Origin of the sequence: Nocardioides koreensis (assembly GCF_039531775.1) — a bacterium.
Taxonomy (GTDB): Bacteria; Actinomycetota; Actinomycetes; order Propionibacteriales; family Nocardioidaceae; genus Nocardioides; species Nocardioides koreensis.
This window is the reverse complement of the sequence record NZ_BAAAQR010000002.1, coordinates 166,733-389,342: the sequence shown is the minus strand read 5'-3', so window position 1 is coordinate 389,342 and position 222,610 is coordinate 166,733. Positions and strand designations below refer to the sequence as shown.

Genomic DNA, 222,610 nt, shown 5'->3' with positions numbered 1-222,610 from the left:
AGCCGGCCACCACGAGGAAGCCCAGCTGGGCCAGGCGCGGCGTGGCCGGTGCCAGCAGGCCGAGCAGCAGCACCCCCAGGCACCAGGCGCCGAAGAAGAGCCACGACACGGCGTTGATCGTGTGCACCTCGACGGTGCCGTCGGTGGCCTGGGCGATGACCAGCCAGATCGAGCCGAGGTCGGCCCCCCGGTCGGAGTTGAAGCTCCAGAAGACGCGCCACTCGTCGGGTCCGGTGAGGTAGGCGGGGAGGTCGGCCAGCACCCAGGCGGCCACCGCCGAGCCGGTCGCCAGCGCGAAGGAGCGCCACCGGCGCTGCCGTGCACAGATCACCAGCAGGCCACCGAGCAGGAACAGCGGGTAGAGCTTGGTGGCGGTCCCGAGCCCGATGAGCACGCCGGTCAGCACCGGCCGGTCCCGCGACCACGCCCAGAGCGCGCCGGCGACCAGGCCGACCGCCAGCAGGTCCCAGTTGACCAGCGCGGTCAGCGCGAGCGCCGGCGAGAGCGCGAAGATCGCGGCATCCCAGGGCCGGTTCCGGTTCACCCCGCTGAGGAACCAGGCCGCCAGGATCCCGACGGCCGCCAGGCCCACGGCGTTCACCGCCACGAAGAGCCGGGACTCCGCGGTCACGTCCTTGTCCGCGGCCAGGGCCTGGGGTGACTGGCCGTACCTCGGCTCGATGTCCGGCGACCCGCTCAGCCAGTGGGTCACCCAGGCCGTCCCCCACGCCCAGTAGGAGATCCCGACCGGGTACTCCATGACGTCGTAGCGCGCCCGCACCTGCGAGTCGTCGGTGTAGGGCCAGTTCAGCTCGACGAACCCCCGGTCGGTGTAGAGGTAGGGCAGGTCGGAGTAGCACATGTGGGAGTAGCGAGCGTCCCCGTTGCGCCAGGAGTCCTCGTAGCAGGAGGTCTTCTGCAGCATGCCCAGGGAGAGGCAGACCGCGGTCAGCGCCAGCACGACGCGGACCGGTGTCCACCACCGGTGCCGGCCGGCGTGCTCACCGACCGGCCCGCCGACGCCCTCGCTCAGGGCGGCGACGACGGGGTCGTCCAACGTCGGGTGGACCCGCGCGTCGCCCTCCCCGGCGCTCACTGCCCCGAGTACCGGCGCGGCTCCGTCGACGCCATCGTCCTGGGTGACTTGCTGGGCTTCCCGGGCTGGGACGGCGACTGCGTGGGCGAGCTCGACGTCGAGTCGGACGGCGAGTCCGACGGGCAGCCGAGGACGCCGCACGGGTCACTGGGCGACGGCGGGTGGGTGTTGGTCTGGCCCGGCGGCGTCGGCTTCACCGTCGACGAGTCGCTCGGCGAGCTGCTCGGGGTCTGCGACGGCGACCGGGTCGGCGGCGCCTGGGTCGGGGACGGCGGCGGCGTGTACGGCTCGTGTCCCGTCGCCGGCGCGGTGCCGTCGACGTTCGCCGGCGGCGGGAAGTCCTCGACGGCCAGCCCCTCCATGTCCCGCTTCATCACCGCGGTCCAGGTGTCGGCCGGGTAGTCGGCACCGAAGTACGACGGCAGCCAGCCGTCGAGCTGCTCGTTGCCCTTGCCGCGGACGTACATGACGGCCGTGGACAGCTGCGGGGTGTACCCCACGAACCAGGCGGAGGAGACGTCGTCGTCCCCGTTGGTGGCGGTGCCGGTCTTGCCGGCCGCCGGCCGGCCGAGCCCGAGGGCAGCGGTTCCGGTGCCGTGCTGGACCACCTGCTGCAGGGCGTAGGAGGTGTCCGCGGCGATGTCCTCGCTGAGGACGTCCTTGGTCGACTGCTTGTACGACCACTCGGTCTCGCCGCTCTTGTTGACGACCTTGTCGATGACGTGGACGTCGGCGCGCTGGCCACCGTTGGCGATCGTCGCGTAGGCGTTGGCCATGTTGATCGGCGCGACCGTCGCCGAGCCCAGGGCGATGCCGGTGACGGGCTCGAGCCCGGGGCTGTTGTCGAGGTGGTTGTACCCGCTGGCCTTCTTGTCCCACTTCGGGATGCCCAGGTCGTTCGCGGTCTCGAGGATCTTGTCCGGGCCGTCGGGGATCGACACGGTGAGGTCGGCGTACGCGGTGTTGATCGACTCCTCGGTCGCGGTGATCAGGTTGACCGCCGAGCCGTAGTCGTTGCCGAGGCCGTCGGGGCCGGTGCCCTCGTTGCGCACCCGGTCGCCGGTGTCCTGCCCGTTGTAGTAGTAGGGCGAGTTGCCCTCGAAGGTGTCCTTGAGCGAGAACCCGGCCTTCAGCGCGGCCGCCAGCGCGAACGGCTTGAAGGAGGACCCCGGCGCGCCGCCGGTCTCGGCCCAGTTGATCTGGGACTGCAGGTAGTCCTGGCCGCCGTAGAAGCCGCGCAGCGCGCCGGTGCCCGGCTCGACGCTGGCCACCGCGACGTGCAGCTGCTTGTCGGAGAAGCCGTCCGGCCGGGCCTCCATCACGCCCTGCTTGGCCGCCTCCATCGCCTTGGGAGTGAACGTCGTGGTGACCCGGAGGCCGCCGCCCTCGATCTGCTCGTCGGTGTAGCCCAGCGAGTGCAGCTCGTCGCGCACCATCGCGAGCATGAAGCCCTTCTGGCCGCCGTACTGGCTCTGCGCCTCGATCTCCGGGAAGTCCGGCAGGTGGCGCTCGGCCCGGTCGGCCTGGTCGGCGGAGATGTTCCCCATGTGCGCCATGCCGCCGAGGACGTAGGCGTAGCGCTCCTTGAGGTTCGCCTTCGCGTCCTTGCCGTTGGCGGGGTCGAACAGCGTCGGGTTGTTCAGGACGCTCGCCAGGACCGCGCACTCCTTGAGGCTCAGGTCCTTGGCGTCCTTGTCGAAGTAGGCCCGCGCGGCGGCCTGGACGCCGTACGCGCCCCGACCGAAGTAGATGGTGTTGAGGTAGCCCTCGAGGATCTCGGACTTGCTCAGCTGCTGCTGGATCTTCAGCGACAGGATCGCTTCCTTCACCTTGCGCTTGTAGGAGCGCTCCTGGGTGAGGTACAGGATCTTGACGTACTGCTGGGTGATCGTGGACGCGCCCTGCTTGGAGTTGCCGCGCGCGTTGCTGAAGGCCGCCCGGAGGATGCCCTTGGGATCGATGCCCTTGTCGGTCCAGAAGCTCTGGTTCTCCGCGGCGACCACCGCGTCCTGCATCTTCTGGGGGATCTCCTTGAGCGGGATCGAGTCACGGTTCTGCGTGGCGTACTGGCCGAGCTGGGTCTTGCCGCCGGCGTAGTAGACGAACGACGTCTGGGTCCGGAAGTCCTTGTTCGGGTCCGGGATGTCGATGGTCTTGTAGAGGTAGAAGAGCCCACCCGCCAGCAGCAGGCTCCCCGCGAGCGCTGCCACGAGCAGCCACTTCCCGACGCGCTTGAGCCGGGTCTTCTTGCTCGTGGGGGGCTGGGGGGGTGTCTTGACGGCGGAGCCGGGGGCTCTGCGCTTTCCACTCAACTTCGGCTCTCCGGGGGCTCGGGGGCGCGTTCGACGGGCAGGTCGAAGTGCCCGTCGGCGGGGGGCGACCTCAACAGGGTACGCATCCCCCGCATGGCGCGCCGTTACACCCATCTGGTTCACCGCAGCTGGATATATCGGTACGATATGTCGCATGGCACGTCGTGGAGAGACCATCGAGCTGGCAGTCCTGGGGCTGTTGCACGAGGGACCGATGCACGGCTACGAGCTGCGCAAGCGGCTCAACCTCATGCTCGGCTGGGGCCGCGTGCTGTCCTACGGCTCGCTCTACCCCACGCTGAAGAAGATGCTCCGGGGGCAGCTGATCGAGGAGGCGGCGGCGACGCTGACCCCCGTGACGCGACGCCCGCGCATCGTCTACCAGGTGACCGAGGTCGGCCACCGTGAGTTCGAGCGGCTGATGTCGGAGGTGGGTCCCACCGCCTGGGAGGACGACAACTTCGACATCCGCTTCGCCTTCTTCGGTCGCACCGACATGGAGATCCGGCTGCGCGTGCTCGAGGGCCGCCGCACCCGCCTCCAGGAGCGGCTCGACCGGGTCCAGAACCAGCTGGCGATGACCCAGAAGGAGGTCGACCGGTACGCCGCGGAGCTCCAGCGGCACGGCGTCGAGTCGGTCGAGCGCGAGGTCCGGTGGCTCTCCGAGCTGATCCAGGCCGAGCGCCGCTACGAGGAGCAGGCCCCCGACGAGGCCGCCTCCGCCCAACCAGCCAGCACCCCCACCACCGCCACCAGGCAGCCAGCCGGCCCCACGGCCGATCAGTAGTGAGAAACAGGAAGGAATCCCGATGGGTTCGGTACGAGTAGCAATCGTGGGAGTCGGCAACTGCGCCACCTCCCTGATCCAGGGTGTCGAGTACTACAAGGACGCCGACCCCGAGGGCACCGTCCCGGGGCTCATGCACGTCACCTTCGGTGAGTACCACGTCAAGGACGTCGAGTTCGTCGCCGCCTTCGACGTCGACGCCAAGAAGGTCGGCTTCGACCTCTCGGAGGCCACCCAGGCCTCGGAGAACAACACGATCAAGATCACCGACGTGCCCCCGACCGGGGTCATCGTCCAGCGCGGCCACACCCTCGACGGTCTCGGCAAGTACTACCGCCAGACGATCGAGGAGGCCGACGGCGAGGGCGTCGACGTGGTCCAGGTCCTCAAGGACACCCAGGCCGACGTGCTCGTCTCCTACCTGCCGGTGGGCTCGGAGCAGGCCGACAAGTTCTACGCCCAGTGCGCCATCGACGCGGGCGTCGCCTTCGTGAACGCGCTGCCGGTCTTCATCGCCTCCGACCCGGTGTGGGCGAAGAAGTTCGAGGACGCGGGCGTCCCGATCATCGGTGACGACATCAAGTCCCAGGTCGGCGCGACCATCACCCACCGCGTGATGGCCAAGCTGTTCGAGGACCGCGGCGTGGCGCTGGACCGCACCTACCAGCTCAACGTCGGCGGCAACATGGACTTCAAGAACATGCTCGAGCGCGAGCGCCTGGAGTCCAAGAAGGTCTCCAAGACCCAGGCCGTCACCTCGAACCTCCACGGTTCGCTGGCGGGCAAGATCGACGACAAGAACGTCCACATCGGGCCCTCCGACTACGTCGCCTGGCTCGACGACCGCAAGTGGGCCTACGTGCGCCTCGAGGGTCGCGCCTTCGGCGACGTGCCGCTGAACCTGGAGTACAAGCTCGAGGTCTGGGACTCGCCGAACTCCGCCGGCATCATCATCGACGCGATCCGCGCGGCGAAGATCGCCAAGGACCGCGGCATCGGCGGCCCGCTCATCTCGGCGTCGTCCTACCTGATGAAGTCCCCGCCGGTGCAGCTCCCCGACGACGAGGGCCGCCGCCGCGTGGAGGCCTTCATCCGCGACGAGGAGTGACCTCCCCGGCGGGCACCGACCCGTCGTGAGCTCATGCTGGAACGCCTCGACCCGTCGTCAGCTGACGACGGGTCGAGGCGTTTCGCGCGTCAAGAGGCGGCGGGTCGGCGTTCTGCCTCGGCCTTGACCCGCTCCAGGGTCTGGCGCATGCCGGCCAGCAGCTCGTCGGTGAAGACCTGCTGACCGCCCAGGGCGATCCGGGTGAGGCCGCGCGAGACACCGGAGATGCCCTCGGGGGCGCGGCGTCGCTGGGTCAGCCGGGTGCCGGAGCCGGTGGGCTCGAGGCTGAACGACCACACGGTCCAGTTCTCCTTGATCCGGAACGCGAGCTCGCGGTGCGGCTCGAAGGTCACCACCCGCGCCTGGGTCGGCCAGAACAGCGGGCCCCGGCGGTTGAGGTTGAAGAAGGTCGTCCCCTCCTGCACCGGGCGACCCCGCACGAAGGTCTTCACGACCTGCGGGCTCCACGACGACATCCGGGCCACGTCCGAGACCAGCGCCCACACGGCGACCGGTGGCGCCTCGAGCTCGATCGTCTCCTCGAGCAGGGGTTCGACGGTCGACGAGTCGGTGGCCATGGGCACGCTCCGGAGGTCAGGGAGTGGAACAGGTTCTTGACGAGCGAACCTACTGACAGATGTTCAACAGCGCACCGTGACGCGTGCCACTCAACGGCGCGGGCGCAGCCCGTCGAGGAGCAGGTCGAGCACCGCCTCCATCTGGTCGGCAAGCAGCGGGTCACCCCACTCGTCCGCGTGCGCCGGGTGGTGGAACAGCGCGGTGGCCTGGAGCACCGCGCGCCCCGCCACCACCGGGTCGACCGCGGCGAGCTCGCCCGAGGCGACCCCGTCCGCGACGATCCGGCCGGCCTGGCCGGCGAGGTGGCCGACGTGGGCCGCCACCACCTCGCCGGCCTCGTCGGTGACCCTGCGGAACGTCGCGAACAGCTCCGGGTCCTCCCGGGCGATGCCCTGCTTGGTCCCGGCGAGCGTGCGCACCCAGGCACGGAGTCGCTCCTCGGCGCTCCCGGACCCCGCCGCCACCTCCGCCAGGGGCGCGGAGATCCGGTCCAGCCAGCGCTGCGTGACCGCGTCGCGCAGCGCCGCCTTGCTGGGGAAGTGCCGGTAGACCGAGCCGTGGCTGACCTCGAGGGCCCGGGCCACGTCGACGACGGTGGTCTTGGCCGGGCCGTAGCGGCGCAGCACCTGCTCGGCGGAGTCGAGGATCCCCTCGCGGGTCAGCGGTTCGGCCACGGCGGCACGTTACTTCTCGCTGTCGAGGAACGACATCTGCATGGCGTCGTAGCGGGTGCCGGCCACCGCGTCGGTCGGGACGGCCGCCTCGATCGCGGCGAGGTCCTGCGCGGTGAGGTCGACCTCGAGCGCGCCCAGCGACTCCACGAGCCGGGTCCGGGTGCGGGCTCCGACGAGCGGCACGATGTCGTCACCATGGGACGCCACCCACGCGATCGCCACCCGGGCGACCGTGGTGTCGCGGGCCGCGGCGACCTGCCGCAGCGCCTCGACGAGTCGCAGGTTGGCCTCGAGGTTCTCGCCGGAGAAGCGCGGGAGGTGTGCGCGGAAGTCACGGACGTCGCGGTCGGCGCTCCAGTGCCCGGAGAGCAGCCCGCGCGACAGCACGCCGTACGCCGTGATGCCGACCCCGAGCTCGCGGGCCGTCGGCAGGATCTCGCGCTCGATGTCGCGTGAGAGCAGGGAGTACTCGATCTGCAGGTCCGCGATCGGGTGAACGGCGGCCGCACGGCGGAGCGTCTCGGCGCCGACCTCGGACAGGCCGAGGTGGCGCACCCAGCCGGCCTGGACGAGCTCGGCCATCGCACCGACGGTCTCCTCGATCGGGATGCTGGGGTCGAAGCGGGCCGGCCGGTAGACGTCGACGTGGTCGGTGCCGAGGCGCTTGAGGGAGTAGCCGAGGAAGTTCCGGATCGCCGCCGGGCGGGTGTCCACGCCGGCCCAGGCGCCGTCCGGGCCACGAAGGGCGCCGAACTTCACGCTGATCACCACGTCGTCGCGGTTGCGGCCGCGCAGCGCCTCGCGGAGCAGCATCTCGTTGTGGCCCATCCCGTAGAAGTCGCCGGTGTCGAGCAGCGTGACCCCGGCGTCGAGGGCCTGGTGGATCGTGGCGATGCTCTCCGACTCCTCGGCGGGGCCGTAGAGGTCGGACATGCCCATCAGGCCGAGGCCGAGGGCGGAGACGGTGGGGCCGGTGCGGCCGAGGCGGCGCCCGGCGGAGGTGGTGGGGGTGCTCATGCCTCCATCATGGGACATGAACTGACAGATTTCAAACGTTGTCAGTCGCCGAAGTTGCCGCAGCCACCAGCAGCGCCGCCGAGGCCTTCGCACGGGTCGCCGCCTCCGGGTCGGCGTCGAGCGCGCCGCTGGCCAGCCCCCCGTCGAGGAGCAGCGTGAGCGAGCGGGCCAGGCCGTCAGGGTCCGCGGCCCCGGCGTCCACACCCAGGCGGCGCACCCAGGCCAGCACCTCACGCTTGTGGGCCACGGTGCGGTCGTGGACCGGCGTGCCCGGCGCCGATTCAGCCGCGGCGTTGATGAAGGCGCAGCCGCGGTAGCCGTCGCGGCGACACGCCGAGGCCAACGCGTCGAAGAGCCCGACCAGCTCGTCCGCGGGGTCCGGGCCGGCGGCCTCGGCCGCCGCGTGCAGCTGGCCGCTCCAGACCTCGTCGACCCGGTCGAGGTAGGCGACGACCAGGTCGTCCTTGGCCGGGAAGTGCTTGTAGAAGGTCGCCTTGGCCACGCCGGACTCGCCGATGATCCGGTCCACCCCGACGGCGCGGATCCCGTGGGCGTAGAAGAGCCGGAAGGCGGTGTCGAGGATGCGCTGGCGCGCAGAAGGTGGGGCCACGTGTTGATAGTAGACAGATCTGTCTGCTAACGTCCACCCATCGGGCAGACAGACCTGTCTACCTCGTCCACGTACGAAGGGAACCACCCATGAACATCGCAGTCCTCGGCACCGGCATGGTGGGCCAGGCGATCGCCGGCCGCCTGCACGAGCTCGGCCACTCCGTGGTCGTCGGCACCCGCGATCCCGCGTCGACCCTCGCCCGCACCGAGCCGGACGGCATGGGGAACCCGCCGTTCGCTGCCTGGCACGGCGACCACCAGGGCGTCGCCCTGGCCACCTTCGCCGACGCGGCCGCCGGCGCCGAGCTGGTTGTCAACGCCTCCAACGGCAACGTCGCCCTCGAGGTGCTCCGCCTCGCCGGCGCGGAGAACCTGGCCGGCAAGCCGCTCCTCGACATCGCCAACCCGCTCGACTTCTCGGCCGGCTTCCCTCCCACCCTCTTCGTGAAGGACTCCGACTCCCTCGGCGAGCAGGTCCAGCGCGCCTTCCCCGAGGCCAAGGTCGTCAAGACCCTGAACACGCTGACCGCGAGCCTGATGGCCGACCCGAAGTCGCTGGGGCAGAGCTCGACGATCTTCGTCTCCGGTGACGACGCCGGGGCGAAGGCCACCGTGGTCGGCCTGCTCGAGAGCTTCGGCCACGACGACGTGATCGACCTCGGACCCCTCGAGACCGCCCGCGGCACCGAGATGCTGCTGCCCATCTGGCTACGGCTGATGGGCGCACTCGGCACCGCGCAGTTCAACTTCAAGATCGTCCGCTGAGATGACCGCCCCGGACCGGATGCGCGGCTCCACGGTCCTGGTGAGCGACGAGGAGCCCGCCCGATGAGGCTCGGGGTCCACCTCGTCGGCTTCGACGCGCCCGGGGGCCCGGCCGGCATCGCCCCGATGCTGGCCGCCCTCGGCCGAGCGACCGACGAGGCCGGCGTCGACAACCTCTCCCTGATGGACCACTACCTCGGCCTGGAGATGCTCGGCGACGTGCACCAGCCGATGCTCGAGGGCTACACCACGCTCGGTTTCCTGGCCGCACACACCAGCACGGTCGAGCTGCAGCTGCTGATGACCGGGGTGACCTACCGACACCCCGGCCTGCTCGCCAAGATCGTCGCGACCCTCGACGTCCTCTCCGGCGGCCGGACCGCCCTCGGCCTCGGCGCCGCGTGGTACGAGCGCGAGCACCTGGCCCACGGCGTGCCCTTCCCGTCCACCTCGGAGCGGTTCGAGCGCCTCGAGGAGACCCTGCGGATCGTCCGTCAGATGTGGAGCGACGAGGACGGACCGTTCGAGGGCACCCACCACCGGCTCGCGGAGACCATCTGCGCCCCACAGCCGCTGCACCGGGTGCCGGTGATGGTGGGCGGGAACGGCGAGCGGAAGACGCTGCGCCTGGTCGCGGCGTACGCCGACGCGTGCAACCTCGTGCTCGGCGGCGACGCCCCCGCCGACGAGGCCCGGCACAAGTTCCGCGTGCTGCGCCGGCACTGCGAGGAGCTCGGCACCGACTACGACCGGATCCGGCGCACGGTCATGCTGCCGCGGCCGCTGGACCCGGCCCACGGCGCGGACCGCTTCCTCGAGGCGATGGCCGAGCTGGCCGACGCCGGCGTCGAGGAGGTCCACGTGGTGCCGCTCGGTGCCGCGGCCGCGGACCCGGTGCGGTTCGTGCGCGACCTCGGCACCCACGTCGTACCGCACCTCACCCGGGTCTGACCCCGGCCCGCCTCCCGAAGAAGAACGAAAGGCACCATGTCGTCCCCCTCCCGGACCCTCGTCCTGCTGGCCCACCCCGACCTCGCGGACTCGCGCGTCAACCGCGTGCTCGCCGACGCCGTCGGCGACCTCGAGGGCGTCACCGTGCGCGACCTCAGCGTGGCCCGCTTCCGCGACGGCTTCGACGTCGCGCTCGAGCAGCACCTGCTGCTCGGGTACGACACCGTCGTGCTCCAGTTCCCCTGGTACTGGTACTCCGTGCCCGGCATCCTCAAGGAGTGGATGGACCAGGTCCTCACCCATGGCTTTGCCTACGGGTCGGGGGGCGACGCCCTCCACGGCAAGACGCTCCAGGTGGTCACCAGCACTGGCGGCCCGGACGCGTCGTACCAACCGGGCGGCTACAACCGTTTCACCATGGTCGAGCTGATGCGCCCGCTCGATGCCACCGCCCACCTGTGTGGCATGACGCTCGCGGAGCCCTTGGTGGTGCACGGCGCACGGACGCTCGACGACGCGACCCTGGCGTCATACGCCGAGCGCTACCGGTCCCTGCTGGCCGGCGACGAGCTGCGCGCCACCGCCTGACCCCGCCGGGCGGTGGTCAGCCCCGGGCGGCCCACCAGTCGCGCAGCGCGGCCTCAGCGGCCTCGGCCGACATCGGGCCCTGGTCCATCCGCAGCTCCAGCAGGAACTTGTAGGCCAGGCCCACCTCGCGACCGGGTCCGATCTCGAGGATCTCCATGATCTGGTTGCCGTCCAGGTCGGGCCGGATCGAGGCCAGCTCCTCCTCCTCCGACAACCGCTCGATCCGTGCCTCGAGGTCGTCGTAGGTGCGGCGCAGGCGGTCGGCCTTGCGCTGGTTGCGGGTCGTGCAGTCGGCGCGGGTGAGCACGTGGAGGCGCTCGAGCTCCGCCCCGGCGTCGCGGACGTAGCGCCGTACGGCGGAGTCGGTCCACTCGCCCGTACCGTAGCCGTGGAAGCGCAGGTGCAGCTCCACCAGCGTGGTGACCGCGTCGATCTGGTCGTTGGAGAAGCGCAGCGCCTTCATCCGCTTCTTCGTGATCTTGGCGCCGACCACGTCGTGGTGGTGGAAGGTGACGGTGCCGTCGTCGAGGAAGCGGCGGGTCCGCGGCTTGCCGACGTCGTGCATCAGTGCGGCGAACCGGGACACGAAGTCCGGCCCGCCGCCCGGCAGTCGCGACTCGAGGTCGATCGACTGCTCGAGCACGGTGAGGGTGTGCTCGTAGACGTCCTTGTGCCGGTGGTGCTCGTCGCGCTCCAGGGCCAGCGCGGGCAGCTCGGGCAGCACGTGGTCGGCCAGGCCGGTCTCGACCAGGAGCGTCAGCCCGAGCCGGGGGTACGGCGCGCAGACCAGCTTCACCAGCTCGTCGCGGACGCGCTCGGCCGAGATGATCTCGATCCGGCCCGCCATCTCCCGCATCGCGTCCACGACCGCGGGGTCGACGGTGAAGCCGAGCTGCGCGGCGAACCGGGCCGCCCGCATCATCCGGAGCGGGTCGTCGGAGAAGCTGTCCTCGGGGCGCCCCGGCGTGCGCAGCACCCGGTGCGCGAGGTCCACGACGCCGCCGAACGGGTCCTCGAAGGTCCGGTCCGGCACCGAGACCGCCATCGCGTTCACGGTGAAGTCGCGCCGGCCCAGGTCGCCGGCGAGGGTGTCCCCGAAGTCGACGTCCGGCTTGCGCGAGGTGGGGTCGTAGGTCTCCGAGCGGTACGTCGTGATCTCGACCTGCCACTCACCCTTGCGACAGCCGATGGTGCCGAACGCCCGGCCCATGTCCCAGATCGCCTCGGCCCAGCCCCTGAGCAGTCGCTCGGTCTGCTCGGGGCGGGCGGAGGTCGCGAAGTCGAGATCGTTGTGCCGGCGACCGAGCATCGCGTCGCGCACCGGGCCGCCGACCAGGGACAGCTCGTGCCCGGCGTCCCGGAAGCGGCGCCCCAGCTCGTCGATGACCGGGGAGATCCGGTCCAGCTCCGCGGCGACCGACCGCTGGACGTCAGTCATCTGGAGAGGCGGCGGCGGGGCGTCAGGCACGGAGGGCAACTCTAGCGGCCGGGCCGCCGGCGCCGGGCCGGAGCACCGCCCCGGGGCCGGCTGGACGGACGGCTAGAGTCAAGGCCGTGCTCCGCCCCACGACGCTGCTGCCTGCCCTCGTGGCGGTCGCGGCGACACTGGCGGGGGTGTCTCCGGCGACCGCCGCCACGGACCCCGAGCAGACCGCCTCCACCGAGAGCACCGTGCACCCGACCCAGGTGCACACCCGCGCCGTGCACGCGCGCCGCCCCGCCGCGGAGCGGACGCCGTTGTCGGTCACGATCGACTCGCTCAACCCGTCCTACGTGCCGAGGAGGGGGCCGGTCCGGGTCACCGGCTCGGTCACCAACGAGGACGACGCCGCGTGGACGAAGGTCTACACGTTCGCCTTCCTGGGCGGGACCCCGATCCGCTCGAGTGCCGAGCTCGCCGACGCCGGCGACGTCGACCCCACCACCGACGTGGGTGCGCGCATCACCGATCCCGGCAGCTACGACACGATCGCCCGGATCGGGCCCGGGGAGACGATGCAGTTCTCCATCACCCTCCCCCACCGGCTGCTCGACGTGACCGAGCCCGGCGTCTACTGGTTCGGGGTGCACGCGCTCGGCACCGGGCCCGACGGGCGCCTCGACGGCGCCGACGGTCGCGCCCGGACGTTCCTGCCCCTGGTGCCGCGCACCAAGGAGGCGGTCGACACCGCCCTGGTGCTCCCGCTGCGGCGCACGGTCTCCTACGCCCCCGACGGCAGCGTCGAGGACGTCGAGGGGTGGAACGCCGCCCTGTCCCCGGGCGGCCGGCTGCGCTCGATGGTCGACCTCGGCGCCGCGGCCGGGTTCCGCCCGATCACCTGGCTCGTCGACCCCGGACTCCCCGACGTGGTGCGCACTCTCACCCTCGGCAACCCGCCGCGGTCCCTGGCACCGGACCTGACGGAGGCCGACGGCGGCGGACAGACCCCCCAGACGGACCCGTCCGCCTCCCCGTCCGGGGAGGGCGACAGCGGTGAGGCCGCGGGCCAGACCCAGGCGCTCGCGGACGTCACCGAGTCGGGCAACGCCTGGCTGGACCGGCTGCACGAGGCCCTCGACGGCCCCGAGATCCTCGCCCTGCCGTACGGCGACGTGGACGTCTCGGCAGCGGCCGAGCGCGGCCCCGGGCTCTACCGCCGGGCCCGCAAGCGCAGCGGCAACGAGCTGGCGCCCTGGGGACTGCCGATGACTCCGGCGGTGGCGTCGCCCGGCGGGTACCTCGACCCCTCCGCGCTCGGCCCCACGCCCGGCCGCTCGACCGTGCTGGTCACCGACAAGATGTTCGGCGCCGACCCACCCGCGGTTGCGGAGACCAAGGGGGCGCGCCTGGTGACCACCTCCACGGACGCCGCGACCGGCGGCCCCGGCCCGGACGACCCGCTGGCCCCGGTGGCGATGCGCCAGCGCATCCTCGCCGAGGCCGCGCTGCGCCTGCTCAGCCCGCACCCGACGCCGCTGGTCGTGGTGCTGCCGTCCTACTGGAACCCGAGCAGCACCATCGGCTTCTTCGAGGGGCTCGACGTCGACTGGCTGCACCTCACCACGGTCAGCGACGTGGCCGGCGGGATCGCGCGACAGGTCTCGCAGGAGCAGCTGGACTACCCGCCCCGCCTGGACCGCAGCGAGCTCGACAGCGCGAACTTCTCCTCGGCCGAGGCGCTGATCCGGGCCGGTGCGACCCTGCAGAACGTGCTCACCGACAACGACAGCGTGGCCTCGACGGTGGCCGACCAGGCGATGCGGGCCACGTCGTACGGGCACCGGGCCAGCCCGGACGGGGCGCGGGCGGCGACGGACCGGTCCCGCGCGTGGATCGAGCAGGAGATGGGTTCGATCCGGATCGACGCCCCGCCCGCCGTCACCCTGTCCAGCACCAGCGGCCGCTTCGCGGCCACCATCAGCAACGGTCTCGACGAGCCGGTCACGGTCAGCATCCAGGCGCTCACCGACGAGCCGCAGGCCATCCGGGGCCCGGAGACCGTGGACATCGGCCCGGGCGGCCGGACCAGCGTGCTGCTCAACGCCTCGTTCCGCCGGCTGGGCGTGCACAACGTCACCCTGGTGGTGACCGACGCCGACGGAGTCCCGCTCGGCTCCTCCGACCAGCTGCCGATCCGCTCCGCCCAGGTCAGCAAGGTGATCTGGCTGATCCTGGGCACCGGCGTGGCCCTGCTGTTCGGCGCGATCGCCGTCCGGCTGTTCCGGCGGGTGCGGGTGGCGAGCAAGTCATGAGGAGGTGGTCATGAGCTCCTCGGAGAGCCAGAAGATCCTGAGCTCCAGCGCCGTGATGGCGGCCGGCACCGTGGTGTCCAGGCTGAGCGGGTTCGTGCGCGCGTTCCTGCTCACCGCGGCCCTCGGCAACCTGCTGCACGCCGACCTGTTCACGATCGGCAACACGATCCCGAACATGCTCTACATACTGCTGGCGGGCGGCGTGTTCAACGCCGTGCTCGTGCCCCAGCTGGTCCGCGCGATGAAGAACGACCCCGACGGCGGTGAGGCCTACACCAACCGGATCGTCACCCTGGCCGCGCTGTTCCTCGCCGTGGTCAGCGTCCTGCTGGTCGCCGCCGCCCCCTGGGTGATGTCGCTCTACCTGAACTCCTGCTACGACTCGGCGGGCCTGACCGACCAGCGCGAGTCGGTGATCGCGTTCGCGCGCTACTGCCTGCCGCAGGTCTTCTTCTACGGGATGTTCGTGCTGGTCGGGCAGATCCTGAACTCCCGGGGCCGCTTCGGGCCGATGATGTGGGCGCCGATCGCCAACAACGTCATCTCGGTCGCCGTGCTCGTGGTCTACCTGCTGGTCTACGGCCCGGTCGCGGAGGGCGAGAAGTACAGCGCCTTCACCAGCGGCCAGGAGATGCTGCTCGGCATCGGCGCCACCGTCGGCATCATGGTCCAGCTGCTGATCCTGCTGCCGTACCTGCGGGCGGCCGGCTACACCTACCGGCCCCGCTTCGACTTCCGCAACACCGGGCTCTCCCACACCCTGCGGCTGGGTGTGTGGACCGTGCTGTTCGTCGTGGTCAACCAGATCGCCTACACCGTCGTCGTCCGGCTGGCCTCGGGCGGCACGGGCTGCGGCACCGGCGGCGAGACCGGCACGGGGTACACCGTCTACTCCACGACGTTCCTGATCGTGATGGTGCCGCACTCGGTCATCACCGTCTCGCTGGCCACCGCGATCCTGCCCCGGCTGGCCGCGCGGGCCGCCGACGACGACCTGCGCGGCCTGGCGCACACCCTGGGCGGCACGCTGCGCAGCGCGCTGGCCGTGATCATCCCGTTCGCCTGCCTGATGCCGCTGATCGCCGGCGACGTCGCCAACACGGTCTCCTTCGGCGCGGTCCGCGACAGCTACCAGCTGTTCACGCTCTCGCTGGCGCTCTTCGGCCCGGCCATCCTGCTGTTCACCGTCCACTACCTGATGCTGCGCGGCTTCTACGCCCTGGAGCGGACCCGGACGGTCTTCTACATCCAGTGCGCCGTCGCGGCCACCAACATCGTCGTGGCGCTGGCGCTGGTCACGGCCACCGACGCCGAGCACACCTCGCCGGCGCTGGTCGTCGCCTACGCCGCGTCGTACGCCGTGGGCTCGGTGCTGTCGTACGCCGTGCTGCGCCGCCTCCTCGGCGGCCTGGAGACGCCGGCGCTGGTCCGCTTCCTGGTCCGGGTGGGGATCGCGGTCGCCGTCTCGACGACTGCGGCGTTCGTCGTGCTCCGCCTGCTCGGGGTCCTCGGGGCCGACCCGAACAACGCCGTCGCCGCCCTGCGCGCGATGCTGGTGACCCTCGTCGACGTCGGTCTCTTCGTGGTCCTGGCCAGGTTCCTGCGCCTGACCGAGGTGACCGAGGTCGTCGACATGGTGTCGAGACGCCTCCCGTCCGTGAGGGGCCGCTGAGCCTACGATGACCACTAGTCCGCCAAGAGGGGAGCTGCGTGCCGAAGTCCATCCGGCCCGGTGACGTCCTCGCCGACCGTTACCGACTGATCGACCTGCTCGTCGAGAGCAGGGACGGCCGGTTCTGGCGCGCCCACGATCGCGTCCTGGAGCGGCACGTCGCCCTGCACGTGCTCGACGCCGACGACGACCGGGCGGCGCTGCTGCTCGAGGCGGCCCGCCAGTCGGCGACGGTCCCGGACCGGCGCCTGCTCCGCGTCCTCGACGCCGACCAGGTCGACGGGTTCTGCTACGTCGTCAACGAGTGGGGCGCCGGCAGCTCGCTGGACATCATGCTGGCCACCGACGGGCCCTTCGCGCCGCGCCGGGCCGCGTGGCTGGTCTCGGAGGTGGCCACCTCGGTGGCGGCCGGCCACGAGGCCGGCGTCGCCCACGGCCGGCTGGTGCCGGAGAACGTCCTCATCGACCGCACCGGCTCCATCCGCGTCATCGGGTTCAGCGTCGACGCGGCCCTGCACGGCCTCGCGCCGGGCCGGGTGTCGACCGACGTCACCGACCTCGGCGGCCTGCTGTACGCCGCGCTCACCGGTCGCTGGCCGGGGGCGTCGAGCTCCGACGTACCGGCGGCGCCGCACGAGCACGGGCGGGTGCTGCGGCCCCGGCAGGTCCGCGCCGGCATCCCGCGCCCGCTCGACGCGCTCTGCGACCAGGTCGTCAACCCGTACGCCGGCCACGGGTCCCGCGACGCCCACGACCTGACCACGGCCCGGGGCATCGCCGAGTACCTGCGCGAGTTCGTGGGCGACCCGACCGGGATGGCCGAGGCCGAGGCGGCCAGCCACAGCGGCACCCGCACGGCCGTGCTGCCCCGTCTCGCCCCGGCGGCCTCCGCGCCGCCCCCGCGGCGGGCCGAGCCCGGTGCGACCGCGGACCCGGTCCCCGACGCGACGCCCGACGCGACGCCCGACCCGACGCCCGACCCGACGCCCGACCCGACGCCGGACCCGCTGCCCGAGGCGCTCGAGCCCGACCCCGAGACCGAGACCGAGGCCGAGGCCGAGGCCGAGGCCGGGGAGTCGGTGCCCGACGGAGCCGACGACGAGACCGGTGAGCAGGCCGAGACGCCGGTCCCGCCGACCGGGTCGGTCGAGCAGCCCACCCAGGCCGGCCTCCCGATCTTCGACGACGACAACGACGACGTGTCCTGGTTCGCGGCCCGGCCGACCCCGCCACCGCCTCCGCCCCCGTTCGAGGAGGTCCCCGAGCGGCCGCTGTTCGCCCCCGAGCCCGCCGAGGGACAGCCTGCGCGCAAGGCGCGCCCGCACGTCGCGGCCGCGACGGGATCGCGCGACTACTGGCCCTGGGACACCGGCCCGGGGACCGGCTCGGGCGTGATCCCGGTGGCCGAGGACGAGGAGGAGGACGACGAGGTCCCCGGTCGGAGCTGGCTGCGACTGGCGTTCGCGATCGGCGCGAGCCTGCTGCTGCTGCTGGCCATCGTGGTCGCGTTCAACCTCGGCCGCGGGCGCACGCCGCTCGGCGACAAGCCCGAGGACACGCCGTCGGAGTCCCCCTCCCCGAGCTCCTCGCTCGCCCCGATCACCGGCCTGGCCGCCCAGGACTTCGACCCGCAGGGCGACCCGCCCGAGGAGCACCGCGAGCTGGCGCCGCTCGCGGTCGACGGCAACCCCGCGACCGCGTGGCGCACGATGACCTACGACCAGAACATGGGCCCCGGTGGCCTCAAGACCGGCGTCGGCCTGACGATCGACCTCGGCGCCGCCCACGACGTGTCCGTCATCGACCTCACCCTCGTGGGCGCCCCGACCGGGGTGTCCCTCTACGTCACCGACCGGGCGCCCTCCGCCGTGGCCGGGCTCACCCCGGCGGCCACCGAGGACGCGGCCGGGACCAAGCAGCGGATCACCCTCGACCGGCCGGTGCGCGGCCGGTTCCTCACCGTCTGGCTGACCTCCCTGCCGCAGGCCGAGGGTGGCTACCGTGGTGAGGTCGCCGAGGTCGCGATCCGCGGATGACCGGTTCCCTCGGGCCCGACGACGTCAGTGACGCCGACCTGCTTCGCGCCCACGTCGACGGCGACACCGACGCCTTCGGCACGCTCTTCGCCCGGCACCGGGACCGGCTCTGGGCGGTCGCGCTCCGCACCATGGGCAACCCCGACGACGCGGCGGACGGCCTCCAGGACGGCCTGGTCGCGGCGTACCGCCGGGCCGGCTCCTTCCGCGGCGAGGCGGCGGTGACGACGTGGCTGCACCGGGTCGTGGTGAACGCGTGCCTGGACCGGATCCGGGCCTCGCGCTCGCGCCGGGCCGAGCCGCTCCCCGACGACCTCGAGGAGTACGAACGCCGCGGCTCGCTCGTCTCGGCTGCTCCCGTGAGCGAGGACCCCGCGGAGGTCGCGGTGCGCGGCGACCGCCGGGACGCGGTGCTCGCGGCCCTGGCGACGCTCCCCGACGAGCAGCGGGCGGCGCTGGTGCTCGTGGACATGGAGGGCTACCCGGTCTCCGAGGTGGCCGAGATGCTCGACTGCGCGGTGGGGACGGTGAAGTCGCGCTGCTCCCGCGGGCGGGCCCGGCTCGCCGTGCTCCTCGGCGTGCCGGCGCCCGAGGGTGAGCGGGGCCACCCGCCGGACGGGAACCCCGACCCCACCCCATCCGTCCGATCCACCGACGCCCCTCGCGCACCACCCGCCGCGGGCTGACCCGACCACCGGGACCGACCGCACCAGCAACCGTCCCCACCGAGCACCGCACCCGAGAGGAGGTACCCGATGCCCGACGAGCCCGACCTGGGCCCCGAGCAGGAGCAGGAGGTACGCCGCCTCCTCGCCGACGCGCGGCACACCGAGCCGGTGCCCGCCGACGTCGCGACCCGGCTGGACCGCGTGCTGGCCGACCTCGCCGCCCAGCACGGCGGCTCCCCGGACGACGAGGCCGACAACGTCGTGGCCATGGCCTCGCGGCGCCGGCGCCGCGTCACCTCGGTGCTGGTGGCAGCGGCCGCGGTCGTGGCCATCGGCGTCGGCCTCGACCAGGTGGTCGACTCGGGTGGCTCGGGCGAGAGCGCCTCCACCGCCGACCGCGCCACGGTTGCCGAGTCGGGCGGCGCCGGGTCCGGGTCCGACCAGGGCAAGGACGAGCCGGCGCCGGGCGCCGACAGCCTGACCAACAGCGGGGCGGCACCCGAGCAGGCCCTCACCGACCCCGTCCGGGTCCGCCCGGACCACTTCTCCGCCGACGTCGCCCGGGCCCGACAGCTGACCCACCGGTCCGCGGCGTACTACGCCCCCGACGTCCAGGCCCTCAAGGACGCGAGCGGCAAGATCGACTGCACCCCCGGCGACTGGGGCTCCGGCACCTTCGTGCCGGTCGTGTACGACGGGCACCGGGGCGTCCTCGCCTTCCGCGCCGCCAACGGGGACACCCAGGTCGTCGACCTGTTCGGCTGCGGCGGCTCCTCCGTGCTGCGGTCGATCACGCTGCCCGCGCCCTGAGCGGCCCGGCCACCGCCCGGCGGCCCGCGGCGGGGAATGCCCCTCGCCTACGATCGGTTGAACCGACAGTCCACCGATCGAGGAGTGAAAGCGCCCCATGTCTGAGTCCGGCACCCGCAACGTCATCATCATCGGCTCGGGTCCGTCCGGGTACACCGCGGCGGTGTACGCCGCGCGGGCCAGCCTGCACCCGCTCGTGCTCGAGGGGTCGGTGACCGCCGGCGGCGCGCTGATGAACACCACCGAGGTCGAGAACTTCCCGGGATTCCGCGACGGGATCATGGGTCCGGCCCTGATGGACGAGATGCGCGCCCAGGCGGAGCGCTTCGGCGCCGAGCTCGTGCCCGACGACGTCGTCGAGGTCGACCTCACCGGCGAGGTCAAGGTCGTGAAGACCGCGACCGAGACCTACACCGCCCGCGCGGTGGTCCTCGCGACCGGCTCCGGCTACCGCAAGCTCGGCCTGCCGCGCGAGGAGCAGCTGTCCGGCCGCGGGGTCTCGTGGTGCGCGACCTGCGACGGGTTCTTCTTCCGCGACCAGCACATCGCCGTCGTCGGTGGCGGCGACTCCGCCGTCGAGGAGGCCACCTTCCTGACCCGGTTCGGCTCCAAGGTGTCGCTGATCGTGCGCCGCGACGAGCTGCGCGCCTCGAAGATCATGCAGGAGCGCGCCTTCGCCGACCCCAAGCTCGAGATCGTCTGGAACTCCGTGGTCGAGGAGATCAACGGCGAGGACCGCCTCGAGTCGGTCACCCTCAAGGACACCGTGACCGGTGAGACCCGCCCGCTCGACGTGACCGGGCTGTTCATCGCCATCGGGCACGACCCGCGCTCGGAGCTGCTGCAGGGGCAGGTCGACCTCGACGACGACGGCTACGTGCTCGTCGAGCACCCCTCGACCGCGACCAACCTGCCGGGGGTCTTCGCCGCCGGCGACCTGGTCGACCACCACTACCGCCAGGCGATCACCGCGGCCGGCACCGGCTGTGCCGCGGCGCTGGACGCGGAGCGCTACATCGCGACCCTCGACCACGCGGCCGGCTCGCAGCAGGAGGCGCAGGAGGCCGTGGCCGAGGAGCCGCTCAGCCCGACCGTCCAGACCGCCGGCATCTGACCTGCCCGGCACGCCGTGGTGTCGGGGAACAACTGTCCCCGGCCTGGTGTTCACTGAGCACTGATCTTCAAGAGAAAGGGAGTTCCCGTGGCGAACATCGCTGCCGTGACCGACGCCGAGTTCGAGGCGCAGGTCCTCAAGTCCGACAAGCCCGTCCTGGTGGACTTCTGGGCCGAGTGGTGCGGGCCGTGCCGTCAGGTGTCCCCGATCCTGGACGAGATCGCGTCCACCCACGGCGACAAGATCACGTTCTTCAAGATGAACGTCGACGAGAACCCGGTGACCCCCTCGTCCTACCGCGTCACCGGCATCCCGACCATCAACGTCTACCAGAACGGTGAGGTCGTGAAGTCGATCGTCGGTGCCCGCCCCAAGGCCACGCTGCTCAACGAGCTGGCCGACTACATCGCCTGAGCCACCTGGCTCTTCCGTCACGTGACGGTGCGCCCGCTCCTCGTCGCCTTCGGCGTGGGGGCGGGCGCTGGCTTCTTCGCGGGGCGTACGACGCCGAGCAGCCGCTCGAGGGCGGCCTCCAGCTCGTCCTTCCAGGTCAGCGTCGAGCGCAGCTCCATCCGCATCCGCGGCGTGGTCCCGTGCGCCCGCTGGGTCTTGAACCCGACGCTGCCGAGGAACTCCACGGGCGGCACGCAGCGCCGGACCCCGCGGGTGTCCCCGAAGGCCTCGACCGCCTTGATCCCGCCACGCTCGATCAGGTCGCGCGCCATGCCCTGCACCAGCATCCGGCCGAGCCCGCCGCCCGCGTGGGCCGGGTCGACGTACACGTTGGTGAGCAGGACGGCGTCCGGGGAGACCGGGGCCGTCGGGAAGCTCGCCGCCCCGGGCACGAACGCCTCGGGGGCATAGATCAGGTAGCCGACCGGCCGGTCGTCGACCAGCGTGACCCGACCGCAGGAGCCCCACTCGCGCAGCACCTGCGAGACCCAGGCGTCCTTCTCACCCCGCGGGTCCTCGACCCGCTCGCGGCGCACCGGGTCCAGCTCCCAGAACACGCAGGACCGGCACGGCTCCGGCAGCGCGTCGAGGTGGTCAAGCGTCAACCGCACGATCTTGCGCGACATGCGTCCCTCCCAGGCCCGTGCCGACGGGTGTGACCGGACCGACGCGCCCACTCCCCGGTCTGCGCGTGCGACCCGCACTCCCATCGTTCATGCTAGAGGTGTCATGGACAACACCCCCGCGCCCCGCGTGACCCCCGGTTCCGGGACCCGCCTCGACTCCTACGTCGACCGGTACGCCGCCCGCACGGCGGGCATGACCGCCTCGGAGATCCGGGCGCTCTTCGCGGTCGCCTCGCGGCCCGAGGTCGTCTCGCTGGCCGGGGGGATGCCGAACATCTCGGGACTGCCGCTGGACGTCGTCGGCAGCGCGATCGCCGATCTGATCGCGGCCAACGGCCCGGTGGCCCTGCAGTACGGCTCCGGCCAGGGCGACCCCACCCTGCGCGAGCAGATCTGCGACGTGATGCAGCTCGAGGGCATCGAGGCGCACCCCGACGACGTCGTGGTCACGGTCGGCTCCCAGCAGGCGGTCGACCTGGTCACCCGCATCTTCTGCGACCCCGGGGACGTCGTGCTCTGCGAGGCCCCGTCGTACGTCGGCGCGCTCGGCGTGTTCAAGTCCTTCCAGTGCGACGTGGTGCACGTGGAGATGGACGCCGACGGCCTGGTGCCCGAGGCGCTCGACCAGGCCATCACCGCGGTTCGCGCGGCGGGCAAGACCATCAAGTTCCTGTACACGATCCCGAACTTCCACAACCCCGCCGGCGTCACGCTGGCGCCGGAGCGGCGCCCGCAGGTGCTCGAGATCTGCCGGCGCCACGACATCCTGGTGCTCGAGGACAACCCCTACGGGCTGCTCGGGTTCGAGGGCGAGCCGAAGCGGGCGCTGCGCGCCGACGAGGCCGAGGGCGTGATCTACCTCGGGTCCTTCTCCAAGACCTTCTCACCGGGCATGCGGGTCGGCTGGGCCCTCGCGCCGCACGCCGTGCGCGAGAAGCTGGTGCTGGCGCAGGAGTCCGCCACCCTGTGCCCCCCGTCGTTCAGCCAGATGGCCGTCTCGACGTACCTCTCCCAGCACGACTGGCAGGGCCAGATCAAGCAGATGCGGGAGATGTACCGCGAGCGCCGCGACGCGATGATGGACGCCCTGCGCGACTACATGCCGGCCTCCTGCTCCTGGAACGAGCCCGACGGCGGCTTCTTCGTCTGGGTGACGCTGCCCCCGGGCATCGACGCCAAGGCGATGCTCCCGCGGGCCGTTACCGCGCGGGTGGCCTACGTCCCCGGGACCGCCTTCTTCGCCGACGGCTTCGGGTCCGGGTCCATGCGGCTCTCGTTCTGCTACCCGACCCCGGAGCGGATCCGTGAAGGGGTGCGCCGGCTGGCGAGCGTGCTGGAGGCCGAGATGGAGCTGCGGGAGACCTTCGGGGCCGCCGCGCCGGCGCGTGGCCTGGGACCCCGCAGCGGGTACGACGCGCCGAGCAGCGACCTCAGCTGAGCGGACGAGGACCGATGATGAGTGGAGAACACGTGGTCTCGACAGGCTCGACCACCGGAGCCGGCCCGTCCACCGGAGCCGGCCCGTCCACCGGCGAGGGTCACGCACCCACCGGCCAGGTGCTCGTCCTTGCGGGCGGCCTCTCCCACGAGCGGGACGTGTCGCTGCGCTCGGGTCGCCGGGTCGCCGAGGCGCTGCGGGGCACCGGCCGCGAGGTGGCGGAGCGGGACGTGGACGCCTCGCTGCTTGCCACGTTGCGCACGGAGCGCCCGGCCTGTGTCGTGCCCATGCTGCACGGGGAGACCGGCGAGGACGGGGCGGTCCGCGAGGTCCTCGAGCTGCTGTCGGTCCCCTACGTGGGAGCTCCCCCGGCTGCGTGCCGCGCGGCGTTCGACAAGCCGGTCGCCAAGGCCATCGTCGCCCGGGCCGGGATCGACACCCCCGCGTCGGTGTGCCTGCCGCACGAGACCTTTCGCGAGCTCGGCGCGGCCGAGGTGATGGCGGCGTTGGTCGCCCGCCTGGGGCTGCCGCTGATGGTGAAGCCCGCCAAGAGCGGCTCCGCGCTGGGCTGCTCGGTCGTCCGCACCGCCGAGGAGCTGCCGGCGGCGATGGTCAACGCGTTCGCCTACGGCGACGTGGCGCTGCTGGAGCACTTCGTCGAGGGCCTCGAGGTCGCCGTCGCCGTCATCGACGACGGCTCGGGCCCCCGGGCGCTGCCCGCGGTGGCGATCCGGCCCGACGGCGGCGTCTACGACTACACCGCCCGCTACACCGCCGGTTCCACCGAGTTCATCACGCCCGCACCGCTCTCGCCCGAGCTGTCCGCCGAGGTCGCCGGGATCGCGCTGCGGGCCCACGAGGTGCTCGGTCTGCGGGACGTGTCCCGGTCGGACCTCATCGTCGGTGCGGACGGCCGGGTATGGTTCCTCGAGGTCAACGTGGCCCCTGGGTTCACCGAGACCTCGACCGTGCCGCTCGCGATCCAGGCCGCCGGCCTCGATCTCGGCAAGGTCTGTGCCTCCCTCGTCCAGGCCGCCGTCGCGCGGAGCAGCCCGCAGGAGTAGACGTGCGTGACCTGACCTATCCCCCGATCATCGTCACCGCCAAGACGGCGTTCCGCCTGCTCGGCCAGCGCTTCCAGATGACCGGCACCGAGCACGTCCCCCGCTCCGGTGGCGCGCTCCTGGCCTACAACCACATCGGCTACGTGGACTTCGTGTACGGCGGGCTCGCCGCGAACCCCTCCGGTCGCCTGGTCCGGTTCATGGCCAAGCGGGAGCTCTTCGACCACCGGTGGACCGGGCCCCTGATGCGCTCCCTCCACCACATCGAGGTCGACCGCGGCGAGGGCCTCGCGTCGTACCACACCGCGGTGGACTACCTGCGGGCCGGCGAGGTGGTGGGCATCTTCCCCGAGGCGACGATCTCCCGGGCCATGGAGCTCAAGGAGTTCAAGACCGGGGCCGTGCGGATCGCCGCGGCCGCGGGTGTCCCGGTGGTGCCGGTGATCCTGTGGGGCACCCAGCGGATGATGACGAAGGACCACCCCAAGGACTTCTCGCGCGGCAAGACCATCTCCATCAAGGTCGGCGAGCCGATGCGGCCCACCGGCGAGGACCCGGTCGCGGAGACCGCCGCCCTGCGGGAGCGGATGGCCGGGATGCTCGACGAGGCGATCCGGGACTACCCCTCGGAGGAGCAGGACCCCGGCGCCTGGTGGGTGCCCGCCTCCCACGGCGGCGGCGCTCCCACCCTCGAGGAAGCCGCCCGGCTAGACGCGGCCGAGAAGCGGGAGCGGGCGGCCAAGCGCGCCGCTCGGCGCGCCCAGGGCTGACGCCCCTCTCAGCGGGCCGTTCCCGCGACGGTCGCCCCGGCAACCGCCGTCCCGGGCGGACGTCATCCGTTCCGGTCGCTCCCACGACGCGGCCGTATGACCTCGTGGCCGTCTCGGCGGCTCGTCCCGGGCTGGGCGTTGGTTTCACGTGCAACATCGGCCGATCCGGCCATCCGGCCATCCGGCCATCCGTCCGACCACCCGCCGCGCTCGTCCGGCAGCGCCTGGCCACGCGGGGCCACGCGGGGCCAGGCCAGAGCCTGACGTGAACGACTTGTATCTATGTCGACAAAGCGACAAGTCTCCTAGTCGCTAGATCGGCCTGTCGTTGCGGTTGCGCGGGTCCATGACGTCGACGATGCGCTGCAGGTCGTCGAGCGAGGCGAACTCCACGGTGATCTTGCCCTTGGTACGACCGAGGTCCACCTTCACCCGGGTCTCGAACCGGTCGGCCAGGCGGTCCGCCAGGTCGGTGAGCCCGGGGGCCGTGGGCTTGCGCCGCGTCGCCCGGGGGCCGGGGGTGTCCGGACCACCGACCGCCACGATCTCCTCGAGTCCTCGGACGCTGATGCCCTCGGCCACGACCCGCTGGGCGAGCCGGTCCTGGAGGTCGGGGTCCTCGACGCCCAGCAGCGCCCGCGCGTGGCCGGCCGAGAGCACCCCCGCGGCCACCCGGCGCTGGACGGCCGGCGTCAGTCGGAGCAACCGGAGCGTGTTGCTGATCTGGGGACGCGAACGCCCGATCCTGGACGCCAGCTCGTCATGCGTGCAGCCGAAGTCCTCCAGCATCTGCTGGTAGGCCGCCGCCTCCTCGAGCGGGTTGAGCTGCGAGCGGTGGAGGTTCTCCAGGAGCGCGTCCCGGAGCATGTCGTTGTCCTCGGTCTCCCGGACGATCGCCGGGATGGTCTCCAGGCCGGCCTCCTGGGAGGCGCGCCAGCGGCGCTCACCCATGACCAGCTCGTAGGCCTCGACCCCGGTCCGGCGCACGACGACCGGCTGCAGCAGTCCGACCTCACGGATCGAGTGCACGAGCTCGGCCATCGCGTCCTCGTCGAAGACCTGACGGGGCTGCACCCGGTTGGGCGTGATCTGGTCCAGCGGCACCTCGGCGAAGTAGGCGCCGGCCACCGGCGCGAGGCCGGACTCCGGCACTATCTGCTCCGCGGGCTGCCCGTCGACCGGGGCGCCGCGCTCGCCGTCCTGCGCCGTCGACATCGTCCCCGTGGTGGCGCCACCCTCGGCCACGGCGCCGTCGGCTGCCCCGTCCGGGGCGGCAACCGGCGTCGCGGGAGCGGTGGGGATCAGCGATCCCAGGCCTCGTCCGAGTCCTCGTCTCTGCTGCGGCCGGCTGGCGTTCATCGTGGGGCTCCCTTGGTCGCGAGTTCGCGGGCGGCTTCGAGGTAGCACAACGCACCCGGCGAGCCGGGATCGTAGGTCATCACCGTCTGGCCGTACGAGGGTGCCTCCGAGACCCGCACCGAGCGCGGGATCGCCGTCTTGATGACCTGGTCGCCGAAGTGGTCGCGCACCTCGTCGGCGACGCCGGCGGCGAGCCGGGTGCGCGCGTCGTACATCGTCAGCAGGATCGTGGAGACGTTCAGGCGCGGGTTGAGGTGCGCCTTGACCATCTCGACGGTCTCGAGGAGCTGCCCGAGTCCCTCGAGCGCGTAGTACTCCGCCTGGATCGGGATCATCATCTCGGCGCCGGCCACCAGGGCGTTCAGGGTGAGCAGGCCCAGGGACGGCGGGCAGTCGATGAAGACGTAGTCGTAGCGGTCCTCGCCGGCCTCGGTGGCGCTGCCGACCTTCGGGTGGCCCTGGATCGCCTTGTGCAGCCGGCTCTCGCGGGCCACCACGCTCACCAGCTCGATCTCGGCGCCGGCGAGGTCGATGGTCGCGGGCACCACGTCGAGGTTCTCCACCTCGGGGCAGGTGCTGACGACCTCCACGAGCGGGACCCCGTCCACGAGTGCGTCGTACGTCGAGGCGACGCCGCGGTGGTGCTCGACGCCCAGGGCCGTGGAGGCGTTCCCCTGCGGGTCGAGGTCGATCACCAGGATCCGCTGCCCCAGCTGCGCCAGGGCCGCGGCCACGTTGACGGTCGACGTGGTCTTGCCGACCCCGCCCTTCTGGTTCGCGACGACGAAGACCCGGGTGCTCTCCGGCCGCGGGAGCGACGGGCGCATCCGGGCACCGTGCCGGGCGAGCACGATGTGTTCGGCGGCTCGCGCCAGCGGCGTCGCGTCGTCGGCGAACTCCGAATCGGCGAGCGCGAGATCGGCGGCGGTGCGCACTGTGAACGCCTTGGGCGTCGGTGTTTCACGTGAAACCACGTCATCCTCTTCCGTCAGTTCCTGTGGATGACTGGGCTCATCCTGTGGAGAACTACGCTCCGCGGGCCACCCCAGACCGGTGGATAACGTTGCTGGACCGTCCGTGGGCCACCCCAGGGCGGCACGCGCATCCGCCGGCGACGACTGCTCCGTCACGACTCACGCCTCCCGTGATTGCCGTGGCCCCGGGAACGGCGGCCCCGAGATCCACGCTTGCGAGCCGATGCGGAACCACGCGGGGTACCTCGATCCTCGGCAAGCGGCAAAGATACCTGCGCCGGATCCGCCCAGGCCACCCGGAGGGCATACGTGGGCGGGTCGACGACTCCGTCCCCCAGGATTCGTACCTCGGGGTCGGCGCACCCCCACCGCTCGAGCACCGGCCGTGCCGCGGCGATCTCCTCGTGGACCGACGATCCCTTCATCGCCACCAGGGTCCCGGTGGGGTCGACGAGTGGCATCGACCAGCCGAGCAGCCGGTCCAGCGGCGCGACGGCCCGGGAGGTCACGACCGCGAACGTGCGGTGACCGTGCAGCGCCTCCGCGCGGCCGCGCACCACCTCGACGTTGTCCAGGCCGAGGTCGGCCACCGCCTCCTCGAGGAAGGTGGTGCGCCGCAACAGCGGTTCCACCAGCGTGATCCTCAGGTCCGCCCGCGCGATGGCCAGGACCAGCCCGGGCAGACCCGCACCGGAGCCGATGTCGCAGACCGTGGAGCCCTCCGGGACCAGGTCACCGAGGAGGGCGCAGTTGACCAGGTGCCTGTCCCACAGCCGCGGCGCCTCGCGGGGGCCGATCAGGCCGCGGACCACGCCGTCAGTGGCGAGGAGCTCGGCGTACCGCTCGGCCAGCGGCAGCCGCGCAGAAGGAAACACCCTCCGCGCCACGGCCGGCGCGGAGGGTGTGGTTTCACGTGAAACGTCGTCCATCGATCAGCTCGGCAGGACCACCACGTGACGGCGCGGCTCCACGCCCTCGGACTCCGAGGAGAGCCCGGCCGCTGCGACGGCGTCGTGGACGACCTTGCGCTCGAAGGGCGTCATCGGGTCCAGCGACACGGGCTCGCCGGCCTCGCGCACCCGGGCGATCGTCGACTCGGCCAGCGCCACCAGCTCCTCGCGCTTCTGGGCGCGGTACCCAGAGATGTCGAGCATCAGCCGCGAGCGTTCCCCGGTCTCGCGGTACACCGCGAGGCGGGTGAGCTCCTGCAGGGCGTCGAGGACCTCACCGTCGCGCCCGACCAGCTGGCTCAGGTCGGCGCCCACGATGGAGACGGCCGCGCGGTCGCCCTCCACGTCCATGTCCAGGTCGCCGTCGAGATCGGCGATGTCGAGGAGCTCCTCGAGGTAGTCCGCCGCGATGTCGCCCTCCTGCTCGAGCTGGCGCACCCGCTCGGAGGAGCCGGCCGCGGGGGCCTCGGTCTCCGGGGTGACCTCGGCGTCGGGCTGGGTGGTGGTCTCGGTGCCGCTCTCGCTCACTGCTGGTCTCCCTCAGGGGTGGTCTTGTCCGTGGGGCGGGCTCCGCCGGACTTCTTGCGCTGCTCTCGGGACTGTCGCTTCGGCTGCTGCCGCTGCTGCGGGCGCCGGTCGACCTCGGGCTCGACCACCTCGGTGGTCGCGGCCGCCGCCGGGTGGCCGTGCTTGGCGGCCTTGTGCGCGTCGCGATCGGCCTTCGCCTTGGCGGCCGGCGTGCCCGGCGCGGGGTTGTTGCGGATGACGTAGAACTGCTGGCCCATCGTCCACAGGTTCGAGGTGGTCCAGTACAGGAGCACACCGATCGGGAACGCGATGCCGCCGACCGCGAAGACGACGGGCAGGACGTAGAGCAGCATCTTCTGCTGCTGGGCGTAGGGGCCGCTGAGCGCATCGGACGGCATGTTCTTGCTCATCAGCTGACGCTGCGTGGTGAACGTCGTCGCCGTCATCGCGACGACCAGGATCGCCGCCACGATCTGCACGCTGAGGTGCCCGTTGGCGTTCAGGAAGGTGTCGGAGATGGGCACGACGCCGAAGAGCTGGGCGTTGCCGAACTGCTCGGCCATGCTGTCGGTCAGCACACCGTTGCCAGACCCGTTCTTGGCCGCGTGGTCGAGCAGCCGGAACAGCGCGAGGAAGATCGGCATCTGCAGGAGGATCGGCAGGCACGAGGCGAACGGGTTGGTGCCCGTCTCCTTGTACAGCTTCATCGTCTCCTGGGCGAGCTTCTCCCGGTCGTGGCCGTACTTCTTCTGCAGCTCCTTGACCTTGGGCTGGATCAGCTGCATGTTCCGGCTGGACTTGATCTGCTTGACGAACAGCGGGATCAGCGCCGCCCGGATCACCAGGGTCAGACCGATGATCGACAGCGCCCAGCCGGCGCCGCCCGCGGGGGACAGCCCGATCGCGATGAACGCCTTGTGGAAACCGACCAGCACCACGGAGATGGCGTAGTACAGCGGCGTCATGATGAAGTGGCCGATGTCGCCGAAGATTCCCACGAGTTTCAGGCTCCTTGTATGGGGGAGTTGCCCGCGTTGGTGCGGGGAGGACTCTGCTTGGCCGGCACGGGGTCGTAGCCGCCGGCCGCCCACGGGTGGCAGCGACCCAGCCGGCGTACCGACAGCCAGCTGCCGCGCAGGCTGCCGTGCTCACGCACCGCCTCCAGCGCGTACGCCGAGCAGGACGGGTGGTAGCGGCAGACCTGGCCGTAGAGCGGGCTGATCAGCGCGCGATAGGCGCGCAGCAGGCCGATGAGGACGTACTTCATGCGACCACCACCCGACCCAGGCAACGCTCGAGGTCGGCGGCGAGTTCCTCGTAGGAGGAGGACGCAGACTCGGGCAGTGCCCTGACCACGAGCACAGCAGAGCCCGGGAGCGACGAGACGTGCTCCCGGGCCAAGTGTCGAAGACGGCGCTTCACGCGGTTACGGGTCGCGGCGTTGCCCACCGACTTGCTGACCACGAACCCCACCCGAGCGGCGGGCACCACCGGCCGGTCACCCCGGACCTCGGGTCCGGGGTCGAGCAGGTGGACCACGAGGGTCCGCGAACCGGCCCGGCGCCCCCGACGGACCGCGATCCGAAAGGACTCGGAGTCACGCAGCCGATGGGGGGCGCTGAGCACGGAGGACGGCCAGCAGACTGAGGGCAGCGCCCTCAGACGGCCAGGCTCTTGCGGCCCTTGCGACGACGCGAGGACAGGATGGCGCGACCGGCGCGGGTGCGCATGCGCAGGCGGAACCCGTGCACCTTGTGACGGCGGCGGTTGTTCGGCTGGTACGTACGCTTGCTCACGAGCTTCTCTCCATGGTGTGACAGGGCAGCCACGCCGGCGGATCGGCAGTGCCTCGGAACACAGGGTTCCGCAGCGCCTTTCGGCTGGCACCGCCCACCCACGAGCGCACAGCTGCATGGACATGCGGCACCCGTCGACACCGGGTGACCGGCCAACGGTACGCGCTGGCGTTCAACAGGGTCAAACCGGCGCCGGAGCCCTGTTTCCACCCCTGTGGATGACGTCTTGCTCCACGCTGCCGCGGCTTGTTACGTTCAGGCTCTCCGAGGTTCCCCCACACCCCCGGGCTGCTGTGGATCAACAGGCTGTGTGACGTCCGCCACTTTCTCGGCTTTCGCCCCCTGACCTGCGGAAACACCGATCCATTGGCCGCCACGGTGCGTCTCGGGCCGACCCTCTCCACAGATGAAGGGTCGGGTTCACAACCTGTGGACAAAGTTGTGGAGACAGATGCGGCCTCACGCCGATGCGTCGGTTCCGCTGCGGCTGGACCACGACGACAGCGAGCATGGGCGCGAGACGAGCGCACGACCACCGGAAGCGAGGCGGGAACCCCGTGGAGCAGAGCACCTCGGACCTCAATGTTGCCTGGCGGGGCGTCGTCAACGACCTGCAGCCCAACCAGCGCGCCTGGTTGCGCGCCAGTGAGCCGGTGACGCTGCACGAGAGCACGGCGATCATCGCCGTCCCCAACGACTTCACCCGCACCCAGCTCGAGGGCCGGCTCCGCGGCCAGCTCGAGGACGCGCTGACCGTCGCCTTCGGGCGCGAGATCCGGATCGCGGTGACGGTCAACCCCCAGCTCGACGAGCAGGCGATGGCCGACCCCGGTCCCACGCCAGTCGACACCTCGACAAGTCGCCATGACGACATGTCGACAATTTCCGGGTCGGAGCAGCAGGTGCCCTCCCCGCGATCGGTCGTCGAGCCGGTGGAGTCGCTGCCGAAGCCGACCGCCCTCGAGACCCGGCTCAACCCGAAGTACACCTTCGAGACGTTCGTCATCGGCTCGTCCAACCGGTTCCCGCACGCCGCCGCGGTCGCGGTGGCCGAGGCGCCGGGCAAGGCCTACAACCCGCTGCTCGTCTACGGCGACTCCGGCCTGGGCAAGACGCACCTGCTGCACGCCATCGGCCACTACGTCCGCAGCCTCTACAGCGGGGCGAAGGTGCGCTACGTGTCGAGCGAGGAGTTCACCAACGAGTTCATCAACGCGATCCGCGACGACCGGCAGGACCGGTTCAAGCGCAGGTACCGCGACGTCGACGTGCTCCTCATCGACGACATCCAGTTCCTGGAGGGGAAGACCCAGACCCAGGAGGAGTTCTTCCACACCTTCAACACGCTCCACAACGCCAACAAGCAGATCGTGCTGACCTCCGACCGGGCACCCAAGCGGCTCGAGGCGCTCGAGGACCGGCTGCGCAACCGGTTCGAGTGGGGCCTGATCACCGACGTCCAGCCGCCGGACCTCGAGACGCGGATCGCGATCCTGCGCAAGAAGGCCGCGATGGACCGGCTCACCGCCCCGCCGGACGTGCTCGAGTTCATCGCCTCCAAGATCCAGACGAACATCCGCGAGCTCGAGGGCGCGCTGATCCGGGTCACGGCGTTCGCGAACCTCAACCGCCAGGAGGTCGACATGACCCTGGCCGAGATCGTGCTCAAGGACCTGATCCCCGAGGGCGGCGAACCGGAGATCACCGCGGCGCTGATCATCGCCCAGACCGCTGCCTACTTCGGGCTCTCGATCGAGGAGCTGACCGGCCCGTCCCGGGGCCGGCACCTGGTGATGGCGCGCCAGATCGCGATGTACCTGTGCCGCGAGCTGACCGACCTCTCGCTGCCGAAGATCGGCGCCCAGTTCGGCAACCGCGACCACACGACCGTGATGTACGCCGACCGCAAGATCAACCAGCTGCTCGCCGAGCGCCGTGCCGTCTTCAACCAGGTCAGCGAGCTCACCAACCGCGTGAAGCTGCAGGCCCGCCAGTCCTGACCCCGCCCGAAGGCCCGAAATGGCTCTCCAGAAACCGTTCTGAGGGGCCCGCACGACCCGCGACGCCCGGCACGACGCCGGGCGTCGCTCTCATTTCGCTTTCTGACGAGCCATTTTCGCCCCGCCGAGGGCGCCACACCGAGCTCCGACGCCCTGTGGAGGAAATGTGGGCCCGGACCACCGACCACGGGAGGGCCTGTGGACAACTGAGGGGGACGATCCGGCGGCCGATGCCGAATGCACACCCACCTGTCATTCGCACCACCCCCGCTCCACAACCCCTGTGCACGGAAATTCCGCCGCTGACCTGCAGCAACGGCGGTCATCCACAGTTTCCACGGATGCTGTGACTCCCACCTACCTCCACACAGATCGATCCTCGGTGAACATCCATCCGGGCCCCGACCTGGGGACAACTCGTTCACGAGCCCCCGGCCGGCACCCGCGACAAACGGGGCAAACCACACCGAACCTCCCGCGACCAGCGCGCGCATGGCAGGATTCACCTCCCAGACCTGGCCCCCACAACACCTCGTTGTGATTCACCGACCGAAGGACCACACACCGTGAAGTTCCGCGTCGATCGCGACGTGCTCGCTGATGCCGTTGCCTGGGCTGCCCGCAGCCTCCCGGTCCGTCCGAGCGTCCCGGTGCTGGCCGGGCTCCTCATCGATGCGAGCGACGAGGGGCTCGTCCTCTCCACCTTCGACTACGAGACCTCGGCGCGGGCGACGCTCAAGGCCGAGGTCAGCGACGAGGGCCGGGCCCTGGTCAGCGGACGGCTGCTCGCCGACATCTGCCGCAGCCTGCCGAACAAGCCCGTCGAGATGGTGCTCGATGGCGCCCGCGTCTCGCTCACCTGCGGTTCGGCCAGGTTCAGCCTGCAGACCATGCCGGTCGACGACTACCCGACCCTGCCCGAGATGCCGGCGGCGACCGGCACCGTGCAGAGCGACCACTTCGCGCACGCCGTCGCCCAGGCCGTGACCGCCGCCGGTCGCGACGACATGCTGCCGGTGCTCACCGGTGTCCGGATCGAGATCGAGGGCTCCTCGATCTCGCTGCTCGCGACCGACCGGTTCCGGCTGTCCCACCGCGAGCTCGGCTGGGACCCCCGAACCCCCGACGAGTCGATGGCCGCGCTGGTGCCGGCCAAGGTGCTCGGCGACACGGCCAAGTCGCTGACCGCTGGCAGCGAGGTCACGGTCGCGCTGGCCGCCTCCGGCACCGGCGAGGGCATCATCGGCTTCGAGGGCGCGGCGCCCGGCGGCGTACGCCGTACGACCACCCGCCTGCTCGACGGCGAGTTCCCGAAGGTCCGCAGCCTCTTCCCGCACGAGCACCAGACCATCGCCAAGGTCGACAAGGCGGCCCTGATCGAGTCGGTCAAGCGCGTCGCCCTGGTGGCGGAGCGCAACACGGCCGTCCAGCTCGCGTTCAGCGACGGCGTGCTCACCCTGGACGCCGGTTCCGGTGACGAGGCCCAGGCCTCGGAGTCGATCGAGGCGACCATCGACGGCGAGGACATCACGACCGGCTTCAACCCGCAGTTCCTGCTCGACGGCCTCGGCGCGATCGACCAGCCTGTGGTCGAGCTGGCCTTCACCCAGGCCTCCAAGCCCGTGGTGATCAGCGGCTCGGTGGAGGGCGACGCCGAGGCGTCGCCGTTCCGCTATCTGCTGATGCCGCGCCGCCTGCTCTCCTGAGCGACGCCCGGCATCCCGCCTGGCTTTCGTCGCTCAACGGCCAAACCCCGGCCGCCCTTGCTCCTCGGCCTTGCCGGACGGGCGCCGAACGCCGCTCGCCATCGACCCTTAGGCTCTTCGCATGGAACTTGGACTTGTCGGGCTCGGAAAGATGGGCGGCAACATGCGGACCCGCCTGCGCGAGGCGGGCCACACGGTCGTCGGCTACGACCGCAACCCCGACGTCTCGGACGTCGCTGGCCTCGAGGAGATGGTCGAGAAGCTCCCGTCCCCCCGGGTGGTCTGGGTGATGGTCCCCTCCGGGGACCCGACCCGCGAGACGGTGCGCACCCTGGCCGACCTCCTCAGCGAGGGCGATCTCGTCGTCGACGGCGGCAACTCCCGCTGGACCGACGACCAGGCGAACGCCGAGCTGTTGGCGCAGCAGGGCGTCGGCTTCGTCGACTGCGGCGTCTCGGGCGGGGTCTGGGGCCTGGAGAACGGCTACGCCCTGATGTGCGGCGGCTCCGACGCGGACGTCGCCAAGGTGCAGCCCGCCTTCGACGCGCTCAAGCCCGAGGGCGACTCCGGGTTCGTCCACGCCGGCAAGGCGCCGGGCGCCGGGCACTTCGCCAAGATGGTCCACAACGGCATCGAGTACGCCATCATGCAGGCCTACGCCGAGGGTTTCGAGCTCCTCGAGAAGGTCGACCTCGTCGAGAACGTCGTCGACGTCTTCGACTCCTGGCGCGAGGGCACCGTGATCCGCTCGTGGCTGCTCGACCTCCTGGTCGCGGCGCTGCAGGAGGACACCCACCTCGACAAGCTGGCCGGGTACGCCGAGGACTCCGGCGAGGGACGCTGGACCGTCGAGGCCGCCATCGACAACGCGGTGCCGCTCAACGTGATCACCGCGTCGCTGTTCGCACGGTTCGCCTCCCGCCAGGACGAGAGCCCCGCGATGAAGGCGATCGCGGCCATGCGCAACCAGTTCGGCGGGCACGCCACCCGGACCGCCCCGCCCCCCGGCGGCGACGCCGGCACCGACGCGTCCCCGGGTGACTAGGGGCACCCTTGTACGTCTCCCACCTCGTCCTGCACGACTTCCGCTCCTACGCCGCCGCCGACGTCCGGCTCGAGCCGGGCGTCACGGCGTTCATCGGCCGCAACGGGCAGGGCAAGACCAACCTGGTGGAGGCGATCGACTACCTCTCCCGGCTCTCGTCGCACCGGGTCGCCACGGACGCGCCGCTGGTGCGGGCCGGAGCCGACCAGGCCGTGGTCCGGGCGGCGGTGGTCAAGGACGGGCGCACCGCGGTGCTCGAGGTGGAGCTCAACCCGGGTCGCGCCAACCGGGCCCGGATCAACAAGTCCCCGCTCCCCCGCACCCGTGAGCTGGTCGGGCTGGTGCGCACGGTGGTCTTCTCCCCCGAGGACCTGACCCTGGTCAAGGGCGACCCGTCGGACCGGCGCAGGTTCCTCGACGACCTGCTGGTGCTGCGGACCCCCCGGCTGGCCGGGGTGCGGGCGGACTACGACCGGGTGCTCCGCCAGCGCAACTCCCTGCTCAAGACCGCGGGCGCCGCCCGCCGCGGCAGCTCCTCGCAGGAGTCGGCGCTCGCCACCCTCGGGGTCTGGGACGCGCACCTGGCGCGCACCGGCGCGGAGCTCCTCGCCGAGCGCCTCGCCCTGACCGAGGCGCTGCGACCCTACGTCGGCAAGGCCTACGAGACCGTCGCCCGCGGCGCCTCGCGTGACGACGCCGAGATCACCTACCGGCCGTCCTTCGAGCTGCCCGCCGGCGACGGTCCGGCCGCCGACCGGACCGTCCTGACCGACGCCCTGCTGGCCGAGGTCGAGCGCCGCCGCAACGACGAGCTGGACCGGGGCGTCTCCCTGGTCGGCCCGCACCGCGACGACCTGCTGCTGACGCTCGGCCACGGTCCGGACGAGTCGGGCGGGGCCCGGCTCCCGGTCAAGGGCTACGCGTCGCACGGCGAGTCCTGGTCGTTCGCGCTCGCGCTGCGGCTGGCGTCGTACGACCTGCTGCGCGCCGACGGCGACGACCCGATCCTGATCCTCGACGACGTCTTCGCCGAGCTCGACACCGAGCGCCGTGCCCAGCTCGCGGACCTGGTGGCCGGCGCCGAGCAGGTGCTGGTCACCGCCGCGGTGGGCGCCGACGTGCCGCAGGCGCTCGCCGGCACCCGGTACGTCGTCGCGAACGGCGAGGTCCGCAGGGCCGACGATGACCGGTGACGAGGGCGTGCCCGAGCCCGCTGCGGAGGGGGCCGCGGACGGGAACGTCCAGCCGGACGCGGAGCTCGTCGACGGGGCGACCGACGAGGCCGCCCCGGCGATGGACGACCACCACGACGACGGGCTCGACCTCGCGCGGGCGCTGACCCGGGCCACCGCCCGGGCCGGCGGAGCCCCGGCCCGCCGCGGCACCCGGGGAAAGAAGCCCAGGGGACCGGGGACCTCCCGGGTCTCCGGGGCGCACCCCGACGACCGCGACCCGCAGCTGCTCGACAGCGTCGTGAGCCGGCTGGTCAACGACCACGGGTGGGGCCTGGACCTGCGGGTGCACGGGGTGTTCGGCCGCTGGCAGGAGCTGGTCGGTGCGGAGGTGGCGCAGCACTGCACGCCGGAGTCGTTCGCCGACGGCAAGCTCGTGGTCCGCACCGACTCGACCGCCTGGGCCACCCAGCTGCGGCTGCTCGCCCCGACCGTCGTGCGCCGGCTCAACGAGGAGCTCGGCCACGGGACCGTCGTGGTCATCGACGTGCTCGGCCCGCACCTGCCGTCGTGGAAGAAGGGGCCGCGCTCGGCCCGCGACGGGCGGGGCCCGCGCGACACCTACGGCTGACCAGCCGCCTCGGTTTCACATGAAACCGGACCCCCGGACACCGGGCCCCGGGGCGGCTCCACGAGACGATCTGGGAGCCCCGCCGATGTATGGGGACCCATCCGACCCCCTGAACGGGCCCATGAGGACCCCTCACGACCCGCTCAGGGCCACTTTTTGTCCCCAGTTGCCCCCAGTCTGAGGGTCGGTACGTGGCGTAACGGCTTCTGGCCGGTATCATGGCCCTCGGGTCGCCGGCTCACAGCTGCGGCGGCCTTCTGTGTGTCATCGCCGCACGACACCGGGTCGCCCCGGGGCCGGGCGGCCATTCGTGAAGAGGTGTGTGTGACCGACGAACAGCACGTCGAGACCCCCGTCGAGAACGAGACCGAGAGCACCGAGGTAGCGGCAACCGACGCCCAGGTCCCGCCGGCACTCCGGGGCACCGCACCCCCTGACGGCACGTCGTACGACGCCTCCGCGATCCAGGTCCTCGAAGGCCTCGAGGCGGTCCGCAAGCGTCCGGGCATGTACATCGGCTCGACCGGTGAGCGCGGCCTGCACCACCTGATCTGGGAGATCGTGGACAACGCGGTCGACGAGGCACTGGCCGGTCACTGCGACCGGATCGTGGTGACCCTGCAGGCCGACGGCGCGATCCGCGTCGAGGACAACGGCCGCGGCATCCCGACCGACACCGCGCCCGGGCAGGAGATGCCCGCGGTGACGATGGCGCTGACCATGCTGCACGCCGGCGGCAAGTTCGGTGGCGGCGGGTACAAGGTCTCGGGTGGCCTGCACGGCGTGGGCGTCTCGGTCGTCAACGCGCTGTCCACCCACCTCGTCGTGGAGGTGAAGAACCGCGGCCACCTGTGGCGCCAGTCCTTCAGCCTCGGCGACCCGGACGGCCCGCTGGAGCAGGTGCGCCCGATGGAGCCGGGTGAACGCACCGGCACCACGGTCACCTACTGGGCGAGCCCGGAGATCTTCGAGACCACGACGTACTCGCTGGAGACGATCACCAACCGTTTCCGCGAGTACGCCTTCCTCAACAAGGGCCTCGAGATCGTGGTGCGCGACGAGCGGCCGGCCGCCGAGGAGGTCCTCGAGGCGGTGCAGGACGAGACCATCGCCGACGAGGTCGACCAGCAGTCCAGCGACGCGATCCGCAAGGGCGAGAGCGGTGGGCTGGAGCGGATCTTCAAGTACGACCGCGGCCTGGTCGACTACGTCGAGCACCTCAACCGTCGCAAGCAGATCGCGAACCCCTCGGTGATCTCGTTCGAGGCCGAGACCCCCGACTCGGTCGAGAACCACATGAGCCTCGAGGTGGCGATGCAGTGGAACACGACGTTCTCCGAGTCGGTCCACACCTTCGCCAACACCATCAACACCCACGAGGGCGGCACCCACGAGGAGGGCTTCCGGGCGGCGCTGACCGGGCTCGTGAACAACTGGGGCTTCGAGTGGGGCCTGATGAAGAAGCCCGAGGACCGCGTCTCGGGTGACGACATCCGCGAGGGTCTCACCGCGATCATCTCGATCAAGCTGGGTGAGCCGCAGTTCGAGGGCCAGACCAAGACCAAGCTCGGCAACACCGAGGCCAAGGGCTTCGTGCAGCGGATCATGAACGACCAGCTCGGCGACTGGTTCGAGAAGAACCCCGCCGAGGGCCGCGACATCATCCGCAAGTCGCAGGCCGCGGCCCAGGCCCGGATCGCGGCCCGCAAGGCCCGCGACCTCGCCCGCAACCGCAAGGGCCTGCTCGGCGGCGGTGGCCTCCCCGGCAAGCTCTCGGACTGCCAGTCGACCAACCCCGCCGAGTGCGAGGTCTTCATCGTCGAGGGCGACTCCGCGGGTGGCTCGGCCCGCCAGGGCCGCGACCCGCGCGTCCAGGCGATCCTCCCGATCCGCGGCAAGATCCTCAACGTCGAGAAGGCCCGCATCGACAAGGTCCTGGGCAACCAGGAGGTGCAGGCGATCATCTCCGCCCTCGGCACCGGCATCCAGGAGGAGTTCAGCCTCGACAAGCTGCGCTACCACAAGGTCGTGCTGATGGCCGACGCCGACGTCGACGGCCACCACATCAACACCCTGCTGCTGACCCTGCTGTTCCGCTTCATGAAGCCGCTCATCGAGCACGGCCACGTCTACATGGCGCAGCCGCCGCTCTACCGGATCCGCTGGAACAAGCCCCACGAGCACGAGTTCGTCTACTCCGACGCCGAGCGCGACGCGCTCACCCGCGACGGGCTCGAGCAGGGCAAGAAGCTCCCCAAGGAGAACCCGGTCCAGCGGTACAAGGGCCTCGGTGAGATGAACGCCGAGGAGCTGTGGGAGACCACGATGAACCCCCAGCAGCGGCTGATGCTCCAGGTGACCCTCGACGACGCCGCCCAGGCGGACGAGGTCTTCTCGGTGCTGATGGGCGAGGACGTCGAGCAGCGTCGCTCCTTCATCCAGCGCAACGCCAAGGACGTGCGATTCCTCGATATCTAGGTCTCTAGCCCCATTCCTAGATTCGAGTAGAACCGACCAGAGAGACGAAGAGACGTGACTGAGACCCCCACGGACAGCACCGGCGGGACCGGCGGACCCGAGGACCCGGGCGGCCGGATCGAGCCGATCGAGCTGCAGACCTCGATGCAGCGCGCGTACATCGACTACGCGATGGCGGTCATCGTCGGCCGCGCGCTGCCCGACGTGCGCGACGGCCTCAAGCCGGTGCACCGCCGCGTCCTCTACGCGATGTACGACGGTGGCTACCGCCCCGACCGCGGCTTCTCCAAGTGCTCGCGCGTCGTCGGTGACGTCATGGGTCAGTACCACCCGCACGGCGACTCGGCCATCTACGACACCCTGGTGCGCCTCGCGCAGCCCTGGGTGATGCGCGCTCCCCTGATCCACGGGCAGGGCAACTTCGGCTCCGCCGGCAACGACTCCGCGGCCGCGATGCGGTACACCGAGTGCCGGATGGCGCCGCTGGCGCTGGAGATGGTCCGCGACATCGAGCAGGACACCGTCGACTTCCAGCCCAACTACGACGGGCGCTCGCAGGAGCCGACGGTGCTCCCGTCGCGCTACCCGAACCTGCTGGTCAACGGCTCGGCCGGCATCGCGGTCGGCATGGCGACCAACATCCCGCCGCACAACCTGCGCGAGGTCGCCGAGGGTGCGACCTGGGCGCTCGAGCACCCCGACGCCACCCGCGAGGAGCTGCAGGACGCGCTCATCGAGCGGATCAAGGGCCCCGACTTCCCCAACGGCGCGCTGATCGTGGGCCGCCAGGGCATCGAGCAGGCCTACCGCACGGGCCGCGGCTCGGTCACCCAGCGTGCGGTGATCGAGATCGACGAGGACGCCCGGGGCCGCACCTGCCTGGTGATCTCCGAGCTGCCCTACATGGTCAACCCGGACAACCTCGCGCTGAAGATCGCCGAGCTCGCCGACTCCGGCAAGGTCCAGGGCATCTCCGACGTGCGCGACGACTCCTCCGGCCGCACCGGCCAGCGTCTCGTGGTCGTGCTCCGTCGCGACGCCGTCGCCCGGGTGGTGCTCAACAACCTGCTCAAGCACACCGAGCTGCAGACCAACTTCAGCGCCAACATGCTCGCGCTGGTCGACGGTGTGCCGCGCACCCTGACCATCGACCAGTTCATCAGCAACTGGGTCACCCACCAGATCGAGGTCATCCAGCGCCGGACCCGCTTCCGGCTCGCCGAGGCCGAGCGCCGCGCCCACGTCCTGCGCGGCCTGGTCAAGGCGCTCGACGCCCTCGACGAGGTCATCGCGCTGATCCGCCGCTCCCCCGAGGTCGACGACGCCCGCCGCGGCCTGATCGAGCTGCTGGAGATCGACGAGATCCAGGCCAACGCGATCCTCGACATGCAGCTGCGCCGCCTCGCGGCGCTCGAGCGGCAGAAGATCGTGGACCAGCTCGCCGAGATCGAGCTGGAGATCGCGGACCTGCAGGACATCCTGGCCAACGAGTCCCGGCAGCGGCGGATCGTCGCCGACGAGCTCGCCGCGATCGTCGAGAAGTACGGCGACGACCGGCGTACCCAGATCATCGCGGCCGACGGCGACCTGTCCATGGAGGACCTGATCCCCGACGAGGACCTCGTCGTGTCGATCACCCGCGGCGGCTACGCCAAGCGGACCCGCGCCGACCAGTACCGCACCCAGAAGCGGGGCGGCAAGGGCGTCCGCGGCGCCTCGCTGCGCGGGGACGACGTCGTCGAGCACTTCATCTCCACGACCAACCACCACTGGCTGCTGTTCTTCACCACGGCCGGCCGGGTCTACCGCACCAAGGCCTACAACCTGCCCGAGGCGTCCCGCGACGCGAAGGGCGGCCACGTGGCCGGGCTGCTCAGCTTCCAGCCCGACGAGAACATCGCGCAGGTGCTGGCGATCCGCGACTACGAGCAGGCGCCGTACCTCGTGCTCGCCACCCGCAACGGCCTGGTCAAGAAGACCCGGCTCGGCGACTACAACAGCCCCCGCCAGGCCGGCGTCATCGCGATCAACTTCCGTGAGGACGACGACGAGCTGATCGGGGCCGAGCTGGTCAACGCCGAGGACGACATCCTGCTGGTCTCGCGCAAGGGCCAGGCGATCCGCTTCAAGGCCGACGACAGCCAGCTGCGGCCGATGGGTCGCGCCACCTCCGGCGTCTCGGGCATGAAGTTCCGTGACGGCGACTCGCTGCTGTCGATGTCGGTGATCCGGGCCGCCCAGGTCGCGGCCGAGGAGGCCGCGGCGGCGCGCCTGATCCAGGACGGCGAGTCGCCCGAGGACATCGCGCCCGGCGACCTGCCCGACGTCAAGGAGCAGTACGTCTTCACGATCACCGACGGTGGCTACGCCAAGCGGACCCGGATCTCGGAGTACCGCCTGCAGTCGCGGGGCGGACTCGGGATCAAGGCGATGTCGCTGGCCAACCAGGACCGTGGCGGCCTGGTCGGTGCCTTCATCGTCGAGGAGGGCGACGAGGTGCTCTCGATCACCCAGGCCGGCCAGGTGGTCCGCAGCCCGATCAACGAGCACTTCCGGGCGACCGGACGCTCCACGATGGGCGTGAAGTTCGTGACCCCCAAGTCCGGTGACGCGGTCGCAGTGGTGGCCCGCTCGGTCGAGGCCCGCGACGAGGAGGAGGCGGCCGAGGAGGCGGCCGAGGAGGTCGCCGAATCGCCGAGTGTGGACGCGGATGCAACAATCGACGGGTCTGCCTCCGAGACGACGGATGCCGACAGCCCCGGCTCCGAGACGACTGCCCCCGACCTGACAGGGGAGAGTGAGGACTGATGACGGAACGCCCCGTCGAGCGAACCTCCACCCGCACCACCCCGGACCGCACGCAGGAGACGGCGGTCCGGGCCCCGCTCGGTGAGCGGATCTCGGCCAAGCTGACCAAGGCCACCGACGAGCACCGCGCCAACGCGAACCCCGAGTCGCAGAAGGCGGCCAAGAAGGCGGCCGTCGGGGGCCGCCCTCCGCGCCGCGCGCGGCTGCGGCTGACCCGGGTCGACCCGTGGTCGGTGATGAAGACCGCCTTCCTGCTCTCCATCGCGTTCGGCGTGGTCACGGTGGTCTCGGTGCTGATGGTGTGGTCGGTCCTCGGGGCGGCCGGCGTCTGGGACTCGATCAACACCACCGTGCAGGACGTGGTCGGCGGCCAGGACTCCGCCGGCTTCGACGTGACCGACTACCTCGGGACCTCCCGGGTCATCGGGTTCACGATGCTGGTGGCCATCATCGACGTGGTGCTGCTGACGGCGATCGCGACGCTCGGAGCCTTCCTCTACAACATGGCCGCGGCCCTGCTCGGCGGCATCGAGGTCACCCTCGCCGAGGACGAGCGCTGAGGTTGTCCGGGGTCGTTCCCCGGTCGCCGATCCCGTTTTGTCCGGCCGCTCGGCGGTGGGGTAATGTCTCCCCTCGGTCGCTGGTCGACCACTCTTGGCACCGGATCCTTCCGGCCAAGTCCCGGGCCTATAGCTCAGACGGTTAGAGCGCTTCCCTGATAAGGAAGAGGTCACAGGTTCAAGTCCTGTTAGGCCCACCACCACTGCTCGAAGCTCCGCGCCTGCCGAGGCAGGCGCCCACGAGATCACGGGAGTCCCCATGAAGAAGCTCGTCCTGGTCCTGCTGGCCGCCGCCGGTGTCGTCATCGCCAAGAAGAAGATCGACGAGGGCCGCTCCGAGCAGGCCCTGTGGGCCGAGGCCACCGACAACGTCGAGCGCGGCTGACCCTCCCGACCCGGGGCCTTGGCGCAATTGGTAGCGCACCTGCTTTGCAAGCAGGGGGTTAGGGGTTCGAGTCCCCTAGGCTCCACCACTCGTCGCAGCAGTCCCCTGCTGCTGCTCCTGCTCCTCGCCCCGGCGCTCGCCGCGTGCGACGAGGTGCCGCCGCCCACCGCCGACGCACCGAGCCCACCCGCCCGCCTGGCCGGGACCCCGGCGTACGACGCGCACGAGGAGCCGGCCGAGGCGGTGCTGCCGCTGGTCCCCGCGACCGCGACGACCCTGACCGTGGTGGACCTCGACGAGGTGCGGCGCCAGCTCGGCGTGCCGGACCTGACCAGCGACGACCTGATGTCGGACCGCTCGGCGTTCTGGGAGCGGGCGCGGACCGAGGCCCCGATGCTCACCGACGGGATGCTGCGCGAGGACACCTCGGAGCTGATGCTCGATCACGGGTTCACCGAGGACGACGTGGACTGGGAGGCGCACTTCACCGGGCCGGAGGGCAGCGGCTACGTGCTCGCGTTCCGGCCGGACCTGGACATGGACGCGGTCGCCGGCGCGGTCGGGGCCAGGGTCGGGCCGCTCGACGGTGGCCGGGTGCTGCGCGAGGACCATCTGGTCGTCTCCGGCGTCGCCGACGACGGCGTCGCTAGCTGGGCGACGGACCCGACGGTGGCGCCGCTGGTGGGCGAGCCCGCGGAGGCGACGTACCTGCGACGCGGCTGCGTCCCGTTCGCCGATGCGCTCGGCCCGGACGCGACCGCCGAGGACCAGGACGCGGTGCTGGCCCGGCACGACGTGACCGACCTGGAGCCGCTGGACGCCGTCGCGGTGTCCTTCGGCGACCACCTCGCGACGGTGCGGCTGGGGCGCGACCGGACCGACCTCTTCGACCGGCTGCACCTCGGCGACGACTGGCCCGTCGCGAGCCCGTCGTTCGAGGACGGCTTCGCCCGCGGCGTCGGCGACCCGACGACGGGCCGGATCGGGTATGACGTGCCGCACCCCGCGGTGGCGGCCGGCCTGGCCCTGACCGAGACCCTGCCGTTCGCGGTGTGCAACAGCGTCACGCCCATCCCGCAGCCGACCGGGCTCTGACGAGCACAGCCCACCGGGTCGCGACCGGGTCGGTCACTTCCCCCCGTGAGCAGCACGGATCTACGCTGCCTCATGCTCCGCTACGTCTGCCTGACGCTCGCGGTGGCCTTCGGACTGGGCGCGGCGGTGCTGGTCGCGACGAGCCCGACGGTCCACTACGGGGGCGCCACCCGCACGTGCAGCAGCATCATCGTCAGGGCCGAGGCCGGCGAGGCGGGCGAGCAGGACCTCGGGACCACCGCACCCGGGCCAGTCGACGAGCGACTCTCGCAGGCCTGCGACGAGACGGTGCACCACTGGTCCGTGCTCGCGGGGCTGGCCGCTCTGCTGTGCGTCGCCGTCGGCTCGGTCGGCCTGCTCAGCGGGCGACCCGACCCCGCGGAGGCCGGGCTCAGCCCCGGGTGAGGGCGGCCAGCTCGGTGGCGTCGTGGGCGCTGAAGACCGTGACCTCGGCACAGTGGGCGGCCACCAGCTCGCGCAGGCGCTCCTGGTTGTGACGGCGCTGCAGGTCGTCGACGGCCATCAGCCGCTGGAAGGCGCGCAGCCCGGGCGGGGTGGTGACCGGTGCGGCCAGGTCGCCGGTGTGGAAGTAGGAGTCGCCGGCATGGAGCAGCCAGTGGCCGTCGGGGCGGCGCACGGCCACCCCGCAGTGGCCGCGGGTGTGCCCGCGCAGCGGGACCAGCAGCACGTCGTCGCCGAGTGCGGTCACCGCGCCGAAGCCGAGCCACTCCTCCCCCGCCACCCGGTGGCGTTGCCAGCGTGGCCCGTGCGCCCACTGGGCGCCGACGTACCGCGGCCGCTCGCGCAGGCGGGGGTGCAGGGCGGCATCCAGCTCCTCGCCGAGGACGTGCACCCGCGCCTGCGGGAAGTCCCCGATGCCACCGGCGTGATCGAGGTCGAGATGGGTGAGCACGATGTCGGTGACGTCCTCGACGCGGTGGCCGCGGGCCAGGACCTGGGCGTGCGCGGTCTCGGCCGGGTCGAGTGCCGGCCGCACCGCGGTGCGGAACGGCCGTCCCAGGCGGCCGGGGTCCGCGATGTCGCCGGTGCCGAAACCGCTGTCGACCAGCAGCAGCCCGTCGGCGCGCTCGACCAGCAGGCAGTGCGCCACCAGCCGCGCCGGCAGGGCCCGGCCGCCGAGGGAGCCGGCCGGACGCATGGTCGCGCAGTTGAGGTGGTGGACGGTCACGAGGCGACGGTGCCGCGCTCGGTGTCCTCGGTCGCGTGCAGCCGCTTGACCGTGGGCGACGTCGGGACCGAGGCCGGGTCGGGGTAGGTCCCGAGGAGCCGGTCGGCGGTGCCGGCGGTCGTCACCGCGAACCAGTAGTGCTCGTTCTTGTAGTGGTGCAGCCGGTGGTTGCGCCACACCGAGCGGAACCACCGCGACCGCGGCCGGTAGTCGCTGTGCACCAGGTAGTGGGTCCACTCGTAGCCGAGCTTGATCGCGTGGACGGACACCAGCAGCGACAGCGCGCTCGGCAGCGACGGCATCGCCAGCAGCGCGACGACGACGTACGCCGGCAGCAGCCAGACGAGCGCCGGCCACGGGATGAACACCAGCGGGACGTCACGCGGGTCGGCGTGGTGCTCCCGGTGCTTGCGCGCCAGCAGCGAGTCGACCTCGACCGGGCCGAGCCGGCGGGGACGCCAGTGCAGCACGAACACGTGGATCACCCACTCGATGAGCGGGAAGAGCGCCACGAGCGCGGCCGGGATGACCAGCTCCCACCACGACCCGCCGCCGACCAGGACGCGGGCCACGACCGAGCCGAGCAGGAAGGTCGAGATCATCCACGGGGAGGGGTGGCGCCAGAAGGAGCGCCAGGCGGTGCCCAGCGTGACGTTGGTTCGCCGTGGGCCGGTGCCGGTGGTCCGGTCGATCCGGGCCTCGTCGGCGGCCAGTCGCTGGGCCGCGAGCTTCTCGATGTCGGGCGACGCCTTGGTCATCTCTTCTCCTGACGGGTCTCGTCGAGTGCCCGGAGGGCGGTGAGCAGGCTGGTCGTCGCGGGCCGGAGCACCCGCTCGGCCGCAGCCCGGGCGGTGTCGGGGTCGCCCTCGCCGATCGCGGCGGTCAGCACCCGGTAGGCGCCGACCTGGCCGACCTCCTCGGCCATCACGGGGGCGAGCGCCTCCAGCGCGGGTTCGTAGGCCGCGCGCAGGCTGTTGAACATCAGCCGGAAGGCGAGCGAGTCGGCGCCGTCGACCACGACGTCCCAGTACGCCAGCGCGTGCACCTGGCGCTCCACGTCGTCCTCGGTCCCGGCCAGCGCGTCGACGGCCCCCGTGAGGGCCGCGAGCAGCGCCGGTCCCCCGCGCTCGGCGGCCAGCGCCGCGACGCCCGGCCCGATCACCAGCCGGGCCTCGAGGATGCTGCGGGCCACGGTCGCGTCGAGGCCGCCCCCGCGCACCAGCAGCCGGGGCAGCAGGTCGAGGCCGGCGTACCTGCGGAAGTCGCGGACCGTGGTCGCCCCGCCGTGGCGGACCTCGACCAGCCGGGTCTGCGCCATCCGCTGCAGGGCCTCGCGGACCGCGGGCCGGGAGACCCCGAGCACCTCGGCGAGACGCCGTTCGCTGGGCAGCGCCTCGCCCGCCTCGAGGCCGCCGTCCACGACCTCACCGAGGACCTGGTCGAACACCTCGTCGGGCACGGAGCGGCGGGACACGGGCTGCAGTGGCATGTCCTCGACGCTAGGTTCGGCGCCGGCCAGTGGTCAAGTGGTCAGACCAGTACGTGGACAGGCCCCGCGCCGCGGTCGGGCCCGGCAGCGCTTCGTATGCTGGACGGCGTGCCCACGATGCTCGCCCCCCGCTACTGGGGGGTGCACCTGCTGGCGGTCGTGCTCACCGCCGCCGCCGTGGGCCTCGGGGTCTGGCAGTACGACGCGTGGCAGGCCCGCCGGGCCGCGGAGGCCCAGGACCTGACCCGCGTCGAGCCGGTCGCCCTGCGCTCGGTGATCGGCCCGGACGACCCGTTCCCGGGCAACCGGATCGGCCAGCCGGTGATCCTCGGCGGGACCTGGGTGCCCGACGGAACCGTCTACGTCTCCGGGCGCGAGCAGGACGGCCGCGAGGGCTACTGGGTGGTGACCCCGCTGGCGATCACCGGGGCGCACGACCCGGCGATCCCGGTCGTGCGCGGCTGGGTGAGCGACCCGGGCCGGGCACCCGCGCCGCCGACCGGGTACGGCGAGCTCGTCGGCTGGCTCCAGCCCCCCGAGGGCACCGGCGAGGCCGACCCCGACCCGGGCGACGACGTGCTTCCGCAGCTCCGGACCGCCGACGTCATCCAGCACGTCGACCAGGACCTCTACGGCGCCTACGCCGTCGTCGCCGACCGGGCGGCGCCGGGGAAGTGGCCGGTCGGGGACCGCGCGACCAACGACGGGACCACGGGACTCGAGCACGCCGACCTCGAGCAGCTGCCCGACGCGGGCCGGTTCACGGCCCTGCGCAACCTCCTCTACGCCATCGAGTGGTGGTTCTTCGCGGCCTTCGCGTTGTTCGTCTGGGTGCGGTGGATCCGGGACGAGACCGTCCGGGCGCGCGAGGCCGACACCGAGACCCAGGCCACGTCGGCGGAGGGGGCGGCGGGAGAGCCCGCCGGCACCGCTGTGGACGGCCAGTAGGTTGGGCGGCGTGAAGAACCTGTTCAACGCCTACCGCGTGCTCGCCATCGTCGTGGGCGTGCTGCTCGCCTTCTGCGCCCTGGTGGCGATGCCGCTGAAGTACCTCGCCCCCGAGGGCGGTGACCTGCAGCAGTTCGGCGAGTCCGCGAGCATCCTGTGGGTCGCCCACGGTTGGGTGTTCATGATCTACGTGGTGGTCGCCTTCTTCCTCTCCCGCAAGGCCGGGTGGTCGGCCGGCTTCACGGTCGTCGCGCTCGCCGCGGGCCTGATCCCGCTGCTGATCTTCTGGGTCGAGCACAAGGTCACCCAGCGGATGCGTGCCGAGCACCCCGAGCTGGTCTCGACAGGCTCGACCACCGGAGCCGGCCCGACCACCGGGGACGGCTCACGCGCCGAAGGCGTCTGATCGCGTGACGACCGCGTTCGTGCTGGGCGGCGGGGGCGTCCTCGGCGCGGTCGAGGTCGGCATGCTGCGCGCCCTGTTCGAGCGCGGGATCGTTCCAGACCTCGTCCTCGGCACCAGCGTCGGCGCGCTGAACGGCGCCATGGTCGCCCGCGACCCCTCCCCGGCGGTCATCGAGCGCCTGACCGACCTGTGGCGCGGGGCCAGCCGCTCCGGCCAGGAGGTGTACGGCGACCGCAGGCTGCGCACCGTCCGGCGCGCCGTTTCGACCGGCACCCACATCTACTCCGCCAAGCCCCTGAAGAAGCGGCTGGCCGAGGAGCTCGGCGACGTCACGTTCGAGGAGCTGCCGGTCCGGTTCCAGGTCTGCGCCGCCAGCATCGAGCGGTCCGCGGAGCACTGGTTCGACTCCGGCCCGGTGGTGGACGCCGTCGTCGCGAGCGCCGCCGTACCCGGCCTGCTGCCGCCGGCCAAGGTGGGCGACGAGCACTTCCTCGACGGCGGCATCGTGAACTCCGTCCCCGTCGGCCGGGCGGTGCAGCTGGGGGCCACCCGGGTCTTCGTGCTGCAGGTGGGCCGTCTCGACCGGCCGTTGAGCGTGCCGCGCCGGCCGTGGGAGGTGGCGCGGGTGTCGTTCGAGATCGCCCGGCGGCACCGGTTCGTGCGGGAGATGGCCGAGCTGCCCGGCGGGGTCGAGGCCCACGTGCTGCCCGCCCGGGGCACCTCCAGCCGGGACGACACGCTGCTCGGCAGCCGGGACTTCGGCAGCGTGCAGCAGCGCATCGACGACACCTACGAGGCCTCGGCGGCCTACCTCGAGGAGCACCTGGCCACCCCGGACCCGCGATGACCCGGCTGCTGCGACGCGTCGTCCTCGCGCCCGCGGCCGTCCTGCTCACGGTGCTGCTGTGGGTCACCCTGCCGCTGTGGCTGATCGCGGCCGCGGCGCTGTCCCCGGTGCTGCCCGGGCGCTGGCGCGCGCTGCGGCTGCTGTGGGTGGTCATCCTCTACCTCACCTGCGAGGCGCTGCTGCTCGTGGTGATGTTCGGGCTGTGGCTCGCCTCGGGGTTCGGCTGGCGGCTGCGCACGCCGTACTTCGAGGGCATCCACTACGACCTGGTGCAGGGCGTGACGTGGCTGTTCTTCCGGGAGTCGCGGCGGGTGCTGCGGCTGCGGATCACCACCGACGGCCCGGCTCCCGACGCCCACCCGGGGACCCCGCTGCTGGTCTGCTGCCGGCACGCCGGGCCGGGCGACTCCTTCACCCTGATCTACGCGCTGATGCACTGGTACTCCCGGGAGCCCCGGGTCGTGCTCAAGGACACGCTCGCCTGGGACCCCGCGATCGACGTGCTGCTGGGCCGGATCCCGGCCCGGTTCATCTCCACCAACCCGGGTCCCGGTGAGGACTTCGAGTCGCACATCGCGGCCCTGGCGTCCGGCCTCGACGACAACGACGCGTTCGTGATCTTCCCCGAGGGCGGCAACTTCACCCCCGAGCGGCGTCAGCGCGCGATCGACCGGCTGCACCGGCTCGGGATGGAGCGGATGGCGCGGCGCGCCGAGGAGATGACCAACGTGCTCGCGCCGCGGCCCGGCGGATTCCTGGCCGCGCTCGACGCCGCCCCGGACGCCGACGTCGTCCTGGTCGCGCACACCGGACTGGACCACCTGCGGACCGTCGCGGACGTGTGGCGGGAGCTGCCGATGGACAAGCAGCTGATCATGCGCTGGTGGCAGGTGCCGCGCGCGGAGATCCCCGAGGGGCGAGAGGCGCGGATCGACTGGCTCTACGCGTGGTGGGAGCGGATCGACACCTGGGTGGAGGAGAACCGGCCGGAGGATCTCTCCTCCGGCCGGTCCGGGAGCTGAGTGCCGCGGTCCGCGGCGGGCTGCTCAGGCCTTGTCGTCGGTGTCGTCCCCCTCGATCGAGACCACGTCGGCCGGGTCGTCCGGAGTGGTGACCGGGTGCGGTGCCTCGGCCTGGTCGGCGAGCGCCTCGTCGGGCGACGAGCCGCCCTGGTCCTCCTCGCCCGTGCCGGTGTCCACACCCGACATGGGAGCGGCGGGCGTGGGCGGCGTGGGCGGCGTCGGTGCAGGCGTCGGCACGTAGGACGACTGCCAGCTGTCGCTGCCGGCGCCGCCACCCTGCAGCTTGCGGGCGACGAAGCCGAGCACGGCAGCGACCCCGCCGATGAGCAGGATCTTCTTCAGCTTCGACCCCTTCTTCTTCTCCGGGTTCAGCTCCGCGGCCTTGGCGGCGGCCAGGTCGCGGCCCTCGGCGGCCTTCTCGGCGGCGAACTGGGCGCCCTGGGCGGCCTTCTCGGAGGCGATCGCGACGCCGGTCGCGACGACGGGCGCCGCCTTGGCGCGGGCGTCGGCCAGCACGGGGGCGGCCTTCTCACGGGCCTCGGCGACGTAGGGGGCCGCCTTCTCGCGTGCGTCGGCGACGTAGGGCGCGGCCTTCTCCCGGGCCTCGGCGACGTAGGGGGCCGCCTTCTCGCGTGCGTCGGCGAGGTACGGCGCGGCCTTCTCACGGGCGTCGGCGAGCGCAGGGCCGGCCTTCTCCCGGGCCTCGGCCAGGAGCGGCAGCGCGCGCTCCTTGGCGTCGAGGGCCGCGGCCTTCGCGGTCTCGGCGGCCGACTCGAGCTGAGGCCGGACCGTGTCGACGTACTCGGAGGCTTGATCGATGAGCGACTTCTTCTTGCGCAGGCCCATGGGCGTGACACTTCCTTCTCGTCGTGTGGCTTCCATTCGATCATGTCTCACCCGACCCAGCCAGCGTGCGCGCGCCTGGCCAGACGTCTTGTGGGACGTCTTGCCGCGCGTGCGAGGATCGGGGACGCACAGACAGCATCGACGTGCACGTCGTACCCATTTCACGCGAGAGGCAGTCATGGCTGACACGCAGGCCATCTTGAAGACCAACAAGGGCGACATCACCCTCAACCTGTTCCCCGACCACGCGCCGGAGACGGTGGCCAACTTCGTGGGGCTGGCCGAGGGCACCAAGTCGTACGACGCCGGCAACGGCAAGACCGGCCCGTTCTACGACGGCCTGGGTTTCCACCGCGTCATCGAGGGCTTCATGATCCAGGGCGGCTGCCCGCTCGGCACCGGCACCGGCGGCCCCGGCTACACCTTCAAGGACGAGCCGCACCCCGAGCTCACCTTCGACAAGCCCTACCTGCTCGCGATGGCCAACGCCGGCCCGGGCACCAACGGCTCGCAGTTCTTCATCACGGTGGGCGCGACCTCGTGGCTGAACTTCAAGCACACCATCTTCGGTGAGGTCGCCGACCAGGCCTCGCGCGACGTCGTCGACGCGATCGGCACCACCGCGACCGGCCCCGGCGACCGCCCGCTCGAGCCGGTCGTGATCGAGCACGTCGAGGTCGTGCGCTCCTGAGCGGCAACCCGACCCCCGCAGCCGGGGTGCCGACCTGTTACCGGCACCCCGGCCGCGAGTCGTACATCCGCTGCCAGCGCTGCGACCGGGCCATCTGCCCGGACTGCATGCGCGACGCCGCGGTGGGCTTCCAGTGCCCGCAGTGCGTCGCGGAGGGCGCGAAGACCACCCGCAGCGGGCGCACGGCGTACGGCGGGCTGCGGCCCGGCAACGCCGGCCTCACCTCGATGGTGCTGATCGCAGTCAACGCGGCCGTCTGGTTGCTGGTGATGGCCACCGGCGGCTCGGCCAGCGCCTGGCTCAACAAGCTGATGCTGCTGCCCACCGGGCGCTGCGTCTCGGCCAGCCGCCCCGACCTCTACTACCCCGGGATCGGCAGCGAGACCGTCTGCGCCACGAACCCGCAGGGCGACTGGATCAACGGCGTCAGCGACGGGGCCTACTGGCAGCTCCTCACCAGTGCCTTCACGCACGTCGAGATCTGGCACATCGGCTTCAACATGCTGGCGCTGTGGTTCCTCGGTCCCCAGCTGGAGCTGGCGATCGGCCGCGCCCGGTTCCTGGCGCTCTACCTGATCTCGGCCCTGGCCGGCTCCACGCTGGTCTACTGGCTCGCCCCCGTCGACGGCTCCACCCTCGGCGCCTCGGGCGCGATCTTCGGCCTGATGGGCGCGCTGCTGGTGCTGGCCTTCAAGGTCGGCGGCAACCTGCAGCCGATCCTGATGTGGATCGGCCTCAACTTCCTGATCACCGTGGTGGGCCGGGGCTTCATCTCCTGGGAGGGCCACCTCGGCGGCTTCCTCGGCGGCGCCCTGATCGCCGTCGTGCTGGCCTACTCGCCGCGGACCCACCGCACCCTGTGGCAGTCGCTCGGGCTCGGCGCGATCACCCTCGCCCTCGTGGTCGCGGTCCTGCTCCGCACCGCGACCCTCACCTGACGCCGACCCGTCGCTTGTCGGCGCGCCAGCACGTCGACCCGTCGGTTGTCCACAGTTCTCCACAAGCTCGGAGGGTTGCCCATCCCCAATTGTGGGTAGGCACCCTGCACGAGGCGCGCTCAGGCGGGCACAGTCAGCAACGGTTGTGCACAACTGTGGATTTACCTGTGGAGAACTACATGGATGTAGTTCTCCACAGCCTTGTCCCCAATGTGCAAAACCGCCGGCCCATCCCCAGGGGGACGGACCGGCGGTCCAGAGCGATCCGGCGGGCACCTCAGGCCGGGGCGGCGATCACTCCCAGCGCGTGGCGTAGACGAAGCCGACGGCCATGAAGCCGATGCCCACCAGCAGGTTCTTCTGGCCGAGGTCGTCGAAGACCGGGAGCCTGCTCAGGTTGTCGCTGATCACGTAGAAGGTGCAGATCCACAGCAGCCCGATCAGGAAGCAGCCGAGCATCCCGACCACGACGCCGCGACCGCGGCCGAGCGGGGTGGACGGATGGGCCGCGACGACCAGGCCGGCGAAGACCATCCCGAAGCCGATGAGGTAGTTCCAGTTACCGAGGTCGGCCATGAACTTCGGGTCCCCGGCCTTCGGCGGGGGCAGCACGGTGGGGTCGACCCGGACGGCGGTGTAGTAGTAGGTCATCCAGGCGATGCCGAGGAGGATCAGCACCAGCGCGATCACGAACCGTGCCGAGAACACCGGTCCCCGGGTCGGCTTGAGGTAGTCCGGCTGCTTGGACTTCGGCTTGGACACGAGACTGCTCCTCGGTGGTGACCCCGCGAGAGGGCTGATTTCGGCAGGCGACCATGACGCGTCATCACAGGTCGCGGGCTACCTTAGTCGCCGTGACCCCTGGATCCCACGCGAGCCCCGACAACGGCACGAGCCGACCGCGCCGCCGCTGGGGCCTGTGGCGCCTCGGCACGCCGCTGGTGGTGCTGCTGTGCGGGGCGCTCTTCGTGGTCAGCGCCCACAACAGCCAGGGGACCGACCTGCGGCCCGGCCGCTACACCGACCTCGCGTCGCTGGTCAGCAACGAGGCCCGGGACTACCAGGCGCTCCAGCAGCGGGTGAAGGACCTGAACGCCGATGTCGCCACGCTCACCGAGTCGGTCAACGACACCGAGGTGCAGCGCTACCAGCGGCGCATCCAGAAGCTCGAGGACCCGGCCGGGCTGGTGCCGCGCACCGGACCCGGGGTCACCGTCACGCTCTCCGACGCGCCCGAGGAGGTCATCAACAACACCACCCGCGACCTCAACTACCTCGTCGTGCACCAGCAGGACATCCAGGCGGTCGTGAACGCGATGTGGAAGGCCGGTGCCACCGCGGTCACCGTCCAGGGACAGCGGGTGGTGACCACCACCGGCATCAAGTGCGAGGGGAACGCCGTCCAGCTCCAGGGCGTCCCCTACTCCCAGCCCTACGTGATCTCCGCGGTCGGCGACCAGGCGACGCTGCTGAGCGCGATCGAGGACGACCGCTACCTGCAGGTCTACCGCGAGCAGGCCGCGGATCCGACCATCTCCGTGGGCTGGGACCTCCAGCTCGAGGACAGCATCACGGCACCGGCGTACGACGGGCTCCTCGACCTCAACTACGCCAAGCCGCTGCGCTGAGACCCGGCCACCCCATGCGCCTCACCGGCCGCTGAGGCGTCCCGGCGGCAGGGCGTTGCGGCCGGTGGGCGACGGCGGCCCGGTCGGCAGCGTGGGGGTCTCCGTCGGCGTCTCGGTCGGCGAGGGCGACTCGGTCGGCGGCTCGTACGATGACACCAGGATCGTGACCGTGGAGCCCTGGTCGGCGGTCTGGCCGGCCTGGGGGCTCTGCTTGATCACGGTGCCCTTGGGCTCGGTCGTGCTCGAGGACTCCAGGACGTCGGGCTGGAACCCGGCGTCGCGGATCGCCTTCTCGGCCTGCTTCTGCTGCATGCCGACGACGTCGGGGATCTGCTCGGGGCCGTCGGAGAAGGAGACGGTGACCGTGCTGCCCTGCGGCACGCTCGCGCCACCCGCGGGATCGGTCGTGAGGACCTGCCCCGCCGGCTCGTCGGAGGGCGTCTGCTTGAGCGTCACCTTCAGCTTGGCGTTCCGCAGCGTCGTGGCCGCCGTGTCCTTGTCCTGACCGACCACCGAGGGCACGGTCACCAGCGGCTTGCCGGTGGAGACCACGAAGTCGATGTCGGAGCCGGGGTCGACGTACTGGTCCCGGTTCGGGTCCTGGCTGATGACCTTGTCCTTGGCCACGTCCTGGTCGGCCTGGAAGTCGACCGTGCCCACGCCGAGCCCGGCGTCGCCGATCGCCGCACGCGCCTGCTTCTCGCTCAACCCGATCAGGTTCGGGACCTGGGTCTGCTCGACCGGCTGCTCGAACAGCCGCGGCAGGAGGTACGCCGCGCCGGCGATCAGCAGGATGAGCAGGAGCCCGAGGGCGACCATGATGCCGGTGCGCCCGCCGCGCTCCTCCTCCTCGGGCGGAGGCGCGACGGGACGCGTCGCGGTCGTGTCCATCGGTGGGTCCACCGGGGGGATCAGCGTCGTCGCGGTCGGCGCCGGCGGGACCACGGCGTGCACGGGACGGCCGGCGAGGTAGCGCTCGATGTCGCTGCGCATGGCCGCGGCCGACTGGTAGCGGTCCTCGAGGCGCTTGGCCAGCGCCTTCATCACGATCGCGTCGATCTCCGCCGGCAGCTCGGTGTCGTGGTCCGACGGCGGCGCGGCCGGCTCCCGGACGTGCTGGTAGGCGACCGCCACGGGGCTGTCGCCCACGAACGGCGGCCGCCCGGTGAGCAGCTCGTAGAGCAGGCAGCCGGCGGAGTAGACGTCCGAGCGGGAGTCGACGGTCTCGCCGCGGGCCTGCTCCGGGGAGAGGTACTGGGCGGTGCCGACGACCGCGGCGGTCTGGGTCATGGTCGACGACGCGTCGCTGATCGCGCGGGCGATGCCGAAGTCCATCACCTTCACGTCGCCGCTCGGGGTGAGCATCACGTTGCCGGGCTTGATGTCGCGGTGGATGATCCCCGCACGGTGGCTGTAGTCGAGCGCGGAGAGCACGCCGCTGGTGATCTCCAGGGCCCGTTCGGGCAGGATCTTGCGACCCTCGCGCAGGATGTCGCGCAGCGTCCGGCCGGCGACGAACTCCATGACGATGTAGGGCTGGGCGACGTCGGACCCGTCGGTCGACATCTCCTCGCCGGTGTCGTAGACCGCGACGATGGCCGGGTGGTTGAGCGACGCCGACGACTGCGCCTCGCGCCGGAACCGGGCCTGGAACGTCGCGTCGCTGGCGAGGTCGGTGCGCAAGCGCTTGACCGCGACCACGCGACCGAGTCGGGTGTCGATGCCCTTGCGGACCTCGGCCATGCCGCCACGGCCGAGGAGCTCACCGAGCTCGTAGCGTCCGCCGACCACCGTCGGCTGCGGGTTGCTCATCAGCGGGCGGCCTTTCCGTCGGTGCTCGGCGCCGGGGCCCGGCTGGCGGCGGTGGCGCCGGCACTGGGGGACGTGGTCGAGGTGGTCGCAGGAGCCTGGGACGCCGGCGCGGTCGTGGTCTCCGTGGCCGTCGGCGCGGAGGTGGTGCTGCTCGGCGACTGGGTCGGCGTGGTGGAGGCGGAGGGCGACTCGGTCACCGTGGGGCTGCTGGACTGCGTGGGCTCCTGGGAGGTGGGCGCGGAGGAGGGCGCGGCCGACGAGGGGCTGGTCGTGGTCGGGGCCTGGGTCGGCTCGCTCGACGGCGCCTTCGTGGGCTTGTGGGTGCGCGAGGGATGCTTCGTGGGGTTCTGCGTCGGGTCGGTCTGGTCGCCCCCGCCCGCGAAGACGAGGAAGCCGATCACCACGACGGCGAGCACGGCGAACGCCCCGGCGAGCAGCCACAGGGCACCCCGGCGGCGACGCGGCGGCGGGGTGGCGGCGTGCGTGGGCCCGGTGGGTGCGGCCTCGGCCGCACCCGTGTCCAGCGCGGCGGCACCCGCAGCACCCGCGGCACCCGCCGCTCCAGCGCCGGCGAGCACCTGGGTGCTCCCGGTGTCCGGCGGCGGCACGATCGCGGTGGCGGCGGTGGCCGGGTCCCGGAGGGCGGCAGCGAACGCCGCGCCGTCGGCGTACCGGTCCCCGGGCTCCTTCGACATCGCCTTGCGTACGACGGCCGCGAGGTCGGCGGGGACCTCCGGCGGCAGCGGCGGCACCGGCTCGCGCAGGTGGGCGAGGGCTGTGGCGATCGGGGTGTCGGCGACGAACGGGCGCCGACCGGCGAGGCACTCGAAGGCCACGACCCCGAGCGCGTAGACGTCGGAGGCGGGCGTGGCGGTGGTCCCCCGTGCCTGCTCGGGGGAGATGTACTGCGGGGTGCCCATGACCTGGCCGGTCTGGGTGAGCGCCATCCCCTCGGCGGCCCGGGCGATGCCGAAGTCGGTGATCTTGACCTCGCGCGCCGGGGTGACCAGCAGGTTGGCCGGCTTGATGTCACGGTGCACGATGCCCGCGGCGTGCGCCGCGCCGATCGCGGCGGCGGCCTGGCCGAGCAGGTCGCGGGTGACGTCGGGGTCCATCGGCTCGTCGGGGCGCAGCAGGTCGGAGAGCGGCTGCCCGTCGACGAGCTCCATCACCAGGTAGGGGCGCGGCGCGCCGGACCCGTCGGCCGGGGCTCCCTCGCCGAAGTCGAAGACCGCCGCGATCCCGGGGTGGTGCAGGGAGCCGGCGTGCCGGGCCTCGGTCTCGAAGCGGGAGCGGAACGACTCGTCGTCGGCGTACTCGCGCTTGAGCAGCTTGATCGCGACCTCGCGGTTGAGCACGGTGTCGGTGCCCCGCCAGACCTCGCCCATCCCGCCGGTGGCGATCCGGGAGTCGAGCCGGTAGCGCCGGCCGTCGTCGGCGAACCCGAAGTCCTGCTCCGGCGGGGTCACTGGATCACCGCCTCCATGACCGCCTTGGCGATCGGTCCGCCGAGCTGGCCGCCGGCGATCTCACCGCGGGGGATGTCGGCCTTCTGGATCATCACCGCCACCGCGACCTTCGGGTCGTCGGCGGGAGCGAACGAGACGAACCAGGCGTACGGCGGCACGTTGTCGATGCCGCTCTGGGCGGTGCCGGTCTTGCCGGCGACCACGACGCCCGGGATCGCCGCGGGGTACGCCGTGCCGTCGTCGACGGTGGCGACCAGCAGCTTGGTGAGCTCGCTGGCGGTCGAGGACGACACCGCGCGCGAGAGCTCGCTGGGCTCGGTCTTGTCGAGCACGTCGAGCTCGGGCGACTGCACCTCGTCGACGACGTAGGGGCGCATCACGGTGCCGCCGTTGGCGATGCCCGCGACGACCATCGCCATCTGCAGCGGCGTGGCGGCCACCTCGTACTGGCCGATGCCGGTCTGGGCGACGAACGCCGGCGAGAGCGCGTCGTCGGTCGGGAAGTTGGACTCGGCCTGCGGCCCGAGGTCCTCGAGGTAGTGGCTGTTGAAGCCGAACGCCTCCGCCTGCTTCCGCATCCCCTCGGCGCCCACCTCGTTGGCCAGGGCGGCGAAGGTGGTGTTGCAGGAGTTCTCCATCGCCTGGGCGAACGGGATCCGGCTGGTGCCGCAGTCACGACCCTCGTTGTCGATGACGTTGCCGGTCTGCGGCGGGGTGTACTCCGCCCCTCCGGGGACCTGTGAGTCGGCGCTGTAGTTGCCGCTCTCGATGGCCGCCGCCGCGGTCACCACCTTGAACGTCGAGCCGGGTGGCAGCCGGGTCTGGATGGCACGGTTGAGCAACGGCTCGGACTCGTTGGCGTTGAGCTGGTCGTAGGCCTTGCCGGCCTCCGAGAAGTCGTGTCCGGCGAGCTTGTTGGGGTCGTAGGTCGGCAGCGACACCATCGCGAGGATCTTGCCGGTGCTGGGCTCGAGCGCGACCACGGCGCCCTGGACGTCGCCGGGCAGGGCGCGCAGCCCGTCGTACGCCGCGGTCTGGGCCGCGGGGTCGATGGTGAGCTCGACGCTGCCGCCCTTGGAGGAGTCGTTGCTGAGCAGGTCGACCAGCTTGGTGACGAACAGCAGCGAGTCGTCACCGGAGAGCACGTCGTTCTGCGACTGCTCGATCCCGGTCTGGCTGTAGTAGGAGAACCAGCCGGTGAGCGGGGCGTACTTGAAGGGCTGGGAGTAGGTCCGCTGGAACTTGTACTGGTCGTCGGTGCTGACGCTCTGCGCCACCGGGTCGCGCCCGACCAGGATCGCGCCCCGCTCCCGGGAGAAGGCCGCCGCGATGACCCGACGGTTCTGCGGGTCCTTGTCCAGGGCTCCGGCCTTGTAGTACTGGAGGTACGTCGCGTTGAGCATCAGCGCCACGAACAGCAGCAGGCAGAAGATCGAGATGGTGCGGATCGGCTTGTTCATGACTGGAGCTTCACCACCTGCGTCGCCTCGGAGTCGGCGATCTCGTCCGGACCCGACAGGTCCGGGATCGGCCGGCGGGCCTGGTCGGAGATGCGGAGCAGCAACGCGATGATCACCCAGTTCGCGACGAGCGAGGACCCGCCGTAGGAGAGGAACGGTGTGGTGAGGCCGGTGAGCGGGATCAGGCTGGTGACACCGCCGATGACCACGAAGACCTGGAGCGCGAAGATCGCGGCCAGGCCGGTGGCCACCAGCTTGCCGAAGCCGTCGCGGCACACGAGCGCCGCGCGCAGCGCCCGCTCCACGATCAGGCCGTAGAGCAGGATCACCGCGATCACCGCGGTCAGGCCCAGCTCCTCGCCGATCGAGCTGATGATGAAGTCGGAGTTGGCGTAGGGCACCCGCTGCGGGCTGCCGTCACCGAAGCCGCGGCCGATCAGGCCGCCCCAGCCCATCCCGAACATCGCCTCGACGGGCTGGAAGCTGCCCGGGCTCTTGTCGTAGTAGGACATCGGGTGCAGCCAGACGTCGACGCGCAGGGTGACGTGGCTGATGAGCTTGTACGCCGCGAGCGCCCCCAGGAGGAAGAGCCCGCCGCCGACGATCAGCCACCCCGGGCGTTCGGTGGCGACGTACAGCATGATCAGGAAGAGGCCGAAGAACAGCAGGCTGGAGCCGAGGTCGTGCTGGAAGACCAGGATGCCCAGGCTGATCAGCCACATCGCCAGGATCGGGCCGAGGTCCCGGCCGCGCGGCAGGTCGACGAAGAGGACCCGGCGGCCGGCGAGGGCCAGCGCGTCGCGGTGCAGCACCAGGTAGCCGGCGAAGGCGATCACCAGCAGCACCTTGGCGACCTCGCCCGGCTGGAAGCTGAACGGGCCGAGGTGGATCCAGATCCGGGCGCCGTTGATGGTCGCGCCGATACCGGGGAGCATGGGCAGCAGGAGCAGCACGATCGCGCCGAGGCCGCTGGTGTAGGTGAACCGCTGCAGGACCCGGTGGTCGCGCAGCACGAACAGGGTCCCGATGAACAGCAGCACGCCGAGGGTCATCCAGATCAGCTGCTGCCGGGCGAAGCCCGCGGGCGTCGCGTCGCTGCTGTCGGCGGCGTAGGCGAGGTCGAGCCGGTGGATGACCGCGAGGCCGAGCCCGTTGAGGGCCGCGACGACGGGCAGCAGCACCGGGTCGGCGTACGGCGCGACGAAGCGCACCACGACGTGGCAGCCGACGACCAGGACCGCCAGCCAGCCGCCGTAGCCGATGATGTCGGCCGGGACCTCCCCCTCGACGCCGATGCCGACGGCGGCGTAGGCGCCGATGCCGACCGCGAGGGCGAGCACGAGCAGGAAGAGCTCCGCGCCCCGGCGACGCCGGTGCACGAACCCGAGGAACGAACCGCTGTTCTGGGCCATGGCTCAGCCGCCTGCGGTGGTGTCGGTGGACTGCTTGGACGCGAGGTTGTCGACGGCGCGCCGGGCGTCGTCGAGGCTGCCGGCGTCGATCCCCTCGCGGACCTTGCCCGCGTCGAAGTCGGAGAGCCGGGCGATCTGGACGTCGGTGGTCTCGTAGGTGCTGGACAGCGAGACGCCGGGCAGGTCGGCGTTCAGGCCGCGGTAGATGACCACGGTGCCGTCCTGCTCACCGACGTAGTACTGCTGCTGGCTCCACGACCAGGCCGCGGCCAGGGCGACCCAGAGGAGACCGAGGACGATCAGGCCCGCGAGCAGCCGCTTGAGCCACACGAACCGGCGCGGTGGGCGCGGCGCGTAGCGGGCCTGCTCGGGGTCCAACGGGTCGTTGGAGATCGCGAACGGCACGTCGTCGGGGATCTCGGCGGCGACGGGCTCGAGCTCGCCGGTGTCGCCGGCGCGGTGCCCGCGGAAGAGGCTGCCCTTGGCGCTGCGGGTACGCCGCCGCAGCTCGGCGGCGGCGCCGACCAGGATCGGAGGGGGGTCCTCGACCGGCGTGGAGCCGTCCACCACGTCGGCCACGATGCACGTGACGTTGTCGGAGCTGCCGGCCTCCAGGCTGGCGCGGACCAGCTCGACCGCGGCGAAGTCCGGACCGCCGGTCGAGAGGATGTCGGCCAGCCGGCGGTCGTCGAGGACACCGGACGCGCCGTCGCTGCAGAGCAGGATGCGGTCGCCCGCGGCCAGGCCGATGTGGAAGAGGTCGGGCTCCGCCTCGTGGATGCCGTCGAGGGCCTTGAGGATGAGGTTGCGGTGCGGGTGGACGCGTGCCTCGTCCTCGGTGATGCGGCCCTCGTCGATGAGGCTCTGCACGAAGGTGTGGTCCTTGGTCAGCTGCGTGATCTCGCCGCTGCGGTAGAGGTAGGCACGGCTGTCGCCGACGTGCCCGAGGCCGAGCCGGGTGCCGTCGAAGAGGGCGACGGTGGCGGTGGTGCTGGTGCCGTTGAGGGAGGGGTCCTCGTCGACCAGCTCGCCGATCCGGTCGTGGGCCCGGTGCAGCGCGCCGGCCACCTGGCCCAGCAGGTCCTCGGTGGGCGGCTCGTCGAGCTTGCGGAGCTGCTGGATGGCGGTGCTGGAGGCGATGTCACCGCGGGCGGCCCCGCCCACGCCGTCGCACACCGACAGCAGCCAGGGTCCGGCGTACCCGGAGTCCTGGTTGTCCTTGCGGACCCGGCCCACGTCGGAGACGGCGGCGAACTGGAGCCGCAGCGGCGCGGTCGGCCGGGTCGTCGGCTGGGTGGTCGGCTGGGTCATGCGCAGCTACTTCCGCAGCTCGAGGATGGTCTTGCCGATGCGGACCTGGGTGCCGAGGCTGATCGTGGTGGGCTGGGTGATCCGGACGCTGCCGATGTAGGTGCCGTTGGTGGAGCCGAGGTCCTCCACGAACCACTGGTCGCCGGAGGCGGCGATCCGCGCGTGTCGGGTGGACACGTAGTCGTCGTCGAGCCGGATCGCCGCGTCGTTGCCGCGCCCGATCAGGATCGGGGCCCGGTCCAGGTCGGCGCGCTCACCGGAGTTCGCGCCCTCGGTGACCAGCACGTGGGTCGGCGCTCCGCGGCGCCGCGTCGGCGGCTTGGCCGCCTTGGGCTGCTTGCGGCTCCGGTTGGCCGCACCACGGGCCGCCTCGGGGACCCGCGCCCCGAACATGTCGGAGCGGATCACCGAGATCGCCGAGAGGACGAAGATCCACAGGATCGCCAGGTAGGCCACCCGGATCAGGAACAGGGTGAGCTCAGACATCCATGTCCTCCTCGATGACGTGCACGGTCATCGTGGTGTTGCCGATCTTGACCTGGGAGCCGTCGCGCACGCCGGTGTGGGTGACCCGGTGGCCGTCCACGTGCATGCCGTTGGTCGACCCGAGGTCGCGCACCTCGATCCGGGCGTGGTCCCCGGGCTCGACGACGAACTCGACGTGCCGGCGGCTGACCCCCGGGTCGTTGATGCGGACGTCGGCCTCGGTCCCGCGGCCGATCACCAGGCCGGGGGGCTGCAGCGGGTGGCGGGTGCCGTTGACCTCGAGCAGGGCGCGGGCCCGGCGTACCTGGGTGTGGCTGGCGCTGCCGGTGACCTTCGCCTGGGCCCGGCTGCGGATGCGGAACCGGCCCGTGGTCAGGTCCTCGGCCGCCTCGAAGTCGATCGTGACGGGGCCGGGGAAGACGTAGCTCTGCGTGTCGGCGTGGTCCTCGAGCTGCTTGACCAGCTCCTCGCCCATCGCGGTGTCGTACGGCGCGAGCCGGTCGAGGTCGGTCTGGGACAGCTCGACGTGGAAGTCGTTGGGGACCATGCGCCGGTCCCGGGAGAGGATCTGGGCGTTGTTGTCGCACTCGCGCTGGAGCGCTGCGGAGATCTCCACCGGCTGCACCGCCGAGCGGAACGCCCGGGCGAAGGCACCGGAGATCATCTCCTCCAGCTTGTGCTCGAACCGCGACAGTCCGCTCACGCTGCCCGCCTCCTTCCGTCCTCGGCCGTTGCCGGCCGCCTCGACCACGGCAGGCCGACGAGCCCAGCCGCGCGCTGGGTCGCGACCGATCGTAACGGGGTCGGCACAGGCCGTGGTGCACGCCCTCCGCCCGGTTTGGGAATGTCGAGGGCGCTGGGATAGCCTGAGCCCGCTTCAAGCGCGAGTGGCGGAATAGGCAGACGCGCACGGTTCAGGTCCGTGTGCCCGAAAGGGCGTGGGGGTTCAACTCCCCCCTCGCGCACCAGCAGTCGAAGGCCCCGGGTGATCCCGGGGCCTTCGTGCGTTCCGTGGCCCGACTGCATGGGGGTGAGCTGCCCACGCCGACGTCAGTCGAAACGGTGGGCCATGTCACCGCTGACAGCCGGGCTCCGGGTGAGTGATGTCTCCTGTCGGTTCAGTCGTCCTCGATGACTCCGAGGGCCTGGGCGGTCCCCAGCGTCGCGCCCGTCGGGTTGGAGATCCTGAAGAAGAAGGTCTCGGTCGGCTCCGCGACATCCGGTGTCGGGTCGTTGGTCTGCACCGTGATGATCACGCTCGTGTCGCCCGCGGTGATGGTCTTCACCGTGTCGGGGATCGCGGTGTAGTCACTCGGTGCGGTGGCGGTGTGGTCGGCAGTCGCGTAGTGGAACGACACCGGCCCCGAGGCCGCCTTGGACAGCGAGACCCGGAAGTGGACGACGCCGCCCTCCTTGACCGCGCCGAGGGAGGCCACCGACAGCACCGGCTGGGCGTCGTCGTCGACGATGGTGCCCACCGCGTGGAGGTCGCCGGCGACCGCGCCGCGGACGTCGCTGATGTTGAGGAACATCGTCTCGTCCACGGTGTCGGCGTTGTCGATGGTCTTCACCGTGACGTAGGCCGAGGTCTCGCCCTTGGGGATGACCCTGTCGTTGCCGGTGCTCGCCGTGTAGTCGTCAGGCGCGGTGGCGGTGTTGTCGGCGGTCGCGAAGTCGAACGTGACGGCAGTCGAGGCTGCCTTGGTGAGGGAGGCCTTGAAGTGCAGGGTCCCACCCTCGACGACCTTCGCGTCCGCGACGTTGAGCGTCGGCCGGGCCTGGGGTGGCGCGTCGTTGTCGAGGATCTCGACGAACCCCACGCGGTCCACGATCCTGGCGCCGGTGGGCCGGAACAGCCTCACCTTGAAGTACTCGTTCGACTCGTTGGTCGTGTCACCGATCACGCTGACGTTGGCGTAGGCGACCTTGTGACCCTTGGCGATCCTGGCGCGCCCCGAGGCTGCGACGTAGTCCGAGCCGGCCGTGGCGCTCCCGTCCGCCGTGGCCCAGCCGACGGTCACCCTGTGGTTCGTGCGGTGGTTCAGCTTGATCTTGACGTGGGCGGCCGTCGTCCCGGCGTCGCCTTCGGTGACCGTCGTGTTCTTGACCCGCAGCAGCGCCGGACCGGCTGCCGAGGACGTGGTGGGTGCGAACACCCCGAGCGCCAGGATGCCGGCGAAGAACAGGATGAGTGCCCTGTGCACGCCTCTGCCTGACCCGGGTTTCTGGACGGGAACGAACTGCATGATGCGTACCTCCCCCTTGTCTGGTTGTGTAGGTCGTGCCCTCGAGCACGTCGTTCCACCTCCAGCGTCATCCGGTGAGGACCGCGAGGTCAGGGGCGAACCGCCCGGCGCCGTGTGCCGGATGGTGGACCGGGTGCCACTACCGGCAGTCCCGCCACATCTGCCACATCGGCGGCGACCCCTCGGTGGAGATCTCGCCGATGACCTCGAAGCCGTGGCGCTCGTACAGCGCGCGGTTCCGCGGGCTGGTCGCCTCGAGGTAGCTGGGGAGCGACTGCTCGTCGGCCCGGGCCAGTCGGGCCTCCAGGAGGCGACCGCCCCACCCCTGTCCCCGACGGCTCGCGTGGACCCCGAGGAACCAGAGGTAGAGGTGTGGGGCGTGGGGGTGGTGGGCGTCCATCTCGCCGGTCAGCGCCGCGATCCGGTCGAGCTCCGCGGCTCCGATCCCTGCGGTGACCGCACCGAGGTGTGCCGTCTGCTGCTCGGTCATGGGAATCACGCCGGCGGACCCACAGCGCGGCGCCGGCGGCGTCCTCGGTGCAGTACGTCTCCTCGTGCTCGAGCAGGGCGTCGACGACGACCCGGAACCAGCCGGCGAGGTGCTGGTCCCGCTGCCGTGCGTCGGGGATGCACCAGTCGAAGACCGGGTCGTCGCGGAACGCGTCGGCGAGGGTCCGGCTCAGGGTGGCCGCGTCGCCCGGCGTGGCGCGGCGGATGCCGGCGCCGGGTGGCGCGGCCGGCCGGTCGCCGCCCGGTCGGTCGCTGCCCGGTCGGTCGGTGCCGGGTCGGTGGACGGTCGAGGTGGTGCTGGTGCGCATGGTCTTCTCCGTGATCGGGTCGGGGGTGTCCGAGGTCGGGACGGGTCACACGCCCCACAGGGCGGCGACGTGACGGGCATCGGTGCCGCAGCAGCCGCCGACCACGGCCAGGCCGGGGAGCTGCGCGCGGAGGGCGTCGTACGACGTGGTCAGCAGGCCGAGGTCGCCCGGGTCGAGCTCCTCGGCCGCGTCGAGCTCGGCGTGGCTGAGGGTGGAGGCGTTCGGGTTGACCTGGACGATCCGGCCGAGCCACTCGCCGTCCTCGAGGGCGGGCGTGATGTGGGTGGGGTGGGCGCAGTTGACGAGGAACCCGTCGGGCGCCTCCTCGGCCTCGACGAGTGCCACCGCGTCGCGCAGCGCAGTGCCGTCGGGCAGCCGGCCGTCGGTCTCGACGGTGAAGCCGACCAGCACCGGGACCCCGGTCTGCCGGGCGGCGCGCGCGATCCCGATCCCCTCCTCGGGCCCGGTGATCGTGTACGCCGCGACGACGTCGACACCCGCGGCGGCGAACGACTCCACCTGGCCGCGGTGGTAGTCGGCCGCCACGTCCGGATCGGTCCTCTCGCCCGCGACGTACCCGTCGCCACGTGGGCCCAGGGCGCCGATGATCCGCACGTCCTCGAGGTCCGCGTAGGAGTCCCGCAGCTGGTCGAGGAACCCGATCGCGGCCCGGTTCACCCGGTCCAGCGCGGCGGCGTCGTAGCCGACCCGGGCTCCCCAGTCGGGGTTCGCGCGCCAGGTCGGCGATTCCAGGGTGAGGCCGACGCCGGCTCGGCGGGCGACGGCGGCGTACCCGTCGTAGTAGTCGCGCAGCAGGCCCCGGCCGCGGTCGTCCTCGACGAGCGGGAAGGACGCGAACTCGGGCAGGTCCACGCCGCGGTTGAAGATCAGGTCGGTCTCCAGGCCGCCGTCGCTGACGTAGCCACCGGCGGACAGCCAGGGAAGGTTCTCGGTGGTGTTCATGGTGCTCCCTCTCGAAACAGACTGATTGGTCTGTTTGTAACAGACTGTTTGGTCTGATACAAGGGGGTATGCCGAAGAACGGGGCGATCAATCGCGAGCGGATCCTCGACGCCGCCCAGCACCTGGTGATCGAGAACGGCTTCGCGGCCACGTCCGTCGACCAGGTGCTCAAGGCCGCCGGGACCTCCAAGGGCGCCTTCTTCCACCACTTCGACTCCAAGGTCGACCTCGCGCGGGCCCTGACCGAGCGCTACGTCACCGCGGACATCGGCCACCTGCGGACGGCCCTCGACGCAACCGCCTCGATCAGCGACCCGGCGGAGCGGGTCGTGGCGTTCGTCCGCCACTTCGAGGACTCGGCCGAGGAGGTCATGTCCGCGCAGAGCAACTGCCTCTACGTCGCCGTGCTCACCGAGCAGCAGCTGGTCTCCAACGGCACCGCCGACCTGGTCAACCACGCCATCGAGGTCTGGCGCAAGGAGATCGCCGACCTCCTCACGGCCGCCGCGACGTCCCGCGACCGCGACCTCGGCGACGTGGACGCCCTGGCCGACCACGTGTTCGTGACCTTCGAGGGGGCGTTCCTGCTGTGCCGCTCGACCGGCACGCCCGAGCACATGCGCGCGCAGCTCGGGGTGCTGCGGCGGCTGCTCGCCACCACGCTGGGCACCGCCTGAGTCCGCGCCTCGGACTCCGGACCCCGGTCCGGTGCTTGCGTCACAGCCAGCGCCGGACGCGCCCGGCGTAGTCGTCGTACGCCGAGCCGAGCCGGGCCCGCAGGTAGCGCTCCTCGGGCCTGATGGCGCCCCACTCCAGGGCGACGACACCGACGGGGAGCAGGCACAGCGCCCACACCGACGGCGCCAGCAACGCGATCGCGACGTAGAGGACGACGAGCCCGAGGTAGAGCGGGTTGCGGGACAGGGCGAACGGTCCCCGCTCGACCAGGCCCGTCGTCGGCTGGCCGGGGAGCAGGCCGGTCCGGTGCTGCCGGAAGAGCCACAGCGACCAGCCGTTCCAGCAGGCGAAGCCGAGCAGCAGCAGCCAGCCCAGCGGGCCCGCGGCCGCGGGCAGCGTGACGGGGTCGCCCCACACGCCGGTCACGGCCACGCCCACGGCCAGCGGGAGGCCGAGCGCCACCGGCGGCCAGATCCGGAACGGGACCACGTCCACGGTGGCTCAGCCGCCGAGGTCCATGGTCCAGGTCACGGCGGTGCCCTCGAGCACCACCGTCCCGTCGTCGCGGACCACCGAGGTCCGCAGCTCGGTGATCGGCTTGTCGTCGCGGACGGCGGTCACCTCCACCCTGCCGGTGATCGTGTCCCCGGGACGGACCGGGGCCCTGAAGTCCCAGGTGACGTTGAGGAAGACCGTGCCGGGCCCGGGCAGCCGCTCCGCCACCACGGCGTTGAGGATCGCACTGGTGACGCCGCCCTGGACCACGATCTCGCCGAACCGGGAGGCTGCCGCGGCCTCCGGGTCGTAGTGCAGCGGGTTGCGGTCCCCGCTGATCTCGGTGAAGCGCACGATGTCCTCGGCGCTCACCCGGCGGCTGAGCTCTGCGGTGTCTCCCACAGCTGGCTTCGTCATCTCGGCTCCCAACGTGTCGACGCTTCCTGACCACCCGGGATACTGGCCCTCATGAAGCGACGCCCCCGCCCCAAGGCGGTGCTGCTCGTGCTGCTCCTGATCACCATGATCAACCTTCCCATCGCCCACAGCACGTGGACGCGGTGGAAGGTCGAGCGCTCGGGCACCGATGTGACCGCCCCGGTCGTGGGCCACGACGTGCTCGGGTCCACCGGCGACCCGGAGTACTACGTGACCTTCCGGCTCAGCCGGACGATCGACCCCGACCAGCACGCGTGGCCGGTCCAGCTCGACAAGGCGTCGTACGACGAGGCCGTCGCCGCCCGGACCCTGGACGTGCGCGTGCTGCCGGACCAGCCCTCGGCGTACACGGTCGACGGTCAGGTGACGAGCCGGCTCGGGCTCGTGATCACCCTGCTCGCCGACCTCGCGCTGCTGCTCATGCTCGCCCTGGCCTGGCGCTTCCGGGGCAAGCTGCGCCCACAGCTGCGGGCCGTGGCGACCGGCGACGTCGAACGCTGCAAGCCCGGCTCGGCCCTCGACCGGCTCGAGGGCGACCTCTACCTGATCCGCGGCGAGGTCTCCGCGATCGAGGGCGACGAGATCGTGCTCGACCTCGGCGACCGCTCGGTCGTCGTGGCCCTCGACGGCCACCACAACCCCATCGGCCACCAGCAGCCCGCGCAGGTGCGCGGCCGGCTGATCGGCTGAGCCTGGATCCGCCGCTCTCCGCCTGCTGCGCGCCACCATCCGGGCACGCCGGCTGCGTTGCCGAGGGCTCGAAAGACGTCCAGTCTGCCTTCGCCCCGGCGCCTTGCCAGCGCACCCGTCTGATGACGCTCGCGACGGCGGCCATCGGTGGATCCAAGCCGAACCTCACGCCCTCGGTTCGGGCATCTGCCCGCGGGTGACCAGGAAGTACTCCCCGATCATGTCGCCGAGCAGGGCGCCGGCGGTGATGTCGCTGGGCACGTGGCCGGCCATGTACACCCGTGACCAGGCGACCTCGCCGAGCATCCACCGGTAGTCGGACGCCCGGTGCGGGTCGGTCTCGGTCAGGTAGGTCGAGGCGGCGGCGCCCTCCGCCGCGTGCCGCGACGGGTAGGAGCACGGGCACACCTGGCCGTCGACGACCGTGTGGTCGGTGCGCAGCGAGGGGTCGATGACGTACGGCGCTGACTGCTGGTACTTCGTGCCGAGGACGTCGGCCACGTCCTTGGCCATCTTGATCGCGTCCTTGACGTGGTTCTTCAGCGCCTCTCCGGTGGCGGGCGGCAGCATCTCGGCCTGGTCGTGCGCGGCCAGCTTCCAGATGTCGTCCTTGCCGTAGGACTCCAGCCAGGTCGCCGCGGTCACGCCCGCCTGGGTCCGCTTCGGGGCGATCGCCTGCACCTCCTTGATCTCCCGGGCGCGACGGGAGGTGGACGGCGGGGGCGGGAGGGTCTGCTCCAGCCAGCTGACGAAGGCCGCGTCGTCGGCGGTCGCGCCGTGCCGGCTCCACCACGCGGCCATCAGCCGCTCGGCGCGGGGCGGCTGGGCGTCGACCCGGTGCTCGAGGGGACGGATGTCGGAGTCGGGGAAGAGCGTGGGCGGCGGGTCGGCCTCGATCCGGTCCTTGGCCGAGGTGTCGATGAAGGTCGCGTAGGCCCACGGCTCGACGGCCCCGCCCAGGACCGCGAGCACGGCGACCACCGCGATCACGACGAACTTGCGGGACCCGCGCTTGCGGGTGGTGGCGGACTTCATGCGATGGCCTCCTGGAGGTGGAGCTGCCGGCCGCGCAGGCGGCGGACGTCGTTGTCGGGGATGTCCTCGCGCAGCAGCGAGGCGGCGGAGACGTACTTGGAGAAGGAGCGCGGGCGTGCACCCAGCGAGCCGAGCAGGGCGTCGGCCGGCGAGGGCCGCAGGCCGCCCTTGGTCTCGACGAGCACCCAGTCCTCGTCGACCCACACGCGCCCGCCGTCCAGCGAGCACTCCACGCCCCAGTCGAGCGTGACCCGCAGCGCGGCCGCGGTGTCGGCGAGCGTGAGCCGCTGGTAGTCCACCCGCATCGACGGCGCCAGCGTGGCGACGTCCACGTCCACCCCGTGGTCGCGGAGCGTCCCGGTGACGAAGGCGGCCTCGTCCGAGCCGAGCAGGCCGTGCTGGTCGGGGTGGCTCGCGGCGACCTGCTTCTGCGTCACGCCGCGGCCGTCGCGGGTCTTGACCTCGAAGCGGCAGAGCCGGTCCTCGACGTACATCCGGCTGCGCACCTTCCACCGGCGGCGGCGCCGCTGCACGTGGTCGCGGCACGCGTCGAGGCGTGCGGTGTCGAAGTAGACCGAGGAGTACGACGTGGTCCGGCGCCCGTCGATCGTGAGGACCCGGAAGGACGCCGGGAGCAGGGTCAGGAACGACTCGGCCAGGTGGCGGTCGACCAGGTACTTGCGGTCGACCCGGGTCAGGTTGGCGGCCTCCTGGACGACCTCGTCGAGGCCGACGCCGGCGCGGCCGGACACGTCGACGGGTGCGGGGCGGGTGCGGTCAGCGAGCATCGGCGGCCTCGCTCTCGGCGGCATCGGCACGGGCCGTGACTGCCTGGGCGTCGGCCCAGGCCCACCAGGTGTCCTCGACGGTGACCCGCACCCGGACCCGGGTGGTGTCCCGGACGAAGTCCACGTCGTCGACGGTGAGGCCGACCGGCTCGAGGCCCATCCGCTCGCGCACCTCGGCGGTGACCGCCTCGGTGTCGGTGAGGGCCCGGTCCAGGGTGAGCCGGACGATCCGGGTCGGCCGGGTGACCCGGGACTCGTCGGTCACCCAGATCGCGACGAGCAGCACCGCGTCGAGCGCGACGACCAGCGCGAGGTTGCGCTCCGGCAGCCCGTTGACCAGCGCGAGGATCAGCGCCACGAACGTGTAGGCGACGTCCTTGAGCGTGAACGCCGCGCTGCGCAGCCGGACCAGGCTGAGCAGGCCGAAGAGGCCGAACCCGATCCCGGTCGGGAAGCTGCCCGAGCCGATCGCCGACACCGCCGCGAACAGCCCGATGTTGAGGGCGGTGAACACGAGCGTCATCTCGGGGGCCGCCGCGCGGCGGCGGTACAGGAGACCGACGAGCACGAGCATCGACAACACGTCGAGGCCCAGCCGGGCCGGGCCGCCGAGGTTGTCGAGGATGCTCGACAGGAGGTCTTGCAGCATGGGGAGCGCCTTTCGCCAGACAGAACGGCGACGACGTTATGAACGCAACGTGAAAGCCTGATGAAGTCCGGCTCAGTCGGCCGGCAGGAGCACCGTGACGGTCATCGCACCGTCGTGCGTGCAGGGCACCTCGGTGGCGGTCGGTGAGGAGGCGGTCGAGGGTGACGCGGGCGGTGGGGCGCCGTACCGCTGGTGGTGCCCGCCGGAGCAGAGCCGCAGCTCGCCGCCGGCCCGCGTGACGAGGGCCTCCACGAGGGACAGGCCGAGGCCGAACCCCTCCCGCGAGCGCGACGTGGCCGCCCGGGTGAACCGCCGGGTGGCGGTGGCGAGCAGCTCGGCGTCCATGCCCGGGCCGGCGTCGGTGACGACGAGGCGGCCCCACCCGCCGATGCGGTCGACCGCCACGCGGACCGGGGCCGCCCCGTGCTTGAGCGCGTTGTCGAGCAGGTTGCCGACCAGCTGTCCGGCGGCCGCCTCCGAGAGCGCGACGGGCGCCTCGTGCGTGGTCAGCGCGACCGCCGACCCCCCGTGCCCGGTGGCGCGGGCGACCGCGTTGCGCCGGGCCACCTCGGCGGCGGCGACCGCGGCGAGGTCGCAGCCGCCTTCGTCGACCCGCCGGTCGTGGCCGACGTCGAGGAGGTGGTCGGCCAGCTGCACCAGCCGGACCACGTCGGTCTCGATCTCGGCGAGCACCGCCTCGTGCTCGGCGACCGTGCGGGTCCGGCGCCGCGCGAGCTGGACCCGGGTGGTCAGCAGGGTCAGCGGGGTGCGCAGCTCGTGGCTGGCGTCGTTGACGAAGCGCCGCTCGCGCTCGACCGCCTCCTCCAGCGCCTCGAGCATCGCGTTGAGCGTGTCGCCGAGCCGGGTGACCTCGTCGTCGCGCCCCGGCGGGACCTCCAGCCGCACCCCGGTGGCGCCGCCGACGATGTCGGCGGCCTGCGCGCGGTAGTGCTCGACCGGGCGGAGCGCGAAGCGGGCCAGCTGGTCGCCGACGACCGCGGTCACCAGCAGCGCGCCGAGGCCGGCCACCGCGAGCTGGGCGAGCAGCTCGAGGAGCGCCTCGTCGCGGTGGTCGCGGCGGACGGCGACCACGAGCACCGCCGCCTGCTGGTTCGCCGCGCCGGGCAGCCGGGAGGCCTCGATCCGCAGCGGGTTCCGGGTCGTCGGCAGCAGCAGGCCGACGTCCTTGATGACCGGACCCTCGCGCGCCTCGGCCAGCGTCGTGGGTGAGGCCAGCGACCGGCCGGTCATCGTCGGGCTGGCCGAGAGCACCCGCCCCCGGCTGTCGAGGACCTGGTAGAGCTCGTTGCCGACCACGTTCCCGGCGCGCGGCGCCACCGACCCGTCCGCCTGCACATGGGGCGTGACCAGCTGGGTGGCGCTGGTCAGGTCGCCGTCGAGCTGCCGGTCCAGCGCGAACTGCACCCGCCAGTAGACGAACGCCCCGGCGGCGGTGAGGACGAGGAACATGGTCGCCGAGAAGCCGGCCACCAGCCGGACCCGCAGCGGCAGCCGCGAGACCCGTCGCCGCAGGCGGGCTCGCGTGGTCGTCGGGGTCACGAGGCCGGGTCGTCCGCGGGAGCCGCCGCGGGCGCGGGGTCGATCCGGTAGCCGGCTCCCCGCAGCGTCGTGATGGTGCTGGTCCCGAACGGCCGGTCGATCTTGGACCGGAGGCTCGCCACGTGCACGTCGATCACGTTGCTCTTCAGGTCGGTGTCGCCGTCCCAGACCTCGTCGAGGATCGTGAACCGGGTGACCAGCCGCCCGGTCCGCTCCATCAGCAGGCGCAGGATGTCGAACTCGCGGGCGGACAGCTCGATCTCGACCCCGCCCCGCGTCGTACGCCGCGCGGCCGGGTCCAGCACCAGGTCGCCCACCCGCAGCGGCTGGTCGTCGTCGCCCACCGCCCGACGGCGCAGCGCGCGCAGCCGTGCGATCAGCTCGTCGAGGTCGAAGGGCTTGAGCAGGTAGTCGTCGGCGCCGGCCTCGAGACCCACGACCCGGTCCGGCACCGTGGTCCTCGCCGTGAGCATCAGCACCGGGGTGCGGACCCCGACCTCGCGCAGCCGGCGGCACACGGTCACGCCCTCGAGGCCGGGCAGCATCCAGTCGAGCAGCAGCACGTCGTACGCCGCGTCCCCGAGCGCTGCGCCGTAGGCCGCGCGGCCGTCCGTCACGACGTCGACCTCCCAGCCGACCTCGGCCAGGGACTGCTCGAGCAGCGCGGCGAGGCGGGGCTCGTCCTCGGCGACGAGCACCTTCACGGCAGTGCCTTCGGGCTCACGGCTCGACGGTAGCGTCCGGTTCGTGAATGCCCGATGAAGACGACCCGGCAGCCGGTCCCGCAGCCGGCCCCGCAGCCGGCCGGGGTCCCCGCCTGGTCGGCGTGGCGCACGGTGGTCTGGTTCGGCATCGTCAGCCTGTCCGCCGACATGGTCTACGAGGGCGCCCGCGCGATCACCGGCCCCTACCTCGCGGCGCTCGGCGCCTCCGCGCTGGTGGTCGGCGTGGTGACCGGTGCCGGCGAGGCCGCCGCCCTGGTGCTGCGGCTGGTGTCCGGGCCGCTCGCCGACCGCAGCGGCGCCTACTGGCCGCTGACCATCGTGGGCTACGCGATGACTGCCGTGTGCGTGCCGCTGATGGCGGTGGCGCCGTTCCTCGGGGGTGCCGGGCTCGCCTTCGGGGCCACGATGGTGCTGCTGGAGCGGACCGGCAAGGCCGTCCGCAGCCCCTCCAAGTCGGCGCTGCTCGCGCACGCCGCGGCGTCGGTCGGTCGCGGCAAGGGCTTCGCGGTCCACAAGGCGCTGGACCAGGTCGGCGCGTTCGCCGGCCCGCTGCTGGTGGCCGGCGTCGTCGCGCTCACGACGCGGACCTGGGCCGGCCTGGCGGCGCTGGCGGTGCCGGGCGCGGTGGCGATGGTGCTGCTGTTCGTGCTCCGGCGCCGGGTCCCCGACATGCGCGTGTACGACGCGCCCGAGCCGCCGGCGACCCGGGTCGAGGCGGCCGACGCCCCGGCCGCGAGTGCCGCGACCACGGAGGGTGTGGCGGCGGACCGGCGGCTGCCGCGCGACTTCCACCTCTTCGCGGTCTCGTGCGCCGCGAGCACGCTGGGGCTGATGACCTTCGGGCTGATCGGCTTCCACCTCAGCGACGCCGGCCTCGTGCGCCCGGCCCTGGTGCCGGTGGTCTACGCGGTCGCGATGGCGGTCGAGGCGCTCTCCGCGCTCGCGACCGGGTTCGCCTACGACCGGGTGGGGGCGCGGGTGCTGCTGGTCCTGCCGTTCCTGGTGGCGCTGGTGCCGCTGCTGTCCCTGGCCGACCGGCTGGGCGTGGCCCTGGCCGGGGTGCTCGTGTGGGGCGCGGCCGTGGGCGTCCAGGACTCGACGGTCAAGGCGCTGGTGGCCGACCTGGTGCCCTCGTCGCGGCTCGCCACGGCGTACGGCGTGTTCGCGGCCTTCCAGGGCGCCGCCGCGCTGGCGGGGGGCCTGCTCGCGGGCGCCCTCTACAGCGGAGGCCGGCTGGACCTGGTGCTGGTGCTCGGGGCCTGCCAGGCCGCGTCGCTGGTGCTGCTCGTGGTGGTGCTCAGGCGGCGAGGGGTCAGGCAGCCAGTCGGCTGACGTCGGCCCCGTGGTCCGCCCCGCCACGCGAGGCGCGGCTCTCCATGGGGTCGGACTTCACGGGGACCGCGCGTCGGCTCGGTGCTCCGTAGGCGAGCAGGACCACGACCATCAGGATCGGGACGAGAAGCGTGAAGCTCATGGCACTTGCGGTGAACACGGCGACGAACGACATCTCTGCTCTGCTCCTCCGTTGTAGTGGAGCCGGCCTGGCTGGACGGTCGAGCCGGCTCCGCGTAACAGGAAGGTGCTCGAAATGCAGCAGCCTGAAACATCTTCCGGGCAATTTTCTTCCCGTGACCGTGGTCACGGACGACTGACCAGCCCTTTGCCACACTCGGGGACATGCCGACCCTCTCCGACTTCCAGGCGCGCAGCATCGACGGTGAGCAGGTCGACCTCGGGGACTACTCCGGTCAGGTCGTCCTGGTCGTCAACACCGCCTCCCAGTGCGGGTTCACGCCCCAGTACCAGGGCCTGCAGGGGCTCCACGACGCCCATGCCGACCGTGGCTTCAGGGTGCTGGGCTTCCCGTGCGACCAGTTTGGCGGCCAGGAGCCGGGCAGCGAGGCCGAGATCGCGGCGTTCTGCGAGCGCCGCTTCGGGGTGAGCTTCCCGCTCTTCGCCAAGGTCGAGGTGAACGGCGACGGTGCGCACCCGCTCTTCGCGTGGCTGCGCTCGGAGAAGGATGGCCTGCTCGGCAGCCGCATCAAGTGGAACTTCACCAAGTTCCTGGTCGACCACCGCGGCCGGGTGGTGAAGCGGTACGGGCCGACCACCGCGCCCGAGAAGATCGCCGCCGACATCGAGTCCGCGCTGGAGCGGACCGGCGAGGAGGCGGCATGAACCGCTTTGCTGCCCGCACCGAGGCCAAGGCCGTGGTGCGCGCCGGCCGCGACGAGATCTGGGAGGCGCTGACCGACCCCGCGCTGGTCGCCCGGATGACGCCGTTCGTCAAGAGCATCGAGGCCCGGGGCGAGCACTGGCTGTGGGAGATGACGGGCCTGGAGGTGCTGGGCGTCGGGATCGCCTCGGCGTTCACCGAACGGATGACCTTCACCGACCTCGAGCGCATCGAGTTCAAGCACGACCCGCCGGCCGGGACGCAGGAGCGGACCGGCGTGCACGGCTGGTACGACCTCTCCGACACCGAGGGAGGGACCCACCTGGCCACCAGCCTCGAGGTGGCCGTGGAGCTGCCGCTGCCCCGGGTCTCGTCCCCGGCCGTGACGACCGCGATGAAGGGCGTCATGGCGACGATGGGCCAGCGGTTCTCCCACAACCTGCTCGACCACCTCGGCGTCGCCCGCTGATCCCGGCGCGCGGGGCCGGCAGGTGCCGGTTTCGGTCGTTGCGGTCGTAGGTGACTTGAACGTAACCACCGGGTCGGAGGAAGGTTCGACCATGGCCGCCACCACCTCGTCGTACTCGATCACCATGCGCCTGCACACGGCGCCCGACCACGGGGTGGTGGGCGCGGTCGCCACGGCGATCGCCCAGGCGGGCGGCATCGTGACCGCCATCGACGTGGCGGAGTCGAGCCACGAGCGACTGGTGGTCGACGTGACCTGCTCGGCAAGCGACGCGAACCACGCCCACGAGCTCGAGACCGAGGTCGACAAGGTCGCGGGCGTGCACGTCTACAAGACCAGCGACCGGACCTTCCTGCTCCACCTCGGCGGCAAGATCGAGGTCTCCTCCAAGGTGCCCCTGCGCAACCGCGACGACCTCTCGATGGCCTACACCCCCGGCGTCGGCCGGGTGAGCATGGCGATCGCCGAGCACCCCGAGGACGTGTGGCGGCTGACCAGCAAGGGCAACACCGTGGCGGTCGTGACCGACGGCTCGGCGGTCCTCGGCCTCGGCAACATCGGCCCCGGCGCGGCGATGCCGGTGATGGAGGGCAAGGCGGCGCTGTTCAAGCGGTTCGCCGGCATCGACGCCTGGCCGATCTGCCTGGACACCCAGGACACCGACGAGATCGTCCGCGCGGTCGAGATGATCGCCCCCGGCTTCGGCGGCATCAACCTCGAGGACATCGCGGCGCCGCGGTGCTTCGAGATCGAGCGCCGGCTGCGCGAGAGCCTCGACATCCCCGTCTTCCACGACGACCAGCACGGCACCGCCATCGTGGTGCTGGCGGCGCTGACCAACGCGCTGCGCGTGGTGAAGAAGAACCTGCCCGAGGTCCGCGTCGTGGTGTCGGGCGGCGGTGCGGCCGGCACGGCCATCGTCACGCTGCTCCTCGCCGCGGGCGTCACCGACGTGGTGGTCGTCGACCGGGCCGGGGCCCTGTCCGCCGACGACGAGACGCTCGCCGGCGCCCACCGGCAGCTCGCCGAGGAGACCAACCCGCGCCGGGTCCGCGGGGACCTGCACAGCGTGCTCGACGGCGCCGACGTCTTCATCGGGGTCAGCGCGCCCGGGGTGCTCAAGGCCGAGTGGATCGCCGACATGGCCGACGACGCCGTCATCTTCGCGCTGGCGAACCCCGACCCGGAGGTCGACCCCGCCGAGGCGGAGAAGTACGCCGCGGTGGTGGCGAGCGGGCGCTCGGACTACCCCAACCAGATCAACAACGTGCTGGCCTTCCCGGGCGTCTTCCGCGGCCTGCTCGACGCTCGGGCGCACGAGATCACCGTGGAGATGCTGCTGCGCGCGGCCGAGGCGATCGCCCTGGTGGTCAAGGACGACGAGCTGAACCCGAACTTCATCATCCCGACCGTCTTCCACCCCGACGTGCCGAAGGCGGTCGCCGCCGCCATCCGGGGCACCACCGAGTGAGCCGCGGCGCCGCCCGGCCAGCGTGGGCTGGATCGGGGGCGGCGTCGTGGGCCGGGGGGCTCAGGCCGTCCCGGACTCCTCCGCGGCGTAGAGGGCGGCGCCGACCACCCCGGCCTTGTTGAGCAGGGTGGCGGGCACGATCTCGGTGTCGAGGTCGAGCAGCGGCAGGAAGTGCTCGGCCTTCTTGCTCACGCCGCCGCCCACCACGAAGAGCTCGGGGGAGAAGAGCCTCTCCAGGGTGCGGTAGTACGTCGTGAGGCGCTTGGCCCACTTCTCCCAGGACAGGTCCTCGGCCTCCCGGACGCTGTTGGCGGCCCGGGTCTCGGCGCCCTTGCCGTCGATCTCGAGGTGGCCGAGCTCGGAGTTCGGCACCAGCACCCCGTCGTACACCATCGCCGAGCCGATGCCCGTGCCCAGCGTGGTGACGATGACCAGGCCGTTGCGGCCCCTCGCCGCGCCGTACCGCACCTCGGCCAGGCCGGCCGCGTCCGCGTCGTTGACCACGTGCACGTCGCGCCCGGTCGCCTTCGTGAAGAGGGCGTCGGCGTCGGTCCCGATCCAGGAGCGGTCGATGTTGGCGGCCGTGTGCACCACGCCGTGGTGGACCACGCCGGGCACGGTCACCCCGACCGGGCCGTGGCAGTCGGGGAACCGCGTCAGCAGCTCCACGAAGACGGCCGCCACCGCGTCCGGGCTCGAGGGGCGCGGGGTCGGGACCCGCTCGCGCTCGGCCGCGAGATCGCCGGCCTCGATGTCCACGGGGGCGCCCTTGATGCCGCTGCCGCCGAAGTCGATGCCCACCGGGTGGTCGTTGGTCGTCATCGTCCCAATCTCACGGGTCGGAGGGGACCAAGGCAACTGGCGCCGTCCGTGACGGTCCACTGAGGTTTACATCCCAACACCTCTTGTCAACGAGGTTTACAAACCCTATGGTCGTGTAAACCCAAGCACTGACGGCTCGGCAGGAAGGTCCCCGCGATGACTCCGACGGCTCCGGTCGCGAACAGCACGGTCCCGAGTGGATCCACCGAGAGCTGGAAGGACAAGAAGCGCTACCTGTGGCTGATCGGCCTGGTGGTGCCCTCGCTGGCCTTCATCGGCTACGGGATGTGGACGCTGACCGGGTGGGGCGTCTGGTTCTGGATCGGCCCGATCGTGATCCTCGTGGTCGTCCCGGCCATCGACCTGGTCGTCGGGCTGGACCGCTCCAACCCGCCCGACGACGTGATCGAGGCGCTCGAGAAGGACCGGTACTACCGGTGGATCACCTACCTCTTCCTGCCGATCCAGTACGCCGGGTTCGTCGGCGCCATGTACCTCATCGCCGGCGGTGCGGACCTCTCCACGCTGGACAAGGTCGGCCTGGCCGTGTCGATCGGCTGCATCGGCGGGATCGGCATCAACACCGCCCACGAGCTCGGCCACAAGAAGGAGAGCCACGAGCGGTGGCTGTCCAAGATCGCGCTGGCCCAGAGCTTCTACGGCCACTTCTACATCGAGCACAACCGAGGCCACCACGTCCGCGTCGCCACCCCCGAGGACCCGGCCAGCAGCCGGGTCGGCGAGAGCTTCTACCAGTTCTGGCCGCGCACCGTGGGCGGGTCGCTGCGCAGCGCGTGGAGGCTCGAGAAGCGTCGCTACGCGCGCAGGAAGCAGCACCCCTTCCGGCTCGGCAACGACGTGCTGAACGCGTGGCTGATGTCGGCGGTGCTGTGGGGTGCGCTGGTCGCCTGGCTGGGCGCCGGGATCCTGCCCTTCCTGGTCGTCCAGGCGATCGTGGGCTTCTCGCTGCTCGAGGTCGTCAACTACATGGAGCATTACGGGATGCTGCGGCAGAAGGTCGGCGTCGGCGAGCGTCAGCGCTACGAGCGGGTCGACCCCTCGCACTCGTGGAACTCCAACAACATCGCCACCAACGTGCTGCTCTACCACCTGCAGCGGCACAGCGACCACCACGCCAACCCCACCCGGCGCTACCAGACGCTGCGCGACTTCGAGGAGTCGCCGGTGCTGCCGACCGGGTACGCCGGGATGATCGTGCTCGCGACCGTGCCCGCGGTCTGGCGCCGGGTGATGGACCCGCGCGTGCTCGCGCACTTCGACGGCGACCTGCGCCGCGCCAACCTGAGCCCGCGCAAGCGGGACAAGATCCTCGCGAAGTACCCCCCGCCGAGCGAGGCCACCGACGCCGGACCCGGTCGCCGTGACGGCTCCGGCGTCGGCACGGCGCCGGCCGAGGTGATGGCCGCGCGCTGCCCCGGGTGCGGCTACGTGTACGACGTGAACGCCGGCGACGAGCACGAGGGCTTCGCTGCCGGCACGGCCTGGGCCGACATCCCGGAGACCTGGTGCTGCCCGGACTGCGGCGTGCGCGAGAAGGTCGACTTCGTCCCGCTCGAGCTCGAGCGGGGCGCCGCCTGATGCGGATCGTGGTGGACCGTGACCGGTGCGAGGGCCTCGGGATGTGCGAGGCCATGGCGCATGAGTTCTTCGAGCTCGACGATGACGACGTGATGCACGTGCTCGAACCCGCGCCGGGCGCGGAGCACCGATCCCAGGTGGTGGCGGCAGTGGCTTCTTGTCCGGTGCAGGCGCTTGGTTTGGAGGGTTAGTTCTGCCGGCGGTGGCCGGATTCACCGGCGGTGGCCGGGCTGTCTTTCGGCTGTGTCCGGCTGTGCCCTGTCGGGGAGCCCGCCCGCTCCCGTAGGGCGCCGTCGCTTGCTTCGCCTTTGGCGCCGCATCGCTGTTCTGCTGTGGTTGCGCGCCTGGGCGGCGCCTTCGGCTCGCTTTTACGCTCCTTGCGCCCTGCGGGCGCGGACGGGCTCCCCGGCGCGGCTCGCGTCCTTCGCCTGTTCTCGCTGGTGGTGGTTCGTTCTCTTGGTCGTTCCGCACCTTGGCGTTGCCGACCCTGGGCGTTCACTCGCGGCGGGGTCTGCTTCGGATCCAGTCCGGGGGTGGGTGCCCGCGTTTGGGTGGGGGCCGGAACTCGGGTCGGCCGTCGTGGGGGTTGAGGCGGACCTGCCAGGGGGTGTGGTGGATGACCCGGTGGTGCTGGCCGCAGAGGAGGACGAGGTTTTCGAGGTTGGTGTGGCCGCCGTCGGCCCAGTGGGTGATGTGGTGGGCGTGGCACATGAGCGGGGGGCGGGTGCAGCCGGGGAAGGCGCAGTGTCGGTCCCGGCAGACCACGGCCCGCCAGATCGCTGGGGTGACCAGCCGGCAGGTGCGGCCGACGTCGAGGACCTCGCCCTTGCCGCCGAGGGCGATGGGGATGATGTCGGCGTCGCAGGCGAGCCGGCGGATCACCGACGGAGCCAGCTCGAGCCCGTCGTCGGTGACCGCACCCAGGGGCGCGGCGGTGCTGGCGCCAGTGGTGCTGGTGGTGGTGCCGAGGGTGGCCCAGTCGATCTGCTGGCGCAGCACGTCGAGGCTGGTGGTGACGGTGACCCGGGGTCTGGCGCCGTGGCAGTCCGGGGGGAGGTCGGTGTCCAGGGCGTGCTGGGCGGTGGCCACCAGCGCGTCCCACATGCGGGCGCCGTGGTCGCGGGGGTCGGTGAGGGCCGCGCAGTCGGGATCTTCGGGGTTGCCGGGGTTGTCGGGGTCGACGGCGGGTTCGGGCTTGGTCAGCGGCAGGAACGCGGCCTTGAGGATGGCGGCGTCCTCGACGGTGCCGCGGCCGCGGAGCCGGACGCCGCCGGCGCCGTCCTCGGTGATGGAGAGGTGTCGGTGCAGGTGCGCGGCCCGGTCCTCGCGGTCCAGGGCCTTCTCGGCGTCGCGTTCGGCCTTCTCCGGGTCGACCACCAGCACCAGGCGCTTGGCGGCATGGTGCAGCTCGGTGGCGGTGAGCCGGGACGCCGCCTCGAGCAGCAGCTGTTCGCCCTCCGCCCGGACCGCCGGGTTGAGGGGGAGCTTCTCGACCGCGGCGACGATGATCGCGGCCTGCTCCGGGGAGACCCGCCCGGCCAGCAGCGCGGCATGGGTGGCGGTCCGCTCGCCGACCAGGAGCGGGGCCTGCTCGACGGCGCGGTGCCCCTGACCCCGCTTCATCCCGGCCAGGTGGGTGAACCAGCCGGCCGTCGAGGACCAGGCCAGCTCCTGCTTCGGGACCTTCCGGGCCTCGATCTCGGCCAGCATCGAGGCCTCCAGGCCGGCCAGGTGCGCCCGGAGCGTCTCGGCCTCGGCGACCGCCTCGACCAGCTCCTCCGACGTCTTGGCCGCCCACAGCGCCTCGTCCAGGCAGGCCAGCCGACCGTTCACGTCCGCGACCACCCCCGCGGGGGTGGTGGGGAGATCGGTGGGCTGCTCCATGTCCTGACTCAACCAGAGCCCACCGACAGTCCCGGGCCCGCTGGCCTGCGCATATCTCATCTGGTGAGACGCTATACGAAGACACTTTCGAGAGCATTTTCTGACGGGCACCGACCGCGAGCCGGGATCCGGCCGCAACCACGAGGAGACCCCCGCCGTAGCCAGCCAAGACCGCAACCAGAGCAGACCCGCCAGCCGGGCACCTGGCCGGAAACCTCACGCGCAACAGACGCAAGGGCCTCCGACACGACGCCTGACGAACGAGGGAATCAGTCAGGACTGATGATCCAGGCGATGCCGTGCGCGATCTGGCGGTTGCCCTTGTTGATGTTCGCCACGGCATGGAACACCCGCGAGTTCGGGGAGTCGGGGTTGTGGTCGTGGAGCATCACGTTGCCGCTCGTGATGCGGACCCTCACCGAACCACCCTGCATGGTCGTCAGGTTGATCGGTGCCGCGTTCCGGAGCTGCTTGTAGGTGAGGGTCTTGCCGCGGACCAGGTGGTAGAGCAGGACCCGCTCGGTGCCCTCGAGGCCGGCGGTCTTCCAGATCCCGCGGAAGACCGCGCGCTCGGAGCCGTACGGCTGATCGTTGATGTCGGAGATCGAGCGCCGCATCGCCCCGTCGGTGGGCAGGAACGCCGTCAGGCGGCGCGAGCCGTCGGCGAGGATCGCCAGCTTGCTGTCCGGCTTGCCGGCCAGGATCCGGGTCACGAGCTTGTCGACGACGTCGAAGTCGCGGGGGTTCTTGTCGAAGTGGTGGCCGTCGGCGGCCAGCACCGTGGCCAAGCTCTGGGTGCCGAGGCCGGCGCGCTCGGGTGCGGCCGGTGCCGGTCCCGAGGTGGAGACCAGGGCCGCGCCGGTGAGGGCCAGGGCCGCGGCGGTGGCGGTGGCGAGTCGTCATGAGTTTCCTCCGTGGGAAGCGGCCGCGGGACGCGGGCGTCGTACCAGGGTCTCCGTCTCCACCTTCAGCACCGCCCGTGTCGTCGGGCAGGGCCCAACTGCCCGTGTCGTCGGGCCCCGCGCCCGTCCCGGACGTTCCGCGACCCGCGTCCGCCCCGGGTGTTCCTAGACTGGCCCCGTGACCAGCGCCCCGCAGCGAACCGCCCCCGTGGCGCCCACCATGCGCGACCGCATCGTCGTGGCGGCGGTCGGCCTCACCAGCGAGGTGGGCTGGGCCCGGGTCACGATGGCCACGATCGCGGACCGGGTCGGGGTGAGCCGGCAGACCGTCTACAACGAGGTCGGGACCAAGCCCGGGCTCGCCGAGGCGATGATCCTGCACGAGCTGGACCGGTTCCTCGGCGTCGTGAGCCTGGCCTTCGACGCCCACCCCGGCGACCTGGTCTCCGCGATCCGGGAGGCGTCGCGCGGGGTGCTCACGCTCGCCCAGGACAACCAGCTGCTGCACGCGGTGGTCTCCGCCACCCACGGTGCCGACACTGAGCTGCTGCCGCTGCTCACCACCCACGCGGAGTCGTTGCTGGCCGCGGCCAAGATCGTCGTCGCCGACCGGATCGAGTCCTACGAGCTGCTGCTGGACGACGACCACCTCGAGGCGGCGATCGACATGGTCGTGCGGGTGGTGCTCAGCCACGTCATGCAACCGTCGGGCCCGCCGGAGCGCACGGCCGACGACATCGCCTGGATCTCGGCGCGGGTGCTGCGCAGCCCGTGAGCGAGGTCGCCGGCTGCGCGCAGGTCCGACTGGGCTCGCCGGTCGGCCGCGCGGTGATCACGGCCGCCGTGCTCGGCTCCGGGATGACGCTGCTCGACGGCACGGTCGTCAACGTCGCCCTGCGCACGATCGGCCGGGACCTCGACGCGAGCCTGGCCCAGCTCCAGTGGATCACCAACGGCTACCTGCTCTCGCTGGCCAGCCTGATCCTGCTCGGCGGGTCCCTGGGTGACCGCTTCGGCCGGCGGCGGGTCTTCGTCATCGGCACGGTCTGGTTCGCGGTCGCCTCGCTGGCCTGCGGCCTGGCTCCCACGCCCGTGGTGCTGATCGTCGCCCGCGTGCTGCAGGGGGTCGGGGCCGCGCTGCTCACCCCGGGGAGCCTGGCCATGATCCAGGGGACCTTCCACCGTGACGACCGGGCGCAGGCGATCGGGTCGTGGTCCGGCCTCGGCAGCATCGCCGCCGCCCTCGGACCGTTCGTCGGCGGCGGCCTGGTGCAGTACGCCAGCTGGCGCTGGATCTTCCTGATCAACCTGCCGGTGGCGGTCGTGGCGGTCGTCGTGGCCCAGCGCCGGGTGCCCGACACCCGGGACCCCGAGGCGCCGGACGAGTTCGACGTCACCGGCGCCCTGCTGGCGACGCTGGCGCTGGGCGGCACGACGTACGCGCTCATCGAGTGGGGAGGCCCGGTGGCGCCCTGGGCCGCGGTGCTGGCGGCGCTGGCCGGGCTGGGGTTCTGGTGGGTCGAGCGCACCAGCCGGCACCCGATGCTCGAGCTGGGCATCTTCGCCGACCGCAACTTCAGTGCCGCGAACGCGATGACGCTGCTGGTGTACGCCGCGCTCGGCGCGGTCCTCTTCTTCCTGGTGCTGCAGCTGCAGACGGTCGGCGGCTACGGCCCGCTGCGTGCCGGCATCGCCACCCTGCCGATCACCCTCTGCATGCTCTTCCTGGCCGCCCGTGGCGGCGCCCTCGCCGCGCGGATCGGGCCGCGGCTGCCGATGACGGTGGGTCCGCTGGTGATGGCGGGCGGCACGCTGCTGCTGCTCCGGGCCGGCCCCGGCGTCAACTACTGGACCGACGTGCTGCCGGGGCTCACCGTCTTCGGGCTGGGGCTGGCGCTGATGGTCGCGCCGCTGACCGCCACCGTGCTGGCCTCCGCGCCCGACGAGCACGCCGGGATCGCGAGCGGGGTCAACAACGCGGTCGCCCGGTCCGGCTCGCTGCTCGCGGTGGCGGCACTGCCGGTGGCGGTCGGGCTCAGCGGCGCCGAGTACGCCGACCCGGTCGCCTTCGACGCGGCGTACCGCTCCGCGGCCATGGTCTGCGCGGCGCTCCTCGCCTTCGGCGGGGCGCTCTCCTGGGTGACGATCCGCAACCCCAGCGGTCGCGGCTGACCGGGTCGGGAGGACCCTGTACCGCAGCCGGACGCACGGTTAGCATGAGTCCCACTCGGTGCGCATCACGAGACGGAGTGCATCATGCGCAACAAGGACGTCGCGCGGACCATGGTTCGGCTGCTCGAGCAGGCCCGGTACGAGGTGCTGCCCACGCCCACCACCGAGGACAAGGTGCTCGAGCACCTGCCCCGGGACCGCACGGTCACGGTGACCGCCTCGCCGAGCAAGGGCCTCGAGGCGACCCTGGACCTCGTCGAGCGGCTCACCGGGCACGGCTTCGTCGCGGTCCCGCACCTCGCGGCCCGGATGATCAGCGGGCGGACCGAGCTCGCCGAGATCGCCGACCGGCTGACCGGCAAGGGGATCACCCGGATCTTCGTGCCCGGCGGCGACTCCGAGCCCGTCGGCGACTACCCCGACGCGCTGGCGCTGCTCGAGGACCTCGCGGCGCTGGGCCACCCGTTCGGCCACGTCGGCATCACCGGCTATCCGGAGTCGCACCCGACCATCCACGACGACCTGACCGTCCAGTCGATGTGGGACAAGCGCAGGTACGCCACCCACATCGTCAGCAACCTGACCTTCGACCCCGCCGTGGTGTCCTCCTGGGTACGCCGGCTCCGCTCCCGCGGCGTCAGGATGCCGCTGCTGCTGGGCATCCCGGGGCCGGTCGAGCGCGCCAAGCTGCTGGCCATGGCGACCCGGATCGGCGTGGGGGAGTCGACCCGGTTCCTGGTCAAGCACAAGGGCACTTTCGCCCGGCTGGCCGCGCCCGGCGGCTACACCGGCGAGCGGTTCCTGGAGAAGTGCGCGCCGGCGCTCGGCGAGCCGGACGCCCTGGTCGAGGGGCTGCACGTCTTCACGTTCAACCAGATCGTGGAGACCGAGGCGTGGCGCAACGACCTGCTGGTGCAGCTGCACAACCGGCTCGGAGGCTAGGGCACGCCTAGGGCCCGGCGCCGACCAGCGTCGCGAGCGCGGCCTCGAGCCGGCGGTCCCCGGTCTCGACGACGGTCAGCGGCAGCCCGATCCGCGCGGCGGCCTGCTCGGCGAGCTCGCGCAGGTCGTCGTCGGGGCGCTGCGCCAGCCAGACCACCCGCGAGTAGTGGCCGAAGTAGGCCTCGCGCAGCTCCGGCCACCGGTCCAGCCCGAGCTCCTGCAGCACCGTGCGCGCGAAGGACCGCACCAGGAAGTCGGTGAGCAGGTAGGTGCCGGGCTGGTCGTCGAAGAGGCGCTCGACGCGCGACTCCCCGGCGTACAGGTCGTAGCAGTGCAGCCCCGGCAGCCGCCGCAGTCCGAGCTCGCGGCACACCTCGTCGAGGGCGCCGTAGGTCCCGCAGTCGGCGTACCCGACGACGACCTCGTCGTACGACGCCGCCAGCTCCTCGGCCAGGGCCCGGACCTCACCGGCGATCTTCTGGGGCTGGTTGTGCAGCAGCGGCGGCAGCGGGTGGACGTCGACGGGCCAGCCGTGCCGCTCCACGACCGCGGCGGCGGGCTGGGCGATCGCTCCGCAGGCGATCAGCGCCGTACGCCGTGCGGCCGGGGGCTCAGAACGAGAGCTGCTCGACGAACCGGTCGTTGAAGTCCGTGCGGTCGGAGAGCTCGACATAGGTCACCTCCTCGAGCAGCGTCCGGGCGCCGGCCCGCTCCCGCACCGAGAGCAGCGCCATCTTGGCGCCCTCGCCGGCGACGTTGCCGGCCGAGACGATGCGCAGCACCGGCAGCTTCGGCACCAGCCCGATCCGGATCGCCGAGGCCGGCGAGAGGTAGCTGCCGAACGAGCCGGCGAGCAGCACCTGCTGCACGTCGCGGTGCTCGAGCCCGAGCTCCTCCAGCAGCAGCGTCCAGCCGGTCGAGATCGCCGCCTTGGCGAACTGCAGCTCCCGCACGTCGCGCTGGGAGAGGACGACGCACTCGTCGGTCTTGGAGTCGGGGTGCGGGCGGAAGAGCACGAAGACGCGCTCCTCACCGATCTTGGTCAGCCGGTCCGCCAGTGCGGGTGCGATCTCGGCCGCCCGCTCCTCCGGCACGAACCGGCCCGAGGCGTCCAGCAGCCCCACCCTGACCAGCTCCGAGACCGCGTCGACCAGCCCGGAGCCGCACAGGCCGCGTGGCTCGGCGTCGCCGATCACCGACAGCACGACCGGTTCGTCGCCGTCGGGCACCAGCTTCACGACCTCGACGGCGCCGTCGGCGGCGCGCATGCCGCACCGGATCGCACCGCCCTCGAACGCCGGGCCGGCCGGCGCGGCGGTGGACAGGATCCGCTCTCCGTCGCTCAGCACGATCTCGCAGTTGGTGCCGACGTCGATGAAGAGCCGGGTCCGCTTGTCGCGGTCCATGCCGGTGGCGAGCATGCCGGCGACGATGTCGCCGCCGACGTAGGCGCCGAGGGCGGGGAAGAGGTAGGCGCGGGCCCGCGGGTGCAGCGACAGCCCGAGGTCGGAGGCCAGCACCGCGGGCGGCTGCGGGGTCGACATCACGAACGGCGCCACCCCCAGGGGCTCGGGGTCGATGCCGAGCGCGAGCGCGGTCATCGTCGCGTTGCCGGCCAGCGCCACCTCGTGCACCTCTGCCGGGTCGACGCCGGCCTCGTCGCACACGTGCGCGGCGAGCTCGGCCAGGGTCTCGCCGGCGGCGGCCCGCAGCCGGTCGAGCGCCCGCGGGTCGAGCATCGTGGCGCTGATCCGGGTGATCACGTCGCCGCCGAAGGGCTGCTGGCGGTTGAGCATCGAGGCCACCGCGAGCGGGGTGCCGGTGGTGACGTCGAGCAGGGTCGCGACCACGGTCGTGGTCCCGAGGTCGAAGGCGATCGCGTGGCGCCGGCCGGTGGTGTCACCCGGCTCCACGTCGACCAGCGTCTCGTCGACGATCACCGCGGTCACCTTGAAGTCGGCCTCGCGCAGCACCCGGGGCAGCCGGCGCAGCACGTGCAGGTCGGGGGTCGGGGCCAGGTCGTCGATCGCGGCGAGCAGCCGGTCGAGGTCGGTGCGCTGGTCGGCCAGGGTCGGCTCGTCGAGCTCGACGTACCGCTTTTGCAGGGCCGGTCGCAGGATCACCTGCCGGCCGACCCCGACGGTGGCGGCCTTGGGGCGCGTGGTCAACGGCGGTACGTCGACCCTCAGGTCGCGGGTCGCCTGGACCAGGCAGGCCAGCCGCCACCCGTCGTCGAGCTGCTCGCGGGTGAAGGTCCGCAGGTCGTGGCGCGAGACCGGGCTCGGCCCCTCGATCCGGACCCGGCACTTGTGGCAGGTGCCGTGGCCGCCGCAGGTGGAGTCGATGGCGATGCCGTTCCACGACGCGGAGTCGAAGACCGTGACGCCGGGCGGCACCCGCACCGAGCGCTCGGTCGCCGGCGCGTCGCCGCCGGTCTCGACGGTGAACGAGAGCTCGACCCGGCCGGTGCCGTCGTGCGGGACCGCCTCGGTGCCGGGCGGCTCGAGCAGCCCCTCCCGGCGGACCTCGTCGATGAAGAAGTCGCCGCCCGGGAGCTCCGTGGGGTCGTGGGTCGCTCGATCGGTCACGTGCGGGGCTCGCTCACGCCGTCGCTGCCTGCTTCTTGCGGTGGGCCGCGATCCAGGCCATGCCCCACTCGTCGTGGTCGAGCAGCAGGTCCGCGGCCTTGACCGCGTCGACGATCTGCGGGGTCCGGGCGTCCATGATCGCGCTGGTCAGCCCCGCGTGCATCGCCATCGGCAGGAACGCCGCGCCCAGGGTGTGGCGGTCGGGCATGCCGAAGGAGACGTTGGAGGCGCCGAGCGTCATGTTGAGCCCGAAGTCGTGCCGGATCCGCGAGATCGTCTCCAGGGTGGTGCGCACCACCGACGTGTCCGCGCCGATCGGCATGGCCAGCGGGTCGATGACGATGTCGGCGGCGGCGATGCCGTACTCCTCGGTCGCGACGCGGACGATCTTGGCGGTCAGCTCGAGCCGCTTGTCGGCCTCCATCGGGATCTCGTCGTGATCGTTGGGCAGCGCGATGATCGCGGCGTCGTACTTCTTGACCAGCGGGAGGATCGCGGCCATCCGGTCGTCCTCGGCGGTGATGGAGTTGACCAGTGCGCGGCCCCGGTACGCCGCCAGCCCGGCCTCGAGCGCCTCGACCACCGAGGAGTCGATGCAGATCGGGGCGTCGGTCAGCTCCTGCACCAGGTGGATCGCCCGCGACAGCAGGTCGGGCTCGTCGGTGAGCGGGACGCCCATGTTCACGTCGAGGACGTCGGCGCCCCCGGCGACCTGGGCGTGCACGTCGCGCTCGATCGCGGACAGGTCGCCCGCGCGCAGCTGCTCCTGGAAGATCTTCCGGCCGGTGGGGTTGATCCGCTCGCCGATCAGGCAGAACCGCCGGCCGTGGCCGAGCACGACCTCCTTGGTGGCGGAGCGGAGCACGGTCTCCTTCGGCTCGGCCGGGCCCCTCATGCGGGGTCCCCGCGGAAGTGCGAGCGCAGCGAGCAGTTTCGTGGGGTGCTCATGCGGGGACCTTGGCGCGGCGGTCGTCGAGCAGGGCCTTGGCGCGCTTGACGGTGGCCGAGGCGTCCGCGGCGTACCCGTCCGCGCCGACCGCGTCGGCGTACTCCTGGGTGACGGGAGCGCCGCCGACCATGACGATGACCGTGTCGCGGATGCCGGCCTTCTCGAGGGCGTTCATGTTCGCCTTGAACATCGGCATCGTGGTGGTGAGGAACGCCGAGAAGCCGACGATGTCGGGCTGGTGCTCCTCGATCGCCGCGACGAACTTCTCCGGGGCCACCTGGACGCCGAGGTCGATCACCTCGAAGCCGGCGCCCTCGAGCATGATGTTCACGAGGTTCTTGCCGATGTCGTGGACGTCGCCCTTGACGGTGCCCATCAGGAACTTGCCGATGGTCTGCACGCCGGTCTCCGCCAGCAGCGGCCGCAGCCGCTCCATGGCCCCGGCCATCGCGCGACCGGCGATGAGCATCTCCGGCACGAAGAAGTCGCCGCGCTCGAACCGGGCGCCGACCTCCTCGAGGGAGGGGATCAGCGCGTCGAACAGCAGGGTCTGCGGCTCCATGCCGAGCCCGAGCCCGTCGTTGGTGAGCTCGAGGACCCGGGGGGCGTTGCCCACCAGGGTCTCGTCGTAGAGGCCCTGCAGGATTTCCTCTGGAGTCATGCCACGCCCTCCTTGCGTGTCCGGCCGCGCAGCAGCGTGGAGAGCTGCGCGGCATGTTCGAGGAGCTGTCGGCCGAGCTCGTCGAGCCGGCCCTCCATCCGTGGGGTGGGCCCCGAGACGCCCAGGGCCGCGACCAGCTGGCCGCGGTGGTCGTAGACCGGTACGGCGACGCCGCTGAGCCCGACCTCGAGCTCGTCGGCGGTGACCGCCCAGCCGCGGCGGCGGGTCCGCTCGCCGTCGCGTCGCAGGTCGTCGGGGTCCGACAGGGTGACCTCGGTCGGGCGCTCCAGCGGTCCCTCGGGGATCGGCAGCGCCCCGTAGGCGAGGAACACCTTGCCCAGCGCCGAGCAGTGCACGGGCACGTCGACCTCGGTCCAGTCGCGGCTGCCGAGCATGTAGCGCGAGTCCACCTGGACGACCTGGACGACCCGGTCGCCGCGGGCGACGCTCAGGTGGACCGTCTCGTGGGTGTCCTCGCCGATCTCCTCGAGGGTCGGCCGGGCCAGGCGGACCAGCTCCTCCCACGGGTCGTGCCGCGCGGCGTACAGCCAGAACAGCCGGCCGGCGACGTACGAGCCGGACTCGTTGCGCTCCAGCAGCCCGGTGCGCTCGAGCGCGGAGAGCATCCGCGAGGTCGTCGACTTGGCCAGCCCGCACTCCTCCTGCAGGTCGGCGAAGGTGAGCGGCTCGTCGGCGCCCACCACCGTGGACACCAGCAGCGCCGCGCGGTCGACGGCCTGGGTGCCGGTCCCCGTGCCGTTGCTGGTCGCGCTCTCGCTCAACGTCTCGACTCCTGGTTCGGGATTTCCCTCATGTGGTTCCACATCATGGAACCAAAGTCCCACATGATGAGGCTAGGATCGCGACAAGGGTGCGGTCAAGGGACGCGCCCACCCGGAATCGCCGCCGCAGGAGGTTCGATGTTCCGCAATCGCATGCCGCGCTACGAGGTCCTCTCCGAGGAGGCGATGGCCACCCTGGACGGGGGCTGGCGCCGGCTCGTCACCGAGATCGGCGTCGAGTTCTTGGACAGCCGTGCGCTGGACCTGTTCCGCGAGGCCGGCCAGAAGGTCGAGGACAACACCGTCTTCCTCGACCCGGACTTCGTCCTGGAGCAGGTCGCGAAGGCGCCGCGCGAGTTCGACGTCCAGGCCCGCAACCACGAGCACGACGTGCACATCGGTGGCGACGCGATGGCGTTCGGGGCGGTCTACGGTCCGCCGTTCGTCCGGGAGGGCGACGTACGCCGGGACGGCACCATGGACGACTTCCGCAACTTCAGCCGGCTGGCGCAGACCTTCGGCGCGCTCGACTCGGCCGGTGGCGTGGTCACCGAGCCCAACGACACCCCGCTGGACAGCCGCCACCTCGACATGACCTATGCCCTGCAGACGCTGACCGACAAGGTCTACATGGGCAACGTCGTGTCCGGGGTGAACGCCCGCGACACCCTGGCGATGACCGGGATCCTCTTCGGGTCCCGCGAGGCGATCGAGCAGACGCCGGCCACCATCTCGCTGATCAACTGCAACTCCCCGCTGCGCTGGGACGACCGGATGCTGGAGGCGCAGTTCGAGTACTCCGCGGCCAACCAGCCGGTGGTACTCACGCCGTTCATCCTGATGGGCGCGATGTCGCCGGTGACGATCCCGGCGGCGCTGGTGCAGCAGATGGCCGAGGCGCTGTCGGGGATCGCGCTCTCGCAGCTGATCCGCCCCGGGGCGCCGGTGATCTTCGGGTCGTTCCTGTCCAACATCGACATGCAGTCGGGCTCGCCGACCTTCGGCACGCCGGAGTCGGGGCTGGGCCTGCTCTGCACCGGCCAGATCGCCCGGCACTTCGGGCTGCCGTTCCGCACCGGTGGCGGGATGACCTCCTCGCAGGTGCCCGACGCGCAGGCCGGCTACGAGGCGCTGATGACGCTGCTCCCGACGTTCCTGGCCGGCGCCAACTGGGTGATGCACTCGGCCGGCTGGCTCGAGGGCGGCCTGGTCGCGGGCTACGAGAAGTTCATCATCGACGTCGAGCTGGTGCAGATGCTGCAGCACGAGTTCACCCCGCTGGAGATCGACGAGGCGTCGATGGCCTTCGACGCCCACCAGGAGGTCGGGCACGGCGGCCACTTCCTCGGCGCCATGCACACGATGGAGCGGTTCCGGACCTGCTTCTACAGGCCGATGCTGTCGTCTTCGGAGAACTACGAGCGCTGGATGCGCAACGGTGCCAAGGACACCGCCGCCCGCGCCGGCGAGATCTACCGCAAGAAGCTCGAGGAGTACGAGCAGCCGCCGCTCGACGACGCGATCCGCCAGGAGCTGGAGGAGTACGTCGTCCGCCGCCGGGCCGAACTGGGAGACTGATGCCCGTGCCCAGCTCATCGAACGCCGTGTCCCCCAACGCCAGCATGCCGGCCGGCGACTTCGTCCTGGTCCTCGACTGCCCGGACCGCCCGGGCATCGTGCACGCCGTCTCCGCCTTCCTGCTCGAGCACGGCGGCAACATCCTGGAGAGCCAGCAGTTCGGGGACGTCGACACCGGCCGGTTCTTCATGCGCATCGACTTCGTGACCGCGGGGCCGACGCTGGTCGAGCAGCTGCGCGCCGACTTCGTCGAGATCGCCGCCCGGTTCCAGATGCGCTACGAGCTGTGGGACGCGGAGGCGCCGTACCGCACGCTGATCATGGTCAGCAAGCACCTGCACTGCCTCAACGACCTGCTGTTCCGGCACAGCACCGGCGCGCTGCAGATCGACATCCCGGTCGTGGTCTCCAACCACCCCGACGCCGAGGCGCTGGTGCGCTCCTACGGGCTGGACTTCGCGCACGTCCCGGTGACGCCCGAGACCAAGCCCGCCGCGGAGGCCGAGCTGCTGCGTCTGGTCAAGGAGCACGACGTCGACCTGGTGGTCCTGGCCCGCTACATGCAGGTGCTCTCCGACGACCTGTGCCGTGAGCTGAGCGGCCGGGCGATCAACATCCACCACTCGTTCCTGCCGAGCTTCAAGGGCGCCAAGCCCTACCACCAGGCCTACGACCGGGGCGTGAAGCTGGTCGGCGCGACCGCCCACTACGTGACGGGCGACCTCGACGAGGGGCCGATCATCGAGCAGGACGTGATCCGGGTGGACCACAACCACACCCGGGAGCAGCTGGTCGCGGCCGGCCGCGACGTCGAGGCGCAGGTGCTCTCGCGGGCCGTGCGCTGGCACTCGGAGTCCCGGGTGCTGCTCAACGGGCACCGCACCGTCGTCTTCCGCTGACTGGCGGTGTTGCGTGGTGCGGCTTAGCGTTGCGCCATGAGCAACGCAGGCGAGGTCAACGGCGGGGTCCAGTCCGTCGACCGGGCGCTGACCATCCTGGAGGTGCTCGCCCGCATCGGCGAGGCCGGCGTCACCGAGGTCGCCGCGGAGCTCGGGGTCCACAAGAGCACCGCCTTCCGGCTGGTGACCACGCTGGAGGCGCACCGGCTCGTCGAGCAGACCGCCGAGCGGGGCAAGTACCGCCTCGGCGTGGGGATCCTGCGGCTGGCCGGCGCCACGACCGCCCGGCTCGACCTGGTCCAGGAGGCCCGGCCGGTCTGCCGCCAGCTCGCCGCCGACACCGGGGAGACCGTGAACATCGCGGTGCTCTCGGAGAGCTCGGCGCTCTACCTGGACCAGGTCGCCGGCAGCTCGGCCCTCCAGCCGCACAACTGGGTGGGCCAGCACATCCCGCTGCATGCCACCAGCAACGGCAAGGTGCTGCTCAGCGGGCTGGACGACGCGGCCCTGGACGGGGTGCTCGGCGGCCTGTCGCGCTACACCGCGGTGACGATCACCCAGAAGTCGCGGCTGCGTGAGGAGGTCAAGCTCGTCCGCGAGCAGGGGTACGCCGTGGCCGTGGACGAGCTCGAGGTGGGGCTCACCGCGGCGGCCGCGCCGATCCGCAACGCCCACGGTGACGTCATCGCCTCGCTCAGTGTCTCCGGTCCGACCTTCCGGCTCACGTCCGAGCGGGTCGAGGGAGTGATCCCGCTGCTGGTGGACGCGGCGCTGGAGGTCTCCCACCGCCTCGGCTGGGGCCACCGCTGACCCACGACCCATGCCGAGGCGGCGCAGTTTGACGCCCCAGGAAGGCCGAGTCGGCGCAGTTTGACGCCGGCTCGTGGGATCCGGGTCGAGCCGAACGGTGAAGCTGCGCCGACTCGACGGGATGACGGCGTACAACTGCGCCGACTCGGCAGGGCCGCAGGGTGAAACTGCGCCGACTCGGCCTGGTCCTGGGGGTCGCTGCGTGCCTCACCTTGGTCACGTGTGACCGAAAGTCCTTGACGTGACACCTGGGACCGCAGCATTCTCGGAATGTTCCACCGGTTGCGACTGAGGGAACTCGTTGCGGAGGACGCAACGCAGGTGCGGAGGGTGGCCTATGCCGGAGCTCTACGTCGACGGGGTGTGGTTGAACGCGCGCTCGGGAGCGCGGCGCGAGATCCGGTGCCCGGCCGACGGGAGCCTGGTCGCCGAGGTCGACGAGGCCGGGGCTGAGGACACCGCGGCCGCGATCACCGCCGCCCACCGCGCCTTCCACGAGGGACCGTGGCCGCGCACGTCCGCGCGGGAGCGCGGCGACCTGCTGCTGCGCCTGGCCGACCTGCTGGAGCGCGACACCGCCGTCGTCGCCGAGCTCGAGTCCCGCGACACCGGCAAGCGCCTCGTCGAGAGCGAGTACGACGTCGCCGACGTGGTCTCGGTCTTCCGTCACTACGGGCGGGTGGCCGCGGAGGAGTCCGGGCGGGTCGTCGACACCGGGAACCCCGACGTGGTCAGCCGGATCGTGCACGAGCCGGTCGGCGTCTGCGGCCTGATCACGCCGTGGAACTACCCCCTGCTCCAGGTCTCGTGGAAGGTCGCGCCCTGCCTCGCGGCGGGCAACACGTTCGTGCTCAAGCCCAGCGAGATCACGCCGCACAGCGCCATCCACCTGATGCGCCTGCTCGAGGAGGCCGGCCTCCCCGCCGGCGTCGGCAACCTCGTGCTCGGCGCGGGGGCGGCCGCCGGTGCCCCGCTCTCGGCGGACCCGCGGGTCGACCTGGTGTCCTTCACGGGTGGCCTGGCCACGGGCAAGGCGATCATGGCCTCCGCGGCGGCCAGCGTGAAGAAGGTGGCGCTGGAGCTCGGCGGCAAGAACCCGAACATCGTCTTCGCGGACGCCGACCTCGAGGTGGCGCTGGACTTCGCGCTGACCGCGGTCTTCCTGCACTCCGGCCAGGTCTGCTCGGCCGGCGCCCGCCTGCTGGTCGAGGAGTCGGTCCACGACGAGCTCGTCGACGCCGTCGTCGAGCGCGCCGGCCGGATCCGGCTCGGGGGCCCCTTCGACGACAAGGCCGAGACCGGTCCGCTGACCAGCGCCGCGCACCGCGAGAAGGTCGAGCGGTACGTCGCTGACGGGCTCGCGGAGGGCGCCGTACTGCGCTGCGGCGGAGCCCGCCCCGACGACCCCGCCCTCGCCGACGGCTTCTACTACCTGCCGACCGTGCTGGACCGCTGCACCAGCGCGATGTCGGTGACCCAGGACGAGTCCTTCGGCCCGGTGCTCACCGTCGAGACCTTCCGCACCGAGGACGAGGCGGTCGCGATCGCCAACGACAGCATCTACGGGCTCGCCGGGGCGGTGTGGACCCGGGACGCCGGCCGGGCCGAACGGGTCGCGGCGGGGCTGCGGATGGGCACCGTCTGGATCAACGACTACCACCCCTACGTGCCGCAGGCCGAGTGGGGCGGCTACAAGCAGTCCGGAATCGGTCGGGAGCTCGGGAGCGCCGGGCTGGAGGAGTACCGCGAGACCAAGCACGTGTGGCACAACATTCGTCCAGCCGTCCAGGGCTGGTTCCACGGCTAGCTCGGGGCTGTTCCGGGAGGAGGGTGCATGAGCGACGACCGGTACGACGTCGTCATCGTCGGCGGTGGCTCGGCGGGGTGCGCCCTGGCGAACCGGCTCTCCGCCGACCCCGGCACCCGCGTGCTGGTGCTCGAGGCCGGTCGCTCCGACCTGAAGCTGGACCCGTTCATCCACATGCCCGCGGCGCTGCCGATCCCGATCGGCAACCGCCTCTACGACTGGAAGTACGAGACCGATCCCGAGCCGCACATGAACGGCCGGCGCATCTTCCACGCCCGCGGGAAGGTCCTCGGCGGGTCGAGCAGCATCAACGGGATGATCTTCCAGCGGGGCAACCCGATGGACTACGAGCGGTGGGGCCGGGAGCCGGGCATGGAGGCCTGGGACTACCTGCACTGCCTGCCGTACTTCAAGAAGATGGAGACCGTCCTCCTCGAGGACGGCGCCAACGGCGCCGACGACTGGCGCGGCGGCTCCGGCCCGCTGGTGGTCGAGCGCGGCCCGGCGGCCAACCCGCTCTTCGGGGCCTTCTTCCAGGCCGCGCAGGAGGCGGGCTACCCGCTGACCGACGACGTCAACGGCTACCGCCAGGAGGGGTTCGCCAAGTTCGACCGCAACGTCCATCGCGGCCGCCGGCTCTCCGCGGCCCGGGCCTACCTGCACCCGGTCCGCGCCCGCAAGAACCTCCGGGTCGAGACGCTGGCGTTCGTCACCGGGGTGCGCTTCCAGGGCAAGCGGGCGGTCGGGGTCGACTACCTGCGCGGCGGCCGGCTGCACCGCAGCGTGACCGCCGGCGAGGTGATCCTGTGCGGCGGCGCCATCAACACCCCGCAGCTGCTGCAGCTCTCCGGCGTCGGTGACCAGACGCTGCTGCGCAACCAGGGCGTCGACGTCGTCCACCACCTGCCCGGGGTCGGCGAGAACCTCCAGGACCACCTCGAGGTCTACATCCAGTACGCCTCCAAGCTGCCGGTCTCGATCGCCCCCGGCCTGCGCTGGCGGGCCCGCCCCAAGATCGCCTACGACTGGCTCTTCCACCGCTCCGGGCTGGGCGCCACCAACCACTTCGAGGGTGGCGGCTTCGCCCGCAGCAACGAGGACGTGGACTACCCCAACCTGATGTTCCACTTCCTGCCCGTCGCGATCCGGTACGACGGCTCGTCCCCGACGAAGGGCCACGGCTACCAGGTCCACATCGGCCCGATGTACGCCGACACCCGGGGCTGGGTGCGGATCCGGTCCCGGGACCCCCGCGTGCACCCCTCGATGCAGTTCAACTACCTCTCCACGCCCAACGACAAGCGGGAGTGGGTGGAGGCGGTCCGGGTCGCCCGCGACATCCTCAACCAGCCGGCGTTCGCGCCCTACAACGACGGCGAGCTGTCGCCCGGGCCCTCGGTGAGCACCGACGAGGAGATCCTCGACTGGGTGCGCCGGGACGCCGAGACGGCCCTGCACCCCTCGTGCACCGCGAAGATGGGCGTGGACGAGGCGGCGGTCGTCGACCCCGCCACCATGCGCGTCCACGGCACCGAGGGCCTGCGCGTCGTCGACGCCTCGGTCTTCCCGTTCGTCACCAACGGCAACATCTACGCGCCGGTGATGATGGTCGCCGAGAAGGCCGCCGACCTGATCGCCGGCAACACCCCGCTCCCGGCGGCCACCGTGCCCTGGTACCGCTTCCGCGACGGCACCCCCCTCTATCCGCCCGGCGACAGCCGCAACTCGGAGGATCGATCATGACCACCTCGACCACCCCTCCCGCTCAGCCCGCCCAGCCGTCCGCGAGCGCGGTCGACCGGAGCGGTGAGACCCCCGCGGTCCACGTGGAGGGACTCTGGAAGATCTTCGGTCCCCGGGCCGACAAGATCATGGCCTCCGAGGACTCCCAGCTCTCGCGCAAGGAGCTGCAGGAGAAGACCGGCCACGTGGTCGGCGTCCGTGACGTCTCCTTCGACGTCGCGCCCGGTGAGGTGTTCGTCGTGATGGGCCTCTCCGGGTCCGGGAAGTCGACCCTGGTGCGCCTGCTGACCCGGCTCATCGAGCCCACAGCCGGGGTGATCGAGCTGTTCGGCGAGGACATCACCGCGATGTCCGAACGGGACCTGCTGGAGACCCGGCGCCGCAAGGTGTCCATGGTCTTCCAGCACTTCGGGCTGCTGCCGCACCGCAAGGTCGTCGACAACATCGCCTTCGGCCTCGAGGTGCGGGGCGAGCACAAGGGCGAGCGGCGCAACCGCGCCCAGGAGATGATCGACCTCGTCGGCCTCAGCGGCTACGAGAACAACTTCCCCGACCAGCTGTCGGGCGGCATGCAGCAGCGCGTCGGCCTGGCCCGGGCGCTGGCCGCGAACCCCGAGATCATGATGTTCGACGAGCCGTTCTCGGCCCTTGACCCGCTGATCCGCCGGGACATGCAGATCGAGGTCATCCGGCTGCACGAAGAGGTCGGCAAGACGATGGTGTTCATCACCCACGACCTCGCGGAGGCGCTCAAGCTCGGCGACCGGATCCTGATCATGCGCGACGGCGCGGTCGTGCAGATGGGCACCCCCGACGAGGTGGTCGGTGCCCCGGCCGACGACTACGTGCGCGACTTCGTCAGTGACGTGCCGAAGTCTCACGTGCTCACCCTGAAGTGGGTCATGCGCCAGCCGAACGGCCAGGAGCTGGACGGCCCCGTCCTCCAGTCCGACCAGATCGTGCGCGACGCCGCCCGGGCGGTCCTGGACCACCACGGCCCGTGCCGCGTGGTCGAGGGCGACAAGCTGGTCGGGGTGGTCGACGACCAGGACATCCTGCGGGTCGTGGTCGCGGAGGACGAGGACTGATGGCCACCACGACGCTCCCCCCGGGCGGGCCCCCGGCCTCCACCACCTCCAAGGAGCAGCAGCCGTACGTCGAGCTGGGCCGCAAGCGGCACACCGGGTGGAAGCTGTTGGGAGTCCTGGTCTTCTGGCTGGTCTGCTACCAGCTCTGGAAGGGCGAGTGGACCAAGGCCCTCGGGTTCCAGGACACGACCGAGCTTCACGACAAGTTCAACGAGGCCCGGGACTGGGTCCAGCTGGAGGGGCAGGACAACTGGTTCTTCGGGGGCGTGCTCGGCTGGATCGGTGACAGCCTGACCTCGCTGGTCGAGTTCTTCCAGGAGCTGATCAGCATCCCGGCCTTCCCGCGCCCGGTCCCCGAGATCGGCTGGCTGGGCGTGATCGCGATCGCGGTCTGGGTGACCTACGTGATCGCCGGGGTCCGGTCGACGATCCTGGTGACCCTGGCGATGCTCTCCTTCGGCGTCGTCGGCCTGTGGCCCGACAGCATGGACACCCTGATCATCACCCTGCTGTCGGTCGTCTTCTGCATCGTCATCGGCATCCCGGTCGGGATCCTGATGGCGCGCAACAAGGTGGCCTCCGCGGGCATCACCCCGGTCCTCGACCTGATGCAGACGGTGCCGGCGTTCTGCTACCTCGCCCCATTGGCGCTGTTCTTCGGCATCGGGGCGGGGACGGCGGTCATCCTCACGTTCATCTACGCGCTGCCGCCGGTCGTCCGGATCACCGAGCACGGGATCCGCTCGGTCTCCTCCACCACCATCGAGGCCGCGGAGTCCATGGGGCTGACCCGTCGCCAGATGCTCCAGCAGGTGCAGCTGCCGATGGCCAAGCGGACCATCGTGGTCGGCATCAACCAGTGCACGATGGCGGCCCTGTCCATGGCGACGATCGCCGCGCTGGTCAACGGCCCCGGCCTCGGCAAGCCCGTCGTGGCCGCCCTCCAGATCCAGAACGTCGGCGCCGCCTCCGTGGCCGGCCTCGCCATCGTGGCGATGGCGATCATGCTCGACCGGACCACGACGGCGGCGAGCGAGCGGGGGGCCAACCGTGGCCGCTCGAACGTGGCCTCGGTCAGCGGTCCCGGCGTCATGCTCTCCGGGGTCGTGCTCGAGCACCTGCCACGGTGGGCCACCGAGGAGGCCGGGAAGGGCCAGCGGCGGCCGCGGCTCACCACGGCTGGCCGGTGGCTGATCAACGGCGCGCTGTTCATCCCGGTCGTCATCGCGATCGTGCTCTCGCGCCAGCGCGTCAACCTCGCGGACTTCCCCGACGTGAGCGACACGCCGGTCCTGAAGTGGTTCAGCGGGCCCGAGCTCACCAAGTCCATCAACGACTTCACCGACTGGTTCGTGAGCCACGTCGACTCGTTCACCATCGCCCTGAAGGACGACGTGACGAACTGGATCCTCAACCCGTTCCAGGACCTGCTCGCCGAGTCGCCGTGGTGGACGATGGCCATCGTGCTGCTGGCGGTGGCCGCGATCCTCGGTGGCTGGCGTCCGACCGTGATCACCGCGGTGTGCCTGGGGATCATCTACGCCACCGGCCTGTGGCACGACTCCATGGTCACGCTGTCGATGACCCTGATCGCGACGGCGCTGGTGATGCTGATTGCGGTCGTGCTCGGCGTCGCGATGGGTCGCAACCGCAAGGCCGACGTGTCGATCCGACCATTCCTGGACGCCTTCCAGACGATCCCGCCCTTCGTCTACCTGGTGCCGGCGCTGGCGCTCTTCACGGCGAGCCGGTTCACCGCGATCGTCGCGGCGATGGCGTACGCCGTACCCATTGCCACGAAGCTCGTGGCCGACGGCATCCGGGGGGTCTCGCCGACGACCGTCGAGGCGGCCCGGGCCAACGGCGCCACCGCTTGGCAGATGATCACGAAGGTCCAGCTGCCCATGTCGCGCGAGGCGCTGGTGCTGGCGACCAACCAGGGCCTGCTCTACGTGCTGTCGATGGTGGTCATCGGCGGCATGGTCGGCGGCGGAAGCCTCGGCTACATCGTGGTCTCGGGGTTCTCGCAGGTCGAGCTGTTCGGCAAGGGCCTGGCCGCCGGCATCGCGATCGCCGCGATGGGCGTGATGCTCGACCGGATCGCACGGTACGCCGCGGCGCGCTACGGGCGGTGACACAGACTTCCCCTGCGCGGACGGTGTGGGGGGCGAAGAGAGGAACAGAGGAATGGCACGAGCACTACGCCGCACCCGGCTCGCCGTCCTTGCCGCCGTCGTGGGCCTCGCGCTTGCGGCTTGTGGGGGAAGCGACATCAAGGAGTCCTCCTCGGGGAGCGGGGACTGTGGAGACCTGAACATCGCGGTGAACCCGTGGACGGGCTACGTCTCCAACGCACACGTCATCGGCTACGTGGCGCAGACCAGGCTCGGCTGCAACGTGACCTACCCCGACGTCAAGGAGGAGGTCGGCTGGCAGGGCATGGCCGACGGCTCCATCGACACCATCGTCGAGAACTGGGGCCACGAGTCCCTGGTCAAGAAGTACATCGACGAGCAGGGCACGGTGCAGGACGCCGGCCTGACGGGCAACGAGGGCATCATCGGCTGGTTCGTGCCGCAGTGGATGGCGGACAAGTACCCCGACATCACCGACTGGAAGAACCTCAACAAGTACGCCGACATGTTCCAGACCTCGGAGTCCGGCGACAAGGGGCAGCTGCTCGACGGTGACCCGTCGTACGTCACCAACGACGAGGCCCTGGTCAAGAACCTGGACCTGAACTACCAGGTCGTCGTCGGTGGCAGCGAGGCCGCCCTGCTGCAGAGCTTCCGGTCCGCGCAGGAGAACAAGACGGCGCTGCTGGCCTACTTCTACACCCCGCAGTGGTACGCCGAGGTCGACGGTCAGTCGACGCCCGGGGTCACGGACCCGATCCAGATCGCCCACGTGAAGCTGCCGCCCTACACCAAGGGCTGTGACTCCGACCCGGCAAAGGTCGACTGCGACTACCCGCCGTACCACCTGAACAAGCTCATATCGACCGACTTCGCGAAGTCCGGCTCGCCGGCGGTCGACCTGATCAAGAACTTCAACTGGACGAACGAGGACCAGAACCTGGTCTCGAGCTACATCGGCCAGGACGGCATGTCGCCGGACGACGCCGCCAAGAAGTGGGTGGAGGACAACCCGGACAAGGTCGACGCCTGGCTCCAGGGCACCGGCGCGTCCTCGTCGTCGTGAACACCTGACCGGGGCTCCGCGCCCGACGAGCTCGTGCCCGGCCGGGCCATTGACACCCCGGCCGGGCACGGGTGATTCTAGGGGTGTCTCGCATCACGCACAGCGTTGCGCATAACGCAACACCCGGACAGACCTCGGGAGAGGCTCATGGCAGAGGTTCCCACCACCGCACGGGTGGTCGTCATCGGCGCCGGCATCGTCGGCAACAGCCTGGTCCACCACCTCGCACGGCTGGGGTGGCGCGACATCGTCCAGATCGACAAGGGAGCGCTGCCCAACCCGGGCGGCTCGACCGGCCACGCGTCCAACTTCATCTTCCCGGTGGACCACTCCCGGGAGATCACGGACCTGACGCTCGACTCGGTGCGGCAGTACCAGGAGATGGGCGTCTTCACGCAGTCCGGCGGCTTCGAGCTCGCCCGCACACCGGAGCGGATGGAGGAGCTGCGACGCCGGATGTCGAGCGCGAAGGCGTGGGGCATCGAGTCCGAGCTCGTGGACCCTGCGTTCGTGAAGGAGAAGGTGCCGTTCATCGAGACCGACCAGTTCATCGGCGCGTTCTGGACCCCGAGCGTCGGCGTGGTCGACTCGCTGCGCGCGGGCACGATCATGCGCGAGAAGGCCCTGGAGTCCGGCTCGCTGACCGTCGTACCCACCGTGGAGGTGACCGGCCTCGACACCGAGGAGGGGCCGGGCGGCAGCCGCAGGATCACGCGGGTGCGCACCACCGGCGGCGACATCGAGGCCGAGGTGGTCGTGATCGCCTGCGGCGTCTGGAGCCCCAAGATCGGCGACATGGCCGGCATCAGCATCCCGCTGACGCCCGCGGTGCACCAGATGATCAGCGTGGGTCCCTGCCCGCAGCTGGCCGAGCGCGAGGGCGAGATCTCCTTCCCGATCGTCCGGGACATGGACACCTTCTGCTACGAGCGCCAGCACGGCGCCGACATGGAGGTCGGCTCCTACGCCCACCGAGCGATCCTGCACGAGCCGGAGGACATCCCCTCGATCGAGCAGGCCAAGCTGTCGCCGACCGAGATGCCGTTCACCTCCGACGACTTCGACCCCCAGCTCGAGCAGGCCTACGAGCTGATGCCCGAGCTGCTCGGGGCCGAGGGCGCGGAGATGCGCTACGCCATCAACGGCCTGCTCTCGCTGACCTGTGACGGCAACCCGATCCTGGGCGAGAGCCTGGTCAAGGGGCTGTGGACCGCGGCCGCGGTGTGGATCAAGGAGGGCCCCGGCGTCGGCCGCGCGGTCGCGGAGTGGATGACCCACGGTCACTCCGAGATCGACGTCTCGGCGAGCGACATCGCCCGCTTCCACCCGCACCAGATGCGCCGCGAGCACACCCGGCTGCGGACCACCGAGTCGTTCATCAAGACCTACGGGATCATCCACCCGGCCGAGCAGTACGAGTCCGACCGCGACCAGCGCCTCGCGCCGATGCACGAGTCCCAGAAGAAGCTGGGCGCGTTCTTCTACGAGACCGCCGGCTGGGAGCGGCCGCACTGGTACGAGTCCAACGCCGGGCTGCTCGAGGAGTACGGCGACGCCGTGATGCCGCGCGAGCACGAGTGGGACTCGCGCTGGTGGAGCCCCATCATCAACGCCGAGCACCTGCGGATGCGGGAGGCCGCCGGCGTCATCGACCTCACGGCGTTCTGCATCTTCGACATCACCGGTCCGGGCGCCCTCGACGCCGTCCAGCGCACCTGCGTCGCCCAGTGCGACGTACCGGTCGGCAAGGTCATCTACACGCCGGTGCTGGACCCCAAGGGCGGCTTCCGCTCCGACCTCACCGTCATGCGCCTGGGCTCGGCTGGTTCCGGGGGAGAACACTTCCGGGTCGTCACCGGCGGCGCGCACGGCATGGCCGACCGGAAGTGGTTCGCCGACCAGCTGCCGGCCGACGGTGCGACCACCCTGACCGACCTCACCTCCGAGGTCTCGACCATCGGGCTGTGGGGCCCGCGGGCCCGCGACATCCTGGCCTCCTTGACCGGCGCGGACGTGTCGGACGGCGGGTTCGGCTTCCTGACCTGCCGCGAGCTGCCGCTGCGCACCGGGTCGGGCGAGACGACGGTGCTGGCGTCGCGGATCTCCTACGTCGGCGAGCTCGGCTGGGAGCTCTACGTGCCGTTCGACGCGGCGGCGGAGGTCTGGGACACGCTGCTCGAGGCGGGCGCGCCGCACGGCGCGGTGCCGGTCGGCATCGGCGTCTACGGCACCACCGGCCGGATCGAGAAGGGCTACCGCGCCTTCGGCTTCGAGCTCGACGGCGAGCGCACCATCGTCGAGGCCGGGATGCAGCGGCCGAAGGTGAAGGCCGCCGACTTCATCGGCAAGGAGGCCTACCTGCGGCAGCGCGAGGAGGCTCCCGAGACGGTGCTGTGCACGCTCACGGTCGACGACCACACCTCGGCCGGCGGGATGAAGCGCTACATGCTCGGCGGGGAGCCGATCCTCACCCGCGACGGGGGCACGCTCACCGACGGCCACGGGCACCACCCCTACGTCACCACCGCCGGCTCCGCGCCGTCGCTGGGCAAGCACCTGCTGATGGCCTACCTGCCGCCCGACCAGGCGGTGCTCGGCAACCAGCTCGCCGTGTCGTACATGGAGGAGCTCTACCCCGTCACCGTCGGCTCGGTCGACGCGACCGGGCTCCTCGACCCCGCCAACGAGCGGATCCGATGAACACCCCACGACCTTCTTCTCCTCCCCCGCTTCGCTCCTCCGTCGAACAACGCCGCGGGGACCCCGTCCGTCTCAGGAGGCTGCCTTGACTTCGGTACTGGTCTGCATCAAGCGGGTCGTCGACTCCTCCGGCGAGGTCGTGCTCACCGACGACGGCCAGGCGGTCGACGGCCGGTACGCCGGCTTCACCATGAGCAACCACGAGGAGTGCGCGGTCGAGCTGGCCGTCCAGGTGGCCGCCGCGACCGGCGGTCGGGCCAGCGTCCTCACGCTGGGCGACGCCGACGCCACCGAGCAGCTGCGGTCCGCCCTGGCCGTGGGGTGCACGGCGGCCACCCGCATCGAGGCCGACCCGTCCCGCTTCGGGCCGGCGGACGTCGCCCGCGAGATCGCCGCGGTGGTCCGCGACCACGCCGACGCCGGGGAGGCCCACGAGCTCGTGCTGCTCGGCAACGACGCCGCGGACAGTGGCGACTTCCAGGTCGGCATCCGGCTCGCCTACGAGCTCGGCTGGCCGGTCGTCAACGGCGTCGCCACCGTCCGCGTCGAGGACGCCCCGGATGGGCAGAGTGTCGTGGCGAGCGGGGACGGGCCCGACGGCCACGAGACCTACCGGGTGCCGCTGCCCGCCGTGGTGACGGTGCTCGAGGGGGGCGTGGAGCCGCGCTACCCGACCGTGCCGGGCCGGATGAAGGCGAAGAAGGTGCACATCGAGGAGCGCACGCCCACCGCGGAGCCGGCCGGGCCGAAGCGGGTCCGGCTGCTGCTGCCGCCGCCGGCGCCCAGCAACGTGCAGGTCCTCGGCAAGGGCCCGGAGGCCGCGCCCGCGGTGGTCGACCTCCTCGAGCGGCTGGGGGTGCTGGCCCGATGATCCTGGTCCTGGTCGAGACCGACGCGGCCGGCGCGGTCGAGGTGTCCCGCGAGTCCCTGACCTTCGCCCGCGACCTGTCCGCCGCCGGCGGGGGCGTGCCGATCGACGCCGTGGTGATCGGCTCGATGACCGACGGCCTGCGGCAGCAGCTGGCGTCGTACGGCGTCCGCACCGTGCACCACGCCGGCAGCGACGACCTCGCGGCGTTCGCCGGCGCCGCCTGGGCCGCCACCGTGCAGGCGGCCCGCGAGGCGGCCGGTTCGGTCGTGGTGATGGCGGCCGGTACGCCGCGGGGCAACGAGGTGCTCGCCCACGTCGCGGCCCGCACCGGAGTGGCGATGGCCGCCAACGTGCTGTCCTTCTCGGGCCTGTCCCCGTTCGTGGTCACCCGGCAGGTCGTGGGCGGGGCCGCGCTCGAGGAGATGCGGCTCGACCAGCGACCGGCGGTGTTCACCGTGGCCGGGCACGCGGTGGAGCCGTCCCCGGCGCCGACCCCGGGCGAGGCCACGGTCGTCGAGTGCCGGCCGGCGCTGACCGAGGCGGACCTGGTGGCCCGCGTGGTCTCGACCGACGAGCCCGAGCCGGACCTGTCCGGCAGCCTGAAGTCCGCGCGGGTGGTCGTCGGGGCCGGGCGCGGAGCAGGAAGCGCGGACGGCTTCGCCGACATCCTCGAGCTGACCGAGCTCCTCGGTGCCTCGCTGGGCGTCTCGCGGGTGGTCACCTCGCTCGGCTGGCGGCCGCACCACGAGCAGGTCGGGCAGACCGGGAGCCGGATCTCGCCGGACCTCTACATCCCCTGCGGCATCAGCGGCGCCATCCAGCACTGGGCCGGCTGCGCCACCGCGAAGAACATCCTCGCCATCAACACCGACCCCGACGCGCCCATGGTCACCAAGGCCACCCACGCGGTGATCGGGGACCTGCACGAGGTGGTCCCCGCCATCAGCGCGGAGATCCGCCGGCGCCGCGGGTGAACCGGGCCGGGGTGTTCTGCGTGGGCGGTCAGCAGGCCACCGATCCGGTCGGGGAGACGGTGGCTGACTCACCGCCGGACGGCCAGGGTTGCGCGACGGTCCTACCCTGATCACGCGGGGAGGGGAGAGCCATGCGCGGACGGCGTGCACTGGTGGCGTTCGCGCTGCCGACGGTGCTGACGCTGGCGGCTGCCTGCACCGGCACCAACGCCGAGGAGGCCCAGGACCCGGCCACGCCCCGGACCAGCTCCGCAGCCGACCCGTCGAGCACGACGAGCAGCACCGCCGCCGCGGCCGACCCGGAGCACGCCGTCGCCCCGCCCGGCCCACGCAAGGGCGCGCTGGGCCTGGCCGACGTCCTCGTCTACACCGGTGACTCGCTGAGCGACCGGACCGTCTCGGCGATCCGCCGGCTCGACGGCGTGCAGGACGTGGAGACCCTCGCGCTTGCCCAGGTCCCGATCGAGAACAAGGTCATCACGGTGGCGGCCGTCGACCCCTCGACGTACCGCAACTTCACCCCGGCCGCGAGCGCGGAGACCCAGGAGGTGTGGGACCGCGTCGCCGGCGGCGAGCTCGCGATCAGCCCGGAGCTGAAGCGGAAGCTCCCCCTCGATGACCAGGGCTACCTGCGCCTGGGCAGCGAGAAGGACGCGTCCGTGGTGCACATCGGGGCGTTCGCGCCCCAGGTCGAGGGGGCCGTCGACGCGGTCGTCAACGACTCCTGGATCCCGACGCTGGACATGCAGCCCCGCAACGCGCTGCTGGTCACGACCGGGCAGACCGCCCCGATCTCGCTGCGCAAGCCGATCATGCGGCTGGCCGGCAAAGGGGCGTCGGTCCAGATGCTCGACGCGGTCGCCCGCTACGGCCTCGACACCAGCGTCCAGCAGACGGCGTTCCTGGTCGGCACCGTTGCCGACGCGGTCGGCACCTTCAACTACACCGTGCTGGGCGGTGGCCGGATCGCGCCCGACCCGGCCTGGGTCTCCTCGCACATCGCCACGGAGAGCGTGCCGATCCTCGGCAGCGTCACCTGCAACACGCTGATCTTCCCGCAGCTGCGGGCCGCCCTCGAGGAGGTCGTGCAGCGCGGGCTGGCCGATCGAATCCACCCCGGCGAGTACGCCGGGTGCTACTACCCGCGCTTCATCGCCGGCACGACCTCGCTGTCCAACCACTCCTTCGGGCTGGCGCTCGACCTCAACGTGCCCGGGAACCAGCGGGGCACGGCCGGCGAGATGGACCGGACGGTCGTGTCCATCTTCAAGGAGTGGGGCTTCGCCTGGGGCGGCGACTGGCACTACACGGACCCGATGCACTTCGAGATGAACGCGCTGGTCAACCCGCGCTGAGCCCCCGATAGCGTGCAGGACATGCGCGCCGTCCAGGTCATCACGCCCACCGGTCCCGCCGATCTCGAGATCCGCGACGTCGAGGAGCCCACGCCCGGCCCCGACGACGTGGTGGTGGAGGTGCACCGGGTCGGCATCTCCTTCCCGGACCTGCTGCTGAGCAAGGGCGAGTACCAGCTCAAGCCGGAGCCGCCGTTCACCCTCGGCGTCGACTTCGCCGGCACCGTGCTGCGACCCGCGGAGTCCGGGGCCGGCGGCTTCGAGGCGGGCCAGCGGGTCGCCGGCGTCGGAGCGTACGGCGGTGCCGCCGAGCGGGTCGCCACCCCCGCGATGTTCACCTTCGCGCTGCCCGAGCAGCTGTCCTTCGACGAGGGCGCCGCGCTGCCGATGAACTACCTGACCGCGCAGTTCGCGCTCGCCGAGCGCGGCGGACTGCGTGCGGGGGAGACCGTGCTGGTGCACGGCGCGGCCGGCGGCGTGGGCACCGCGACCATCCAGGTCGCGAAGGGGTACGGCGCCCGCACGATCGCCGTGGTCAGCTCCGACGAGAAGGCGGCCACGGCCAAGCGGGCCGGCGCCGACGAGACGGTGCTGCTCGACGGCTTCAAGGACGCGGTCATGGCGCTGACCGGGGGCCAGGGCGTCGACGTGGTGATGGACGTGGTCGGCGGGGACGCCTTCACCGACTCGCTGCGCGTGCTCGCGCCCCAGGGCCGGCTGCTCGTCGTCGGTTTCGCCGCCGGGCAGGGCATCCCGCAGGTCAAGGTCAACCGGCTGCTGCTCAACAACGTCGACGTCCGGGGTGTCGGCTGGGGCGCCTACGCGATGACCAGGCCGGGCTTCATGCAGCAGCAGTGGGCCGAGCTGGTCCCGATGATGGAGAGCGGCGTGGTCCGCCCGCCGGTCGGCGCGACGTACGAGATGGAGGAGCTCGGCCGGGCGCTGGTCGACATGGAGCAGCGCCGCACGCTCGGGAAGTCGGTCGTGCGCGTTCGAGACTGACCCCTTCTCGGTGGTCAGCTTGTTCTCGGTGGTCGAGCCTGTCGAGACCACAAGTTAGGGTCGGGGCGTGAGCATCCTGGATGAGGCCCGTGAGGGCATGAACCCCGACATCCGCCCGCAGGACGACCTGTTCGGGCACGTCAACGGGCGCTGGCTCGACGAGGTCGAGATCCCCTCGGACCGGTCGAGCTGGGGACCGTTCGTGCAGCTGGCGGACGCCGCCGAGGAGCAGGTGCACCGGATCATCGAGGACCTCGCCGCGGCGGTGACCCACGGTGACCAGGGCCTCGGCGAGGACGCCACCAAGATCGGCGACATCTTCGCGTCGTTCATGGACACCGAGGCGATCAACCACAAGGGGCGGCGGCCGGTCCAGCCGCTGATCGACGCGGTCGGGGGGCTGCGCGACGTGCGCGACCTCGCGGCGTTCCTCGGCGAGTTCGAGCGGATCGGCGGGCACGGGCTGTTCGGCTCCTACGTCGACACCGACGACCGCCAGTCGGACCGCTACCTCTTCCACCTCGTGCAGGGCGGCCTGGGCCTGCCCGACGAGTCGTACTACCGCGAGGACAAGTTCGCCGAGGTCCGCGAGAAGTACGTCGCCTACCTGGAGAAGCTGCTCACGCTGGCCGAGGTCGACGACGCCGCCGGCAAGGCGGCCACGGTGCTCGACATCGACACCCGCCTGGCCCGGGGGCACTGGGAGCGTGCCGAGACCCGGGACGTGCAGAAGACCTACAACCTGACGACGGCCGAGCAGCTCAAGGAGCTGTGCCCGTCGTTCGACTGGGACGCCTACGTCACCAACCTCGGCGGCAACGACCGCACCGTCGCCGAGAGCTGCGTGCGCCAGCCGTCGTACTTCGCCCACCTCTCGACGGTCCTCGACGAGGTGCCGATCGAGGACTGGAAGTCGTGGATGGTGGTCCACGTGCTGCGCTCCGCGGCGCCGTACCTCACCGACGACTTCGTCGAGACCAACTTCGACTTCTACGGCCGCACCCTCAACGGCACCCCCGAGCTGCGGGCCCGCTGGAAGCGCGGCGTCGCCCTGGTCGAGGGGGCGATCGGCGAGGCGGTCGGCAAGGAGTACGTCGCCCGGCACTTCCCGCCGAGCTCCAAGGCGATGATGGACGACCTGGTGGCCAACCTGCTCGCGGCGTACCGCGACTCGATCTCGCGCCTGGACTGGATGACCGAGGAGACCAAGCAGCGGGCCTACGAGAAGCTCGAGACCTTCAACCCGAAGATCGGCTACCCGAAGAAGTTCCGCGACTACTCCGCGCTGCACGTGCGGGCCGACGACCTGCTCGGGAACGTCGCGGCCGCCTCGGCCTTCGAGACCGACCGCCAGCTGGCCAAGATCGGGGCGCCGGTCGACCGCGACGAGTGGTTCATGCTGCCGCAGACCGTGAACGCCTACTACAACCCCGGCACCAACGAGATCTGCTTCCCGGCGGGCATCCTGCAGAAGCCGTTCTTCAGCCCGGACGCCCACCCGGCCGAGAACTACGGCGGCATCGGCGCGGTCATCGGTCACGAGATCGGCCACGGCTTCGACGACCAGGGTGCGCAGTACGACGGCGCCGGCAACCTCAACGACTGGTGGACCCCCACCGACAAGGCCGCCTTCGAGGTGAAGTCCAAGGCCCTCGTCGAGCAGTACGACGCGTTCGAGCCGCGCACCCTGCCGGGCGAGCACGTCAACGGTGCGCTGACCGTCGGCGAGAACATCGGCGACCTCGGCGGGCTCACCATCGGCCACACGGCGTTCCTGATCGCCCAGGGCGGCCAGGCCTCGGTGGAGGACCGGCAGCGGTTGTTCATGAACTGGGCCTACTGCTGGCGCACCAAGCGCCGCAAGGAGCAGGAGCTGCAGTTCCTCACCATCGACCCGCACTCGCCCGCCGAGTTCCGCGCCAACATCGTGCGCAACCTCGACGAGTTCCACGAGGTCTTCGGCACCACCGAGGGCGACGGGCTCTGGCTCGACCCCGCGGAGCGCGTCCGGATCTGGTGACCGCCGCTCCTCGCGGCTGAACCGCACGGCCGGAGGGCCGCCCCCGTCGCGGGGGCGCCCCTCCGGCCATTTGCGTGGATCCGTCTCCTTGAATCCCTCAGGTGCCGATGTAATGCTGATTACATGATTACGAACGAGATTCAGGAGCGGGTCCGCGGCTGGTTCGCCGGCCGCCTGCCCGAGGAGTGGATGGCCGACCGGCCCCGGGTCACGGTCGACCGCGAGGAGGTCACCGTCGTCCTCACCGTGCCCGACGTGGAGCTCGCCGGCGGCGCCTCCGCGGGCGAGGAGGCGCCGTCCGAGGTGGAGCTCGCCGAGGCCCGGGCCGGGCGCGCGAAGGCGTTCCGCGAGGAGACCCGCGAGCACCGCATGGAGATCGCCCGCGAGGCCCAGCACCGCTTCGAGCGGAAGGTGTCGTGGGGCGTCCGGGTCGGCGAGCGGGAGGAGCTGTGGACACACGTCGCGGCGCCCGTGATGACCCGGCTGCGGCAGCCGGAGCGGTTGGTGCTCGACACGCTCGTGGAGGCCGGCGTGGCCCGGTCCCGCTCGGAGGCGCTGTCCTGGTGCGTGCGCCTGGTCGGGCAGCACGAGGGCGACTGGCTGACCGAGCTGCGCGACGCCATGGGCGCGGTGGCCGACGTACGTGGGCGCGGCCCCGCCGCCTGAGACCCCAGAGCCCTGTGGAGGGGGTACGCCGGGTGTCGGGTGCCGCTGGTAGACAGTCGGGGTGAGCCCCACCCAGTCGACCGACGTGCGCCAGCAGACCCGCGAGCAGGCGGAGGCCCACCTGCGCGCCCTCGTCGGGCCCAGAGACGGGCAGAGCGACGCCCGGCTGCGCGAGGACCAGTGGACGGCGATCGAGGCGCTCGCCGTCGACCACCGGCGCTCCCTGGTCGTGCAGCGCACGGGCTGGGGCAAGTCCGCGGTCTACTTCGTGGCGACCCTGCTGCTCCGCGAGGCCGGCGCGGGGCCCACGGTGATCGTCTCCCCGCTGCTGGCCCTGATGCGCAACCAGATCGCCGCCGCGGAGCGGGCCGGGATCCGGGCGGTGACGATCAACTCGACCAACATCGAGGACTGGCAGCCGATCCACGACGCGATCCGTGCGGGCGAGGTGGACGTGCTGCTGGTGAGCCCGGAGCGGCTCAACAACCCCGGGTTCCGCGACGAGGTGCTCCCCAAGCTCGCCGAGACCTGCGGCCTGCTCGTGGTCGACGAGGCCCACTGCATCTCGGACTGGGGCCACGACTTCCGCCCCGACTACCGCCGGATCCGCACCCTGCTGTCCGACCTGCCCGACGGCATCCCCGTGCTGGCCACGACCGCCACCGCGAACGCCCGGGTGACCGCCGACGTCGCCGAGCAGCTCGGCAGCGTCGACGAGAGCCGGGGCGGCCGCGGCGAGGTGCTCGTCCTGCGCGGCACCCTCGACCGCGAGTCGCTGCGGCTGGGGGTGGTCCGGCTGAAGACCGCCGAGCAGCGGCTGGCCTGGCTCGCCGACCACCTCGCCGAGCAGCCCGGGTCGGGGATCATCTACTGCCTCACCGTCGCGGCCACCCAGGAGATCGCCGACTACCTGCGCTCCCGCGGCCACGACGTCGCGGCGTACTCCGGGCAGACCGACCCCACCGAGCGGCACGCGCTCGAGCAGGACCTCGCCGCCGGCCGGGTGAAGGCCCTGGTCGCGACCAGCGCGCTGGGGATGGGCTTCGACGCCACGCTCGGGTTCGTCGTCAACATGGGGGCGCCGTCCTCCCCGGTCGCCTACTACCAGCAGGTCGGCCGCGCCGGGCGCGGCACGACTCTGCCGCCGGAGGGGGCCACCGTGGTGCTGCTGCCCGCGATCGAGGACCGCGACATCTGGGCCTACTTCGCGTCGCTGGCGTTCCCGCGGGAGGAGCTGGTGCGCCGCACGATCGACGTGCTGGCCGCGGAGGGCCGGCCGATGAGCACCGCGGGCCTGGAGACCTACGTCGAGCTCAACCGCAACCGCCTCGAGACGATGCTCAAGGTCCTCGACGTGGACGGCGCCGTACGCCGCGTGCGCGGCGGCTGGGAGGCCACCGGCCGGCCGTGGGAGTACGACGCCGAGCGCTACGCCCGCGTCACCGAGGCCCGCGAGCGGGAGCAGCAGGCGATGCTGGACTACCTCGCCACCGACCGGTGCCGGATGTGGTTCCTGCGCGACCAGCTCGACGACCCCGCGGCCGAGGAGTGCGGGCGCTGCGACAACTGCGGCGGCCTCGACCTCTCCGCGGAGGTGTCGGCGGCGGCCGTGGAGGAGGCCGGGGCGCGGCTGTCCCGGCCGGGGGTTGTGCTCGAGCCCCGCAAGATGTGGCCGACCGCGCTGGCCAACCTCGGCGTCGACCTGCGCGGGAAGATCGCCGAGGGCGCGAGCGAGGGCCGCGCGGTGGCACGGCTGACCGACCTCGGCTACGGCCAGGCGCTGCGCGACCTGTTCCGGCCGGGCGAGCCGGACGGGCCGGTGCCGGTGCCGCTGGTCAAGGCGGTCATCGAGGTCCTCGGCGACTGGCGCCCCGCCGTCGACGGCATCGTCGTGGTCGACTCCGCGACCCGGGCGACCCTCACCGCCGACCTCGCCGACGGCCTCGCGCGCTACCTCCGGGTGCCGGTGCTCGGTCGGTACGCCATCGTCGACCCGTCCGTGGAGCCGGGCCAGGGGGCGATGAACTCCGCCCAGCGGGTCGCCGCCGTGGGCCGCCGGTTCCGCCTCGAGGTCCCGTCGTCGGACGACCGGCCGCTGGAGGGCCGGCGCGTGCTGGTCGTCGACGACCTGGTCGCCACCGGCTGGACGATGACGCTGGCCGCCTGGGCCGTCCGCCGGGCCGGCGCCACCGAGGTGCTGCCGCTCGCGCTGGCGCTGCAGTCCTGAGCGCGAGTTTCTCCGTTTGCCCTGCCCGGACCGCCTCCGGGCCCTAGCCTCGTCTCGACATCGCCGGCGGGGGGCGGCATCGCAGCTCTCGGAAGGGTTACACCCATGATTCGTGCCCGTCACGCCGCCACCGCACTGCTCACCGGCGCGCTGGTCGTCACCGGCGGCGGCGCCTTCGCCGCCCAGAAGACCGTCAAGGACGCCGCGGACGACGCGGCCCCCGCGGCCGACATCACCCGCGTCACCGTCAAGAACACCGAGAAGAAGCTGGTCGTCCACACCAAGCTGCAGAAGGCCTCGGCCGGCCGCAGCCACGTGGTGGCCACACTCACCCCGGCCACCGAGGGCGCGGCGACCTACGTCGCGCGCACCGTCCAGGCCGGCCCGGGCAAGAAGGTCGGCGCCACCCTGGAGACCACCGCCGCGGACGCGACCGAGCCCACCGCCGTGGACTGCTCGGGCATCAAGGCTTCGGTCTCGTCGGGACGTTCCGGCCAGGTCGTCGTCTCGGTCCCGCAGGCCTGCTTCGGCGATGACGCCGGCACCTTCACCGTCGACGTGGTCACCGAGACCGCGGCCGGCGAGGTCGCCGACGAGGTGCCGACGACCCTGAAGGTCAAGCAGGGCTGACCCGGGCCGACCTGTCCGGGAGAAGTGGTACTTGTCAGGGGGTCTGCCCCCTGACAAGTGCCGGTTTCACCGGCCGGCCCGGTGAAACTGCCGCCGCCCCCTCGTCCTCGGACAGGTGCGCGTAGTAGTCCCGCGGCCTGCCGTCCCGGTCGATCATCGACAGCAGGCGCAGGCCGGCGGCCTCGACGGTGCGGGAGCTGACCCAGGCGACGGCGAGGGTGGGCAGGGCGACCACGACGGCGCTCACCAGGAACCACGCACCGGGCCGGGCGTCGGGCAGCAGTCCGAGCCAGTCCAGGAACCGCATCACCGGCTCGTGGATCAGGTAGACGCCGTAGCCGAGGGTCCCGATCCAGACCAGCGGCTTCCAGTCGAGCCAGGCGGGCCACGGGCCGTCGTGCAGCACCACCGAGGCCAGTGCGACCGTGATCGCCGCGGCGTACAGCGGGTGCCACCACTCGCCGGTGGTGCTGATCGGACGGGTCATCACCAGCGCGGCCAGGGCCGCGGTGCCGACGAGGGCGGCCGTGGCGCGGACCCGGCCGGACAGGCGGAGCCCCGCCGCGCTGAGCACGGCCAGGCCCATGCCGAGGCCGAAGTCGGCTCCGCGCGAGAGGGGGGAGAACCAGATCGACCAGTTCTCGGGGGACTGGCTGGTCAGCACCGTCGCCCACAGCAGGTACGCCACCCCGACCACGGCGGACAGCACCGGGAGCGCCGAGACGACCGCGATCCGCCCGGCCCGGCTCGACGTACGACGGGCCGCGGCGTTGACCACCGGGACCGCGAGCGCCATCAGCAGGTAGAAGTGGAACTCCACCGCCAACGACCACGCGGGGCCGTCGGTCCAGAAGATGTAGGTGTCGCTGTAGACGTGGGTGAACGTCAGGTGCAGCACCAGGTCCTGCCAGTGGCCCGGCCACACCGGGTTGGTGACGGCCCACACGACCAGCACCACGGTGGCGTAGAGCGGGACCAGGCGTGCCATCCGGCGGTAGAGCAGCACCCGTCCGGGGCGGCCGCGCTCGCCGTCGATGGCCGAGCGCACGACCGGGAGCCACAGGACCAGCCCGGAGAGCACGAAGAACATGTCGACGAACAGGTCGGTGCCGAGCATCGCCTGGTGGGCGGCGCCGGACCACGGCCACGCGCTGTCGGCGCCGGACCGGTTGTGCTGGTAGGCGTGGAAGGTCACCACGGCCAGCGCGGCGATGCCGCGCAGCCAGCCCAGCGGGAAGACCACGCGCCGGGCACGCGGTCCGTCGCCGGGGTCGGTGGCGGGGGCCTCGGCCAGGGTCGGGTTCGCGGGGGTGAGGGTCGTGGTCATGCGGCCACCTCCGTAGCGGTACGGGTGTCGTCGCGGTCGGTGTCGGTGGAGCCCGCGCTCGCGGCGGTGCGCGGCGTGACGACCCACTGGTGCTCACCGCGGAACTGCTTGAGGTGCGCGATCCGGTTCACGAGGTTCTTGGCCTCGGTGTAGAAGAGCAGGTTGGCCAGGCCGGCGCCGACGAACCACCAGGGGTGCCGGCGCAGCTCGGGCGTGGCCAGCCGCCACGCGGCCAGTGTCTGCAGCGGGCCGGAGACGGTCGTGAAGAGCGTCAGCAGCAGGAACATCGGCGAGCCGAGCTCGAAGCCGCCGTCGCGCCAGGCCAGGAAGCCGAAGAGCGGCCAGACCGACATCGCGATCCACGGGTACACCTCGCGCCAGCCGAGCAGGTAGGCCACGCCGATCTTCTGGCGCAGGCTCAGCGTCGGCTTGCGCAGGATCGGCCACATGTGGCGCAGCGAGACCTGGAACCAGCCCTGGGCCCAGCGCATCCGCTGCTTCCACAGCGCGCGGGTCGTGTCGGGGGCGAGCTCGTGGCTCACCAGGCCCGGGTCGTTGACGATCCGGCCGTCCGCCTCGAGCACGCGCATGGAGGCCTCGATGTCCTCGGTGAGGAAGGAACCGCGCAGGCGGATCTGCTCCAGCGCCGAGGCCCGCCAGTAGCCGTTCGAGCCGCCGAAGATGCCGAAGCCGTAGAGCGCGGTGCGGCCGGGGTGCGAGACGGCGTAGATCTGCTCGAACTCGACCGCGATCAGCTTCGCCAGGGCGGAGTCCTCGCCGTTGCGGATCACGCAGTGACCCTGCACGACGTCGGCGCCGTCGGCGATCCAGCGCCGGGCGCGGTCGAAGGAGCCGGGGGCGGGGTGGTGGTCGGCGTCGAAGATCCCGACGAACTCGCCCTCGGCCACCCGGAGCGCGGCGTTGACGTTCTGCGCCTTGGAGGTGCTGTCGGGGACCTTGAGCACGGTCAGGTCCGGGTGCTCGCGGTCCATCCGGGCCAGGTCGTCCTCGACCTCCAGGGGCACCGGGGTGTTGTAGGCCAGCACGATCTGCAGGCCGCCGGAGTAGTGCTGCCCGAGGAACGCGCGCACGGTCTCGATGATCGTGTCGGCCTCGTTGGGCAGGTACGCCGCGATCACCGCGGTGGCGCGGGGAGCGGGCCCGGCGGGGGCGGCCGGCAGCCTCGGCGGCTCGAGGGCCTGCGAGCACTCCGCCCAGATGGTGAGCGCGGTGACGCCCAGCGCCGCTACCAGGACCCAGTACAGCGGCCCGGACAGGTCGATGCCGACCATCGAGAGCCCGACCAGGAGCAGGAACGGGAGCAGCACGCTGCCGACCGTGGCGAGCAGCATCTGCCGGCTGGCGCTGACCCACGTGACCGCCTTGTGACGGGTCTTCACGTGCAGGCCCTGCTGGCGGGGCTGGTGGTCGCGTTGGTTGACGGACTCGGCGGCCGCGGCCGTGGCGTGCTGCTCGGCCTGGCGCGGGTCCTGCTTGCGGGTGATCGGGGCCCAGCCGACGCCGAGGTCGATGACGCCGTCGCTGACGTCGAGGCGGTCGAGGACCTCGATCGCGTGGTAGGCCATCTCCTGGAGCCGGACCGGCCGCGCGGCGCGGTCCTCGTGCCGCAGGCGCAGGGTCAGCCGGCCCTCGGGGGTGCCGGCCACGACCTCGCCCGGCTGGAGGAAGCGGGTGAGCCGCTCCGCGGCCGCCCGGGCCATCTCCTCGGAGGGGCGGGCCGAGGCGGTGACGTCGCCGCCGGGGACCGACCAGACGGGGTCGATGACGGCGACGATCTCGCGCGGGCGGGTCGGCATCGCCAGACGGCTGCGGACCGGGAGCCTGATGATCTCGGTCGGGGAGACGACGCGGCCGGTGGTGGGCGCGTCGGGGGACTGGTGACGGGAGAGAACAAGGGACACGTGCGGGACCTTTCGGAAGTCGACGGGCGCGCGGGCGTCGTACGGGACGCCCGGGTGCGGACGGTGTCGACGGCGGACGGCCACCCGAGCGGGCCGGTCGTGCGTCGAAAGGCGCGCTGCGTGAGTCGCGCTGGATCGACCACCGTGTCGAGGACGGCCCCGGCCACGCAAGTCGAGGCGGCGTGGTCGCGGTCACGCACGAGGCAGGACACCCGCCGCCCCACGCTCAGGAGCGGGGGTCGGCGGGTGCTGGGTCACACGGTCGACGTGCGTCAGGTCACGCCGGGACCGGAGCGACCTCCGGCCCCGCGGGAGCTCAGTGGCCGGCGAGCACCGCCGGGTCCACCGCCCGCACGGGCCGGCTGCGCGGCAGGAACCAGGCCGGGACGAGCACGGCGGCGACCATGAAGGTGGCGACGACGAACACGCCCGCGTAGACCCCGGCCAGGTCCGCGGGGACCGACCGCGGGTCGGTCGGGTCCACGTGGTCCAGGATCCCGTTGGTCAGCAGCACCGAGAACACCGCCGTGCCGATCGAGGCGGCGACCTGCTGGACGATGTTCATCAGCGTGGAGCCGCGGGCGATGGTGTGGTCCTGCAGGGTCTGCAGCGCCGCCGACATGATCGGCATCATCGTGCCGCCCATGCCCAGGCCCATGACGAAGAGCGCCGAGAGCAGGAAGGTGTACGACGTGGTCTCGGTCAGCTGGGTGAACATGCCCATCCCGACGGTGATCACGACGATGCCGGCCATCACGATCTTGCCGGGGCCGATCCGGTCGGCGAGCACGCCCGCGACCGGCATCGTCAGCATCGCGCCGATGCCCTGCGGGGCGAGCAGCAGGCCGGCGCCGAGGGCGTCCTCCCCGCGGACGGTCTGGAAGTAGAGCGGGAAGAGCAGGCTGGCCCCGAAGAACGCGATCGCGAACAGCGACATGGCGATCACGGCGACGGTCATCCGCGGGTTCTGGAACAGGCGCAGGTCGACCAGCGGGTGGATGTTGCGGCGGTGCAGCGCCCACGGGACGAAGGCGCCGATCAGCAGGGCGCCGATGATCGCCGGGACCAGCACCTGGGCGTCCCGCACGGTGCCCGCGGACGGGATCGAGGAGACGCCGTACAGGAAGGCCGCGAGGCCGGGTGAGAGCAGCACCATGCCCAGCCAGTCGAAGGTCTCCGACGGCTCCACGTGGTCGGCCGGCAGCACCAGGGCGGCGTACGTGATCGCGAGCGCGCCGATCGGCACGTTGATCAGGAAGATCCAGTGCCAGCTCGCCGAGTCGATCAGGGCGCCGCCGAGGATCGGGCCGAAGATCGGGCCGAGCAGCATCGGGATGCCCAGGACCGCCATCACCCGGCCGACCCGCTCCGGGCCGGCGGCCCGGGTCAGGATGGTCATGCCGAGCGGCATCAGCATCCCGCCGCCGATGCCCTGGAGCACTCGGAACGCGACCAGCACCTCCAGGGAGCTGGCCGCCGCGCAGAGCGCCGAGCCGGCCGCGAACAGCAGCACGGCGAGCAGGTAGAGCCGCTTGGTGCCGAACCGGTCGGCGGCCCAGCCGGTCAGCGGGATCACGCTGGCCAGGGCCAGGGTGTAGCCCGTCATCGTCCACGCGACCTCGGCGGAGGTGGCGTCGAACTCGGCCTGGAAGGTCTTCAGCGCCACCGACACGACGGTGATGTCGAGGATCGACATGATCGCGCCGAGCACGACCACGCCGGCGACGACGAGCACGCCGCGGTCGAGCTTGTCGGCCTGGGGACCGGCGGGACTGGGTGAGAGGTCGGTGGTCACCGGACGAGGCTAGGTGGGCCCGCCGACAGCCGCACCCGGAACTGCCGGGTCCGCGGGTGGGATGGGTCACCCGCGGACCCGGTCAGGACAGCAGCGACTCGATCTCCCGGACCACCCGGGCGTCGTCCGGCTCGACGCCGGGGGAGAAGCGGGCGACCACGCGGCCGTCGCCGTCGACGAGGAACTTCTCGAAGTTCCAGGTGATGTCGCCGGCCCGGCCCTTCTCGTCGGGGGTCGCGACCAGCTCGGCGTACACCGGGTGGCGCCCCTCGCCGTTCACCTCGATCTTCCCCGCCATGGGGAAGGTGACGCCGTACGTCGCCGAGCAGAACTCCGCGATCTCCTCCGAGCTGCCCGGCTCCTGGCTGCCGAACTGGTTGCAGGGCAGGCCGACGACCGTGAAGCCGGAGTCGGCGTACTTCTCGTGCAGCTGCTCCAGGCCGGTGTACTGCGGCGTCAGCCCGCACTTGCTGGCGACGTTGACGAGGAGGGCGGGGCGGCGACCGGTGAGGTCGCCGAGGGTCGCCGGCGTCCCGTCGAGGCGGGCGAGGGAGGCGTCGAGGATGCTCATGCCCCGAGCCTAGACAGCGGCACGTCCAGGAGCCGGCACGGTGCGGGAACCCGGCGTCGGTGCCGGGCGTTACCGTCGAGTCCCCACCATCCCGGCCGTGAGGTCTGCGCTTGAGCTTCGTTCCCGTCACCGGCCCGGCGAGCTTCCGCGCCGGCGACCCCCCTCGCGAGGGCGTCGTGGAGTTCAGCGACGACCGGCGCACCGTGGCCCTGCCGATCCGGGCCGCCCTGCCGGTGCTGACCCGTGCGCACGCCCGCGAGGACCTGCACCCGAGCGTGGCCCTGCTCTCCGGGGCGGCGCTGCTCGGCATGCGGCTGGTGGCCGCCGGGAAGTTCGAACCGGCCGGTTCGGCCCGGTCCTGGCGGGTGTCCGCGCTCGACGACGCCGACCACGACCGGGTCGTGATGCTCGCGCGGGCCCGTGCCCACGACGGCCTCGCGGTCCCGGAGGCCGAGACGCTGGTGCGCGAGGTGCTCGACGCGGTGGCCGACGCGATGCCGCGCAGCGCGCCGGTGACCGGGGGCCGGGACCGGCGCCGAACCACGCCTCCCACCGCGTCCACGCCCGCCGCGGCCCGGGAGGCGGACGCCGCCCGGCGTGCCGACTTCACCGCGCGGCTGCAGGCGCGCATCGCACGGCAGCGGGCCGCCGCCCGGCAGCCGCAGCTGGTCGCGCTCTCCCTGCGGGTGGAGGCCGACGAGGAGGAGCTGGTCGCGGGGGCGGTCCGGCTCGTCCTGCAGGTGCACGACGCGCAGAACCCGTTGCACGTCTGCGACGCCGCGCTGCTGTGGGCCGACCCCGGCCCGGGCGCCGGCCACGGCTTCGGCGACCGGGCGCGCACCCACGCCGGCATCGCCCTGCGTGCGGCCGCCGAGGCCTGGCCGGTGCTGGACCGCCTGCTCGAGCTGCGGGTCCCCGACCAGATCACCCTCGACACCGACGAGCTGGTCAGCCTGCTCGAGGACGGGGTCGCCGCGCTGAAGGAGCGCGGTGTCGACGTGCTCTGGCCGCGGTCGCTCGGCCGCGACCTGACCACCACCGCCGTGCTCGACCGGGCGCCCGCGGCGCCTCGCGAGGAGGCGCTGGTGCCGGGCCTGCTCGGCCCCGACACGCTGTTCTCGTTCAACTGGCAGGTCGCCCTCCACGGCGACCCCCTGACCGACGAGGAGATGGACCAGCTCGCCTCCTCGGCGGCGCCGGTGCTCAAGCTCCGGGGCAGCTGGACCGTCGTGGACCCGGCGGTCGCGCGCAAGGCCCGCAAGCGACTGATCCGCACGGTGCGCCCGTCCCAGGCCGTGGCCGCCGCGCTCACGGGCGTCGTCCAGGTCGGCCCGGCCGGCGACGCGGGCCCGGTCACCGAGGAGCCGGTCGTCGTCGGCGCCAGCCTGCTCCGGGTCCGCGAACGCCTGCTGTCGGCCGCCACCCGGGAGCCGGTGCCGGTCCCCGCAGGGTTGGCCGCCACCCTGCGCGGCTACCAGCACCAGGGGCTCACCTGGCTGGCCGAGATGACCGCGTTGGGGCTCGGCGCCTGCCTGGCCGACGACATGGGGCTCGGCAAGACCGTCACCCTGATCGCCCTGCACCTGCACCGGGTGGCCGAGGGGGCGGACGCCGGACGTCCGGTCGGGCCGACCCTGGTGGTGTGCCCGGCCAGCCTGCTCGGCAACTGGGAGGCCGAGATCGAGCGGTTCGCCCCCGGGGTGCCGGTCCGGCGCTTCCACGGCGGCCGGCGTTCCCTCGAGGGGCTGACCGACGGCTTCGTGCTCACGACGTACGGCACCATGAGGCGCGACCACGCCGCGCTGGCCGAGGTGGGCTGGGACCTGGTCGTCGCCGACGAGGCGCAGCACGTCAAGAACGCCCGGTCCTCGACCTCCCGTGGCCTGCGGGCGATCCCGGGCGCCGCCCGGGTCGCCCTGACCGGCACCCCGGTGGAGAACAACCTGACCGAGCTGTGGGCCATCCTCGACTGGGCGACACCGGGGCTGCTGGGCAGTCGCAACGCCTTCCGCAAGGTGTGGGCCGCACCCATCGAGTCCGGGCTGGAGCCCACCAAGGCGCGACAGTTCGCGGACCTGATCGGCCCGTTCCTGCTGCGGCGTCGCAAGTCCGACCCCGGGATCGCCCCCGAGCTGCCGGCGAAGACCGAGACCGACCACCCGGTCGGGCTGACCCGCGAGCAGGTGGTGCTCTACGAGGCGTTCGTCCGCGACACCATGGACCGGATCGAGCGCGCCGACGAGGACGCGCGGCGCGGGCTGGTGCTCGCCCTCCTCACCGGCCTCAAGCAGATCTGCAACCACCCGGCGCAGTTTCTCGGACAAGGGAGTTTGAAGCAGTCCGCGGGAAAGTCGGCCGGGCGGTCGGAGAAGCTCGACCTGCTCGACGAGCTGGTCGGCACCGTGCTCGCCGAGGACGGTGCGGTGCTGGTCTTCACCCAGTACGTCGCCATGGGCCGGCTGCTGGAGGCCCACCTGACCCGGGCCGGCGTGCCCCACCAGTTCCTGCACGGCGGCACCCCGGTGCGCGAGCGCGAGGCCATGGTGGCCCGCTTCCAGTCCGCCGACGAGCACAGCCCGCCGGTGTTCCTGCTCTCGCTGAAGGCCGGGGGCACCGGCCTCAACCTCACCCGCGCCGACCACGTGGTCCACTTCGACCGCTGGTGGAACCCCGCGGTGGAGGAGCAGGCCACCGACCGGGCCTACCGGATCGGCCAGACCCGGCCGGTCCAGGTGCACCGCCTCGTCACCCGGGGCACGATCGAGGAGCGGATCGCGGAGCTGCTGACCCGCAAGCGCGCGCTGGCCGACTCGGTGCTGGGCCGCGGCGAGTCGGCACTGACCGAGCTCAGCAACGACGACCTGCGCGACCTGGTGACGCTGCGGCGACCCCCGGAGTCGCCGTGACCGCAGTGGTCCACCCCGCGGTGCCTGCGCGGCGGCGTACGACCCGGGCCACGACGTGGTGGGGCCGGGCATGGACCAGGGCGGTCGAGGAGTCGGCGTACGCCGAGCGCGACCTGGTGGCGGCGCGGTCGCTGTCGAGGTCGGGGCACCTCGGCGGGATCACCACCGACACGGGCCGCTTCGTGGCCGCGGTCGAGGACGGCGCCGGCCTGTGGACCGTCTCCGGGACGCTGCCGGTGCTGGACCCGGCGGCCCGGGCCAGCCTGGTCGAGGCGGTGGCGGCGGAGGCCGGCCGGATCGCCTCGCTGCTCGCCGGCGACCTGCCGCACGCGCTGGTCGAGCACGCCGAGGAGGCCGGCGTCGAGCTGTTGCCGTACGGCGGTGAGCTGGCCACCGAGTGCACCTGCGCGGCGTGGGTCGACCCGTGCGTGCACGGGCTCGCGGTGCTCCACCAGCTCACCTGGCTGATCGAGGCCGACCCGTTCGTGCTGCTCCAGCTGCGCGGCCTGCCGCGCGACGACCTGCTCGCCGAGCTGCACGCCGGGGCCGGGGACGACGAGCCGGACGGCACCGACGACCTCGACACGGGCCTGGACGCCGCGTTGCGGGCCGCCGCCCTGCTCCGGCTGCTGGACGAGGACGACCAGCCGGTCGACCACCTGTTCTGAACGGGCGACGGGTCGGCGGGGGTCAGGACGCGGTGCCGTCCGGGAGGCCGAGCGCGCCCAGCGCCATCTCGCAGAGCAGCCCGTGCATGGGCCCGTCGGGGAGCAGCCCGCTGTGCGGGGTGGAGTTGATCAGCCCGAAGGCCGCGTGGGCCATCGCGCGGGCCCGGTCCGGGTCCAGGTCGCCGTGGACCAGGCGCAGCTGCGCGGCCCACAGGTCGACGTACTCCCGTTGCAGGGTGCGGACCCGCTCGCGCGCCTCGGCCGGCAGCGACTGCCAGTCGCGGTCCTGCACGACGATGAGCGGGCGGTGGCGCAGCGCGAAGTCCACGTGCCAGTCCACCAGCGCCGCCAGCGCGGCCCCGGGGTCGGGTGCGTCGGCGACCCGGTCCCGGCCGACGCCGAGCAGCTCCTCACTGATCGAGACCAGCATCTCGGCCAGCACCGCGTCCTTGGACACGAAGTGCTTGTAGAGCGCCGGCCCGGAGATCCCGCACGCGGCGCCGAGGTCGGCGACCGAGACGCCGTGGAAGCCGCGGGCCGCGAACAGCTCCGCCGCGGTGGCCAGGATCTGGTCGCGCCGGCTGCGTCCGTCCGCCGTGGGCACGGCCGGGCCGTGCGCCGGGACGGGCTCCGGAACGGGTTCCGGGCTCGGCTCCGTGGTCACGGCACTCAGGTTAGCGCCCGTTAACTCAGGCGAGGGAGAGGAAGAGCTTCTCCATCTTCTTCACGTCCATGTCGTTCACACCGCCGCCGCCCTCGGTGAGGCACTGCTGGAGGCCGGTCGCCACGATGGCGAAGCCGGCCCGGTCCAGCGCTCGCGAGACCGCGGCGAGCTGGGTGACGACGTCCTCGCACTCACGGCCCTCCTCGAGCATCCGCAGCACGCCGGCCAGCTGGCCCTGGGCGCGCTTGATGCGGTTGATGACAGGGGTCATCTCCTGGGGGTCGAGCTCCATGGGTCAGTTCTCCTCGGTGAGGGTGGCGAGGGCCGCGCCGAGGCGCTGCCGGGCGTCGGCCGCCACGTCGCAGAGCGCGTCGCCGGCCAGGCGGGTCATCGCGTCGGGGTCGAAGGCCTCGACGACGGTGGTGCTCTCGTCGACCGCCCGGACGGCGACGTTGCACGGGAGCACGGTAGCGATCGCCGGGTCGATCTGCAGCGCCTGGTGGGCCAGCTGCGGCCGGCAGGCGCCGAGGATCACGTGCGGCGCGACGTCGACGTCCAGCTTGGCCTTGAGCGTCGCCCTCAGGTCGATCTCGGTGAGGATCCCGAAGCCCTGGTCGGCCAGGGCCCCGCGGACGTCGGCCACCGTCTTCTCGTACGGTCGGGCCACGGTGGCCCGGAGGGTGTAGCCCATCAGGACTCCTGCCCCTCGGTCGCCTCGATCTGGGAACGGACCTGCTCCATGTCGAGGTCGCGCACGGCGGTGATCACCTGCTCGAGGGCGGCCGCGGGCAGGGCGCCGGGCTGCGAGAAGACCAGGATGCCCTCCTTGAAGGCCATCAGGGTCGGGATCGAGGTGATCCGCGCGGCGCCGGCCAGCGCCTGCTCGGCCTCGGTGTCCACCGAGCCGAAGAAGACGTCGGTGTGGGTCTGGGACGCCTGCTCGTAGACAGGCGCGAACTGTCGGCACGGACCGCACCAGGACGCCCAGAAGTCCACCAGGACGATGTCGTTCTCGGCGACGGTGCGCTCGAAGTTCTCTGCGGTCAGGGTGTTGGCGGCCATGGCTGCCCCTTCTCTCGTGTGCGGTTTGACAATACCCCCTGGGGTGTTATCGTGAATCGTACATACCCCCCGGGGTATCATCAAGGCAAGAATCCAACCCAGAGAAGGAGCCGCCGATCATGAGCGAGATCGACGTGGCGCAGCTCGAGCAGGTCCTGCTCGACGGTGCCGTGCTGGTCGACGTCCGGGAGCCGGGCGAGTACGCCCAGGCCCACGTGCCGGGGGCCCGGCTGATCCCGATGGGTCAGCTCGGCAGCCGGCTTCCCGAGCTGGACCGGTCCCGACCTGTGCACCTGATCTGTGCCTCCGGCAACCGCAGCGGCGCGATGCGCCAGCTGCTCACCGCCAACGGCTTCGAGGCCGTCAACGTCGAAGGGGGCACCAAGGCCTGGATCAGCTCCGGTCGCCCGGTGGAGAGTGGTCTGTCATGAGCGACCTGACCATCCTGAGCATCGACACCCCCACGCTGGGGGACCGCAGCTACCTGGTCCACGACGGTGAGGTCGCCTTCGTCGTCGACCCGCAGCGCGACATCGACCGGGTGCTGGAGCTGCTCGACGAGCACGGGGTGCGGCTCACGCACGTCTTCGAGACCCACATCCACAACGACTACGTCACCGGCGGGCTGGCGCTCGCGCGCCACACCGGCGCGGCGTACTTCGTGAACGCCGAGGACGAGGTCTCCTTCGAGCGCACCCCGATCCGCGACGGCCAGACGATCGAGGTCGGTCGGCGGATGCGGGTCACCGCGCTCGCGACTCCGGGCCACACCTACACGCACCTCAGCTACGCGCTCACCGACGGTGACGGCGAGCTGGCGAGCTCCGTGGCGGTGTTCTCCGGTGGCTCGCTGCTGTACGGCGCCACCGGTCGCCCCGACCTGCTCGGCGAGGAGCACACCCACGACCTGGTGCGGCACCAGCACGCGTCGGCCCATCGGCTCGCGGACCTGCTGCCCGACGAGGCGGGGGTCTTCCCGACCCACGGGTTCGGCTCGTTCTGCTCGGCCACCCAGTCCGACTCGACCGAGTCGACCATCGGGCAGGAGAAGCAGAGCAACCCGGTGCTGACCCAGGACGAGGAGACCTACGTCAAGGAGCTGCTGGCCGGCCTGGGCGCCTGGCCGGCGTACTACGCGCACATGGCGCCGGCCAACGCCGCCGGCCCCTCCGAGCCGGACCTGAGCCTGCCCGCGCCGGCCGACCCGGACGAGCTGCGCCGCCGGATCGAGGCCGGCGAGTGGGTCGTGGACCTGCGCAACCGGACGGCCTTCGCCGCCGGGCACGTCCGCGGCACCCTGAACTTCGGCCTCGACGGCGGCTTCGCGACCTACCTGGGCTGGCTGATCTCCTGGGGCGCCCCGGTGACCCTGCTGGGCGAGACCCCGGAGGCGGTCGCCGAGGCGCAGCGCGAGCTGGTCCGGATCGGCATCGACCGTCCGGCCGCGCACGCCACCGGCGGCCCGAAGGACTGGACGACCGAGGAGCTGGCCAGCTTCCCGACCGCCACCTTCGCCGACCTGGCCCAGGTGCGCCACCACCGCGAGGTCGTCGTGCTCGACGTCCGCCGCGAGGAGGAGCACGACGCCGCCCGCATCGACGGTGCGGTCAACGTCCCGCTGCACGAGCTGACCCGCCGGGTCGGCGAGGTCCCGGCCGGCGAGGTCTGGGTGCACTGTGCCGGTGGCTACCGCGCGTCGGTCGCCGCGTCGGTGCTTGACGCGGCCGGCCGCACCCTGGTCGCGATCGACGACTCCTTCGACAACGCCGAGACGGTCGGGCTGCACCTGGTGGGGCCCGAGGCGTGACGGTCGTCCTGGCCGTCGTCGCCGGTGCGCTGATCGGGCTCAGCCTGGGAGCGCTCGGCGGCGGCGGCTCCATCCTCGCCGTCCCGGTGCTGGTCTACGCCCTCGGGCAGAGCCCGGCGCAGGCGACGACGGGGTCGCTGGTGGTCGTCGGCGTGACCTCGCTGCTCGGCGCCGCCACGGCGTACCGCGCCGGGAACGTGCTGCTCGGCCGGGGCGTGGCCTTCGGGCTGGTCGCGGTCGGGGGCGCGGTCGCGGGGGCCAAGGCCTCGGCGCACGTCGCCGAGTCGGTGCTGCTGGCGGCGTTCGCGGTGCTGATGCTCGTGGTCGGCGGGCTGATGGTCGTGCGCCAGCTGCGCGGCCGCCGGGCCGGTGGCCGGGAGCCCTACCAGCGCCCCACGCTCGACGACCCGATCATCACGTTCAGCCCGACCTTCGCCTGCCAGTGCCCCCGGGCGCTGAAGGTGCTGGTCACGGCGACCGTCGTCGGCCTGCTGACCGGCTTCCTCGGGGTCGGCGGCGGGTTCCTCGTCGTCCCCGCGCTGGTGCTCGCGCTGGCGCTGCCGATGGAGTACGCCGCCGGCACCTCGCTGGTGGTCATCACCATCACCAGCGCGGTCGCGCTCGCGGTCCGCGCCGGAACCGGGGTCCAGCCCGACTGGGGCCTCGTCCTGATGCTGACGGCGGCGTCCGCCGTCGGGGGTGTCCTCGGCGCCCGGCTGGCCGCGCGCGCGGACACCCGCCGACTCTCCGCCGCCTTCTCCGGCCTGGTCCTGGCGGTGGCCGTCGCCACCGCCGCCCAGGCACTCCCCGCACTCGTCTGACCCACTCCCACGAAAGGGACAGCTCATGTCCACGTCGACCACCGGTCGCCACCTGCAACCTTCCATCGATCCCGACATCGGCTACCGACCCGGCCCCCTGGGCCGGCTCGGGGTCGCGGTCACCCGGCACGCGCGCGCCACCACCGTGGTGTGGCTGCTGGTGATCGTGGGCCTCGGCGTCTTCGCGCCCAAGGTCGAGGCGGAGCTCTCCGGCGCCGGCTGGCAGGCCAACGGGTCGGAGTCCGTCGCCGCCCGTGACCTGGCCCAGGAGCACTTCGGCGGGAACGCGAGCTCGGCGATCCAGGTCGTCGTGCACAGCAACGGCGGCCCGGCCACCGAGGGCGCCGGCAAGGCGATCCTCGCCAAGGCCACCAAGATGCTCCAGCAGGACTCCCGCATCGCCGAGGTCGTCCAGCCGCAGCCCGGCGCCACGCTGAGCCCGGACGGCTCGACCGCCGTGCTGCTGGCCGGCGCCGGCGCGGACACCAACGACATGGTCCGCGCCGCCACCGACCTCAAGGGCCCGCTGGAGGACCTCTCCACCGAGCAGGTGCAGGTCAACCCGACCGGCGCCTCGCTGCTGTGGTCGGACTTCAACGAGGCCAACCTCAGCGCGATGCTGAAGTCGGAGCTGTTCTCCTGGCCGGTGACGCTCGCGATCCTGGTGCTGGCCTTCGGCGCCCTGGTCGCGGCCGGGCTGCCGCTGATCCTGACCCTCTCGGGCCTGGTCGCCTCGGCCGGCTCGCTGGTGCTGATCAACCAGTTCGTGCCGGTCTCGATCTGGGCGATGAACTTCGCCATGATGTTCGCGCTCGCCCTGGGCATCGACTACGCGCTGTTCCTGGTGGTCCGCTTCCGGGCCGCCCGGATGGGTGACCACGACTCCCCACGGCTCGCGATCGCCGAGACCATGGACACCGCCGGCAAGGCCGTCCTGCTCTCCGGCGCCACGGTGCTGATCTCGCTGTCCGCGGTGATGCTGGTGCCGTCCCCGTCGTTCCGCTCGATGGCCGGCGGCATCATGCTCTCGGTCATCTTCGTGCTGGCCGCGACGCTGACCCTGCTGCCGCTGGTGCTCTTCAAGCTGGACCAGCGGATCAACAAGCTGTCGCTGCCCTGGGTGCACTCCGGCGAGCACGCCTCCCCGAAGTTCAGGGCCTGGGGTGAGCGGCTCTGGAAGCGCCCGGTGCTCTTCGGCCTGGCCTCGCTGGTCGTGCTGCTCGCGCTCGCCGCGCCCATCTTCGGCCTGAAGACCGCGATGCCGTCGATCAAGGTGCTGCCCGAGGACGCCAGCGCGCGGGTGGGCTACGACCTGGTCCAGAAGAACTTCGGCGAGGGCGCGCCCGGCACCCTGCAGGTCGTCGCCGACAAGGCGGACGCCAAGGCCACGGCCAAGGTGCTGTCCCAGGACGACGGGATCGCCGGCGTGATGCCCGCGATGCCGGCCAGCGACGGCACCGACCACGTCCTGATCCAGGCCGTGCCCACGGTCGACCCCTCGAACCCGGCACTGTCGGACACCGTGGACCGGCTGCGCGCCGACCTGCCGTCCTCGGCCGTCGTCGGCGGTGCCCCGGTCGAGAACCTCGACCTCAAGAGCCAGCTCGACTCCTCCACCCCGTTGGTGATCGGCGTGATCCTGGCGCTCGGCTTCCTGCTGCTGCTGGTCGCCCTCCAGGCGCCGCTGATCGCGCTGCTGGGCACGCTGGCCAGCCTGCTCTCGACGGCCGCGGCCTTCGGGGTCGCCCGGCTGGTCTTCCAGGAGGGCTGGGGCTCCGGCTTCTTCGGCTTCGAGTCCCAGGGCTTCCTGGACGCCTGGGCGCCGGTGTTCTTCTTCGCGATGATCTTCGCGATCGCGATGGACTACACGGTCTTCCTGCTGGCCTCGGCCAAGGAGCACTTCGAGCACACCGGTGACCCCAAGGACGCCATGGTCGGCTCGCTGGCCCACTCCGGCCGGGTGATCTTCGCGGCCGGCGCGGTCATGGTGGCGGTGTTCTTCACCTTCGCCCTGTCCGGCCCGCTCCCCCCGAAGGAGATGGGCATCATCCTGGGCATCGCGGTCCTCCTGGACGCGTTCCTGGTCCGCCTGGTGCTGCTCCCCGTCATGCTCCGGCTCACCGGCCGGGCCGCCTGGTACGTGCCGCGCTGGCTGGGCCGCATCCTGCCGAACATCCGGTTCTCGCACGGCTGACCCCCACCCCAACCCCCTCCCCACACCCGATCGAAGGAGACAACACCCATGTGTCGAGCAGTCACCTGCCGCCAGTGCGGCAAGACCACCTGGGCCGGCTGCGGCCAGCACGTCAACCAGGTCATGGCCGGCGTCCCCGGCTCCCAGCGCTGCCCGGGCCACCCCAAGCCCGAGAGGTCCGGCGGCTTCTGGAGCCGGCTGACCGGCCGCGGCTGACACCTGCCTGACACCTGCCTGCGTCGTACGCCGTGCTCGGCGTACGACGCAGGCATGTGTGTGGGTGCGGCGGGGCACGACGGTTGCGTGAGCGCACAGGTCTTCCGCAACGCCCATCTCTTCGACGGCCTCCGGCACGTCGGCCCCGGCGCACTGGGGACCCGGAACGGCCGGATCGTGGCGATCGGTGACCCAGACGAGGTGCGCGAGCGGGTCGGCCCCGGTGCCGAGGAGGTGGACTGCCTCGGCGGGCTGCTGATGCCGGGCTTCCAGGACGCCCACATGCACCCGATGGTGGGCGGCCTGGAGCGGCTGCGCTGCGAGATGAGCGGGATGGGGACCGTCGAGGAGTACCTCGCCGCCCTGTCCGGGTCCGCGCAGCGTCAGCGCAACGCCACCTGGTTCCGCGCCGGCGGCTGGTCGGTGGCGGCCTTCGGCCCGCAGGGGCCCACCGCCGAGCTGCTGGACACCGTGGTGCCCGACAAGCCCGCCTTCATCCCCAGCTCCGACCACCACGACGCCTGGGTGAACACCCGGGCCCTGGAGCTGGCCGGCATCACCGCCGAGACCCCGGACCCGCCGGACGGCTGGATCGAGCGCGACGCCCACGGCAACCCGACCGGTACCCTCCGCGAGGCGGCGCAGGCGCTGGTCTGGGACCACGTCGAGACCACCCGTGAGGAGTACGCCGACGCGCTGCGGGAGGCGCAGAGCCACCTGCACTCGTGGGGCATCACCGGCTGGCACGACGCCCTCATCGGCGGGTACGCCGGCCTCGACGACCCGACCCAGGCCTACCTCGACCTCATCGACGCCGGCGAGCTCACGGCGTACGTGCGCGCCTCGCAGTGGTGGGACCGGCACCGCGGCACCGAGCAGGTCGAGGAGCTGCTCGCCCAGCGCGACCGGCTGGCCGGGCACGGGCTCGACGCCGGCTCGGTGAAGGTGATGATGGACGGGATCAGCGAGACCTTCACCGCCACCGTCACCGAGCCGTGGCTCGGTGAGCTCCACTGCGCGTGCGGCGACTCGGGCCTGCCCTTCCTGAGCACCGAGCAGGCCCAGGAGGCGGTGACCGCCCTGGACGCCGCCGGGCTGCAGTGCCACTTCCACGCGATCGGCGACAAGGCCGTGCGCGACGCCCTCGATGCGGTCGAGGCGGCGCGGCTGGCCAACGGGGCCAACGACCTGCGGCACCAGATCGCCCACATGCAGCTGGTGCGCCCCCAGGACCGCGGCCGGTTCCGGGCGCTCGGCGTGGTCGCCAACCTGCAGGGCATGTGGGCCCAGCGAGGAACCCCGGCCGTGTCGCTGGCGATGCCCCACCTCGACGCCGAGCGTGCCCGCTGGCACTACCCGTTCCGGGACGTCCTGCGCGCCGGCGCCCGGTTCGCCGGGGGCAGCGACTGGCCGATCAACCCGCCCGAGCCGGTCGCGGCGGTCCACGTGCTGGTCAACCGCACCACGTACTCCGCCGAGGGGGACGCGCCCCAGCCCCTGGTCGCGGACCAGTCGATCCCGGTCGAGGTGGCGCTGTCGGCCTACACCGCGGGGTCGGCCTGGGTGAACCACCGCACCGACACCGGGGAGCTGCTCGTCGGCAGCCGCGCCGACCTGGTGCTGCTCGACCGCGACGTCGTCACCGCGCCGAGCGACGAGATCGGTGCGGCCGAGGTGGTCGGCACCTGGGCCCTCGGCGACCGGGTCTTCGCGCGGTGACAGGGCGGCTCGGTGGGGGCACCGCATTTACGCCGGGGTTAACGATCGCTAACCTGTCCGTGTGACCCAGGACCTCAGGGCGCTCGTCGACGACCTCCGCGAGCGTCTGGCGCTCGCCCGCCAGGGCGGAGCTGCGTCCGCGCGCAAGAAGCACACCGACCGGGGCAAGCTGCTCGTCCGCGACCGCGTGGACCGGCTGCTGGACCCCGGCAGCCCGTTCCTCGAGCTGAGCCCGCTGGCCGCGACCGGCATGTACGGCGGGGACGGCAGCACCGAGGCGGTCCCGAGTGCCGGCGTGGTGACCGGCATCGGCCGGGTCAGCGGCCGCGAGTGCGTGGTCGTGGCCAACGACGCCACCGTCAAGGGCGGCACCTACTACCCGATCACGGTCAAGAAGCACCTGCGCGCGCAGGCCGTCGCCGCGGACAACAACCTGCCGTGCCTCTACCTCGTCGACTCGGGTGGCGCGTTCCTGCCGATGCAGGACGACGTGTTCCCGGACCGCGAGCACTTCGGCCGGATCTTCTTCAACCAGGCCAACCTGTCGGCGAAGGGGATCCCCCAGGTCGCCAGCGTGATGGGCTCGTGCACCGCCGGCGGCGCCTACGTGCCGGCGATGTCGGACGAGACCGTGATCGTCAAGGAGCAGGGCACGATCTTCCTCGGCGGCCCGCCGCTGGTGAAGGCCGCGACCGGTGAGGTCGTCACGGCCGAGGAGCTCGGCGGCGGCGACGTGCACGCCCGCACCTCCGGCGTGGTCGACCACCTCGCCGAGGACGACGCCCACGCGCTGGCGATCGTGCGCAGCATCGTCGCGACCTTCGAGCGCCCCACCGCCGCCTCGATCCCGGTCCACGAGCCCGAGGAGCCCCACGAGGACCCCGAGACGCTCTACGACGTCGTCCCCGCCGACACCCGCACGCCTTACGACGTCCGCGAGGTGATCCGCCGGGTCGTGGACGCCAGCCGCTTCCACGAGTTCAAGAAGCTGTACGGCGAGACCCTGGTCTGCGGCTTCGCCCGGATCCACGGCTACCCGGTCGGCATCGTGGCCAACAACGGCATCCTGTTCAGCGAGTCGGCGCTCAAGGGCGCCCACTTCATCGAGCTGTGCAACCAGCGCGGCGTGCCGCTGGTGTTCCTGCAGAACATCACCGGCTTCATGGTCGGCCGCGAGTACGAGAATCGCGGCATCGCCCGCGACGGCGCCAAGCTGGTCACCGCGGTGGCCTGCTCGGTGGTCCCCAAGTTCACCGTCGTGATCGGCGGCTCCTTCGGCGCCGGCAACTACGGTATGTGCGGTCGCGCCTACGACCCGCGGTTCCTGTGGATGTGGCCGAACGCCCGGATCTCGGTGATGGGCGGCGAGCAGGCCGCGTCCGTGCTCGCGACCGTCCGCCGCGACGGGCTCGAGGCCAAGGGGCAGGAGTGGAGCGACGAGGCCGAGGAGGAGTTCAAGGCCCCGATCCGCGAGCAGTACGAGCACCAGGGCTCGCCGTACTACTCCACCGCCCGGCTCTGGGACGACGGCGTCATCGACCCCGCCGACACCCGCCGGGTGCTCGGCATGGGCCTCGCGGCCGCGGCGAACGCGCCGGTGCCCGAGCCCTCCTACGGCATCTTCAGAATGTGATGGCCATGCTCGAATCGGTTCTCATCGCCAACCGCGGCGAGATCGCGCTGCGGGTGATCCGCGCCTGCCGGGCGCTCGGCGTGCGCAGCATCGCGATCTACTCCGACCTCGACCACGGCGCCCCGCACGTCCGGGAGGCCGACGACGCGGTGCGCGTCGGCAGCTACCTCGACATCGACGAGGTCGTCGCCGCCGCCCGGGCCACCGGCGCCGCGGCGATCCACCCGGGCTACGGCTTCCTCTCCGAGCGGGCCGCGTTCGCGCGGGCGGTGGAGGCGGCCGGGATCAAGCTCGTGGGCCCCTCGGCGGCCGTGATGGAGCAGATGGGCCGCAAGGACGCCGCCCGTGACATCGCGGTCAAGGCCGGCGTCCCGGTGGTGCCGGCGTACGCCGTCGACGACCCGGTCGAGGACATGCGCTTCCCGGTGCTGGTCAAGGCCGCCGCCGGCGGTGGTGGCAAGGGCATGCGCGTGGTGCGCGAGCCCGAGGCGTACGACGAGGCGGTGGCGGCCGCGCGCCGCGAGGCCACCAGCTCCTTCGGCGACGACACGATCCTGGTCGAGAAGTATGTCGAGCGCGGGCGCCACATCGAGGTGCAGGTGCTCGCCGACGCCCACGGCAACGTCGTGCACCTCTTCGAGCGAGACTGCTCCACCCAGCGTCGCCACCAGAAGGTGCTCGAGGAGGCCCCGGCCCCGACGATCACGGCGGAGACCCGGCGGACCGTGACGGAGGCGGCGGTCGCGCTGACCGCCCACGTGGGCTACGAGAACGCCGGCACCGTCGAGTTCCTCCTCGACGACGCCACCGGCGACGTCTACTTCCTGGAGATGAACACCCGGCTGCAGGTCGAGCACCCGGTCACCGAGTCGGTCGTGGTGTGCACCTCTCCGCAGCAGCGGGCCACCGGGGCCACCGGTGCGCACGTCGACCTGGTCCAGCTCCAGCTGCGGGTGGCGGCCGGCGAGCCGCTGCCGTTCGGCCAGGACGACCTCGCGATCAGCGGGCACGCGATCGAGGCGCGGGTCTACGCCGAGGACTCCTTCGGCGGGTTCCTGCCCCAGGCCGGCACCGCCACGATCGTGCGCTGGCCGGCCCGGGCCCGCGTCGACCACGCCCTGGAGAGCGGCCAGGTGGTCAGCACGTCGTACGACCCCATGCTCGGCAAGGTGATCGCGCGCGGGCCCGACCGCGAGAGCGCCCGCCGGGCGCTGGTCGCCGCGCTCGACGACACCGCCGTCCTCGGGCTGACCACCAACACCGGCTTCCTGCGTGCCCTGGTCGCGAGCGACGAGTTCCGCGACGCGACCATCGACACCGCCTGGCTGGACCGGAACACCGTGCCGGAGCCGTCGCGCGACCTCGCCCGCGTGTTCGTGGCGTGGGTCAGCGCGATGCTGGTGGCCGAGCGGGACGCCGGCCACCCCTTCCGCGCCGACGGGTGGCGCTCCGGTGCCGACCCGGCGCCGATCCTGGTCGAGCTCGACGAGACCGTCCCGGTCGACCGCGCCCGCGGCACGGTCGGCGACCACGAGGTCCGGCAGCTCTCGGCCGAGCGGCACGTCGCCGTGCTCACCATCGACGGTCGCCGCGAGCAGGCCGTGGTCAACGTGCAGCCGCACATCGTCGAGGCGGTGCACCGGGGCCAGCGGTTCGTCTTCGAGCGCCCCGACGTCTTCGGCGACCACGCCCTCGACGTCAGCGACGGGGCCGTGATCGCCCCGATGCCGGGCACCGTGCTCGACGTCCGGGTCGAGCCCGGGCAGGCGGTCGCGGAGGGCGACGTCCTCGGTGCGATGGAGGCGATGAAGATGGAGCTGGCGTTCAAGGCGCCGTTCGCCGGCACGGTGTCCGCCGTCGACGCCGCCGCCGGGGACCAGGTCGCCCTCGGCGCCCGGATCTTCCTCGTCGAGCCCTCGGAGGGCGACCCTTCCGGCCCGGGGGATGCTGGGTGACGTCATACGCTCCGGTCGTCCAGGCAACCAGGTCGTATGACATCCCGCGGGACGTCATACGACCCCGTCGTCCGGGCGCCCACCTCGTATGACGTCCACCGCCCGCCCAGAGGAGCCCAGCTGATGCGCACCCCCACCGTCGTGCCGGCCGGCCCCGCGCCGGTCGCCCCGATGCCCGACCGGGTCACGATCTACGAGGTCGGCCCGCGCGACGGGCTGCAGAACGAGAAGGCGCTGGTCCCGACCGAGGTCAAGGCCGAGTTCGTACGCCGCCTCCTCGCCGCCGGCCTGCCGGTCGTGGAGGCCACCAGCTTCGTGCACCCGCGCTGGGTGCCGCAGCTGGCCGACGCCGCGGAGCTGATGACGATGCTGGGCGACGCCGGGCGCGACTGCCCGGTGCTGGTGCCCAACGACCGGGGCCTGGACCGGGCGCTGGAGCTGGGCTGCCGGCACGTCGCGATCTTCGGGTCGGCGACCGAGACCTTCGCGCAGAAGAACCTCAACCGCAGCCTCGACGAGCAGTTCGCGATGTTCGAGCCGACGGTCCGCCGGGCGCGCGAGCACGGGCTCGACGTGCGCGCCTACGTGTCGATGTGCTTCGGCGACCCCTGGGAGGGCGCGGTCCCGGTCGAGCAGGTGGTCGAGGTCGGCAAGCGGCTCTTCGACCTCGGCGCCAGCCAGCTCAGCCTCGGCGACACCATCGGTGTCGGCACCCCCGGCCACGTCACCGCGCTGGTGCACGCCTTCGTGGCGGCGGGGATGGGCACCGACCAGCTCGCCATGCACTTCCACGACACCTACGGCCAGGCGCTCGCCAACACCTACGCGGGCCTCCAGGCCGGGATCACGACGTACGACGCGAGCGCCGGCGGGCTCGGGGGCTGCCCCTACGCCAAGAGCGCCACCGGCAACCTCGCCACCGAGGACCTGGTCTGGATGCTGCACGGGCTCGGGATCGAGACCGGGGTGGACCTCGAGGAGGTCGCCGCCGCCAGCGTGTGGATGGCCGGCCGGCTCGGCCGGCCCAGCCCCTCGGCCGTGGTCCGCGCCCTCGCCCCGGCCGCCGCGGCCGGTGCGGCACAATCTGGCACATGAGTCGGGTCGTCCACCTGCACGTCGGTGCACCCAAGACCGGCACGACGTACGTCCAGGACCGGCTCGGCCTGAACTCCCGCTCGCTGGCCCGCCACGGGGTGCACGTGCCGACCGGCTCGCCGCTGGTCAGCCCCGCCCTGTTCCAGTTCCGGGCGGCGCTCGACCTGCTCGGCCAGGACTGGGGCGGCCGGCCCGGTCACGCCGACGGCGCGTGGGACCAGCTGGTCCGCAAGATCCGCCGCACCTCCGGCACCGTCGTCGTGAGCCACGAGATCCTCGCCCCGGCGACCCCCGACCGGGTCGCCCGGGCGATGGCCGACCTGGCCGACAGCGAGGTGCACGTCGTCTACTCCGCCCGCGACCTGGCCCGCCAGCTCCCCGCCGCCTGGCAGGAGAGCATCAAGCAGGGCCGCAAGTGGTCCTACCGGCGGTTCCTGGACCGCTGCGAGCGGGGGAACTCGTGGTTCTCCCGCGCCTTCGACGTCCCCAGCGTGCTCGGCACCTGGGGGGCCGGCCTGCCCCCCGAGCGCATCCACGTGCTGACCGTGCCGCACTCGCGGGTGACGGGCGGCGACTCGCTGTGGCTGCGCTTCTGCCGGGCGACCGGCATCGACCCCGCCTGGGCGCCGGTCGACAGCGAGCGCGCGAACCGGTCGCTGGGCGTGGCCGAGACCCAGGTGGTCCGCCAGCTGAACCGGCGCATCAAGCGGGCGACCCGCCGCGAGGCGGAGTACGACGAGCTGATCCGGGAGATGCTCGCCCAGGACCAGCTGGTGCGGCGCTCCTCGGCCCCGGTCCGGCTGCCCCCCGAGCGGTTCGACTGGGCCGAGGCCGAGGCCGACCGGTGGATCGAGTGGCTGCGCGGCAGCGGCGTGGACGTCGTCGGCGACCTCGAGGAGCTGCGCCCGCAGCGCCCGGCCGAGGGCGAGAAGTGGCGCGACCCCGACAAGGTGGGTGCGAAGAAGCAGCTCCGGACCGCCATCGACGCCCTCGCCGCGATGACCCAGGAGGCAGCCGGCCGCCCCGACCCGGAGCGCCAGCTGGTCCGCCGGGTCCGCGCCCAGGCCCAGCGGCTGCGCCAGTCGTGACCGGCGGCCACGAGGACACCCCGGGCGTACGCCGTGCCTGGGGGTGGCTGCGCCACCTGCAGGCCGGCGGCACCACCGCGTGGGCCGACTGGTCCGGCCCCGGCCCCGCCGGCGGCCGGGTGCTGCCCGGTGCGCAGCAGCTGGAGCTGCTGCGTCGCCTCAACCTGGTCGGGGTCCCGTCCGAGGCCCTGGTCCACCGGGTGCTGACCGCGTCCGCCCCCGGCCGCGGACGCCCCGACCTGGAGCTGGCCGGAGCGGTCGACCGGCCCCGGTTCGGCCCGCCGCCGGTGGACCCCGCGGACCTGCCCGACGACGAGCTGCTCCGGGTGGCGGCCAACCTGCTCGCCGAGGACGTCGTCGCGGGTGAGCCGGTGCCGGAGCCGGCCCCGGGATGGGTGCGGCCCTGGCGGCGCCGCTACCGGCTGCTCGGCGACCCGGCGCTCGCCGTGCCCCTGCGCACCGAGCTGATCGCCCGGGGCCGGCCCCCGGGTGGCCGCAACGCCGTCGTCCTGGTGCTCGGCACCGACCTGGGCCAGATGCTCGCCGACGTCTGGGAGCACCGCTGCTTCGGCGACGGCGGCGCGACCTGGCGCCGCTGGCTGGACTCGCTGGCCCGCCGCGACGTGCTGCCGCCGCGCGCCGACCTGCTGCGGATCGCCGAGGCCTGGACCGGTCGACCGGGCCGGGGCCGGGTGGAGGTCGTGCTCGACCCGGCGGCCGTCGCGGACCTCGTCGGCGTCCGCCGGCTGTCGCCGCCCCCGCCGCCGGTGCCCGCGGACGCCGCCGACCTGGCCCGTCGGGTCTCGGCGGTGCTCAGCCTGCTCGTCACCCCGCCCCGCCGCGAGGTGCTGCTGCGGCAGACGCTGCGGCCCCGGCTGGCCGGGGTCGCCGGGCCACCGGTCGTGGTTCCCGAGGAGCACCGCGCCTGGGTGCACACCAGGGCGGTGCGCATGCGCGATGGGCTGCTGGACGCTGGCTACGCTGTGCACGGCGACCCCGACGCGCTGCTGCCACGGGCGCGTCCCGGGGCGGCCGAGCCGTCCGACGCGGGCGCGCTGGCGCTGTCGCTCCGGCTGCTCCTCGAGCGGGATGCGGCCACGACCGGGCACACCGACCACGGCAGTCACGACGGCGGCCACGACGGCGAGGAGACGACGAGGTGACCAAGCGGGTCCTCTTGCACGTCGGCACCCCCAAGACCGGCACGTCGTACCTCCAGGACGTGCTGTTCCGGAACCGTCCGGTGCTCGCCGAGCACGACATCCTCTACCCCGCCGAACGGTTCGACGACCAGTTCCTCGCCGCCCTGGACCTGATGCGGCTGCCCTGGGGAGGCCTGGAGACCGAGGCGGTCGGGGCCTGGGACCGGCTGGCCGCGCGGGTCCGTGCCTGGGACGGCACCGCGATCATCAGCCACGAGATCCTCGCGACCGCCTCGCGCTCGCAGGTCGGGCGCGCGCTGGAGTCGCTGGGCCACCGCGACGGCGTCGAGATCCACGTGGTCCTCTCGGTCCGCGACCTGGTCCGACAGATCCCGGCCGAGTGGCAGGAGAACGTCAAGCACCGGCGGACCCTCAGCTACGCGCGGTTCCTCGAGGAGATCCGGGACCCGCAGCGCGACAGCCGGATCGCGACCTGGTTCTGGGGCGTGCAGGAGGTCCCCGACATCCTCGACCGGTGGGGCCACGACCTGCCGCCGGAGCGCCTCCACCTGGTCACCGTGCCCGGGCCGGGCGGCCCCCCGTCGCTGCTGTGGCAGCGGTTCAGCCGGGTGCTCGGCCTCGACGGCCTCGAGCTCGACCTCGAGGCCGAGCGGGCCAACCCGTCGCTGGGCGTGCCCGAGACGGCGCTGCTGCGCCGGATCAACCAGGCGGTCATCCACGACCTCGACCCGCCGGACTACCGGCCGCTGGTCCGCGAGCTGCTCGCGCACCGCACCCTGTCCCGCCGCACCGACACGCCCCGCCTGGCGCTACCCCCGGACGTGCACCCGTGGGCGCAGGACCTCGCGGCCGCCTGGGCGGGCGAGATCAAGGACCGGGGGTACGACGTGGTCGGCGACCTCGCCGACCTGGTCGGGGCGCCGCCGGTGCAGGAGTGGGCCGACCCGGACCATCCGCGCGAGAAGCAGGTCGCGGGGGCGGCGCTGGACGCGATCTCGGCGCTGCTGCTGGAGAACGCCAAGCTGCGGCACGCCGAGGAGCGCCTCGCCGGCGAGCTGCACGAGGCGCACCGCGCCCTCGAGCGGGCCTACCTGCGCCCGACGTACCGCTTCCGGGAGAAGACCGTGCGCCGGCTGCGGGGCAGCCGCGCCGGCCGGGGGGCGCTGAAGGCCTACCGCGTGGCGCGGGGCAGGAGCTCGCGGTCGGAGTAGCGACCGACCCGCCAGGTGGCGAACCCGTCGGCGCCGGCCCCCACGAGGCCGCCGACCACGGGGACCCGGCGCCCGATGGTCGAGGCGAGCCGCTTCCCGGCGACCCGGGCGATCAGGTCCGAGGCCACCTCGGCGGAGATGATGCGGTCCAGGTCGGGGTCGTGCGCCGGCGCGGTCGCCAGCGCCATCGGCGGCGCGGGCAGCCGGCGCTTCCTGACCAGCTTGTCGATCTGCTCCTCACCGAGCAGGCAGGCCAGCACGGCGTTGCGGACCCGCGGGTCCTGCAGGTCGTAGCCGTGCAGGTGGGCGATGCCCGCGATCATCCGGCACTGGACCAGCGCGAGCCCGGTGATGTTGGCGGGCATCGCCACCGCGGCGGTGACCACGCCACCGAGGTTGGTGACGAAGCCCTGGGCGCCGGCGTACCGGACGTGGTTCTCGATGACCTCGTGCACCGCTCGCTCGACGTCGCCGCGCTGCTCGGAGAGCTGCGCCTCGGCCGCGTGCGCCGCCGGCGGCAGCGGGCCGACCCCGTGGATGGCACGGTGCAGGGCCTCGCGCACGAACGCGGTGGTCAGCCCGGGGATCGCGTCCGGGATCCGCGGGGCCAACCGCCTGCCGATGCTGCCGCTCGTGCTCATGCCCCGATCCTAGGAGCCCGACCCAGGAGATGCGCCCGGGTGGACGACCCGGGGACCACTACGGTGGTCGCCGTGCCCGTCGAGCCGCCGCCCTCCCACTGGAGCTTCGGCAGCCCCGGGGACTTCGACCCGCTCGACGACCTGGTGGCCATCGGCGCCGACCTGGCGCCGGGCACCCTGCTGGCGGCGTACCGTCGCGGGCTGTTCCCGATGCCGTCGGGGACGCCCGGGGACCCGACGTACTGGTTCTGCCCGGTACGCCGGGGCGTGCTGCCCCTCGACGCGATGCTGGTCTCCCGGTCGCTGCGGCGCGCGGCGCGCGACTTCGAGATCCGCGTCGACAGCGCCTTCGCGGAGGTCGTGGACGCCTGCGCCGACCCGGGCCGGGACGCCGGGTGGATCGACGAGGACATCAAGGCGGCGTACCTGCGGCTCCACGAGCTGGGCTGGGCGCACTCGATCGAGGCGTGGCGCGACGGCCGGCTGGCCGGGGGCCTGTACGGCGTGTCCATCGGCGGGCTGTTCGCGGGCGAGTCGATGTTCCACCGGGTCCGGGACGCCTCGAAGGTCGCGCTGGTGGGGCTGGTGGGGCTGCTGCGCGACGAGTACGCCGAGGACCGCCTCCTGGACGTCCAGTGGCGAACCCCACACCTGGCCAGCCTCGGCGTGGTCGAGGTCACCCGGGCCGTCTACCTCCGCCGCCTGAGGAAGGCGCTGGAGCTGCCCCCGCCGGCCGGCCTGGGCGGCTGAGCGCCGGCCCGCGGGCGGCCACCGAGTGGGCGGGGCAGGTTCTTCTCAGGTTCGCATGGCACAGTCGACGACTTGCCCATGTCGAATCCCAGGAGGGGACCGAACCTCATGAAGCACGTCCTGATCGCCGCTGCCCTGCTCTCGCTCGGTGGCGTCGCCGCCGGTTGCGGGGACAACAGCGACTCGACCGAGAGCGCCAGCTCGACCCCCACCAGCGCGAGCAGCAGCCCCACCAGCGCCCCCACGGACGGCACCTCGGACGACCTGTGCACCGCGCTCACCGCCGGCTCGTCGATCAAGGACGGCGCCGACGTGGCCGACTTCGCCGCCGGCCTGGAGAAGGCCGGCACCCCGACGGACATCCCCACCGAGGCCCGGAAGGGGTTCGAGACCTATGTGGGTGTCCTCGAGGACGTCGACCCCAAGGCCACGGCCAAGGACCTGCAGAACATGAAGAACGTCGACCTCAGCAAGGAGGAGCAGACGAATGTCCAGGCGTTCCTCGGCTACGCCTCCCAGACCTGCGCCCCCTCGGCCCCGTCGGCCCCCTCCAGCAGCAACTGACCCGGCCGGCGGGCGGCCCCGGCCGCCCGCTGCTGCCGTGGGTCACACCACGTGCGGCGGACCGCCGTTCTCGGTGACCATCGGGCGTCCCGCGTCGGCCCAGTCGACCATGCCGCCCTCGAGGTTCACCGCGTCGATGCCCTGCTGGACGAGGTAGCCCACCGCCTGGGCCGACCGGCCGCCGATCTTGCACACGACCAGCGCCTGCCCGTCGGGCAGCTCGCCGAAGCGCTGGGGGAGCTCCATGAGCGGGATGTGCACCGCGCCCTCGATGTGGCCGTGCTCCCACTCCACCGGCTCGCGCACGTCGAGCACGACGACCCCCTCCGGCAGCGGCTCGGGAACGCCCTGGACGGTCACGGTCGGGATCTGGTGCATGGTCACTCCAGGTGGTCGGTGATCGGGCCGGGTCCGGTCCGGCCTTCGGTGATCGAGCTTGTCGAGATCATTTGAGGAGCCTGGACATCCGGCGGTCGGCGAGCGGCTTGCCGCCGGTCTGGCAGGTCGGGCAGTACTGCAGGCTGGAGTCGGCGAAGGACACCTCGCGGACGGTGTCGCCGCACACCGGGCAGGGCTGGCCGGTCCGGCCGTGCACCGCGAGGTGGGACTTCTTCTCGCCCTTCAGCTCGCTGGCCGCGAGCCCGCGGGAGCGCTCGACCGCGTCGCCGATCACGGTGCGGATGGCGGCGTACAGGGTCTGCAGCTCCTCGTCGTCGAGGCTGTTCGCCGGCTTGAACGGCGACATCCGCGCGGCGTGCAGCAGCTCGTCGGAGTAGGCGTTGCCGATCCCGGCGATGGTGCCCTGGTGGCGCAGTACCCCCTTGATCTGCTTGCGGCCCTCGCGCTCGAGGATCTGCCGCAGCACGTCGATGGTGAAGTCGTCGGTGAGCGGGTCCGGGCCCAGGCTGGCGATGCCCGGGACGTCGGCCGGGTCGCGGACGAGGTACATCGCGAGGCTCTTGCGGGTCCCCGCCTCGGTGATGTCGAGGCCGGACTGGTCGTCGAGGACGATGCGCACCGCGAGCGGGGACTTGTTGCTGGGCTTGGGCGGGATCGTCGGCACCTCGTCGCGCCAGCGGACCCAGCCGGCCCGGGCCAGGTGCAAAACGACGTGCAGCCCCGAGGCGTCGATGTCGAGGAACTTGCCGTGCCGGGTGACGTCGTCGACCAGGGCGCCCTCGAGGGCCGTCAGGGGCGGGTCGAAGGTCTTCAGCGCGCTGAACGCGGCGACGTGGACCTTGACGATGGCGCGGTCCCGCAGCCGGCCCCGCAGGTCCAGGGCCAGTGCTTCCACCTCGGGCAGCTCGGGCACGCCGGCCAGTGTAGGTCGTGGGACCGACGTCGCGGGTTCACCGAATCGCTGGCCGGTTGACCCGCGGGGGAGCATCATGTGTCCATGGCCACCGCGCGTCCGCTGCCGGAGGCGGGGTCGATCTTCCTCGACGCCCGCGGCGGCGACCGCGCGCTCCGGGTCTCCTGGCACCACGAGTCCGGGCTGGTCGTGCTCTCGCTGTGGCGCGACAACGTGTGCGCCGGCTCGTTCCGGCTGGCCGTCGACGAGGTCCCCGACCTGATCGACCTGCTCCGCTCCGGCCTCGACACGGCGTACGACGTCACCACGAGCAACCGGCGCCGCGGCCCGCACGACACCCGGGCCATCCCGCGTGTCGCCCACGGCGCCTGAGACGGGTACTCCGTCACGTTTTGGCTGTGGACAACGCGTTGTCCACAGCCAAAACGTGACGGACTATCCCCGCGTCTACGCCACGCGAGCGAAATCTACGGCTCAGGCTAGAGACGCCGATACGGTCCTACCGTGGACCCGATCCGGAACCCCTACGCGCCCGGCGCGGGGCAGCGACCGCCCGAGCTCGCCGGCCGTGACGAGCAGCTCCAGGCCTTCGACATCGTGCTCGAGCGGGTGGCCAAGGGGCGTCCCGAGCGCAGCCTGGTCCTCACCGGCCTGCGTGGCGTCGGGAAGACCGTGCTCCTCAACGCGCTGCGCTCCGCGGCCGTGCGCCGCCGGTGGGGGACCGGCAAGCTGGAGGCCCGGCCCGACCAGAACCTGCGCCGGCCGCTGTCGAGCGCGCTGCACCAGGCGGTCCGCGAGCTCGGGCACCCGCAGGCCGACGACGTCGACCACGCCCTGGGCGTGATCAAGTCCTTCGCCCAGCGCGAGGCCGGCCCGGCCGCGAAGCTGCGGGACCAGTGGAGCCCCGGCATCGACGTGCCGGCGGTGAAGGGTCGCGCCGACTCCGGCGACATCGAGATCGACCTGGTCGAGCTGCTCACCGAGCTCGGCGGCCTGGCCGGCGACGTCGGCAAGGGCATCGGGATCTTCATCGACGAGATGCAGGACCTCGGCCCCGACGACGTGTCGGCGCTGTGCGCGGCCTGCCACGAGATCAGCCAGTCGGGGCTGCCCGTGATCGTGGTGGGCGCCGGGCTGCCGCACCTGCCGGCGGTGCTGTCCGCCAGCAAGTCCTACTCCGAGCGGCTGTTCCGCTACCAGCGCATCGACCGGCTCGGCCGCGACGCCGCGGACCGCGCGCTGAGCGCGCCCGCCGAGGACGAGGAGGCGGCGTACGCCGAGGACGCGCTGGCGGCGATGTACGCCGCGACCGGCGGCTACCCCTACTTCATCCAGGCCTACGGCAAGGTGGTGTGGGACCTCGCGCCGAGCTCCCCGATCACCGCGCAGGACGTCGCCGTGGCCGCGCCGGAGGCCGAGCGGGAGCTGGCGGTCGGGTTCTTCGGCAGCCGGTTCGAGCGGGCGACCCCGGGGGAGCGTGAGTACCTCCGCGCGATGGCCGACGCCGCGGTCGCGATCGCGGAGCGCGGCGAGGAGGTGCTCGACGACATCCAGAGCGTGCCGACCGCCGACGTCGCGGCCGCGCTGGGCAAGAAGCCGCAGTCGCTCTCACCCGCCCGCGACGCGCTGCTGAAGAAGGGCCTGATCTACTCCGGCGAGCGGGGCCGGATCGCGTTCACGGTCCCGCACTTCGGCCGGTACCTCCTCCAGCACGCCTGAGGAGGCTCAGCGGGCCTCGAGCACCGTCTCCGCGCCATTGCCGTCGACCGCCACGAAGCCGAGGCGCTCGTAGAGGGCGCGGGCCCGGGGGTTGTCGTCCTCGACGGTGGCCCGGGCCCACCGGCCGGTGTCGTGCGCCTCGACGACGAGCTGCTCGATCAGGTGCGTGCCGATCCCGTGGTCCTGGTGGGCGGGCAGCAGCTGGATCCCGGCGATCTCCACGGCGTCCGGGGTGCGCACCACCCGGAGCCGGCCGGCGCGCTCGCCCTCGATCTCGACCACGTACGTCGTGCTGTGCCGGAGCTCCGGCGGTGGGGTCTCGGCGACCTGCGCGGTGGTCCAGGCGGTGAAGCCGGCCCGCCACTCGTGCTCGTCGAAGTCGCCCGGTAGCCGGTTCTGCGCGCTCGTCGCGACGAGCACGACGTCGGTGAGGAAGGCGATGTCCCCCTCGCCCGCAGGCCGGAGGTGCACGGAGGGCATCGGGGTCACCGGATCGATGGTCACAGGGGGAAGGTACGTCGCCACCCGCACACTTCGGGAGTACGCCGTGCCGCGGACGGCCGTAGCATCCGTGCCTGTCAGGGATTGCCGCGAGTCAGGAGCACGCCGTGGACCTCGTGCAGATCGCCCAGCACGCCGACGACCTCGAGCGGGCGGCCGCCTTCTACACCGACCTGCTGGGCAGCCCGCCGACCGCGACGTACGACCCGCCCGGGCTGCTCTTCTTCGACCTCGGCGGGGTCCGGCTGCTCCTGGACCGGGGTGCGCCGAGCGCGCTGCACTACCTCGCGGTGGACGACATCGACGCCACCGTCGGCCGGCTCCGGGACGCCGGCGTGCCGGTCGAGACCGAGCCGCACGTGATCTTCGGCCACGACGACGCCACCCTCGGCCCCGCCGGCACCGACGAGTGGATGGCGTTCGTCCGCGACTCCGAGGGCAACCTGGTCGGGCTGGTCGAGCACCGCCCGCGAGCCAGACGCGCCACGGGACGGCAGCACCCGCAACAATGACGGCCATGAGGCCGCAGGTCGTCGCCCATCGGGGTGCCAGCCACGACAACGCCGAGCACACCCTGGGGGCCTACCTCGCGGCCCTCGACGCCGGCGCCGAGGCGCTCGAGTGCGACGTCCGGCTGACCGCCGACGGGCACCTCGTGTGCGTGCACGACCGCAACGTCCGGCGTACCGCCAGCACGCACGGCATCGTCTCGACGATGCAGCTCTCGGACCTCGACGCGCTCGACTTCGCCTCGTGGAAGAACCCGTGGGCCGACCTCGACGACGAGGCGCCCGAGCGCGACGAGGAGCTGGGCCGGGTGCTCACGCTGCGCAAGCTGCTGGAGACCGTCGCCGACTACCACCGTCCCGTCGAGGTGGCCATCGAGACCAAGCACCCGACTCGCTACGCCGGCCTGGTCGAGCGCCGGGTGGTGGACCTGCTGCGCGACTTCGGCTGGGACGTGCCCGGGGCGCCGGTGCGGGTGATGAGCTTCTCGTGGACGGCGCTGCAGCGGATCGAGCGGCTGGCCCCGGCGGTCCGGCTGGTCCAGCTGCTCGAGCGCGCGCAGTACTGGCCGATGCTGCGCGGCGTGATCGGGGACGACTGGATCGTCGGCCCCGGGATCGAGACGCTCCGCGAGCATCCCAAGCTGGGTCGGCGGATCGCCCGCACCGGGCACGAGATGCACGTGTGGACGGTGAACACCCGCGCCGAGCTCGACCTGTGCCTGGACCTCGGGGTCACCGCGGTCATCAGCGACCGCCCGGCGTACATGCTGGACCTGCTCGGGGTTCGCTGAGGCGGTTGTGGGGCCGTCGTACCCGGCGTATAGGTTCGCGCCCATGGCCAAGCGTTCCCGCACCAAAGCCCGTGACTCCCAGCCCGTCGAGGGCGAGGTCGGCCCCCGCCAGCCCTGCCCCTGCGGCTCCGGCAAGCGGTACAAGGCCTGCCACGGCGCCGCCGGCGGCGCCCCCGCCGTGTTCGTGAACCGGCCCTTCGAGGGGATGCCCTCGGAGTGCGACGTGGTCGCCCTGCGCGAGCTGGTGCCCGCCGCGACCGCGCCGCTGACGCTCCGGGAGCCGGACCCGCACGGCCGCAGCGTCCAGCTCTGCTCGCTGCTGCCGATGGCGGCGCCGGCGATGGTGCGCGACAGCGGCCAGATCTGGCTCGGCCTGCAGGTCCAGCACAACTTCGGCGACCCCGCCCGCGACCTCGGCGCCGTGCTGCTCAAGGCGCTCCAGACCGAGGAGCCCGGCATCGTCGGCCTCACCGACCCGCCCGGGGAGGGCCCCCGGCTGCAGGACCTGGTCACCGACGACCGGCTCGACATCACCGTCCACGACGGGTTCGAGTACTGGATCGCCGACGTCGAGGACCAGTCCGGCATGGCCGCCGCGCTCGAGCAGGCCAACGCCGCGGCCAGCCCGACCGCCCGGCTGACGTCGGTCGAGGCGGCGTACTGGACCAACGTGGGCACCAAGGAGCACCTGCGCTGGGTGATGCCCGAGCCCGAGGACCAGCTGCTCGACGCGCTGGCCCGGCTGCACGCCGCCGGCAAGGACGACATCGCCCCGGGATCGCGGTTCGTGGGCATGTTCCGCGCGCACGGGCTGCTCGCGCCGGTCTGGGACCTGCCGGTCGGCACCGGGCCGGAGCCGCTGGAGGAGCCCGCCGAGCGGTTCGCGGCCGACCTGGCCGAGGCGCTGGCCGACGACTCCCCGCTCACCGCCGAGCAGCGGTCCGCCCGCTCGGGCCTCGCGAACCGCCAGGTCACCATCCGCTGACCCCCACACAGGGGACCTTCGGCAGGTGACCCGGAGCCGGTGAACGGCGAACATGGCGCGCGTCACCGGAATTTCTCGGTGCCAGCCATTGTGTGACGCGTAGGTCTCACGTAGATTTTCCATTGCCCGGTCGTTGTTGTGTCCCCCGTCGACAACGGCCGGGCTTTTCAATTTCTCGATGCCGCCCCTCGCCCGTCAGGGCGAGTCGCGCCGGCTCCTGGCGAGGACGCGCTGGGCGCGGCCCCGGACCGGGGCGGCGAGCGGCACTCCCGATCCCAGCAGTGACGCGGCCTGGTCGGGCGTGAGGCCCGCCGACAGGTCGGCGACCGTGACCCCATGGCCGGGGACGGACTCCACGACCACCTGCCGCCCGGCGGCGAGGGTCCCGGCGCGCAGCACCCGGCACATCGCCCCCACCCGTCCCGACCGGTGGAAGACCCGGTGGAAGTCCGTCACGCCGACGTGCATCGCGAGGTTCGGGCAGGGGGTGCGGGGCTTGCGGACCTCGAGCAGGACGTCGCCCACGAGCCAGCGCTCGCCGATCCGGGCGCCGCAGACGTCGAGGCCCGTCGTACGCACGTTCTCGCCGAACAGTCCGGGCGGCAGCTCCCGGCCGAGGACGTCGGCGAAGAAGGCGGCGTCCTCGTCGGCGTACACGTAGACCGCGGCGTCGGGCCCGCCGTGGCCGCGGTCGCGCTGCTCGTCGCCGACCAATCCGGTCGCCTCCACCCGCACCGCGCCCGGACGCGGCCGCTTGTCGATGGCGGTGTCGTGGAAGTACCCCGGCACGACCGCGTGCACCACGCACACGGCGGTCACCCTGGCCTGCGGACCGGTCATGTCCCGAGCGTGCCACGGGCCGGCCCGCCGGCGCTTGACCGAGCTTGCGGCCGGGAGCCTCAGCGGCGGCGCAGCACCCAGGGCTGGAGCCGCGTGTAGCCCTTCACCGGCGTGCGGCGCATCCGGCGGAACGAGTACGCCGCGTCCGCGGCGTCGTCCTGGGTCGGGTCGTCCTCGCCGGACCGCCCCGACAGCACCTCGTAGGCACCCCGGTCGACCAGCACGGTGCCCGGGCGGGCCACCGAGGTGAGCCGGGCGGCGATGTTGACGACGGGGCCGTAGACGTCCCCGAGCCGGCTGACCACCGCCCCGTGGGCCATCCCGGCGCGCACCTGCGGGAACCGGTCCTGGTCGTCGGCGCCGCGCTCGGTCATCCGCAGCGCGATCTCCGCGGCGGCGGTGGCCTCGTCGGCGACGAAGAGCACCTCGTCGCCGATCATCTTGATGATCCGGCCGCCGAGGTCGACCACGAGCCGGGTGGCCTCGTCCTCGAAGTGCTCGAGCCAGTCGACGAGCTCACCCTCGGCCAGGGTCTTGCTGCGGGAGGTGAAGCCGACGATGTCGACGAAGCAGACCGCCTGCCGGGTGGCCGCCGAGCCCGAGCCGTCGACGGCGAGCACCCGGTTGGTGGCGCTGGCCAGGTGCCGGCGCCAGATGTAGCTCTGCAGCTTCTCCACCCGGGGCAGCACCGACGCGGCCAGCTCGGTGAGCCGCTGCTGTGGGTCCGGCCCCTCGACGGCGACCTCGGTGAGCAGGTTGGTCTGCCACTCGGCCAGCCGCGCGTAGCTGCGTCCCCAGGTGCGCACCAGCGCCGCCTGCGAGTCCGGCCCGAGGATGCCCAGCTTCATCAGGTCGTGCGTGAGGACCAGCGCCTGCACGTCGGCCTCGGTGAACGCGACGGCGTCGTCGGTCTGGTTCGGGAAGCCCAGCAGCCGCCACAGCTGCTCGGCCACCTCGAGGGGTACGCCGGCCCGGTCAGCCACCTCGACCCGGGTCAGGCTGGGCTGCTCCCCGAGCAGGAACCCCTCGACGACCTCGAGCGCGTCGGCGAGGTCGGGGAGCTCGACCGCTCCGGGGTCGTCCGGCGTGGCCGGGTGATCGGGTCCGCTCACTCAGCCCGGGTGAGGCGCTCGTCGGCGGCGGTGCGCAGGACGGTCGCGAAGGACGGGATCTCCTCGCAGAGCCGGCGTACGGCCTCGTCGGTGAAGTGGATGAGCTCGAGCGGGGTCAGCGCCACGATCGAGGCGGTGCGCAGCGAGTGGTTGACGATCGCCGCCTCGCCCATGATCTCGCCGGGGCCGAGCTGGGCGATCTCCTGGCCGCCGCGGCGTACCGACACGGTGCCGTCGAGCAGGATGTAGGCCTTGTCGGCGGGGGTCTTCTCCCAGATCGGGGACCACCCCTCCGGCACCCGCACGGTGGTGCCGGCCGCGCTGATGCGCGCCACCTCCTGCGGCGTGAACGAGTCGAAGAACGAGACAGCCATGGACATGCCTTTCGGTCGGTCCTCCCCGGCGCTCATCCTCGCGGACCGGGACGGGGTCGTCCAGCGTGGTCGGGTGTGATCCCGGACCCTCCCGCGGGGTGGGGCGGTGTGTCAGCCACGGTTCGGTGGTCGAGTTCGGTGGCCTGCTCACCGCGCGCCCGGGCGCCCGGGGGTCTCAGCCCGCCGGCAGCGGCTCCCGGGAGATCGGGCAGCTCATGCAGCGCGGGCCGCCGCGGCCCGAGCCCAGCTCCGAGCCGGCGATACGGACCACCTCGATGCCGGCCTCCTCGAGGCGGGCGTTGGTCTCGTCGTTGCGCTCGTAGGCGACCGCCACCCGGGGCGCGAGCGCCAGGGTGTTGTTGCCGTCGTCCCACTGCTCCCGCTCGGCGGTGACCGGGTCCAGGCCGGTGTCGATCTGGTGCAGGGTGTCGATCTCCATCGCCTTCGCGGCGGCGACCAGGAACGGCTCGGCGTCCGCCACGTGCAGGACCAGCTCGCCCTCGGCGGCCGACCCGTCGGCGGTGGTGACGGCGTAGGCCTGCAGCGAGTGGGCGACGTTGGGGTACATCACGATCTTGTCGACGTCGACCATCGTGCAGACCGTGTCGAGGTGCATCGTCGCCCGCTCCTGCGCGATCGGGACCGCGAGCACGGTGTGGGCGAGGTCGGCGTGGAAGACCTGGCGGGCCAGCCGCTCGACGCCGGCGGGCGTCGTACGCTCCCCGACGCCGACGGCGATCACGCCGGGCGCCAGCAGCAGCACGTCACCGCCCTCGACGTGCTCGTGGTGCCAGCCGTGGATCTTGCGGGTGCCGCGGAACCGCGGGTGCTCGGTGTAGATCAGCTCGGTCAGCTGGGTCTCGCGCATCCGGGCCGGCATCGCCAGCGAGGTCACCGCGACCCGGTCGCGCACCCACACGCTGGAGTCACGGGTGAACAGCAGGTTGGGCAGCGGGTCGATGAGGAAGTCGTCGCTGGCGAACAGCGAGGTGACCAGGCCGAACCCGCCGCGCACCTCGTCGTTGCGGATGCCGGCGGTGAGGTAGCCGGTCAGCTCCTCGGGCGAGGCGTCGCGCAGGAAGCGGGAGAGGTAGCCGCGCATCGTGTCGCCGAGGTGCAGGCCGGACAGCGCGGTGGTGATCGCGTGGTTGCGGGCCACCTCGCTCTCGAGCGTCTCCGCGAGCAGCTCGGTCAGGTAGAGGACCTCGACCCCGCGGTCGCGCAGCGCCGCCGCGAAGGCGTCGTGCTCGTCCTGCGCCCGGGCGACCCAGGGGATGCCGTCGAAGAGGAGCTTGTCGTTGTTGCGGGGCGTCAACCGCTTCAGCTCCGGGCCGGGGCGGTGGAGCATGACGGTCTGGAGCCGGCCGACCTCGCTGTCGGCGCCGTGCTGGGTCATGCGCAGCACTCTAGTGGCGCGGCGGCTCCACCCCTCAGTCGAGCGGCCCCGGGCCGGGCAGCCTCAGGCGATCAGCTCGTACGCCGTGAGGCCGGCGAGCAGCAGGCAGACCGCCGCGCCGAGGTAGTGCAGCGCGTGCAGCGAGACGAACTTCAGCAGCGTCCGGCCGGCGATCGCGGCGAGCCCGCTGACCACCAGCAGCGCGCCGAGGGCGCCGATGAAGACGCTGACCGGGTCCTCGTACTTCGCCACCAGGGAGATCGTCAGCAGCTGCGACAGGTCGCCCCACTCGGCCGCGAACAGGATGAGGAAGCAGGTCAGGACGGCCTTCCAGCCGGTGGCGGCGGTGGCCTTGGCGGCGAACTCCTCCTCGTCCTCGCTGGCCTGGTGGTGGCTGCGGCCCTCGCGGAAGAGCAGCACCGCGCCCACCAGGAAGATCACCCCGGCGACCGCGCGCACCACGTCCTGCGGCAGGTAGGTCACCGCGTGGCCGAGCGCCACCGCGACGACGGTCTGCACCGTGAACGCGAGGCCGACGCCGATCCAGACCAGGAGAGGCCGGTACTTCGTCGCCAGCACCAGCGTGGCGATGAAGGTCTTGTCGGGCAGCTCCACGACGAAGATCGCGGCGAAGGTGAGGGCGATGACCAGGGGGTCCATGCGGGGGTCAGGGCTCCTGTCGGAGGAAGGTGCGGCTCGCGGCCACGGCATCGTTGAGAACGTCTAGCACCGGGCGCCCGAGGGCCGCGGCGGCGCGCGCCACGTCGTCGTACTCCGGTTGCGCGTTGACCAGCACGCCGTCGTGCCGGGCCAGCTTGACTGCGACGGGCTGGCCGTCGACGTCGACGGAGACCATTTCACGGTCCAGGGCGTGCTTGCCGAGCGGCTGCTCGCGCAGGCCGATCGTGGAGGTCTGCCGGAAGATCTCGGCCCGCACCGCGGCCGCGCGGTCGGCCGCGACCAGGACGCTGAGCGTGTGGGCCGGGCGGCCCTTCTTCATCAGGATCGGCGTCAGCCAGGCGTCCGACGCGCCGGCCTCGAGCAGCGCGGCGATCACCGCCGGCCAGACCCGCGGGTCGAGGTCGTCGATGTTGGTCTCGACCAGCAGCGGAGCACCGGTCGGGCCGGTTCCGGTGGTCGGGCTGTCACCGGTCGGGCTGTCCCCGGTGGTCGAGCCTGTCGAGACCAGCAGGCGCAGCACGTTCGCGTGCCCCTCCGGGTCCCGGCCGCCGGCCCCGACCCCGATCGCGTCGGTGGTCATCGCGGGTTGTGGGCCCCAGCCGGTGGCCAGGGTGGTCAGCAGCGCGGCGCCGGTGGGTGTGCACAGCTCCATCGCGGGCGCGCCCGGCGGGCCGGCGTACGACGGAACGCCGCGCAGCAGCTCGGCGACCGCGGGAGGGGGCACGGGGAGGGTGCCGTGCGCGCCGCGGACCGATCCCGCGCCGACGGCGACCGGCGAGACGACGACGGACCTCTCCGTCGATCGAGCCTGTCGAGACCACAGCCACGCGAAGCCGGCGCAGGCCCCGACCACGTCGGCGATCGCGTCCAGCGCGCCGACCTCGTGGAAGTGCACCTCGTCCGGGTCGTGCCCGTGGACAGCGCCCTCGGCGACGGCCAGGCGCTCGAAGGTGCGGACCGCGAGGTCACGCACCGTCGGGTCCAGGTCGGCGGCGGTCAGCAGCGCCCGGACGTCCCGCCAGGTGCGGTGCTCGACGGAGTCGGCGATCTCCACGTGGCAGCGGGTCGCGGCGAAGCCGTTGCGGGTGACCTGCTCGACCCGCAGCGCGACCGGCTCGGGGGCGATCGCGTCGACGGCGGCCTGGAGCACCTCGACCGGCACGCCGGCGCCGACGAGGGCGCCCAGCAGCATGTCGCCGCTGGCACCGGAGGAGGCGTCGATCCAGACGGTCATGAGGCGCCGGGCCGGGGCGCGGCGTTGCGGGCCACCCGGGCGGCGTGGACGCCGGCCCCGTAGCCGTTGTCGATGTTGACCACGGTGACCCCGGGGGCGCAGGAGTTCAGCATCGCCAGCAGGGCGGCCACGCCGCCCAGGGACGCGCCGTACCCGACGCTGGTGGGGACCGCGACCAGGGGCACGCCGGTCAGCCCGCCGACCACCGAGGGCAGCGCGCCCTCCATCCCGGCGACCACGACGAGGCAGTCGGCGGCGGCGAGCCGGTCCTGGACGCCGAGCAGCCGGTGCAGGCCGGCGACCCCGACGTCGTCGATGCGGTCCACGCCCGCGCCGTGCACCCGGACGGTGAGGGCGGCCTCCGCGGCGACCGGGGCGTCGGAGGTGCCGGCGCTGACGACCGCGACCGTGCCGCGCGGCGTGGGCAGCGGCCCGAGCGTGACCGCCCGGGCGACCGGGTCGATCCCGGCGTCGGGCAGGGTGCCGCCGACCAGCGCCAGGGCCTCCTCGGAGAGCCGGGTCGCGAGCACCGCGCGCTCGGGGTGCCGTTCGTGCAGGGTGCGCAGGATCGTGACGACCTGCTCGGGGGTCTTGCCCGCGCCGTAGACCACCTCCGGGTCACCGGTGCGGGCCGCGCGGTCGACGTCCACGCGCGCGAAGCCGAGGTCGGCGATGCGCGGGTCTGGGGAGTGGTCGGGCTGGTCCACGGGAGGAACCTACCCGGCGGCGGACCGCCCCGGTCCGGGCCGGGGCCTTCCGGCCCTGTCTGCGGCCGGGGCCGGGGTGTTGGCTCGCGGTGGGGCCGGCCCCGCCCGCGGCCGGGTGGAGGAGCACGGTGATGGCGAAGTTCGAGTCCTACGCGCAGGGCACACCCTGCTACGTCGAGCTGACGACGCCCGACCAGCAGGCCGCCAGGGCCTTCTACACGGGCCTGTTCGGCTGGGAGGTCGAGGAGGTGCCCGTCGACGACGAGGGGAACCAGTACCTCGCGGTGTCCCTGGAGGGGGACGCGGTCGCCGGGATCGCCGGCCAGGTGCCCGGCGCGACCGGGGGGCCGGCGTCCTGGGTGGTCTACCTCGCCGCCGACGACGTCGACGCGGTCACGGCCCGGGTGGCCGGTGCCGGCGGCCGGGTCGAGGCGGGTCCGTTCGACGTGATGGGGCTCGGACGGATGGTGGCGCTCGGTGACCCCACCGGCGCCCGGGTGAACCTGTGGCAGGCCCGGCAGCACATCGGCACGGTGCGGGTCAACGAGCCCGGGACCCCGGTCTGGCACGAGCTGATGACCCCCGACGTCGAGCGGGCGACAAGGTTCTACGCCGACGTGCTCGGGGTCGCGTGGGAGGCGATGCCGGTGCAGGGCGGCGGCACGTACACCTGCCTGGTGGTCGACGGGCGCCGGGTGGGCGGTGCGATGGCGCCGCCGCAGCCGGGGATCCCGGCGTACTGGGCGGTCTACTTCGCCGTCGAGAGCCTCGACGACGCGGTGGCGTGGGCCGAGCACCTCGGCGGCACGGTGGTGGTGCCCGCCTTCGACGTGCCCGGCGTCGGCCGCATGGCCGTGCTCGCCGACCCGCAGGGCGGGGTGTTCAGCCTGATGCAGTCCCAGCCGCCGACCGGGTGAGCCTCACTCGACCCGGAACGGGTCGGCGGGGTAGACGCCGAGGACCTTCACGTCGGTGGTGAAGAACGCCAGCTCCTCCAGCGCCCGCTTGACCGGCAGGTCGTCGGGGTGCCCGTCGACCTCGGCGAGGAACTGGGTGGCGGTGAACTCCCCGCCGACCATGTAGCTCTCGAGCTTGGTCATGTTCACGCCGTTGGTGGCGAACCCGCCCAGCGCCTTGTACAGCGCGGCCGGCAGGTTGCGGACGTTGAAGATGAAGCTGGTGACGACCGGGCCGTTGCCCGGCGCGGCCTCGACGAGCTCGCGTGAGAGCACCACGAAGCGGGTGGTGTTGTGCTCCTCGTCCTCGACGTCGTCGGCCAGGATCTGCAGGCCGTAGATGTCGGCGGCCAGCGGCGGGGAGATGGCGGCCTGGCTGGGGTCCGCGGCCTCGGCGACCTCGCGGGCGGCCCCGGCCGTGTCGCCGGAGATGACCGGCTTGAGGCCGTGCTCGCGGATGATCTTGCGGCACTGGCCCAGCGCGTGGACGTGGCTGTGCACGGTCCGGATCCGCTCCAGCGAGGCTCCCGGGACCCCCATCAGGCTGAACCGGATCCGCAGGAAGTGCTCGGCGATGATGTGCAGGTGCGAGGTCGGTAGGAAGTGGTGGATGTCGGCGACCCGTCCGGCGATCGAGTTGTCGATCGGGATCATCGCCAGGTCCGCCTCGCCGGACTCCACCGCGGCGAAGACGTCCTCGAACGACGCGCAGGCGAGCGCCTCCAGCTCCGGGTAGTGCTCCTTGCACACGAGGTGCGAGTTGGCGCCGGGCTCGCCCTGGTAGGCGATGCGGTGGGTTCCTTCGCTCACGGCCCGATCGTGCCACGCCGGGGCGGGGCCGCCGGGCGCGTGACCACCCGTTGGGCCCCGCATCTCGGGAGGTTTCGCCCGCCCCGGGCGAGGCGCCGACGGCCGGGAGCCCCGGCTACCTAGGCTTCGCCCCGTGTGGATCCTCGCCTCGGCCGCCCTCGTGCTCTCCCTTGCTGCACTGGTGTTCGCCGTCCTCGCCCTGCGCCGGCTCAGCGACTCGCGTCGACGGGTGGGCGCCGACGCCCTCCCGCAGGACGTGTACGGCCTGCGGCAGGAGGTCGCGGCCCTCCGCGCGGAGGCGCGCGACGCGCTCCGGCACCTCTCGGTGGTGCGGTACGACGCGTTCGGCGACATGGGCGGCCACCTGTCCTGGTCCCTCGCCCTGCTCGACGACAGCGGCCACGGCGTGGTGCTGACCTCGATCCACGGCCGCAGCGACTCCCGCACCTACGCCAAGAGCATCGCCTCCTGGTCCTGCGAGCAGCAGCTCTCCCCGGAGGAGCAGGAAGCCATCGAGCACGCCCGGCCCTGAAGTTGCGCCGCCCGGCAACCAGACCGGGCCGGGCCGCATCTCAGGGGCATGACTTCTGGGAACCCGCTTCGGTCCGCCGCGGTCGCCGCACTCGTCGTCCTGTTCGTGACCGGGTGCGGCTCGACGTCCGTGCGCTCCCCGGCCGACGGCCCGCGAACCTCCCCCACCCCGGAGCCGACCGACGCCGGTCCGACCGACAACGGCCCGGCCGAGAACAGGGCCTGGCCCGTGGAGACACGCAGCCGGGCGGACGTGGACGGTGACGGGCAGGTCGAGCGCCTGCGGCTCCGCGCCCCCGACCTGCCGGGACCCCGCTTCCCGGTCCAGCTGGTCGTCGAGCGCGCCGACGGCAGCCGGTCGGTGACCGGACTCGTCCGCCAGCCCCTGCCCGGCCTGTACCGCTCCGACGACGTCGACGGCAGGCCGGGGGAGGAGGTGCTCCTCATGGCGGAGGGCAACGCACGGGCGGTCACTCCGCTCACCTGGCGTGACGGCCGGCAGGTGCCGATGCGCACGCCGCCCGGCTTCCCGCTCACCGACGACTACGTCCACGGCCACCGCAGCGACTGGTGGGTCGAGGACGGCCACCTCGTCTCGACCCGCTCGGTCCGGCCGTTCGAGTTCGACTGGGACACCGTCGAGGTGCCCGCGTCGTACGCCGTGCACGCCTGGCGCTGGACCGCCGACGGCCTCGACCTGCAGCCGCGCCGCCGCGGGCTCTTCTGCGTCCGGCACGACGAGCCCCAGCGCTTGCTGCCCCTCTCCGGCGGCGCGTGCTGACCGGCCGCCTCAGGCCTCGCCGACCTGTCGCGTACTCCGAGCGCCGGGTCAGCGGGGGACGCGCACGAGCAGCCGGCCGTGGACGCACTGCATCCGCAGCTCCCGGCCCGGGCCGATGGAGTCACCGTCGAGCTGGCGGGGGGTGTCGGAACCGGCCCGGACCACCACCGAGGCGCCCGTCATCCGGTTGACCAGCTCGTCGGTGTGCTTGAGCTTGAGCAGCACCCGCCAGGCCAGCGGGATCCAGGAGAAGAAGTTGCGCGGGTGCAGGATCACCACGTCGAGCAGGCCGTCGTCGATGGCGGCGTCGGGGAGCAGCGGCAGCCCGGCCTGGAGGAAGCCGACGTTGCCGACCACCACGGTGCGGGCGCGGTGCCGGGTGAACTCGCCGCCGTCCACCGAGACCTCGACCCGCACGGCCGGGAACATCAGCGACTTCAGCCCGGAGAACACGTAGGCCACCCAGCCGACCCGCTTCTTGAGGTCCTCGTTGACGCCCTCCATGATCGCGGCGTCGAAGCCCATGCCCGCCATCACCATGAAGTGGGTGTCCTCGATCCCGTCGCCACCGACCTCGACCAGGTCGATGGCCCGGTCCTGGCCGCTGAGGGCGACGTCGATCGCGGCCCGGATGTAGAGCGGGATCCCGAGGTTGCGGGCCAGCAGGTTGCCGGTGCCGGCGGGCACGATGCCGACCGGGATGCCGGTGCCGGCGAGCTCGGCGCAGACCTCGCGCACGGTGCCGTCGCCGCCGCAGACGATGACCAGGTCGGCGCCCTCGACGGCCGCGGCCTCGGCCATGCCGGTGCCCGGGTCCTCGACCGTCGTGTAGTGCCAGGTCGGCTCGGACCACCCTGCCTCCGTGGACATCGAGGACAGGATGGAGCGGAACTGGCCGACGTCCTCGACCTTGATCGGGTTGAGCACCACGGAGAGCCGGCGCCCCGAGGGCAGCACCTCGGGCAGCGGCTCGGCGCTCTCGGCGTGGCTGCGGGGGAGCGGGCTGTAGATCGTCAGCGCGAGCAGCACCATGCCGGCTCCGAGCAGCACGCCGGCCGTGACGTCGCTGATGTAGTGGCGGCCGAGCAGCACCCGGTCGGCGCAGACCACCAGGACCCAGAGGGCCAGCAGCGCGTAGGTCGCGCGCCGGGTGCTGGACCGGCGCACCAGCATGATGACGAGGACGATCACGATCCCGGAGAAGGCGGCCACCGAGGACGCGTGCCCCGAGGGGAACGAGTTGGTCTTCAGCAGCCCGGTCGAGTCCTGCCACGGGGGACGACCACGGCCGACCTGGATCTTGATGAGGGTCGTCATCAGGGAGGTCGCCACCATCACCACGACGGCGAAGACGGCGGCCCGTCGATGTCCCTTGAACAGCATCAGCCCGGCCAGCAGCACGGTCAGGACCGTCATCCCCCAGGTGGCGAACGCGACCTCGACGAGCTTGAGGGCCTCGCGCATCCAGCCCCGGTCCACGGCCCAGCCCTCGGCCGGGTCGCCCCGGTCATCGACGGTGGTCAGCGGGCCCCAGTCGTGGGTGATGAGCACCGCGATCACCGCGAACAGGGCGAAGCAGACAAGGGCCCAGCTCAGCGTCGTGAGGCGAGGTCGGTCGAGCACGCGGGTCCCTTCGGGTGGCTGGGGCGCGACCAGTATGCAGGGACGTCGTACGCCGTCCGTGAACCGGCGCGTATCTCGAATGAGCGGTGGCGGCACCGGCGGCTAGCCTTGCCCGCATGACGTCATCCCACGACGAGCCTCGCTTCGCTCCCCTCGCCGCAGGGACCCCGAGATGATCGACCCGCGAGTGCTCCGAGACGACCCCGACCGGGTGCGAGCCGCGCAGGCCAAGCGCGGCCTGTCCGCCGACGTGGTGGACCGGGCCCTCGCCGCGGACGGCGCCCGGCGCGCCGCGATCGCCGACTTCGAGGCCAAGCGCGCCGAGCAGAAGCAGCTCGGCAAGCTGATCCCCCGGGCCCAGGGTGAGGAGAAGGCCGAGCTGCTGGCCCGGACCAAGACCCTCGCCGCCGACGTGAAGGCCGCCGAGTCCGCCCAGGCCGCCGCCGAGGAGGAGTGGCAGGCGGCCCTGATGAGCATCCCCAACCCGGCGGCCGACGAGGCTCCGGCGGGCGGCGAGGACGACTTCGTCGTGCTCGAGACGGTGGGCACGCCGGTGGAGTTCGACTTCGAGCCGCGCGACCACGTCGAGCTCGGCCGGATGCTCGGGGCGATCGACCTCGAGCGCGGCGCCAAGGTGTCGGGCAGCCGCTTCTACTTCCTCACCGGGGTCGGTGCGGAGCTGGAGTTCGCGCTCATCAACCTCGCGAACGAGACCGCCCGCGACCACGGCTTCACCCAGGTGATCGCGCCCTCCATGGTCAAGCCGCGCGCCATGGACGGCACCGGCTTCCTCGGCCAGGCCGCCGATGACGTCTACCGGATCGAGGGCCAGGACATGTACCTCGTCGGCACCTCCGAGGTGCCGATGGCCGCCTACCACTCCGACGAGATCCTCGACGGCTCGTCGCTGCCGCTGCGCTACGCGGCGTTCAGCCCCTGCTTCCGCAAGGAGGCCGGCTCGCACGGCAAGGACACCAAGGGCATCATCCGGGTGCACTGGTTCGACAAGGTCGAGATGTTCGTCTACACCACGCTCGAGGAGTCCTTCGCCGAGCACCAGCGGCTGCTGGAGATCGAGAAGGCCTTCCTCGACAAGCTCGAGCTGGCCTACCAGGTGATCGACACGGCCGCGGGTGACCTCGGCCTCTCGGCCCAGCGGAAGTTCGACTGCGAGGCGTGGATCCCCACCCAGGGCAAGTACCGCGAGCTCACGTCGACGTCGAACTGCACCGACTTCCAGACCCGGCGGCTCGACATCCGGGGCCGGTTCGGCACCGACGGCGGCAGCGAGGTCAAGCCGCTCGCGACCCTCAACGGCACGCTGTGCGCCATCCCGCGGGCCATCGTCGCGATCCTCGAGACCCACCAGCAGGCCGACGGCTCGGTGCGGGTGCCCAAGGCACTGCAGCCGTGGCTGGGCGGCCGCGAGGTCCTGGAGCCGGTCCACACGTGAGCGACTGGCAGCCGGGGCTCGTCGCGCTCGACATCGACGGCACGCTCCTGAAGTGGGTCGAGGGTGCCGGCACCACGCACGAGGAGATCGCCCCCGCGGTGTACGACGCGGTGCACCGCGCGCTCGACGCCGGCACCCACGTGGTGCTCGCCAGCGGGCGCTCCCCGCACGGCATGACCCGGATCGCCGACCTCCTGGACCTCCACGCCGGAAGCAACGGTCAGGGCGCGCGCGACCGGCTCTGGGTGGTGGCCAGCAACGGCGCGGTGGTGTTCCGCTACCCGCCGATGGAGGTCGTCCACGAAGAGACCTTCGACGCCGGTCCCGCGGTGCAGGCGATCCTGGAGCACCACCCGAACGCGCTGGTCGCGGTCGAGGAGCGGGGCGTGGGCTACCGGGTCAACCGGCACTTCCCGGACGGCGAGCTGACCGGCGAGATGACCATCACCGACGTCGAGGAGATCGTCGCCGGCCCGGTCAGCCGCGTGATCATCCGCGACCCGAACGCCACCGCCGACGACTTCGTCGCGCTCGCCGAGAAGCTCGGGCTGCACGGCATCAACTACGTCGTCGGCTGGACCGCGTGGCTCGACCTCGCGCCAGTGGGGGTCAACAAGGCCTCCGGGCTGGAGCGGGTCGCCGAGCAGCTCGGCCTCGGGGCCGAGCACGCACTCGCGATCGGCGACGGCCGCAACGACATCGAGATGCTCCAGTGGGTACGCCGCGGGGTGGCGATGGGCCAGGCCATCGAGGAGGTCCGGGCCGCCGCGCACGCGGTGACCGAGACCGTCTACGACGACGGCGTCGCGGTCGAGCTGGACCGCTGGTTCGGCGGGGGCCGCGGATGAGCCTGCCTCCCGAGGTGACCACGCTGCGCCTGCGGCTGCCGCTCGTCACGACCGCCGAGCGCGACGACATGCTGGCCGGGCGGCGCCGGCCCGAGTGGCACGCCGACTACCCGCGTGAGGACGACCGGGACGCGGTGACCATGCTCCGCGACGGGGCAGGCGACGGGGCAGGCGACGGCACCGACCCGTGGGGGCCGCGCCACATCGTGCGCGCCGTCGACGGCCTGGTGGTCGGGTCCATCGGCTTCTTCGGTCCGCCGGAGGCCGTCGACGGCACCCCCGAGACCGAGGTGGGCTACGGGCTGGTCGCCGACGCTCGCGGGCACGGCGCCGCCACCGAGGCCCTACGCGGCCTGCTGGCGGTCACCGACCGGGGTGGCGTCCGGGTCCGGGCCAGCGTGCTGCCCGACAACACCGCCAGCATCCGGGTGCTCGCCAAGTGCGGCTTCACCGAGCTGCGCGGCGCCAACGAGGACGGCGAGCTGGTGATGGCCCGCCCGGTCCCGACACCGTGACCCTGCCGCGCCTGGTCGCCACCGACCTCGACGGGACCCTGGTCCGCTCCGACGGCACCGTCTCCGACTTCACCCGGGACGTGCTGGTCGAGCTCGAGCACCGCGGCGTCCCGGTCGTCTTCGTGACCGGCCGCCCGCTGCGCTGGGCCGAGGAGGTCTTCGAGTACGTCGGGGCCCACGGGCTGGCCGTGGTGTCGAACGGCGCCCTGGTGTGGGACGTCGCCCGGTCCGCCGCCCACCTGGAGCGGCCGATCGACCCGGCGCTCGGCCTCAAGATGTGCCGGCTGCTGCGCGCAGCCGTGCCCGGCACGTCGTACGCCGTGGAGACGTTGGAGGGCATCAGCCTCGAGCCGGCGTTCCTGGAGCGGCACCCGGTGCCCGGCGCCGCCCGGCGCGCACCCATCGAGGAGCTGTTCACCCGACCGGCGCTGAAGCTGCTGGCGCGGCACGAGGAGCTCGAGCCGCAGGAGTTCTGGGACCTGGCCGAGGAGACCGTGCTCGGCCGGCTCGTCATCACCTGGTCCTCCGCCTCGTCGCTGCTGGAGATCAGCGGCCCCGACGTGACCAAGGCCTCGACGCTGGCGCTGCTGTGCGAGGACCTCGGGGTCGAGGCCGCAGACGTGATCGCCTTCGGCGACATGCCCAACGACCTGCCGATGCTGGGCTGGGCCGGGACGGCCTACGCGATGGCCGACGCGCACCCCACCGTCACCGAGGCCGCCCACCACGTGGCGCCCGGCCACGACGACGACGGCGTCGCGCGGGTGCTGGCTGGTGTCTTCGACCTGTGATCTGTTTCGATGGGCGCGTGTTCGCCTCTGTGTCCGACGCCGGCCGTCGCCTGCTCGCCGCGCTGCTCCTTGCCGGGTGCTGCGTGGTGCTGAGCCAGCTGCCGGCCCACGCCGCCTGCACGTGCGCCCCCGGCCACACGCAGACCCAGACCAAGCGGGCCAACGACGTCTTCACCGGCACGGTCACGCACGTCACCAGTGCGTCGGCGTCCGACGGCCGGGGTGGCGCGACCATGACCTACGACGTCGAGGTCGACCGCGTCTTCAAGGGCGACATCAAGACCCCGACGGTGCAGGTCACCTCGGACCGGTCCGCGAAGACCTGCGGCCTCGGTGAGCTCCCCGCCGACCGACGCTACGTCTTCTTCGTCAAGGCGGACGGCGCCGAGCTGACCAGCGACAGCTGCAGCGGGACCGCCAAGGCGGGCGCGACGCTGGTGCACAAGGTCGAGAAGCTGCTCGGGGACGGCCGCCCCGCGGTGCCGCCGGAGCCGCAGAAGGCGACGTTCACCAAGGTGGCCGACGCCCAGCCCATGAGCCTGCCGCGGCTCGCCGCGCCCGGGGTGGCCCTGGTGCTGGTCGGCCTGCTCGGGCTGATCGTCGTACGCCGTCTGGGCCGGCGCACCTGACGGCTGGCCTCCCGGTCAGATCAGAGGTACATGCCGCCGGACTCGCCCGGCCGGTGCGGCTGCTGCTGCGAGTCCTGCTGCTCGCCGGACTGCGGCGGCACCATGCCCTGGGGCAGCGCGCGGCGGATCTGCTCGAACTGGGCGCGCGCCGCCATCTGCTGGGCGTAGATCGCGGTCTGGATCCCGTGGAACAGCCCCTCGAGCCAGCCGACCAGCTGGGCCTGCGCGATCCGCAGCTCGCCCTCGGAGGGCGTCTGGTCCTCGGTGAACGGGAGCGTGAGCCGGTCCAGCTCCTCTACCAGCTCGGGCGCGAGCCCGGCCTCCAGCTCCTTGATGGAGGCCTGGTGGATCTCCTTGAGGCGGTTGCGGCTGGCCTCGTCCAGGGGCGCCGCCTTCACCTCTTCCAGGAGCTGGCGGATCATGCTGCCGATCCGCATCACCTTGGCGGGCTGCTCGACGAGGTCGGTGAGCGCGCGCTCCTCGCCGTCGCCCTCCTCCCCGGACTCGCCGTCCTGGGCCATCTGGGAGATGGCCGAGGCCGGGACGGACCCCATCGGCTGGCCGTCGGGGCCGATGATGACGACCTGCTGGTCCTGCTGGTCGGGGTTCTCAGTCATGCGCCCCAGCCTAGGCGAGGCCCCGGAACGGCCCGCCGGGGAGCGGCTCAGGTGGTGAGCAGGATCTTGCCCATGTGGTCGCCGGACTCCATCAGCTCGTGGGCGGCCCGCGCCTCCTCCAGCGGCATCGTGCCGTGCACGATCGGCCGGACCCGGCCGTCGGCGACCAGCGGCCACACGTGCTCGACGACCGAGGCGCAGATCGCGGCCTTGTCGGCCACCGGCCGGGCCCGCAGCGAGGTGGCGACCACCGCGCCCCGCTTGCGCAGCAGCGTGGAGATGTCGAGCTCGCCCCTGGTGCCGCCCTGCATCCCGATGATGACCAGGCGGCCCTCGGTGGCGAGGGCGTCGACGTTGCGGCCGAGGTACTTGGCGCCCATGTTGTCGAGGATCACGTCGGCCCCGTGCCCGTCGGTCTGCTCCTTCACCACCGCCACGAAGTCCTCGTCGCGGTAGTTGATGGTGACGTCGGCGCCCAGGTCCGCGCAGGCGGCGAGCTTCTCCGGCGTACCCCCGGTGGTGAGCACGCGGGACCCGTTCGCGGCGGCGAGCTGGATCGCGAACGTCCCGATCCCGCCGGCGCCGCCGTGGACCAGGATGTTCTCGCCGGGCCGGAGCGCGGCGATCATGAAGACGTTCGACCACACGGTGCACGCGACCTCGGGCAGGGCGGCCGCGGACACCAGGTCCACGCCCGCGGGGACCGGCATCACCTGGCCGGCGGGCACCACCACCTTGGTCGCGTAGCCGCCGCCGGCGAGCAGCGCGCACACCTCGTCGCCCACCGACCAGTCGGTCACGTCGGGGCCGACCGCGTCGATGGTCCCGCTGCACTCGAGGCCGATGATCCCCGAGGATCCGGGCGGCGGCGGGTAGTGCCCCTGCCGCTGGAGCAGGTCGGCCCGGTTGATCGCCGTGGCCACGACCGAGATGGCGACCTCGCCGGGCCCCGGCTCGGGATCGGGCAGCTCGGCGACGGACAGGACGTCGGGCCCTCCGGCCCCGGAGGCGATGACGGCGCGCATGCCGGCCACCCTAGCGACGCGCGCTCAGGCCGCGGCCCGGCGCGGGCTCAGTCGTCGAAGGTGTCGGTGGTGTGGTCCACGAGGCTGTCGTCGGGGACCTCGTCGTCGACGTCGTCGGGGTCCGGGGCGTCCGCGGGGCGGTCCCACCCCTCGGCGAGGACCTGGGCCTTCGCGGCCAGCGCCTCCACCTTCTCCGGGCCGGCACCGGCCGAGCCGGCGGCCAGGCCGAGCAGGTACGCCGTGACGGGCGCCGCCGGGCGCTCCACGGTGTGCGCGACCGTCCGGGCCAGGTCCAGGACCAGCCCCTCGTCGATCTCGGCGTCGATGTCGAGGACGTCGCACAGCTCGTCGATCCAGTCGTGCAGGTTCACGTGCTCAGGTTTCCCAGATCAGGGGCGGTGCCGCAACCCCCGACGCGCCGCGGGTTCGAATTGTCGACCTGCAGGTCCCGCACGTCCGCCCAGGTGTCGACGTCGCGGCCCTCCTCGCCGTGCGGTGGCACCGCGGCCAGGTCGAGCCCGGCGAGGAGCCGGTGCAGGGCCATCCCGTGCTGGTCCTCGTGGCCGGGACGCACCGCGTCGAGCCGGGCCACGTCCAGCACGCCGGCGAGCTGGCGCCGGCCGGCGGCGTCGGTGAGGAACGCCCCGTCGCGGCCCCGGGCCGCCTCGTGCAGGCGCCGGAACGTGTACGCCGTCACGTGCGGCATGTCGACGGCGAGGACGCCGAGGGTGGTGGGCCGGCGCGCCAGGGCGTCCCGGCCGGTGAGCAGCGCGGCGACGGGCCCGCCGTACCGCGGGCTCTCCCGGGTGAACGTCACGGGCCGGGTCGTGGGCACCGCGTCGCCGACGACCACGACCTCGTGGGCGTCGATCAGCGCGTCGACGGCCCACTCCAGCAGGGTGCGGCCCGCGTGCTCGAGGGAGGCCTTGTCCGCCCCGTCGAGCCGGGCGGCGGTGCCCCCGGCCAGGACGACCGCGGCGAAACCGGTGGTGCCGAGGGGGAGGTCCACGCCCGCAGTCTCCCACCGGGCCCGGGGGTCTGGGAACGTCCGGTGACCCGGTGTGAGGGACACGACTGCCGGTCGGCTGGCACTCTGGGTGGATGAACTCGCTGCGCGTCGCCCTCGTCCAGCAGGCCGCCGACCTCGACCCGGCCGTGAACCGTGGCCGGCTCGCGGAGCTGGTGCCGGAGGATGCCGACCTGGTGGTCCTCCCCGAGGCCTACGCCCGCGACTTCGGGGAGGCCGGTTCCGACGTCAGCGCCTTCGCCGAGCCCGTCGACGGCCCCTTCGCCACCGAGGTGGCCCGGGTCGCCGCCGCCCGCGGGACCACCGTCGTCGCCGGCATGTTCGAGCCCGGCAAGGATCCCGACCGGCCCTTCAACACGCTCGTCGTGCGCGGGGCGACCGAGGCGGCGTACCGCAAGATCCACCTCTACGACTCCTTCGGCTACCGGGAGTCCGACCGGCTCACCGCGGGTGAGGTCGAGCCCCTCGTGGTCGAGGTCGGGGGCTTCGCGGTGGGGCTGATGACCTGCTACGACCTGCGCTTCCCCGAGCTGGCCCGGGCGCTGGTCGACCGCGGCGCCGAGGTCCTCGTGGTGCCCGCGGCGTGGGTGGCGGGCCCGCGCAAGGTCGAGCACTGGCGCACGCTGGTCCGGGCCCGCGCGATCGAGAACACCGTGTTCGTGGCCGCCGTGGGCCAGCCCGGCCCCCGCTACAGCGGCCACTCGCTGGTCGTGGACCCGCTCGGCGACGTGCTGGCGGAGGGGCGCGAGGGTCCGGAGCTGCTCACCGCCACGCTGCACCGGGATGCTCTCGACGAGGCCCGTCGTACCAACCCTTCGCTGGCGAACAGACGTATGTAATCTTCGCTGTCGTGTCATCGCCTGTCCCGCGTCGTCGAGCGGTCCGCCCGCCGTCGCGGACGGCCCGCGCGCGGGCCCGTCTGCGGACCATCGTGACCTCGGTGCTGCCGCTGGTGCTGGGCGGCGTGATCGCCCTCGCCGGCCTCGCGGCCCTGGTCGCGGCGATGGTCCCGGTGGGCCCCGACTGGCTGGCCGGAGCCGGCGCGGTCGCGGTGGTGAGCGTCTACACGTGCGCGCTGGCCGCGCGGACCGGGGGCCGGCCGGTCGTCTTCGGCGCCCTGGCCCTGGCCCTGGGCGTGGTGGTGGTCGTGGCCGACGAGCCGGTCCTGTGCACGGGTGCGGCGGTGATGACCTGCGTGGTCTCCGCGGTGCTGGCCGTGATGGCGACCGTGCCGGCGGTGAAGTTCGTGGGCGCGGCCCGGGAGGCGGTCGTCGCGGTGCTGATCGCCGCGGTCGGCGCGCTGGCCACGGTGGGCTTCGCGCCGGCCATCACGCTGGCGCGCTTCGAGTACGTGACCCTCGGCCTCGCGATCCTGGGTGCCTTCGCAGTGGTCTTCCGGCTGGGCGCCGGCCTGCACGGCCTCGGCCGTCGTGGCGTGGTCACGGTGCTGGTCGGCACGCTCGTCCTCGCCGGCACCCTCGCGTACGCCGAGCTGCTGCGGCGGTACGGCACCCCGGGCCTGGTCGCCACCCTGCTCGACGGCGTGGTGTGGAGCCGCGAGCACCTCGGTGCCTTCCCGCGCCCGATCGAGTCGGTGCTCGGCATCCCCGCCCTCGCCTGGGGCTGCCACATGCGGGCCCGCCGCCGGCAGGGCTGGTGGGTCTGCGCCTTCGGCGTCGCGGCCACCGCCCCGGTGGCGCAGGCACTGCTCAACCCCGCGATCTCGCTCGCGGAGAGCGGCCTCTCGGTGCTGTACGGCGTCGTGGTCGGCCTCGCGGTCGGCTTCGTGCTGATCCGCGTGGACCTCGCCGTGACCGGGCCGCGTGGCTCGCGGGCGCGCCGCGCCGAGGAGGCCGCCGCCGCACGCCCCGAGCCGGCGCGCACCGCCGCCCTGCAGTGACCCTCCGGCTCGACGGGGAGCCGAGGGCACGCGACGCCTGCGTCGGGTGGATCTGCAGAGGGGGCGGGATTCGAACCCGCGGCTGACATCTCTGCCAGCGACCGCTTTCAAGGCGGTTCCGATCGGCCACTCCGGCACCCCTCCGTGCCGCCCGAGGGCGGGCACCGGTGCAGTCTAGGAGACGGGGTGCCCCTGGGGCCGGTGGAGTGCTGTGGGACCTACTCGGAGCCGCCCAGCTCGAGCTCGACGGCGTCGTACGCGAGGTCGTGGACGCGCTGGACGTGGTGGGCGATGTCGGTCAGCAGCCGGGTCAGGGCCGTGCGCAACCGCTCGACGTCGGGGCTCTCGAGGACCTGGGGGCCCAGCGCGCTGAGCCGGGCGAGCAGGGCGTCGCGCTCGCGGAGGATGCCGCCGCTGCGGGCGGCCAGCCAGCCGTCCTCGGAGCGCTCGTCCTCGCCGAGGAGCTCGTCGCGCACCGCGGCCATCCGTTGCCGGACCGTCCAGCGCCAGCTGCCGTGGGCGGCGCCGCCCTCGCCGGGCTCGTGGAGCGCCCGCTCGAGGTCCAGGAGGGCCGGCGCGAGGCCACGGGCGGCGCCGGCTCCGGCCTGTTTCCGCGCGCGCGGGATGGATACGCTCATGGCTGCCTCCCGGCGGAGCCTGAGTGGGGGTGGGGCTTCGAGTGTGCGCCCGCGCCGTGGACCGCGACAAGCCCGGGTGCCGCACCAATTGCGGTGTCTTGTTCAATCATCTGCATGCCCGGTTCCACCTCGTCCGACTATCGGCTCTCACCTGCGCTCGGCGCCCGACTGATGGGCACCCTGCTGGTGCTGCTCGCGCTGCTGCTCTTCGCCTCGACCGCGCTGGTCGCGCTGCTGCACCTGCCGCTGGACCTGCTCGTGCTGCTGGCTTTCCTCGGTCTGGTCGCTGTCTTCGGACTGGGCTACGTCCTCACCCGGCGGACCTACGTCCTCCGCCTCGACGACGAGGGCTACCGGGTGCGGCTGATCCGTGGCGCGGGCGTGACCACGGCCCGCTGGAAGGACGTGGAGGAGGTCGCCGCAGCCTCGCCCCGCGGGATCGCCTGCCTGGTGCTGCGGCTCCGGGACGGCCGGACGACCACGATCCCGGTGGCGGCGGTCGCCGCGGACCGGGAGGAGCTCGCCCGCGACGTGCGGGACCGCGCCCGCCGCGGCGAGGGCCTCCGCCCCCTCTGAACGTTGCGCGGCGACCCGGGTGTCCCCTGATTGGCCCCCTCCGGCGGCCGCCTTGTAGCCTGTCCTCGCTGTCGGGAGGCGTCGCCTAGTCCGGTCTATGGCGCCCGCCTGCTAAGCGGGTTTGGGGCTACAACCCCATCGAGGGTTCAAATCCCTCCGCCTCCGCCAGTGCGTCGGCCCCCTTCGGAGTGTCTCCGGAGGGGGCCGACCTCCTTTTCTGCACGATCGTGCAAACCCGTCGAAGATCTGCATGAAAATGCAATGCAAAAAGGTGAGGAAAAGTTCCACCACCAAGATGTGCATATCTGTCACAGACTCTTCCCATGGCCAATCCGTGGGCCAGGACATCGAAGCTGGAGGACTCCATGAACATCGCACGCAAGGCGGCCATCGCACTCGCCACCGCCGGCCTCAGCCTCGGCCTTCTCGGGATCAGCGCGCCGGCCCAGGCCGACACCAGCTGGGGCTGGATCCAGGTTCAGAAGTAGCTGCTCAACCCACAGACGTGAGACGGGGACCCAACTCACCCCCCACCTTGTTCGGTCCCAGTGCCACCCCCCGGCCCGTCTCATCCCACGCGAGGGCAACGACCTGAGGTCGTTGCCCTCGCGATATTTGTGCCTCGGGCGGGAGGGATTCAGTCCTCGTCTGGAGGTGGCACGGGCTCCGAGCCGGAGATCCCCTGCTGACCGATGACGTAGCCCAGCTGGAACCTCGTCTCTGCCTCGAACTCCGCCTTCAGGTCGGCCACGTATCCGGCGTAGGTGCGGGGGCTGACCCCGAGGCGCTTCGCCGAGACCGGGTCGGAGTGGCCCTCGATGAGCATCCGCAGCGTCATCGCGCGCTGCTCGGCGGCGATGTCCTTCATCAGGGTGGTCTCGCTGCTGGTGAACGGGCGAGCCCGCTCCCAGGACCGCTCGAAGACGTCCACGAGGTAGGCCACGACGGAGGGCTCCCGCACCGCGATGGCGACCTTGAGGTCCTCGGGGCTCGGAATCACCGCGACCCGACGGTCGATCACGATCATCCGGTTGAAGAACTCGTCGAGGGTGCGCACCTGCGCACCTCGCTCCGTGACCGCGGCGACGTACTTGTGGGTGACGCTGCTGCGGCGGGCGCTGTGCTGGTAGAGCGTGCGGATCTTCGCGCCGCGGTCGAGCAGGGCGGTGTCCCGAAGCGCGGCCAACGCCAGCTTGCGGGGGTCCCGGCCAGCCTGGGGCTGCGCAGTCAGAGTTTCCTCCTCGCAGTCCGCGACGAGGGCGGCGAGGAACGGGTCGATGGCGTCGTCGTGCAGGTAGGTGAACGGGCCGTTCGAGGTGCTCGGCGCCTTCCGCCAAGCGTGGTTGAGCACGCCGAACGCGCGGGCCCACTGCGAGGACGCCTCGAGGAGCTTGGCGGCTTCGTGGCTGAGCGGCGAGACGATCCGGGAGTGGACGCTGTTGGGGTCCTCGGCGACCCACTGGTTGGCGTCCCGGTCGTGCAGGATCAGCCGCAGCTCGACCAGCTGCTGGAAAGCCCTGTGCAGCTCGCCGTCTCGCTGGATCCGCTCGTCGGTGGCGGGGATTCCGCCGGACGTGACGATCTCCTCGTACAGGGCGGTCCCCTGGGTCTCGAAGAGGGCTCGCTCCTCTGGGCCGTAGGTCTCCACCCGTTCCCCTTCCGATCGCCCCCCGACTCCCAGACGCCGCAATGATTCCACAGGTAACACGCAGCAGAGGGCCCCATCCGCGCGCGGATGGGGCCCTCTTTGCTCGTCAGGCGTGCTGAATCAGCTGCCCAGGCGCGAGCGCAGGCCGTCCAGCTCGGTCCAGAGCACGGCCGGCAGGTTGTCGCCGAACTTCTCGAACCACTCCTGGATCTGCGGGATCTCGGCCTTCCACTCGTCGACGTCGACGCGCAGCGCGGCCTCGAGCTGCTCGTCGGTCAGGTCGAGACCATCGGTGTCCAGCGCGCCGGGCGCGGGGACGTGACCGATCGGGGTCTCGACCGCGGCCGCCTGGCCCTCGATGCGCTCGACGACCCACTTGAGCACCCGGCTGTTCTCGCCGAAGCCCGGCCACAGGAAGCCGCCCTCGTCGTCACGGCGGAACCAGTTGACGTAGAAGATCTTCGGCAGCTTGGCCGCGTCGTTGTCCTTGCCGACGGTGATCCAGTGGTTGAAGTAGTCGCCGGCGTTGTAGCCGATGAACGGCAGCATCGCCATCGGGTCGCGGCGGACCACGCCCACGGCGCCGACCGCGGCGGCGGTCGTCTCCGAGGAGAGGGTCGCCCCGAGGAAGGTGCCGTGCGTCCAGTCACGGGCCTCGAAGACCAGCGGGACGGTGGTCTTGCGGCGACCACCGAACAGGATCGCGTCGATCGGCACGCCGCGCGGGTCGTCGTACTCCGGGGCGAGGATGTCGCACTGCTTGATCGGCGTGCAGTAGCGGCTGTTCGGGTGGCTGGAGAGGAAGTCGCTCTCCGGGGTCCAGGGCTCGCCCTTCCAGGAGGTCGCCTTGGCCGGCGGGTTCTCGAGGCCCTCCCACCAGATGTCGCCGTCCTCGGTGAGCGCGACGTTGGTGAAGACCGAGTTGCCCTTGTTGATGGTCTTCATCGCGTTCGGGTTGGTGTGCTCGTTGGTGCCCGGCGCGACGCCGAAGAAGCCGTACTCCGGGTTGACCGCCCACAGGCGGCCGTCCTCACCGACGCGCATCCAGGCGATGTCGTCGCCCAGGGTCTCGACCTTCCAGCCCGGGATGGTCGGGGCGAGCATGGCGAGGTTGGTCTTGCCGCAGGCCGAGGGGAACGCCGCGGCGATGTACTTGACGACGCCGTGGGGGCTGGTCAGCTTCAGGATCAGCATGTGCTCGGCCAGCCAGCCCTCGTCGCGGGCCATCACCGAGGCGATGCGCAGCGCGTAGCACTTCTTGCCCAGCAGCGCGTTGCCGCCGTACCCGGAGCCGTAGGACCAGATCGCGCGCTCCTCGGGGAACTGCACGATGTACTTGGTGTCGTTGCAGGGCCAGGCGACGTCCGCCTCGCCCGGCTCGAGCGGGTGGCCGACGGAGTGCAGGGCCGGCACGAAGGGGGCGTCGAGCTCCTCCATCCGCCGCAGCACGTGGCTGCCCATGCGGGACATGACGCGCATCGAGGCGGTGACGTAGGCGGAGTCGGTGATCTCGATGCCGAACATCGGCTTCTCGGCCTCGAGGTGGCCCATCACGAACGGGATGACGTACATCGTCCGGCCCCGCATGCAGCCCTCGTAGAGCTTGCGCATGCGCGCCTTCATCTCGTTCGGGTCCATCCAGTTGTTGGTGGGCCCGCAGTCCTTCTCGTCGACCGAGCAGATGTAGGTCCGGTCCTCGACGCGTGCGACGTCGATGGGGTCGGAGGCTGCGTAGAAGGAGTTCGGCTTGATCGCGGGGTTCAGCCGCGTGAAGGTGCCGGTCGAGACCAGAGCTTCGGTGAGCTCGGTCCACTCCTCGTCGGATCCCGTGCACCAGTGGATGGAGTCGGGCTGGGTCATCGCAGCGACTTCGTTGACGAAGTCGAGGATCCCCTGATGGGTGGTGGGTGCCTGCGTCTCGGCGGTCATCCTTGTTTCCCTCTCGCGCATTCGCGGTGGTCGCCTCCGCTGGGGGAAGGCGCCGCCGGCCGTCGAGCGTATCGACGGTGTGTCGTGGAGTTGCTGTGGATCGCTCGGCGTCCTTGTCGGCGACTTTTGTGAGGCCCGAGATGCGGATACGGATGTCCGCTGCCCGGGATGCGCCGAGGGTACTCCGGCGAATTGGCGCCACATATTGGATCGTTCAACGCTCTGTGCGACCCGTCACACCGGCCGCGTGGGCGGGTCAGGGCTCCCCGAACGCCGCCACCGTGTCCCAGGCCGTGGCCTTGTCGAGGTCGGTGAGAGCCGCTGTTGTCCCGTGCACGTCGGAGGCGGGTACGGCGGCCAGCACCCGGTCGCGCGCCAGCACCAGGACCACCCCTCCGGCGGCCGCCGCGGCCCGGGTGGCCTGCTGCAGCGTCGCTCGCGAGCCGGAGGCGAACCGCAGCACCGTGGTCCACGAGGTGTGCCCGCCGGCGAGGTGGGTGCGCGCCTCGACCAGGGTGGCCGCCGCCGGGTCCCCGATGGGTGCCCACGACTCGGTGCCTTCGGCCGAGCACACCCTCCTCTTCTCCTGCGGCGTGCACTCGTCGTCGGTCATCACGGTCAGCCCCGGCAGGAGGGTGACGGGGACGCGGCCGGCGACGTGCGGCTGCTGCGGCGCGACGGCCAGCGTGGTCGGGGTGGGTGAGGGCGTCGGGGTCGCGTCGCTGCCGTTGCCCGAGCAGGCGGTGAGGGCGGCGCACGCCAGCAGCGCGAGCGTCGTACGCACCCGGCTCCACATGCGCCCGATCATCGGCGTGAGGCCGGCCGGTGTCGAGGATCCAGCACCGATTTCGGCCTCGTCGAGGACGTCCGCTATCCTCGTCCAGTCGTTCGCCAGAGCGACGGGCGCCTGTAGCTCAACGGATAGAGCATCTGACTACGGATCAGAAGGTTTGGGGTTCGAATCCCTACAGGCGCGCAGGACGAAGCCGCCGGTCAGCATCGCTGACCGGCGGTTTCTTGCTTGTTCAGGGCCGCTTGCGGGCCGCGATCAGGTACGCGGTGCCCAGGACACCCGAGCGTCCGCGCCGAAGGGTGCTCTCCGGATGGTCGCGCCAACGGTGGTTCACCTTGCGGGCCACCCGGTCCAGTGGAGGCACGGTCGGGGTCACGTCGTAGTAGACGAGGTCGTAGGGCTCCACCCCCACCGATCGAAGCGCCTCCTGGAGCCTGTGAGCGGTCCAGGCGCGGATGCCGGTCCTGGCGCAGTCGTGTCGCCTCTCGGCGGGGACGCCCGCGAGTCCTTCCAGGCGACCGAGCAGCCGCACCGCGGGCCAGTAGAGGCACCACTCGACAAGTCGGTACGGGCTCTGGGGGTTGAGCATCGTCACGAGGACGAGACCGCCGGGCCGGGTGACCCGCCCGATCTCCTCGATGACCTTGGGCACGTTGGAGTACTCGAGCACCCCCATGGCCAGCGCCACGTCGAAGCTGGCGTCGGGGAACGGCATCGCCTCGGCGTGGCCGGTGATGAGCTCGGTGCCCGTGGTGTTCGCCAGCTGGGCTTCGGCGGTGCGGACCATCGCCCGCAACTTGTCCAGGCCCGTCATCGCGAAGTCCCCGGGCCGGGTTTCCGCCAGATGACGCAGCATGACGCCCGGGCCGCAGCCGATGTCCAGCAGGGCGCCGCCCTGCACTGTCCGGAGCTGTTGGTTGATGGCATGGATCCGCGAGTGGAAGTACCTCGCAGACACGCTCCAGCCGTCGTGGGCATCGACGTAGGCGTCGGCGACAGGCGCGTCGGCGGCGTTGTACGCGGTCGTTCTGGTGGCAAGTTGGTTCATCGGCGCAGTTCCTTGTTTCAGCGGCCCGCCAGGGCGGTCCGTCGCGCGAGGCAGTGCGGGCACATCCCGCCGGCACGAGGCCGGTGCGACGCTGGGCGCCGATCGGATGGCGCTGGGCGACGCTCGTCGCGGAGTGCCGCTCGGGCGCAGCACGCCGCTCCGGCATCGCTGCCTCAGGAGTGGGGGACGGCCGCCGAGGGACTGGTCGTCACACGGCGGGTCGCCCGGCAGGGCCCAGTGAGTGGGCCCCGGTCCGAGTGAGTCAGCAAGCAGCCGGGGCGCGCGGCGGGCCGCGGCGGCCTGAGGCCGAGACCCAGAGCAGCGGCGGGAAGGTGGGGGCGTCGTAGACGGGGGCGAGGACCGGGGTGTCGGGGGTGGGCGGGATGGCCAGCGACGGCGGCGGGCTGAGCACCCGGAGGGCCGCGAGGCGGAACCACGCCCAGACGCTGGACTCGCACCCGTACAGGACGGCAGCCACGACCAGGTCGAACAGCAGGTGCGTCGCCAACACGCGGGCCACGCTGCCGGGGCTCGAGAGCCAGTACTGCGGCGGGACGTGTGGATGGTAGGTCCAGAACTCCCCGGGGACCGGGCGATCGACCGTCACCTTCGTCAGGACGTGCATGATCACCTGGCCCGCGACGACCAACCCCAGCACGCGCGCGAACGACACCTGCCGCGCTGCCATCTGGATGCCGATGCCGAAGAGCACCAGGCCCATCAAGCCGATGGCCGAGTCGCGGTCGAGCCCAGGACCGGCGCGGTCACCGTAGAGCGGCACCGCGCAGCAGACCAGTGCCAGCGCGACCCCGCGGATCACGCGCCACCGACCAACCCCCGGGCCCTTCATTCCTCGACGCTAACCGCCGACGCTCCGCTTCGATACTGCCAACATGGTGTATTCACGTCGTCACGACGCGAGGGTGAGATCGGTGGTCGCGGGCGCCGGCAGGTCTCCCCGCACACGGGGGACGACGTCGGCGACGGCCGGGATGGCGCGTCCGCGGAGGGCCAGCGCGCTCAGCACGCTGGCGGACCCGGCCGAGGCGACGACCCCGTAGACGATGCCGCCGACGAGGCCGGTGGGCAGGCTCTGCACCAGCCAGGCGACTCCCTGTACGGCGAGCAGTGTCCAGGTGGTCGGGGACAGTCCGGCGACCGAGGGGACCGTCCACACCGAGATGGCCTGGGGGGCGACGGTGAGCAGCGACCCGAAGCCCAGCACCGGTCCCAGCAGGCTGCGGTCCACGAGGACCAGCGCGACCAGCAGCGCGAGCCAGGCCAGCGGCGCCAGGCAGGCCCCGGTCAGGGGGAGCCGACGCAGGGCCAGCGCGGTCAGGGCGTACCAGACGACGAGCGACAGCGTGTTGGTCACCAGCAGCATCCACGCGTGGGACAGGCCGAGGTAGACGTCCCAGGCGGCGTAGTTGACCACCCCGGAGAGCAGCGAGGAGACCGAGAGGGCCGAGGCGTCGCCGCCGCGGGCGAGCAGGACCAGCTGCGGGACGTAGAGCAGCACGCCGGAGACGGTGAAGAGACAGAAGAGCAGGGTGGAGACGAGCAGGTGCATGGTTCCTGGGCGGGGGACAGCGCCGTACAGGCATGCATGCGCGCAACCTGCACCGGACGGGGACGGACGAGACGGAGTTGGGTGGCGTCGTGGTCGGCCGGTGCGCTGACGCGCCCGTGTCCGGCCCCCAGGTGACGTCGTACTTGCTGGCGTCGTGCCTCGAAGTCGTACCGGTGCTGGTGGTGATGCCGGGAGAAATCGTAGGACGCGACGGCCCGTGGCCGCGGACGAATCCGTGGAGTCCGAGCCGTCGGGGCCTGTGAGGTGTGTCTCAGGTCCGGCCGGGTGGTCCCGGGCGGGCGCAGGACGGCGGCCGGAGCCGGCACGTCATGCTGGAGCCATGCGTTTCACCGAGCACGAGCTGACCGCCGCCGTCACCGGCGCCGCGAAGGCGGTCCTGGCCGCGCAGCGCAAGGACGTGCGCAAGGGCAAGCAGGACATCGACGTCGTCTGGGACGAGATGGACCGCTACCAGCGCTTCCAGCTGCTGGACGCCGTCGGCACCCAGGTGCTGGCGGTGCTGGTGGCGCTGCCCGACGTGGACGTCGAGCCGGGGACCCGGCCGACCTTCACCGACGAGCAGGTGACCGGAACCGTCGAGGGGCTGGTCGGTGAGGAGATGGGGCGCGTCAAGCGCAGGGTCGTCGTCAAGGCGCGGGTCGCGCTGGTGCAGACCGCGCTCGCGCACGTGCCGCCGCGCAGCGACCCGGACGCGCTGATCGTCCCCGACCACCTCTGAGCTGCACCCGGCGTCCACACGTCGGATCGGTCCGGCACCGGGCGGCACGGCCGTGCTTGGATCGACGGGTGACCGAGGAGGACGCCACCGCCGAGCTGCAGCGACTTCGCTCGAGCATCGACAACCTGGACGCCGCGCTCGTGCACCTGCTCGCGGAGCGCTTCAAGTGCACCCAGGAGGTGGGCCGGCTCAAGGCGCGGGCCGGCATGCCGCCGGCCGACCCCGCCCGCGAGGCCGTCCAGATCGAGCGGCTCCGCACGCTGGCCAGGGACGCCGACCTCGACCCGACCTTCGCGGAGACCTTCCTGAACCTCGTCATCAGCGAGGTCATCCGCAACCACGAGAAGATCAAGCGGGCCGAGGGCGCCTGACCCACATGAGAGCCCTCTCATCACGGGCTCACCCCCAGCAAATCCCCAGCCGCGACTGTTGCAGTCGACGAGGCCCGGACCCCCGGGCTCACGAGACCAGAGATGCACAGGAGCTCGAGATGAAGAAGACCACCGGCGCCCTCGCCGTCCTGCTGATCGCCACCGCCCTGCCCGCCGTCGGTGCGGGCGCAGCAAGCGCCTCGGGTGGCGGAGATGACGTGACCCGCCGCGGGTCCTGCTCGGGAAGCACCGACTGGAAGATCAAGGCCAAGCCCGACGACGGGCGGATCGAGGTCGAGTCCGAGATCGACAGCAACCACAACGGCCAGACCTGGAAGTGGGTGCTCAGGCACGACGGCAAGGTCGCTGCCCGCGGCAGCTCCACGACCCACGGGCCGAGCGGCTCCTTCGAGGTCAACCGGAGGACCCGCAACCACGCGGGCAAGGACTCCTTCCGGTTCCGCGCGGTGCACGCCGGTGAGGTCTGCGTCGCGCGGGTCAGCCTCTGAGGTCGGGTCCCGGCGCGGCTCACGACGTCAGCGAGTCCCGGTTGAGGTGTCGGGCCCGGGCCAGGAGGAACAGGCCGAAGCAGCCGAGCCCGACGGCGACGACGATGATCGCGGCCTTGCCGAGGGAGCCGCCGAGGAGCTCGCGCAACGCCTCGTCGAGGCCGCCGGACTTGTGCGGGTCGTGGGTCCAGGCAGCCCAGACGAGCAGCACGCCGATCACCTCGAGGGCGGCGCTCTTGGCGAGGTACCCGACCCGTCCGAGCGCGACGATGGGGACACGCCGGCCGTCGCTGGACCGCGCGTGCCGGTCCAGCTGGTCGACGAAGCCGGCACGCCACCCGAAGATCCCGAGCCCGACGCCGATCCCCGCCACCACGGCCCCGACGAGCGCCACGATCCACGCACCGGCGGGCCACGACATCACGGTGGCGGTGGTGGAGTTCGGGGAGCCGCTGCCGGCCGAGCCGCCCCCGACCGCCAGGACGGTCGTCGCCACCGCCAGGTAGCCCCACACCACGGCGCGACACAGGGCGCCCAGGCGCATCAACCCTCGTGACCTGCCGTCGCGGTCGCGGTAGCCCACGGCGGCGGCGATCAGCTGCCACACCACCAGAGCCGCGAACCCGACCGCCATCACGGAGAGGACGACCCGTCCGGAGGGCTCACGCGCGAGCTGCTCGAGCGCGCCCCTGCCGGTGGCCGTGCCGCCGGCGGAGGTGAGGACCAGCCGTACCGCCACCCAGGCGACCAGGAGGTGCAGGAGGGCGTACCCCACCAGGCCACCGCGGACAGCCCAGGCCAGCGCGTCGCTGTGGCGCGCGGCGCGGTCGGCGTTCCTGGCGGTCGACTCTGACGTCACGGCCGTCCTCCTCTGCTCGGGTACGTCGTCGCTCGGGTAGGCAGTACCCGGCCGGGCCGGTGTCCAACGCGGCGCCACCCGGGCGAGCAGCCGGTCCGCCGGGACGGTCGCCCGACCTGGCGGCTGCGCGACAGCAGGTGTTGCCGGCTGGTGGGCACCGTCATCCGCTCGTCCTCAGGGGTCAGGCGTCAGGCACCAGATCACCCGGGCCGAGCGGCTCGGGCTCCTCGAAGACCAGCAGGGTGCGGGTGTTCACGACCCCCGGCATCCCCTGGATCTCGTCGAGCACCAGCCGCCGCAGGTCCGCGTTGTCGCGGGCCCGGACCAGCAGGATGACGTCGAACTCCCCGCCGACCAGACCGATGTGCGCGATCCCGGGCAGCGCCCGCAGCGCCTCGCGGACCTGCCGCCAGTCGGCCTGCTGCACGTTGAGCGTGACGTACGCCGAGGTGCCCAGGCCGCTGGCGACCGGGTCGATGTCGGCGCGGAAGCCCCGGATCACCCCCGACTCGCGCAGCCGCTCGACCCGCGCGTAGGCATTGGCGCGGGAGATGTGGAGCCGCTCGGCGAGGGTGCGCATGGACATCCGGCCGTCCTCGTGCAGCGCCGCGAGGATCCGGTGGTCGGTGGCGTCGAGGGCGGTGGCCACGTGTCTCGATCTCCTGGGTCGGGCGGGCTATGATCTGGACGATCGGCCACGCAGATGGCCGTCGAGGGCTCCATCTTCTCGGATTCCCGGCGCGAGTGGAACGCGAATGGCAACTCCACGACGATCATCCCATGACACGTGACCCGGATCTCCTCCTCCCGTCACCCGAACCCGTGCAGCTGGTCGACCCGCAGGGACGCCGCGGCGGCGGGGACACGGCGTACGAGATGCCCGGCGGTGACGCGCTGGTCCGGGCGTACGCGGCCCTGGTCACCTCCCGCCGCCTCAACGACCAGGCCTACGCGCTGGTGCGCCAGGGCCGGCTCGCGGTCTACCCGTCCTCGCACGGCCAGGAGGCCTGCCAGGTCGCGGCCGCGCAGGTGCTCGAGGAGCGGGACTGGCTGTTCCCGACCTACCGCGACACCGCCGCCGCGGTCGCCCGCGGAGTCGACCCGGTCGAGGTGCTGGTGCTGCTCAAGGGCGACTGGCACTCCGGCTACGACCCCTACGAGCGCAAGGTCGCCCCGCAGGCCACGCCGCTGGCGACCCAGCTGCTGCACGCGGTGGGCGTCGCGCACGCCGCCCGGCTCAAGGGCGAGGACACCGTCGTGATGGCGATGTGCGGCGACGGCGCCACCAGCGAGGGCGACTTCCACGAGGCGATGAACTTCGCCGCGGTGTTCGACGCGCCGGTCGTGTTCTTCGTGCAGAACAACGAGTACGCCATCTCGGTGCCGCTCGCCCGGCAGACGGTGGCACCGTCGCTGGCCCACAAGGGCGTCGGGTACGGCGTACCCGGCGAGCGGGTGGACGGCAACGACGCCGCCGCGCTGCTCTCGGTGCTCGGCGCCGCGGTCGCACGGGCCCGGGCCGGCGAGGGCCCGCAGCTCGTCGAGGCGCACACCTACCGGATGCAGGCCCACACCAACGCCGACGACGCCACCCGCTACCGCCAGGACGCGGAGGTCCGGGCGTGGGTCGAGCGCGACCCGATCACCCGGCTCGAGGCCTACCTGCGCGGCCAGGGACTGCTCGACGACGCCGCCGTGACGGCGTACGCGCAGGAGGCCGAGCGGCTCGCGGCGCACACCCGCGAGGGGCTCAACGTCGACGTCGAGCCCGACCCCGAGGACCTGTTCCGGCACGTGTACGCCGAGCCGACGCCGCAGCTGTGCGAGCAGGCCGCCCAGGTGCAGGACGAGATCAGCCGCGAGGGAGGGGCCCGATGACCCACGAGAAGCTGACCATGGCGCAGGCGCTCAACCGCGCGCTGCGCGACGCCATGGCCGAGGACAAGACGGTGCTGATGTTCGGCGAGGACGTCGGCCCGCTCGGCGGCGTCTTCCGGATCACCGACGGGCTGAGCGCGGAGTTCGGCGAGGACCGCTGCTTCGACACCCCGCTCGCCGAGTCCGGCATCGTCGGGCTTGCGGTCGGCCTGGCGATGAACGGCATGCGCCCGGTCGTGGAGATGCAGTTCGACGCGTTCGCCTACCCGGCGTTCGAGCAGATCGTCAGCCACGTCGCCAAGATGCGGAACCGCACCCGCGGCAAGGTCTCGGTCCCGATGGTGATCCGGGTGCCGTACGCCGGCGGCATCGGCGGCGTCGAGCACCACTGCGACTCCTCGGAGTCCTACTACGCCCACACCCCGGGCCTGCACGTCGTCGCGCCGGCCAACGCCGCCGACGCCTACGGGCTGCTGCGCGCGGCGATCGCCTCGCCCGACCCGGTCGTGTTCCTGGAGCCCAAGAAGCTCTACTGGAGCAAGGAGGAGGTCGACCTGTCGGCGCCGGTGCCGGGCATCGGGACCGCGGCGGTCGTCCGCGAGGGCACCGACGCCACCCTGATCGCCTACGGCCCGTCGGTGCCGGTCGCCCTGGAGGCCGCCGAGGTCGCGGCGACCGAGGGTCGGTCGCTGCAGGTCGTCGACCTGCGCTCGATCGTGCCCTTCGACGACGAGACGGTCTGCGCCGCGGTCCGCTCCACCGGCCGCGCCGTCGTGGTCGCCGAGGCGACCGGCTTCGCCTCGGTGTCCTCCGAGATCGTCGCCCGGGTCACCGAGCGGTGCTTCCACTCGCTGGCCGCCCCGGTCCGCCGGGTCACCGGCTTCGACATCCCGTTCCCGCCCCCGAAGCTCGAGCACTTCCAGCTGCCCGGCGTGGACCGGGTCCTCGACGCCGTCGACGACCTGCAGTGGGAGTGGTCCTGATGAGCGACCGGACCTTCCTGCTGCCCGACCTGGGCGAGGGGCTGACCGAGGCCGAGATCGTGCGCTGGCTGGTCGCCGAGGGTGACGTCGTCGCCGTCGACCAGTCGATCGTCGAGGTCGAGACCGCCAAGTCGATCGTGGAGGTGCCCTCGCCGTACGCCGGACGGGTCGCCACCCTGCACGCGGGCGAGGGGCAGACCCTCGACGTGGGCAAGCCGCTGATCACCGTGGCCGCCGTCGAGGCCGAGGCCTACCGCGAGGAGGAGAAGGCGGGCTCGGGCAACGTGCTGATCGGGTACGGCACGGCCGCCGGATCGGGCGCGGGCCGCCGGCGCCGCCCGCGTTCCGTGGCGCCGGTCGCGCCGGTGACGGGCCCGGCCCCGATCTCGACCGCGTCGTCGACCGCTCGCGTGCCGCGGGTGATCTCGCCGCTGGTGCGCCGGCTGGCGCAGGACAACGGGGTCGACCTGCGCACGCTCGACGGCACCGGGCTCGGCGGCCTGATCGTCCGGGCCGACGTCGAGGCCGCGATCGTCGACCGGACCGACCGGCCTGCCACGGCTGTGCCCACCGCGTCCACCGCGTCCACCGCGTCCACCGCGCCCCCCGCGCCCCCCGCGCCGGAGTCGGCCGCACCGCCGGTCGTCGGCGAGACCCGGATCCCGCTCAACGGCTTCCGCCGGACCGTGGCGGAGGCGCTGTCGCGCAGCCGCGCGGAGATCCCCGAGGCCACGGTCTGGGTCGACGTCGACGCGACCGCCCTGTGGAACCTGCGCGAGAGCGCCCGCACCGCGACCTCGGCCGGCCCCGGCCTGATGTCCTACATCGCGCGCTTCGTGGTCGCCGGGCTGCGCGAGCACCCCGTCCTCAACGCCCGGCTCGACACCGAGCGCCAGGAGATCGTGGCCTACGACGCGGTCAACCTCGGCCTGGCCGTGCAGACCGACCGGGGGCTCGTCGTACCCGCCGTGCTGGGGGCCGAGCGGATGACCACCGCCGGCCTCGACGAGGCGATCCGGGACCTCACGGCCCGGGCCCGCGCGGGGCGCGCCACCACCGAGGAGCTCACCGCGGGGACGTTCACGCTGAACAACTACGGCAGCTTCAACGTGGACGGCAGCGCGGCGATCATCAACCACCCCCAGGTGGCGATCCTCGGCCTCGGCCGGATCATCGACCGGCCGTGGGTCGTGGACGGGGAGCTCTGCGTCCGCAAGATCACCCAGATGTCGTTCGTCTTCGACCACCGGATCTGCGACGGCGGCACCGCGGCGGGCTTCATGCGCAGCGTCGCCGACGCGATCGAGAATCCCGCCTCGGCGATCGCCCGGCTCTGAGTCGGCCCGCCTCGGGGACGTCATCCGTTCCGGTTGTCCCGGCGACCGTTTCGGATGACGTCCCGAGCGGCGGACCGGTCTGGTGTCGCCCGTCACACGTCTGCTTTACTGACCGAGAGGTCAGTAAAGCGTGGAGTGAGGGTGACGATGGCGGCTGCGCCGGACATGGGAGAGCTGGAGCCGATCGAGACCGCATCGGTCGACGAGCTGCGGGCGCTGCAGCTGGACCGGCTGCGGTGGACGGTGCGGCACGCGTACGACAACGTCCCGCACTACCGCGCGGCCTTCGACGCGGCCGGCGTGCACCCGGACGACGTACGCGAGCTGGCCGACCTGTCCCGGCTGCCGTTCACTTCGAAGGCCGACCTGCGGGCCAACTACCCGTACGGCATGTTCGCGGTGCCGCGCGAGCAGGTCTCCCGCATCCACGCCTCGTCCGGTACGACGGGCCAGCCCACGGTGGTCGGGTACACCGCCGAGGACCTCGACACCTGGGCGACCGTGATGGCCCGGTCGATCCGGGCCGCGGGCGGGCGGCCGGGCGACATCCTGCACAACGCCTACGGCTACGGGCTGTTCACCGGCGGGCTCGGCGCCCACGCGGGCGCGGAGAAGCTCGGCTGCACGGTGGTGCCCGTCTCCGGGGGGATGACCGAGCGGCAGGTCCGGCTGATCGTCGACTTCGAGCCGCGGATCATCATGGTGACCCCGTCGTACATGCTCGCGGTCGTCGACGAGATGCGCCGCCAGGGCGTCGACCCGCGCTCGACGTCGCTGGAGATCGGGATCTTCGGGGCCGAGCCGTGGACCAACGAGATGCGCCGCGAGATGGAGGACGTGCTCGGCATCGACGCGGTCGACGTCTACGGGCTCTCGGAGGTGATGGGCCCCGGCGTCGCGCAGGAGTGCGTGGAGACCAAGGACGGCCTGCACGTCTGGGAGGACCACTTCTACCCCGAGGTCATCGACCCGGTGACCGGCGAGGTGCTGCCCGACGGGGAGGAGGGCGAGCTGGTGTTCACCTCGCTGACCAAGCAGGCGATGCCGGTGATCCGCTACCGCACCCGCGACCTGACCCGGCTGCTGCCCGGCACCGCGCGCACGATGCGCCGGATGGAGAAGATCACCGGGCGCACCGACGACATGATCATCCTGCGCGGGGTGAACCTCTTCCCGACCCAGATCGAGGAGCTGCTGCTCCAGATCGAGGACCTCTCCCCGCACTTCCAGTGCGTGCTCTCGCGCTCCGGCACCCTGGACGAGATGACGGTCCGGGTCGAGTCGCGCGACGGCGTGGGGCTCGACGTGGCCCGCTCCGCCGGCCAGGAGCTGCGGCACATGGTCAAGAGCACGATCGGCGTCTCGGTGGCCGTGGACGTGGTGCCGCCCGAGGGCATCGAGCGGTCCGTGGGCAAGATGCGCCGGATCGTGGACGAGCGCCCGAAGCGGTAGCCCGGCCCCGGGGGACGTCATCCGAAGCGGCTGCCCGGGCGACCAGTGCGTATGACGTCCCGACTGTCGGCGCGCGGGTCTAGCGTGGGGCCAGGACCACAGGGGAGGCGCCATGACCACGCTCGACAACCGCCCGCACACCGCCCTCCTCGTCATCGACGTCCAGAACGGCGTCGTCGGCGAGGCCCACGACCGGGACCGGGTCGTCACCAACATCGCCACGCTGGTCGACCGGGCCCGCGCCGGCGACGTCGAGGTGGTGTGGGTCGCCCACAACGGCGAGGAGATGCCGCGCGACAGTGAGGCCTGGCAGTACGTCGCGCCGCTCGATCGCCGCGACGCCGAGCCGCTCGTGCACAAGCAGTACGCCGACTCCTTCGAGGAGACCGACCTCGAGACCGTCCTCGCCGGGCGGGGGATCGGGCGGCTGGTGGTGGCCGGCGCCCAGACCGACGAGTGCATCCGGTCCACGCTGCACGGCGCGATCGTGCGGGGGTACGACGCCACGCTGGTCGGCGACGCCCACACCACCGAGGACCTCACCGCCTACGGCGCCCCGCCGCCGGAGCTGGTCATCGCCCACACCAACCTCTACTGGGGCAACCACTCCGCGCCGGGTCGCACCGCCGGCACGGTCGACACCGCGGACGTCGAGTTCGGCTGAGTCGTCCCGGCCATGAGGCGTCATGCGTTCCGGCGGCCGGGGCGACCGCAACTGATGACGTGTCGCGAGACGTCATGCGTTCCGGCGGCCGGAGCGACCGGAACGTATGACGTCCGGGGCGGGCCTCAGGCCAGCACGTCGGTGACCAGCCCGGTGAACATCGTCATCCCGGCGACCTCGAACTTCTCCGTCATCGCCTGGGCGTCGGCGGCGGTGTCGGCCATCGCCGGCGACTTCAGGGCGGCCTTCATCGCGTCGACGTCGCTGAACCACAGCTCGGCCACGAGGTACGGCGCGTCGGCGCCGCCGAGCGCCCGCGGGTGGCTGGCGGTGAACCGGCGCAGCCCGGGGAGCCTGGAGGCCAGCGGCACGTGCACGTCGCGGTAGTGCGCGTCGAATCCCTCGGGGTCCGAGGGCGCGGCGTACTGGATCGTCATCCGGTGCACGAGCTCCCCCTCAGTCCTGCGGCCAGGTCTTGGCGACCAGCGTCAGCACGTCGTACGTCGCGACCGGCTCGCCGGCCTCGTTGGCGACCACGGCGTCCCAGCGGACCTCGCCGTACTCCGCGTTGGTGCGGGGCGTGATCTGCTTGACCGTCAGCGTCACCGCGATCGTGTCGTCGGCCTTGACCGGGGTGAGGAAGCGCAGGTTGTCGACGCCGAAGTTCGCCAGCACGGGGCCCGGGTCGGGGTCCACGAACAGGCCGGCGGCCAGCGAGACCACCAGGTAGCCGTGCGCGACGATGCCGCCGAAGAGCGGGTTCTTCGCGGCCGCCTCCTCGTCGGTGTGCGCGTAGAACGTGTCGCCGGTGAACTCCGCGAAGTGCTCGATGTCGGCGCGGGTCACGGTGCGCGGCGCGGAGGCGATGGTGTCGCCGATCGCCAGCTCGGCCAGGCTCTTGCGGAACGGGTGCACGTCCTCGACCCGACGCTCCGAGCCGGTGGTCCACCTGCCGGTGACCGCGGTGAGCATGTCGGGCGAGCCTTGGATCGCGGTGCGCTGCATGTGGTGGAGCACGCCACGGATGCCGCCGAGCTCCTCGCCGCCGCCGGCCCGGCCGGGGCCGCCGTGCACGAGCACCGGCAGCGGGGAGCCGTGGCCGGTGGACTCCTTGGCGTCGTCGCGGTCGAGGACCAGGATCCGGCCGTGCCACGGCGCGAGGCCGAGCACCACGGAGCGCGCGACGTCGCGGTCGTGGGTGACGACCGACCCGACCAGGCTGCCCCTGCCGCGGGCGGCGAGCGTGATCGCCTCGTCGACCGAGTCGTAGGTCAGCACGGTGCTGACCGGACCGAACGGCTCCACGTCGTGCGGCTCGACCGCGCCCTTCTGCGCGCGCAGCAGCACGGGGGACAGGAACGCCCCGCGCTCGGCGTCGGCGTCGACGACGTCGACGTGGTCGGGGTCGCCGTACACGATCTCGGCGGAGCTGCGCAGCGACTGGATCGCCTTGCGGACCTCCTCGCGCTGCTCGAGGCTGGCCAGCGCGCCCATCCGGACGCTCTCGTCGGCGGGGTTGCCCACGGTGGTCTTCGCGAGCCGGGCCGAGATCGCCTCGACCACGTCGTCGGCGAGCGTGTCGGGCACGATCACGCGGCGGATCGCGGTGCACTTCTGGCCGGCCTTGACGGTCATCTCGGTGACGACGCCCTTGACGAACAGGTCGAACTCGGGGTCGTCGGTGCTCACGTCGGGTCCGAGGATCGAGAGGTTGAGCGAGTCGGCCTCGACGCCGAGCGCGACGCCGCCGTGCAGCACGTTGGTGTGGGTGCGCAGCATGCCCGCGGTGTGCGCCGAGCCGGTGAACGCGACCGAGTCCTGCACGGTCAGCTCGTCGAGCAGGGTGCCGGCGCTGCCCGCCAGCAGCTGCAGCGAGCCCTCGGGCAGGATTCCGGACTCGATGATGCGGCGTACGACGAGCTCGGTGAGGTAGGCGGTCTGGCTGGCCGGCTTCACGATGCTCGGCAGCCCGGCGAGGAACGCCGGCGCAAGCTTCTCGAGCATCCCCCACACGGGGAAGTTGAACGCGTTGATCTGCACCGCGACGCCGGGCCGCGAGGTGTAGAGGTGCTGGCCGACGAAGGTGCCGCCGCGGCCGAGCGGCTCGAGGGCCCCGTCCAGCACGACGGTGTCGTTCGGGAGCTCGCGCCGGCCCTTGCTGGCGTAGGAGAGCATCGTCCCGATGCCGCCGTCGATGTCGACCAGCGAGTCCCGCTTGGTCGCGCCCGTGCGGTACGACAGCGCGTAGAGCTCGTCCTTGTCCTCCATCAGGTGCAGCCCGAGCTCCTTGAGCAGGGCCGCGCGCTGGTGGAAGGTCAGCTCGCGGAGCGCGGGACCGCCGACGTGACGCGCGTACGACGTCATCTCGCCCAGGTCGAGCCCCTTGCTGGAGATCCTGGCCACCACCTCGCCGGTGCTCGCGTCGAGCAGCGGCGTGCCCTCGTCGCTGGCCCGGAACCACCGTCCGGCGGCGTAGCTCTCCAGCAGAGAACTCTTCTGGTGGGCACTCATGCGGCGATCCTCTCGTCGTCCGGGCGTGGCCCGGTCGTCCCTTGCGCAGGGGTGGTCAGGCGTGCCACAGTATTACAGACCGTTCGGTCAGTAAATGCCTCCGCGAGGCGAAGTCCGCAACCATCCTGGAGGGGCCATGACGGCGTCCACCACGCTCGAGGGCGACGGGGCCGAGGCCGCCCTGCTCGAGGGCTTCGAGTCGACCATCGCCCACAACGACCGCATCGAGCCCCGCGACTGGATGCCGGAGGGCTACCGCAAGACGCTGGTGCGCCAGATCGCCCAGCACGCCCACTCCGAGATCATCGGCATGCAGCCCGAGGGCAACTGGATCACGCGGGCGCCGTCGCTGCGCCGCAAGGCGATCCTGCTCGCGAAGGTCCAGGACGAGGCCGGCCACGGGCTCTACCTCTACTCCGCCTGCGAGACCCTCGGCACCTCCCGCGGCGAGCTGACCGAGAAGCTGATCAGCGGCGCGCAGAAGTACTCCTCGATCTTCAACTACCCGACGCTGTCGTACGCCGACGTGGGCACCATCGGCTGGCTCGTCGACGGCGCCGCGATCTGCAACCAGGTGCCGCTGTGCCGCACGTCGTTCGGGCCGTACGGCCGCGCGATGATCCGGATCTGCAAGGAGGAGTCCTTCCACCAGCGGCAGGGCTACGAGCTGCTGATGACGATGATGCGCGGCACCGACGAGCAGCGCGCGATGGTGCAGGAGTCGGTGGACCGGTTCTGGTGGCCGGCGCTGATGATGTTCGGCCCGCCCGACGCGGAGTCGCCGAACACCGCCCAGTCGATGGCGTGGGGGATCAAGCGGAACACCAACGACGACCTGCGCCAGCGGTTCGTCGACATGTCCGTGCCCCAGGCCGAGGCCCTCGGCGTGACGCTGCCCGACCCCGAGCTGAAGTGGAACGAGGAGCGGCAGGCGCACGACTTCGGCCAGCCCGACTGGGACGAGTTCATGGCCGTGGTCAGGGGCAACGGTCCCTGCAACGCGCAGCGCATCGCCCACCGCCGGGCGGCCCACGAGGACGGCGCCTGGGTGCGAGAGGCCGCCCTGGCCTTCGCGGCTCGCAGCCACGACACGACCACGAGCCAGGAGGCCACCCGATGACCGAGTCGACCAGCGCCGAGCCCTTCGACACGCCTCGTTCCTCGGCCACTCAGGACGAGTGGCCGCTCTACGAGGTGTTCGTGCGCGGCAAGCGCGGCCTCAACCACGTGCACGTCGGCTCGCTGCACGCCGCCGACGACGACATGGCGGTCCGGCACGCCCGCGACGTCTACACCCGGCGCAACGAGGGCGTCAGCATCTGGGTGGTCCGCTCCGACGCGATCACCGCCTCGAGCCCGGACGAGAAGGACCCGATGTTCGCGCCCAGCGGGGACAAGGTCTACCGGCACCCGACGTTCTACTCGATCCCCGACAACGTCCCCCACATGTGAGTCTCGACAGGCTCGACCACCGACTCGACAGGCTCGACCACCGACTCGACAGGCTCGACCACCAAGGACTGCGATGACCGACGCAACCGACCCCGCGCACGCGCCCTCTCACCCGGCGCCGGACCCGAACGACGCCCACGGCAGCATCTTCGACGGGCTGCTGGGCAGCGACTCCTCGCAGTGGGCCTTCGGCACCGACTTCGAGGACCCGCTGGCGGGCGTGGACACCACCATCCCGGACGGTGTCGACCCCGGCGACCTCGCGACGTACTGCCTGATGCTGGCCGACGACGCGCTGATCGCCTCGCACCGGCTCTCGGAGTGGTGCAGCCGCGCGCCGGACCTCGAGGAGGACATCGCGCTGGCCAACGTCTCGCTCGACCTGCTCGGCCAGGCCCGACTGCTGCTGGCCCGGGCGGCGGCGGCCGACCCGGCCGCCGTACCCACGCTGCCGGAGGGCTCCCCGGTGCCGCCGGAGGACGCGCTGGCGTTCTTCCGCGAGGCGGGCGAGTTCCGCAACGTCCGGATGACCGAGGTGGCCAACGGCGACTTCGCGCACACGATCGCCCGGCTGCTGGTGCTCTCCTGTGCCCGGCTGGCCGTCTTCCAGCGGCTCACGACGAGCCGCGACACGGTGCTGGCCGCGGTCGCCGCGAAGGGTGTCAAGGAGCTGGCCTACCACCGCGACTACGCGGGCCGCTGGTTCCTGACCCTGGCCCGGGGCACCGAGGAGTCCCGGCGCCGGCTGGTCGAGGCGCTCGACGCGCTGTGGCCGCTGTACGCCGAGCTGTTCGCCACCCACCCGGTCGAGCGGTCCGTGGCCGAGGCGGGCGTGGGGGTCGACCCGGCCGCCGTGGCCGACGAGGTCGCCGTGGTCCTCGAGCAGGTGTTCGCGATGAGCGGGGTCGAGCGCCCCGACCGCGCGCCGCTGGCCGGCGTGCAGGGCCGGACCGGCCGCGACGGCCTGCACACCGAGGCGCTGAGCCTGTTGCTGGCCGAGATGCAGGTGGTCGCCCGGGCGCACCCCAGCGGGCGGTGGTGACCGTGGAGACCCTGCTGGATCGCGAGACGCTGGACCGGGAGGCCCTGCGCGAGCGTGCGTACGCCGTGGCGCGCGGCGTCACCGACCCCGAGATGCCGATGCTGACCCTGGAGGACCTCGGCGTGCTGCGGCGCGTGGACGTCGCGGGCGCGGGCGAGGTCGTCGTGGCGATCACCCCCACCTACTCCGGCTGCCCGGCGATGGCGACCATGCGCGACGACCTCGTGCACGGGCTCAGCGACGCCGGCTTCGACGACGTGCGCGTCGCGGTCGAGCTCTCGCCGGCGTGGTCGAGCGACTGGATCACCGAGCGCGGCCGCCGCGCGCTGGCCGAGGCCGGGCTCTCCGCCCCGGGCCCCGCGCCCCGCCACGACGGCCCGATCGCCCTCGACCTGCTGCCCACCCGCCGCGCGGTCAGCTGCCCCCGCTGCGGCTCCGCCGCCGTCGATCTGACCTCGGAGTTCGGGGCGACGGCCTGCAAGGCGCTCTACCGCTGCACCGACTGCCTCGAGCCCTTCGAGCACGTGAAGGAAATCTGATTCTGATGACCACCACTGCCCAGCCGCAGCGGGTGAGCAGCCGTACGGCGCCCGTGTTCCACACCCTGACCGTGGCCGCGGTCGAGCGGCTCACCGACGACGCCGTCGCGGTGACCTTCGACGTGCCCGCCGAGCTCGCCGAGGCCTTCGCGTTCGAGGCCGGTCAGTCGCTGACCCTGCGCCGCACCCTCGACGGCCAGGAGCACCGACGCTCCTACTCCATCTGCGCGCCCGCCGGTGCGCGGCCGCGGATCGGCGTACGCGAGATCCCCGACGGGCTGTTCTCGTCGTGGCTGGTCCACGAGGTCACCCCCGGCACCGAGATCGAGGTGCAGACCCCGACCGGCAGCTTCCGCGCCGACCCCGCCGCTGGTGGCAAGCACCTGTGCATCGCGGCCGGCTCCGGCATCACGCCGATGCTCTCGATCGCCAGCACCGTGCTCGGCAACGCCGAGTCCGACGTGACGCTGCTCTACGGCAACCGCACCAGCGGGTCGGTGATGTTCGCCGAGGAGCTCGGCGACCTCAAGAACCGCTTCGGCCCGCGCTTCCAGGTCGTGCACGTGCTCTCCCGCGAGCCCCGCGACGTGGAGCTCTTCTCCGGGCGGATCGACGCCGACCGGCTCCGCCGGCTGCTCGGCGCCCTGGTGCCGGTGGGCGCGATGGACCACGTCTGGCTGTGCGGGCCGTTCGCGATGATCAACGACGCCCGGGAGGTGCTCACCGAGCTGGGGGTGCCCGCCGAGCGGGTCCACTTCGAGCTGTTCTACGTCGACGAGCCGCCCCCGGAGCTGCACCGCGCGGGGCCGGTCGCCACCGGCGAGACCAGCGACGTGACCGTGGTGCTGGACGGGCTGTCCGCGACCGCGCCGATGCCGCGCGACGAGACGATCCTCGACGCCGCGCAGACCGCGCGCACCGACCTGCCCTTCGCCTGCAAGGGTGGCGTGTGCGGCACCTGCCGGGCGCTGGTCCGCGACGGCGAGGTCGACATGCGCCGCAACTACGCGCTGGAGCAGGCCGAGGTGGACGCCGGCTTCGTGCTGACCTGCCAGAGCTACCCGGTCAGCGACTGCGTGACCGTCGACTTCGACGCCTAGGCCGTGTCTCCCAATTCCATGGCCTGCTGCGCGCCGCCCCACGGGCGCCTGGACTGCGTTGTCGTCGGTCGCCGTGGCTCCGCCACGTCTCCCTCCTCCGCCTTGCCAGGCACTCCGTGGGACGACGCTCGCGACGGCCCAGAATTGGGAGACACGCCCTGACCCGCCGCCGCACGCCACTTCGAGGGAGACCCATGAGCCGAGCCGTTGTCGTCGAGGAGGCCGAGGACCGCGTGGTCCTGCGACTGAACCGGCCCGAGGTCCGCAACGCCATCGACGCGCAGATGGTGGGCGAGCTGCACGAGGCCTGCGCCCTGCTCGAGGAGCGGCCCCGGGTGGCGCTGCTCCTCGGCGAGGGCGGCACCTTCGCGGCCGGCGCCGACATCGCCCAGCTGCGGGAACGCCGCCGCGAGGACGCCCTGCGCGGCATCAACTCCAGCATCTTCGACCGGATCCGGCGGCTGCCGATGCCGACGATCGGGCTGCTCGACGGCTACGCCCTCGGCGGTGGCGCCGAGCTGGCCTACGCCTGCGACTTCCGGATCGGCACGCCGCGGACCCGGATCGGCAACCCCGAGCCGGGGCTGGGCATCCTTGCCGCCGCCGGCGCCTCCTGGCGGCTGGCCGAGCTGGTCGGCGAGCCGGTGGCCAAGGAGGTCCTGCTCGCCGGCCGGATCCTCGACGCCGCCGAGGCGCTCGACGTACGCCTGGTGAGCGAGGTGGTCGAGCCCGAGGAGCTGCTCGCCGCCGGGCAGCGGCTCGCCGACCGGATCGCCGCCCAGGCGCCGCTCGCGGTCCGGCTCACCAAGGCGGTCTTCCACGCCCCGCGCGAGGCGCACCCGCTGCTGGACGACGTGGCGCAGGCGGTGCTCTTCGAGACCGAGGACAAGCAGCAGCGGATGACGGCGTTCCTGGAGCGCAAGAAGGAGGGGCGATGAGCAGCCTGCCCGAGACCGTCGGGGTGTACGGCGGGGGCCGGATGGGGGCCGGGATCGCGCACGCGTTCCTGGTCGCCGGCGCGTCCGTGACCGTGGTCGAGAACGACGACGCGGCCGCCGACGCGGCCCGGGACCGGGTGACCACCAGCCTGCAGCGCGCCGAGGAGCGCGGGAAGCTGGGTGGGCCGCTGGCCGAGCACCTCGAGCGGCTCTTCGTCACCACCGCGGCTGCCGAGCTGGCCGGTGCCGGCCTGGTGCTCGAGGCGGTGCCGGAGGACCCGGCGCTCAAGGCGCGGGTGCTGGCCGCCGTGGAGGCCGCCGCGCCCGACGCGGTGCTGGCCACCAACACCAGCTCGCTGTCGATCGACGGGCTGGCGGACGGCCTGGCCGCGCCCGAGCGGTTCGTGGGCCTGCACTTCTTCAACCCGGTGCCCGCGAGCGACCTGGTCGAGATCGTGGTCGGCACCAAGACCGACGGCGACCTCGTGACCCGGGCCCAGGGCTGGGTCGGGGCGCTGGGCAAGACCGCGATCACGGTGACCGACTCGCCGGGGTTCGCCAGCAGCCGGCTCGGCGTCGCCATCGCCCTCGAGGCCATGCGGATGCTCGAGGAGGGGGTCGCGTCCGCCGCCGACATCGACACCGCGATGACGCTCGGCTACCGCCACCCGGTGGGGCCGCTGCGCACCACCGACCTGGTCGGGCTCGACGTACGCCTGGCCATCGCGGAGCACCTCGCCCGCGAGCTCGGCCCGCGCTTCGAGCCGCCGCAGCTGCTGCGCGACCTGGTCGCGGCGGGCAAGCTGGGCCGCAAGACCGGGGAGGGGTTCTACACGTGGTGACCGACCCGGCCGCGCAGCAGCTCGCCGAGCGGAGTGCCAAGGTGATGTGGTCGAACGACGCCGCCTCCCGGGCGCTGGGCATGGAGCTGACCTCGGTCGCCCCGGGCCGCGCGGTCGTGACCATGACCGTGCGCGCCGACATGGTCAACGGCTGGGACGTCTGCCACGGCGGCCTGATCGCGTCCCTGGCCGACAGCGCCTTCGCGGTCGCCTGCAACTCGCGCGGCCAGGTGACCGTGGCCGCCGGCTTCGACGTGACGTTCCTGGAGTCCGGCCGGCTCGGCGACGTGCTCGTCGCCACCGCCGAGGAGCGCGCCCTGCGCGGCCGCTCCGGCCTGTACGACGTGACCGTGTGCCGCCGCGACGAGTCCGGCGAGGCCGTGGTGGCCGAGTTCCGCGGCCGGAGCCGGTCGCTGGGGCGCCCGATCGAGGGCTGAGGGCCCGGGCACTTTCCCCGGGCAGCCGGTGAAAATGCCCCGGACCTACTCCGCGTTCAGCCCGTCGAACGCGATCGTGGTGATGGCGTCGGAGACGGCCTGGGCGTCGACGGGGCCGCCGGGGCGGTACCACTCGACGAGCGAGTTGACCATGCCGAACAGCAGCCGGCTGACCAGGTCGGGGGCGACGTCGTCGCGCAGGGACCCCTCGGCGATGGCCGCCCGGACCAGCGCCGCGAGCCGGGCGTCGAGCTCGCGACGGCGGCGCAGGGCGGCGAGCTCGACGTCGCTGTTGCCCCGCACCCGCAGGAGCAGGGTGACCGCCGGCTGGTGCGCGACCAGGACCTCGACGCTCTGGTGGATCACCTGCCGGAGCCGCTCGTAGGCGCCCACCGACGAGTTCTGCTCGGCGGCCGCGATGACCGCGGTCAGCCCGCCGAGGGCCTCGTCGAGCGCCTGCTCGAGGAGGTGGGACTTGCTGGGCACGTGGTGGTAGATCGCCGACTTGGTGAAGCCGAGCTCGCGGGCCAGGTCGCCCATGCTGGTGCCGTCGTACCCCCGCCGGTTGAAGAGCTCGACGGCACGTCGCAGGACGGTCTCCTGGTCGTGTCCGGGGCGGCCGCGGCGGGCTCCGCCCGTCTCGCTCGCCGGCTCGGTCATGCGGGAAGGATGCCACAGCCGGAGGAGGGCGAGGGCCGGGTCAGGGCGTCGCGGCCAGGGGCAGCCGCACCTCGAACCGGGCACCGCGCCCGGGTGCCGAGTCGAGCCTGATCCGGCCGCCGTGCCCGGTGACGACCGAGTGCACGATCGCCAGCCCGATACCGGTTCCCGGGACCGCCTGCGACAGCGCGGCCGACGTCCGGAAGAACCGGTCGAAGAGCCGTGCCTGCTCGTGCTCCGGCACGCCCGGCCCGGTGTCCTCGACGACGAGCACCGCGTCGGAGCCCTCGCGGGTCAGGTCGAGGGTGATCCGTCCGCCGGCCGGGGTGAACTTGGTGGCGTTCGTCAGCAGCTCCGTCACCACCCGCTCCAGGTCCGTCGCGTCCCCCGACACCTCCATCGGCCCGGGGGAGACGCGGGCGCGCACGGTGAGGGCGCGTCCGTGGACGAGCGCGGTGACACTCTCGAGTGCCCGGTGCACGACGACGTCGAGCACCACCGGCTCCGCCTGCGGCACGGGGTCGGAGGACTCGACCCGGTCCAGCGTCACGAGGCTCTCCACCAGGTCGAGCAGGCGGCGGCCGTGGCCCAGCACCCGGTCGAGCAGCTCGGTCTGGTGGTGGCTCAGCTGGCCACCGACGCCCTCGCGCAGCAGCTCGGTGTAGCCGAGCACGCTGGTGATCGGGTTGCGCAGCTCGTGCCCGACCCACGAGACGGTGTCGACCTCGGGCCGGTCGACGAGCTGGGCCAGCACCATCGGCTGCCCGGAGCCGTCGAGCAGGGAGCACAGGCAGAACAGCACCCGGCGACCGTGGGGCAGGGTGACCTCCTCCTGTCGCCGGGTGGTCTCGCCGGCCAGCAGCGCCTCGGCGGCGGTCCGCAGCCGGGCCCGGTCCCGGGGGCCGAGGCCGTCGGCCCAGCCGGTGCCGGTCAGGTCGTCGGCCGTGCCGCCGAGCCGGCAGGCGGCGGCCGGGTTCACCGCGGTCGCCTCGACACCCACGGCGCCTCGCCGCAGCAGCACCATCCCGGTGAGCGACCGGTCGAGGACCGCGGCCAGGACCTCCGGGTCGGGCGTCGGGGAGGGGAGCGTGCCGGCCCGCGCGGAGTCCGGCGTGGCGTCGGGGACGCAGGGGTTCCGAGGCATGGTCCCCACCCTCGGGCAGGGCGGCGGGCGCCGCGAGGCACCGACGAGCCGTCCCGGCTAGTGCGTTCGTACCAGGCGGGACGGTCAGGAGGAGCGCGTGCGGACCGCCAGCAACGTCCTGGTCGCGGACGATGTCGGGGGTCATCCGGCTCCTGCGCGTGTGCCGGGTGCGGTCACCGTCCCCGTGGACCGGCGTGCGTGGCGCCCCGGTCCTCGCGCACGACGCGGCGCAGCGCGTCGGTCGCGCTCGGTACCGCCAGCACGACTTCGCCCGCGGCGCACCGGGCGACCAGGTCCGGCAGCCTCGCCAGCCGTCCCTTGGCCAGGTAGCCGACGGCGCCGGCTCGCAGCATCGAGGTGACGGTGGCCGCGCCGGTGTGGCCGGACACGGCGATGACGGCCGGCGGGCGGGCCCCGGGGGCGGGGGTGCAGGTGCCGAGGGCACGGGCCGCGTCGGCGCCGCCGCCCGGCATGCGTACGTCGAGGAGCACCACGTCGGCGGCGACGGACCGGACCAGCCGGCACAGCTCCTCACCCGTGGAGGCCGACCCGACGACGGTGAACCGGGGATCGGCGGCCAGCACGTCCGCGAGCGCGCTGCGGATCCCGGCGTCGTCGTCGGCGATCGCCACCCGGATGCGCGCCATCGTGCTCCTCTCGGTGCCCCGTCCTCCATGGTGACCGCTGCCGTGTTTCGCGCGCAGCCCGCCCGGGCACTACCTGTCTAGTACGTTGGTACTAGGGGTCGTTCCGCCGGAACGGGGACATCGCCGGGCCCCCGTGGAGGAGGTGGACGGTGAGCTCACCCCCCAGCCCTGCCTCCGGCGAGGGCGTGATCGAGGAGACCGCGGCCGCGCGTGTCCTGATCGTCGACGACCACGAGGTCCTGGCCTCGAGCCTGTCCCGTGTCCTCGACGACGAGCCCGACCTGGTCAGCGTGGGCATCGCCGGCACCCTGGAGCGGGCCCGGGCGATGATCCGGACCACGGCTCCCGACGTGGTGCTGCTCGACCACCGGCTCCCGGACGGGGACGGCGTCGACGCCATCGCCGAGCTGCGGGCGCTGCGCCCGAGCATGAAGGTCGTCGTGCTCACCGCGACCGCGTCCGACCACGTCCTGGTGTCGGCCGTCGAGGCGGGCGCCTCAGGGTTCGTCTCCAAGAGCCGCAGCCTCGGTGAGCTGACGTCCGCGGTCCGCGCGGCGGCGTCCGGGGAGGCCGTGATCTCGCCGGAGATGCTGGCCCGCCTGCTGCCGCGGCTCCACCGGTCGGGCCGGCCCGGGCCCACCGACCTGACCGAGCGCGAGCGCGAGGTCCTCGGGCTGCTCGCCGAGGGGTTGTCGAACGCCGCGATCGCCGAGCAGCTGGTGGTCAGCGTGCACACCGTGCGCAACCACGTCGCCAACCTGTCGGCCAAGCTCGGCGCGCACTCCAAGCTGGAGGCACTGTCCATCGCGGTGCGCGAGGGGCTGCTGCCCGGGGGCTGAGCCCGCCGCCGGCTCCCTAGTGCGTCGGTGCCAGACAAGATCCGTCCGACGGCTCAGGTCTCCCCGCCCGGCGACCTCAAGACTGGGGGTGTGCCGGACTCCCGACCCGGTGGCGACGGTGGCCCCCTCACCGCGCCCCCGCCGGGAGGGCCGGCCGCCGAGACGCCCGGCCCGATGGCCCTTCCGCAGAACCCCCGTCAGCGGAATCCATCGGGCCGGGCCCGGGTTCCGGTCTGTCGGTTGCGCGTCCCGGATGTGCAGCGACCACTCATCTGAGAGGCTGCACCCATGAAGAGTGCAGCCCGCCGCGTGGCGCTGGAGACGGTGGGCTGGGTGCTGGTGGTCGCCGGCATCGCGGCCCTGGTCCTGCCGGGCCCCGGGCTGCTGGCGATCTTCGCCGGACTGGTCCTGCTCTCCCAGCAGTACGACTGGGCCGAGAAGCGGCTCGAGCCGGTCAAGGAGCGCGCGCTCAAGGCGGCCGCCGAGAGCGTCGAGACCTGGCCGCGGATCGTGCTCTCGACGCTGATCGCGTTGACGATCATCGCGGCCGGTGTGCTGTGGATCTGGCACCCGCCGGCGCCGTCGTGGTGGCCGGTCGACGAGAAGTGGTGGCTCGTCGGCGGGTGGGGCACCGGGACCACGCAGGTCGCCTCGGGGCTGTTCGCGATCGGGATGATCGTCTACAGCTACCGGCGGTTCCACGAGGACGCCGAGGCGTCGGCCAGCACCTCCTAGAAGCCGATCGGCAGGCCGGCGTAGTTCTCCGCCAGGCCGGTGGCGCCGGCCTGGCTCGAGGTGACCCAGCGCAGCTGGGAGAGCTGGAGCTGCTCGTCGAAGGGGTCGCCGCTGGTGTGCAGCATGGTGGTCATCCACCAGGAGAAGTGCGTGCACCGCCAGACCCGGCGCAGCGCCGTCTCCGAGTAGGCGTCGGCCAGCCGCGGGTCGTCCTTGCGCAGCAGGTCGATCAGGGCCGGCGCGAGCAGCCCCACGTCGGCCACCGCGAGGTTGAGCCCCTTGGCGCCGGTGGGCGGCACGGTGTGCGCGGCGTCGCCGGCCAGGAACAGCCGCCCGTGCCGCATCGGCGTCTGCACGTAGGACCGCATCGGCAGCACGCTCTTCTCGGTGACCGGCCCGGGCGTGAGCTCCCAGCCGTCCTGGCCGTGGCCGAGCCGGGTGGCCAGGGCGTCCCAGATCCGGTCGTCGGACCAGGTGGCGACGTCGGTGCCGTTGGGCACCTGCAGGTAGAGCCGCGACACCGACGACGACCGCATCGAGTGCATCGCGAACCCGTCGGGGTGCCAGGCGTAGATCAGCTCGTCGGTGGACGGGGCGACGTCGGCGAGGATCCCGAGCCAGGAGTAGGGGTAGGTCCTGTCCCAGGTACGCCGGACCGCGTCCGGCACCGCGGCCCGGCTGGGGCCGAACGAGCCGTCGCAGCCGACGACCACGTCGGCGGCGACCCGGCGCGGCCGGCCCTCCGCGTCGGTGAACGTCACCGAGGGATGGTCGGTCTCCAGGTCGTGCAGCGCGGTGTCGGCCACCTCGTAGTGCACCTGCTGCCCGGCGGCCGTGCGGGCGGCCACCAGGTCCTTCTGCACCTCGGTCTGCCCGTAGACCCACACCGAGCGGCCGGTGAGGTCGACGAAGTCGAGGTGGTGCCGCTCGTGCGGCCACTGGAGGTGGATGCCGCGGTGCTGGTCGCCCTCCCGGGACAGCCGGTCGGCGAGCCCGGCGGAGCGGAGCAGGTCGACGGTCGACTGCTCGAGGATGCCCGCGCGGATCCGCCCGGCGACGTACTCCTGGGAGCGGGACTCGACGACGACCGACTCGACGCCCGCGTTGCCCAGCAGGTGGGAGAGGAGCAGGCCGGCCGGGCCGGCACCGATGATCGCGACCTGGGTACGCAGGACGCCGTCGCCTTCGGAGGTCATGCGACGAGTGAAGCCGGTCGACGCAGCACCTCGCCACGCGGTGCTTCCACTGGCCGGAAATGGGGGCTGCCGCGGGGCGGCCGGGTGGTCAGAGGAGGTTGCGGCCGATGCCCTGCGCCGCCACCTGCAGCGCGGCGACCAGGCGCGGCCGGTCCTTCTTCAGGCTGGGTACGACGATGCCGAGGGCGGCGACCACCGCCTCGCCCTGGCGGATCGGCACCGCGACCGAGCAGGCGCCCAGGCTCATCTCCTCGACCGTCGTCGCGTAGCCGTCGCGCACCACCCGGGCGAGCTGGCGGCGCAGCAGCCCCGGCTGGGTCACGGTGTACGCCGTGACCCGGGCCGGGTCGGTCAGCGCCGCGGCCTGCACCTCGGGCGGGGCGTGCGCGAGCAGCACCTTGCCGACGCCGGTCGCGTGCAGCGGCAGCCGCGAGCCGATCTGGCTCACCACCGGCACCGACGTGCGGCCGGCCAGCCGGTCGACGTAGAGCACCTCGGTGCCGTCGCGCACCGCGAGGTGGACCGTCGCGAGGGTGGCCGCGTAGAGGTCGTGGAGGTAGGGCGAGGCCAGCTGCCGCAGGCCGGTCTGCACGGGCGCGAGCAGCCCGACGTCCCACAGCCGCCGGCCCACGACGTACTCGCCCGAGGGGGTGCGGGCCAGCGCGCCCCACGCCACCAGCTCGCCCACCAGCCGGTGCGTGGTCGCCGGGGGCAGGCCGGCGCGCTCGGCGAGCCGGGTGAGGGAGAGCCGGCGGTGCTGCTCGTCGAAGGCGCCGAGGATCGCCAGCGCCCGCGAGGTGACGCTGGCGCCGGGGGTCGAGGAGTTGCCGGCCATCGGCCCAGTGTCCCACCGAGCGTCTTCCACTGAACGGAATCGGGTGCTCGGCGTCACACCACCGGCCGCCGTACCGTCGGTGCCGTGAACGACAACCGAGCGTCCTCCGACGCGGCCGCCTCGACCCAGGCCGAGGTGAGCGAGGAGATCCGGCAGATCGCCAAGGCCTACGAGCGCGACCGCGTGGACGGTGCCGAGGAGACGCAACCCCGGCTCGACTACCCGCCGTACCGCTCCAGCCTGCTGCGGCACCCCACCAAGGACCTGCACCACGCCGACCCCGAGGGGATCGAGCTGTGGTCGCCGGCCTTCGGCCACCAGGACGTGGACCGGCTCGAGGCCGACCTGACCATCCAGCACCGCGGCGAGCCCGTCGGGGAGCGGATGACCGTGACGGGCCGGGTCCTCGACGGCGACGGCCGGCCGGTGCGCCACCAGCTCGTCGAGATCTGGCAGGCCAACGCGGGCGGGCGCTACATCCACAAGCGCGACCAGCACCCCGCCGCGATCGACCCGAACTTCACCGGCGTGGGCCGCTGCCTCACCGACGCCGACGGCACCTACGCCTTCACCACGATCAAGCCCGGTCCGTACCCGTGGAAGAACCACCGCAACGCGTGGCGGCCCGCGCACATCCACTTCTCCCTCTTCGGGACCGAGTTCACCCAGCGGATGGTCACCCAGATGTACTTCCCGGGGGACCCGCTCTTCGCGCTGGACCCGATCTACCAGGCGATCACCGACCAGCGGGCCCGCGACCGGCTGGTCGCCACCTACGACCACGACGTGACGCAGCACGAGTGGTGCACCGGCTACCGCTGGGACATCGTGCTCACCGGCACCCACCGCACGCCCCTCGAAGAGGAGGACCAGGCATGAGCCGCGCCCGCGGCGACCTCGCGCCCACGCCCGGCCAGACGATCGGGCCGTTCTACGGCTACGCGCTGCCCTACGACGGCGACTCGGCGCTGGTGCCCCCGACCCACCGCGACGCGGTCCGGCTGCACGGCCGGGTCCTCGACGGGGCCGGCGACCCGGTGCCCGACGCGCTGCTCGAGCTGTGGCAGGCCGACCCGGCCGGGCGGGTCCCGCGCGAGCCCGGGTCGCTGCACCGCGACGGGTTCACGTTCACCGGCTGGGGCCGGTGCGCCACCGACGACACCGGCCACTACGCGTTCTCGACGCTGCGGCCCGGGCCGACCACGCCGGGCACGGCGGCGTACTTCGCGGTGACCGTGTTCGCACGCGGCCTGCTCGACCGGCTGTTCACGCGGGCCTACCTGCCGGGGGACTCGGCCGAGGACCGGGCCGCGCTGGGGGCCGACCCGTTGCTGGCCTCGGTCGACGCGGACCGCCGGAGCACGCTGGTGGCGGGGGCCGACGAGCACGGGTTCGTGTTCGACATCCGGCTGCAGGGCGAGGGCGAGACGGTCTTCCTCACCCATCCGCGACACTGACTCCATGACGGACCTGCTCTGGCCCGGCGACGACCGCGCCGGCGACCTGTTCTCGGACGCGACCTTCCTGGCGGCGATGGTGGCCGTCGAGGAGGCGTGGCTGGACGCGCTCGTCGGCACCGGGATCGCACCGGCGGGCGCCGCCAAGGAGGACCTGCTCGGCCTGGTCTGGCCCTCCCACCACCAGTGGCTGGCGAACGAGTCCGAGCTCGGCGGCAACCCGGCGATGGCGCTGGTCGCGCTGCTGCGCGACGGCCTTCGCGAGCGCAACCCCGACGCCGCCCGCTGGCTGCACCGGGGCCTGACCAGCCAGGACGTGGTCGACACGGCGCTGATGGTGTGCGCCCGCGAGGCCGTCGACCGGACCCTCGCGGCGCTGCGTGAGCAGGTCCGGCGGCTGGCCGCCCTCGTGGAGGAGCACCGCGCCACGCCCATGGTCGCGCGGACTCTCACCCAGCACGCCGTGCCCACGACGTTCGGGCTCCGGGCCGCGCAGTGGCTGACCGGCGTCCTCGACGCGTACGACGACGTGGTGGGGCTGGTGCTCCCCGTCCAGGTCGGCGGCGCCGCGGGCACCATGGCCGCGACCGTGGAGCTCGCCGGCGACCTGCCCGACCCGGTCGGGGCCGCCACCGGCCTCGCCCTCGAGCTGGCCACCGGGCTCGGCCTCGCGCCGTCCACGCCGTGGCACACCTCCCGCGCGACGGTCACCCGGCTCGGGGACGCCGCGGTGCGGTGCACCGACGCGTGGGGGCGGATCGCGAACGACGTGCTCACGCTGAGCCGCCCCGAGCTCGGGGAGCTGTCGGAGGTCGCCGGGGGTGGCTCGTCGACGATGCCGCACAAGGCGAACCCGGTGCTCGCGACGCTGGTGCGCCGGGCCGCCCTCACCGCCCCCCAGCTGGCGGCCACCCTGCACCTGGCCGCCGCCGAGTCGGTCGACGAGCGGTCGGCCGGTGCCTGGCACGCCGAGTGGGCGACGCTGCGCACGCTGCTGCGGCGTGCCGTCGTCGCCGGCGAGCAGGCCTCCGAGCTGCTGAGCGGGCTGCGCGTCCACGAGGACCGGATGCGCGCCACCCTCGAGGCCGCGCGCGACGACGTACGCGCCGAGCAGCGCAGCATGGCCGAGCTGGCCGGGACCGCGCCCCGCGAGGAGTACCTCGGGGCGACCGCGGCGTTCCTCGAGGCGCCGCTGGCCCGCGCGGCCGGCGTGCTGGCCGCGACCCCACCACGTGAGGAGACCCGTTGACCCCCAGCATCACCGCCGTCCGCCTGACCGGCGCCCGCCACCGCGCGGAGCTGCCGCTGCTGGTGCTGGGCCCCTCGCTCGGCACCTCCGCCTCGACGCTGTGGACGGCGTGCGCCGACGCCGGGCTGACCGAGGTCTTCGACGTCGTCGCCTGGGACCTGCCCGGCCACGGGCACAACCGCGCCGTGCCCGAGGAGCCCTTCACCATGGCCGAGCTGGCCGCGGGCGTGCTGCACGTGGTCGACGACATCGCCGCCGAGCGCGGGGACGACACCTTCTTCTACGCCGGCGACTCGGTCGGCGGCGCGGTCGGCCTGCAGCTGCTGCTCGACGCGCCCGCGCGGGTGCCGGCGGCGGTGCTGCTGTGCACCGGCGCCAGGATCGGGACGCACGAGTCGTGGGCGGGCCGGATGGCCCAGGTCAGCATGTCCGGCACCCCGGTGATGGTGTCCGGGTCGGCCGAGCGGTGGTTCGGCGCCGGCTTCCTCGAGCGCGAGCCCGCGCGCGGGTCGGCGCTGCTGCACGCGCTGCAGGAGGCCGACGACGACGGGTACGTCGCGGTGTGCGGCGCGCTGGCGGAGTTCGACGTCCGCGACCGGCTGGCCGAGATCGGCGCCCCGGTGCTGGCCGTGGCCGGCGTCGAGGACGTCTCGACCCCGCCGGCGAGCCTCGGCGAGATCGCCTCCGGGGTGAAGGACGGTCGGCTGGTCGTGCTCGACGGCGTCGGCCACCTGGCGCCCGCCGAGGCGCCGGCGGTGGTGGCCCGGCTGCTGCGTGAGCACCTGCTCGGGGAGCCCGCTGCCTCGTCCTCCGACGACCGCACCGTGCGGGAGGTGCGGGACGCCGGGCTGGTCGTGCGCCGCGAGGTGCTCGGCGACGCCCACGTTGACCGCGCGAGCGCCGCCACCACCGACTTCACCCGCGACTTCCAGGAGCTGATCACCCAGTACGCCTGGGGGTCGATCTGGACCCGGCCGGGGCTGGACCGGCGGTCCCGGTCGATGATCACGCTGACCGCGCTGGTCGCCCGGGGCCACCACGAGGAGCTCGCCATGCACGTGCGGGCGGCCCGCACCAACGGGCTCAGCGTGGAGGAGATCAAGGAGGTCCTGCTCCAGTCCGCCGTCTACTGCGGGGTGCCCGACGCCAACACGGCGTTCCGGATCGCGCAGCAGGTCCTGGCCGAGATGGAGGAGCGGTAGCCATCGGTGCCCTCCGCGGCGACCTGTCAGGGGAAACGGGCACTTGTCAGGTGGTGTATCCCCTGACAAGTGCCACTTTCCCCGGCCGGCCGGGGAAAGTGCCGGCCCTATGCTCTCGCGCATGACCGACGCGCGCACGCCCCCGGGCGACCAGTACGTGCAGTCGCTGGCGCGCGGCCTGTCGGTCATCACCGCCTTCGACGCCGACCACCCGGCGATGACGCTGAGCGACATCGCGGCGCGGACCGGGCTCAGCCGGGCGACGGCGCGCCGGTTCCTGCACACGCTGGTCGAGCTCGGCTACGTGCGGTTCGACGGCAAGCAGTTCGCGCTCACGCCGCAGGTGCTGCGGCTCGGGACGGCGTACCTCTCCGGGCTGGGGCTCCCGCAGATCGCTCAGCCGCACCTCGAGCAGCTCTCCGCGCGGCTCGGTGAGTCGACGTCGGCGGCGGTGCTGGACGGCGACGAGATCGTCTACGTCGCCCGGGTCGCGACCCGGCGGATCATGACGGTGGGCATCACGGTCGGGACCCGCTTCCCGGCGTACGCCACCTCGATGGGGCGGGTGCTGCTCGCGGGTCTCCCGGCCCAGGAGCTCGACGCCTACCTGGCCCGCGCGTCGCTCGATGCCCTCACCGGGCGGACGCTCCACGACGCGGCGTCGCTGCGCGCCGAGCTGGACCGGGTCCGCGCGCAGGGCTGGGCGCTGGTCGACCAGGAGCTCGAGGCCGGGCTGCGCTCGGTCGCGGCGCCGCTGCGCGACGGCGAGGACCGGGTGGTCGCCGCGATCAACGTCTCCACCTCGACCCACGCGCACCCCGAGCTGCCCGAGGGTTACGTCGACGCGGTGGTCGCGGCCGCGCGCGCGATCAGCGCCGACGTCGCCTCGGCCGGCCTGCGGGTCTGAGGTTCGGGCCGGGCAGCGTCTACAGGACCTGGGTGCCGTACATCTCGCCCAGCGGGTCCGCGATCAGCTCGATGCGCGCGCCGTCGGGGTCGCGGAAGTAGACCGACACCCCGCTGTGCACCTCGTGCTCCACGCCGGCGGCGTCGAGCCTGCCGATCAGCCGCTGCCACCGCTCGGGGTCGACCGAGATCGCCAGGTGGTGCAGGCCGCCGAGGACCTCGGCGTACGGCCCGACGTCCAGCCCGGGGAAGTCGAAGAACGCCAGCAGGTTGCCGTTGCCGATGTCGAAGAAGAAGTGCGAGGAGCCGGCGTAGTCGCGGTTCTCGATCAGCTCGGTCAGCGGGAACCCCAGCACGTCCTGGTAGAACCGCACGGTCCGCTCCACGTCGCTGCTGATCAGCGCGGTGTGGTGCAGGCCGCGCGCCGAGGAGACCGGACGCTCGACGGCCGGGCGCAGGTACGCCGTCCGGATCCGCGCCCGCTCGGCCTCGATCGCGGTCAGGTCTCGTTGCTCGGTCATGTCGGTCTCCTCGATCCTCGTCTCGATGGTGTCAGGCGGCGACGGTGGCGTGCATCTCCCACACCAGGATCTCCGCGGGCTCGGTCGCGGTCACCCGCTGGCCGCCGGTCGCGGTGAACCGGACGGCGTCGCCGGTGGCCAGGGCGCCGGCCCCCTCCAGGGTGACCGAGCCCCGGGGCACGAACAGGTGCAGGAACGGCGCCTCGGGCAGCTCCACGGACTGGCCGGGCCGCAGGCGGGCGGCGTGCAGCGCGGCGTACCGGTTCCGGATCCGGATCGCGGCCTCGCCGTCGTGCCGGTCCATGCCGGAGGCGACTGGGACCAGGCCGCCGGAGAGCAGCGCGTCGTCGATCTCGAGCTGCTCGTAGCCCGGGGTGATGCCGCTCTCGTCGGGCAGCACCCACATCTGCACGAAGTGGACCGGGTCGCGGTGCTGCTCGCCCTCGAGGCGCCAGGAGTCGTTCTTCTCCGAGTGCAGGATGCCGGTGCCGGCGCTCATCCGCTGGGCCAGGCCCGGGTAGATCACGCCGTTGTGGCCGGTCGAGTCCTGGTGGACCAGCGAGCCCTGCAGCACCCACGTCACGATCTCCATGTCCCGGTGCGGGTGGGTCTCGAAGCCGGTGCCGGGGTCGACGACGTCGTCGTTGTTGACCAGCAGCAGCCCGTGGTGGGTGTTCGCCGGGTCGTGGTGGTGGCCGAAGGAGAACGAGTGCTTCGAGTCCAGCCAGCCGAAGTCGGTGGTGAACCGCTGCTCGGCGCGGCGGATGTCGACGTTCGGGTCCAGCTCGATGGTGGCCATGGTGCTCTCCTCGGTCCGGTGCGGGTGGGCCGTGCCGGTGACGTGTCACCTACACGATGGGCCCAACATGCGTGACGTGTCAACCATTCCCGCTAGAGTGGCGACGTGGCGACCGATCAGACTCCCTGGCTCGACGACCGGCAGCAACAGGTCTGGCGGGACTGGCTGCGGGTGGGCTCCCGGTTGCCGGCCGCCCTCAACCGCCAGCTGCAGCGCGACTCCGACCTGTCGCTGCAGGACTTCGACGTGCTCGTCCAGCTCACCGACGTCGACGAGGGCCGGGTGCGGGTCTCCGCGCTGGCGGCCGCGCTCGGCTGGGAGCGCAGCCGGCTCTCGCACCACGTCACCCGGATGGAACGCCGCGGCCTGGTGGCGCGCGAGGAGTGCGACGACGACGGGCGGGGGGCGTTCGTGGTGCTGACACCCACCGGCCGGGCCGCGATCGAGCGGGCCGCGCCCGGGCACGTGCGCACCGTGCGCTCGCTGGTCTTCGACGCGCTGGCGCCGGCGGAGGTGGAGGCGCTGGGCGAGGCCCTGGCCGCGGTCCTGGGCCGGCTCGAGCCCTCCTGAGGGCTTCCGTTCGGCGACGCTCCGTGGCATGATGAGTTCGTACAGCGAACCAATGTTCGCATCACGAACACCCGGAGGATCATGGTGATCACGTCCTACGTGTACGCCGCCGCCCGCACGCCGTTCGGCCGGTTCAACGGAGCCCTCGCCGAGGTCCGCCCCGACGACCTGGCCGCCACCGCGCTGTCCGGGGTGCTTGCCAAGGCGCCCGAGCTGGACCCGGCCGAGATCGGCGACGTCGTCTGGGGCAACGCCAACGGCGCCGGGGAGGACAACCGCAACGTCGGCCGCATGGCGGTGCTGCTGGCCGGGCTGCCGGTGAGCGTGTCCGCGACGACGGTCAACCGGCTGTGCGGCTCCTCGCTGGACGCCGCGATGATGGCCTCGCGGATCGTGGAGACCGGCGACGCGGACGTGGCGGTCGCCGGCGGCGTGGAGTCGATGACCCGGGCGCCGTGGGTGCTGCCGAAGCCGTCGCGGGCCTTCCCGGCCGGCAACGTCACCGCGGTCTCCACGACGCTGGGCTGGCGGCTGGTCAACGAGCGGATGCCCGCCGAGTGGACGGTGTCCCTGGGCGAGGCCAACGAGCAGCTGCAGGAGCGGTTCTCGATCTCCCGGGAGCGCCAGGACGAGTTCGCCGCCCGCTCGCACAACCTCGCCGACGCCGCCTGGGGCGCGGGCTTCTACGACGACCTGGTGGTGCCGGTCCCAGGCGCCGAGCTCGCCCGCGACGAGGGGGTCCGCCCCGGCAGCAGCGCGCAGAAGCTGGCCGCCCTCAAGCCCTCCTTCCGCCCCGACGGCACGATCACCGCCGGCAACGCCTCGCCGCTGAACGACGGCGCCTCCGCGCTGCTCCTCGGCTCGGAGGCGGCCGCGTCCCGGATCGGCCTGGACCCGCTCGCCCGCGTCGCGGGCCGCGGCGTACACGCCCTGGAGCCGCAGGCGTTCGGCTTCGCGCCGGTCGAGGCGGCCGAGCAGGCGCTGCGCCGGGCCGGCATCGGCTGGTCCGACGTCGGCGCGATCGAGCTCAACGAGGCGTTCGCGGTGCAGTCGCTGTCCTGCGTCGACGCCTGGAAGGTCGACCCCGACATCGTGAACACCAAGGGCGGGGCGATCGCGATCGGTCACCCGCTGGGCGCCTCCGGCGGTCGGATCCTCGGCACCCTGGCGCACCGGCTCCGGGAGTCCGGCGAGCGCTGGGGCGTCGCGGCCATCTGCATCGGCGTGGGCCAGGCGCTCGCGGTGGTGCTGGAGGACGTGTCATGACGCTGATCTGCGAGGGCGCCGACGAGGCCGTCGCCGACGTGGCGGACGGCTCGACCGTGCTCGTCGGCGGCTTCGGGATGGCCGGCATGCCCGTCGACCTGATCGACGCGCTGATCCGCCAGGGCGCCACCGACCTGACCGTGGTCTCCAACAACGCCGGGAACGGCGACACCGGGCTGGCCGCGCTGCTGGCCGCCGGCCGGGTCCGCAGGATGGTCTGCTCGTTCCCGCGCCAGTCCGACTCGTGGGTCTTCGACGGCCTCTACCGGGCCGGGAAGATCGAGCTCGAGGTCGTCCCGCAGGGCAACCTCGCCGAGCGGATGCGGGCCGCGGGCGCGGGCATCGGGGCGTTCTTCAGCCCGACCGGCGTCGGTACGCCGCTCGCCGAGGGCAAGGAGGTCCGCGAGATCGACGGGCGCACCTACGTCCTGGAGCACCCGATCAAGGGGGACGTCGCGCTGGTCGGCGCGCACGTGGCCGACCGGATGGGCAACCTCGTCTACCGCAAGACCGCCCGGAACTTCGGTCCGGTGATGGCCACTGCGGCCACCACCACGATCGTCCAGGTGGCGCAGGTCGTGGAGACCGGAACCCTGGACCCGGAGGCCGTGGTGACCCCCAGCATCTACGTCGACCGCGTGGTGGCCGTCGGTGCCGCCGCCCGTCAGCAGGAGGCCTCGTGACCGCCCTGGACACCCTCGACCGGACCGTCGAGCACACCGACCGCGGGCCGCTGAGCCGCGACGAGATGGCCGAGATCGTCGCCCGCGACATCCCGCCCGGCTCGTTCGTCAACCTCGGCATCGGGCAGCCCACCAAGGTCGCCGACTTCCTGGCCGCCGACTCCGGGGTGGTGCTGCACACCGAGAACGGCATGCTGGGGATGGGTCCCGCCGCCGTGGGCGACGAGATCGACACCGACCTCACCAACGCCGGCAAGGTCCCGGTCACCGAGCTGCCGGGGGCGTCGTACTTCCACCACGCGGACTCGTTCGCGATGATGCGCGGCGGCCACCTCGACGTGTGCGTGCTCGGCGCCTTCCAGGTCTCCGCGGCCGGTGACCTCGCCAACTGGCACACCGGCGCGCCCGACGCGATCCCGGCCGTGGGCGGGGCGATGGACCTCGCGATCGGCGCCAAGCAGGTGCTGGTGATGATGACGCTGTTCGCCAAGGACGGCACGGCCAAGCTGGTCCCCGGCTGCACCTACCCGCTCACCGGGGTCGGCTGCGTGGACCGGGTCTACACCGACGTCGCGGTCTTCCGGGTCGGCTCGCAGGGGGTCACGGTCCTGGAGACCTTCGGGATCTCCTACGACGACCTCGCCGCGCGCCTCGACGTAGCCCTGCGGCGCCTGCAGGACTGAGCCGCGGGCCGTCGGTGGCCCCGCATAGGGTGCCCCCGTGACCCTCCACCTCCACCGCGCCGCGCGCACCGACCGGCTCGCCGACGCCCTCGGCGACCTGCTGGCGCAGCCGCTGGAGGACCCGTTCGCCATCGAGCTGGTGCTGGTGCCGGCCCGCGGCGTGGAGCGCTGGCTCTCCCAGCGCCTCTCCCACCGGCTCGGGCGCGGCGAGGCCGACGACGGGGTCTGCGCCGGGATCGAGTTCCGGTCGCCGCGGTCGCTGGTGGCCGAGCTCACCGGCACCGTCCGCGACGACCCGTGGTCACCCGACACCCTGGCCTGGCCGCTGCTCGAGGTCGTCGACGAGAGCCTCGACGAGCCGTGGTGCCGCACCCTCGCCCGGCACCTGGGCCACTTCGACGCGGGGGACGAGGCCGAGTTCCGCCGCGGCCGCCGCTACGCCGTGGCCCGGCGCCTCGCCGGGCTCCTCGCGTCGTACGCCGTGCAGCGGCCGCAGCTGCTCGTCGACTGGCTCGCCGGCTACCCGACCGACGGCTCCGGCAGCCCGCTCGACGACGACCTGGCCTGGCAGCCGCCGCTGTGGCGGGCGCTGGTCGACCGGGTCGGCGCGCCACCGCCGCACGTCCGCCACGCCGAGACGGTCGACCGGCTCCGTCGCGGGGTGCCCGAGCTGCCGCCCCGGCTCTCGCTCTTCGGCCACACCCGGATGCCGCGGACCGAGATCGAGCTCGTGGGTGCGCTCGCGCAGGCCCACGACGTGCACGTGTGGGTGCCGCACCCCAGCGACCTGCTCTGGCGCGCGCTCGCCGGCGAGTCCGGGCAGGTCCCGCGCCGCCTCGACCAGTCCCACCGCCGGGTCGACCACCCGCTGCTGGCCACGCTCGGCCGCGACGTCCGCGAGCTGCAGCGCAGCCTGGGCCCGATCCCCGCGGTCGACCGGCACCACGGCGGGGAGCCCGGCGGCGACACCCTCCTGGGCTGGCTGCAGGGCGACCTGGCCGCCAACGAGGTGCGTCCCGACGGGCGACGCCTCGCCGCCGACGACCGGTCGGTGCAGGTGCACAGCTGCCACGGCCCGGCCCGCCAGGTCGACGTCCTGCGCGAGGTGCTGCTCGGGCTGCTCGCCGACGACCCGACCCTCGAGCCGCGCGACATCGTCGTCATGTGCCCCGACATCGAGACCTACGCGCCGCTGATCACCGCGGGGTTCGGCCTCGGCGACGTCCTCGAGGGCGGGCACCCGGCGCACCGGCTGCGGGTCCGGCTGGCCGACCGGGCGCTGACCCAGACCAACCCGCTGCTCGGGGTCGCGGCGCAGCTGCTCGACCTGGCCGGGGGCCGCGCCACGGCGAGCGCCGTCCTCGACCTCGCCCAGGCGCCGCCGGTGCGGCGCCGCTTCGGCTTCACCGACGACGACCTCGACACGGTGACGGCCTGGGTGCGCGAGTCCGGGGTCCGGTGGGGCTTCGACAAGGAGCACCGGGCGCCGTTCGGCCTCGACCAGTTCCTCCAGAACACCTGGCAGTTCGGGGTCGACCGCGTGCTCGCGGGCGTCGCACTCTCCGAGGACTCCCGGGCCTGGCTCGGCACGACGCTGCCGCTGGACGACGTCGGCAGCAACCGGGTGGAGCTGGCCGGCCGGCTCGCGGAGCTCGTGGAGCGGCTCACCGTCGCCACCGACGGCCTCACCGGCACCCGCCCGCTCGCCGAGTGGCTGGCCGCGCTCGCCGAGGGGGTCGCGACGCTGACCCGCGTGGACCCGGCCGACCAGTGGCAGTCCGGCCAGGTCCAGCGCGAGTTCGCCACCGTGCTCGCCGAGGCCCCCGCCCGCGAGGACACCCCGATGCGGCTGACCGACGTGCGGGCGCTGCTGGGCGGCCACCTCGCCGGACGGCCGACCCGCGCCAACTTCCGCACCGGCACGCTCACGGTCTGCACGATGGTGCCGATGCGCTCGGTGCCACACCGGGTGGTGTGCCTGCTCGGCCTCGACGACGGCGTCTTCCCCCGGCTCGGGCTGGTTGACGGCGACGACGCGCTGGCCCGGGAGCCGCTGACCGGGGAGCGGGACATCCGTTCCGAGGACCGCCAGCTGCTCCTCGACGCGATCGGCGCCGCCACCGAGCGCCTGGTGGTGACCTACACCGGGGCCAACGAGCACAGCGGCCAGAAGCGCCCGCCGGCGGTGCCGCTGGGGGAGCTGCTCGACGCCCTCGACCGGACCACCGCCGAACCGGTCCGGGACCGGGTGGTGGTCCAGCACCCCCTGCAGCCCTTCGACGTACGCAACGTCGCGCCCGGTGCGCTGGGCGTGCCGACGCCGTTCACGTTCGACCCGGCGATGCTGGTGGCCGCCGAGACGGCCGCGGGCGAGCGTCCCCCGGCCCCCGAGTTCCTGCCGACGCCGCTGCCGCCGACCGCCGGGGAGGACGTCGCGCTGGCCGACCTGCTGGCCTTCTTCCGCGACCCGGTGAAGGGCTTCTTCCGGGCCCTCGACCTGACCCTGCCGTGGGACGTCGAGGGCGTCAGCGACGCGATGCCGGTGGAGATCGACGCGCTGGAGACGTGGGGCGTCGGCGACCGGATGCTCGCGGACATGCTGCGCGGCCTGCACCCCGACCAGGCCCTCGGCGCCGAGTGGCGCCGCGGGTCCCTCCCACCCGGCCAGCTCGGCTGGCGCAAGGCCGGGGAGGTGCGCGACCAGGCCATGCAGCTGGCGATCGCCGCGCTCACCCACCGCCAGGTCGCCCCCCGGGCCTACGACGTCGACGTCGAGCTCGGCGGCGGCCGCCGGCTGACGGGCACCGTCACCCCGGTGTACGGCGACCGCCTCGTCGCCGTCGGCTACTCCCGCCTCGACGGCAAGCACCTCCTCGAGTCCTGGATCCGGCTGCTGGCCCTGGCGGCCGGCCGGCCCGACCACAACTGGACGGCGCTCACCATCGGACGGGCCGCCCGCGGCACGGCCGCCGCCCAGCGCCTGCTCGGGCCGGCCGCCGACGAGCCGCTGGGCCTGCTGCAGGACCTGGTGGCGATCTACGACGCCGGGCGCCGGGAGCCGCTGCCGCTGCCGCTCAAGACGTCGTTCGCCTGGGCGAGCGCCCGGCACCACCACGACGACCCCGTGGAGGCGGCGCGCAAGAAGTGGAAGAGCGGCACCTACCCCGCGGAGGACGCCGAGCCCGCCCACGAGCGGGTCTGGGGCGTCCGCCCGCCCCTGGACCGGCTGCTCGGGCCGGTCCCGCCCGGTGAGGCCGTCGAGGGCGAGGACACCCGGCTCGGCGCGCTCGCCGCGCGCGTGTGGCTGCCGCTGCTGCGCTGCGAGAGGACGGGCCTGTGACGGAGCCCTTCGACCTGCTCGGCCCGCTGCCCGACGGTGCCTGCACCGTCGTGCTCGAGGCCAGCGCGGGCACCGGCAAGACGTTCACCCTCGCCGGCCTGGTCACCCGCTACGTCGCCGAGGGGCTGGCGACCCTCGACGAGATGCTGCTGATCACGTTCGGGCGGGCCGCCAGCCAGGAGCTGCGCGAGCGGGTGCGCGACCAGCTGGTCGACGCGGCCCGGGCGCTCGAGGATCCCGCGACGGTCGGCGACAACGAGCTGCTCGCCCACCTCGTGGCCGGGCCCGAGCAGGAGCTGGCCGCCCGCCGGCACCGGCTGCGCGATGCGCTGGCCGGCTTCGACGCCGCGACCATCGCGACCACCCACCAGTTCTGCCAGCTGGTGCTGCGCTCCCTCGGCGTCGCCGGCGACACCGACGCCGGGGTCACGCTCGTGGACAGCCTCGACGAGCTGGTGGGCGAGGTGGTCGACGACCTCTACCTCAGCCGGTTCGGGCACCAGCGCGAGTCGCCGGTGCTGACCCGCGCGCAGGCGCTGGCGCTCGCCCGCGAGGTCGTGGCCAACCCGCAGACGCTGCTGACCCCGCAGGATCCGGCCGAGGGCTCGGCCGAGGCCGTGCGGGTCGACTTCGCCCACGCGGTGCAGCGGGAGCTCGAGGCACGCAAGCGGCGGCTCGGCATCCTGGGGTACGACGACCTGCTCAGCCGGCTCGCCACCGCGCTGGAGGACGACGACGCCCCGGCCCGGGCCCGGATGCGCCGGCGCTGGCGGATCGTGCTGGTCGACGAGTTCCAGGACACCGACCCGGTGCAGTGGGACGTCATCGAGAGGGCCTTCGTCGGCCACGCCACCGTGGTCCTGATCGGTGATCCCAAGCAGGCGATCTACGCCTTCCGCGGCGGCGACATCGTCACCTACCTGCAGGCGGCCCGCGCCGCCGACCGGCAGTGGACCCTGGGCACCAACTGGCGCAGCGACGCCCCGCTCGTCGAGCGGCTCCAGTCCGTGCTGCGCGGCGCGGCGCTCGGGCACCCGGAGATCGTCGTACGTGAGGTCGAGGCCCGGCACCGCACGCACCGGCTCGCCGGTGCGCCCCGCAACGACCCGTTCCGGCTGCGCGTCGTGACCCGGGAGAAGTTCGGGGTCCGGGGCACCCGCACGGTGCCGATGGACGACGTGCGCGCCCACGTGGCCGCCGACCTCGCCGCCGACATCCAGCAGCTGCTCGCCGGCGACGCGACCTACGACGGGCGCCCGGTCCGCGCGGGCGACATCGCCGTCATCGTCGAGGCGCACCGCGACGCCCGCGTCTGCCGCGACGCGCTGGCCGCCGCCGGGGTGCCGGCCGTCTACACCGGCGACACCGACGTCTTCGCGTCCCGCGCCGCCGCCGACTGGCTCTGCCTGCTGGAGGCCTTCGAGCAGCCGCACCGCAGCGGCCTGGTCCGGGCGGCGGCCGCCACCATGTTCTTCGGCGAGTCCGCCGCCACCCTGGCCGCCGGGGGCGACGCGCTGACCGACCGGGTGGCCGAGACGCTGCGCGAGTGGGCCGACCACGCCCGGGAGCGCGGGATCGCGGCGGTGCACGAGGCCGCGATGCTCGCCGGCCTGGCGCCGCGGGTGCTGGCCTGGCGTGGCGGTGAGCGGGACATGACCGACCTCGCGCACGTCGCGCAGATCCTGCACGAGCTCGCGCACCGCGAGCGGCTCGGGCTGCCGGCCCTGCTCGACTGGCTGCGCACCCAGTGCCGGGAGCAGCGGGGCGCCGCCGAGCGGAACCGGCGCCTCGACAGCGACGCCGCGGCCGTCCAGGTGATGACGGTCTGGGTGAGCAAGGGGCTGCAGTACCCGCTCGTCTACCTGCCCTTCGGCTTCAACCGCTACGTCCCGCCCCGGGAGATCGTGCTCTACCACCAGGACGGACGGCGCTGCCTCGACATCGGCGGGAAGGGGCAGCCCGGGTTCGCGGCGGTCGAGGCCCGCGGCCGGCAGGAGATGGCCGGCGACGACATCCGACTGACCTACGTCGCGCTCACCCGCGCCCAGTCGCAGGTCGTGGCCTGGTGGGCTCCCTCGTGGGACGAGCCCAACGGCGGGCTGTCCCGGCTGCTGCGCGGCCGGACCCCCGGCGCGGCGGCGGTGCCCGACCGTTGCGAGCCGAAGATCTCCGACGCCGACGCGCTCGGGCTCTTCCGGGCGTGGGAGGCCGCCGGCGGCCCGGTGGTCGAGGAGTCGCGCCTCGTCACGCCCGGAGCGGTGCCGGCCCGGCCGCCGGTGCCCGGACTCGGCGTACGCCCCTTCGACCGCACCATCGACACCTCCTGGCGTCGCACCTCCTACTCCGGCCTGATCCGGTCCGCGGAGGAGTCCCGGGGGGTGGCCAGCGAGCCCGAGGTGGAGGCGCTGGACGACGAGGTCGGCGAGCTGCCCCCGGCCGGGCCGCTGCCGGCGGCCGGTGCCGAGGTGCCCTCGCCGATGGCCGACCTGCCGGCCGGGGCGACGTTCGGCTCGCTGGTGCACGGCGTCCTCGAGCACGCGGACCCGCTCGCCGACGAGCTCGAGGCGGAGCTGGTCGCGCAGGTCCGGGAGCAGCTGGCCTGGTGGCCCGTCGACACGTCGGCCGAGGACCTGGCCGCCGCGCTCGTACCCCTGCACCACACCCCGCTGGGCCCGCTGGCCCCCGGGGCCACGCTGGCTGGGATCGGCCTGCCGGACCGGCTGCGCGAGCTCGACTTCGAGATCCCGCTGAGCGGCGGGGACCGGGCGCCCGGGCCCGACGTGCGGCTGGCCGACGTCGGGGCCCTGCTGCGCAAGCACCTCGCCGTTGACGACCCGCTGGCGCCGTACGCCGACCGGCTGCTCGGCACCGGCCTCGCCGACCAGTCGCTGCGCGGCTACCTCTCCGGCTCGATCGACGTGGTGCTGCGCGTCCCCGCGGAGGGAGGCCCCCGCTACCTCGTCGTCGACTACAAGACCAACCGGCTCGGCGACCCGGAGGCCCCGCTCACCGCGGCCGACTACTCCAGGGAGCGGCTCACCGAGGCGATGCTGCACTCGGACTACCCGCTGCAGGCGCTGCTCTACGTCGTGGTGGTGCACCGCTACCTACGCTGGCGGCAGCCGGGCTACGACCCGGCCACGCACCTCGGCGGCGTGCTCTACCTCTACGTGCGCGGGATGTGCGGCCCCGCCACACCGGTGGCCGACGGGCACCCCGCGGGGGTGTTCAGCTGGGCGCCGCCCGCGACCCTGGTGACCGCACTGTCGGACCTGCTCGACGGACGGAGGGACGCGTGAGCCTGCTCGAGACCGAGGACCCGCGCGACCACCGGCTCGCGCTCGGAGCCGGCGGCCTGCTCCACGAGTTCAACGAGGCTGGCGTCATCGAGGCGGCCGACGTGCACGTCGCGCGCCGGGTGACCGAGCTGGCCGGGGAGACCGACGAGACCGTGGCGCTCGCCGTGGCGCTGGCCGTGCGCGCGGTCCGGGGTGGCTCGGTCTGCGTCGACCTGACCAGCGTGGCCGAGGACTCGGGGCTCCCGGAGCTCGCGTGGCCCGCGACCCACGCGTGGCTGGCGGCTCTCGGAGCCAGCCCGCTGGCCGGGGACCCGCCGGTGCTGCGGCTGCTCGACGACCGGCTGCTCTACCTCGACCGCTACTGGCGGGAGGAGGAGCAGGTGTGCGCCGACCTGCTCGCGCGTCCCGCGCCCGCGCCGCTGACGGTCGAGGAGGAGTCGGCGCTCGAGGTCGCCCTCGACCGGGTGTTCGCCGCTGCCGGGTACGACGAGCAGCGCGCCGCCGCGCGGATCGCCCTGGCCCAGCGCACGACCGTGCTCACCGGCGGCCCGGGCACCGGCAAGACCACCACCGTGGCCGCGCTGCTGGCACTGCTGGCGGAGCAGGCCGAGCGGTCCGGGGGTGCCACGCCGCGGATCGCCCTCGCGGCCCCCACCGGCAAGGCGGCGGCCCGCCTGCAGCAGGCCGTCGAGGAGGAGGTCGCCCGGCTCCCAGAGTCCGACCGGACGCGGCTCGGCACGCTCACCGCCGTGACGCTGCACCGGCTCCTCGGGCCGCGCCCCGACACCGCGGTCCGGTTCCGCCACCACCGGGAGAACCGGCTGCCCCACGACGTCGTGGTCGTCGACGAGACCTCGATGGTCTCGCTCACGATGATGGCCAGGCTGCTCGAGGCCGTGCGGCCCGAGGCGCGGCTGCTGCTGGTGGGCGACCCCGACCAGCTCGCGTCGGTCGAGGCGGGCGCGGTGCTCGCCGACCTGGTCGAGGGGCTCGGCGCCCGCGACGACGGCCGGATCGCGGCGCTGCGCACCTCGCACCGGTTCGGGGAGTCGATCCGGCGCCTGGCCGAGGCCGTCCGGGCGGGGGACGCCGACGAGGCGGTCGCCCTGCTCGAGGCCGGGGGAGAGCACGTTGCCTTCGTCAGCGACCCCGACCCCGAGCCCCGGCTGCGCGCGCTGCTGGCGCCACGGGCCCTCGACCTGGTCCGGGCCGCCGAACGGGGTGACGTCGAGGCCACGCTGGCCATCCTGGAGCGGCAGCGGCTGCTGTGTGCCCACCGGGAGGGACCACACGGCGTACGCCACTGGAACCGGCAGGTCGAGCGCTGGATCACCGAGGAGACCGGTGAGCCGATCTGGTCGACGTGGTACGCCGGCCGCCCGCTGCTGGTCACCGCCAACGACTACGGGCTCGGCGTGCACAACGGCGACACCGGCGTCGTCGTACGCCGCGGCGACGGGGTGCTGCGCGCGCACGTCGCCGGCAGCACGCGGCGCCTCGACCTCGCGACCAGCCGGCTCGGTCAGGCCGAGACCATGCACGCGATGACCATCCACAAGAGCCAGGGCAGCCAGGCCGACGAGGTCGTCGTGCTGCTGCCGCCTCCGGAGTCCCGGCTGCTGACCCGCGAGCTCTTCTACACCGCCATCACCCGGGCCCGGGAACGGGTCGTGGTGGTCGGCGGGCCGGACGACGTGCGCGCCGCGGTCACCCGCCGGGCCCAGCGCGCGTCCGGGCTGCGCCGGCGCCTCGCCCAGGCCTGACCCCGACCGGTCGCGTGTTCGGCTCGGGCGCCGAGAGCTCACGCCGTGGTGGCGAAACAGGCCGGCAACCTGCGCCCGCTAGGGTCGGGGAACCTGATGTCTGGAGTTGAGATGCCCTTCCTGCTGCGCGTGGAGCTGCCCGACGTGCCCGGTTCGCTGGGTCGCGTGGCGAGCGCGATCGGTGAGGCCGGCGGCGACATCGAGGCGATCGAGATCGTGGAGAAGCGGCACGAGGAGGAGACCGCCGTCGACGACGTGCTCCTCGAGGTCACCCCGGGGACGATGCCCGACTCCATCGTCTCGGCGTGCAACGTCCTCGACGGGGTCCGGGTGATCTGGATCAGCCGGTACGCCGCGGGCGGCAACCTCTTCCTGGACCTCGAGGCAGTGGAGGAGCTGACCGCCAACCCGGCCGACGCGCTGGACCGGCTGATCGACCTGCTGCCGGTCACCTTCCGGGCCGAGTGGGCCGCCCGGGTCAACGACACCGCCGGCACCGTCCACGCCACCGACGCAGCTCCGGACGACCTGGAGTTCACCTCGATCGGGAAGGCCGCGCGGCTGGAGACCCCCGACGACAACGTGCACGTCGGCGCCCGGCTGAACAAGCACGAGATCGTGGTCATCGGCCGCCGCGGCGGCCCGGAGTTCCTCGACTCCGAGGTCGCCCGTCTGGGGCACCTGGTCGGGCTCGCGATGTCGATCTCCCGCGCGGGCTGACCGGGGGACGTTTGCGCCGGCGCCGCCGGGGACATGATCCCGGGCGGGGAGCGGGGGTTGCCACGGAACGCCGAAACCCAGGGAGCATGGCATGTCGCAAGACCTCGACAGGACCTCGACGGACACGGCCGTCGTCTCGGACCCACAGCCGGCCACCGACGCGGGTCCGGACCACCACGGTTACGACGACGAGGACTTCCTCCCGCGGCGCGGCCGGGGTCGGGGGCGCGAGGCCCGTGGCGCGATGCCCTCCGACGGCGAGGCGGCCGCCCGGAAGAAGTTCGGTGGGGTCAACTGGGGCGCCTCGTTCTTCGGCTGGCTGGTCGCCGTCGCGGTCGCTGCCCTCCTGACCGGCGCCGCCGGTGCCGCCGCGGCCGTTCTGGGCGCGACCGCCCAGATCCGCTCGGACGCCGAGGCGGGGTCCGGCACCGCCGGTCTCGTCACCGCGGGCGTGCTCCTGGTGGTGCTGCTGCTCGGTTACTACTGCGGCGGCTACGTCGCGGGCCGGATGTCGCGGTTCGACGGCAGCCGACAGGGCCTCGGCGTGTGGGTCGTCAACCTGCTCGCCGCCGCCGTGGCCGTGGGGCTGGGCCTGGTCCTCGGCGGTCCGGCCGACCTCCGCGACCGGATGGACCTGTCGGGCTTCCCGTTCTCGACCGACCAGGTCGCCTGGCAGATCCTGGTCGGCGCCGGTCTGCTCGTCTTGGCCGGCACCCTGCTGGCGGCCGTGCTCGGCGGCTCCGTCGGCCACCGCTACCACCGCCGCGTGGACCGCGTCGTCCACGACTGACAGGGGATCAGCAACCGACGTCGGTGATGTCTCCGCTGCTGCGCCGGCCGGCGTCGGTGTGCAGCGAGTACGCCGAGCAGTAGTAGAAGCTGAGCAGCCGGTTGCGCCTGAGCTCGACCGGCCGCCACGTCTGGTCGCCGACCGGCTCGAGGTAGCGGAACGACGTGTCCAGCAGGTCGGGGTCGCGGTGCTTGAGGTAGCGGTCGAGCCAGCGCTGCACGTAGACGCTGGTGAGGTCCTGGCTGTAGCGGCTCGCGGGGAGCACCAGCGGGATGTCGGTGTACTCCAGGTGCGTGGAGGCGCGCGGGACGACCAGCATCGAGTCGACCCCGGCCCGGTGCCACGCGTCGAAGCCGGTACGCCGCTCCCGCCTCGGGTCGGGCCCGTCCGGGGAGGGCTGCGGCGCGAGCGAGCTGCCGCCGGACAGGAACCACGGCGTGACCGTGAAGCCGTACTCCGACTGCACCGCGAGCGCCGGCACGGTCGGCTCGTTGCCGGTGCCGTCCAGCGGTCCGGCGGAGCCTGGCCCGGTGAGCTTGTCGAGGGCGACCACGGCCTCCACCCGGTCGTCGGTGCCCTGCACCTTCGAGACGGCCGCCGCGCCCATCGAGTGCCCGATGATCGCGATCCGGGTGGTCCGGCCGGGGGTGACGGTGCGGTGGTCGGGTGAGCGGTCGAAGAGCCGCCAGTAGGGGTTGTACGCCGTCACGTCGGCGCCGCCAGCTGCCTTGTTGCGGTAGGGGTGGTCGGGCGTCGAGGTGAAGAAGCCCAGCGCGTTGCGGGTGCCGGCCACGAAGTTCGACAGCTGCTGCGACGGGACGCCCGGGCAGCCGGACATCTCGCCGTCCCCGGGCGCGGCGAACGGGTTGCAGAACGGCAGCGCGTCGGTGTCCGCGGGCGAGTCCTGGTGCGGGAAGGTCTCGCTGGTGCCCTGCCCCTGCACGTCGTAGGTCAGCACCACGTAGCCGCGCTCGGCGAGGTCCTGGGCGAGCCACTCGTACATGCCCTCTGAGCCCTGCACCGAGCCCTCGGTGATGACGACCCCGGGGAACGGTGCGCGCAGCACCCGCCCGGTGTAGGGGTCGACCGCCCCGGGTCGTGGCCGGTAGACGTGGCCGCGCAGCAGCGCGCCGTACCTGTTCGTGAACGCCACCGGCTGCGTCCGCCCGCGCGTGCGCTCCCAGCCGGCCCGCAGCGGGTTGCCGACGTTCCATCCCGGGAAGAGGTTGCCCGGCGTGATCGCGGGCCGGGTCGGCGAGGCCGCCTGGGCCAGCAGCTGGTCGACGCTCGTCTGCGTGGCGGCCCGCGCCAGGGCGGGGAGGTACGCCGGGTTCTGCAGCTGGCCCTCGGTCACGCGGCCGTAGGCGTCGGCGACGTTCCGCGCGTCCCGGGTCGTGTACGCCGGGTCGTCGGGCTGCGGCTCGTCCGCGGTCGCGGTGCCGGGCAGGAGCGCCCCCGCGACCAGGGCGAGCGTGGTGGCGGTGGTGCCGGGGAGTCGCCTGCGCATGCGGGTCCAACGAGCGACCCACCCGGAGGCGACGTGCGGCTACTCGGCGGGCTCGAGCACGAAGACCGGGATCTCGCGGTCGGTGATCGCCTGGTACTCGTCGTAGTGGGGCCACACCGCGTTGGCCCGCTTCCACCACAGGGCGCGTTCCTCGCCCTCCACGCGGCGTGCGACATAGGCCCGCGGCTCGGGCCCGTCCTGCAGGGTCAGGCGGGGGTGCGTCACGAAGTTGTGGAACCACGCGGGGTGGACGGGGTCGCCGCCGTTGGAGGCGATGGCGGCGTAGACGCCGTCGTGCTCGACGCGCATCACCGGGTTCTTGCGAAGCTTGCCGGACCTGGCACCGCGCGAGGTGATCACCACGATGGGCACCCCCCGCAACGTGTTGGCCTCGGCGCCGCCGCTCGCCTCGTAGCGCTCCACCTGCTCGCGCACCCAGTCGGTGGGGCTGGGCACGTACTCCTTGTCGAGTGTCATGCGTCACACAACGGCGAAGGGCACGTGGACATTCCGGGGTCGCCGGTGGTCGAGTCCACTCCCGCGTCCGGCGAGGCACCGGTGAACGAGCGACGGGTCGGCGTTCATTACGGTGAGCCCATGAGCGCGATCGACGGGGTGTCGGAGATCTTCGACGCCGACGCCTGGGACGTGGTGCCCGGCTTCGAGGACCTGACCGACCTGACCTACCACCGGGCGCGGGCGCACGGCACGGTCCGGATCGCCTTCGACCGGCCCGAGGTGCTCAACGCGTTCCGGCCGCACACCGTCGACGAGCTGCTGCGGGTGCTGGAGCACGCGCGCACCTCGGCCGCCGTCGGCTGCGTGCTGCTGACCGGCAACGGCCCCGGCGCGACGCACGGCAAGTGGGCCTTCTGCAGCGGCGGCGACCAGCGGATCCGGGGCCGCTCGGGCTACCAGTACGAGCCGGGCACCGAGGGCGGCGTGCGCGACGAGCGGACCCCCGCCGACGCGGCGCGCCTGGGCCGGCTGCACATCCTGGAGTGCCAGCGGCTGATTCGGTTCATGCCCAAGGTCGTGATCTGCCTGGTCAACGGCTGGGCGGCCGGCGGCGGGCACAGCCTGCACGTCGTCTGTGACCTGACGCTGGCCAGCCGGGAGCACGCGCGCTTCAAGCAGACCGACGCCGACGTCGGCTCCTTCGACGGCGGCTTCGGGTCGGCGTACCTCGCCCGCCAGGTGGGCCAGAAGTTCGCCCGCGAGATCTTCTTCCTCGGCGACGAGTACTCCGCCGAGGACATGCACCGGATGGGCGCGGTCAACAAGGTGGTGCCGCACGCCGACCTCGAGCGCGAGGCGCTGGAGTGGGGCCGCAAGATCAACGGGAAGTCCCCGACCGCGCAGCGGATGCTGAAGTACTCCTTCAACCTGATCGACGACGGCCTGGTCGGCCAGCAGCTCTTCGCGGGCGAGACCACCCGGCTGGCCTACATGACCGACGAGGCGGTCGAGGGCCGCGACCAGTTCCTCGAGAAGCGTGAGCCCGACTGGTCGCCCTTCCCGTGGTACTACTGACCGTCGTCAGCCGCTTCTCGGAGGAGTACAGATGAAGTCCGTCCTGGCCCTGGCCGTGTGTGCGCTGGCGGTGTCCTGCAGTGCCGGCTCCACGCCGACCGTCAGCCGGTCCACCCTGGAGAAGACCGTCTACGACCGGATGACCGACTACGCCGGCCAGGAGCCGGACAAGGTCGAGTGCCCGGGTGGCCTGGAGGGCGAGGAGGGCAAGACCCAGCGCTGCATCCTGTACGCCGGTTCCGACAAGCTCGGCGTGACGGTGACCGTCACCTCCGTGGACGGGACCGACGTCAACTTCGACATCGAGGCCGACGACGAGGTCATGCAGTGACCGCTGCGGACACCCGGCGAGCCTTCCTCGAGGGGGTGCAGCAGGCCGCGAGCGGGACGCCGTACGTCGTGACCGCGACCGACGCCGGCTTCGACGTGGCGCTCGACATCGCGGACGCGCAGTGGTTCGGGCTGTTCGACAAGGCCGGGCTGAGCAAGGTCTACGTCCACCACGTGGCGGTCTCGGACGAGGGGACCTACACGGTCACCGACGACTCGCGCACCGTGGAGTGGGTCGCGGGGGTGCCGCGGGCCT

At 72.6% G+C, this 222,610-nt stretch carries 221 protein-coding genes and 6 tRNA genes (2 of these 227 cut by a window edge); 134 read left to right on the top strand and 93 right to left on the bottom strand.

Going from position 1 to position 222,610, the window contains the following annotated elements; all coding sequences use genetic code 11:
* Together ABD268_RS05970 and ABD268_RS05965 are read right to left on the bottom strand one after the other, a co-directional pair.
* Positions 1-1,096: the 5' portion of a glycosyltransferase family 87 protein gene (locus ABD268_RS05970; RefSeq protein WP_344149040.1), read on the bottom strand. It extends 347 nt beyond the left edge of the window; only the first 1,096 of its 1,443 coding nucleotides appear in the window; its start codon is at positions 1,094-1,096; its stop codon lies off the left edge, out of view.
* Complete coding sequence (locus ABD268_RS05965; RefSeq protein WP_344149037.1) at positions 1,093-3,306, bottom strand: transglycosylase domain-containing protein; 2,214 nt, start codon at positions 3,304-3,306, stop codon at positions 1,093-1,095. The genes ABD268_RS05970 and ABD268_RS05965 overlap by 4 nt, the downstream gene beginning before the upstream one ends.
* Before the next feature lie 256 nt (positions 3,307-3,562).
* Between ABD268_RS05965 and ABD268_RS05960 the strand changes: the two genes are divergently transcribed.
* Positions 3,563-4,195 carry a PadR family transcriptional regulator gene (locus tag ABD268_RS05960; RefSeq protein WP_344149034.1) on the top strand — a complete coding sequence of 211 codons (633 nt, stop codon included), beginning with the start codon at positions 3,563-3,565 and terminating at the stop codon, positions 4,193-4,195.
* Positions 4,196-4,217: 22 nt separating this feature from the next.
* Entirely contained in the window at positions 4,218-5,303 is a 1,086-nt protein-coding gene (locus ABD268_RS05955; RefSeq protein WP_344149031.1) for an inositol-3-phosphate synthase, read from the top strand.
* 89 nt (positions 5,304-5,392) lie between these two features.
* Here the strand turns inward: ABD268_RS05955 and ABD268_RS05950 are convergent, their stop codons facing one another.
* The 4 genes from ABD268_RS05950 to ABD268_RS05935 all read right to left on the bottom strand — a co-directional run bounded on the left by ABD268_RS05950 (position 5,393) and on the right by ABD268_RS05935 (position 8,183).
* Entirely contained in the window at positions 5,393-5,881 is a 489-nt protein-coding gene (locus tag ABD268_RS05950; protein WP_344149029.1) for an SRPBCC family protein, read from the bottom strand.
* 90 nt (positions 5,882-5,971) lie between these two features.
* Positions 5,972-6,556: a TetR/AcrR family transcriptional regulator gene (locus ABD268_RS05945; protein WP_344149026.1), complete on the bottom strand. Its 585-nt coding sequence runs from the start codon at positions 6,554-6,556 to the stop codon at positions 5,972-5,974.
* 9 nt (positions 6,557-6,565) lie between these two features.
* Positions 6,566-7,573 carry an aldo/keto reductase gene (locus tag ABD268_RS05940; protein WP_344149023.1) on the bottom strand — a complete coding sequence of 336 codons (1,008 nt, stop codon included), beginning with the start codon at positions 7,571-7,573 and terminating at the stop codon, positions 6,566-6,568.
* 31 nt (positions 7,574-7,604) lie between these two features.
* Positions 7,605-8,183 carry a TetR/AcrR family transcriptional regulator gene (locus ABD268_RS05935; RefSeq protein WP_344149021.1) on the bottom strand — a complete coding sequence of 193 codons (579 nt, stop codon included), beginning with the start codon at positions 8,181-8,183 and terminating at the stop codon, positions 7,605-7,607.
* Between the two features lie 89 nt (positions 8,184-8,272).
* On the opposite strand from ABD268_RS05935, the gene ABD268_RS05930 reads away from it, so the two are divergent.
* The 3 genes from ABD268_RS05930 to ABD268_RS05920 all read left to right on the top strand — a co-directional run bounded on the left by ABD268_RS05930 (position 8,273) and on the right by ABD268_RS05920 (position 10,489).
* The gene (locus ABD268_RS05930) at positions 8,273-8,950 is read left to right on the top strand and encodes an NADPH-dependent F420 reductase (RefSeq protein WP_344149018.1); all 678 of its coding nucleotides are present in this window, start codon (positions 8,273-8,275) and stop codon (positions 8,948-8,950) included.
* Between the two features lie 63 nt (positions 8,951-9,013).
* The gene (locus ABD268_RS05925) at positions 9,014-9,901 is read left to right on the top strand and encodes an LLM class F420-dependent oxidoreductase (RefSeq protein WP_344149015.1); all 888 of its coding nucleotides are present in this window, start codon (positions 9,014-9,016) and stop codon (positions 9,899-9,901) included.
* Positions 9,902-9,937: 36 nt separating this feature from the next.
* Positions 9,938-10,489: an NAD(P)H-dependent oxidoreductase gene (locus ABD268_RS05920; protein ID WP_344149012.1), complete on the top strand. Its 552-nt coding sequence runs from the start codon at positions 9,938-9,940 to the stop codon at positions 10,487-10,489.
* Between the two features lie 16 nt (positions 10,490-10,505).
* Here the strand turns inward: ABD268_RS05920 and ABD268_RS05915 are convergent, their stop codons facing one another.
* Positions 10,506-11,927: a CCA tRNA nucleotidyltransferase gene (locus ABD268_RS05915; protein ID WP_344149009.1), complete on the bottom strand. Its 1,422-nt coding sequence runs from the start codon at positions 11,925-11,927 to the stop codon at positions 10,506-10,508.
* Between the two features lie 116 nt (positions 11,928-12,043).
* On the opposite strand from ABD268_RS05915, the gene ABD268_RS05910 reads away from it, so the two are divergent.
* The 7 genes from ABD268_RS05910 to trxA (ABD268_RS05880) all read left to right on the top strand — a co-directional run bounded on the left by ABD268_RS05910 (position 12,044) and on the right by trxA (ABD268_RS05880) (position 20,935).
* Entirely contained in the window at positions 12,044-14,221 is a 2,178-nt protein-coding gene (locus ABD268_RS05910; protein WP_344149007.1) for a DUF6049 family protein, read from the top strand.
* Between the two features lie 10 nt (positions 14,222-14,231).
* Complete coding sequence (murJ, locus tag ABD268_RS05905; RefSeq protein WP_344149004.1) at positions 14,232-15,893, top strand: murein biosynthesis integral membrane protein MurJ; 1,662 nt, start codon at positions 14,232-14,234, stop codon at positions 15,891-15,893.
* Between the two features lie 38 nt (positions 15,894-15,931).
* Complete coding sequence (locus tag ABD268_RS05900) at positions 15,932-17,929, top strand: protein kinase family protein (RefSeq protein ID WP_344149001.1); 1,998 nt, start codon at positions 15,932-15,934, stop codon at positions 17,927-17,929.
* Positions 17,926-18,615, top strand: a complete 690-nt coding sequence (gene sigM, locus ABD268_RS05895; RefSeq protein WP_344148998.1) for an RNA polymerase sigma factor SigM — start codon at positions 17,926-17,928, stop codon at positions 18,613-18,615. Before ABD268_RS05900 ends, sigM begins: the two co-directional genes overlap by 4 nt.
* Positions 18,616-18,684: 69 nt before the next feature.
* A complete protein-coding gene (locus ABD268_RS05890; RefSeq protein WP_344148995.1) occupies positions 18,685-19,407 on the top strand; it encodes a hypothetical protein in 723 nt (240 codons plus the stop codon).
* A gap of 97 nt (positions 19,408-19,504) precedes the next feature.
* A complete protein-coding gene (gene trxB / locus ABD268_RS05885) occupies positions 19,505-20,521 on the top strand; it encodes a thioredoxin-disulfide reductase (protein WP_344148992.1) in 1,017 nt (338 codons plus the stop codon).
* 87 nt (positions 20,522-20,608) lie between these two features.
* Positions 20,609-20,935, top strand: coding sequence for a thioredoxin (trxA, locus tag ABD268_RS05880; RefSeq protein WP_344148989.1), 327 nt, complete (start codon positions 20,609-20,611; stop codon positions 20,933-20,935).
* Between the two features lie 17 nt (positions 20,936-20,952).
* On the opposite strand, the gene ABD268_RS05875 is transcribed toward trxA (ABD268_RS05880), so the two are convergent.
* The gene (locus tag ABD268_RS05875; RefSeq protein ID WP_344148986.1) at positions 20,953-21,600 is read right to left on the bottom strand and encodes a GNAT family N-acetyltransferase; all 648 of its coding nucleotides are present in this window, start codon (positions 21,598-21,600) and stop codon (positions 20,953-20,955) included.
* A gap of 103 nt (positions 21,601-21,703) precedes the next feature.
* On the opposite strand from ABD268_RS05875, the gene ABD268_RS05870 reads away from it, so the two are divergent.
* From ABD268_RS05870 to ABD268_RS05860, 3 genes are read left to right on the top strand one after another with little or no spacing between them, the layout of a single operon-like run.
* Positions 21,704-23,038, top strand: coding sequence for an aminotransferase-like domain-containing protein (locus ABD268_RS05870; RefSeq protein WP_344148983.1), 1,335 nt, complete (start codon positions 21,704-21,706; stop codon positions 23,036-23,038).
* Positions 23,039-23,055: 17 nt separating this feature from the next.
* Positions 23,056-24,102 (top strand): D-alanine--D-alanine ligase family protein, encoded by a 1,047-nt coding sequence (locus ABD268_RS05865; protein WP_344148980.1) that lies wholly within the window; start codon positions 23,056-23,058, stop codon positions 24,100-24,102.
* Between the two features lie 2 nt (positions 24,103-24,104).
* Positions 24,105-24,872 (top strand): lysophospholipid acyltransferase family protein, encoded by a 768-nt coding sequence (locus ABD268_RS05860; RefSeq protein ID WP_344148977.1) that lies wholly within the window; start codon positions 24,105-24,107, stop codon positions 24,870-24,872.
* A gap of 312 nt (positions 24,873-25,184) precedes the next feature.
* On the opposite strand, the gene ABD268_RS05855 is transcribed toward ABD268_RS05860, so the two are convergent.
* The 8 genes from ABD268_RS05855 to rpmH form a co-directional block, all read right to left on the bottom strand.
* On the bottom strand, positions 25,185-26,231 hold the full coding sequence (locus tag ABD268_RS05855) for a ParB/RepB/Spo0J family partition protein (protein WP_344148974.1): 1,047 nt from the start codon (positions 26,229-26,231) through the stop codon (positions 25,185-25,187).
* Positions 26,228-27,166: a ParA family protein gene (locus ABD268_RS05850; RefSeq protein ID WP_344148971.1), complete on the bottom strand. Its 939-nt coding sequence runs from the start codon at positions 27,164-27,166 to the stop codon at positions 26,228-26,230. Before ABD268_RS05850 ends, ABD268_RS05855 begins: the two co-directional genes overlap by 4 nt.
* A gap of 191 nt (positions 27,167-27,357) precedes the next feature.
* Positions 27,358-28,080 (bottom strand): 16S rRNA (guanine(527)-N(7))-methyltransferase RsmG, encoded by a 723-nt coding sequence (gene rsmG, locus ABD268_RS05845; protein ID WP_344148968.1) that lies wholly within the window; start codon positions 28,078-28,080, stop codon positions 27,358-27,360.
* Between the two features lie 57 nt (positions 28,081-28,137).
* On the bottom strand, positions 28,138-28,593 hold the full coding sequence (locus tag ABD268_RS05840; protein ID WP_344149196.1) for a Jag family protein: 456 nt from the start codon (positions 28,591-28,593) through the stop codon (positions 28,138-28,140).
* A gap of 86 nt (positions 28,594-28,679) precedes the next feature.
* On the bottom strand, positions 28,680-29,648 hold the full coding sequence (gene yidC, locus ABD268_RS05835) for a membrane protein insertase YidC (protein ID WP_425573684.1): 969 nt from the start codon (positions 29,646-29,648) through the stop codon (positions 28,680-28,682).
* 38 nt (positions 29,649-29,686) lie between these two features.
* Complete coding sequence (gene yidD, locus ABD268_RS05830) at positions 29,687-29,950, bottom strand: membrane protein insertion efficiency factor YidD (RefSeq protein ID WP_344148962.1); 264 nt, start codon at positions 29,948-29,950, stop codon at positions 29,687-29,689.
* Positions 29,947-30,309, bottom strand: coding sequence for a ribonuclease P protein component (gene rnpA, locus ABD268_RS05825; protein ID WP_344148960.1), 363 nt, complete (start codon positions 30,307-30,309; stop codon positions 29,947-29,949). Before rnpA ends, yidD begins: the two co-directional genes overlap by 4 nt.
* A gap of 32 nt (positions 30,310-30,341) precedes the next feature.
* Positions 30,342-30,479, bottom strand: coding sequence for a 50S ribosomal protein L34 (rpmH, locus tag ABD268_RS05820; RefSeq protein ID WP_011758123.1), 138 nt, complete (start codon positions 30,477-30,479; stop codon positions 30,342-30,344).
* 509 nt (positions 30,480-30,988) lie between these two features.
* Between rpmH and dnaA the strand changes: the two genes are divergently transcribed.
* The 13 genes from dnaA to ABD268_RS05755 all read left to right on the top strand — a co-directional run bounded on the left by dnaA (position 30,989) and on the right by ABD268_RS05755 (position 44,764).
* A complete protein-coding gene (dnaA, locus tag ABD268_RS05815) occupies positions 30,989-32,479 on the top strand; it encodes a chromosomal replication initiator protein DnaA (protein WP_344148957.1) in 1,491 nt (496 codons plus the stop codon).
* Positions 32,480-33,045: 566 nt separating this feature from the next.
* A complete protein-coding gene (gene dnaN, locus ABD268_RS05810; protein ID WP_344148954.1) occupies positions 33,046-34,185 on the top strand; it encodes a DNA polymerase III subunit beta in 1,140 nt (379 codons plus the stop codon).
* A 121-nt stretch (positions 34,186-34,306) separates the two neighbouring features.
* On the top strand, positions 34,307-35,230 hold the full coding sequence (gnd, locus tag ABD268_RS05805) for a phosphogluconate dehydrogenase (NAD(+)-dependent, decarboxylating) (protein ID WP_344148951.1): 924 nt from the start codon (positions 34,307-34,309) through the stop codon (positions 35,228-35,230).
* Between the two features lie 8 nt (positions 35,231-35,238).
* Positions 35,239-36,423: a DNA replication/repair protein RecF gene (gene recF / locus ABD268_RS05800; RefSeq protein ID WP_344148948.1), complete on the top strand. Its 1,185-nt coding sequence runs from the start codon at positions 35,239-35,241 to the stop codon at positions 36,421-36,423.
* Positions 36,413-37,033, top strand: coding sequence for a DciA family protein (locus ABD268_RS05795; protein WP_425573680.1), 621 nt, complete (start codon positions 36,413-36,415; stop codon positions 37,031-37,033). Before recF ends, ABD268_RS05795 begins: the two co-directional genes overlap by 11 nt.
* A gap of 324 nt (positions 37,034-37,357) precedes the next feature.
* Positions 37,358-39,511, top strand: coding sequence for a DNA topoisomerase (ATP-hydrolyzing) subunit B (gene gyrB, locus ABD268_RS05790; protein ID WP_344148945.1), 2,154 nt, complete (start codon positions 37,358-37,360; stop codon positions 39,509-39,511).
* A 54-nt stretch (positions 39,512-39,565) separates the two neighbouring features.
* Positions 39,566-42,319, top strand: a complete 2,754-nt coding sequence (gyrA, locus tag ABD268_RS05785) for a DNA gyrase subunit A (RefSeq protein ID WP_344148942.1) — start codon at positions 39,566-39,568, stop codon at positions 42,317-42,319.
* Positions 42,319-42,879 carry a DUF3566 domain-containing protein gene (locus ABD268_RS05780; protein WP_344148939.1) on the top strand — a complete coding sequence of 187 codons (561 nt, stop codon included), beginning with the start codon at positions 42,319-42,321 and terminating at the stop codon, positions 42,877-42,879. The genes gyrA and ABD268_RS05780 overlap by 1 nt, the downstream gene beginning before the upstream one ends.
* 123 nt (positions 42,880-43,002) lie before the next feature.
* Positions 43,003-43,079, top strand: a tRNA-Ile gene (locus ABD268_RS05775).
* Between the two features lie 59 nt (positions 43,080-43,138).
* The gene (locus ABD268_RS05770; RefSeq protein ID WP_344148936.1) at positions 43,139-43,264 is read left to right on the top strand and encodes a DLW-39 family protein; all 126 of its coding nucleotides are present in this window, start codon (positions 43,139-43,141) and stop codon (positions 43,262-43,264) included.
* Positions 43,265-43,276: 12 nt separating this feature from the next.
* Positions 43,277-43,352, top strand: a tRNA-Ala gene (locus ABD268_RS05765).
* Between the two features lie 65 nt (positions 43,353-43,417).
* Complete coding sequence (locus ABD268_RS05760; protein WP_344148934.1) at positions 43,418-44,359, top strand: hypothetical protein; 942 nt, start codon at positions 43,418-43,420, stop codon at positions 44,357-44,359.
* A 72-nt stretch (positions 44,360-44,431) separates the two neighbouring features.
* Positions 44,432-44,764, top strand: coding sequence for a hypothetical protein (locus tag ABD268_RS05755; RefSeq protein ID WP_344148931.1), 333 nt, complete (start codon positions 44,432-44,434; stop codon positions 44,762-44,764).
* Here ABD268_RS05755 and ABD268_RS05750 read toward each other — a convergent pair.
* The 3 genes from ABD268_RS05750 to ABD268_RS05740 are packed head-to-tail and all read right to left on the bottom strand — an operon-like array spanning position 44,751 to position 47,037.
* Positions 44,751-45,548, bottom strand: coding sequence for an MBL fold metallo-hydrolase (locus tag ABD268_RS05750; protein WP_344148928.1), 798 nt, complete (start codon positions 45,546-45,548; stop codon positions 44,751-44,753). The two genes, ABD268_RS05755 and ABD268_RS05750, sit on opposite strands and share 14 nt — an antisense overlap.
* A complete protein-coding gene (locus tag ABD268_RS05745) occupies positions 45,545-46,306 on the bottom strand; it encodes a sterol desaturase family protein (protein WP_344148925.1) in 762 nt (253 codons plus the stop codon). The genes ABD268_RS05750 and ABD268_RS05745 overlap by 4 nt, the downstream gene beginning before the upstream one ends.
* Positions 46,303-47,037 carry a FadR/GntR family transcriptional regulator gene (locus ABD268_RS05740; protein ID WP_344148922.1) on the bottom strand — a complete coding sequence of 245 codons (735 nt, stop codon included), beginning with the start codon at positions 47,035-47,037 and terminating at the stop codon, positions 46,303-46,305. Before ABD268_RS05740 ends, ABD268_RS05745 begins: the two co-directional genes overlap by 4 nt.
* 117 nt (positions 47,038-47,154) lie before the next feature.
* On the opposite strand from ABD268_RS05740, the gene ABD268_RS05735 reads away from it, so the two are divergent.
* The 4 genes from ABD268_RS05735 to ABD268_RS05720 are packed head-to-tail and all read left to right on the top strand — an operon-like array spanning position 47,155 to position 50,260.
* Positions 47,155-47,985 carry an SURF1 family protein gene (locus tag ABD268_RS05735; RefSeq protein ID WP_344149192.1) on the top strand — a complete coding sequence of 277 codons (831 nt, stop codon included), beginning with the start codon at positions 47,155-47,157 and terminating at the stop codon, positions 47,983-47,985.
* A 10-nt stretch (positions 47,986-47,995) separates the two neighbouring features.
* Complete coding sequence (locus ABD268_RS05730) at positions 47,996-48,391, top strand: DUF3817 domain-containing protein (RefSeq protein ID WP_344148919.1); 396 nt, start codon at positions 47,996-47,998, stop codon at positions 48,389-48,391.
* A gap of 4 nt (positions 48,392-48,395) precedes the next feature.
* A complete protein-coding gene (locus ABD268_RS05725; RefSeq protein ID WP_344148916.1) occupies positions 48,396-49,238 on the top strand; it encodes a patatin-like phospholipase family protein in 843 nt (280 codons plus the stop codon).
* On the top strand, positions 49,235-50,260 hold the full coding sequence (locus tag ABD268_RS05720) for a 1-acyl-sn-glycerol-3-phosphate acyltransferase (RefSeq protein ID WP_344148913.1): 1,026 nt from the start codon (positions 49,235-49,237) through the stop codon (positions 50,258-50,260). The genes ABD268_RS05725 and ABD268_RS05720 overlap by 4 nt, the downstream gene beginning before the upstream one ends.
* Positions 50,261-50,284: 24 nt before the next feature.
* Here the strand turns inward: ABD268_RS05720 and ABD268_RS05715 are convergent, their stop codons facing one another.
* Positions 50,285-51,106 (bottom strand): hypothetical protein, encoded by an 822-nt coding sequence (locus tag ABD268_RS05715; RefSeq protein WP_344148910.1) that lies wholly within the window; start codon positions 51,104-51,106, stop codon positions 50,285-50,287.
* Positions 51,107-51,284: 178 nt separating this feature from the next.
* Here ABD268_RS05715 and ABD268_RS05710 point away from each other — a divergent pair, with 178 nt between their 5' ends.
* Entirely contained in the window at positions 51,285-51,797 is a 513-nt protein-coding gene (locus ABD268_RS05710; RefSeq protein WP_344148907.1) for a peptidylprolyl isomerase, read from the top strand.
* Positions 51,798-51,823: 26 nt separating this feature from the next.
* The gene (locus tag ABD268_RS05705; protein ID WP_344148904.1) at positions 51,824-52,735 is read left to right on the top strand and encodes a rhomboid family intramembrane serine protease; all 912 of its coding nucleotides are present in this window, start codon (positions 51,824-51,826) and stop codon (positions 52,733-52,735) included.
* A gap of 294 nt (positions 52,736-53,029) precedes the next feature.
* Here the strand turns inward: ABD268_RS05705 and ABD268_RS05700 are convergent, their stop codons facing one another.
* Positions 53,030-53,497 (bottom strand): cell division protein CrgA, encoded by a 468-nt coding sequence (locus tag ABD268_RS05700; RefSeq protein WP_344148901.1) that lies wholly within the window; start codon positions 53,495-53,497, stop codon positions 53,030-53,032.
* A 92-nt stretch (positions 53,498-53,589) separates the two neighbouring features.
* On the opposite strand from ABD268_RS05700, the gene ABD268_RS05695 reads away from it, so the two are divergent.
* On the top strand, positions 53,590-54,363 hold the full coding sequence (locus ABD268_RS05695; RefSeq protein WP_344148898.1) for a DUF881 domain-containing protein: 774 nt from the start codon (positions 53,590-53,592) through the stop codon (positions 54,361-54,363).
* A 21-nt stretch (positions 54,364-54,384) separates the two neighbouring features.
* Here ABD268_RS05695 and pknB read toward each other — a convergent pair whose 3' ends face one another.
* Genes pknB through ABD268_RS05660 form a run of 7 tightly spaced genes read right to left on the bottom strand, consistent with a single transcriptional unit; the run spans position 54,385 to position 63,016 of the window.
* Entirely contained in the window at positions 54,385-56,175 is a 1,791-nt protein-coding gene (gene pknB, locus ABD268_RS05690) for a Stk1 family PASTA domain-containing Ser/Thr kinase (RefSeq protein ID WP_344148895.1), read from the bottom strand.
* Positions 56,175-57,644 carry a protein kinase domain-containing protein gene (locus tag ABD268_RS05685; protein ID WP_344148892.1) on the bottom strand — a complete coding sequence of 490 codons (1,470 nt, stop codon included), beginning with the start codon at positions 57,642-57,644 and terminating at the stop codon, positions 56,175-56,177. Before ABD268_RS05685 ends, pknB begins: the two co-directional genes overlap by 1 nt.
* On the bottom strand, positions 57,641-59,104 hold the full coding sequence (locus ABD268_RS05680; RefSeq protein ID WP_344148889.1) for a peptidoglycan D,D-transpeptidase FtsI family protein: 1,464 nt from the start codon (positions 59,102-59,104) through the stop codon (positions 57,641-57,643). The genes ABD268_RS05685 and ABD268_RS05680 overlap by 4 nt, the downstream gene beginning before the upstream one ends.
* Positions 59,101-60,516 carry an FtsW/RodA/SpoVE family cell cycle protein gene (locus tag ABD268_RS05675; protein ID WP_344148886.1) on the bottom strand — a complete coding sequence of 472 codons (1,416 nt, stop codon included), beginning with the start codon at positions 60,514-60,516 and terminating at the stop codon, positions 59,101-59,103. Before ABD268_RS05675 ends, ABD268_RS05680 begins: the two co-directional genes overlap by 4 nt.
* A gap of 3 nt (positions 60,517-60,519) precedes the next feature.
* Positions 60,520-61,827, bottom strand: coding sequence for a PP2C family protein-serine/threonine phosphatase (locus tag ABD268_RS05670; protein ID WP_344148883.1), 1,308 nt, complete (start codon positions 61,825-61,827; stop codon positions 60,520-60,522).
* Positions 61,828-61,833: 6 nt separating this feature from the next.
* On the bottom strand, positions 61,834-62,313 hold the full coding sequence (locus tag ABD268_RS05665; RefSeq protein WP_344148880.1) for an FHA domain-containing protein FhaB/FipA: 480 nt from the start codon (positions 62,311-62,313) through the stop codon (positions 61,834-61,836).
* Positions 62,306-63,016 carry an FHA domain-containing protein gene (locus tag ABD268_RS05660; RefSeq protein ID WP_344148877.1) on the bottom strand — a complete coding sequence of 237 codons (711 nt, stop codon included), beginning with the start codon at positions 63,014-63,016 and terminating at the stop codon, positions 62,306-62,308. Before ABD268_RS05660 ends, ABD268_RS05665 begins: the two co-directional genes overlap by 8 nt.
* A gap of 178 nt (positions 63,017-63,194) precedes the next feature.
* Between ABD268_RS05660 and ABD268_RS05655 the strand changes: the two genes are divergently transcribed.
* Positions 63,195-63,281, top strand: a tRNA-Leu gene (locus tag ABD268_RS05655).
* 150 nt (positions 63,282-63,431) lie between these two features.
* On the opposite strand, the gene ABD268_RS05650 is transcribed toward ABD268_RS05655, so the two are convergent.
* From ABD268_RS05650 to ABD268_RS05640, 3 genes are all read right to left on the bottom strand, one after another.
* On the bottom strand, positions 63,432-64,517 hold the full coding sequence (locus ABD268_RS05650) for a Calx-beta domain-containing protein (RefSeq protein WP_344148874.1): 1,086 nt from the start codon (positions 64,515-64,517) through the stop codon (positions 63,432-63,434).
* Positions 64,518-64,698: 181 nt separating this feature from the next.
* Positions 64,699-65,049: a GNAT family N-acetyltransferase gene (locus tag ABD268_RS05645; RefSeq protein ID WP_344148871.1), complete on the bottom strand. Its 351-nt coding sequence runs from the start codon at positions 65,047-65,049 to the stop codon at positions 64,699-64,701.
* Between the two features lie 373 nt (positions 65,050-65,422).
* Entirely contained in the window at positions 65,423-66,340 is a 918-nt protein-coding gene (locus tag ABD268_RS05640) for a homocysteine S-methyltransferase family protein (protein ID WP_344148867.1), read from the bottom strand.
* Between the two features lie 68 nt (positions 66,341-66,408).
* Between ABD268_RS05640 and ABD268_RS05635 the strand changes: the two genes are divergently transcribed.
* Positions 66,409-67,017, top strand: a complete 609-nt coding sequence (locus ABD268_RS05635; RefSeq protein WP_344148864.1) for a TetR/AcrR family transcriptional regulator — start codon at positions 66,409-66,411, stop codon at positions 67,015-67,017.
* A gap of 40 nt (positions 67,018-67,057) precedes the next feature.
* Here the strand turns inward: ABD268_RS05635 and ABD268_RS05630 are convergent, their stop codons facing one another.
* Both ABD268_RS05630 and ABD268_RS05625 read right to left on the bottom strand, forming a co-directional pair.
* Positions 67,058-67,513, bottom strand: a complete 456-nt coding sequence (locus ABD268_RS05630; RefSeq protein WP_344148861.1) for a methyltransferase family protein — start codon at positions 67,511-67,513, stop codon at positions 67,058-67,060.
* Positions 67,514-67,519: 6 nt separating this feature from the next.
* Complete coding sequence (locus ABD268_RS05625) at positions 67,520-67,930, bottom strand: MaoC family dehydratase (RefSeq protein ID WP_344148858.1); 411 nt, start codon at positions 67,928-67,930, stop codon at positions 67,520-67,522.
* A gap of 51 nt (positions 67,931-67,981) precedes the next feature.
* On the opposite strand from ABD268_RS05625, the gene ABD268_RS05620 reads away from it, so the two are divergent.
* Positions 67,982-68,641 (top strand): hypothetical protein, encoded by a 660-nt coding sequence (locus ABD268_RS05620; protein WP_344148855.1) that lies wholly within the window; start codon positions 67,982-67,984, stop codon positions 68,639-68,641.
* Positions 68,642-68,806: 165 nt separating this feature from the next.
* Here the strand turns inward: ABD268_RS05620 and ABD268_RS05615 are convergent, their stop codons facing one another.
* The 5 genes from ABD268_RS05615 to ABD268_RS05595 all read right to left on the bottom strand — a co-directional run bounded on the left by ABD268_RS05615 (position 68,807) and on the right by ABD268_RS05595 (position 73,377).
* Entirely contained in the window at positions 68,807-69,676 is an 870-nt protein-coding gene (locus ABD268_RS05615; protein WP_344148853.1) for a phosphatase PAP2 family protein, read from the bottom strand.
* Entirely contained in the window at positions 69,673-70,464 is a 792-nt protein-coding gene (locus tag ABD268_RS05610) for a polyphosphate polymerase domain-containing protein (RefSeq protein ID WP_344148852.1), read from the bottom strand. Before ABD268_RS05610 ends, ABD268_RS05615 begins: the two co-directional genes overlap by 4 nt.
* Positions 70,454-71,113: a DUF4956 domain-containing protein gene (locus ABD268_RS05605; protein WP_344148849.1), complete on the bottom strand. Its 660-nt coding sequence runs from the start codon at positions 71,111-71,113 to the stop codon at positions 70,454-70,456. The genes ABD268_RS05610 and ABD268_RS05605 overlap by 11 nt, the downstream gene beginning before the upstream one ends.
* Before the next feature lie 72 nt (positions 71,114-71,185).
* The gene (locus tag ABD268_RS05600) at positions 71,186-72,673 is read right to left on the bottom strand and encodes a sensor histidine kinase (RefSeq protein WP_344148846.1); all 1,488 of its coding nucleotides are present in this window, start codon (positions 72,671-72,673) and stop codon (positions 71,186-71,188) included.
* Positions 72,670-73,377 carry a response regulator transcription factor gene (locus ABD268_RS05595; RefSeq protein ID WP_344148843.1) on the bottom strand — a complete coding sequence of 236 codons (708 nt, stop codon included), beginning with the start codon at positions 73,375-73,377 and terminating at the stop codon, positions 72,670-72,672. Before ABD268_RS05595 ends, ABD268_RS05600 begins: the two co-directional genes overlap by 4 nt.
* 54 nt (positions 73,378-73,431) lie before the next feature.
* On the opposite strand from ABD268_RS05595, the gene ABD268_RS05590 reads away from it, so the two are divergent.
* Positions 73,432-74,730, top strand: a complete 1,299-nt coding sequence (locus ABD268_RS05590) for an MFS transporter (protein ID WP_344148840.1) — start codon at positions 73,432-73,434, stop codon at positions 74,728-74,730.
* On the opposite strand, the gene ABD268_RS05585 is transcribed toward ABD268_RS05590, so the two are convergent.
* The gene (locus tag ABD268_RS05585) at positions 74,711-74,905 is read right to left on the bottom strand and encodes a hypothetical protein (protein ID WP_344148837.1); all 195 of its coding nucleotides are present in this window, start codon (positions 74,903-74,905) and stop codon (positions 74,711-74,713) included. The genes ABD268_RS05590 and ABD268_RS05585 overlap by 20 nt on opposite strands.
* Positions 74,906-75,075: 170 nt before the next feature.
* Between ABD268_RS05585 and ABD268_RS05580 the strand changes: the two genes are divergently transcribed.
* The 3 genes from ABD268_RS05580 (at position 75,076) to ABD268_RS05570 (ending at position 77,514) form a co-directional block, all read left to right on the top strand.
* Positions 75,076-75,576 carry a glutathione peroxidase gene (locus ABD268_RS05580; RefSeq protein WP_344148834.1) on the top strand — a complete coding sequence of 167 codons (501 nt, stop codon included), beginning with the start codon at positions 75,076-75,078 and terminating at the stop codon, positions 75,574-75,576.
* A complete protein-coding gene (locus ABD268_RS05575) occupies positions 75,573-76,043 on the top strand; it encodes an SRPBCC family protein (RefSeq protein WP_344148831.1) in 471 nt (156 codons plus the stop codon). The genes ABD268_RS05580 and ABD268_RS05575 overlap by 4 nt, the downstream gene beginning before the upstream one ends.
* A 91-nt stretch (positions 76,044-76,134) precedes the next feature.
* Positions 76,135-77,514: an NAD-dependent malic enzyme gene (locus tag ABD268_RS05570; RefSeq protein ID WP_344148828.1), complete on the top strand. Its 1,380-nt coding sequence runs from the start codon at positions 76,135-76,137 to the stop codon at positions 77,512-77,514.
* Between the two features lie 60 nt (positions 77,515-77,574).
* Here ABD268_RS05570 and ppgK read toward each other — a convergent pair whose 3' ends face one another.
* The gene (gene ppgK / locus ABD268_RS05565; RefSeq protein WP_344148825.1) at positions 77,575-78,336 is read right to left on the bottom strand and encodes a polyphosphate--glucose phosphotransferase; all 762 of its coding nucleotides are present in this window, start codon (positions 78,334-78,336) and stop codon (positions 77,575-77,577) included.
* Between the two features lie 156 nt (positions 78,337-78,492).
* Between ppgK and ABD268_RS05560 the strand changes: the two genes are divergently transcribed.
* A complete protein-coding gene (locus tag ABD268_RS05560; RefSeq protein ID WP_344148822.1) occupies positions 78,493-79,935 on the top strand; it encodes a fatty acid desaturase in 1,443 nt (480 codons plus the stop codon).
* Positions 79,935-80,126: a ferredoxin gene (locus ABD268_RS05555; protein WP_344148819.1), complete on the top strand. Its 192-nt coding sequence runs from the start codon at positions 79,935-79,937 to the stop codon at positions 80,124-80,126. The genes ABD268_RS05560 and ABD268_RS05555 overlap by 1 nt, the downstream gene beginning before the upstream one ends.
* 304 nt (positions 80,127-80,430) lie before the next feature.
* Here the strand turns inward: ABD268_RS05555 and ABD268_RS05550 are convergent, their stop codons facing one another.
* On the bottom strand, positions 80,431-81,819 hold the full coding sequence (locus tag ABD268_RS05550; protein ID WP_344148816.1) for an HNH endonuclease signature motif containing protein: 1,389 nt from the start codon (positions 81,817-81,819) through the stop codon (positions 80,431-80,433).
* Positions 81,820-82,088: 269 nt separating this feature from the next.
* Positions 82,089-82,598: a fasciclin domain-containing protein gene (locus tag ABD268_RS05545; RefSeq protein ID WP_344148813.1), complete on the bottom strand. Its 510-nt coding sequence runs from the start codon at positions 82,596-82,598 to the stop codon at positions 82,089-82,091.
* A gap of 301 nt (positions 82,599-82,899) precedes the next feature.
* On the opposite strand from ABD268_RS05545, the gene ABD268_RS05540 reads away from it, so the two are divergent.
* The 3 genes from ABD268_RS05540 (at position 82,900) to ABD268_RS05530 (ending at position 85,835) form a co-directional block, all read left to right on the top strand.
* On the top strand, positions 82,900-83,496 hold the full coding sequence (locus ABD268_RS05540; RefSeq protein ID WP_344148810.1) for a TetR/AcrR family transcriptional regulator: 597 nt from the start codon (positions 82,900-82,902) through the stop codon (positions 83,494-83,496).
* Complete coding sequence (locus ABD268_RS05535; protein WP_344148807.1) at positions 83,493-84,893, top strand: MFS transporter; 1,401 nt, start codon at positions 83,493-83,495, stop codon at positions 84,891-84,893. Before ABD268_RS05540 ends, ABD268_RS05535 begins: the two co-directional genes overlap by 4 nt.
* An 84-nt stretch (positions 84,894-84,977) precedes the next feature.
* Positions 84,978-85,835 carry a methylenetetrahydrofolate reductase gene (locus ABD268_RS05530; RefSeq protein WP_344148804.1) on the top strand — a complete coding sequence of 286 codons (858 nt, stop codon included), beginning with the start codon at positions 84,978-84,980 and terminating at the stop codon, positions 85,833-85,835.
* Between the two features lie 7 nt (positions 85,836-85,842).
* On the opposite strand, the gene ABD268_RS05525 is transcribed toward ABD268_RS05530, so the two are convergent.
* From ABD268_RS05525 to ABD268_RS05505, 5 genes are read right to left on the bottom strand one after another with little or no spacing between them, the layout of a single operon-like run.
* On the bottom strand, positions 85,843-86,508 hold the full coding sequence (locus tag ABD268_RS05525) for a DUF1638 domain-containing protein (RefSeq protein WP_344148802.1): 666 nt from the start codon (positions 86,506-86,508) through the stop codon (positions 85,843-85,845).
* The gene (locus ABD268_RS05520) at positions 86,447-88,423 is read right to left on the bottom strand and encodes an ASKHA domain-containing protein (protein ID WP_344148799.1); all 1,977 of its coding nucleotides are present in this window, start codon (positions 88,421-88,423) and stop codon (positions 86,447-86,449) included. Before ABD268_RS05520 ends, ABD268_RS05525 begins: the two co-directional genes overlap by 62 nt.
* A 13-nt stretch (positions 88,424-88,436) precedes the next feature.
* Positions 88,437-89,318: a dihydropteroate synthase gene (locus ABD268_RS05515; RefSeq protein ID WP_344148796.1), complete on the bottom strand. Its 882-nt coding sequence runs from the start codon at positions 89,316-89,318 to the stop codon at positions 88,437-88,439.
* Positions 89,319-89,367: 49 nt separating this feature from the next.
* Positions 89,368-90,033: a corrinoid protein gene (locus tag ABD268_RS05510; RefSeq protein WP_344148793.1), complete on the bottom strand. Its 666-nt coding sequence runs from the start codon at positions 90,031-90,033 to the stop codon at positions 89,368-89,370.
* Entirely contained in the window at positions 90,030-90,815 is a 786-nt protein-coding gene (locus ABD268_RS05505) for an IclR family transcriptional regulator (protein WP_344148790.1), read from the bottom strand. Before ABD268_RS05505 ends, ABD268_RS05510 begins: the two co-directional genes overlap by 4 nt.
* A gap of 138 nt (positions 90,816-90,953) precedes the next feature.
* Between ABD268_RS05505 and ABD268_RS05500 the strand changes: the two genes are divergently transcribed.
* The 17 genes from ABD268_RS05500 (at position 90,954) to ABD268_RS05420 (ending at position 114,386) form a co-directional block, all read left to right on the top strand.
* Positions 90,954-92,393, top strand: a complete 1,440-nt coding sequence (locus ABD268_RS05500) for a trimethylamine methyltransferase family protein (RefSeq protein WP_344148787.1) — start codon at positions 90,954-90,956, stop codon at positions 92,391-92,393.
* Positions 92,394-92,437: 44 nt separating this feature from the next.
* Positions 92,438-93,292, top strand: coding sequence for a formyltetrahydrofolate deformylase (purU, locus tag ABD268_RS05495; protein ID WP_344149190.1), 855 nt, complete (start codon positions 92,438-92,440; stop codon positions 93,290-93,292).
* Between the two features lie 36 nt (positions 93,293-93,328).
* Complete coding sequence (locus ABD268_RS05490) at positions 93,329-94,102, top strand: IclR family transcriptional regulator (RefSeq protein ID WP_344148784.1); 774 nt, start codon at positions 93,329-93,331, stop codon at positions 94,100-94,102.
* Positions 94,103-94,439: 337 nt separating this feature from the next.
* Complete coding sequence (locus ABD268_RS05485; protein WP_344148781.1) at positions 94,440-95,909, top strand: aldehyde dehydrogenase family protein; 1,470 nt, start codon at positions 94,440-94,442, stop codon at positions 95,907-95,909.
* Between the two features lie 27 nt (positions 95,910-95,936).
* Positions 95,937-97,652, top strand: coding sequence for a choline dehydrogenase (gene betA / locus ABD268_RS05480; protein WP_344148778.1), 1,716 nt, complete (start codon positions 95,937-95,939; stop codon positions 97,650-97,652).
* Positions 97,649-98,740, top strand: coding sequence for a quaternary amine ABC transporter ATP-binding protein (locus ABD268_RS05475; RefSeq protein ID WP_344148775.1), 1,092 nt, complete (start codon positions 97,649-97,651; stop codon positions 98,738-98,740). The genes betA and ABD268_RS05475 overlap by 4 nt, the downstream gene beginning before the upstream one ends.
* Positions 98,740-100,875, top strand: a complete 2,136-nt coding sequence (locus ABD268_RS05470; RefSeq protein ID WP_344148773.1) for an ABC transporter permease — start codon at positions 98,740-98,742, stop codon at positions 100,873-100,875. Before ABD268_RS05475 ends, ABD268_RS05470 begins: the two co-directional genes overlap by 1 nt.
* Positions 100,876-100,927: 52 nt before the next feature.
* Positions 100,928-101,941: an ABC transporter substrate-binding protein gene (locus ABD268_RS05465; protein ID WP_344148770.1), complete on the top strand. Its 1,014-nt coding sequence runs from the start codon at positions 100,928-100,930 to the stop codon at positions 101,939-101,941.
* A 147-nt stretch (positions 101,942-102,088) separates the two neighbouring features.
* The gene (locus ABD268_RS05460) at positions 102,089-104,641 is read left to right on the top strand and encodes a GcvT family protein (protein ID WP_344148767.1); all 2,553 of its coding nucleotides are present in this window, start codon (positions 102,089-102,091) and stop codon (positions 104,639-104,641) included.
* Between the two features lie 85 nt (positions 104,642-104,726).
* On the top strand, positions 104,727-105,512 hold the full coding sequence (locus tag ABD268_RS05455) for an electron transfer flavoprotein subunit beta/FixA family protein (RefSeq protein ID WP_344148764.1): 786 nt from the start codon (positions 104,727-104,729) through the stop codon (positions 105,510-105,512).
* Positions 105,509-106,486: an electron transfer flavoprotein subunit alpha/FixB family protein gene (locus tag ABD268_RS05450; protein WP_344148761.1), complete on the top strand. Its 978-nt coding sequence runs from the start codon at positions 105,509-105,511 to the stop codon at positions 106,484-106,486. Before ABD268_RS05455 ends, ABD268_RS05450 begins: the two co-directional genes overlap by 4 nt.
* Positions 106,487-106,617: 131 nt before the next feature.
* Complete coding sequence (locus tag ABD268_RS05445) at positions 106,618-107,841, top strand: M15 family metallopeptidase (RefSeq protein ID WP_344148758.1); 1,224 nt, start codon at positions 106,618-106,620, stop codon at positions 107,839-107,841.
* Between the two features lie 21 nt (positions 107,842-107,862).
* Positions 107,863-108,843, top strand: coding sequence for an NADPH:quinone oxidoreductase family protein (locus ABD268_RS05440; RefSeq protein ID WP_344148755.1), 981 nt, complete (start codon positions 107,863-107,865; stop codon positions 108,841-108,843).
* Between the two features lie 67 nt (positions 108,844-108,910).
* Entirely contained in the window at positions 108,911-110,863 is a 1,953-nt protein-coding gene (locus ABD268_RS05435) for a M13 family metallopeptidase (RefSeq protein WP_344148752.1), read from the top strand.
* A 123-nt stretch (positions 110,864-110,986) separates the two neighbouring features.
* The gene (locus ABD268_RS05430) at positions 110,987-111,529 is read left to right on the top strand and encodes a hypothetical protein (RefSeq protein WP_344148749.1); all 543 of its coding nucleotides are present in this window, start codon (positions 110,987-110,989) and stop codon (positions 111,527-111,529) included.
* 61 nt (positions 111,530-111,590) lie between these two features.
* Entirely contained in the window at positions 111,591-113,756 is a 2,166-nt protein-coding gene (locus ABD268_RS05425; RefSeq protein ID WP_344148746.1) for a RecQ family ATP-dependent DNA helicase, read from the top strand.
* A 105-nt stretch (positions 113,757-113,861) separates the two neighbouring features.
* Positions 113,862-114,386: a hypothetical protein gene (locus ABD268_RS05420; protein ID WP_344148743.1), complete on the top strand. Its 525-nt coding sequence runs from the start codon at positions 113,862-113,864 to the stop codon at positions 114,384-114,386.
* A gap of 34 nt (positions 114,387-114,420) precedes the next feature.
* Here ABD268_RS05420 and ABD268_RS05415 read toward each other — a convergent pair whose 3' ends face one another.
* The 4 genes from ABD268_RS05415 to ABD268_RS05400 all read right to left on the bottom strand — a co-directional run bounded on the left by ABD268_RS05415 (position 114,421) and on the right by ABD268_RS05400 (position 120,001).
* Positions 114,421-115,713 (bottom strand): acyltransferase family protein, encoded by a 1,293-nt coding sequence (locus ABD268_RS05415; RefSeq protein WP_344148740.1) that lies wholly within the window; start codon positions 115,711-115,713, stop codon positions 114,421-114,423.
* Positions 115,710-117,635 carry a glycosyltransferase family 2 protein gene (locus ABD268_RS05410; RefSeq protein ID WP_344148737.1) on the bottom strand — a complete coding sequence of 642 codons (1,926 nt, stop codon included), beginning with the start codon at positions 117,633-117,635 and terminating at the stop codon, positions 115,710-115,712. Before ABD268_RS05410 ends, ABD268_RS05415 begins: the two co-directional genes overlap by 4 nt.
* Before the next feature lie 316 nt (positions 117,636-117,951).
* Positions 117,952-119,430, bottom strand: a complete 1,479-nt coding sequence (locus ABD268_RS05405) for a DHA2 family efflux MFS transporter permease subunit (protein ID WP_344148734.1) — start codon at positions 119,428-119,430, stop codon at positions 117,952-117,954.
* Positions 119,431-119,512: 82 nt separating this feature from the next.
* On the bottom strand, positions 119,513-120,001 hold the full coding sequence (locus ABD268_RS05400) for a glutathione peroxidase (RefSeq protein WP_344148731.1): 489 nt from the start codon (positions 119,999-120,001) through the stop codon (positions 119,513-119,515).
* A 110-nt stretch (positions 120,002-120,111) separates the two neighbouring features.
* On the opposite strand from ABD268_RS05400, the gene ABD268_RS05395 reads away from it, so the two are divergent.
* Together ABD268_RS05395 and ABD268_RS05390 are read left to right on the top strand one after the other, a co-directional pair.
* Positions 120,112-122,907, top strand: coding sequence for a DEAD/DEAH box helicase (locus ABD268_RS05395; protein ID WP_344148728.1), 2,796 nt, complete (start codon positions 120,112-120,114; stop codon positions 122,905-122,907).
* Complete coding sequence (locus ABD268_RS05390) at positions 122,904-123,575, top strand: SWIM zinc finger family protein (RefSeq protein WP_344148725.1); 672 nt, start codon at positions 122,904-122,906, stop codon at positions 123,573-123,575. Before ABD268_RS05395 ends, ABD268_RS05390 begins: the two co-directional genes overlap by 4 nt.
* Positions 123,576-123,597: 22 nt before the next feature.
* On the opposite strand, the gene ABD268_RS05385 is transcribed toward ABD268_RS05390, so the two are convergent.
* From ABD268_RS05385 to trxA (ABD268_RS05370), 4 genes are read right to left on the bottom strand one after another with little or no spacing between them, the layout of a single operon-like run.
* Entirely contained in the window at positions 123,598-124,239 is a 642-nt protein-coding gene (locus ABD268_RS05385; RefSeq protein ID WP_344148722.1) for an SACE_7040 family transcriptional regulator, read from the bottom strand.
* A gap of 25 nt (positions 124,240-124,264) precedes the next feature.
* The gene (locus tag ABD268_RS05380) at positions 124,265-124,531 is read right to left on the bottom strand and encodes a metal-sensitive transcriptional regulator (protein ID WP_344148719.1); all 267 of its coding nucleotides are present in this window, start codon (positions 124,529-124,531) and stop codon (positions 124,265-124,267) included.
* A gap of 3 nt (positions 124,532-124,534) precedes the next feature.
* Positions 124,535-124,930, bottom strand: a complete 396-nt coding sequence (locus tag ABD268_RS05375) for a DUF302 domain-containing protein (RefSeq protein ID WP_344148716.1) — start codon at positions 124,928-124,930, stop codon at positions 124,535-124,537.
* Positions 124,930-125,301: a thioredoxin gene (trxA, locus tag ABD268_RS05370; RefSeq protein WP_344148713.1), complete on the bottom strand. Its 372-nt coding sequence runs from the start codon at positions 125,299-125,301 to the stop codon at positions 124,930-124,932. Before trxA (ABD268_RS05370) ends, ABD268_RS05375 begins: the two co-directional genes overlap by 1 nt.
* Before the next feature lie 119 nt (positions 125,302-125,420).
* On the opposite strand from trxA (ABD268_RS05370), the gene ABD268_RS05365 reads away from it, so the two are divergent.
* The 12 genes from ABD268_RS05365 to ABD268_RS05310 all read left to right on the top strand — a co-directional run bounded on the left by ABD268_RS05365 (position 125,421) and on the right by ABD268_RS05310 (position 140,203).
* A complete protein-coding gene (locus ABD268_RS05365; RefSeq protein ID WP_344148710.1) occupies positions 125,421-125,732 on the top strand; it encodes a rhodanese-like domain-containing protein in 312 nt (103 codons plus the stop codon).
* The gene (locus ABD268_RS05360) at positions 125,729-127,108 is read left to right on the top strand and encodes an MBL fold metallo-hydrolase (RefSeq protein ID WP_344148708.1); all 1,380 of its coding nucleotides are present in this window, start codon (positions 125,729-125,731) and stop codon (positions 127,106-127,108) included. The genes ABD268_RS05365 and ABD268_RS05360 overlap by 4 nt, the downstream gene beginning before the upstream one ends.
* Positions 127,105-127,929 (top strand): sulfite exporter TauE/SafE family protein, encoded by an 825-nt coding sequence (locus tag ABD268_RS05355; protein WP_344148705.1) that lies wholly within the window; start codon positions 127,105-127,107, stop codon positions 127,927-127,929. Before ABD268_RS05360 ends, ABD268_RS05355 begins: the two co-directional genes overlap by 4 nt.
* A 25-nt stretch (positions 127,930-127,954) precedes the next feature.
* Positions 127,955-130,123, top strand: coding sequence for an MMPL family transporter (locus ABD268_RS05350; protein WP_344148702.1), 2,169 nt, complete (start codon positions 127,955-127,957; stop codon positions 130,121-130,123).
* A gap of 48 nt (positions 130,124-130,171) precedes the next feature.
* Complete coding sequence (locus ABD268_RS05345) at positions 130,172-130,339, top strand: hypothetical protein (RefSeq protein ID WP_344148699.1); 168 nt, start codon at positions 130,172-130,174, stop codon at positions 130,337-130,339.
* Positions 130,340-130,426: 87 nt separating this feature from the next.
* The gene (locus ABD268_RS05340; RefSeq protein ID WP_344148696.1) at positions 130,427-132,058 is read left to right on the top strand and encodes an amidohydrolase; all 1,632 of its coding nucleotides are present in this window, start codon (positions 130,427-130,429) and stop codon (positions 132,056-132,058) included.
* A gap of 61 nt (positions 132,059-132,119) precedes the next feature.
* Complete coding sequence (locus ABD268_RS05335; RefSeq protein ID WP_344148693.1) at positions 132,120-133,691, top strand: carboxyl transferase domain-containing protein; 1,572 nt, start codon at positions 132,120-132,122, stop codon at positions 133,689-133,691.
* Positions 133,692-133,696: 5 nt separating this feature from the next.
* Positions 133,697-135,646, top strand: a complete 1,950-nt coding sequence (locus ABD268_RS05330; protein WP_344148690.1) for an acetyl/propionyl/methylcrotonyl-CoA carboxylase subunit alpha — start codon at positions 133,697-133,699, stop codon at positions 135,644-135,646.
* Between the two features lie 123 nt (positions 135,647-135,769).
* Positions 135,770-136,741 carry a hydroxymethylglutaryl-CoA lyase gene (locus ABD268_RS05325; RefSeq protein WP_344148687.1) on the top strand — a complete coding sequence of 324 codons (972 nt, stop codon included), beginning with the start codon at positions 135,770-135,772 and terminating at the stop codon, positions 136,739-136,741.
* Positions 136,738-137,829: a hypothetical protein gene (locus tag ABD268_RS05320; protein ID WP_344148684.1), complete on the top strand. Its 1,092-nt coding sequence runs from the start codon at positions 136,738-136,740 to the stop codon at positions 137,827-137,829. Before ABD268_RS05325 ends, ABD268_RS05320 begins: the two co-directional genes overlap by 4 nt.
* A complete protein-coding gene (locus tag ABD268_RS05315) occupies positions 137,826-138,992 on the top strand; it encodes a hypothetical protein (RefSeq protein WP_344148681.1) in 1,167 nt (388 codons plus the stop codon). The genes ABD268_RS05320 and ABD268_RS05315 overlap by 4 nt, the downstream gene beginning before the upstream one ends.
* Positions 138,989-140,203 carry a hypothetical protein gene (locus ABD268_RS05310; protein WP_344148678.1) on the top strand — a complete coding sequence of 405 codons (1,215 nt, stop codon included), beginning with the start codon at positions 138,989-138,991 and terminating at the stop codon, positions 140,201-140,203. Before ABD268_RS05315 ends, ABD268_RS05310 begins: the two co-directional genes overlap by 4 nt.
* Here ABD268_RS05310 and ABD268_RS05305 read toward each other — a convergent pair.
* Positions 140,164-140,844, bottom strand: coding sequence for an EcsC family protein (locus ABD268_RS05305; RefSeq protein WP_344148675.1), 681 nt, complete (start codon positions 140,842-140,844; stop codon positions 140,164-140,166). The two genes, ABD268_RS05310 and ABD268_RS05305, sit on opposite strands and share 40 nt — an antisense overlap.
* A gap of 72 nt (positions 140,845-140,916) precedes the next feature.
* On the opposite strand from ABD268_RS05305, the gene aat reads away from it, so the two are divergent.
* The gene (gene aat / locus ABD268_RS05300; RefSeq protein ID WP_344148672.1) at positions 140,917-141,594 is read left to right on the top strand and encodes a leucyl/phenylalanyl-tRNA--protein transferase; all 678 of its coding nucleotides are present in this window, start codon (positions 140,917-140,919) and stop codon (positions 141,592-141,594) included.
* A gap of 108 nt (positions 141,595-141,702) precedes the next feature.
* On the top strand, positions 141,703-142,158 hold the full coding sequence (locus ABD268_RS05295; protein ID WP_344148669.1) for a hypothetical protein: 456 nt from the start codon (positions 141,703-141,705) through the stop codon (positions 142,156-142,158).
* A gap of 42 nt (positions 142,159-142,200) precedes the next feature.
* Here the strand turns inward: ABD268_RS05295 and ABD268_RS05290 are convergent, their stop codons facing one another.
* Positions 142,201-142,536 (bottom strand): rhodanese-like domain-containing protein, encoded by a 336-nt coding sequence (locus ABD268_RS05290; RefSeq protein WP_344148666.1) that lies wholly within the window; start codon positions 142,534-142,536, stop codon positions 142,201-142,203.
* 67 nt (positions 142,537-142,603) lie between these two features.
* A complete protein-coding gene (locus tag ABD268_RS05285; RefSeq protein WP_344148663.1) occupies positions 142,604-143,470 on the bottom strand; it encodes an Fpg/Nei family DNA glycosylase in 867 nt (288 codons plus the stop codon).
* A gap of 84 nt (positions 143,471-143,554) precedes the next feature.
* On the opposite strand from ABD268_RS05285, the gene ABD268_RS05280 reads away from it, so the two are divergent.
* Entirely contained in the window at positions 143,555-143,842 is a 288-nt protein-coding gene (locus tag ABD268_RS05280) for a hypothetical protein (RefSeq protein WP_344148660.1), read from the top strand.
* A 132-nt stretch (positions 143,843-143,974) separates the two neighbouring features.
* Positions 143,975-145,189 (top strand): ATP-binding protein, encoded by a 1,215-nt coding sequence (locus tag ABD268_RS05275; RefSeq protein ID WP_344148657.1) that lies wholly within the window; start codon positions 143,975-143,977, stop codon positions 145,187-145,189.
* A gap of 6 nt (positions 145,190-145,195) precedes the next feature.
* On the opposite strand, the gene ABD268_RS05270 is transcribed toward ABD268_RS05275, so the two are convergent.
* Positions 145,196-145,693, bottom strand: a complete 498-nt coding sequence (locus ABD268_RS05270; RefSeq protein WP_344148654.1) for a GNAT family N-acetyltransferase — start codon at positions 145,691-145,693, stop codon at positions 145,196-145,198.
* Positions 145,694-145,797: 104 nt separating this feature from the next.
* On the opposite strand from ABD268_RS05270, the gene ABD268_RS05265 reads away from it, so the two are divergent.
* The 3 genes from ABD268_RS05265 to ABD268_RS05255 are packed head-to-tail and all read left to right on the top strand — an operon-like array spanning position 145,798 to position 147,975.
* Positions 145,798-146,202 (top strand): VOC family protein, encoded by a 405-nt coding sequence (locus ABD268_RS05265; protein WP_344148651.1) that lies wholly within the window; start codon positions 145,798-145,800, stop codon positions 146,200-146,202.
* 5 nt (positions 146,203-146,207) lie between these two features.
* Positions 146,208-146,990, top strand: coding sequence for a glycerophosphodiester phosphodiesterase (locus ABD268_RS05260; protein WP_344148648.1), 783 nt, complete (start codon positions 146,208-146,210; stop codon positions 146,988-146,990).
* Between the two features lie 43 nt (positions 146,991-147,033).
* The gene (locus ABD268_RS05255; RefSeq protein WP_344148645.1) at positions 147,034-147,975 is read left to right on the top strand and encodes a DUF5926 family protein; all 942 of its coding nucleotides are present in this window, start codon (positions 147,034-147,036) and stop codon (positions 147,973-147,975) included.
* A gap of 195 nt (positions 147,976-148,170) precedes the next feature.
* On the opposite strand, the gene ABD268_RS05250 is transcribed toward ABD268_RS05255, so the two are convergent.
* From ABD268_RS05250 to larB, 7 genes are all read right to left on the bottom strand, one after another.
* Positions 148,171-148,815 carry an MOSC domain-containing protein gene (locus ABD268_RS05250; RefSeq protein WP_344148642.1) on the bottom strand — a complete coding sequence of 215 codons (645 nt, stop codon included), beginning with the start codon at positions 148,813-148,815 and terminating at the stop codon, positions 148,171-148,173.
* A gap of 59 nt (positions 148,816-148,874) precedes the next feature.
* Entirely contained in the window at positions 148,875-149,927 is a 1,053-nt protein-coding gene (locus ABD268_RS05245) for an adenylate/guanylate cyclase domain-containing protein (protein ID WP_344148639.1), read from the bottom strand.
* Entirely contained in the window at positions 149,924-150,301 is a 378-nt protein-coding gene (locus tag ABD268_RS05240) for a Crp/Fnr family transcriptional regulator (protein WP_344148636.1), read from the bottom strand. Before ABD268_RS05240 ends, ABD268_RS05245 begins: the two co-directional genes overlap by 4 nt.
* Before the next feature lie 175 nt (positions 150,302-150,476).
* Positions 150,477-151,697, bottom strand: a complete 1,221-nt coding sequence (locus ABD268_RS05235; RefSeq protein WP_344148633.1) for an arginine deiminase — start codon at positions 151,695-151,697, stop codon at positions 150,477-150,479.
* A 63-nt stretch (positions 151,698-151,760) separates the two neighbouring features.
* Positions 151,761-152,357, bottom strand: coding sequence for a TMEM165/GDT1 family protein (locus ABD268_RS05230; RefSeq protein WP_344148630.1), 597 nt, complete (start codon positions 152,355-152,357; stop codon positions 151,761-151,763).
* Between the two features lie 7 nt (positions 152,358-152,364).
* Complete coding sequence (larC, locus tag ABD268_RS05225; RefSeq protein ID WP_344148627.1) at positions 152,365-153,612, bottom strand: nickel pincer cofactor biosynthesis protein LarC; 1,248 nt, start codon at positions 153,610-153,612, stop codon at positions 152,365-152,367.
* Positions 153,609-154,319, bottom strand: a complete 711-nt coding sequence (gene larB / locus ABD268_RS05220) for a nickel pincer cofactor biosynthesis protein LarB (protein ID WP_344148624.1) — start codon at positions 154,317-154,319, stop codon at positions 153,609-153,611. Before larB ends, larC begins: the two co-directional genes overlap by 4 nt.
* Before the next feature lie 131 nt (positions 154,320-154,450).
* Between larB and ABD268_RS05215 the strand changes: the two genes are divergently transcribed.
* The gene (locus tag ABD268_RS05215; protein ID WP_344148621.1) at positions 154,451-155,236 is read left to right on the top strand and encodes a VOC family protein; all 786 of its coding nucleotides are present in this window, start codon (positions 154,451-154,453) and stop codon (positions 155,234-155,236) included.
* 3 nt (positions 155,237-155,239) lie between these two features.
* On the opposite strand, the gene ABD268_RS05210 is transcribed toward ABD268_RS05215, so the two are convergent.
* Positions 155,240-156,085, bottom strand: coding sequence for a prephenate dehydratase (locus ABD268_RS05210; RefSeq protein WP_344148618.1), 846 nt, complete (start codon positions 156,083-156,085; stop codon positions 155,240-155,242).
* 133 nt (positions 156,086-156,218) lie between these two features.
* On the opposite strand from ABD268_RS05210, the gene ABD268_RS05205 reads away from it, so the two are divergent.
* Positions 156,219-156,617 (top strand): DUF4446 family protein, encoded by a 399-nt coding sequence (locus ABD268_RS05205; RefSeq protein WP_344148615.1) that lies wholly within the window; start codon positions 156,219-156,221, stop codon positions 156,615-156,617.
* A gap of 48 nt (positions 156,618-156,665) precedes the next feature.
* On the top strand, positions 156,666-157,397 hold the full coding sequence (locus tag ABD268_RS05200; RefSeq protein WP_344148612.1) for a hypothetical protein: 732 nt from the start codon (positions 156,666-156,668) through the stop codon (positions 157,395-157,397).
* 48 nt (positions 157,398-157,445) lie between these two features.
* On the opposite strand, the gene ABD268_RS05195 is transcribed toward ABD268_RS05200, so the two are convergent.
* Positions 157,446-159,020: a bifunctional phosphatase PAP2/diacylglycerol kinase family protein gene (locus tag ABD268_RS05195; RefSeq protein ID WP_344148610.1), complete on the bottom strand. Its 1,575-nt coding sequence runs from the start codon at positions 159,018-159,020 to the stop codon at positions 157,446-157,448.
* 172 nt (positions 159,021-159,192) lie between these two features.
* Between ABD268_RS05195 and serS the strand changes: the two genes are divergently transcribed.
* Genes serS through ABD268_RS05170 form a run of 5 tightly spaced genes read left to right on the top strand, consistent with a single transcriptional unit; the run spans position 159,193 to position 163,256 of the window.
* Entirely contained in the window at positions 159,193-160,473 is a 1,281-nt protein-coding gene (gene serS / locus ABD268_RS05190) for a serine--tRNA ligase (protein ID WP_344148607.1), read from the top strand.
* Positions 160,470-161,321, top strand: a complete 852-nt coding sequence (locus tag ABD268_RS05185; protein WP_344148604.1) for an HAD family hydrolase — start codon at positions 160,470-160,472, stop codon at positions 161,319-161,321. Before serS ends, ABD268_RS05185 begins: the two co-directional genes overlap by 4 nt.
* Positions 161,318-161,836 carry a GNAT family N-acetyltransferase gene (locus ABD268_RS05180; protein WP_344148601.1) on the top strand — a complete coding sequence of 173 codons (519 nt, stop codon included), beginning with the start codon at positions 161,318-161,320 and terminating at the stop codon, positions 161,834-161,836. Before ABD268_RS05185 ends, ABD268_RS05180 begins: the two co-directional genes overlap by 4 nt.
* On the top strand, positions 161,833-162,627 hold the full coding sequence (locus tag ABD268_RS05175; RefSeq protein WP_344148598.1) for an HAD family hydrolase: 795 nt from the start codon (positions 161,833-161,835) through the stop codon (positions 162,625-162,627). The genes ABD268_RS05180 and ABD268_RS05175 overlap by 4 nt, the downstream gene beginning before the upstream one ends.
* 17 nt (positions 162,628-162,644) lie before the next feature.
* A complete protein-coding gene (locus ABD268_RS05170) occupies positions 162,645-163,256 on the top strand; it encodes a hypothetical protein (RefSeq protein WP_344148595.1) in 612 nt (203 codons plus the stop codon).
* A gap of 20 nt (positions 163,257-163,276) precedes the next feature.
* Here the strand turns inward: ABD268_RS05170 and ABD268_RS05165 are convergent, their stop codons facing one another.
* Genes ABD268_RS05165 through mobA form a run of 4 tightly spaced genes read right to left on the bottom strand, consistent with a single transcriptional unit; the run spans position 163,277 to position 165,907 of the window.
* A complete protein-coding gene (locus ABD268_RS05165) occupies positions 163,277-163,873 on the bottom strand; it encodes a bacterial proteasome activator family protein (protein ID WP_344148592.1) in 597 nt (198 codons plus the stop codon).
* Positions 163,874-163,920: 47 nt separating this feature from the next.
* On the bottom strand, positions 163,921-164,898 hold the full coding sequence (locus tag ABD268_RS05160) for an NAD(P)H-quinone oxidoreductase (protein WP_344148589.1): 978 nt from the start codon (positions 164,896-164,898) through the stop codon (positions 163,921-163,923).
* 47 nt (positions 164,899-164,945) lie between these two features.
* Positions 164,946-165,269, bottom strand: a complete 324-nt coding sequence (locus tag ABD268_RS05155; RefSeq protein WP_344148586.1) for a DUF6457 domain-containing protein — start codon at positions 165,267-165,269, stop codon at positions 164,946-164,948.
* Positions 165,266-165,907, bottom strand: a complete 642-nt coding sequence (mobA, locus tag ABD268_RS05150) for a molybdenum cofactor guanylyltransferase (protein WP_344148583.1) — start codon at positions 165,905-165,907, stop codon at positions 165,266-165,268. Before mobA ends, ABD268_RS05155 begins: the two co-directional genes overlap by 4 nt.
* Before the next feature lie 92 nt (positions 165,908-165,999).
* On the opposite strand from mobA, the gene ABD268_RS05145 reads away from it, so the two are divergent.
* Both ABD268_RS05145 and ABD268_RS05140 read left to right on the top strand, forming a co-directional pair.
* Positions 166,000-166,764 carry a carbon-nitrogen hydrolase family protein gene (locus ABD268_RS05145; protein ID WP_344148580.1) on the top strand — a complete coding sequence of 255 codons (765 nt, stop codon included), beginning with the start codon at positions 166,000-166,002 and terminating at the stop codon, positions 166,762-166,764.
* A gap of 11 nt (positions 166,765-166,775) precedes the next feature.
* On the top strand, positions 166,776-167,825 hold the full coding sequence (locus ABD268_RS05140) for a hypothetical protein (protein ID WP_344148577.1): 1,050 nt from the start codon (positions 166,776-166,778) through the stop codon (positions 167,823-167,825).
* 55 nt (positions 167,826-167,880) lie between these two features.
* On the opposite strand, the gene ABD268_RS05135 is transcribed toward ABD268_RS05140, so the two are convergent.
* Together ABD268_RS05135 and ABD268_RS05130 are read right to left on the bottom strand one after the other, a co-directional pair.
* Positions 167,881-167,969, bottom strand: a tRNA-Ser gene (locus ABD268_RS05135).
* A 74-nt stretch (positions 167,970-168,043) separates the two neighbouring features.
* Positions 168,044-168,463 carry a hypothetical protein gene (locus ABD268_RS05130; RefSeq protein WP_344148574.1) on the bottom strand — a complete coding sequence of 140 codons (420 nt, stop codon included), beginning with the start codon at positions 168,461-168,463 and terminating at the stop codon, positions 168,044-168,046.
* A gap of 114 nt (positions 168,464-168,577) precedes the next feature.
* Between ABD268_RS05130 and ABD268_RS05125 the strand changes: the two genes are divergently transcribed.
* From ABD268_RS05125 to ABD268_RS05115, 3 genes are all read left to right on the top strand, one after another.
* On the top strand, positions 168,578-169,039 hold the full coding sequence (locus ABD268_RS05125) for a hypothetical protein (protein WP_344148571.1): 462 nt from the start codon (positions 168,578-168,580) through the stop codon (positions 169,037-169,039).
* A 74-nt stretch (positions 169,040-169,113) separates the two neighbouring features.
* A tRNA-Ser gene (locus ABD268_RS05120) sits at positions 169,114-169,207 on the top strand.
* A 155-nt stretch (positions 169,208-169,362) separates the two neighbouring features.
* Positions 169,363-169,527: a hypothetical protein gene (locus tag ABD268_RS05115; protein ID WP_344148569.1), complete on the top strand. Its 165-nt coding sequence runs from the start codon at positions 169,363-169,365 to the stop codon at positions 169,525-169,527.
* Positions 169,528-169,676: 149 nt separating this feature from the next.
* Here ABD268_RS05115 and ABD268_RS05110 read toward each other — a convergent pair whose 3' ends face one another.
* The 3 genes from ABD268_RS05110 to ABD268_RS05100 form a co-directional block, all read right to left on the bottom strand.
* Entirely contained in the window at positions 169,677-170,687 is a 1,011-nt protein-coding gene (locus ABD268_RS05110; protein ID WP_344148566.1) for a LuxR family transcriptional regulator, read from the bottom strand.
* Between the two features lie 120 nt (positions 170,688-170,807).
* On the bottom strand, positions 170,808-172,616 hold the full coding sequence (locus tag ABD268_RS05105) for a phosphoenolpyruvate carboxykinase (GTP) (RefSeq protein WP_344148563.1): 1,809 nt from the start codon (positions 172,614-172,616) through the stop codon (positions 170,808-170,810).
* A 256-nt stretch (positions 172,617-172,872) separates the two neighbouring features.
* Positions 172,873-173,412, bottom strand: coding sequence for a hypothetical protein (locus ABD268_RS05100; protein ID WP_344148560.1), 540 nt, complete (start codon positions 173,410-173,412; stop codon positions 172,873-172,875).
* 107 nt (positions 173,413-173,519) lie between these two features.
* Here ABD268_RS05100 and ABD268_RS05095 point away from each other — a divergent pair.
* Positions 173,520-173,592: transfer RNA gene (locus ABD268_RS05095), tRNA-Arg, on the top strand.
* A gap of 49 nt (positions 173,593-173,641) precedes the next feature.
* Here the strand turns inward: ABD268_RS05095 and ABD268_RS05090 are convergent.
* The 3 genes from ABD268_RS05090 to ABD268_RS05080 all read right to left on the bottom strand — a co-directional run bounded on the left by ABD268_RS05090 (position 173,642) and on the right by ABD268_RS05080 (position 176,027).
* Entirely contained in the window at positions 173,642-174,457 is an 816-nt protein-coding gene (locus ABD268_RS05090) for a class I SAM-dependent methyltransferase (protein ID WP_344148557.1), read from the bottom strand.
* 262 nt (positions 174,458-174,719) lie between these two features.
* A complete protein-coding gene (locus ABD268_RS05085) occupies positions 174,720-175,307 on the bottom strand; it encodes a hypothetical protein (protein WP_344148554.1) in 588 nt (195 codons plus the stop codon).
* A 60-nt stretch (positions 175,308-175,367) separates the two neighbouring features.
* A complete protein-coding gene (locus tag ABD268_RS05080) occupies positions 175,368-176,027 on the bottom strand; it encodes a hypothetical protein (RefSeq protein ID WP_344148551.1) in 660 nt (219 codons plus the stop codon).
* Between the two features lie 340 nt (positions 176,028-176,367).
* Between ABD268_RS05080 and ABD268_RS05075 the strand changes: the two genes are divergently transcribed.
* The 3 genes from ABD268_RS05075 to ABD268_RS05065 all read left to right on the top strand — a co-directional run bounded on the left by ABD268_RS05075 (position 176,368) and on the right by ABD268_RS05065 (position 177,646).
* Positions 176,368-176,766: a hypothetical protein gene (locus ABD268_RS05075; RefSeq protein ID WP_344148548.1), complete on the top strand. Its 399-nt coding sequence runs from the start codon at positions 176,368-176,370 to the stop codon at positions 176,764-176,766.
* Between the two features lie 68 nt (positions 176,767-176,834).
* A complete protein-coding gene (locus ABD268_RS05070) occupies positions 176,835-177,137 on the top strand; it encodes a chorismate mutase (protein ID WP_344148544.1) in 303 nt (100 codons plus the stop codon).
* A 119-nt stretch (positions 177,138-177,256) separates the two neighbouring features.
* Entirely contained in the window at positions 177,257-177,646 is a 390-nt protein-coding gene (locus ABD268_RS05065; RefSeq protein WP_344148541.1) for a hypothetical protein, read from the top strand.
* Between the two features lie 19 nt (positions 177,647-177,665).
* On the opposite strand, the gene ABD268_RS05060 is transcribed toward ABD268_RS05065, so the two are convergent.
* Both ABD268_RS05060 and ABD268_RS05055 read right to left on the bottom strand, forming a co-directional pair.
* Positions 177,666-178,505 (bottom strand): DUF1206 domain-containing protein, encoded by an 840-nt coding sequence (locus tag ABD268_RS05060; protein ID WP_344148538.1) that lies wholly within the window; start codon positions 178,503-178,505, stop codon positions 177,666-177,668.
* Between the two features lie 181 nt (positions 178,506-178,686).
* Complete coding sequence (locus ABD268_RS05055) at positions 178,687-179,154, bottom strand: Lrp/AsnC family transcriptional regulator (protein ID WP_344148535.1); 468 nt, start codon at positions 179,152-179,154, stop codon at positions 178,687-178,689.
* Between the two features lie 131 nt (positions 179,155-179,285).
* Between ABD268_RS05055 and pdhA the strand changes: the two genes are divergently transcribed.
* From pdhA to ABD268_RS05030, 5 genes are all read left to right on the top strand, one after another.
* Positions 179,286-180,383: a pyruvate dehydrogenase (acetyl-transferring) E1 component subunit alpha gene (pdhA, locus tag ABD268_RS05050; RefSeq protein WP_344148532.1), complete on the top strand. Its 1,098-nt coding sequence runs from the start codon at positions 179,286-179,288 to the stop codon at positions 180,381-180,383.
* Complete coding sequence (locus tag ABD268_RS05045; RefSeq protein ID WP_344148529.1) at positions 180,380-181,366, top strand: alpha-ketoacid dehydrogenase subunit beta; 987 nt, start codon at positions 180,380-180,382, stop codon at positions 181,364-181,366. The genes pdhA and ABD268_RS05045 overlap by 4 nt, the downstream gene beginning before the upstream one ends.
* Positions 181,366-182,703 carry a dihydrolipoamide acetyltransferase family protein gene (locus ABD268_RS05040; RefSeq protein ID WP_344148526.1) on the top strand — a complete coding sequence of 446 codons (1,338 nt, stop codon included), beginning with the start codon at positions 181,366-181,368 and terminating at the stop codon, positions 182,701-182,703. Before ABD268_RS05045 ends, ABD268_RS05040 begins: the two co-directional genes overlap by 1 nt.
* Positions 182,704-182,850: 147 nt before the next feature.
* Positions 182,851-184,155, top strand: a complete 1,305-nt coding sequence (gene paaK, locus ABD268_RS05035) for a phenylacetate--CoA ligase PaaK (protein ID WP_344148523.1) — start codon at positions 182,851-182,853, stop codon at positions 184,153-184,155.
* A gap of 112 nt (positions 184,156-184,267) precedes the next feature.
* Positions 184,268-184,819 carry an isochorismatase family protein gene (locus ABD268_RS05030; protein ID WP_344148520.1) on the top strand — a complete coding sequence of 184 codons (552 nt, stop codon included), beginning with the start codon at positions 184,268-184,270 and terminating at the stop codon, positions 184,817-184,819.
* A gap of 125 nt (positions 184,820-184,944) precedes the next feature.
* Here ABD268_RS05030 and ABD268_RS05025 read toward each other — a convergent pair whose 3' ends face one another.
* Together ABD268_RS05025 and paaZ are read right to left on the bottom strand one after the other, a co-directional pair.
* Positions 184,945-185,256, bottom strand: a complete 312-nt coding sequence (locus ABD268_RS05025; RefSeq protein ID WP_344149188.1) for an EthD family reductase — start codon at positions 185,254-185,256, stop codon at positions 184,945-184,947.
* Between the two features lie 19 nt (positions 185,257-185,275).
* Positions 185,276-187,330, bottom strand: a complete 2,055-nt coding sequence (gene paaZ / locus ABD268_RS05020; protein ID WP_344148517.1) for a phenylacetic acid degradation bifunctional protein PaaZ — start codon at positions 187,328-187,330, stop codon at positions 185,276-185,278.
* 136 nt (positions 187,331-187,466) lie between these two features.
* Between paaZ and paaA the strand changes: the two genes are divergently transcribed.
* The 8 genes from paaA to paaI all read left to right on the top strand — a co-directional run bounded on the left by paaA (position 187,467) and on the right by paaI (position 193,680).
* A complete protein-coding gene (paaA, locus tag ABD268_RS05015) occupies positions 187,467-188,450 on the top strand; it encodes a 1,2-phenylacetyl-CoA epoxidase subunit PaaA (RefSeq protein WP_344148514.1) in 984 nt (327 codons plus the stop codon).
* On the top strand, positions 188,447-188,782 hold the full coding sequence (paaB, locus tag ABD268_RS05010) for a 1,2-phenylacetyl-CoA epoxidase subunit PaaB (RefSeq protein WP_344148511.1): 336 nt from the start codon (positions 188,447-188,449) through the stop codon (positions 188,780-188,782). The genes paaA and paaB overlap by 4 nt, the downstream gene beginning before the upstream one ends.
* A 73-nt stretch (positions 188,783-188,855) precedes the next feature.
* Positions 188,856-189,824, top strand: a complete 969-nt coding sequence (gene paaC, locus ABD268_RS05005; protein ID WP_344148508.1) for a 1,2-phenylacetyl-CoA epoxidase subunit PaaC — start codon at positions 188,856-188,858, stop codon at positions 189,822-189,824.
* Complete coding sequence (gene paaD, locus ABD268_RS05000; protein ID WP_344148505.1) at positions 189,821-190,363, top strand: 1,2-phenylacetyl-CoA epoxidase subunit PaaD; 543 nt, start codon at positions 189,821-189,823, stop codon at positions 190,361-190,363. Before paaC ends, paaD begins: the two co-directional genes overlap by 4 nt.
* Before the next feature lie 5 nt (positions 190,364-190,368).
* On the top strand, positions 190,369-191,463 hold the full coding sequence (gene paaE, locus ABD268_RS04995; protein WP_344148502.1) for a 1,2-phenylacetyl-CoA epoxidase subunit PaaE: 1,095 nt from the start codon (positions 190,369-190,371) through the stop codon (positions 191,461-191,463).
* Between the two features lie 194 nt (positions 191,464-191,657).
* On the top strand, positions 191,658-192,401 hold the full coding sequence (locus tag ABD268_RS04990) for an enoyl-CoA hydratase/isomerase family protein (RefSeq protein ID WP_344148499.1): 744 nt from the start codon (positions 191,658-191,660) through the stop codon (positions 192,399-192,401).
* Positions 192,398-193,243 (top strand): 3-hydroxyacyl-CoA dehydrogenase family protein, encoded by an 846-nt coding sequence (locus ABD268_RS04985; protein WP_344148496.1) that lies wholly within the window; start codon positions 192,398-192,400, stop codon positions 193,241-193,243. Before ABD268_RS04990 ends, ABD268_RS04985 begins: the two co-directional genes overlap by 4 nt.
* The gene (gene paaI / locus ABD268_RS04980) at positions 193,237-193,680 is read left to right on the top strand and encodes a hydroxyphenylacetyl-CoA thioesterase PaaI (protein ID WP_344148493.1); all 444 of its coding nucleotides are present in this window, start codon (positions 193,237-193,239) and stop codon (positions 193,678-193,680) included. The genes ABD268_RS04985 and paaI overlap by 7 nt, the downstream gene beginning before the upstream one ends.
* Positions 193,681-193,725: 45 nt before the next feature.
* On the opposite strand, the gene ABD268_RS04975 is transcribed toward paaI, so the two are convergent.
* From ABD268_RS04975 to ABD268_RS04965, 3 genes are all read right to left on the bottom strand, one after another.
* On the bottom strand, positions 193,726-194,340 hold the full coding sequence (locus ABD268_RS04975; protein ID WP_344148490.1) for a TetR/AcrR family transcriptional regulator: 615 nt from the start codon (positions 194,338-194,340) through the stop codon (positions 193,726-193,728).
* A gap of 40 nt (positions 194,341-194,380) precedes the next feature.
* On the bottom strand, positions 194,381-195,484 hold the full coding sequence (locus ABD268_RS04970) for a sensor histidine kinase (RefSeq protein ID WP_344148487.1): 1,104 nt from the start codon (positions 195,482-195,484) through the stop codon (positions 194,381-194,383).
* Between the two features lie 173 nt (positions 195,485-195,657).
* Entirely contained in the window at positions 195,658-196,131 is a 474-nt protein-coding gene (locus ABD268_RS04965) for a response regulator (RefSeq protein ID WP_344148483.1), read from the bottom strand.
* A 149-nt stretch (positions 196,132-196,280) separates the two neighbouring features.
* On the opposite strand from ABD268_RS04965, the gene ABD268_RS04960 reads away from it, so the two are divergent.
* Positions 196,281-196,970 (top strand): response regulator, encoded by a 690-nt coding sequence (locus tag ABD268_RS04960; RefSeq protein WP_344148481.1) that lies wholly within the window; start codon positions 196,281-196,283, stop codon positions 196,968-196,970.
* A gap of 288 nt (positions 196,971-197,258) precedes the next feature.
* Positions 197,259-197,705 carry a PGPGW domain-containing protein gene (locus ABD268_RS04955; RefSeq protein WP_344148478.1) on the top strand — a complete coding sequence of 149 codons (447 nt, stop codon included), beginning with the start codon at positions 197,259-197,261 and terminating at the stop codon, positions 197,703-197,705.
* Here the strand turns inward: ABD268_RS04955 and ABD268_RS04950 are convergent.
* Positions 197,702-198,901, bottom strand: coding sequence for a 4-hydroxybenzoate 3-monooxygenase (locus ABD268_RS04950; protein WP_344148475.1), 1,200 nt, complete (start codon positions 198,899-198,901; stop codon positions 197,702-197,704). The two genes, ABD268_RS04955 and ABD268_RS04950, sit on opposite strands and share 4 nt — an antisense overlap.
* 88 nt (positions 198,902-198,989) lie before the next feature.
* Positions 198,990-199,736 (bottom strand): IclR family transcriptional regulator, encoded by a 747-nt coding sequence (locus ABD268_RS04945; RefSeq protein ID WP_344148472.1) that lies wholly within the window; start codon positions 199,734-199,736, stop codon positions 198,990-198,992.
* Positions 199,737-199,820: 84 nt separating this feature from the next.
* Here ABD268_RS04945 and pcaH point away from each other — a divergent pair, with 84 nt between their 5' ends.
* The 5 genes from pcaH (at position 199,821) to ABD268_RS04920 (ending at position 204,551) form a co-directional block, all read left to right on the top strand.
* Positions 199,821-200,615: a protocatechuate 3,4-dioxygenase subunit beta gene (gene pcaH, locus ABD268_RS04940; RefSeq protein WP_344148469.1), complete on the top strand. Its 795-nt coding sequence runs from the start codon at positions 199,821-199,823 to the stop codon at positions 200,613-200,615.
* Complete coding sequence (gene pcaG, locus ABD268_RS04935; protein WP_344148466.1) at positions 200,612-201,193, top strand: protocatechuate 3,4-dioxygenase subunit alpha; 582 nt, start codon at positions 200,612-200,614, stop codon at positions 201,191-201,193. The genes pcaH and pcaG overlap by 4 nt, the downstream gene beginning before the upstream one ends.
* Positions 201,194-201,197: 4 nt before the next feature.
* A complete protein-coding gene (locus ABD268_RS04930) occupies positions 201,198-202,442 on the top strand; it encodes a lyase family protein (protein WP_344148463.1) in 1,245 nt (414 codons plus the stop codon).
* On the top strand, positions 202,439-203,644 hold the full coding sequence (gene pcaDC / locus ABD268_RS04925; RefSeq protein ID WP_344148461.1) for a bifunctional 3-oxoadipate enol-lactonase/4-carboxymuconolactone decarboxylase PcaDC: 1,206 nt from the start codon (positions 202,439-202,441) through the stop codon (positions 203,642-203,644). The genes ABD268_RS04930 and pcaDC overlap by 4 nt, the downstream gene beginning before the upstream one ends.
* Positions 203,645-203,765: 121 nt before the next feature.
* Entirely contained in the window at positions 203,766-204,551 is a 786-nt protein-coding gene (locus tag ABD268_RS04920) for an IclR family transcriptional regulator domain-containing protein (RefSeq protein WP_344148458.1), read from the top strand.
* A gap of 19 nt (positions 204,552-204,570) precedes the next feature.
* On the opposite strand, the gene ABD268_RS04915 is transcribed toward ABD268_RS04920, so the two are convergent.
* Both ABD268_RS04915 and ABD268_RS04910 read right to left on the bottom strand, forming a co-directional pair.
* Positions 204,571-205,071 (bottom strand): VOC family protein, encoded by a 501-nt coding sequence (locus tag ABD268_RS04915; RefSeq protein WP_344148455.1) that lies wholly within the window; start codon positions 205,069-205,071, stop codon positions 204,571-204,573.
* A 31-nt stretch (positions 205,072-205,102) separates the two neighbouring features.
* A complete protein-coding gene (locus tag ABD268_RS04910) occupies positions 205,103-205,870 on the bottom strand; it encodes a pirin family protein (RefSeq protein WP_344148452.1) in 768 nt (255 codons plus the stop codon).
* A 105-nt stretch (positions 205,871-205,975) separates the two neighbouring features.
* Here ABD268_RS04910 and ABD268_RS04905 point away from each other — a divergent pair, with 105 nt between their 5' ends.
* From ABD268_RS04905 to ABD268_RS04865, 9 genes are all read left to right on the top strand, one after another.
* Positions 205,976-206,440, top strand: coding sequence for a MarR family winged helix-turn-helix transcriptional regulator (locus ABD268_RS04905; protein WP_344148449.1), 465 nt, complete (start codon positions 205,976-205,978; stop codon positions 206,438-206,440).
* 81 nt (positions 206,441-206,521) lie between these two features.
* Positions 206,522-207,706 (top strand): thiolase family protein, encoded by a 1,185-nt coding sequence (locus ABD268_RS04900; protein ID WP_344148446.1) that lies wholly within the window; start codon positions 206,522-206,524, stop codon positions 207,704-207,706.
* Entirely contained in the window at positions 207,703-208,389 is a 687-nt protein-coding gene (locus tag ABD268_RS04895) for a 3-oxoacid CoA-transferase subunit A (RefSeq protein ID WP_344148443.1), read from the top strand. Before ABD268_RS04900 ends, ABD268_RS04895 begins: the two co-directional genes overlap by 4 nt.
* Positions 208,386-209,072, top strand: coding sequence for a 3-oxoacid CoA-transferase subunit B (locus ABD268_RS04890; RefSeq protein WP_425573678.1), 687 nt, complete (start codon positions 208,386-208,388; stop codon positions 209,070-209,072). The genes ABD268_RS04895 and ABD268_RS04890 overlap by 4 nt, the downstream gene beginning before the upstream one ends.
* A 37-nt stretch (positions 209,073-209,109) precedes the next feature.
* Complete coding sequence (recC, locus tag ABD268_RS04885; protein WP_344148440.1) at positions 209,110-212,412, top strand: exodeoxyribonuclease V subunit gamma; 3,303 nt, start codon at positions 209,110-209,112, stop codon at positions 212,410-212,412.
* The gene (gene recB, locus ABD268_RS04880) at positions 212,409-215,711 is read left to right on the top strand and encodes an exodeoxyribonuclease V subunit beta (protein WP_344148437.1); all 3,303 of its coding nucleotides are present in this window, start codon (positions 212,409-212,411) and stop codon (positions 215,709-215,711) included. The genes recC and recB overlap by 4 nt, the downstream gene beginning before the upstream one ends.
* The gene (gene recD / locus ABD268_RS04875; protein ID WP_344148434.1) at positions 215,708-217,474 is read left to right on the top strand and encodes an exodeoxyribonuclease V subunit alpha; all 1,767 of its coding nucleotides are present in this window, start codon (positions 215,708-215,710) and stop codon (positions 217,472-217,474) included. The genes recB and recD overlap by 4 nt, the downstream gene beginning before the upstream one ends.
* 96 nt (positions 217,475-217,570) lie before the next feature.
* Positions 217,571-218,194: an ACT domain-containing protein gene (locus ABD268_RS04870; RefSeq protein ID WP_344148431.1), complete on the top strand. Its 624-nt coding sequence runs from the start codon at positions 217,571-217,573 to the stop codon at positions 218,192-218,194.
* 91 nt (positions 218,195-218,285) lie between these two features.
* Positions 218,286-218,984 (top strand): hypothetical protein, encoded by a 699-nt coding sequence (locus ABD268_RS04865; RefSeq protein ID WP_344148428.1) that lies wholly within the window; start codon positions 218,286-218,288, stop codon positions 218,982-218,984.
* 7 nt (positions 218,985-218,991) lie between these two features.
* On the opposite strand, the gene ABD268_RS04860 is transcribed toward ABD268_RS04865, so the two are convergent.
* Complete coding sequence (locus ABD268_RS04860) at positions 218,992-220,491, bottom strand: alpha/beta hydrolase family protein (protein WP_344148425.1); 1,500 nt, start codon at positions 220,489-220,491, stop codon at positions 218,992-218,994.
* A 39-nt stretch (positions 220,492-220,530) separates the two neighbouring features.
* Positions 220,531-220,968, bottom strand: a complete 438-nt coding sequence (locus ABD268_RS04855; RefSeq protein WP_344148422.1) for a nitroreductase family deazaflavin-dependent oxidoreductase — start codon at positions 220,966-220,968, stop codon at positions 220,531-220,533.
* Between the two features lie 120 nt (positions 220,969-221,088).
* Between ABD268_RS04855 and ABD268_RS04850 the strand changes: the two genes are divergently transcribed.
* The 3 genes in view from ABD268_RS04850 to ABD268_RS04840 are tightly spaced (at most 31 nt apart) and all read left to right on the top strand, a layout consistent with a single transcriptional unit that may run on beyond the window.
* Positions 221,089-222,024 carry a 1,4-dihydroxy-2-naphthoyl-CoA synthase gene (locus ABD268_RS04850; RefSeq protein ID WP_344148419.1) on the top strand — a complete coding sequence of 312 codons (936 nt, stop codon included), beginning with the start codon at positions 221,089-221,091 and terminating at the stop codon, positions 222,022-222,024.
* A 31-nt stretch (positions 222,025-222,055) separates the two neighbouring features.
* Positions 222,056-222,355 (top strand): DUF4333 domain-containing protein, encoded by a 300-nt coding sequence (locus ABD268_RS04845; RefSeq protein ID WP_344148416.1) that lies wholly within the window; start codon positions 222,056-222,058, stop codon positions 222,353-222,355.
* Positions 222,352-222,610, top strand: partial view of a hypothetical protein gene (locus ABD268_RS04840; RefSeq protein ID WP_344148413.1) — the 5' end (the start) only. 278 nt of this gene lie beyond the right edge of the window; the window shows 259 of its 537 coding nt (coding positions 1-259); it begins with the start codon at positions 222,352-222,354; the stop codon falls past the right edge of the window. Before ABD268_RS04845 ends, ABD268_RS04840 begins: the two co-directional genes overlap by 4 nt.

Bases quoted from the DNA above. Each gene is read 5' to 3' on its own strand.
- ABD268_RS05090 (WP_344148557.1), bottom strand. From the start codon at position 174,457: ATGAACCAACTTGCCACCAGAACGACCGCGTACAACGCCGCCGACGCG.
- ABD268_RS05675 (WP_344148886.1), bottom strand. From the start codon at position 60,516: ATGGCCCAGAACAGCGGTTCGTTCCTCGGGTTCGTGCACCGGCGTCGC.
- ABD268_RS05485 (WP_344148781.1), top strand. From the start codon at position 94,440: ATGCCGGAGCTCTACGTCGACGGGGTGTGGTTGAACGCGCGCTCGGGA.
- ABD268_RS05100 (WP_344148560.1), bottom strand. From the start codon at position 173,412: ATGTGGAGCCGGGTGCGTACGACGCTCGCGCTGCTGGCGTGCGCCGCC.
- ABD268_RS04865 (WP_344148428.1), top strand. From the start codon at position 218,286: ATGTCGCAAGACCTCGACAGGACCTCGACGGACACGGCCGTCGTCTCG.
- ABD268_RS05780 (WP_344148939.1), top strand. From the start codon at position 42,319: ATGACGGAACGCCCCGTCGAGCGAACCTCCACCCGCACCACCCCGGAC.
- larC (WP_344148627.1), bottom strand. From the start codon at position 153,612: ATGACCGTCTGGATCGACGCCTCCTCCGGTGCCAGCGGCGACATGCTG.
- ABD268_RS05330 (WP_344148690.1), top strand. From the start codon at position 133,697: ATGCTCGAATCGGTTCTCATCGCCAACCGCGGCGAGATCGCGCTGCGG.
- ABD268_RS05855 (WP_344148974.1), bottom strand. From the start codon at position 26,231: ATGAACGCCAGCCGGCCGCAGCAGAGACGAGGACTCGGACGAGGCCTG.
- ABD268_RS05925 (WP_344149015.1), top strand. From the start codon at position 9,014: ATGAGGCTCGGGGTCCACCTCGTCGGCTTCGACGCGCCCGGGGGCCCG.
- ABD268_RS05115 (WP_344148569.1), top strand. From the start codon at position 169,363: ATGGCCAATCCGTGGGCCAGGACATCGAAGCTGGAGGACTCCATGAAC.
- pknB (WP_344148895.1), bottom strand. From the start codon at position 56,175: ATGAGCAACCCGCAGCCGACGGTGGTCGGCGGACGCTACGAGCTCGGT.
- murJ (WP_344149004.1), top strand. From the start codon at position 14,232: ATGAGCTCCTCGGAGAGCCAGAAGATCCTGAGCTCCAGCGCCGTGATG.
- ABD268_RS04955 (WP_344148478.1), top strand. From the start codon at position 197,259: ATGAAGAGTGCAGCCCGCCGCGTGGCGCTGGAGACGGTGGGCTGGGTG.
- ABD268_RS05950 (WP_344149029.1), bottom strand. From the start codon at position 5,881: ATGGCCACCGACTCGTCGACCGTCGAACCCCTGCTCGAGGAGACGATC.
- ABD268_RS05515 (WP_344148796.1), bottom strand. From the start codon at position 89,318: ATGAGGGGCCCGGCCGAGCCGAAGGAGACCGTGCTCCGCTCCGCCACC.
- ABD268_RS05500 (WP_344148787.1), top strand. From the start codon at position 90,954: ATGTTCCGCAATCGCATGCCGCGCTACGAGGTCCTCTCCGAGGAGGCG.
- ABD268_RS05680 (WP_344148889.1), bottom strand. From the start codon at position 59,104: ATGAACAAGCCGATCCGCACCATCTCGATCTTCTGCCTGCTGCTGTTC.
- ABD268_RS04945 (WP_344148472.1), bottom strand. From the start codon at position 199,736: ATGGCCGGCAACTCCTCGACCCCCGGCGCCAGCGTCACCTCGCGGGCG.
- ABD268_RS05325 (WP_344148687.1), top strand. From the start codon at position 135,770: ATGCGCACCCCCACCGTCGTGCCGGCCGGCCCCGCGCCGGTCGCCCCG.
- ABD268_RS05710 (WP_344148907.1), top strand. From the start codon at position 51,285: ATGGCTGACACGCAGGCCATCTTGAAGACCAACAAGGGCGACATCACC.
- ABD268_RS04930 (WP_344148463.1), top strand. From the start codon at position 201,198: ATGACGGACCTGCTCTGGCCCGGCGACGACCGCGCCGGCGACCTGTTC.
- purU (WP_344149190.1), top strand. From the start codon at position 92,438: ATGCCGGCCGGCGACTTCGTCCTGGTCCTCGACTGCCCGGACCGCCCG.
- ABD268_RS05575 (WP_344148831.1), top strand. From the start codon at position 75,573: ATGAACCGCTTTGCTGCCCGCACCGAGGCCAAGGCCGTGGTGCGCGCC.
- ABD268_RS05890 (WP_344148995.1), top strand. From the start codon at position 18,685: ATGCCCGACGAGCCCGACCTGGGCCCCGAGCAGGAGCAGGAGGTACGC.
- ABD268_RS05380 (WP_344148719.1), bottom strand. From the start codon at position 124,531: ATGGAGCTCGACCCCCAGGAGATGACCCCTGTCATCAACCGCATCAAG.
- ABD268_RS05065 (WP_344148541.1), top strand. From the start codon at position 177,257: ATGAAGAAGACCACCGGCGCCCTCGCCGTCCTGCTGATCGCCACCGCC.
- ABD268_RS05460 (WP_344148767.1), top strand. From the start codon at position 102,089: ATGGCAGAGGTTCCCACCACCGCACGGGTGGTCGTCATCGGCGCCGGC.
- paaZ (WP_344148517.1), bottom strand. From the start codon at position 187,330: ATGAGTGCCCACCAGAAGAGTTCTCTGCTGGAGAGCTACGCCGCCGGA.
- ABD268_RS05570 (WP_344148828.1), top strand. From the start codon at position 76,135: ATGGCCGCCACCACCTCGTCGTACTCGATCACCATGCGCCTGCACACG.
- ABD268_RS05560 (WP_344148822.1), top strand. From the start codon at position 78,493: ATGACTCCGACGGCTCCGGTCGCGAACAGCACGGTCCCGAGTGGATCC.
- ABD268_RS05770 (WP_344148936.1), top strand. From the start codon at position 43,139: ATGAAGAAGCTCGTCCTGGTCCTGCTGGCCGCCGCCGGTGTCGTCATC.
- ABD268_RS05635 (WP_344148864.1), top strand. From the start codon at position 66,409: ATGCCGAAGAACGGGGCGATCAATCGCGAGCGGATCCTCGACGCCGCC.
- ABD268_RS05040 (WP_344148526.1), top strand. From the start codon at position 181,366: ATGAGCGACCGGACCTTCCTGCTGCCCGACCTGGGCGAGGGGCTGACC.
- ABD268_RS05075 (WP_344148548.1), top strand. From the start codon at position 176,368: ATGCGTTTCACCGAGCACGAGCTGACCGCCGCCGTCACCGGCGCCGCG.
- ABD268_RS05080 (WP_344148551.1), bottom strand. From the start codon at position 176,027: ATGCACCTGCTCGTCTCCACCCTGCTCTTCTGTCTCTTCACCGTCTCC.
- ABD268_RS05440 (WP_344148755.1), top strand. From the start codon at position 107,863: ATGCGCGCCGTCCAGGTCATCACGCCCACCGGTCCCGCCGATCTCGAG.
- ABD268_RS05870 (WP_344148983.1), top strand. From the start codon at position 21,704: ATGGACAACACCCCCGCGCCCCGCGTGACCCCCGGTTCCGGGACCCGC.
- gnd (WP_344148951.1), top strand. From the start codon at position 34,307: ATGGAACTTGGACTTGTCGGGCTCGGAAAGATGGGCGGCAACATGCGG.
- ABD268_RS05260 (WP_344148648.1), top strand. From the start codon at position 146,208: ATGAGGCCGCAGGTCGTCGCCCATCGGGGTGCCAGCCACGACAACGCC.
- ABD268_RS05085 (WP_344148554.1), bottom strand. From the start codon at position 175,307: ATGAAGGGCCCGGGGGTTGGTCGGTGGCGCGTGATCCGCGGGGTCGCG.
- yidC (WP_425573684.1), bottom strand. From the start codon at position 29,648: ATGACGCCGCTGTACTACGCCATCTCCGTGGTGCTGGTCGGTTTCCAC.
- ABD268_RS05450 (WP_344148761.1), top strand. From the start codon at position 105,509: ATGATCCTGGTCCTGGTCGAGACCGACGCGGCCGGCGCGGTCGAGGTG.
- ABD268_RS05145 (WP_344148580.1), top strand. From the start codon at position 166,000: ATGAACTCGCTGCGCGTCGCCCTCGTCCAGCAGGCCGCCGACCTCGAC.
- ABD268_RS05930 (WP_344149018.1), top strand. From the start codon at position 8,273: ATGAACATCGCAGTCCTCGGCACCGGCATGGTGGGCCAGGCGATCGCC.
- ABD268_RS05915 (WP_344149009.1), bottom strand. From the start codon at position 11,927: ATGACTGACGTCCAGCGGTCGGTCGCCGCGGAGCTGGACCGGATCTCC.
- ABD268_RS05250 (WP_344148642.1), bottom strand. From the start codon at position 148,815: ATGACCGGTCCGCAGGCCAGGGTGACCGCCGTGTGCGTGGTGCACGCG.
- ABD268_RS05360 (WP_344148708.1), top strand. From the start codon at position 125,729: ATGAGCGACCTGACCATCCTGAGCATCGACACCCCCACGCTGGGGGAC.
- ABD268_RS05645 (WP_344148871.1), bottom strand. From the start codon at position 65,049: ATGACCGAGCAGCAGACGGCACACCTCGGTGCGGTCACCGCAGGGATC.
- ABD268_RS05305 (WP_344148675.1), bottom strand. From the start codon at position 140,844: ATGAGCACGAGCGGCAGCATCGGCAGGCGGTTGGCCCCGCGGATCCCG.
- sigM (WP_344148998.1), top strand. From the start codon at position 17,926: ATGACCGGTTCCCTCGGGCCCGACGACGTCAGTGACGCCGACCTGCTT.
- ABD268_RS05940 (WP_344149023.1), bottom strand. From the start codon at position 7,573: ATGAGCACCCCCACCACCTCCGCCGGGCGCCGCCTCGGCCGCACCGGC.
- ABD268_RS05590 (WP_344148840.1), top strand. From the start codon at position 73,432: ATGAAGACGACCCGGCAGCCGGTCCCGCAGCCGGCCCCGCAGCCGGCC.
- ABD268_RS05400 (WP_344148731.1), bottom strand. From the start codon at position 120,001: ATGAGCATCCTCGACGCCTCCCTCGCCCGCCTCGACGGGACGCCGGCG.
- ABD268_RS05580 (WP_344148834.1), top strand. From the start codon at position 75,076: ATGCCGACCCTCTCCGACTTCCAGGCGCGCAGCATCGACGGTGAGCAG.
- ABD268_RS05615 (WP_344148853.1), bottom strand. From the start codon at position 69,676: ATGAAGTCCGCCACCACCCGCAAGCGCGGGTCCCGCAAGTTCGTCGTG.
- ABD268_RS05920 (WP_344149012.1), top strand. From the start codon at position 9,938: ATGTCGTCCCCCTCCCGGACCCTCGTCCTGCTGGCCCACCCCGACCTC.
- ABD268_RS05525 (WP_344148802.1), bottom strand. From the start codon at position 86,508: ATGTCGAGCTCTCCGACCGCACGGACTTCAACGACCGGTTCGTCGAGC.
- ABD268_RS05030 (WP_344148520.1), top strand. From the start codon at position 184,268: ATGACCACGCTCGACAACCGCCCGCACACCGCCCTCCTCGTCATCGAC.
- ABD268_RS05745 (WP_344148925.1), bottom strand. From the start codon at position 46,306: ATGACCAAGGCGTCGCCCGACATCGAGAAGCTCGCGGCCCAGCGACTG.
- ABD268_RS05350 (WP_344148702.1), top strand. From the start codon at position 127,955: ATGTCCACGTCGACCACCGGTCGCCACCTGCAACCTTCCATCGATCCC.
- ABD268_RS05740 (WP_344148922.1), bottom strand. From the start codon at position 47,037: ATGCCACTGCAGCCCGTGTCCCGCCGCTCCGTGCCCGACGAGGTGTTC.
- ABD268_RS05625 (WP_344148858.1), bottom strand. From the start codon at position 67,930: ATGACGAAGCCAGCTGTGGGAGACACCGCAGAGCTCAGCCGCCGGGTG.
- ABD268_RS05475 (WP_344148775.1), top strand. From the start codon at position 97,649: ATGACCACCTCGACCACCCCTCCCGCTCAGCCCGCCCAGCCGTCCGCG.
- ABD268_RS05415 (WP_344148740.1), bottom strand. From the start codon at position 115,713: ATGACCACGACCCTCACCCCCGCGAACCCGACCCTGGCCGAGGCCCCC.
- ABD268_RS04855 (WP_344148422.1), bottom strand. From the start codon at position 220,968: ATGACACTCGACAAGGAGTACGTGCCCAGCCCCACCGACTGGGTGCGC.
- ABD268_RS04990 (WP_344148499.1), top strand. From the start codon at position 191,658: ATGAGCCGAGCCGTTGTCGTCGAGGAGGCCGAGGACCGCGTGGTCCTG.
- ABD268_RS04895 (WP_344148443.1), top strand. From the start codon at position 207,703: ATGACGCTGATCTGCGAGGGCGCCGACGAGGCCGTCGCCGACGTGGCG.
- ABD268_RS04900 (WP_344148446.1), top strand. From the start codon at position 206,522: ATGGTGATCACGTCCTACGTGTACGCCGCCGCCCGCACGCCGTTCGGC.
- paaB (WP_344148511.1), top strand. From the start codon at position 188,447: ATGACCGAGTCGACCAGCGCCGAGCCCTTCGACACGCCTCGTTCCTCG.
- ABD268_RS05665 (WP_344148880.1), bottom strand. From the start codon at position 62,313: ATGTCTGAGCTCACCCTGTTCCTGATCCGGGTGGCCTACCTGGCGATC.
- ABD268_RS04845 (WP_344148416.1), top strand. From the start codon at position 222,056: ATGAAGTCCGTCCTGGCCCTGGCCGTGTGTGCGCTGGCGGTGTCCTGC.
- ABD268_RS05605 (WP_344148849.1), bottom strand. From the start codon at position 71,113: ATGCTGCAAGACCTCCTGTCGAGCATCCTCGACAACCTCGGCGGCCCG.
- ABD268_RS05295 (WP_344148669.1), top strand. From the start codon at position 141,703: ATGAAGCACGTCCTGATCGCCGCTGCCCTGCTCTCGCTCGGTGGCGTC.
- ABD268_RS05510 (WP_344148793.1), bottom strand. From the start codon at position 90,033: ATGACTCCAGAGGAAATCCTGCAGGGCCTCTACGACGAGACCCTGGTG.
- ABD268_RS05555 (WP_344148819.1), top strand. From the start codon at position 79,935: ATGCGGATCGTGGTGGACCGTGACCGGTGCGAGGGCCTCGGGATGTGC.
- ABD268_RS04910 (WP_344148452.1), bottom strand. From the start codon at position 205,870: ATGGCCACCATCGAGCTGGACCCGAACGTCGACATCCGCCGCGCCGAG.
- ABD268_RS05125 (WP_344148571.1), top strand. From the start codon at position 168,578: ATGCCCGGTTCCACCTCGTCCGACTATCGGCTCTCACCTGCGCTCGGC.
- trxB (WP_344148992.1), top strand. From the start codon at position 19,505: ATGTCTGAGTCCGGCACCCGCAACGTCATCATCATCGGCTCGGGTCCG.
- ABD268_RS04970 (WP_344148487.1), bottom strand. From the start codon at position 195,484: ATGCCTCGGAACCCCTGCGTCCCCGACGCCACGCCGGACTCCGCGCGG.
- ABD268_RS05640 (WP_344148867.1), bottom strand. From the start codon at position 66,340: ATGAACACCACCGAGAACCTTCCCTGGCTGTCCGCCGGTGGCTACGTC.
- paaK (WP_344148523.1), top strand. From the start codon at position 182,851: ATGGCGGCTGCGCCGGACATGGGAGAGCTGGAGCCGATCGAGACCGCA.
- ABD268_RS05320 (WP_344148684.1), top strand. From the start codon at position 136,738: ATGAGTCGGGTCGTCCACCTGCACGTCGGTGCACCCAAGACCGGCACG.
- ABD268_RS05865 (WP_344148980.1), top strand. From the start codon at position 23,056: ATGAGTGGAGAACACGTGGTCTCGACAGGCTCGACCACCGGAGCCGGC.
- paaE (WP_344148502.1), top strand. From the start codon at position 190,369: ATGACCACCACTGCCCAGCCGCAGCGGGTGAGCAGCCGTACGGCGCCC.
- ABD268_RS05180 (WP_344148601.1), top strand. From the start codon at position 161,318: ATGAGCCTGCCTCCCGAGGTGACCACGCTGCGCCTGCGGCTGCCGCTC.
- ABD268_RS04850 (WP_344148419.1), top strand. From the start codon at position 221,089: ATGAGCGCGATCGACGGGGTGTCGGAGATCTTCGACGCCGACGCCTGG.
- ABD268_RS05610 (WP_344148852.1), bottom strand. From the start codon at position 70,464: ATGCTCGCTGACCGCACCCGCCCCGCACCCGTCGACGTGTCCGGCCGC.
- ABD268_RS05465 (WP_344148770.1), top strand. From the start codon at position 100,928: ATGGCACGAGCACTACGCCGCACCCGGCTCGCCGTCCTTGCCGCCGTC.
- ABD268_RS04860 (WP_344148425.1), bottom strand. From the start codon at position 220,491: ATGCGCAGGCGACTCCCCGGCACCACCGCCACCACGCTCGCCCTGGTC.
- ABD268_RS05670 (WP_344148883.1), bottom strand. From the start codon at position 61,827: ATGACCCAGCCGACCACCCAGCCGACGACCCGGCCGACCGCGCCGCTG.
- ABD268_RS05960 (WP_344149034.1), top strand. From the start codon at position 3,563: ATGGCACGTCGTGGAGAGACCATCGAGCTGGCAGTCCTGGGGCTGTTG.
- ABD268_RS05490 (WP_344148784.1), top strand. From the start codon at position 93,329: ATGAGCAACGCAGGCGAGGTCAACGGCGGGGTCCAGTCCGTCGACCGG.
- ABD268_RS05045 (WP_344148529.1), top strand. From the start codon at position 180,380: ATGACCCACGAGAAGCTGACCATGGCGCAGGCGCTCAACCGCGCGCTG.
- ABD268_RS05420 (WP_344148743.1), top strand. From the start codon at position 113,862: ATGATTCGTGCCCGTCACGCCGCCACCGCACTGCTCACCGGCGCGCTG.
- ABD268_RS05375 (WP_344148716.1), bottom strand. From the start codon at position 124,930: ATGGGCTACACCCTCCGGGCCACCGTGGCCCGACCGTACGAGAAGACG.
- ABD268_RS04975 (WP_344148490.1), bottom strand. From the start codon at position 194,340: ATGACCGAGCCGGCGAGCGAGACGGGCGGAGCCCGCCGCGGCCGCCCC.
- ABD268_RS05735 (WP_344149192.1), top strand. From the start codon at position 47,155: ATGCTCGCCCCCCGCTACTGGGGGGTGCACCTGCTGGCGGTCGTGCTC.
- ABD268_RS05720 (WP_344148913.1), top strand. From the start codon at position 49,235: ATGACCCGGCTGCTGCGACGCGTCGTCCTCGCGCCCGCGGCCGTCCTG.
- ABD268_RS04950 (WP_344148475.1), bottom strand. From the start codon at position 198,901: ATGACCTCCGAAGGCGACGGCGTCCTGCGTACCCAGGTCGCGATCATC.
- ABD268_RS05025 (WP_344149188.1), bottom strand. From the start codon at position 185,256: ATGACGATCCAGTACGCCGCGCCCTCGGACCCCGAGGGATTCGACGCG.
- ABD268_RS05215 (WP_344148621.1), top strand. From the start codon at position 154,451: ATGGCGAAGTTCGAGTCCTACGCGCAGGGCACACCCTGCTACGTCGAG.
- ABD268_RS05235 (WP_344148633.1), bottom strand. From the start codon at position 151,697: ATGACCCAGCACGGCGCCGACAGCGAGGTCGGCCGGCTCCAGACCGTC.
- ABD268_RS05755 (WP_344148931.1), top strand. From the start codon at position 44,432: ATGCTCCGCTACGTCTGCCTGACGCTCGCGGTGGCCTTCGGACTGGGC.
- ABD268_RS05530 (WP_344148804.1), top strand. From the start codon at position 84,978: ATGCGCAACAAGGACGTCGCGCGGACCATGGTTCGGCTGCTCGAGCAG.
- ABD268_RS05345 (WP_344148699.1), top strand. From the start codon at position 130,172: ATGTGTCGAGCAGTCACCTGCCGCCAGTGCGGCAAGACCACCTGGGCC.
- ppgK (WP_344148825.1), bottom strand. From the start codon at position 78,336: ATGACGACCAACGACCACCCGGTGGGCATCGACTTCGGCGGCAGCGGC.
- ABD268_RS04965 (WP_344148483.1), bottom strand. From the start codon at position 196,131: ATGGCGCGCATCCGGGTGGCGATCGCCGACGACGACGCCGGGATCCGC.
- ABD268_RS05795 (WP_425573680.1), top strand. From the start codon at position 36,413: ATGACCGGTGACGAGGGCGTGCCCGAGCCCGCTGCGGAGGGGGCCGCG.
- ABD268_RS05430 (WP_344148749.1), top strand. From the start codon at position 110,987: ATGATTACGAACGAGATTCAGGAGCGGGTCCGCGGCTGGTTCGCCGGC.
- ABD268_RS05160 (WP_344148589.1), bottom strand. From the start codon at position 164,898: ATGCGCGCCGTCATCGCCTCCGGGGCCGGAGGGCCCGACGTCCTGTCC.
- ABD268_RS05550 (WP_344148816.1), bottom strand. From the start codon at position 81,819: ATGGAGCAGCCCACCGATCTCCCCACCACCCCCGCGGGGGTGGTCGCG.
- ABD268_RS05240 (WP_344148636.1), bottom strand. From the start codon at position 150,301: ATGGCTGTCTCGTTCTTCGACTCGTTCACGCCGCAGGAGGTGGCGCGC.
- ABD268_RS05585 (WP_344148837.1), bottom strand. From the start codon at position 74,905: ATGTCGTTCGTCGCCGTGTTCACCGCAAGTGCCATGAGCTTCACGCTT.
- ABD268_RS04985 (WP_344148496.1), top strand. From the start codon at position 192,398: ATGAGCAGCCTGCCCGAGACCGTCGGGGTGTACGGCGGGGGCCGGATG.
- ABD268_RS05230 (WP_344148630.1), bottom strand. From the start codon at position 152,357: ATGGACCCCCTGGTCATCGCCCTCACCTTCGCCGCGATCTTCGTCGTG.
- ABD268_RS05290 (WP_344148666.1), bottom strand. From the start codon at position 142,536: ATGCACCAGATCCCGACCGTGACCGTCCAGGGCGTTCCCGAGCCGCTG.
- pcaG (WP_344148466.1), top strand. From the start codon at position 200,612: ATGAGCCGCGCCCGCGGCGACCTCGCGCCCACGCCCGGCCAGACGATC.
- ABD268_RS05165 (WP_344148592.1), bottom strand. From the start codon at position 163,873: ATGACTGAGAACCCCGACCAGCAGGACCAGCAGGTCGTCATCATCGGC.
- ABD268_RS05365 (WP_344148710.1), top strand. From the start codon at position 125,421: ATGAGCGAGATCGACGTGGCGCAGCTCGAGCAGGTCCTGCTCGACGGT.
- ABD268_RS05470 (WP_344148773.1), top strand. From the start codon at position 98,740: ATGGCCACCACGACGCTCCCCCCGGGCGGGCCCCCGGCCTCCACCACC.
- ABD268_RS04915 (WP_344148455.1), bottom strand. From the start codon at position 205,071: ATGACCGAGCAACGAGACCTGACCGCGATCGAGGCCGAGCGGGCGCGG.
- serS (WP_344148607.1), top strand. From the start codon at position 159,193: ATGATCGACCCGCGAGTGCTCCGAGACGACCCCGACCGGGTGCGAGCC.
- trxA (WP_344148713.1), bottom strand. From the start codon at position 125,301: ATGGCCGCCAACACCCTGACCGCAGAGAACTTCGAGCGCACCGTCGCC.
- ABD268_RS04920 (WP_344148458.1), top strand. From the start codon at position 203,766: ATGACCGACGCGCGCACGCCCCCGGGCGACCAGTACGTGCAGTCGCTG.
- ABD268_RS05620 (WP_344148855.1), top strand. From the start codon at position 67,982: ATGAAGCGACGCCCCCGCCCCAAGGCGGTGCTGCTCGTGCTGCTCCTG.
- ABD268_RS05280 (WP_344148660.1), top strand. From the start codon at position 143,555: ATGGCCACCGCGCGTCCGCTGCCGGAGGCGGGGTCGATCTTCCTCGAC.
- ABD268_RS05255 (WP_344148645.1), top strand. From the start codon at position 147,034: ATGGCCAAGCGTTCCCGCACCAAAGCCCGTGACTCCCAGCCCGTCGAG.
- paaA (WP_344148514.1), top strand. From the start codon at position 187,467: ATGACGGCGTCCACCACGCTCGAGGGCGACGGGGCCGAGGCCGCCCTG.
- ABD268_RS05875 (WP_344148986.1), bottom strand. From the start codon at position 21,600: ATGTCGCGCAAGATCGTGCGGTTGACGCTTGACCACCTCGACGCGCTG.
- ABD268_RS05715 (WP_344148910.1), bottom strand. From the start codon at position 51,106: ATGGGCCTGCGCAAGAAGAAGTCGCTCATCGATCAAGCCTCCGAGTAC.
- ABD268_RS05105 (WP_344148563.1), bottom strand. From the start codon at position 172,616: ATGACCGCCGAGACGCAGGCACCCACCACCCATCAGGGGATCCTCGAC.
- ABD268_RS04870 (WP_344148431.1), top strand. From the start codon at position 217,571: ATGTCTGGAGTTGAGATGCCCTTCCTGCTGCGCGTGGAGCTGCCCGAC.
- ABD268_RS05130 (WP_344148574.1), bottom strand. From the start codon at position 168,463: ATGAGCGTATCCATCCCGCGCGCGCGGAAACAGGCCGGAGCCGGCGCC.
- dnaA (WP_344148957.1), top strand. From the start codon at position 30,989: ATGGGCGCGAGACGAGCGCACGACCACCGGAAGCGAGGCGGGAACCCC.
- ABD268_RS05955 (WP_344149031.1), top strand. From the start codon at position 4,218: ATGGGTTCGGTACGAGTAGCAATCGTGGGAGTCGGCAACTGCGCCACC.
- ABD268_RS05445 (WP_344148758.1), top strand. From the start codon at position 106,618: ATGCGCGGACGGCGTGCACTGGTGGCGTTCGCGCTGCCGACGGTGCTG.
- ABD268_RS05200 (WP_344148612.1), top strand. From the start codon at position 156,666: ATGACTTCTGGGAACCCGCTTCGGTCCGCCGCGGTCGCCGCACTCGTC.
- betA (WP_344148778.1), top strand. From the start codon at position 95,937: ATGAGCGACGACCGGTACGACGTCGTCATCGTCGGCGGTGGCTCGGCG.
- pdhA (WP_344148532.1), top strand. From the start codon at position 179,286: ATGACACGTGACCCGGATCTCCTCCTCCCGTCACCCGAACCCGTGCAG.
- yidD (WP_344148962.1), bottom strand. From the start codon at position 29,950: ATGAAGTACGTCCTCATCGGCCTGCTGCGCGCCTATCGCGCGCTGATC.
- paaC (WP_344148508.1), top strand. From the start codon at position 188,856: ATGACCGACGCAACCGACCCCGCGCACGCGCCCTCTCACCCGGCGCCG.